The organism is Flavobacterium sp. JAS (assembly GCF_020991455.1).
GTDB lineage: Bacteria > Bacteroidota > Bacteroidia > Flavobacteriales > Flavobacteriaceae > Flavobacterium.
Genome location: NZ_JAJMOX010000012.1, coordinates 57,672 through 241,486, shown reverse-complemented (window position 1 = coordinate 241,486; position 183,815 = coordinate 57,672). Strand labels below are relative to the sequence as shown.

Sequence of the window (183,815 nt, the reverse complement as noted above, 5' to 3'; positions counted from 1 at the left end):
GCCCCCCCCCCCCCCCCCCCCCCCCCCACCACAAAAGGATTTTCACTACTATCGGGGCTATGGCAATCATTTCCATAAGAGTATTTTCGTTCGGTTTGTCATTTCGACCAGAGGGAGAAATCACACGCGGGATTCGACAAAGATTGGCGATTTTGATTGCGGAGTTTCTAGTGTGATTTCTCCTCCGTCGAAATGACAAACTTTGGTGATATACTTTACATATTGTCAAGATTTAATTATTTTTTCCAGATATCCTGATATTCGTCCGGATGTCTTTTGAATTGTGCGTGTACGTATGGACAAAGTGGTAAAACCATCATATTGTTGGCACGTACATACGATGTCATTTCGTCCAGAAGTTTTTTGGCGTAACCTTTTCCTTCGGCTTCTGGTTCAACTCCTGTATGGTAAACGGTTAGTAAATCGTCTTTGATGCTTACGGTCATTTCGCCTAATTTTTTATCATCAACATAAAGATTAAAAGCGCCATGTTTTTTTTCGTTTAATTCCAGTTTTATAGTTTCCATATATTTTTTTATTATTGTTTTTTAGTAGATAAAAGAGAACGAATCTTCTTTATTTAAAGATACTATATTATCAGAAATCCGCAATTTTAAAATTGTGTTTACTTAGTTTTCGCGGTGATAGAGATAGCAAATTATCATAGCAACTCCAGGGAAAATCAAAGTTCCTAATCCAAAAAACTTTCCGGCAACGGCTCCTAAAAAGCAACCCACAAGAAACCCGATTATGGTCACTAATTGTTTTTTGAAACTTAGTAGAACTTCGGTGTCTTTTAAGCCGTTTTTTAATAGATTTCCTAAATCAAGAGAAGCCTGTGTTACATTTCCTGTCATCATGGTTGTTGGACCGTGGGTTTCTTTAGCGTACAATTTTCCAAAAGCATTCTGAAGTCCCATTGCAAATACAGTTGTCATTGCAATAGTGTATATCGTCCATTGTGAAACAATTCCTAAATAACCAAAAACATAACAGGCAATACCGCTTAAAACTAGTATAATGCCTTCCCAAAATAAAATAGAGTACCGATTTGTTGCTTCTAATGCAATTCTTCCTCCAACAATTACGGCTAAAATAAAAACAGGGAAGGTGAGTAGTTTTACCCAGGCATGCAAATCTGAACCTTTGATGATTTGATAAGCGAAGACAATAAAGTTACCTGTAACGTGCGCCGAAAATATCGAATCAGCAGCGACAAAAGTTACGGTATCACAATACCCGGCAATCATGGTGAGAAGCAGGGTAACGTACCAAATGTTTTTTTGAATTTCCATAGTTTTTTAGTTCAGGTTAACGCGAAGCATTTTTAGATTTGGTTTAGTAAATAATAATCCAGTGAATATTTTCCTGCTCCAAGCGCAAGAATTAATAGTAAGGATAAAGTGTACATGTAAGGAACATCGCGTACTTCGAGCGAATCTTTTCTATGCACTACAAAATATCCTACGGCTGTCACGCCAATGGTTGGAAGAACGGCAAGTCGGGTTCCGATGCCCATAATAATCAGAAACGGAACTACAGTATCAGAAAAAGTGGCAACTAACCCGTTTAGTTTTTCTGGTAAATGCAGCGGATTTGGGACATGTTCTTTTTGTCCGTTTTCAACTCTGAATTTCTTCATTCCATGAACTCTAAAAAGCTCTACTGCCAATAATATTCTAAAAACTAAAATTGCAGCATTATTAAAAGATGTTCCTAAATCTGAATAAAGGATTTGTTTTATAATTTCGGTCATTTTATTTTAAGTTTAACCCGTTGGGGCATTTTTAACACATAGAAAAATAGATTTTGCATTCTCAAAAAAGGCGTTTCACTTATTTAAAACACACATAGTTAGCTATGTGAAAGAAATAGATTTCTTTTTATTATTCTTTTTTACACCTAAAAGCTATGTTTCTATGTGTTGAAAATATTTTTATTAATTCACAATATGTTACGTTTAAAATGCAAAGCAAGAACACCCAAGCGCTCCCCAAAATGCGTTATAATTATTTACCGGCACATTGCTCATTCTGGCAATATCGTGGCTGTGAGCGTGAACATCACAACTTCCGGAACAACTGTGTATTTGCGAAGTTAAACTTGGTTTAGCAGTTGTTTTTGCGTTCTTTTCGATAGCGCTCTGTAAGTTACTTTTACTTGGATAACCGTTATAAATATTGGTTGGTGACCAGTCCGGTAAAATCGGAATATGAGGCGGCGAAAAAGAAGAGAAATCTCCATTTGCATACACGATTTTTCCGTCTACAATAGTCAAATCAGCTTCGATTTTTTTAATGTCTTCATCATCAATAGTAAAATAATCACTATCCAAAACCACTAAATCAGCGAACATTCCGGTTCTAATATCTCCTTTTTTAGCTTGTTCCTGCGAGAACCAAGCACTTCCTCTCGTGTATAATTCTAAAGCTGTTTCTCTGCTTAATCTGCTTTCATTGTACAATTGTAAACCTCCAACTGTTTTTCCAGCCGTCATCCAATACATTGAAACCCACGGATTGTAACTACTTACTCTTGTTGCGTCAGAACCTCCACCAACAGGAACTTCCATTTCCAGCATTTTTTTAATTGGCGGCGTATTTTCGGCTGCTTTTGCGCCGTATCGGTCTGTGAAATATTCACCCTGATACGCCATTCTGCTTTGAACTGCGATTCCGCCTCCTAAATTTTTGACACGCTCAATATTACGTTCGTCAATTGTTTCGGCGTGATCAAATATCCAAGGCAATCCATTAAAAGGAATTTCCTGATTTATCTTTTCAAATACATTTAAGAATCTTGTAATACTTTCGTTATACGTTGCGTGAAGTCTAAATGGCCAACGGTTTTCTACTAAAAGGCGAACTACTTTTTCCAATTCTGCTTCCATATTTTCTGGAAGATCAGGTCTTGGCTGCAGGAAATCTTCAAAATCGGCAGCAGAAAAAACTAACATTTCGCCCGCACCATTGTGGCGATACATATCGTCTCCCTGATATAATTTTACGGTATCAATCCAATCTTCAAAATCTTCAAATTCGTGTTTTGGTTTTTGGGTAAAAAGATTGTAGGCAATTCTAACCGTTAATTGTTTCTTCTCATTTAATTCATTCACGACTTTATAATCGTCCGGAAAATTCTGAAATCCACCTCCGGCATCAATAACACTTGTGATTCCAAAACGATTCAGTTCTTTCATAAAATGACGTGTCGAATTGATCTGATGTTCATAAGAAAGTGTCGGCCCTTTTGCTAAAGTCGAATACAAAATCATCGCGTTTGGAGTCGCAATAATAAGTCCGGTTGGTTCTCCTTTAGAATCTCGTTCAATTTGTCCTCCCGGAGGCGCCGGTGTATTTTTAGTATAACCAACTGCTTTTAGTGCCGCTCTGTTCATAATCGCTCTGTCATATAAATGCAGAATAAAAACAGGAGTTTCCGGTGCAATCGCATTGATTTCTTCGAGAGTTGGCATTCTGCGTTCAGCAAATTGAAACTCAGACCAACCGCCCACAACACGAACCCATTGCGGATTTGGCGTGCGATCGACTTGTTCTTTCAGCATTCTAAGTGCATCGGACAAAGAAGGAACGCCATCCCAGCGCAATTCTAAATTATAATTTAAACCGCCTCGGATAAGATGAATGTGCGAATCGTTAATTCCAGGAACGACTCTTTTATTTTGAAGGTCGATTATTTTCGTTTCTTCAGATGCAAATTCCATTACATTGCTATCATTTCCAACAGCAATAAATTTTCCGTCTTTGATTGCTACCGCTGTAATATTTGGAGTTTCGGCATTGAAACTATGAATTTTACCGTTGAATAAAATTAGATCTGCTTTCATAAAATTAGTTTTAGTGGGTGGAAAGTTTTTTGATCATTTCGGCAGAAACTGAATCTGCATAGATGCCAAAAGCACTGGTTAAAACTCCTTTTATATTGTAAATTTCAGATATAATTCCGTACACAATATCTTCATCGCCTGGATCTGTATCTCCTTCAAAACGAAATATATATTCAATTTTGAATTCGTCAGGAGACATAGTTTGTTTGTTATTATTGTAACGGATACAGTTTTCGTCAAGATTAAAATTTTCTGTAAAACCTTGCTGATTCAGCCATTGTAAAGCTTCGGTAACCGTATCAAAAGAGGGTTGTTGAAATGAGTTCATAATTTGGTGGTATTAACTGCCTATAAATAAATTAGAGGCAGTCTTGGTTAATTTTATATAACATACTTATGATTTAATAAAAGCCAGAATATCGTTATTGATTGTTTCTGCTTCTGTTGTTGGCATACCGTGAGGAAATCCAGGATACGAAATTAGTTTTCCGTTTTTCAAAAGCGCTGCCGCTTTAGGTGCCTGATTGTAGGGTACAATCTGATCATCTTCTCCATGAAGAACCAAAACGGGAATATCTAAACTCTTAAGATCTTCTGTAAAATCGGTTTCAGAGAAAGCTTTTATTCCTTCATAATGTGCCAGAACTGAACCCATCATTCCCTGACGCCACCAATTGTGTTTAATTCCTTCCTGAATGGTTTGTCCTTCACGGTTCCATCCGTAGAATGGAATAGGAAAATCATAAAAATATTGTGCTCTGTTAAATCCGGTGCCTTGTCTTATTTCATCAAAAATAGATAACGGCACCCCTTCAGGATTTGCTTCGTTTTGAATCATTATTGGTGTTACCGCACTAATTATTACTGCTTTTGCAACACGTAATTTTCCGTATTTTGCAGCGTAGCGTATAACTTCTCCACCGCCAGTTGAGTGACCTACGTGAATGGCATCTTTTAAATCAAGTGCAGCTGTTAATTCAGCGATGTCTGATGCATAAGTTTCCATATTGTTTCCTTCAGAACTTTGACCAGAACGGCCATGTCCACGGCGATCGTGTGCAATAACGCGATAACCTTGTTTAAGGAAAAACATCATTTGTGCATCCCAGTCATCGCTTGATAAAGGCCATCCGTGGTGAAAAACTATTGGCTGACCATTTCCCCAATCTTTGTAATAAATCTCTGTTCCGTCTTTTACTGTAAATGTGCTCATCTTTTTTTGGTTTTAGATTAATAAATTTCTTTTACAAACTTACTGAGGATACAAAAGTTTGTCGATTAATCTAGATTAAGAAAAAACTTAATCACCTATTTTTATTTATTTAGTGGATACCAAACAAATAAGCAAATAAGATGCCTTTAATTGTAAGTTTAATTAAATCAGTGGTTTATATTGTAAAGTTATAATTTTAGCTTGCGATATTTCGTAATTTTATGGATGTATTATTCATTTCTAGAGATATTTTATAAAATTGACTGTTCAATTTTGAATTGAATTTGCATAATCAGATTATTCAATATTTTGCTTAGTCTCCAACTTTTGCACCTGATTTCAAAGTATGTACTTTTTGAAAGGTTTACCAAAAAGAAAAAGCCTTTAAACAGCAATGTTTAAAGGCTTTTTATGTTTAAAGTTTCTTTTGAAACTTCTATTGGCGGAGATAGTAACTATTCGCTTTTTTTATCCTAAATGTCTTATTTAACTCTGAAAGTTACTTTTCTAACTAATTTTCTTGCAGCATCTGAATCTTTTTCAACAGAAGTATCTTCTCCGGCTGCAACAATATTTAAACGTGATGGATTAACTTTTGCTTTTACCAAAACATCTTTAACGCTGTTTGCTCTTGAAGCAGCTAATTTATCATTGTAAGCAGATTTTCCTATTTCGTCTGCATGACCAATAATATCAACAGTAGCAGTAGGATTATTTCTTAAATAATTTAAAATAAAATCGATTCCTTCAGTAGAAACATTCGTTGGAGTAGATTTTCCAAAGTCAAAATAAGTACAAACATAACCACCGTTAATTAAATTTTTAATCAACTCATTGTTTCCAACAATTGGAGATTTATCAGTATTGCTTCCGTAAGTTTTTACTAAATAACTTTCTAATTCATCAGGAACATTATTGTTGTTTAAATCAATAGCTTTTCCTTTTGTATTAACCATTACCCCAGAAACTGTATTTGGCTCCTCGTCTAAATAATCGGCAACACCATCTTTATCAGTATCTAACATTGAAGTTTCGATATCATCAATTCTTTTTTTCAAATCATCAATTTCATTTCCGTTATCGATAACCCAGTCAGCATGTTTTTCATTTTTACCTAAGTAAACTGTTAAACCAACTGTTCCGTTAAAAAGAATTCCAGAGAAACCTCTGCCGTTATTAACACTTGCAGCATCAAAATTATGATCTTGCTTTGCATTTAAAATAGTTGTAAAATCTCCAGTTAAAACAATTCGGTTTGTTAATTTAATCTGTCCGGTTATACCAGCAATAAAATTCCCCATTCTGTCTTTTACAGCCGAATTTTCGTCTTCTAATTGTGCTAATCCAAAACCGGCATGACCTAAAATACCAATAGTATTTGTCCAGGTTTCAAAATTCATGATGCGCCCTAAATTTGCCACAGCCTGAATATCTGCTCTGTAATATTTTGTATCAAAATCTATAGAATTATTTTTTCCGGTAAAACTATTGTAACCAAAGTCGGCTTTCAAACCAAATTTGTTGTTAAACATATATCTGGCTCCTAAATCTACAACGTATGGACTTGGTGTTGATGTAAAATAACCAGAAGTCATTGGTCGTTGTGGTTTGTTTACACCACCGCCTAATTCAATAGACCATTTGTTATATTCAGTTTTTGTGTTTTTTTCATTTTTTACCTGTGCATTTACAGTTGTTAATGCTGAAGCAAAAGCCAATGTAATTATGAATCTTTTCATTTTTTTTAATTTTAAAATTTTTGGCAAAACTAAAAGACAATGATTCGTCAAAAAAATGGGCAGTAATTTATAAAGGAAATTTAGCTTGTAAATTGAAGGTGATAAATGCTAAAATTGAGAAGTAAAATATTGTTAATTAATGAATTATAAATTGATTTTAAAAAATGTTAAATTTTTATATTACTCAATTTGTTGATATATTTTAAAATAAAAGCTCATTTTTGCAATTCAATTGTAAAAAAGTACGAGTGAAAACGATATTAGGAAAGACGTATTTCTCAGAAGGGGAAAACATGTAGAACAAGTTCTACACGTTTTTTTAGATTGTTCTACACGGAATATTAATTATGGAGAGTATTTTCGCGGTTCGTTAAAAAATAAAATTAAAAATATATTCGAAATATAAATTAAAATATGTAAATTGTTTTAGGCATATTTATTCAATAAAAGACTCCCCAAATCTCTTTTAAATATTTGTTGTCGATCTAGTTAATGTTGATTTTACCGGAATTTAGCTTTATTTTTTTCTTTAAGCTGCATTCGTCTCTAAAAACAATAAAAACTCTTTCGTCTTAAGATTGTAATTAGATAATTCTAATTTAATATCTCAAAATGATATTTATTTAAGTGTAGTACATCTTTAGGACACGGCTACATAATACCTATTTAAATCAATTTAATGGGTTGATTATTTTTTCTTAACTCATTATTTTTTTATCATTTTAAAATATAAAATTTTGATTAGAAAACATTTTATGAATAAGACATTTAGTTTTTTTAAACTAAAATTCAAGCAGCGCAAAATAATTCATTACAGTTTATTGGTATGTGTTATTGTATTGCAGATAATTGCAGTAATTATTTGGTACAATGATTCGGTAAATGAAACTGAAATGTCTAAGGCTTTGGATTCGATGAATTCATTGAATAAAATCTCAAACTTTACGGGAAAAATAAATAATTCGTTTATTGAGTCTCAGAAAAATTTTAATACTTATGTAAGCAATAAAGACCAGGCTTCGTTAAATAAGTATAATGCTTCCTTAAGTGAAATAAGTCATTTAATAGATAGTTTAAGTTTAATTACGAAGGATAATAAGGAGTTTGTAAAAATTCTGAAAGAGAAGTATGAATCAGAATCAAATATTTTGGCATTAAAATCTGAAATAGATTCTATTATCGAGAAGCAAATTAATCCGGATAAGAATGATGCTTCAAAAGAATTTCGACTTAATAAATTTGAATACAAGAAGATTTTAGATAGCATAAAAACAGATTCTTATATAAAAGTAGATAGTGTATCCAAAAAAGGATTGTTTTCGAGATTAGGAGATGCATTGGCAGGAAAAATGAATGTTCAAAAAGAGCAGTTACATATTACTGTTACAATGAAATATAATGATAAAATAGTTTCCGGAAGTATTGAAGATCAGATTGCAAATGTGTTTAATACAACCAATAAATTCTACGAAAATCAGTTTAAAACATTAAAAAAATCATTTTCAAGTTTAAGAGAGCAAGATTTAAAATTAACAGAGCTTAACAACAAGTTGCTAAATTTAGAGGCGTCGATTATACCCAATTATAATAAATCGTTGAATACGCTTCAGGATAATACTCAGGCACAGTTGCAGGATAGATATAATACAAGTAAAGCAACAAAAAAATATACCATTGCCATACTAATTATATTGATGTTTATTATCTCAATCATAATTTTTAGTTTCACAAGAATGGCTTTTCAATATGAAAAAAGATTGGTTGTTGCACAAAATCAGATTAGACAAAGTCTGAATTTCAAAAATAGAATTATGGGTATGATAAGTCATGAAATTAGATCGCCCTTGAGTATCATTTCGATTTATAGTAAAATGATAAGCTCATCTATAAAAGATCTGGAAATAAAAGAAACGTTTAAATCCATTCAGTTTACAACAAATTCGCTGTTGCTTTTGTCGAGCCAAATTTTAGAATATTCTAAAGATGAAAACCGTTCACCAAAATTAGAAAACAAGCAATTTGAATTAAAAAGCGAAATAAATCAGATCGTTTCTTCAATGGGTTCACTGGTAGAAAGCAAAGGGAATAAGATAAAAATTAATTCTACTTTACTTGATGATATTGAAGTGAATTCTGATGCTGCAAAAATTCATCAGCTTTTTTATAACATTATCGGGAATGCTAATAAATTTACTAAAGACGGACTTATATCGCTCTCTATTAGTCATGAAAAAACAGGAAAACGTCAATTAAATTTAAAAGTAGAAATTCAGGATAACGGAATTGGAATTTCGAAGAATGATTTAAAAAATATATTTGAGCTGTATTACCAGGGAGAAGTTTCAGGAAAAGTAAATGATCTTGGCGTTGGTTTGGGATTAAATCTTTGTAAGGAAATCGTGGAGTTGTTTGGTGGCCAGATTAATGTGGAAAGTAAGGAAGGAAATGGCACAAAGGTTGCTTTTAATTTGATTTTAAACCAGGCTTAAAATGCAATAGAATTCCAAAAAAAAGGGAAATAAGTTAAATAACAAATTCAGAAACAATTTTAATTTATTTAAATACGAATGAAGTCATCAAATAGCTATAGTTTTTTAATTGTTGACGACCATAGTGTGGTTCGACAAGGGGTTTCTTTAATTATAAAAGAACTGTTTTTGAATGCGGGTATTCATATGGCTGGAAATTTTAAAGACACTTTTAAAATATTAAAAGAAGTTAAATTTGATTTATTAATTTTAGATGTAAATTTTCCAGACGGAAACAGTATAAATGTTTTGGCTGAAATTAAAGCAATTCAGCCCGATCTTAAAATTTTGATATTTTCAGCTTATGATGAAAATATCTATGCCATGAGATATTTGAATGCTGGGGCATCCGGTTATTTAAATAAAGAAACTACAGAAGATGAAATGAAAAAAGCGATTAATTCGATGATTTCATCCGGAAAATATATAACACAGAATGTTAAAGACAGGATTCTGGATTCTTATATTTCAAAAAAACCTACCAATCCGTTGGACCTATTATCAAATAGAGAAATTGAGGTAGCGCAGTTATTGATTAAAGGATATGGAAATCTCGAAATTCTGGAGCTTTTAAACTTAAAGAAAACCACAATCAGTACTTATAAAAACAGGATTTTTGAAAAATTAGAAATTGATAATTTGGCAGATTTAATTAAATTTTTTCAGCTTTATTACGATGAATAATTTAGTTTAAATCTGGATGTTACTTTAAAATACATCAGAACACTTACTTTTTATATTAGAAAACAGGGATTTATAAATCCCTGTTTTTTTTTGGAATCAACTCAACAGATTTGGTTTAGATTCTCTGTAGAAATAATTCTACAGCAAGTGGTCTTTTATTCTATAAAGCGTTGGTTTCATTGGGAGTACTTTTGTAATGACAGCAAGCTAAAGTTAATATAGATATTATGAAAATCTAAATTTATTAAGCTTTTTTAAAAGAATCATTTTTCTGATTTAGTTGTTTGAAAAGTTTTTTTGCCTCAGGCGGCTTTGTTTTGTTTTTTGGATTTTGATGCAATGGGGAGCATTTAGTTTTTGGATTTTGAGCCGCCTGATCAGCAAATTTGTTAGTTATATACAATAAAGAATTTGATTCGGCAAAAAGTTAAAGAGGAGAGAGAATGTGTGAAATTGGGGATTCGTTATTACTAGCTTTTTAAAGCGCTGTGGAATCTCTCCTTTTTATTTTTCTGTTATATGTTGAAATAATGGATTTTAAAAAACTGATTGAAAAATATAAAGAAAAGAAGATGAAAAAACGGGCACTTATATACGGCAATCAAAAATGCTTTTCAAAATATCTAAAATACAAATTTCAGCAAGTGTTGTCCTTTGATGTATGTAGAAAATTCAGATCCTTAAATGTTGAATTAAATGTTTATTCGGTAATCGTATTTGTGATTTATACTGAAGAAGATTTGCTTGATTTTTTGAAGGTATACGGAAAAGGAATCCCTCTTGTGGTTTGTACTTTCAATAAAAGAATATTAGAAATTTTAAACGATTTAGAAGATGTTTTTTTATTAGACACTTCTAAAATCAGGTCAGAGATATTAATTCAGTTAAACTCTTATTTTCAAGAGACAATACTTAATATTCAAAGTAGTAATGCTATAGATTATAAAAATATAATGGTCAGATTTTGATGAGTCATATATCAAAAAAAAATAGGAACGCTATTAAAATTAAAAATATGGATTTCGATTTTTATAAAACCAAGAAAAACAAAACCACGACTATATTAAAATCTAAATTATTTGATGAAATTCAGGATGCCCTTTTTGTATTTACCATTTCAACAAATAATGATTATGACGTGCCTTTTATAAATGATGCGGCCTTTGAAATGTTCGAGGTTTTATCTGATGAAATGTTTACCAATACCATACTTTCTGTTTACGATCGTATTGATCAGGATGATAAAAAAGTAGTTAAAGAGTCTATAATTGATTCAATTAAAAAAGGTAAAAAGTGGAATGTAATTTTCAAAGCACACTTGCCTGAGAAGGGATTATGTTGGTTTAAGGTTACATCAAAAAGAGAAATAAACAACGACGGAAGTACTTCACTCTACGGAAGAATAACGGATATATCAGATTTAAAAACTCAGGAATTAAAACTTAAAATCGCAGAAGAGCGTTTTAAGTTTGCTTTGGAAACTTCAAATTCTGGAGCTTGGGATTGGAATTTGGAAGCAAATACGGCTTATTATTCACCGCAATCTTTAAAAATACTAGAACAGGAGAGTTCTCATGTCTTTAAATCCCCAGAACACTGGAAAGAAATTATGCATCCGGATGATTTGGAAAAATATCATAAAGCTCTCGATGATCATTTTGAAAATAAAACTTCTTTTTATGAAAACTTTCATCGTGTCTTAACATCAAACCATAAATACAAATGGATTCTTAATCGCGGAAAAGTAATAGAGCGCGATGCAAATGGAAAAGCATTAAAGGTAATTGGAACCCATACTGATGTTTCATCTCAAAAAGAAAAAGAGTTGGAACTCATGAAAAAGATGGAGTTTTATAACGAAAAAAATAACAGACTGTTAAATTTTTCTCACATCGTTTCTCATAATTTAAACTCGCATGCAGGGAATTTTAAACTCCTTCTGGACATGATTGATTTAGAAGAGAATTTTGCTGAAAAACGAGAAACAATGAAATATCTGCGCACTGTTTCGAATGATTTAAATAAAACAATTGAAGATTTATCGCAAATAGTTAATATCGAAAATGATGCTGGTATTAAAGTTGAACCTTTGAATTTAAACGAATATCTAACCAGAGTTCTTAATATAGTAAGCGCATATAGTCATAGAAATAATGCCACTATTATTAATAATATTCCGAAAGAGGCAGCTATCAATTTTAATCCCGCATATCTTGAAAGTGTCCTGCAAAATTTGTGCACAAACGCAATTAAATATGCCAATCCCAAGAAGTTTTTAATAATTGAGTTTAATTTTTTTCTGGAAAAAGGAAAAAAAGTATTGACCGTAAAAGATAATGGTTTAGGGATTGATCTTGAAAAATATGGGCATTTGTTATTTGGGATGTACAAGACATTTCATAAACATGAAGAAGCAAACGGAATTGGTTTGTACATAACAAAAAACCAAATAGAATCGATGAACGGAACGGTAACTGTTGAGAGCCAGGTAGGAAAAGGGACAATGTTTAAGATCATTTTTAATGATTAGTATGGCTATCACGACCTAAATTTAATATCAACTTACACAATAAATTAATTTTAAAATGGAAAAATTTGTAATTAGTAAAAACACAAATGGAGAGTTTCAATTTGATTTTATAGACAAAAAAGGAAAAGTAGTTTTAAGCAGTGGCGGATATACAAGAAAATTAATGTGCTTAAAAGGAATTGAATCGGTAAAGCGCAATTCGCAGGATAATATTAAATTCTTTCGAAAGACCTCTTTAAACAACGAAACCTATTTTAATTTAAAAGCTTTCAACGGAAAAATTATTGGAGTTAGTAAAATGTTTAAAGATAGATTTTCGCGCGATAAAGGAATAGAATCCTTAAAAAAGAAAGCTCCGGATGCTTTAATTGAAGACAGGTCCAGACAATCAATTAAGATGATATGTGTCTCATATGATGTGGCTGTTTAAAAAATAACCTTATAACCTAAATAAGGCTGATTATTTGTTTTTATGACAGTCCATTTAAAAGTGCTGTCAATCTTTTTTCCTTAGCATATTAAGGAATACCTGAAAAAAAATTAATGACTTTTTAGAATCTGCTTTTAGAAAATAAAAGGGGGCTTAAATCAATATTGTTTTAAAAGAGCGAAAGTTTTGTTTAAAACAATATTGATTTTTTGTATTTAAAAGAATCTCTTTTTTAAGAAAGCTATTTTGTAGAAAAGGTTCTACAACTGACCGTTTGGTGTTCTACATTCTTTTGGTTTTTAGCGGTTTACATTTGCGGAATCGATTAAGAGTTAAAATGCTTTTTTAAGGATTCCCAAATTTTAAAAAAAACTTAGCTGATAATGTTTTGAAGAGTTGAAAAAAGAATTGCTTTCCAAAATTTTCAAAATTGAATTAATCGTTATTAAAATTTTTAAAACTTTTTTATGAAAAAATATTACTTATTGTTCCTTTTAATAGGATTTGTTTTTTGGGGTCATGCGCAGGTAGGTGTGGGAACATCATTGCCAAATGCATCAAGTCAGCTTGATGTTTCGGCTACTAATAAAGGTGTACTTATACCAAGGGTTTCTTTAACTAGTACTGTAGATAAAGTAACTATTAGCGGGGGAAATGTAAATAGTCTTTTGGTTTTTAATACAAAAACAATTAATGATATTACTCCTGGATACTATTACTGGTATGAAGATAAATGGCATCGAATGGGTGCGGCCGGAACAGAAACAATTACATCTTTAGTAGATAATAACAACGGTACAATTACATATACAAATGAAAAAGGGATACCAGTAACCATTAATTTGGCATCAGGTTTACAAGGTCCGCGAGGAATTGCTGGAGTTGATGGAAAATCAGCATTTGAAATTTGGAAAGAAACTACTAATAATACGACTGCTACAATTACAGAATATTTGGCAGCTTTAAAAGGAGAAACTGGATTGGCAGGAATAAATGGAATTAACGGAACTAACGGAGTTGACGGAAAAGGAATAACAAGCACAACTGATAATGGCAACGGAACTTTCACAATCGTTTATACTGACGGATCAACTTTCACAACTTCTAATTTAACAGGTCCACAAGGAATTGCAGGAACAAATGGAACAAACGGAACAAATGGAGTTGATGGGGAATCAGCATTTGAAATCTGGAAAGAAACTACCAATAATACGACTGCTACGGTTACAGAATACTTGACAGCTTTAAAAGGAGAAACTGGATTAGCGGGAACTAACGGAACAAATGGAGTTGATGGAAAATCAGCATTTGAAATCTGGAAAGAAACTACCAATAATACAACTGCTACAGTCACAGAATATTTGGCTGCTTTAAAAGGAGAAACTGGATCAGTAGGAACAAACGGTACAAATGGAATTAATGGAGCCGACGGAAAAGGAATTACAAGCACAACTGATAACGGCAACGGAACTTTCACAATTGTTTACACTGATGGATCAACTTTCACGACTTCATATTTAACTGGATCACAGGGGATTGCAGGAACAAATGGAGTTGATGGAAAATCGGCATTTGAAATCTGGAAAGAAACTACCAATAATACGACTGCTACGGTTACAGAATACTTGGCAGCTTTAAAAGGAGAAACTGGATTAGTGGGAACTAACGGAACAAATGGAGTTGATGGAAAATCAGCATTTGAAATCTGGAAAGAAACTACCAATAATACGACTGCTACGGTTACAGAATACTTGGCAGCTTTAAAAGGAGAAACTGGATTAGCGGGAACTAACGGAACAAATGGAGTTGATGGAAAATCAGCATTTGAAATCTGGAAAGAAACTACCAATAATACAACTGCTACAGTTACAGAATATTTGGCTGCTTTAAAAGGAGAAACTGGATCAGCAGGAACAAACGGAACTAATGGAATCAATGGAACTGACGGAAAAGGAATAACAAGTACAACTGACAACGGCAACGGAACTTTCACAATCGTTTATACTGACGGATCAACTTTCACAACTTCAGATTTAACAGGTCCGCAAGGAATTGCCGGAACAAATGGAGTTGATGGAAAATCAGCATTTGAAATCTGGAAAGAAACTACCAATAATACAACTGCTACGGTTACAGAATATTTGGCAGCTTTAAAAGGAGAAACTGGATTAGCAGGAACTAACGGAACCAACGGAGTTGACGGAAAAGGAATAACAAGTACAACTGATAACGGCAACGGAACTTTCACAATCGTTTATACTGACGGATCAACTTTCACAACTTCAGATTTAACCGGACCACAAGGAATTGCCGGAACAAATGGAACCAACGGAGTTGACGGAAAAGGAATTACAAGCACAACTGATAACGGCAACGGAACTTTCACAATCGTTTACACCGATGGATCAACTTTCACAACTTCTGATTTAACAGGACCACAAGGAATTGCAGGAGTAAAAGGTGAAACTGGGGCTCAAGGCCCAACTGGTTTAACAGGTCCAACAGGTCCTCAAGGAAATACTGGGGCACAAGGTCCAATTGGTTTAACAGGTCCAACAGGTCCTCAAGGAAATGGGGCTCAAGGTCCGATTGGTTTGACAGGCGCAACAGGTCCGACAGGAAATACTGGAGCTCAAGGTCTAACTGGTTTAACAGGTCCAACAGGTCCTCAAGGAAATACTGGGGTACAAGGTCCAATTGGTTTAACAGGCGCAACAGGAAATATAGGTGCTCAAGGGCCGATTGGTTTGACAGGTCCAACAGGTGCTCAGGGACCAATTGGTTTAACTGGGCCTCAAGGTCCGGCAGGTCAGGGTGGTGTAACAACTGCGGGGAATAACATTTCAATAACAGGTTCTGGTACAGTAGCAAGTCCTTATGTTGTAAATGCTGTAATACCTGCAACAACACATACTTTATCGAATCCAGTTAACACAATTACTTCAATTGTAAACGGAGTTAGTGTTACAGCACCTGCAGTCAATACAGTTGCAAATACATTAGCTGGTACTAAATTAACAACAACTGTAAATGGAATTTCAGGTACAGCTTTAGATTTAGCGCCTGCGATAACAAGTGCAATAACAGCAGATAATGGTTTAACCAGCACAAATGGCAATATACAATTAGGAGGAACATTAATTAAACCAACCACAGTTACTACTACAGCTACAAATACATTGGCAGTAACGGGATTACAAACGGGAAATAATACAAGTATTTTTAATGGTAGTGCTTATACATCAACTGCAGATCGCATTGTAGTTGCTGATCCTTCAACAGGTGTTTTGAAACAGGTTAAAGCAGCAATGCCTAAGTTTTTCTATGCGCCATCAGTTGTTGTGCCAACACATAGTACATCCGGAGTAGTATTATCCGGAACGCAAACATTAAATATTTATACTTTTTATACACAACAATTTGGCTTTAGTGCTTCTGCGGGACAAGCCCGAAGTAATTCGTCTTCATCATTACCAGTATTAGCTGCAGCAGATTTAGATTATTTCGTGACTTATTTTGATACAAATGTATTCAATACGGTTACTGTATCAGCATCAGGAATTATCTCTTATACAGTAAAATCTACTGCCGTACCTACTGAAGCTACCTTTATGAATATTGTATTTAAAGTAAGAGACTAATGCTTTTTAGAAATAATAATATGAAAAATACATTCTTTAGAGCCTACATGAAACTTATTGTTTTTTTGCTTCTTGCAGCTACTCAGACAGTAAATGCTCAGTTATACGGGGATTTTCCTTATAATCAAAGCTTTACTTCTGGTACTCAACCTTCAGAAGTAATATTACCTACAGGCGCAGGAACTAATGCTGCTGTATTTACAACAACTGGATTAGAACTAACACCTGCTGTAAATAGTAAGTTTGGAGCTATAATTATTAATAATAAAAAGTTTAATAGTTCTGTAGGTATTAAAATTGCATTCGAATATGCTATATATGGCGGAACTGGTGCAGATGGAATAAGTGTTTTTTTATTCGATGCGGCTGTAACTCCGGTTATTGGAGCTAATGGTCGAGGAATGGGATACTCGTATTTAAGAGCTAATAATACTTATTCAACTTTTAGAAAAGAGGGGCTTTCCGGTGCGTATTTGGGTATTGCATTAGATGCTTATGGTAATTTTAAGTCAGACCCTTTTCAAGGCGATGCCAGAGTTAATGGTGTTGCTTCACCTTCTGGAGGATGGGCAAATTCAGGATCTAGTCACGTCACTTTAAGGGGAGCAAGAGGAGGTTTTTTAGATGCAAATGGTAAAGCAGCTGGTTTTTCAGGATATCCAGTTCTTAAAACACAAAGCACACTTACCACTTCGGCGACTGCATACGGTGGCGCAACAATTACTGCTTTGGGAGGATATACTTATAATAATGGTATTGCGGATAATTTCAATCTCCGATCAGGGTCATATACTGCAGATCCAAATAATATAGCCTATCGTAAAGCTTTTATTGAACTAACGCCAAATGCCTTGGGAGGTTATAATGTTACTGTGAAAATACAACATCAAAATATAGTAACTACAGTAATCGACAAGTATTGGTATCAGCCTTCTGTGGTTTATACTGAAAACTCAAATCCGGCGGTAACAGATTTTAATACCTCTGTGAGTGAAGGGGGACAGACAATTCATACTTTAAGTACTGCTATTCCGGAAAGTTTTAAAATTGGTTTTGGAGCTTCGACAGGTGGTTTGAATGATGTACATAAAATATGGGGCTTACAGGTGGCTTTACCCTATGCGGCCGAAGCTGTACAGGATAACGCGATCATTTGTAAAAATAACACTATAGATATAAATCCGTATGCTAACGATGTCGCTTATAGCGGACCAACTTACGGAACCCCAACTGCATCATCGAGTAATATTGATTTCAGTCAGTTTAGATTTCTAAATAGTGACGGAACCACAGCAAGCAATCCTTTTTTGGTTACTAATAGTCAGGGAACTTTTAGCTATAATTCAACTAGTGGACTTGTAACATTCAAGCCTGCATTGGGATTTATTGGAAAAGCAGAAATTTCATATAATATAAAAGGTAAAACATATCCTTCAGGAACTTTTCAGCCTTATGGTGACGAAGCATACCGTTCAGGCATAGCAATAATTTCTGTTGATGTAAAGAAATGTCAGGTAATTACTAATCCAATGATGCCTGCAAAGATTAACATTAAATATTAAAAAGATATTCTTTAGATATTTTGTCTTAAGGGCTTAGTTGTAATAGTTAATCAGCTAAAAAAGTAAAACACATGGAATCAAAAAATCAAAATATTTTTATAACCCTTTTAATATTCGTCAGTGGAGTATTGACAGCTCAAACAGTCAATACAGGCGATTTATATATAACCGAAGGCACGATAATGTCTACGGTAGGGGCTATGGATAATAAAGCCAGTGGTAATTTGTTTAATGACGGAGATTTTTTTGTTTACAGTCATTTTAATAATGAAGGTCTGGTTACTTTTTCTCCAGGTTCAAGCAAAGGAATGACCAGAATGAGAGGTTTATCAGACTATCAGGAAATTTCGGGTTCTGCACCTATAGAATGGTACAATGCTGAATTTAAAAACAGTAACCTTCAGCCAGCATTTCATCTTTCTAATGAAGTAAGTATTTCCGGTATATCAGATTTTCAACAGGGAATTATTGACAATGATACTTACGGAGGATTATTAGTTTTTGAAAAAGAAGCAGAAGCTATCAATGTTAGCGATAATAGTTTTGTAGATGGAAAAGTAAGAAAAAATGGAAACGATGCTTTTATTTATCCAATTGGAGATAAAAATAAATATCGATTTGCAGGAATTTCAGCACCAGCTGAGGTATTAAGCAGTTTTACAGGAAAATATTTTTATGAAAATTCGAATTCATTATACCCACATAGTAATAAAGCACCTGGAATAAATTTAATAAACAATCAGGAGTATTGGACTTTAGATAAAACTGCCGGAAATTCTGATGTAATACTGACATTAAGCTGGGATGAAACATCAACTACACCTTCAAATGTACTGGTATCACCGCAAAGTTCGATACATATTGTTCGTTGGGATGAGGCAAAAAAACAATGGATTGATGAGGGCGGTGTGGTAGATAGTGATAAAAAAACAGTTACTACGCCAGTAAATGTTTCAGGATATAGTGTTTTTACAACAGCAAGAGTCGATGAAGGAATTGTGTTGCCATGTACAACCCTGACAGTTTACAATGCTGTATCTCCAAATGGAGACAGTAAAAATGATTATTTCAAAATTGGTGGTTTATCAGAATGTTCATCAGATAATACGGTAGAAATATATAATCGCTGGGGAATAAAAGTTTTTGAAACTGATAATTATGATTCTCATGGTAATGTTTTTAGAGGCTATTCTGAAGGCCGCGTAACAGTTTCAAAAGATAAAATGCTACCAACAGGAACTTATTTTTACATTTTAAATTTCAGATATTCTGGTCCTAATACGCAAACAATAAAAAAAACAGGGTATCTGTATTTAAACAGAGATTAACCTCTTGAAGAAATAAATTTCAATAAATAATTATAAAACGCCAAAGAACGCGAGTTTCAAAAAGTGTTTGAACGGATCGTTATAAATTATTAAAAATAAAAAAATGAGAATAAAATTTTTGACATTGGCTGTTCTATTTACTGGATTTCTGTGTTCGGCACAACAAGATTCTCAGTTTACACAATATATGTATAATACGATAAATATCAATCCGGCTTATGCAGGATCGAGAGGTGCTCTGAGTGTTTTTGGTTTATACAGAACGCAATGGGTAGGGCTTGAAGGAGCGCCAGAAACCAGCAGTTTTTCGGTTAATACACCAATAAACAACAGCAATTTAGGTGTAGGAGTTTCATTAGTGAACGATAAAATCGGTCCGATAAATGAAAATAATTTATCGGCAGATCTTTCTTATACTATACAAACTTCGGCAGATTTTAAACTTTCCTTTGGTATTAAAGGAACAGCAAATTTATTCAATTTAGATATCAATAAATTAAATCCTGAAGATCAGGGAGATCCTCAGTTTCAGGATTTAAATAATAAATTTTCCCCAAATATAGGAGCCGGGGTGTATTGGCATTCTGATAAAGCTTATATCGGATTATCCGTTCCAAATTTCATTGAAACCAATCGTTATGATGATAATGATATTGCGATTTATAAGGATAAAATCAATTATTATTTAATTGCGGGTTACGTATTCGATTTAGACCATTACCAATACATTAAGTTTAAACCGGCTGTACTTGCCAAAATGATCGAAGGTGCGCCATTGCAGGTAGATGCTTCAGCTAATTTTATGTTCAACGATAAATTTGTTGTTGGAGTTTCTTATCGTTGGAGCGCCGCTTTAAGTGCAACAGTTGGTTTCCAGGTCACAGATGGTCTTTATTTGGGATATAGTTATGACCATGAAACTACAAATTTAAGTCATTATAATTCAGGATCGCACGAGATTTTCCTTCGTTATGAATTCTTTAAAAACAACGGCAAAATTACAACTCCACGTTTCTTCTAAAATAATGATTATGAAAAATTATATATTGCTTTGTATAACGATAGTAAGTATTTCACTAAACAGTTATTCACAGAACAAAACAGCTTCTGCAGATAAAAAATACGATGATTACGCTTATATCAACGCCATAAAAACCTATGAGCGTATTGCCGAGAAAGGATACAAATCTGCAGACATGTTTAAGAAACTGGGAAATTCTTTCTATTTCAATTCCGAATTTGATAAAGCAGCTAAATGGTATGGTGAGTTATTTGCCATGAATAGCGAAATCGAACCAGAATATTACTATCGATATGCACAATCACTAAAATCATCCGGTGATTTAGTAAAGGCAAATCAGATTTTGGATTTATTTAATCAGAAAACAAAAAACGATTCCAGAGCAAAACTTTATGAAACTAATAAAAATTATCTGGCAGAAATTAAAGCAAATTCAGGACGATATAAAATTGAAGATGCCGGAATAAACAGTAAATATTCTGATTACGGAACAGCATTTTATCTCAATAAAATAGTCTTTACTTCAGCCAGGGATACAGGTAATTTTGGACAACGCAAGCACAAATGGACAGGAGAGCATTTTACAAATCTTTATCAATCTGATATCGATGAGTATTTTAATCCAAATGCGGTTAAAAAAATCAAATCAAAAATCAATTCTAAATTTAACGAATCTACCCCTGTATTCACAAAAGACGGGAAGACCGTTTATTTTACAAGAAACAATTACATTGATGGTAAAAAGGGTAAAGATGGAAATAAAACTACTTTAATTAAAATTTATAAAGCATCTTTCGAAAACGATAAATGGGCCAATATAATTGAACTTCCATTTAATAGTGACACTTACAGCACGGCGCATCCGGCTTTGAGTGCGGATGAAAAAACCTTGTATTTTGCATCAGATATGCCAGGTACAATCGGGCAATCTGATATTTATAAAGTAAGTATCAATAGCAATGGAGGATATGGTACTCCCGAAAATTTAGGACCGACAATCAATACAGAAGGAAAAGAAACATTTCCGTATGTAACCGATGATAATGAAATATATTTTGCTTCAGACGGACATCCCGGGCTTGGTGGTTTAGATGTTTTTGTTGGAGAAATAGATCAAAATGGTGTAAGCAATATTCAAAACCTTGGAGCCGATATTAATTCGCCAAACGATGATTTTGCTTATGTAATAGATACTAAATCAAGAAGAGGTTTTTTTTCATCTAATAAAGAAGGAGGTCTTGGTTCTGATGATATTTATAAATTCCTAGAAACTAAATTGCTAAGATGTGTGCAGGAATTAAGTGGTATTGTTTCCGATACTCAAACTGGAATTATACTACCTGAAACAAAAGTTTCTTTGTATGATAGTCAACATATTTTAATAAGTACGACTATTTCAGATCAAAAAGGATTTTACAGTTTTGCTGTAGAATGTGGTAAAATTTATCATGTAAGAGCTGAAAAAAAGGAGTATGCTACAAAAGAAGTAAGTGTAACCATCAACACACAAAGTGGTAAAACTAATTTACCAATTACGTTAGACAAAACTTCTTGTCAGGTTGTAATAGGAGATGATTTAGGAAAATGTTTTGGTATTAAAATGATCTATTTTGATTTGGATAAATCGAATATCCGCGCTGAAGCAGCTTTTGATTTAGAAAAAATATTGGATGTTTTAAATCAACACCCAACTCTTAAACTAGATATTCGTTCACATACCGATAGCCGACAAACAGTTTTTTACAACAAACAATTATCAGAAAGAAGAGCTCAGGCGACAATGAAATGGTTAATTAAAAATGGTATTTCACCCAACAGATTAACGGCTAAAGGTTACGGAGAAACTCAACTTATTAATGGTTGTTCTGATGGGATAATTTGTACCGAGGAGCAACATCAAATGAATAGACGAAGCGAATTTATTATCAGGGCTTTATAATATATCGCAACGATTAATTTCAGTAATAAAATAAAAACTAATTCAAAAATCCTATAAAATGAACAGAAAAACTATCTCAATTATTAGTTACCTCACCATCATAGGATGGGTAATATCTTTTGTTGTTTATCATAATGGAGGACGATCTTCATTTGCACAATACCATTTAAAACAATCTTTTGGTTTGGGTGTTTTTGGCGCTATACTAGGTGTTATTTTCATTCCAATTCTTCCAATTGATCCGCTAATTTCAACTTTGTTTACAATACTAAGTGCTGGAGTAGCAATTGTTTTGATTTTTGGAATTATAAATGCTATTAATCAAAAAAGAAAACCAATTCCGTTAATTGGGCTAATGTTTGTTGATAGATTTAATTTTATAAAATATTAAGATTTTTACAATTTTTGGAAGATGAAAATGGAGGAGACAGTTTGATTATCTGTTGGATGCATTTTTGTACTATTAAGACCGCTTTTGCGGTCTTAATTTTTTTAATGAATTATGATATTGGTTCAAATGATTTTTAGGATCAATTGTTTTTGGTTAAAAGTCTTATTTTGTGGTTTTTATGTCTTATTAAGGGGAGGGTCTAAACCTATATCGAGATACTTTTGTACTTATTTTAAAGATTAATTTCTTCAAAAATAAATGTAAAAAAAGGAACGATGGAAAAAGAAAAAGTTTTAGTATTTGATGACAAAGGATTGTTTTTAGAAATGTTTAAAAAGGATCTTATCAATGAATTTAAATTTAGCGAATGTTCATTTTTGAAAACCAACCACATTGAAGAAAAGAAAGATTTTGATGCTTTTGTATTTGTAGTGTATAATAAATTAGAATTGATTGAATTTTTAAAACTAGAAAAACAAAGAAGAAATGTTTTGGTGTGCCTTTTTGATGAAAAATTGTACGGTAACATTTCTTTTTTGGAAGAAATCAATAATCTAATAATGCTAGACGGTTATAAAACAAAAAGTGCATGTATAAGAGATTTAAAAGAACATTTAAAAAAGACTCCAAAATCCAAAGAACAATTTCAGGATCATAAAACCCAAAATATAGGTCACCAACAAGCGCATAGGTTTTTTAAAACGATTCTTCTTTTTATATAGTTTGGTTAATGCAATTTAATTATGCATAGATTAATTCAAAGAGTTTTTCGCTAAAAATGGCAGCAGTCCTATAAAAAGCCAAAAGCCACTCCGTAATGAAGTGGCTTTTTTGTTTACTTTAGATTACGTGTGCGAAGTCAGAGACATTCGCCTTTACTTTGGATTAGATAAAAAACTTTAAATTTATTATTTAATAAGAATACTTCGAAGAGCTCCGCAGAGGCATTTACGCAGCTTTCTATAAGAACACTTCGCAGAGTGGGAGAGATTCATTTAGATATGAAAAAAGATATTTTATTTAATTATTCTTCAGTTCGTCTCTAAGATTTAGTAATGAAATGTCCGAATTAAGGTTTTTTTTGAATTGAGGGTTCCGGAGTTTTTGATTCCGGCTAAAAACGACAAAACCCCTAGTGAAAACTAAGGGTTTCGTATTCAGCGGAGAAAGAGGCTCCGCCACCTGTATCGAAAGCACCAGTAAACACTGGGTGTAATGTTATGTCAAAAAAAGCAGGGCACTAATAGGGAACTCTTAAAATTCTTCGGTTTACTAACCTGTGTAAATGTAGGAAAAAAAATCGAGAAATAGAAGGAGAATTTCAATAAAATGAGGATGTGATTCTTAAAGCTTGCGAAAAAATGTGCGTTTTGTCATTGATCCTGGTGGTTTACTTTTAAAGCTTCTTCCAAAATAGAAATACAGTAAACATGATAGTTTTAGGAAAAATATATACAAATAAAAATATATGTTTTTCGATATAAAATTCGGATTGTTGAAAATTATATATGATATGTTTTTGTAAAAATTTCAAACAAATTTAAAGCCATGGTTCGAGTCTTGTTCCCGCTATTTTGTAATACTGATACTAACGTTCTAGCACTACAGTTGGGTAGTCTTATAAATTATCTAATTCGGCTATTTCATTAGCTAAATTAATTTTTTCTTTTGGTCGAGCAGATAAATACTTTTTCATTATGGTAAAACATTTTTTAATGTCATTTAAATTATCATCCGAAAAAGTAACAGTCGTTATAGCAAATTCTTCAAAATAGTCATTTCTTTTTTGCATTTCTTTATTCCATTTTTTCGACAACTCGGCATTCACTTCAACTTGTTTTCTGTCTTTTATTTTAGTCACAGACATATGAGATGAATGAGGACTTAGTTCAAAGCCAATTAATTCCATTGTATGAGAATTTAAAATTGTAAAGTCTAATCGGTATTTATGGTCAACTTCAAGACCTTCATATCTAAACTCAGGTATTAAGAAAGGTTCTGATAAAATATCATCAGAGTTTTCTAAATATTCCACGTAGAAATCAAATATTGATTTTTCATATTGTGAATTGGAAACTCTTTTTAAAATATTCTTGTAAAATCTTAACAATTCATCAATATCTTTAAATTTTACTAATTCATTATTTTCTGGATCAACCAAACCTGTATTTAGAACATGCCCAACTGTCCAATACATATATTCCGCTCTTCTTATTTCACTTACATCATTTGTCCATATTTTGTCACGAAAAGTCGGAGCAATTACCAAACCCCAAATAAATTTACCTCCACCAAACCATAAAGACCAAAGATTTTCATTTGGCTTTACTCTAGTCCTTTCTTTCAAGTTTCTATAAAAATTGCGCTCAAGAAATTTTAATGTGTAATTTCTAAAAGTTTCATCCTTCATTAGCTTCTTTAGTGGAGAATATCTATTTTCTACATAATTTCTAAATCCTCTTATCCATTTAGCTTTAAAATCATTTGGATCACTAAATTGCATATTTACACTATCAACATATGTATTGTTTTTTCCTCCAATAGTTCCGTGTAAAGATGAAATACTTAAATCATCATCATCTCGTTCACGATGATATTTTTTTAAGACAGTTGCCTGCATCTTTTTCATTTCTGCAGTCAATTGTTCGTCAATTTCTTTTAATCGTCTCTTCTCTTCCTTATTATAGCTTCTCATTATAGCTTCTCATTATAACTGATGTTGAAAAAATTATTAGTAACACGTTGGCGCTTGACGAGGTTAGGAATCGGTTAAACACAAATTTTCCAAATACAAAACCAACTTTCCATTAAGCCTAAAACCTCAATCTCGCCAAACGGCTACTAGGGAACTTTATTTTATGTAATTCGCTATTAATATTATTCCTAAAATTAATATTGGTGGTAAAATAATCATAGCTGAATACCAGCCATAAATTTCCCACAAGTATCTCCGTTTTACTTTTTTAATATTTTTTGGTGTTACTTTTTCTGGTGCTACCTTTTCAAAATAATTTACATTATTAATTTGAAATATATCGTAATCAATCGGTGAATGATTCTGATAATTCCTCAATACTGTCTGATATTTTTCAGATAAATTTTTAGCGAAAGCATACATTTCGTATTCGGATGGGTTGCTCTTGAGAGTTTTAAACATTCGTAAATCATTATATAATATTGATAATTCAAGACCACAATCGTGGAATATTCGAGCATTCAACTTGTAATCTTGCGCATTTTCAAACTGACTTACTACCAACACTAAAATCGATAATGCCGTTATTATATAGTTTATGATATTTTCACTATTTCCAGTATTTATATTATAAACAGAAATTAAACTTGCAATAATTAGATAAGCCGATAGAAAAGCTAAGCTTATATTTGAAAATTTTGCTTTTGTTTTTAGGCGTTTGTCAGCATTAAATCTTGATGCTTTTGTAGACCAAATTTTATAATTCAATTCCTCCAGAAAGCTTTTTTCTAAATATTGTTTTGGTCCCGTGAATTGATTTGCTTTTTCTGTCATTGCAGTGTTTTGTTATAATGTTTCCTAACCTATTTATGTGCGTGACAAAACCACTAAAAGCCATCCAAAGTTGGGTAGATGCGTGTGATAGATTTCATCATTATTTATTTTCAAATATATACTATTTTTACTATAGATTATTAAAGGGTTTTTAATTTGATTGATGCTTTTGGATACTTATATGAGTAGCTATGCAACAAAAAGAAAAGATTAAGATGCGCATCTTAAAATATTATAATAATCCAAGATAATCTGGTTAGATAATTGAATACTTCCCGCTACAAGGTAAAAAGGATGAAGTCTCAAAACTAAAACAAGTCTTTGAGAATTGTATATTTGAGACCTGTGCTCCAATAGGAGTCCGAGCAAAAAACAGAAAAAGAGGCTATTTCACGAGTTGTGAAGTTCTAACTTACAAAAATAAAATGATTCATTAATCCTTATACGTTAAACCTAATGTTAATTTATTTTCTCATTCTATAAACTATTTTCCGAATATTACTTTCAATGTGATCCCAATCCCATTCTTCAGGACTACCCAATTCCGGATTTATACTTTCCCAGCTTTTTGCTCTTTTTTTTGAACTACAAGAAACATTGCACTTAATTCTTGATTCAATATTTAATAAACTTAGATTAATAAAAATTAATCCCCAACCGTCTATTCTGTATCTATAAGTTTTTCCCTTACACCTTTTAGGATCAAGTTTGATCTTAGTAACTAAAGCTTTTCCCTTACTCTCAGGATAATAAATTCCAAATGATAAATGCTTTTCTGCTTCAAGAATTGAATATTAAAAATCGTTTTGAAATTTAGAAAAATTATTAAAAGATACTATTTCTTGATCCATTTTGGAGTAAGACTCGTAAATCACTGCTTTTGAATCAGAAAAAATGAATTTAATCAGTTCATATAATTTATTCTTATCAATTATTTCTTCTCTTTGCATTAATTGGCATTGTATAATTTTGAATATTTTTCAATTTGATCCCTCTATTTAAATTAGTTAAATGCACTTAACTATTTACAAAAATAACTCTAAAATAATTTTAATTGTAAAACTGGAGGATGAATTATTGTCTCTTTTGTCCAGATCTTATGAAAGAGTAATTATATCCTAGTTCCATAAATTAATATTAAACTTAAATTTGATTTATTTTTTCTAAATCATCTTTGAAATGGTTCGAAAATTGTCCCGTTAGGGCTATTAAGGCAAAGCTTCAGGGACTAATGTAAAAGACACTTGCTCTAGAAGAAAGAGGTTTTAATATGAGAATCAATACTTAGTAGCTTTGAATATTTTTATTTAATATTATGGTTTTCCGTAATAAAGTTTTGTTTTTATTAATGTTATTTGCTTTTAGTACTTTTCTAGTTGGAAAGTTATTATTAATAATTTAATTAAATCGAACTATGAGTTATTTAAAATCACAAATGCTTTATGATGATGGCAAGCACTATAAATGGACTGCAAAAGCGGATGAAGACAATCCTTATTACACAAAAGGAACTGATTATTCGCAATTAAACAGAACTGAAGGTTATGAGGTTCTTTATTTTATAAATCATATTTGTAAAAAACATTGGACAAACACACCTGCGAATACGTCTACATACAATAAAATCGAAAGAATGATACGTTATTCAGTCCCTTCAGAGATAAGAACTCATAACAAAATTGCTGATTGGATAATTACAAACTGGAATAATGCAAATTAATAACCTGCGTTGCTTTTTTGATTTTTTTTTTGTCAAAGTGGTCATCATCCTAGCTAATGACAAGGTCTGGTAACAGAAGGAAAATCCATAAATAGTTAAAAATAAAAAAGCTTTAGAGAAATCTGAAGCTTTTTAAAGTGGTAGGGGGAAACATTCAATTATCTAACCAGATTATCTTGGATTATTACAGTGTTTTAGCATGCGCTTCTTAATTTTTTATGCTTGTTGTTTGTGTAGCTCCTCAAATAAATGCCAAAAGCATCAATCAAATTTAAAGACCTTTTGATATGACTTACTTAAAGCAGAGATCTTAAAACACGTATTTTTACTTGTACTTTATATAAAGTAAGTCCATATATTCACTTATTTAAAAACAATTCCTCTATTTTATTTTTAGTAAGCATAATTTCAAATAATTAATTTAGAAGTTTATGAAAGTTCTAACTAAGTCAAGATTTAAATTAGGACTTGAATGTCCTAATAAGCTATACTATACAGGGAAAAAGGAGTATGCTAATAAAAAGCAAGAAGATCCATTTTTACTAGCATTAGCTGAAGGAGGTTTTCAAATTGAAGAGTATGCTCGGATGCATTATCCTGGTGGAGTTTTATTGGAAGGTAAGGACGGTGATTATGAATATTTATGGGAAAGAACTCAAGAACTATTACAATTAGAAAATGTTGTAATATATGAAGCTGCTTTTTTACATAATGGATTGTTCGTAAGAACCGATATTCTTGTAAAAATTGGAACTAATATTAAACTTATTGAAGTTAAATCTAAATCTTTTGATCCAAAAGATGATTATTTATTTGTTGGAAAGCGTGACGGTCTTGTCTCATCATGGAAGCCTTATTTGTTTGATATTTCTTTTCAAAAATATGTAATTCAATTATGTTTTCCTGATTGGAAAATTAATTCTTCCATCATGATGGCAGACAAATCAAAAATTGCTACTGTTGATGGTCTTAACCAATTTTTCAGAGTTAGTAAAAAAGCAGGAAATAGAACAGGAGTCATTATTATGATTGATTCTATAGATAGTACAGGTGATAGTGTACTTGGAAGCAAAGATGTCACTTCTTTAGTTGCTGATATAATAAATGATAAGTATCCTTATTCTTCGGAATTAAATTTTTCGAATGCTCTCACCATTTTCAAAGAGAACTATTTGACTGATACTTATATTAATTGGCCAACTTCTTATAGCTGTAAATCGTGCGAATTTGTAAGTGATGGTACAGATGGTCTAAAGTCTGGCTTTAATGAATGTTTTCAAAAGCAACACAAATGGGGTGATTCAGAATTTAGTAAACCTAAGACTTTTGATGTTTGGTCATTTCGAAAAGGAAGTGAATTATTTAACAGAGGTGTCTATTTTATGAATGAATTGACTGAGGATAGTATTGGTTTAAAAGAAGAGGCTGGCAAATTAAGTATGAGCGCTCGGCAATGGATTCAAATCCAAAAGGAAATTGAGGAGGATAATTCAATTTATATTGATATAGAGGGATTAAAAGATGAAATGAATTCTTGGAATTATCCGTTACATTTTATTGATTTTGAAACTAGCGCAGTTCCCTTACCATTTAATGCTGGAAGGAAACCTTATGAACAAATCGCTTTTCAGTTTTCAGTACATACTTATTATGAAGACGGAATGATTGAACATGCCCAACAATATCTTAATAATACTAAAGGGGTTTTTCCTAATTTCGATTTTATAAGAGCTTTAAGGGATTCATTAAATGATGATTGCGGAACGATATTTAGGTATTCGACCCATGAAAACACAATAGTAAATGCAATTTATCTACAATTATTAAATTCAGACGAACCAGATGCTGATGAATTAATACATTTTATCAAAAGTATTTCTCATTCTAAAAGCGATAGTGTCGAAAAATGGAAAGGTGATAGAGATATGGTGGATTTATGGGAAATAGTCAAAAAGTATTATTACAATCCTTTGACTAAAGGTTCAAATTCTCTTAAGAACGTTTTACCAGCTATTCTTAATAGTTGTGAATATCTTCAAAATAAATACACTAAAACTTTAAAGGAGATAAAGTTAAGTAGTCAAAACTTTAAAGATAATCATATCTGGTTGTCTAATACTGGTGGAGTGTATGATAATCCATATAAAAAATTACCTAACCTTTTTGAAGATTGGACAGCGGAAGAACTTGATGAAGTTGTCTCCGGAATGGAAGAACTTGCAGATGGTGGAGCAGCATTAACTGCCTATGGTAAAATGCAATACACTGACATTAGCAATGCAGAGTTAACCGAGTTAAGTACAGCATTATTAAAGTATTGTGAACTTGATACACTTGCAATGGTTATGCTATATGAACATTTAAAAAAAGAAGTAGAAAATGGCTATAAGTAAACATCCTTTGGGTCGCTATGCAATCATAGACAGAGAAATGAGATCACAAGATTATGTGAAGACTAAAGACTTGAAAAGAATTATTGAAAGAGATTTATCAATCAATGTCTCTTTAAGAATGATTAATGATGACATTATTGCGATGAAGGAAGATAATGTATTAAATTATAATGCCCCAATTGAATATTGTAATTCTCGAAAAGCTTACTATTATTCAGATCAAAACTATACCATTCGAGCTTTTGGATTGCGTGAAGAAGACATCAGTATTTTAATGTTTTATGCAAAGACTATAAGCCAATATAAGGATTATCATATCTTTAAAGATTTTACAAACGCGATAGATAAAGTTCTGGATGCAGTAAATATTAGAAAAGGTATTTCAGAAACAAATGATAATAGAATAATTGTTTTAACGGATAATAATCAAAAATTTACTGGTAACGAATGGATCCCTATAATTGTAGAAGCTATTGACAGTTCTTTCGCTATAGAGATCAGCTATCAAAAGTTTGGAGCAGCTAAACCTAAAAGTACTAAACTTCATCCTTATTTATTGAAAGAGGATAGGCATCGTTGGTATCTTATAGGAATGAACGATAAGGGTATTGTAACGTATGGTCTTGATAGGATTATAGCTATCGATAAACTCCCTGAAAAATTTGTAGCCTGTACCTTGGATTTTGAAGAATATTTTCGTTATTCATTTGGAATTACAGTACTTAATGAGGATCCAATTGAAGTAAAGTTATCTTTTACTCCAAAACAAGGTAACTATCTCAAAACATTGAGCTTACACCCAACTCAGAAAATACTTTTTGATAATGCTGAAGAATTTCAAATTTCAGTGAGAGTTAAACCTTCATGGGAATTTTATGAAAAAATATTAGGATATGGTGATAGTGTTAAAATATTATCTCCTCCTTGTATTGTAAGTGAATTTACTCAAAAAATACAGCTAGTATTTAATAGATATAAATAAAAGGTAAAAAAAATAAAAAAAGTTCCATCGCGAAATTCCATTTCGTGATGGAACTTTTTCTTTGCTTAAAATTAATAAGTTATGAGCTCATATAAAACAAAAAGTACGTTGCATTTAAGAATAAAGAATTTTGTTTCTTGGATTGCGCCACCTTCTGAAACACGTGATAATATCAAAAAAAAATCTGATGAAGTAAGAAAATGTATAAAAGCTGAAGCTGAAAAAGATGGGCTTACAATTGTGAAAATGCCGTATTCAGGTTCTTTTTCAACTAGAACAGGTCTAAGACGTAATATGCGAGGCGACACAACTACTGAAGGTCAGGATATTGATTTGCCTTTTGTTGTTAAAAAGGACAACGAAACAGAATTTGGTCCGCTAATAAATCGTTTTAAAAAGTACGCAGAAACTTGTTATCCAGATGATATCATTGAGGTAACTAAAAGTTCTGTGAATATTGTTTTTGAGAAGGAAAAACTATCCTTCGATATTGTACCTATGTTTGAAGCAGATAACACTGATTATCAGGTGTTAATAAGGGGTAATGGTGATGTAATAACTACGTCTATAGAAAAACACCGTGAGTTTATTCGAAAACGCACTGCAATAACAAAAGAAACAGAAGGTATTGTAACCTTCAATGATTGTATTAGACTTTTTAAATGGTGGCGGACGGTAAAAGAAATAGAAACAGAAGAAAATCTATGCCTTCCAAGTTTTTTAATAAATCTTCTAGGTGCTAAGGCATTTGATAACTGTGGTGATGACACTACATATCCACAAACTTTAGCTAACTGGTTCTCCTACCTTGCCTATATTGTCAAAAACAAAGAGACAGTTTCGTTTATTGACTATTACAAGAATCCAAAACCGGATATCTACAAACCTTGGAACGTGCTTGATCCTGTTATGGATGATAATAATATTGTAAAGTCTTGGCCAAATTATCAAGTTGATGAATTGGCCGACTGGCTGCAGGAAGCGTCTGAGATTATGAATAGAGCTATTGTTGCAGATTTGCAAGGTAGAGACGCAGATAGTCTGGCGCATATGCAATTATTATTCGGTAAAATCTTTTCTTCTCACTGCAATTAATTAAAAATAAAGATATGAGTACATATACATTTAGCGGAACTGAAAGCTATTCAGAGTCCGATGTTAAAGCAGTAATGCAAAATACATATGAGGATATTATAGGATTTGCAAATAGGCAGATTATTTCTTATGTCCGCGCGGAAAGCTGGATTGAAGATCTGACTTATATTCTGAATCAAAAGGTTGTTAAATTCTTTGAAATTCAAATAAATAATGCCTCAGGAACCAAATTTATGAGTTATAAATATACAGTTGACAATTACGGCTATTTATCCACAGGAGCAGCTTCAGGAGGTATAAATTATTTCGCTATACCTAGTGGATGTAGTGCAACCTTGTATGTTGATCTTGATTTTTCAAAATCTAATGCTACAGTAGTAAATGATAATTTGCGAAAGCGAGGATGGGGAACAGGTAGTGCTTTACAAGGCATCGAAACACAAGACCGAAACTATATAAGCAATAATCTAAGACTACAACGGTCTATTATAACAAAATAAATATGGAAGTTAAAATACAGGAGAATAAGCACCCAAATCAAATCGCCGAGGCTGCTTATAAAGATTTGATTGCTATTGATACGCAAAAGAATACTCTATTAAATACATTGGAACTATTTTTTAATAATGAGAAGATTGAACAATGGCAGAAAAAACATCATCCAGAAGGTCTAGATTTTTTTCAAAATTTAGTCGGTGGTACACCATTGATTATTTTATCAGGAGATGTTGGATGTGGTAAAACAGCTTTGGCTCACTCAATAGGTACGCCATTGGCAAAGCAAATTGACAAACGCGTTGTTGTTTTTGAGACTCCATCTAATATTCGTGGTGCAGGTAGAGTGGGAGAAATCTCAAACCGTATTACGGATGCTTTTGAACAGGTCAAATCTAAAATTAAGTCTGGCCAGATGGGAATTCTAATAATTGATGAGGCTGATGATCTGGCTACTGACCGTGATCAAAATCAAGCGCATCACGAAGATCGCGCTGGACTTAATGTTTTAATTAAGCAAATTGATCTAATCGCTAGAGAAAATATTTCTTTAGCTGTTATTTTGATTACAAATAGATTGAAAGTATTAGATCCTGCAGTTATTAGAAGGGCATCACAGATAATAGAGTTTAATAGACCAGATAAAAATGAAAGAAAGCTAGTATTTCAGCGCATGTTTAGTGGTTCAAAACTATCTGAAAAAGATTATTCAGATCTTATTGAAGCCAGTAGTCATCCAGATACGCCATATAGTTTTTCTGACTTGATACAAAAAGTAGGTAAACAGTCTTTGTATAAGGCTATTCAGAGTAATCAACCTTTTAACAAGGAAATGTATGTCGAAACAATTAGAAATACGAAACCCTCACCACTTATAAAATAAATATGACAACAAATAAAGTAACAATAATTGTAGCGCACTATGGATTAGATAGGAAGATTACAGAACAAGAATGTATGTCTGCGTTATCACCAGATACAAAAACTAAAGTCATTTTTATTGATTTTGAAGCTGGTAATGCAAAATTGAGTGAATTATATGATCTTTCATTTGACAATCTCGCTTTATCTCAACAAAGAAAATTTGTAGATATTTTGAAACCTGTACTTGATGCACATCCAGATGCATCAATTGCATATTTCGGTTTTACCCCCATACCTTTATCATTTCATCTGGGATATCTTGTTGGAAATACACATCCTTACATTATTTATCAATTCCATCATACAAAAAATGAATGGTATCAAGAAACAGATAAGCCTTCAATAGATTATCAGTTTTCGATTAAACCATTGTTATTGCCAAATGAGATTCAAAAAGGAAAAGGTGATGTTTCAATACGCATTGCAACTTCATTTAATATTGACAGACAAGCGACCTATGAAGTAGTTCCAAATCCCGAAAATGAATTTGATTTAAGTTTAGAAACACCTAATGTAGATTCGCTTTTTAATCAAGTACATATTGGTGATGTAGTTAATTCATTTCAAGAAATTTTAAATGCGTACGCCAATAAATTAAGTGATAGAGAAAAAATTCATTTGTTTATTGCTTCTTCGTCAGGTTTGCCTTTTGCTTTAGGAACGAGAATAAATCCTAATATTTATCCTTATATCCAAACTTATCAATTTAGTAGAAATGAAACACCAAAATACAAGGAAGCAATATTGGTTACTAAGGAGGTAGATAATCGTGTTGTGCTTTCTGAGGGAGATCGAATTTTAGCAAAAGAAATTCGAGATAAATGGCAGGAACAATTAGAAAACACATTAAAACCTTTTATTAAGACAATCTCTGGAAGACCAACAGACAACTGGCTTCAAATGGTGTGTGCGTCTGATGATGAGTACAATAAAGTCAGTAAACATTTCCGCCATCCTTGGACATCAGTTACCGACATTAATAAAACTAGTTTGAAACACGATAGAATAGATACTGAAACAACAGATGTTGAAGATGGTTTTGAATATATTGAAAAGTCAAATACTTGGTTATTGGATGATGGGTTTTTGTTTGGTCTTAGCAAAAGATTGATAACGAAAACAGATACTGATATTATGCAGGCAGCAAGATTGTTTTTCTTTCATGAAGCATTACATTATAGTAAAGAAGGACACAGATTGACCAGAGAAGTTGCTAATGGTATTGGTCAGTTTCCTAAAGTAATAGAAGAAGCCGACTATCAGGCTGATGTTTGGGGGTTGTTGACAGAATATAAATATTGCTCTGTATATGAGGGAGGACGTTTAAAAAAAGGATTGAAGTCCTTTTTTTGTGATGCTATCGAAACGGCAGTTGAAACTATGTGGAGTTTTGTAGATACAGGAAATGAACTTAATATAATACAGGTAAGGTCAATGAATCGTTTTCTAAATTGGTATTGGCAATGGGTTCTTATAGAAAATATAGATGGTCCAGGAACTTTAGAAGAAATAGTAATGATTTTACTTGATAAACCAGTAATTGAATTTGCTGGAGCTCAAATGGAGTTACGAGGATACCGAACATATTATAAACTTAATGCTAAGAACTATAATAATTATCAATTAGCTGCTTTTACAAGAAATAAAGTTTTTCGATTTTCTCCAAATTTAATTCAAGATATAACAGATGGTTTTAAAAACCTTAACGGAGAAAAAATAAAAACAGGTTTAAAAAGTTTTCAAGTAACGATTGGATAAAGAATTGAGATAGCCCAAGGTATGAAAAGACATATTTTTTTGGGCTATTTTTTTTAGAATATTTTTTAAGCTTAAAAAAATATTAAATTTATTATTCTAGCTTATTTGTATTTAACTTAATAGAAATATGATTATTTAGTGAAATCTTTTATTGATAAACAGGAAATTTAATTCTTCAGTAATTATAATATTTTAATTATTGTTATTTATATCCAAGGCAATTTTACTCCTAATTTAAATACCTTGTAATATGATTTTATTTCTTGACGAAACTGTATAATATTTTCTAAAGTTAGTACAGATATACCATTTTCCATATCAGGATAAATAATCAAACAATCAATATTCTTATCATCTGTAACATTTAACTGTTTCCTAACTTTCTTCAAACGAGCATAACCCGCTACCTGACGAATGTCATCATGTAAATGACCAGCTTGATAATGTAATTTGTATTTGGCATCAATTACCATATGATTATTTGATTTTGACACCAAAATATCTAAGGCATTGCCATAGGTAGAAAACTGATAATGAATATCTTTTTTATCCACTGCATTGGCTTCTACCATCTTGCTATAAACATAGAGTTCAAATAAACGTGGCATATCAATCCAAAAAGGAGGAGTGATTATTTTTAGAGTAGAAGTTTGAGTAATGTTATAAGCAAATCGTTTTAATATATAACTCCCTATTTTTAAGGCTTCTTTATAATCTTGATAAAACGGATTGTGTTTGCAATGTTTTAATTCATATTCGTTTACTTCTTCTGAAACTAATTCAAAAGCAGGACGACAATAATTAATAGAGTGCTGTAAATCCCTGAAAATATTTCCGAAAAAGACTTCTTTATTTTCTACATATGCACTTGCAAACAGAAAGGCTTTCTTTAAGAAACGATTTTCAGCATGGTCTTCACCAAAATTCTGGTATTCACAATAGGCATTTGTAAAACGATTTTTGAAAACATTTCGTTTAATATGTTTGCTAATAAGAATTTTACCTTTTACACGATTGTTTAAGTTTTCTTGTACTTTATAATAATTTTTCTTCAATCCTTTACGAACAATATTTTTTAGAATTTGCAAAAAATGAACTATCAACAAAGGAGTAAGTTTATCATCCTTTTGTTCGATTTCGATGAACTTATTCTGCCAATCAATTTTTACTAAATCTTTTAACTCGGAATTACTCTCAGGAGTAGAAACTATTTGCAGCAGCATTTTCAAATAGTCCAGTTCGAAGATATTATCTCTACTATTCTCGGGAGATTCTCCTACCTCATTTTCTTCAAATTCGCTTTCTGTTTTTAGATTAAAAAGTTGTGCGGAAGAATTATTTATTTTAGGTTCTACATATAAGCATTTTCCTGTTTTGCCTAACCAGTCAAGTCCTATACAATAATCTGCTTGTATTTTGAAACCGGCTTCCGTTCGAGTGGCTATAAAACAATGACTGCTCGTATTGAAACGTTTGGATTGAACTGTTTCTAACAAATCTAATTTTTCTTGATTGACAATACCATCCATGGTATCATCAATCGAGATGAGAATAGTTTTATGTTCGGATAAACGAAATCCCATTAGTATAATTTATCTAGATTCTCAATTTTTTTCTTAATTCCATCACCGATTAAGACACCATCTTTAACATATTCCAATAATATAGGTTTGATTTCATATTCTAAACGAATATTCATTGGAACACCATCTTTTTCTTCAGATTTATCTATAAAATAAGAATGGCCCAGTTGGACATCATTTTTCTCAAATTCAGGAGAAAGATTAGTGTCAAACAATTTGCTTACTTCAGTAAATAGTACATCATCAAAATTTTCTAAATTTTGTGTCTCTTTCAGATTTTCTGGCAAAACATCTACAAAAGCGAAGCGCCTTCTAATGGCATAATCAATATGACCTACAGAGCGATCTGCCGTATTCATGGTGCCAATAATATAAAGATTGGCTGGAAGTATTAAATCATTGCCATCGACATCATACATAGACTCAACAGTTTCTCCTCGATATTCTAAGGCATAAATTAATTCTCCCAGCACTGAGGAAAGATTAGCTCGATTTATTTCGTCAATTACTAAAACATATTTTCGAAGATCTTCTTTTTTGAAATCATTGTTAAACTCAAAAGCTGTTTCTTTCTCTTCTAAGTATTTTTTAAATTTTTCAATAAGATTTTGATACAGATAATACATACCACTTCTTGCAGATTTTGAAAGTGAAAAATTATCCTGTATTTTCACGTTAGGTACAACCAAGTGCAATCCAATATACCCATTAATAATATCACTATCTTTTATTAAAACAGAATCTTTTTCGTTACTATATCTGTTTACTCGTATTGCATCATTTTCAATTGCAGTTATTTTTGGTTTAGTTGCTTCCTTAATCAATAATTCTCCAGATTCTTCCAAGATCGATTCTAAATTCTCTTTGAATTTCAGATAATTTTTATCAACCCATATTTCTTTAGAAATTAGTTCGGAAACTTTTTGAGAATTCCGAAAATTTTTCAAAGCTTTATCTGCGAATAATCCAAGTGTTTTATTCACATTTTTATATTCGATACGATCTCCTTTTGATTCGGCTGTAATTCCTCGTACAAAGTCTTCATAGGTATAACTTGGATGAAATTGTATAAGTTTAAATTGATCAGAAGTGTTTTTAAAGTTCACCTTTTCATAAATAAACTTTGCAAGTGAAGCTGCTCTTCGGACATTATCTTGTTCCAATTTAGATTCCCATAATTTTGAATTAAATGCATTTATTACATCATCAAAACTCGTGTAATCTTCTGTTTCAGATTCTCTTTTAATTTTTATTTTTCTATCAGAAAAATTTATCTCTAAAACTTCATAATTCTTTTCCCTTTCAGTCGATTTTATAACCTGATTTTCAATTATATTTTCGATTATAACCTGATCTGAAATAAATGCATTTTCTTCAATTATTTTTTTTGCAATTTCTTTAGCAAATTTAGTTTTACCAGTTCCCGGAGGGCCTTGTAAGATGATTTGTTTTTTGTAGTGAAGAATATTTTTTATTTTTTCAAAATTTTGTGATTGCATAACCTTATTATAAAATTTGTCTATAAATTTCCAAGAATCTGTATTTGAATTGTACAATCTTTGAAGTGTACTTTGAGGTTGAGGAAATAAATCTTTATCATAATAATAGCTTAAAACTTCCACATTCCTATAATAATCATGATGGAATTTTGATTTTAAATTAGGATCTGTAAAACAATCACTATTAATCCTACATAGGGCTACAGCAATAGCACCTTCTCGTACTAAAATTATATCATTGATTTCTAAACCTTCAGAACTTTCTCCTGTGAAATTTCTACACTGGAAATCATCCCAATCTCCAGTACCTATTATAGGCTGTTTCTCTAATAGCATTAATCTTGATTCAATTTTTCCTTTGTTTCTTCCCCAAGGTTGATACATTTGTATGTGCCAGTAAATCATAATGCAATTATTTCTGTTCGCTTATTTCTAATTTATCAATCCCAATTCTTTACCTAAATCTTGATAAAGTTTTGATAAAGGCCTCGTATGCTGTTGTTTTTCTAGAGAATAATTACCTAGAATCATTCGGTCTATTTCGGATTTATTAAATTGTAACCCCTTGTAAGAACTCAAATAGACTCTATATTTTTTTGAATATTTAATTCTCTTTTTTATAATTAATTCTAAAGCATGATCGTGATGTAACTCATATAGATCCTTTAAATTAAAAACATCTAAATGACCTTGTATAGCATATTTAAAATGAACTTCTACGTCTGACTTACCGACAAGCGGATTTATGATTGCAATATTTTTTATCTTGTGAGTAAATACAAAATCGCTAGTTTTCAAAAGATATGGATTTGTTAACCCTTCAATAATTGGATCTTTTTCTTCTTTAGCACCAAAACCATTGCAAGACTTACAAGAAGGAATTAAATTAAAGTAAGTTAATCCCAAAATTGGATATTTTGATTTTGGAAAAAAATGATCTATTTCTGGCTTTGCATCTTTGTTTTTTTTGATTGCAAAAATGTAATTTCTATTACAATATGGGCAAGTATTTATATTTATATTATTTATGAATTCCCACTTATCAAAACTTTTGTTATCATAAGCATTATCAATAAATATGTTTCTTAAAATTAAATTATCATCATGCCATTTATTGAAATAATTTGGTCTTTTAGTAATTAATATTGTTAACCATCTTTCTAATAAATCTGCTCTTAATGTAATCAAAGGTTTTAATTTATTTTCAGGATCTGAAATCAATGATTCTAAATCTTTTTCTAATTGATCTGAAAATTCAATAATGTAGTTTACACCATTTCTTGGTTTTTTTTGAATGCCATCCTCGTCCAGAACTCTTTCAATTTGGTTTAATAAATTGAATTTGATGTTTTTGTAATGAGTTTCAGCAAATGTGTTATTTACCTGAAGTGGAACCATTTTTTAATTGTTTTATATGTTTCATTTTTTCTTCCAATTTTAATATCTCATAATCATTAAACTCAGGAAAAGCCTCCAAAAACATATCGTTTAGTTTATCATTTAAGTAAGGCTCTCCTATTTGCTCAATCACCTTTTTTGCAACCATAGGTTCTGTAATCCATACTTTTTCACCTCTTTTTTCATCGTTGATATATTCAATTATATCTTGAATTTTTTCTTTAGCAAAATCACCTATTAAGCCATTTCCTAAAAAGAAATCGTTCGATAAAATATCATTAATATTTGCTCCAAAGGTTAATTCTTCAGCATTATAATCATCCGGTAATCCTTTTTTTAATTTCAAAACATTTGTACTAGGGATATCAGATAAGATAAAAGGTGAATGAGTTAAAAAAGTAATATTGATACCCTCTATATTGTTTATACTTTCTTTTGGAATATTTGAAATAGAATCTAACAAATCCTTTACGTATCTTTTTTGCCATTCTGGATGATAATATAATTCTATTTCATCTAAAACAATATTTAGGAATGGATAATGATGATAAATATCCTTTTCATTTAAAAAATTATCTTTGACAGAATTCAAATTAATAATGTGATAAATGATTGAACTAACGCTGTGTATCTTTTGTTTTTCACCAGAACTAAGTGAGTTAAAAGAAGTACCGTCACTCAATAGAATTTCAGTGTCATAAAAACCAGGTGGAACCATCGTAAACGTATTTAAGAAGATGTTATTTTTTTCTTCTTTTTGTTTGATGATTTCTATTTTTTTAGATAATTCCTCTACCTCAATTGTAAGGTTTTCTTCATGAAGAATATAATCGTTACCAAAAATCTCTTTATAGTACTTCAGATAAATAATAGCTCCTTTAACCTTAAAAATAATGTGGCTATTACTTTCTTTTATTCTTTTAATAAAAGCATCGATATATTTAAGGGTACCTTTCTCTTTTCCTCCATATTTAAAATAAGGCCTGTAAGTCGTACTAATTTTTAGGAGTTTTTCAATAATGTAGTTTAATGAAATATTAACGTAAAGATTTTCATTGAGTTCATTGTTTAAAATTTTAAATTCAAAATGTTTCTCAATAGAATTAATCACTTTTTGGTTTAACTCTAGACCTTTTGATTCCCTATATTTGTCATTTGACGGTTTATGAGAATTGTATTTTAAATTTAGCTGCGTTACAATTTTATTATTAGCAATATTTCTCAAAGAATCTTCAATAGGTATTTTTCCAATAGGCTCTAGAATATTACCAAGCAAACGTCTTTTTAATAAACCATTTTCTCTATTGATGTCAATAATTCCATTTGTTCGCATTGGGTGTAGTACAATTGGGGTTTGGTATCCATCATTTTTGTGAAACAGAGGTTCAATCCAATCTCCAATCTCAATCGAATTCAATGCATAGTGCGAGTAATTTACTACTATACTGTAGAAAAAATTTTGTAATTCAGAAGCATCTTCAATGGCAAATTGAATATTTGAAACAAGATATTTTCCTTGTTTATAATCAAACATTTGTTGAAAAACAGCTCCATCTCTAATAATTAAATTTATTAATTGATTCTCTTTAGAGACATATAATATTTCAAAATCTAAAAACTTGTAAGGCTGCAAAACATTATTACGTCTTCCATCACGTAATAGTTTAGAAATACAGCCGATATTATAGTTTGCCCAATATAATAATTCTATTAGGCTACTTTTTCCAGAACCGTTATTCCCTACAATAGCATTAATACTAATAGGTATATTTTTCCCCTTAGTATTTATACTATATAAGTCTAAATCACTGTCTTTATCAAATATTACTTCACTGAAGTCATTATTTGGGAAACTATATTTTTTATAAAATAAATAAATAGTGTTTTCACTTAGATTTTTAAAAAAATCTAATTTTGCACCGGTTCTTTGTGTCTCGAAAAATCTAGTTGGTTTTTCCCCCGTTCTAATTGCAATTATTTTAAAATTAGTTTCCATGTCCATCTCCTTTCTCCGCAACCATCCCCAATTTCTCCTCAACATCCCCAACTGTAACCTGCCCATTCATCAACATAGGTAACAACCAATCGCGAAGCGAAGCGAGTTCTATGTTTTCTACACTAAGTTTATTTTGTTTTTGAAAACAAGGATTTATGATGCTATTAAATTTTTCTAATACTATTTTTGAAGGTTTTATTACTTTTAAGGAAAACAAATCATCTTTTGTTATTGAGCCAAATGTAGTTCCATCAACATTTCTTCTGTCAAAAATTTGTTTTAGATTGACCATCACTCCAAAGAGATATGAAATAGAATTATCTTTACTATTTAAGGAAGCTAATCCACGACCGATACAACAATCTTCTTTGGCAATATTCATAGTTCCTACAGGGGCTCTAACACTAAGTAAAATTTCACCTTGCCTTGCATAACGTGTTGGAGATGATGTAAATTTTCTTATTGTTGGAAACCTTTTTCCAAAGTCAGTACAACCTTGATAAAAAATAGCCCCAATACCTTCCTCATTGTAGGTTTCTCCTGGAGGAGATTGTCCCATTGTAATATTTGCAATATCTGATAATTCTTTTACTTCCCACCCCTCAGGAATCTCTCTTTTCAACTCCCCATTCCAAACCATTTTACCGCCAGAAGATTTATAAGGCTTCCCATTCTTATCAGGAAAATCAAATTGCACAAACCAATAATCATACAAAGTCTTAGACATGGCATCTAACTCAGCATTAATTTTATTATTGAGCTCTATTTTTGAATCTAAATCGGAAAGTATTTTTGCAATTTTTTGTTGTGATATATTATCCTTTGGATATCCTACATGTACATTAAATAATCTAATCTTATCAAATTCTCCCTGACCAGTACTTCCGTCCATAAAAGTCTGAAGTTTGGCTTCTATTGAAAACAGACTGTAATTCAAACATTTTGATTCATAAAAATTATTTGTTCTTAAAATCAAAATATGCGAATCTACAATGATTTGAAATCCTTCAGGAATAAAATCAACCATTGCAATTCTTCCAGCTGTTCCTTGACCAGTAGAGTTTATAAGTATATCTCCAACTTTTAAAATCTTATCTTCATTGTAAACCTTATTATCATCTATATATTGAGCAAATGAATAATCAATTTTATTATTTCTTATACACTTTTGATTCAATACAATTATTGAACTTTTATCTACATATTTGGGTGTTACTCCTTTACTATGATACGTAATTATTTTATCAACTCTTCTCCAATTAATCATGTTTTAACCCTTTCAAATTAGACTCAATTTCTTTTTCTAACTTCTTGCTTTCAGCAAACAAATCGATCAAATTACTTTCAAAACTTTGCATTTTTTTTGAAAAGGATTCAGGAGTAATATCAGTATATTCAATTTTAACTTCGAAATATTGTCCTGCTGAAAAGGAATAGTTTTTGGTAATAATTTCCTCTTTTGCCACAACTACTGATAAATCTTCAACAGCTTTTTTGTTATTAAAGGTTTCAATAATTCGATTTTCTTCACTATTAGTCAATACAGTACGCTGGTTTTTACCTTCTTTTACAGTTTCTCCTAATTTTGAGGCATCGAGCAAGATGATATGTTCACTATCGGCTTCTTTGTCTAAAAATAAAACTGAAACGTTAGTACCTGTACTTGCAAAAATATTAGAGGGCATACTTACCACACCACGTAACCATCCGTTTGTAATAAGACGTTCGCGAATTTTCTTTTCGATACCGCTTTGCGCTGTAATAAAACCTGTTGGTAAAACAATAGCCGCTTTACCTGTTTCACTCAAACTGTGCATAATATGCTGAATGAACAATAGATAAATGGCCATTTTATCCTTATCCTTGTTTGGTATTTTCGGAATTCCTGCAAAAAAACGTTTTTTGAAAGCATCTTTATCCAAGTCGGCATGAAAATCGGAGAAATCCAATTTAAAAGGCGGATTTGAAACGATATAGTCAAATTTGGTATCTAAATAGGAAGGCTGTGCTATTGTATTGGTTTTGATGATATTTGGGATGGAATGTGTCAGGTTGTTCAATACCAAATTCAAACGCAGCATATTACTCGATTTTTGCGAAATGTCTTCGGAGTATATGGTACAGTTTTCTTCCCCAATTTCATGGGCAATGCTCATTAATAAAGTCCCAGATCCTGCACTCGGGTCATATACCTTAACACCCTTTACTGGTCCTGGTACCATAATTTGAGCCATAATACGTGCTACTGCATGAGGAGTATAATATTCGGCATATTTCCCTCCTGAATCGGTATTGTAATCTTTAATTAAATATTCGAAAATGGTAGCAAAGAAATCATATTTCTGCTCGAACATTTCTTCAAAACTAAACTCAAATAACTTATTGATTAAAGCTTTGGCAAAAGCATCGCGCTGTGAACTGTCTGAAATAAATTGTGTGAGTTCATCAAACAAAATATCTTTAGCTCCTGTAAATGATTTTACTGAGAACACTTCAGCATTTTCTATCGAAATCTGACGCAATGTATCATCAAATGTTTTCGCAAAGTCACTATCGTTTTGTTTCAAGAACAAATGCGAAATTAAATGCTCCGGCTGTAAGCGTGGTATGTTGGGGTCTAATGAGTCAATTAAGTCAGAGTAATCATCTTCACTCAATTCACGTAAACCTTTCGAAAAATTATCGGTTTTGCCTAATTCTGGTTTTTCCTGTTTTACCGCATAGCGGAATTTATCGTTCAGAAATTTATATAAAAATACCTGAGTGATTATTTTAAATTCGTTTCCGTCATTTCCTAAACCATAATTGGCACATACACTCTTGAGGTTGTTTATCAGTGCCTTTGTTTTTGTCATGAAAGTAATGTCCTGCGTCATTGTATCTTATCTGTATTGATATTGTTGTAAGTATTCATTAGCAATTAAATTGGAGACACTATTTTTCATATCTTGATCCATTTCAATTTTTTCTTTCTTTTTAAATTCCTGTACTACTAACTGGAGCAGGTAACGTTTAAAGAAGGCTTCGTTTTTCATCAAGTCTTCCTGTCCTTCGAGTTTAATGTCAACTTGTTGCTTGACCTGCATTAAGGCTTTGTGCAACTGCATTTCTTTTGCATTCAATGTTCCTTTTTCATTTAGTCTTTTGTGAATACGGGTATATTTTTCGTCGTTCTCGTATTTCGCTTTTAGTAAAGCATTCTTGCGGTTGAGTTCTTTGGCACGGTCGTAGATCTTTTGCAGTAAATGCATATTTTCTATCATATCGGCCTGTGTGACCTCGCTTAAATTTTTCTTTTTGAATATACGCTCCAATTCTTCGCGCAAACTTACAAATTGTGGATCAAACTGATCAAAATTGGTCTGCAATGATTCTCTAGTTTTTCGCAAAATGTTTTTGAATTCATCAGCCAGTACCAATTCGCTTTCATCTACTTTGATGAATTGAAAAATAACCTCCTCTAAGGCGGTGTTTAATAAATTGGCAGAAGCTTCTTCGTTTCCGATACTCTCCACAAAATTAAGATTATCCAATCGGTTTTGTGCTTCCAGTAATAATCGGTTCCAAATATCAAAATCAGCAATGCCGTCTAAAGCTTCGTATCCATTTACTGCAATAATGTTTTTCAATTCTTTGGCAGTACGCAAAGCTTTAATCAAACGCAATAACTCCTTTTTATCAGTTAATTGTGCAATCTGCTGGGAGAATAATTCCCGATTCTGTGTATCGTAATGAAATAAGGTTTCTTTGATTTCCTGAATTTCCCGCTGAATTTCATCTTGTGATTTAAATAAGTACGAATACATTTCCATTTCGTCACCCAATTGCTCCTGCAATTCATCAAAATACATTTTATTGGTACGATCAAAGGCTTTAGAGATATCCGCAAAATCTACTACGTAGCCGTATTGGTACTTTTTGTACGGACGATTAACGCGGGTTAGTGTCTGCAGTAAATTATGATCCTGAATCACACGGGCAAGATATAGTTTCTTTAATCGTTTGGCATCAAAACCAGTGAGCAACATATTATACACGAATAGTAAATCAACTTTTCCCTTTTTATAAGTCTTGATTAATTCCTTACGAACAGTTTTATCATTTTCATCATGCAATATTAAAGCTGCTGTTAAAACAGGTTCGTCATGATTTCCATATTTAGTTGGCGGTTCAGCCGCCATCAAAATACTGGCATCGGTTTCCTGATAACCGTATTTTTCCTGAAACAAACTAAACAATTCTTTGGCCTGATCGGCTGAATCACATACTACCATTCCACCTAAAGAGGCATCTTGCTCATCGCGCCTAAATTTAATTATGTCATTTGTAATATATTTTAATAAGGGCTCCACAAATTTTGGATGTGCATAAATTTTACGTGTACTAATATCGCCTTGCAATACTTTAATCTGATCCATTATGTCTTTCATTTCCATTTTGAAGTTACCTTCAATCTGTTCACGAATCAGACGTAGGGTATAACCATCGGCAATAGACATGTTGTAGTAATATTTGTGAAAATAATTACCAAACAACATTTTAGAATCATATTCTTTAGCAACTTCTTTTAATAAAGGCGTGCCTGTTAAAGCAATAATTACAGCAGAACGATCAGAGTTAATCAGATTGGCTAAATAATTACCTTTAGGATTGTAACTTCTGTGCGCTTCATCTAAGAAATATACTCGCTGTATGTTGATATCGTAATTGATATTACTAATGCCAATTGCATCTTCAGAAAATTTCTGAATATTGACCACAGTTATTTCCTGAACGCCACTATCGTTGTGGATAGCACCAACGACTTTAAGGTCAGCTATAAAATCTTGTTTGGAATTAACCTGTTTTACTTTTAAGCCTCTGTTGGCAAATTCACTTGATGCCTGAATCAATAAATCCAAACGATCGACAATAAAGTAGAATTTAGGAATGATCTGTTTTTTGGCATAGTAATCTGTTAGATGCTTTACATTGTAGTATGCCAATGCTGTTTTTCCAGAACCCTGAGTATGCCAAATAATTCCTTTGTTTTGTCCTGCCTCTAATTTTGTAGCAATAGCTTTTGTGGCAAATAACTGAGGATAGCGCATGATGTGCTTTTGGTATGCTATTTTACCTGTTACCTCTTCTTCTACATACACAATAGCATATTGCAATATGAATTTTAAGCGTTCTTTACTAAACAGAGATGTTAGAATACGGTTAGTTGGGGTGTTTGTCTGCTTATTAGTAATGTATTCGGGGCTGTTTTTAATAACAATTAGGTTGTTATCCTTCAATAGTTCGTTTTCTATTTTTTCGTCAATTTCTTTCTGCTTTTCGATTACAGGATAATCAACATCTTCTCTGAAATAATTGAAATGAACTTGATCATAAGCCGGCGTGGCATAGAAAGCTCCAAAAATAGGTTCAACTATACCATCTTCGTATTCCATGTTATTGGAGAAGAGCAGTAATTGCGTAATGTTAGCAAAACGTCTAAAATGTTTGTTTTTAAAACGTGTATTTATTCGAGTTCTTTCTGCAATGACACCTTCTTTGTTATGCGGTTTTTTTACCTCAATAAAAGCCAATGGCATTCCGTTTATTAAAACAGTGATATCAGGTCGGAATTCTTCATCACCCGTTTTACAAGTTAATTCAGTGGTAATATGAAAGTCATTATTGTCGAATTTTTCAAAATCAATTAGTTTAAGTCCAGAAGTAGAAGTTAACCGTTCATAAAACTTCTTACCAAGGTCTTCATAATCTAGTTCTAAGTTGATTTCATCTAATAAACGTTGTGCTTCCTGTTCAGAAATTCCATTTAATACTGCAATTTTTGGAATGAAAATAGAAGGGAAGATATTATTATCTTCAATCCTATTTTGTTCATTAAGAGGTATGTATTTATACCCTAATCGCATCAAGTGTAATATTGCAGGTATTTTTACTCGGGAATCTTCGTTAAACTTCATTCAGGATTTGATTTAAGATCAGTCTAGATGCTAAAAGTAGATGATTTTATTAAAATAACCTATTTAAAAATCGAATAGCTCTAAGTTAGATGTACCAACAAAATAGAAGACAAAACTGTGGAAGTACTATAGACTTATAACTCTTTTTAAATCCCTCTTTTTATTCTACGTTTCTTCTTTTGTTTAAATTGTTTTGGAACATAATCAATGGTATTATCGACATGCAATAAAATATCAATTGGATTAATTTTTAACTGATTTACTTCCACATTTTGAATGTTTTCTGGAAAGAATATTTTCGATTTCTGATAATGTTTCTCATGCTGATTCACATTTAGCTCGCAACGTTCCAAAATTCCTTTTGCACTGTACTGCTTTCCTAGACTGCTTCCGTTAAAAACGCATTTGGTTTTGTGATCTACAAAAGTAATTCCATAAAGCTGTCCATCCTTGCTCTTTCTTAAAATCGTAGTAATGCTTTGCTTTTTTAATTTTTCTGCTAACTCTTCCAGAGATTTAAATGTTTCATTAATGAAAGTCTCTCTAATTATGGATCTTACATGTCTTTCATGTAGCTCTTTTTTTGTAGCATTAATTTTAAATCTTTCTTCTAGAAATTTCAAAGTCGGTTTGCTGTAAAAGTCGCTTGCCTTAATTGGGATCCCAACTGGTTTGCTATCTATTTCAAGTATCTTGTAAAGCAGTCCGTTGTTTTTAAAAACTCTCGAGTCCTCGCTTCCTCTGTCAGCATGGACATTATAAAGATTTAAAACCGCGTTGAGTTCAGGCAGGCTTGAATACTTGTAATCAAACAAAACCTTGTTTAAAACTGAATTGATCGCCTTTTTGGACTCTACTTTTCCGTATTGGACTCTGCCGACATCTATGGGATTTAACGAAAATTGTTCTTTCGGTTTTCTTCCTTCGGCTTTTACAAGTCCAAACATTTCTTCAATTTCTTTTCGGGCAGGTTCTGATTTTCTGATGCCTAATAAATGCAGATCGATTCTTTTTCCGTCTCTCTGAATATTGTTTGTTACAATATGACAATGTGGATGCCCCGCATCATAATGCTGATATACCAGATAAGGCTGTCTGCCGAACCCTAGTTTTTCCATGTAAGTATCTGCAATTTCAGCCATTTTTTCTTTCGAATGATTCTCCGAAGAATCAAAGTTGAGAGAGATATGCACTGTGTTTCGCTTCGCATTGGTATTGAGTTGTGCCAGTTTTATGAAGCGGTTTAATTTTGAAGTGAAACTCAGTTTTTCTAGTTCCAGCGGATAATTCACAGCACTGATGCATTCAGCTTTTCCGATAATAACTTTATTTTCGTTGTAATTCAGAATGCCTCTTATGGACGAGCTTGTTTTTATCACTGCAACCATTTTTCTGCTATTTTCTGGGTGTGGCCTGAGACCTCTTCCATTTTATCAAAAAGTCTTTTTCTCTGGATCTCGAACAGATAAAGATGCCCTTTGAAATCGGGAACCGTGTTGAGTGTGTTTATCTTTCTGGCAATCTGATTTATATTATTGCCGATTGCCCGTAATTCGGAAGTAAGAACGGCTGTCTCTTCCATCAGTTCGTCTAAAGACTGGTTTCTGTAGGTGGCGACAATGGGTTTGTTGAATAAGTGGCTTCTGATGTGGTCACTTAATTTTCGACAGGTGCTTGCTCTGAATCTTTTTTCCAGTTCGGCATACTCCAAAGGAGTGAATCGCAGTCCCACGATTCGTGTCCTGTTTGAATTTTCTCTTTTCATCATCTTTCATTTTCATTGTTATCAAACTCTTTGCTTTTAAGTTTCTCCACCGCCGAGTTCCGAGGCAAAGGGTGGCAAGATAGGCGGTTGTTAAACAACCGTTCATCTTGCTGATGTCAGGAACGTGGACATCTTTGGAGATTTTTTTAAAGCCAGTGACTAATTTAATGAGAATCTTAGAAATTTTGATGAGTAAAATTTACCTATGATGAATACAGACAGTAGAATGAATAAATATTTAAAAAAGAAAAAGGAAAAAAAGAAAGCAGTATTTAATTGGACAATCGGACAGTTGAAGTGCTATAAGTCCCGAAGGGTGGCTTTTTAGAGGAACGAGAAAAAGTCATTATGCGCACTTCTCTGGATGTGTCCAATATTTTGCTTTGATTTTTTTCTGATTTAAATTTTTATTGTTAATAAAATGATTAAAGATTCATTTTATTAAAAGACCGGTTATCATTTTAAAACTTTAACTAAAAAAGCCTGTTTTGGAAAAATTTTGGCCTGTTTTGGATAACAAGTAACTAAAAAGGGTAGTGTAATTTTGTTTAAAATAAACAACTTTAGAAAATTAAAAATCAGATGTTTAATACCATTTTTTTATGAGAAACAAACAAATTGTAAGAAAATTATTTCTTAATTTATGAAAAAAGCCTGTTTTTTAAAGATTTTGGCTTGATTTTGACAGCAAGCGTTCAAAATTACAACGGTAAATTTGTATCTGTAGAAATGCAAACGAAACTAACTGTAGCCAATGTATTAATAATACATTATTTATATTATTAGTATATAAAGAAATTTTTTAAAGTGAAAATGGCATGGTTTTGATGTTTTTTGGCGTGTTTTTGATGTTTCTTTCTCAATTAGGCTGTTGTAATTTTGGCCTATGCTTTTATCTGGAAATCAATGCAACTTAAAAATAATCAAATTTCTTGATAATGGATTCCAATATGTCTGCCAAGGTAGGAAATTGTAAATATTGCGAAAATCCAAATAAGTGAAAAATTATTAAATCATTAACTAAAAATGAGAAATCATGAAACTTAGTGCAGCAATAAAAAGTATAATTCTTGACATGATTTGTTTATCATATATGATTCTATTTGTTTACGCAGCAGTAAGTAAATTGCTTGATTTTGAAAATTTTCAGGTTCAATTGGGACAGTCTCCTTTATTAAGTGCTTTTGCCGGATCAATTGCCTGGATGATACCGATGATTGAATTACTTATAGCATTATTTATTTTATTGAAAAGATGGAGATTAATCAGTCTTTTTGCATCTTTTAGCTTGATGGTCATGTTTACATCATACATCTATATTATTTTAAATTACAGCTCTTTTATTCCATGTTCTTGTGGCGGGATTTTGGAAAAAATGGGATGGAAGGAACATTTCTTTTTTAATTTGGTTTTCATAATGCTGGCAGCAGCGGGTATCCTGATATCGGCCAGTAGGGTGTCTAAGACATCTTTTATTTCAAAACCCGCTGTTCTTGCCAGTTCTTTTGCCCTTTCGATTTTTTTTAGTGTTGGCTTAGTGACTGTTTTGTTTATTTCATCTGAAAATATAATGCATCATAGGAACAATTTTGTACGCCGATTTCCTCATCATCAGGCGGTGAAAAGGAGTGAAGTTGATCTTCTTTATAATTCGTATTATTTTGCTGGAGCAGTAAATGAAAATTTATACTTAGGAAATAATACTGCGCCGTTACATCTCGTGTCATTCGATAGCGTTTTGCAAAAGAAAACATCATTTAAAATAGAGTTGGATAAGAGTGATTTTAAATTTAAAGCCGTCAAAATTAATATTTCAGCACCCTACTTTTTTGTTGCCGATGGAAATGTCCCTTGCCTATTTAGGGGAAAAATCTCAGATTGGAAAGCATCGTTATTTATGAATCAAAAAGCTTTCTTCTCATTAATAACCCCAATTGATTCTCTTACTATGGCCTTTAGAGGACAAGCCATAAAAAGTAATGAGAATGTAATTGGATCCATCTTTCTGGGAAAGAATCAAAAAGTAAAATTAAATCCAAAACTTTTGCAGAAACAAATTGATGGAGTTTTTGATACAGATGGCATGCTGCATTACAGCCCAAAGATAAAACGTATCGTTTATGTTTATTTATATCGGAATGAATTCGTGGTAGCTAATGATTCCCTTGACTTAAAATATATAGGAAAAACTATAGATACTACAAGTCAGGCACAAATTAAAATTTCCAACATTACAAGTAGGAATCAAAAGAAAATGTCGGCACCTCCGATTATCGTTAACAAAGCCAGTACAGTATATAAAAACCTTCTTTTTATTTACTCGCCAGTTCATGGATTATATGAGTCGAAAGATTTATGGAACCAGGCAAGTACTGTTGATGTTTATGATTTGAATGATGCTTCTTATGTTTCGAGCTTTTATGTTTATAATATCGGAGACCAAAAAATAAGAAACATTATTGTTCATGAGAATTACCTTTATGCTCTTATTGGTAATTATATAGTTTGTTATCAACTTAGTAATTCACTCTTACAGCATTACAAAAGTGAATTATGATTATCATATACTTAGCGCTCAGTATCAGGAATGTAATCGAACACCTGTAAAAAAAGTAGATATTTTTTTAATTTAATTTTTATTATCATGAAAACATTAAATGTGAAAAAGCTTTTGCCTGTGGCAGCGTTTGCCCTTGCAATTGCAGGTGCTTTTGCCTCAAGTCCAAATGGCAAAGCAACTAATGTAAGTGCGCCTGAACAAGGATACATCAATAATCCGAATCCATGTTCTGAATCAATTGATTGTAACAATCAAGGGAGTGAAATTTGTACCATTGAGGACACAAATCAACAAGTTTTTGGTTTGAATGCCAGTGGTACTACTTGTAACAAAGTCTTATACAAATTAAACTAATCTTTAAAGGGCTTGACTAGAATGTTAGGTTCATTTACAATGCAGTTCTATTTTTATAAAGAACTGCATTGTTTTTATTTATAACTAACCCAAGAGGGAAGGCTTTTATTCTGCAGATGATAATCGAACCACTGTTTAATATGATTGCTGAGATCTTCCTGATCCTTTGGATTCATTATAACATGCTTTTCCTGAGGATACACTAATAAAATATGCTCTTTTTGCAGTCTTCGCAATGCTAAGTAAAATTCTATACTTTGATGCCAATGCACTTGCCTATCCTGCTTGCCTGTCCAGGAGAGTAATGGAGTTTGAATGTTTTGTGCAAATTCCAATGGAGAGTTACGGCTGTATGCCTGTTTATCTTCAAAAAGTGATTTTCCCATACGCCATTGCTGATTTTCAAAACGCCATATTTCAGGAGTACCAGTATTCCATCCAATTGTTAAATACCAGCTTGTTAAATCTGCCACACCTGCACCAGATACTGCAGCTGCAAATAAGTTGGTTTGGGTAATTATAAAATTAGTTTCATAACCTCCAAAAGAGTGGCCTATCAAACCTATCTTATCTTTTTGAATAATACCTTTGTCGATTACAGACTGAGTTGCTGAAAGAACACAATCTACTGCAGAAATAACGGGATTCCCAATTTCGTATATAATATCAGGGCACAAAACGAAATAGCCTTGAGCGGTATAATTCGTTACGTTAAATCCTGTATCAGAATACAAAGTGGGATTAACATATTGATAAAATTCCTGAGATTTTAATTCATAGATGCTGACTATTAAGGGATATTTCTTAGCGGGATTATAATTAGCAGGATAAAAAAGTGCGCCTGTTAAAGATGTTCCATTTTTGTTAGAATAATGAATTTTTTCAGCCTTACCCCAATAAAAATCTTTCTGCTGTCTATTGCTTTGAACAATTAACCTATTACTGCTTTTTTTATCTTTTTTAAACCAGAGTGAAGGAGCTTTTTCATAACTCTGCTGCTGAAAAATATAACTTTCTCCTTTTGAAGATTTCATCAGATAGCTATTTTTCATTTTATTAAAAACCAGAGGCTTTTCCGCATCGGTTTTATTCCAAATAAAATAACCGCTTTTTTCATTGTTTTTTGCCTGAAGAATTAATGCATGGTCGAGATCAATTTCTACAGCATAGAAACCATTGTAGTTTTCTGTTTTAAAATTTTCATGCTGCTGTTTTGCTATCCTGAATTGTATGTTTTTTTCTCTGCCGTGTGTTAATCTTTTAGCTGTTCTGCCATCGGGAGAAACTTCCCAGATGTCAAATTGATCATAAAGCAATAGTGAAGAGTCATTTTTTGTCCAGCCTAAAATTCCATATGCAGGAACTTCACCTGCTGAGTTATAATTTTGGTCAAATAGAGGCTGGTTAATATTGGCTGAGCAGTTAATGTGAATCTTTTTCAACATATCATATACCCACCACTTCTGATCTTTAAAATATGTTATGAAATTACCTTCTGGGGATATAATAGTATGATTTTTATTTCCAGAATGTTTGGCCAATATTCTAATTGAATCCCCTGATATTAGATCGGTTAAGCTGAGGTCGATATCTCCCTGCTGTTTGTACTGGGGTTCATATTGCCACGGATTAAATGTGATAGCAAACTTTTGGTGTCCAGCCAGGATTACTTTAGGAAGTTGATTACTCGTTATTTGTTTGAATTTATCTTCATAAGGAAACCAAACAGCAAGCTTGGCTACTTTATCCCATTGCCCAATTTCTTCTCGCTGCGAATACAATAACTTATCAGAGGCATTCCATATTTGTACTTGTGTTGAATCAATTACGGAATAATTATATTCCCGTTTTTTTACTCCAAAGAAAACACGCTGTCCATCATCAGATATTGTCAATTTAGTCGTCACTGTAGGACTAATTGTGATATCACTTTTAAGGTTTAAAAGTTTTTCGGAATCGAATTCAAAAAGCTTATTATTTTTAAGGTTAAAGAAAAATAAATTGTTTTCACCGAGATCATCTTTTTTTTGTAAAAAGGCAACAGCATTTCCATTGCTTTGCCACGTTAAATTAAAAAATGAATTTTCGGACTTTTCAACAATGATAGTCTTTTCCAGTTTGTCAGTTAAAGTTATAAATCCGATGCGATGGCCATCAGAAAACATAACAGCATTTTCTTGTGGAGCTATTTTATATTCGCGAACATTATCAATTTTCATTATTGTTAATCCTGAGGATTTTTTTATTTCCAGAGAAGCATTTCCAGCTTTGCTGTATGTAATTATATATTCTTTATTCTTTGTGTATTTGTATTGGGTTATTCCAGGGTAAGTATGCGACTTGCCAGTTTTTAAATTAAGTATTTGCAATCCTGCTATTGGAGTAATGCAAGCGAAGCTTTCTTCCCTATTGAAACTTCCATTAAATGCATTTGGAAAAACATACTGTATGTCCAGTTTTGTATTTCTAACAAAAAGAGTGTCTTTACCATTTGGATAAACTAGTTTGTAACTTATCCAATTTCCGTTTTCAGAAATATTTTCAGATTGCAGTGTGTGCCACAGATGATAGTCGGATTCCTGAAGCATCTTTTTTTGTTTTACCTGCCCCAATAAAGGGCAGGCTACTAAAACAAAAAATAAAAATGTAATACGGGATAAAAATGACTCAACCTGTACTAGTCTTTTGTTATTGATTTTCATTGGATGTGTAAATGTTTTTTAATATCCGTCATTTTGAGGAAGCAGATTTGGATTTACCCTCAACTCAGAATCAGGGATTGGAAAGAGTCTGTCAGTAGTATTCCATCCAGGTTTTGTTCCAGAAAGAACATTATCCAGATTTGCTGTTCTTTTAAGATCGAAAAATCGATGTCCGAGCTCAGTAAATAACTCAAGCTTTCTTTCGTTGAGAATAGCCTGCAGAAGATTTTCAGTTGTTGTTGCAGTTGTGTTTTGAAGACCTGCACGATTTCTAATCTTATTTAAATCTTCTTTGGCTTCTTCCAATTTATTGAGATGTACTCTTGCTTCCGCACGAATGAGATACTGTTCTTCTAAACGCATTATAATTGAATATTCAACAGAGGTTCCCGTTGGACTTTTTTGTTTGTATTTATTAGCGTGATACCAAGTTGAGGTTCCGTTGGTGACTGATTTTATCCAATGGGTTTTTCTTATATCATTGGAACTAAAAGCTGTAATTAGGTCATTATTTAAAGCAACAAGTGTTGGCGGTCCACTGGTAAAAAGAAAAAGATTTCCTTCATCAGTGTTTTTACCAGCTACTGAGGGCATTAACTGCCAAATAGTTGAGGTGCTTTCTTTTAAAAATACTTTATCAATATTGTTTTCCCATGGGTACAGATTTGTGTTATTAATTAGCAGAGAAGCGGTTTGTTCGGCCAATTCCCATCGATTATCGTACAAATATACTCTTGCTAACAACGCTTGTACTGCTGATTTATTTGGACGAACACGACCCGAAGTAATATAATTAGAGGGTAATAACGATATTGCTTTTTGTAAATCATTTATAACCTCAGAATATATCTCAGAGACAAGTTTCTTAGAAACGACAGCATTTGTTTGGTAAGAAGTAGTTGTAATGTATGGTATATGGCCATAAATATTAACAAGATAAAAATGAAGCAGTGCTCTGATAAAAAGAGCTTCGCCCAATAATTGATTTTTGTCTGATTCAATAAGTTTTGTATTACTAGATACTCCTTCAATTACAGCATTTGCAGCATATATTTGTTTGTATGTATTATTCCACCATCCTGCGATAGTAGTATTTGATGCTATAATAGTATTATTATAGAAATCTTTAGCAGCATTACTATCTGTTCCATAAAACGTTAATTCATCCGAGTAGTTTCCTAAAAGATTAGAAATTCCTGTTGGTTTTCCTGTTATTAATCCGTTGTCTCTTATCTGAGCGTAAACATTTACCAAAGCAGCATTGGCAGTATTTTTATTTTCGAATACTGTATATCCTGTTAATTGAGAAGTTGGAAGATCCACATCCACAAAACTATCACAGGAGTAGAGTAAAGAGCAAAATATCGGTATCCAAACGAAATAAATTGATAATTTTATTTTATTACCAGTAAAGAAAATTAGCTGTCTCTGTTGTATATAATTTTTCATAGTTGTTAGTGTTAGAAAATAAGCTGTAATCCTAATGCATATATTTTAAGAGGAGGTAAAAAGCCAGATACTATAAGCTCAGGATCAGCTCCTTTATAAGAGGTGAAGGTTAGTATATTCTGGCCTTGAAGAGAAATACGGCATTTTAAATTTTTCAGGCTGTTTTCAGGTAGATTATAGGATATCGAAATGTTTTTAAGCCTAAGATATGATGCATCAGTTATAGCGGCATTACTGTTGGTGTATAAGTTGTTTGCTGTTGTTACCAGTGAATTTGTTCCTGAACTGTACATTTGATAAGGTCCAGTATCTCCAGAATTCTGCCAGCGATTTAATACTTCTTCAGTTTTATTGGACATACCCCCAGGCATGCCTAACATGCTTATTGAATTCCAGTTTTCTTGTTTAACGTATTGAAATAGAAAATCAAACTGCCATCTTTTTAAGTTGAATTGATTTTGCAGACCGCCATAATATTTTGGACTGAAATCTTTAACTGTTTGTCTATCATCAGGGGATGAAATTTTTCCGTCTTTATTGACATCTTCAAATTGATAAATTCCAGTTTGGGTATTGAGGCCTATGTAATTGTATACCTTTTGAATATTGATGGGTTTTCCAATTACATATTGGTTAGCATAGGTAGAGTTTTCCAATTGAGGGAACGCTATTAAATTATTTTTTGGAACAGTCAAATTTAGATTTGTTGTCCACTTGAAATTTTGGTTTTCAATATTTACTGTTCGAATAGTCAGTTCTAGTCCTGTATTTTCAACTGTTGCATTTAGGTTTGCTAATATGGAATTGAATCCTGTAGTTCCAGGAAGCGGAACTCCAACTAATTGGTTGGATGAACGATTGCGGAAATAGGCAGTCGTTAAAAAAATACGATCTTTGATAAACCCAAGATCTAAGGCTATTTCCATTTTTTTGTTGGTTTCCCATCCAAAATTTGGATTATATAAGCGATTGGGCTGCAGGCCGACTGTTCCTTGATAATTATTGCCTGCAGAACTATAGGTGTCTAAGAAGTTATAGTCTCCGATTTGGTCATTGCCAGTAGTTCCGTAACTGGCTCTCAATTTCCCAAAGCTTAGAATGTTATTTTCTAACAATGGCTCTTTTGAAAATAACCAGGCTGCTCCAACGGCACCAAAATTGGCAAATTGATTACCCGGACCAAATCGACTAGAGCCGTCTCTTCGTCCTGTGAAATTTACAATGTAACGGTCTTTCCAATTAAAGTTTACTCTGCCAAAGAATGCTTGATATTTATATTGTGTCTGCTGATTTGTAAATACATAAAGATATGTGGCTGAAGCAAGATCATAAATTAAGCTGTTACTTGCAAAACCATCTGCTTCTTGTACAAGCTGTGCGGTTTTTTGCTGTTGAAAAGTAGCACCAGCCAAAAGTTCTATTTTACCATTCCCAATTTTTTTATTCCAATTCAATTGAGGTTCAATAATCCACGATTCTCTAGTGCTATTATTGACAAATAATGATGAAGATTCGCTTCCCAGACCAAGTGAAGGATTGTATATTGTCGAAGGTGAAGTTCTGGTTTCATCATAACGGAGATCACTAAATCCGATGCTTGTTTTAATTTCCAATTCTGGAATTATCTGGTATGACAAAATTGTATTTGCAATAAGATTAGCTGTATTAGCTTTGTATACTGCCTGAAGATTGCGCAAAGGATTATTAAACGTCCCGTTTTCCCAATTGAGGTTTCCAAAAGCATCATAGAGAGCAGGTGCGTTAGGAGACAACGATCTTGCTTCCCGTGTAAAATCAGTTGCGGGTAAATTATTATTTTGTGAAGAATATGAGGCAGACAAATTTATTTTAAACTTATTATCTTCTGATTGATGATTTAGATTAAAGTTTACTCCGCCTCTTTTATATTTATAATCACCAGGGAAAACGGTTGTTTCATTATGATAATTACCACTAAGAAGAAATTGCGTCTGCGCAGATCCACTATTTATTGATATCTGACCATCGTTTATTTGAGCCGTACCTCCAATAAGTTCTTTTTGCCAGTCTGTGTAGCGATTTTGATCCCAAGTACCATTTACATCATAGGCTGCTGCTGGATATTTTACAATTCCATCATTTGCAAATGCTTCTTTTCGCATGTCCAAATATTGATCCGTATGCATTAAATTCATGTAACGAGTCACATTTCCTACGGCTGTATTTGTATTGATTGTGAATCGGGTTTTTCCTTCCTTGCCTTTTTTTGTATTTATTAATATAACTCCATTAGCACCGCGGGATCCATAAATAGCAGTAGCGTCCGCATCTTTAAGCACTTCGATACTTTCAATGTCTGAAGGATTAATTGAACTTAAGGGACTTACATTAGCACTTGGAATAATAATCGACGAGATATTATTATTGGATATAGAATTTGATGCATAAGGAACTCCATCGATTATGTAAAGAGGTTGGTTTCCATCAGCACGTAAACTATTAGTTCCTCTTATCTGCACATCAAATCCACCTCCTGGTGTTCCGGTTGTTTGGGTAATTGTAACTCCTGACATATGACCTTGCATTGCAGAAAGTATATTGGTAACAGGCTGTTTGTCGATATCCTTTGCGGTGATTTTTGCTATATTGCCAGTACGCTCGCTTTCTTTAACCGAATAATAACCTGCATTAATTTTTACTTCCTGTAATGTGGTAGTGTCATACTGAAGTTTGATATCAATTTTAGTACGTCCCTGAATAGGAATAATTGCCTTCTTAAATCCAATAAAGGAAACAACTAGCGTATCATTTGATGATACAACAAGTGAATATTGACCGTTAAAGTCGGTAATGCAGACATTGTTTATTTTGTTTTTTATAGTTACTGTAACTCCAGGAAGTGGAGAAGTCCCGTCAGTTACAATACCTTCAACAGTATGTTGGTGTAAAAATGACGTGTGCGAATGCTCTAAAATTTTAGCGAATGACGATGAAAAAGATAGCAAAATGCCAGTGAAAATTAGGCAATAGAGAGCTCTTCCATCCTTGTAAAATGAAAAATAATTCATAATATTGGGATTGGTTAGTTAAATGATATTTGATTAGCTTAAAGGCTCTCTATACTAGTTTGGCGACGAGGTAGAGAGTCTTTTTATCTTTTTAAGATAAAAAAATGGATACGTTTTTATTCATAAATTTTAAATAGTAAATAGTTAAAGCATTGATAAAATGCGAAACGAACTCATTGCTAAGAATAAAATAAGAGAGTTGTAAGAATAAAAAAGGCATGGAACTCAGCTTATTGCACTAGAGGTATTGGCCATACCTTACCACGAATAAGTGAGCCCACGCCAATGGACGTGAGCATCTTGCTTATTCTCTCGTGGTAAATGAAAAGGCCAATTTTCTAGTACGAGATTCAAAGCGAATGCTTCTATATTTTTAAAAGAAGTTTCGCAAATGTAATTAATAATGGAACAAATATAACAAAAAATATATTAAGTAGCATTTAAATACTACAATATTTTTTTTCTAATAGCTGAAATTACATGTTCTAAATATTTCAAATGGAGAAGGAGCAAAACAGCAAATTTTTAATATCATTCGGTAACAATTTGCATAAGTTTAGAACAGCTAAAAAACTGAGCTATAGAAAGCTTGCTCAAATGTGTAATGTTGATCATAGTCAGATAAGTAAAACTGAAAAGGGCCAAAAAAGCATTCAATTAAAAACGATCTTTGATTTGGCTAGAGCGTTAGATGTTCATCCACAAGATTTTTTTGATTTTGACTTTGACTTAAAGAAAGATGAATGAGTAAAAAATTTACTTATTTGTTATTAAATGCAATGGTTAGAATTATAAAAACTTAGCATTTTTTAATTGTACTCTTCAATCCTTCATTCTTTTCAAAGACTTTTAACTTTGCATATATTTCTAAAAGTTAAGTCTTAGAGCCTATATTTATATAGTATTTTTAACTATTGACCCAATTTTAGCTTTAGGTTTAAATCAAGGGTACAACTTGGGTACAACAAAAGTTGTACTTGTGGATAAATTTGTTTAATTGTTACTTTGATTTTTGTTGAAATCAAAGAGAAGTAAAATGGATTATTCAAAACCTTTATCAGATTTTTTTCTGGCTATTGAAAGAGATTTCCGAATCAATACTACTCATATTGCAATATTTGCAACACTTATTCAATTTCGAAAAAATAATGGGTCAATAAATCCTATACAAGTATACGGCTTTGAAATTCAGAAAATAGCTAAAATTTCTTCGCTGAAGACTTATTATAAATGTATTGGAGAATTGCATGCATACGGTTACTTAACTTATGTTCCAACTAAAAATAAGCAAAAGCGTAGTACGATATATTTTCATTTCAAATAGGCGAGTAAAAATGAAAAAAGCTAAAACATATAATATTATAGATAATTTTTTTAAACTCGATATGAGATTAAAAAATATAGAAAGTCTGGTACAAAAAAATGAGTTTGTGAATGTTCAGAACCAAGCATTCTCTTGTACTAATAAATGTAGAAGCTCTTATAATAAAATCGAGCTTGCAAATCTTTTCTATATTTTAATGGATGAAGGTATTTTATATTTTGATTCAAATGATGCGAAAAAAAATCGAACCAATTTTCAGAAATTTATGAGTGAAAATTTTACTTATAATGATAATGATGGCGACCAGAAGATAATAAGCACAATAAGCAGGCAGTTTTCTGAATGCAAAGGATATACCTATAAGATGAAGCAGATTAAATTTTTAGATGATTTTATTGCAGTGATGCAGGAGCGTAGGAGAAGACTGGAAAAGTGGTAGAAAGGATAAGAGAAAAGATTAATAATATTTAAAAGACTCAATGATGATGAAGAAAGAAAAGAGGCAATCTTATGTGATGGAAGTGAAAGAGTTGATAGAGCCTTTGGTAACAAGACTGGAAGCAATTGATTCAAAAATAAGCCAGGGAAAAATCTTGAGGCCTGAATATTACAGGAATGAGGATTTGAAAAAGATGTTTGGACTCTCCAATAATACAATCATAAAATACAGGCAGACCGGAATTCTGCCCTACACTAAGCTGGGAGATATTTTTTTATATAACAGCGGTAAGATTGATAAAATACTCAGAAGCAATGGATCATAAATTAGTATTTAATCAGTTGACCCATATTTATAAAAAGAGCTCAAAATAGATTAGGTAACTAAAAAAGCAACCATTTTTTTAAGCAGGTTCGATACCCTTTCAAATGAAAAAGCCTTTAAACGTTAGTGTTTAAAGGCTTTTTGTTTTTATAAGTCGTTTTTTTGACTTCATTTGGCGGAGGAAGAGGGATTCGAACCCCCGGACCTGTTACAGTCAACAGTTTTCAAGACTGCCGCATTCGACCGCTCTGCCATTCCTCCAGTAAGACGCAATCTTTTTCTCATTGCGGGTGCAAAGATAAAATGTTTTTTCGATTGCAGAAATTTTTTTGATACTATTTATGCAGAAAATTATAAATGGATTGTAAATGTTCCGCGAAAAATTATTGTTAACTATAATATACAATAAGGAAATAAATTGATTCTCTTCAGTAGTAAAGACTAAAATTCTAGAAATAAATTATATTTTTTTGTACTTGGTAAGTTGTAAAAGACATATAAAGAAGTATGAGGAAATAAACATATAACAGGAAGATAACTTACATATATAATGTAAAGCATAAAGCTAATGTTGGAACATTTGAGATTTATACATTATAAAAGAGATACTATAGGTAAATATAAAGATTTTAGAATTATCAATAGATAATAAGTATTGTTTATGTAGGTGATCTAAAGCTATATATAAGTATTTTTGTAAAACATTATGTTTTTAATGTTACTAACATACTTCTGTTGGTAAAAGTAGGTAAAGTTACTAAAGCGTTTTAAGATGAGTACTCAAGAACTTAGAAAATATAAAAAAGCAATTGAAGATAAAAAAACGGAGATTTCCAATGACAAGGAAAAGGCTCGTGAATTTTTGCATACAATTGGTGTTCTTACAAAAGGAGGAAATCTTAGAAAAGAGTACAGAGAATTATGTATTCTAAAAAAACAGGCTTAACTTTAGGTTTTCACGGATGCGATGAATCCATAGGGCTTGATATTGTAAATCATAAAACTAAGATGAAACTTAGTTCCAACGTTTATGACTGGTTAGGTCATGGCTACTACTTTTGGGAAAACAGTCTTTCAAGGGCTAAAGAATATATTGCATATAAAAAGAAGCATCCAGTTAAGGGGAAAATTGCTATTGCTAAGCCATTTGTATTTGGTGCAGTTATCGACTTACAGCATTGCTTGGATTTGACTGACTACGATAATCTTAAAGAGGTAAAAGCGGCACATGAATTTCTTATTGAGATGTTAACTCTTGCTGATTTTGAAATTCCACAAAATAGAAATGTTGGATCAAATAAAGATTTGTGGCTTAGAGATTTAGATTGTGCTGTAATAAATACTGTGCATAAGATGCGTAAGGACGCTGGTCTTGAACCTTACGACAGTATCAAAGGAATTTTTGTTGAAGGAAATGCCCTTTATAAAAATGCCGGGTTTAAAACTAAAAATCATATTCAGTTGTGTATTGTAAACCCAAACTGTATAAAAGGATATTTTATTCCTAGAAAGAAAGAATAAGGTTGAAGGAGAATATTTTCTGTTCACTATGTCTATAGTGAATTTGGCCTGAATGCCAATTTTAGGCATTTCGAATGGTGCACCAAATTTCTATAATCTAAGGAGTATTTACAGTACAAGAGAGTCAGACTTTAATTTACAATGCTAACAAAGGCAGTCAGGGATATAGGATTCCTCAAAATGTTTAGAATGGAATGTGATGTTTTCATTAAAAACCGGCTACAGTTTACCAGCTACTTTTTCGGCAAACCGATTCATTCAATTGTATCTCTGTATGTACAATTTACATTTTTTATAAAAAAACTATTGAGAAGGGTAGAATAAAAACAAAAGCTTCAGTGTCCGCAACTTTATAAAAGTTATTGAAAGTCTGCTGTAAAGTCCAAGTAGTAAATTATAAAGATTTTATTTGAATTTGCTGCCAATCTACCATAGTTCTTTTGCATGGTCAAAAGGGAGGCAACTCTACTCACTTAGTAAAAGAAGTAAATACATTATTTTTAATTAATTTAATCCCATTCGCTAATAAATTCTCTTTTTCTTTCACTTTCAACACTCATTTTCATATACATAATATCTTGATCTATAATTTCAATAAACTCGTAGTAGTTTATGTTGTTTTGTTGGACAAGAAAATCTTTTACTTTTTCCAGTTGAGATAATTCAAATTGCATTTTTGGTAATCTGCTCCCCATTGTAACTCCTGGAGAAACATAAAAGTCAAGTCTTTTGAAAAGGTCAGCATCACAATTTTGATTTATGATTATTTTGAGAAAATCTAGCATTTTGTCATTGTAGATGCTACTGATAATATTGAATATTAATAAAATAATTTCTTTATTTTCAGTTTTCATCAGTTGAGTATGCAAAAAATCAATTTCTTTCTGGCTGTTTCCATTAAAAGCACTTGCAAATTCTGAAGTCAAATGGAGAAAAATACTCTTGAAATTCACCAAATAATTGAGCATTTTTTCAAACACAATTTCATAATTATCCAAATTCCATAATTTCTTAAAATCATTTTCATCAAAATCTCCTCTCGATAAGTAATTTTTATCACCAAAAATATATTCTAACAAGTCAATGATAAAATTTGGATCATGTAATAGAATCATTTTTAATACTTTCAAGTCATAATCAAAATGTCTTCTTGATTTATCAAGATACAAATATATCTTTTCAATCTTTTTTAAGTTTTTTATGAAGGACAATAAGTATTTTTCGTAGATAATTTCAAAAAAACGTCCATACATAAACAAATTATCGTTTGTTTCAGTTTTTTTGATGATTATATCTAGTAATTTTTCAATTTCAAACTCAATGTTCAAATCCAAATCAGAAATTCTTTCTATAATTTCGTCTATAAACCAAATATTTTTGAAATCTTCCTTTTGTATTGCATCTACAAGATAATTGTAATCCTCTTTTTTTAAGTACTCAGCTGGAATTCTTGTAAAGAGCTCTAACAAGTAAGTGTCGATATTTAAACTTAAACTCTGTTTTAATACTAATTTTAATTTGTTGACTTTAGAATTGTCAAAGCTTACAGTTGATATAATTTTTCTAAAATGCAGATGTTTTGAATAATCATAATTGAAAGCCTTTTCTAATACCTTGATAAATAGGTCAAAATCTTCATTTGCAAGATTTTCAAATATATCAGAAACAGGAATTGTTATACTCTCAAAACAAGAATAATTTGAATACTTGTTTTGATAAATAATGTTTAAAGACTCCATTAAAATTATATAATCATCATAAGTGTAATCTGAAAAAGTATTAATTACCTTTTCATCTCTTTCGAATTTTTCATCTAACAATAGCCATAAATTAAACTCTTGAGAACTAATAAGATTTATTACTTTTTTGTCGTACCTGATTTTTAAAGTTCTGAGTTTTCTAATGTAATTATGTATAATCGCACATTCTTTGAACTCTGCGTTATTGAAATTTTCTTTAAAGAATGGAATCAAAAGCTTTTTATCAAAATTAATTACTCTTTTTTCGTTTTGATAAAAGTGAGCGTAGGTATGCTTATCAAAAAAATCATGTACATTATTTTTTAATTCTTTATTTTTATAACAATCAAAGATAAATTTAAACAGTGTAGTTCTAAAATTCTTTTGATCTTCAGTTAGAGCAATAGATACCTGATTGAAATAGATCTGCCTTCCGTCTCCGCCATCATAGCATTGATAGCTGTCAATCAAATATTCACTAGCTATAAAAAGAATAATTTTAGAATAAAAAAGATTATTCTCATTAATTTTTGAATATAAAAAATCAAATAACTGTATTTGAATTTTATAACTATATTCATAGCTAAATCTTTTATATGTAAATGATTGTGTAAAAACTTTTAATATTTTGGTGAATCTTATTTCGTTTGATAATCCATACTTTATTAACAATCCTAAAGCAACTTCAAATTTGTCTGGAAGGTTTTGAAATTGGACTAAAAGATCAATTATCTTATCATCATAAGATTCAAGTGAATTGTTTTTGTAGATTTCAAACCTAAGATTTTCAACCTTAAAATCTGTTTCGGAACTTACAATTTTATTTAAAAAGGACAACGTTTCAGATTCTAAATAAAACCAAAATACATCTAAAAATTTTATTGACTTATCTTGAGATCCTTCAATTAAATTCCACTTCTGTTTAATATCATATAATATCAAATCTTTTACTTCATGAAAACCATAATTGCTGATTATCGGATTTAAAAGGGACATCAAAGAAATTTTATTCTCATCAAAGTATAAGATCAATAGCTGTTTAAAGGAAATATGCTGTTCTTTGATGAAAATTAAGTAGAAAATATATTCTCCAAGTATTTGGTCAGCAATTTTATATGTATTTTTATATTCGTCAGCAATTTCATTTTTGACTAATAAGCTTAATTTTTCTACTAATTCATTTTTGTTTATATCAAAACACCTCGAAATTTCATCTATAACAGCTGAATTAGAAATGTCGATAGACCTAAAAAGAGTTAATATTCCCGCAGTTTTTAATAAAATTAAGTCATCTTTAATGCTATTGTTAGCTGACGAAAAATACTCTTCTAATATCAGGGACGCTTTTGTAAGTTTTTCGATTTCGTTATTTTTTCCGGCGATGGCCCCCATCAAGGCTATCCTTGGGTTTCCTTTTGATATTGAATAAATTCGATCAGTATAATAATCAGTAATTCTAAATCCATCAGATTGCAGAATTTTAGATAATTCAGCTTTATTAAAATTTGCAAGTTCGATTAGACCATTTTCTCTCAGCTGAGATTCCACTTCATGTTTCAAATAATTTCTAACAGTCATTATAATTTTGATGTCACCTGAAGTGAATTCATTTTTAAAATTTATAATTGAAGTTAAATTACTTTTAAGTTTATTAGCATCATCAACAACAATTATGTACTTGTTGTTTTTTGTAAGCTGTACTTTTAGATCATCCCAAATCAGCTGATTATTGTTCCTTATATATTTTATAATGTATTGGGTGTTATTTTTCAAATAATTTGTAACTAACTGAATCGAAAGTTTGGTTTTTCCAACACCGGCAGGTCCTGTAATTAGTAAAAAGTCATATTTGTTTAATAATTCAATACCTTTATCTAATTCTTTTTCTCTGTTAAAAAAAGCATTAGATAAAGGCGTAGCAAATTTTGATTTCTCATATTGGGTAACAAATTCACTAATTTCTAAAATTTGACCACTGTCAATATTTAAACCCAGTTCTCTTGCCAGAGAAGGAAAATCTCTAAAGATAATAGTCGCAAAAGCGTCTATGCCAATTACTTCTAAATTGGTATATTTGTTAAACGAGTTTTTATGATTATTAAGCTCTTCTTGAAGTTTAGTTGTAATCTCTTGATTACAGATTAAAATAATTCTACTTATTTTATCAGAAGATATATCACTTTGATTAAAACAATGTTTGATATCATTCTTTAATTTTGGAATTAATTTAACTTTATCAGTGGTTGTGATTTCACTGAATATGTAAGAACCATTATCATATATAAAATTATCAGGAGTTCCTTTCTTTGATTTTTCTTTTCCAATAACTAAACCGGTAGGATTTACAATCGAGTATCTATAAGCGAGGTAAAGTCTGCAAATATTGGCAAACTTATCGGGATTGCATCTTAAAAGGGCCTGCTCTATACTTGTTATCATAGTAATTGTTTAATTTCAAAAATAAGTATAAAATTTTTATTCAATTTTATAATTTGTATATATTAGAAAAATTGTTCTCGCGGATCGTAATCTTTTTTGCTGCTGTCAAATATGTACTTTCTATCCTTTTATATGTTAAAAAAATCGACTCAAATTAAAATATTGTAAAAAATTTTGATGCTTGGCAGATTTAGTCTTATTCTTTGAAATATATTCCTACATATGAAGTTAAAAAACTATATTGCATGTAAAAAAAATATTAATAGGATTTATAGTGGAGGATAGTGGTGTAAAGAGTCGAAGCCTGTTAGTAAACTGATTTTTTGTAAAAATATATATTTATTTTAAAATAATTAAGCACTTCTAACCTTATGTATATATCAAAACTTGTTATTAAAAATTACAGAACTTTTGATGATTTTACAATAGAGCTAAAACCCCTTACTTTAATTGTTGGTGAAAATAATATTGGAAAGTCAAATCTGCTGGATTCAATTGGGCTTATTTTTGGACAAGATGTATCCTACACAAAAAGGCGGATTTTAGAAGTTTCGGATTTTAATTATAAAGAGATTCTTAGATTTAAAAGCCAGGTGCTGGATTTTACTATTCCTATTGAAGATATCATTTTGCCAGAGATTTTTATCGAGGCAACCCTGACTGGCTGGGATGAAGATCAGGAGTCCGTTATTGGTGAATGGTATAGTAATGCTAGTTTTTCAGAAGCCACGCTTACATACAGATTTGCGCCAGGGCCCAGATTTAAAAGGCAGGAAGAACTTCAAAATCAAAGAAATTTTATACAAAAATTTATTAACGAGCATACTCAGGAAGTTTATGATAATCTTCTTCCCAGTGCAAAGCTTGATTTGATAAATTTCCCGATCTCTAAGTATTTTTATACTATTTATGGAGGAAGCAGCAGCAGTACTAGTGCGAGCATGTATCATCTTAATCAAATGAAGTTTGAACTGTTGGACGCACTGAGGGATGCATGCACGGAATTGGTAGCTAGCCACAACAGCAGGCTTCTTTTCAGAATATTGAATTCTAAAGAAGAAGAGAAATATCAAGATCTTAAAGGACAGCTGGTTGGATTGCAGCAGGCAATTAATGATAATGAAACTCTCCAAGAGATAAAAGCTGGTATTTCTCTCCAGCTGGACAAGATTTCCCTTACGAATGATGATACATCAAATATAGTAGATTTAATTTTCTCACTGCCCGACGTATCTGATCTGTTGAAAAAAATAAGTTTAATATATGGAGATAACCCCATAAGAATTGAAAGGAATGGAACAGGTCGTAACAATCTTTTATTTATTTCTTTGGTTTTGTCTTATGTTGAGGATGTTACACGTGGGCATAGCTCATATTTTAGAGTCGTGGGTCTCGAAGAACCTGAATCGCATTTACATCCCAATCTTCAGGATCATTTGGCACATAATATAGAATCACTTATAAAAATTGAAGGCAAGAAAGAATTTAGGAAAGATATTCAGTTGCTGATCACATCGCATTCAACACATATAACTACAAAGATTGATTTTGAAAATACAGTAGTGCTCTACAGAGACGGAGACAAAATTGCTTCACATTATGTACTTGATGGTTTCAGTGCTAATGCTTTAGGACGAAAACAAATAAAATATCTTAATAAGTATCTTGATGCTGTCAATTCTAATATTTTTTACTCAAGGAAGATCATACTTGTTGAAGGGATTTCCGAAAAACTTTTAATACCTGTATTTTTTGAACGAATAATGAATCATTCAACTGAAAAATCTAGCTGTTGTGTTGTGAATGTAAATGGTTTGGCGTTCAGTTATTTTCTTGAAATTATAAAAAATGGATTTTTTCAAAAATGCCTTGTGTTAACAGACAGAGATTCAGATACAAAAGCAAAAGATAGAGCTGATAATCTGGCAGAAAAGTATAAAGGTGTGTCACAGATTAAAGTCGGTATTACTGTTGACACTACTTTTGAAAAAGATATTATAAACCAAAACTTAGTAGGACCAGGGAGGGATCTGTTACTGAAGGTTTTGCAGGAAGTGAGGCCAAATAGTGGAAAAGCTTACGTGGAAGCTTTACGGAAAAAAGCTATTGACACAGATAGTTTTTTTGCTTTGATTGAGGGGTACAAGTCAGAGTTTGCTTATTCTTTGATGTTAAATCTTTCAGATTCTGATTCTACTATTGACGGATTTGTGATTCCAAAATATATTATTGAAGGAATTAATTTCTTTTCCTAATGAAAAACACCAAGTTAAAACCTAAACTAATAATTGCAGGACCTGGGGCAGGAAAAACCCATAATATGGTAGCATCAATAATTGAAGCTTTGCCTGATCTATCTCCTGTCAGATACATGGCAGTAATAACTTATACGAATTCTGCTGCCAACAATATATATTTAAGAGTTTCAAAACAGATAAGCATACCTGAAAATCTTTTTATAGGAACAATGCATTCGTTTTTGAATAAATTTATTGTAATGCCTTTTTCGGCATTTGGAAGCGAGGAAGTTTCGAGTGAAAAATTGTTTCTACAGTGCGGTCTTGATGATGTATATGCAAAGGTTGAAAGTTTAAAAGATAAAGCGAATAGAGTTAAAACTCCTCAAGATGCTTCAATTTTGAAGAAAGCAATACGTAAGAAACTTAATAAAAAAGGTTATATAACTTTTGATCAGACACTTTCAATTGCAAAAGATTGTATTGGCAATAAAGCGGTAGCTAGGGCACTCAGCAATAGACTCCAATTTTTATTTGTCGATGAGTTTCAGGATTCAGGCAATGATGTGTTCAGTATTGTCGAAAATATTCGTAAAGAACAGAAAACCAAAATATATTGTGTTGGTGATCCTGAGCAATACATTCAGAGTTTTGACTCTTCAATTAAATTTTTTAAGTACATTCCTATTTTAAAAGCTTCGCAAAGCACTAGCTATGACATTGAGCTAAATGCGAGGAATTTTCGGTCTACTCAAAAAATAGTATCATTTCTTAATAAGTTTAACGGGCGAACTTTTAAATCTGAGTTATTCCAACAGGAAGCTGTGTGCAGGAAAGGTAGAAAAACTGCTGAGGTAGGTGAAGATGTCATGTTCACCCAAAAATGGGGAACTGTGACTCATATGATTGAAGATTTTTATACGAAGTGTGAGAGTTTAGAAATTCCGATTTCTGAGCGCTGTATTCTGGCAAAAAAAAACGACGTTATAAATCGTATTACTGCAGCAGTTGGTAATAATTATATGAATCCTAAAAAAGAAACCGGTGTTTCTCCAATTAGAGTAATACAGGATGCGATCCTTTCGACAATTCAAATGACGCAGACTCAATTTTGTGAGCGTTATAATACTAATATTTATACCTTGAGAAAATATTCTATATCTGTATTTAAAGCTATAAGAAGCGGTAAAATTAAAAATGAGAATACGTATGGAAGTTTTATTAAAGAGGAACTTAAATTGGAGATGGTGAAAGGGCTACCTGTAAAAATTGAAAATTTAAAATTTGATTTTAATAATAGACAGACAGGTAATCTTGTTACAGTCTGTAATATACATACAATAAAAGGCCTCGAGTCTCAAGCTGTCTTGGCTATAGCTAAAACGGAAGAAGAATTATTACTTTGGATCGAGACTGATCCTGAAGTAAGAGAACTTAAGCGTGAAAAGGAAGATACAGACTATCCTCGTTTAGGATATGTTGCATTCAGCCGAGCTGAAAGGTTTTTATGTTTAGGCTGTCTTCAGGAAGTAAGTTCATATACTCTTTCGAAATTAGAACAGTTGAACGTGCGCATGCTACAGTAAAGAAAAGTAATTTTAAATTAATAGTGGAACAGTTCTCTAACATGCTGCGATCGACAAGGGTATTTTTATAGATTTAGTTCAAAATAGACTCTTTTATATTTCTTTCCAAAAAAAAACAATATTTTGCTGGATTACCGGCCTGAGGTATTCAAACTGAGGAATCGGGATTGTTATTTGAAATGTATGAGCTTGCTTTTCGTTCATTAAACATTTTCGCAAATTCAAAAGTTGCTTTATGCACAAAATCAAAATAAAATTCTACACTTGGTTTTCAAATCCAATTATGTCTACACTGTAGACACATTTGAAATTAAAGAATAATTAATTAGGAGATAATGCAATTTCTATGCTTCAAACGGCTTAATACTATTACGGCTTAGAACCTAAGATTGTGGAGTGCAGTCTTTGCCAAGGTTTGAATTTTTGAAAATGTATGATGCCACGATGTTGCCACAAAATTAAAACTGATGAAAATCAGTAAAATTAGACCTTAACTTCTATTGCGAAATTGTGATAATTCCAGTGTTATTATGACTCTTATTTGGCAATTTTATTTATTTTTCTAATTGCGTCCGCGTTGCGGACGCAATTAGAAATGTTTAGAAAAGATAGATTTATTAAATTTGTAGTTTGCTGTTGAATATAGAGGTCATTGTTTTCGAACTGAAAATTATATTCTTCACCTGCAAACAGAAAGTCTCTGTCTAGCTGAAATCTCTCAACAGTGTTGAGAGATTTGGATAATCTTTATTCAGTAAAAAAAAACTAAAAGGAATATAACTTTTTTGCTCATTTAAATTGTGTCCGCAGTGCGGACACAATTTAAATGTTTTGTAGGGTTCGTTAGTTTATTTAACGTCCAACAAATAGCCTTTTTTTTTGTTTTAAATTTTATCAAAGTTTTAAAAGAGGTAGCAAATTCAGGAATCCCTTTCTAAAAAAAAACATCACCTAAACTTAGATTTCAGTTTCTCCATATCTTCCATAATGTTTACATCCAAAACTTTTGCATAGTGCTGCGTCTGCTTGGTATTGGTATGTCCCATCATTGCAGAAACATTCTCGAGTCTTACTCCGTTTCCTAAGGTTACAGTGGTTGCAAATGTGTGTCTGGCAATATACCATGTAAGATGTTTGTCTATGCTGCAGGCATCAGCTATTTCTTTAAGATAGGCATTCATTTTCTGATTGGAAATTTTGGGAATAAGACCTTTCTGCTGGTTTTTATATTTAGAAATAATTTTCTCTACTGTAGGCAGTACTGGAACATTGGCTCTAATGGCAGTTTTAGCTCTGCTGGTCATAATCCATAAATTTCCAGTAGAATCTTCAGATAAGTTTCTTTCAGTTAGATCCATTGCATCGACAGGTGCATATCCTGTGTAGCAGCTGAAAAGAAATATGTCCTTGACCTTTTCCAGACGGGGCGTTGAAAATATTTTATTCTCGACCGCATTCAGTTCCAGCTGGGTTAGGAAAACAGCATCTTTTACGCTTAACCTTCCGTCATAAACGTTGAAGGGATTTTTAATGATCAAATCCATTTTGACGGCATAATTGCAGACAGTTTTATACATTTTCATATACTTTACCACCGAATTGTTTTTGATGCCTGTCTGGTCTTTAAAACTGCTCTCGTATTTAAGGAACTGTTCCAGTTTGAAGACAAACGAGCTTGATATTTCAGATGCTGGCATATCTTCCTTTTTGTAGGCGCTGGTGATGAAATCCAAAAGTAAATCCTTTGCTCTTTTGTACTTCTGTAGTGAAGCTGCTGCGCGTTCTCCAGAATTAACTCTTTTGGTGAAGAATATATTGTATGTTTCCATAATTGAAATTATAGAAGACCCTTGAGGCTGGCCGATTTTGACTTTTCCAGTAAGTTCAGCTTTTAGTAATTCCAGATCAACGTCAGGATCAATTCGGAAAAGTTCTGTAAACTTCTTTTCGGCATTAAGCTGCATGAGATCTAGAGAGCTTTTGATTACCTTTTCTTTTTCCGCCTTCAGGGTATTTTTCAGATGGCTCGTCTGGATCCATTTTTCTTTCGAGATATATTTTCCCGAGGCGATTGTAATTATTTTGTTTTTATAAGAAAGTCTTAGAATAATAGAGCTTTCTCCATCTCGATTAACTCTGCCGGATTTTAGCAGAAAAATTGTTTTTAACATGTTATCTAATTTTAAAATTAATAATCAAATTGAATTAATAATTTTAAGAGAGCCCATTAACATTAGGGAATTCCTGGGGAATTCTTTTGTTTTAGTGGTCCAATTTTGAGAAAAAAGATCTCAAAAAAAGTGGGTCACTAATTGTGCCACCATTCTTTGATAAAACATGTGCTTTTTGAAAAGTTTGCAAAAACAAAAAAGCCTTTAAACACTAGTGTTTAAAGGCTTTTGATTTTTAAAGTTTCTTTTGAAACTTCTACTGGCGGAGAAAGAGGGATTCGAACCCCCGGACCTGTTACAGTCAACAGTTTTCAAGACTGCCGCATTCGACCGCTCTGCCATTTCTCCAGTATGTCGCGATCATTTGCTGATTGCGAGTGCAAATATAGTGCGCTTTTCCGATTATAAAAACTTTTTCGGCTATTTTTTTAAGTTAATTTTTAAGTGTCTAACTATCAGTATTTCCGAAAAAGAGTTTTTTGAAAAATTACTTCAAATCATCTAAAATTGGCACTGGTTTTTTGTTTTCGTCAACCGCAACAAACGAAAAAGTTCCTGAAACTACCGTTTCGCGAAGCTCTGTATACATTTGTTCCATGAAAATATCCACGTGAATTTTACAGCTTGTTCTTCCTACGCTCATAACTTTCGCTACTAATTCGATTAAAGTTCCGGCTGGAATTGCCTTTTTAAAATCAATTTGGCCTGTAGAAATTGTTACTACTTTTTTTCTGCTGAATCTCGTAGCACAAATAAAAGCTACTTCGTCCATCAAATGAAGCGCAGTTCCTCCAAATAAAGTGTCATAATGATTCGTAGTACTCGGAAAAACCGCTTTGAATATATGCGTCTCAGATTTTATAATTCTCTCTTCTAATGTTCCCATATTAATAACTTACGTATTCAGTAATTTCAAGTCCGTATCCAATCATTCCAACGCGTTTTGTTTGCTCTGTATTTGATACCAATCTAATTTTAGAAATATCAATATCGTGCAAAATTTGAGCGCCAATTCCGTAGTCTTTGCTATCAATGATTACTTTAGGAGCTTTCATTGTTCCTTCGGCCTGTAAAGCTTTAAGTTCAGAGATACGACTCAATAAGTTTACTGCCTGCATATCCTGATTGATGAAAATAACAGCACCTTTTCCGTTTTCATTAATGACTTTAAACATGCCGTCTAATTGTTGTTCAGCATTGTTGGTTAAAGTACCTAATAAGTCATTATTTACCTGAGAAGAGTGGATTCTGGTTAAGATTGGATCTCCAAGATTCCATGTTCCTTTAGTTAAAGCAATATGAATTTGTTTATTTGTAGTTTGCTCGTAAGCTCTTAATCTAAAAGTTCCAAAACGAGTCTCGATATCAAAATCTTCTTTTTTAACAATCAAACTGTCGTGTTGCATTCTGTAAGCAACCAAGTCTTCAATAGAAACTAACTTAAGATTGAATTTCTTAGCTACTTTTATCAATTCAGGTAAACGAGACATTGTTCCGTCTTCGTTTAGAATTTCGCAGATAACACCGGCAGATTTAAATCCGGCTAATCTTGCAAAATCAATTGCAGCTTCAGTATGCCCAGTTCTTCTTAAAACCCCACCTTGTTTAGCTACCAAGGGAAAAATATGTCCAGGTCTTGCTAATTCATGTGGTTTAACATTTGGATCTGTCAACGCTAATACAGTTTTAGATCTGTCTGCTGCTGAAATTCCAGTAGTTACCCCATGTCCTTTTAGATCTACAGATACTGTAAAAGCAGTTTCCATGTGATCTGTATTATTGCTGACCATAGGTCTTAAATCCAATTCTTTACAACGACTTTCTGTTAGTGGAGCGCAAATTAAACCACGTCCGTGAGTAGCCATAAAATTGATCATTTCCGGCGTTACTTTTTCGGCTGCCGCCAAAAAATCACCTTCGTTTTCACGATCTTCATCATCGACTACAATGATTACTTTACCTTGACGAATATCTTCTATAGCTTCTTCAATGGTATTCAGTTGTATTTTTGTTGTTGACATAATTATTGTGGATTTTGAGCGGGGAAAAAGCGCTCGGAAATTTTTTGAAATAGTTGTGATATTGGGGTTATAATTGCATCAAAGTTAATTAATCCGTTATCGTTTGTTGCACGATACGTTAATAATATGGCTAATGGCAATAATATAAACGAAGACATCCATGAACCCATAAATGGAGTCATACCGCCTTCTTGTGAAAGTCTTTTTCCGAAAGTATTAATGAAATGGAAAGTAATAAAAATCAAAACGGCAAAGACAATCGGTAAGCCAAGTCCACCTTTGCGAATAATAGCACCTAATGGAGCGCCAATGAAAAACATTAAAAAACACGCAAAAGCAATTACAAACTTCTCGTAAAGAGCCGTTAAATGTTTGTTGATTTCTCGTTGTTTATCTTTTAAATCTTTCTGAGTTGATTCAATAGAGTAAATATTACTGGTCACATTACTGCTGGCCATTCTTATTATTTCTGCCTTTTGTTTGTTTTTGTATAAAGATAAAAGATCGTTTGGTAACGGTTTTTTCTTTTTAGTACTATCTACTTTTACAGGTATTGCAGATTTCCTAATTCCAACACGTTGATTTATGTTTTCTGAAAAAGAAAGAATTTCGTTATTTAGATTCTTGTTTAAGGAATCCAGAGTATAGCGCAGTTCGTTAACATTTAGCATTGCGTTTGTACCGTTTATGCTTTCTTTGTCATCGTCGACTTTATTTAATTCAGATAAGTCAATATTGATGATCTGTTTTTTAAACTTACCTTTTACAAAAGGAAGTTTAGAACGATCTTCGTATTTTTTAGGAGTAACATCTTGGTAGTAATAACCATCATTTAAGACTAGTTTTAAGATACTCGACTTTTCATTACTGATTAATTTACCATCTTTTGCTTTGATGACAGTTTTGTTTTCTCCCATATTATTGGGTTTCTCATGGATGGTAACTCCAGTAAGAATATTTCCGTTTTCACCTGACTTTTTATTTACCTTAATGTTGTAAAAGCCAACGTCGTTAAACTGACCTTCGGCAATTGCCATTGCGGGTTTTGCCTGTGCGATGTTTTTTCTGAAATTGACAAATTTATATTCGGCATAAGGAATCACATTATTGGCAAACCAAAATGCTACTATACTTAAGAAGAATATAAAAACGATTAGAACTCTCATCGCTCTTTGCAATGAAATTCCTGAAGATTTCATTGCTGCGAATTCGTAGTTTTCGGCTAAATTTCCAAAAGACATAATCGATGCCAATAAAACCGATAGTGGTAAAACTAACGGAATAATTCTAGGCATCGAGAATAAAAGGAATTTTAAAACCAATATCAAATCGAGGTCTTTACCCGCAAGTTCTGCGATAAAAAGCCATACGGTTTGAAGTATGAATATGAAAAATAGGATTACAAATACCGTAGTAAATGTAAGTAAGAATGTTTTTAGTAAGTATTTGTCTAAAATTTTCAACCTTGAATTAATCTAATTTATTGATGTAGTACTTTGGATATTTGCTCGCTACAAATGTAAATTGATTTTTTGATAAAGGCTGATTGGTTTTAAAAGAATTAACGGTTAAAGTTGTTTTTGTTCCGTTTTTTCCAGTTTCAATCAAATTATAGATGTGTTTTGTTTGTACATCAATACCTAAAAGAATCTCTTTTCTTTGGTCTTTTGTATTTGTAGGAGCTAATTTGATATATTGAATTTTTCTTCCTTTAACATTTTGAACAATGTCCATATTGTATTTGTATCCGGAATTAAAGAAAGTAAGCATTTTTGAAGGCGTGATCGCGCTATCATCTTTCTCATTTACTTTAGAAACAGTAACTTCTTCGTCTTCAGGATTTATAGTGTATGTTTTTTGTCCGTCGAATATTTTAGTAACGCCCATAAAATTCAATACATATTGATTGCCTTTCATAGTCACATTTCCTTTGCTGTCCTGATTGATGTTTTCTTTGGCATTATTCAAAGAATATTTGAAATCTATAACAATGTTGTCGTAGTTTTTTATTTTAGAAGTCACTTCGTTCAATAAATCTTTTGCTTTTTTATCCTGAGCTTGAATAGAAGTGAAGCTCAAAAGCAAGATAATTGCCATTTGAAGACACTTTTTCGTCATGTTTGCGATAGAATTGTGGTTGATTTCTTGAATTTTTGTTTTCATGATTGGATTAATTTTGTTCATTATTAAAAAATTGATCAAGAGCACTTAAATCAGATATGTTCACGCTTCGCGCTTTACTGCCTTCAAATGGGCCAACAATTCCAGCTGCTTCCAGCTGATCGATCAAACGACCGGCTCTGTTGTATCCTAATTTTAATTTTCTCTGCAATAATGAAGCTGAACCTTGTTGTGCGTTGACAATAATCTCAGCAGCTTCTCTAAATAAGGTATCTCTGTCGGAAATATCCATATCAAGATTAATGCCAGTTTCTTCTCCAACAAACTCTGGAAGCAAATAAGCTGTGGCATAAGCTTTTTGCGAACCAATAAAATCCGTAATTTTTTCGACCTCAGGAGTGTCAATAAATGCACACTGTACACGTACGACATCATTTCCGTTGGTATATAATAAATCTCCACGACCAATTAACTGATCGGCACCTTGTGTGTCAAGAATAGTTCTCGAGTCAATTTTTGACGTTACTCTAAAAGCAATTCTCGCAGGGAAATTCGCTTTAATCAAACCTGTAATAACATTTACAGATGGTCTTTGTGTTGCGATAATCAAGTGAATACCAATCGCACGCGCCAACTGAGCCAAACGCGCAATAGGAATTTCGACTTCTTTACCAGCAGTCATAATCAAATCGGCGAACTCATCGACAACTAATATAATATAAGGTAAGAATCTATGTCCGGCTTCTGGATTTAGTTTTCGGGCTTTAAATTTATCATTGTATTCCTTGATATTACGAACCATTGCATCTTTTAATAAAGAATAACGGTTGTCCATTTCAACACAAAGTGAGTTTAAAGTGTTAACCACTTTTGCATTATCTGTAATAATAGCATCTTCGGTATCTGGAAGTTTGGCTAAATAATGTCTTTCTATTTTATTAAAAAGTGTAAGCTCTACTTTTTTCGGATCCACCAAAACGAATTTTACTTCGGCAGGGTGTTTTTTGTATAAAAGAGAAGTCAAAACAGCATTCAAACCAACAGATTTTCCTTGTCCAGTAGCTCCTGCCATCAATAAGTGAGGCATTTTGGCTAGATCGACAACAAAAGTTTCGTTCGAAATTGTTTTTCCTAAAGCAATTGGTAACTCCATTTCAGCTTCCTGGAATTTTGCAGATCCAATAACACTTTTCATAGAAACCATGGTTGGATTCTTATTCGGAACCTCGATACCAATAGTTCCTTTTCCTGGAATTGGCGCAATAATACGAATTCCTAATGCTGAAAGAGATAAGGCGATATCATCTTCTAAACTTTTAATTTTAGAGATTCTGATTCCCGCTTCCGGTACAATTTCGTATAAAGTTACAGATGGACCAACGGTTGCTTTAATCTGTGCAATTTCAATTTTGTAGTTACGAAGTGTATCTACAATCTTGTTTTTATTTTCTTCTAATTCTTCCTGATTAATCGTAATTCCGCCAGTCGAATATTCTTTTAATAAATCGATTGTTGGGAATTTATAATTCGATAAATCTAAAGTTGGATCAAACAATCCAAAATCAGCAACAAGGCGAGAAGCCAGGTTTTCTTCGATAATATCTTCTTCTTCCGGTTTTTCGATAACCAATTCTTCGCTGTGAACCGGAGCTTTGGTTATTACCGGATTGATGTCCATTTGAACTGGTTTTATAACCGGATTCAAATCGATTTCTGATGAATTTGAGATAGTCGGTTTTAAAGCCTCTTTGTTGATTTCGAATTGACTAACATCAGATTTTAAATGAATATTGTCTAATTCAGAATCATCTTCCTCAATAGCAAATTCTTCCAGATTGTAAGCGCTTTCAGGTTCCTGAGGCTTTTTTATGGAATTTAATTCAGAGCTGAATTCTTTTTTAGTAGAATCAAAGTAAGATTGAATTTTCTCCGGCGATAGTTTGATTTTGAAAATCAGATAAACGATTAATCCGAAAAGTAAGGTCAGTAAAGTCCCTGTTTTTCCGATGTAATCCTGAAGAAATAAATTCAGTTCATAACCAATTGTTCCGCCAAGTTCAGGAGCTGAAGTGGCGAAAAATCCAAATAGAACAGAAACAATAATAATAGCAAATAAGTCCCAAAACCAGATGTTTTTCAGCTTTTTTAGAGATAATTCTAATGCTAAAAACATTCCAGTAAGGAAAAATAGGCGCACCAATACAAAAGAAGCGATTCCGAATCCTCTGTACACGATCAAATCAGCAAGAAAAGCTCCGAATTTTCCGAGCCAGTTTTCTACGACTTCTGAACGATCACCAAGTTGGGTAACCGCACTTTGGTCAGATTGCCATTGTCCGTTGACGTAAAAAGAAATGAATGCTACTAATAATGCAACTGAAAAGAGTATCAAAAGGCATCCCAAAACAAACTTTTGTTGTTTGGTTAATTTCCAGGACTTTATCGTCTCAGCTTTTGGTTCGTTTTTTTTGTCTAAAGTTTCTTTTTTGGTTGTTTTTGCCATTATTGGGGTTTCCTATTGCCTATATAAATTTTGGTATATAAATAATCAAGCCTATTGCTATTGCTGTCATTGCAGCAAAAAATACTGCTCCAGCCGCAATATCTTTTATAAATCCGATTCGTTTGCTGTAATCAGGATGAATAAAATCAGCTATTTTTTCTACAGCTGTATTCAGTCCTTCAACACTTAAAACTAAACCGATTGCCAATGTTTGACAAAGCCATTCGATTTGAGTAATATGAAAATAAAAACCAGCAATGGTCATTGCAATTCCCAGTGAGAATTGAACCATAATGCTGTGCTCTGTTTTAATAAGTTTTACAGCGCCGTTAAAAGCATAAGTCATGCTTTTTAATCGGCCTGTAACAAAGGTGTTATCTTTTTGAAATTCCATTTATTGGTCTTATAGTGCTGCTAAAGCTGCTTCGTAATTTGGTTCGTGTGCGATTTCAGCAACTTGTTCTGTATGTGTGATTTTGCCATTAGCGTCAACAACAATGATTGCTCTTGAATGTAAACCAGCTAAAGGCCCGTCAACGATTTCTAGACCGTTTGTTTTACCAAAATCTCCAGCTTGAAAATCAGATAAATTGATAACATTCTCTAAACCTTCAGCACCACAAAAACGTTTTTGAGCAAATGGTAAATCTCTAGAGATACATAAAACTGTAGTGTTCTCTAAGTTGCTTGCACTTTCGTTGAATTTTCTAACAGAAGTTGCACAAGTTCCTGTATCAATGCTTGGGAATATGTTTAAAACTAATTTTTTTCCAGCGAAATTGCTTAAAGAAGCAACTGATAAATCGTTTTGTACTAATTTGAAATCAGCAAGTTGCGATCCAACTGTTGGTAATTCGCCTGAAGTATGTATTGGATTTCCTCCTAATGTTATTGAAGCCATGATTTTTGTTTAAATTAATGAGGTTCAAAAGTAAGGATTAATATTTGAATCTAAAAGTATTTGTTATGGGTTGTGACTAGAATTAGGCTAGTTTTAAGATAACGAATAATTTGATAATTTATGATATTAGCGTTGTGATTTGTCTTTGATGGGAAAGGAGCAATTTTATGAAGGTTTGTGTAGAGATGTCACGCGGATGACACGGATTTGAATGGGTTTTCGCTGTTTTTTTGTCATTGCGAGGAACGAAGCAATCTCACTAAGTATGTTCGTTTCAGTACTCTACAAAGTTTGCTTTTGCTAGTGCGGTTGCTTCGGTCCTCGCAATGACTTTGTTTGTGTTTATCTTTGTCAAAGTTTTAAACTTTGACAAAGATTAGACTGAATACTAACAATGTGAACAAAAAAAAACGCTCCCTTGGAATGAAAGCGTTTTTTAAGTCATGTTTTTTTGTTTTTTCTCTGAAAAAGAGGTCGATCTATTTATCGATAGAACCTAAAACACGTTTCATGAACGCATTTAAAGCTTCTTTTTTGTCTGTGCCCTGAACTACCATTTTGTGTACTTCAAGCGCACCGTACATATTTGAAATTAATTCACCAATTACATCTAATTCTTCATCTTTTAGAGACGGAATTTCGGTCATCGCTTCCAGAACTTCAATCGTTTCAATGATATAATCCTGATCGTTTTCTTCGATAAATTGGGTTAATTGCTTTATTACGGGTAATTTCATTTTCTGGATTTTTAGATTACTGATGATTCGATTTTTAGATAAGATTCGAAAAATCTAACAGTCTAAAAATCTAACGATCGATTTACGCGATTGCGTTTACCAAGTCGATTAAAACTTCTTGTTTGTTGGTTTGAGTTTCACCAACCAATTTTCCGTTTACGAAAGTTGCAAAAGTAGGCAAGTTGCTTACATTGGCTAATTTTCTTGATTCCGGAGAATTTTCAGCATCAACCAAAACAAAAGTGATAGCTTCATTTTCTGTTGCTAATTTTTTGAATTTTGGTTTCATAATACGGCAATTTCCACACCATGAAGCTGAATATTGTACTATTACTTTTTCGTTTTTAGCAACTAAATCTGCTAACGTATCTTCGTTTAAGTCGATTAACATGTTTTTGTTTTTTAAGGTTCAAAGTGGCAAAGGTTCAAAGGGACAAAGTTTTTGAAACTTCATTTATCTTTGTTGCTCTGTAGCTTTGTATGTTTTTGAAAAATTTTAAAGTAGCAAAGGTTCAAAGAACAAAGTTGCTGAACTTTGTTATAGAGTAGCAAAAACCTTTGCAACTCTGTACCTATGAACCTTTGTACCTTTATAAAAAATTAGTTTGCGCTCAAATACTCAGCAGTACTTAATCTGTCAGCAGACATAGCTTCTTTACCAGCTTCCCAGTTTGCAGGACAAACTTCACCTTTAGTTTGAATGTGAGTATAAGCATCAACCATACGTAAGTATTCGTTTACGTTACGACCTAATGGCATATCGTTAACACTTTCGTGGAAGATTTTTCCAGTTTCGTCAATAAGGTAAGTAGCTCTGTAAGTTACGTTTGAACCTTCGATGATAACTGAGTCAGTTTCTTCGCTGTATTCTGTAGATTCGATATCAAGGATACCTAAAATGTTAGCCAAGTTACGGTTTGTATCAGCTAAAATTGGGTAAGTTACACCTTCGATTCCACCGTTGTTTTTTGGAGTGTTTAACCAAGCAAAGTGAACTTCGTTTGTATCACATGAAGCTCCGATTACGATAGTATTTCTTTTTTCAAATTCAGGTAATGCAGCTTGAAAGGCGTGTAGTTCAGTTGGACATACAAAAGTGAAATCTTTTGGATACCAAAACAATAATACTTTTTTGTTGTTGTTTACTGCTTCCTCAAGGATGTTGATTTTTAAATTATCACCCATTTCTGAGATAGCATCTACTGCAATACTTGGGAATTTTTTTCCTACTAAAGACATATTTTTCGTTTTAAGTTAAAAATTTATTTCTGGTGCAAAAGTAGGGCATAAGTAGACTTACTTACAATAAGATGTAATTATAAATATTTATTAAGTAATAGTATTTAATTATGGGTCGCTGTAGTGTTTTTGTAACTTATTGAAGTTCAATATTTACAGGTAGGCTTCCGTTGCAATTGCTATTTTCTAAAAATTGAATTCCTGCAACTTTTTGAAATTCTTCAAAATTCTGATAAGCCTGAATTAGTCCTGAAGCCTTTGAAAGATTCGGAATTATTGGTAAAACGTATGGATTTCCGAAAACACAAACGATGCATTTTTTGGTTTGAAGCAATCCTGAAAGAAGATCTAAAACCTCATTATTAATTTCGAAATTGTTCATTGGTTTTGCTTTCGGAACAAATAATGAAATAATTATGGTTTCGAAATTTTGAAGTTCTTTTTCGATCGAAGAAATATCTGAAACCTCTAAATTTTCAAAGGCAAACTCAGGAGATTTTAATTCTGAATTTAAGGTTTTGAAGAAAGTGTTTTCGATATTTTTGTATAAACTCAATTTGGCTAATTGATTGCTTTTTTGAGCTTTGAAAGCTAATTCTGTATTTGAATTATCAATGATTTTTGTGATTGAATTCTGAGCAATTTCAAGATTCAGTGCTGCTGTTTTTTCGAAGTTTAATTCTCCGGAAGTAAAATTAGAATTAGAAATAATCCCAACTTTTTCTTTGGCTTTCGTGATTCTGTTGAAACTTTCTTCGATTCTTTCGGGCGAAGCATTTTTTAGAATCGCTTCAATTCCTTCCGGAACATTTTCGGCAAAACATAAAACGTCATTTCCAGCGTTGAAAGCTTCCCATTCGAGTTCTCCTTTTGTTTCGTACAATTTAGAAACGCTGTGCATGTTTAAGGCATCAGAAATAACCAAACCGTCATAACCCAATTGCCTGCGTAAAAGGTTTTCGATAATAGGTTTTGATAAAGTAGCCGAAGTGTCTTTTCCATCGTTTAAACTCGGAACCGCTAAGTGCCCGATCATGATTGAATCAACATTATTTTCGATTCCTTTAATGAAAGGATATAATTCGTTGTCTAATAATTCTTCGAGAGTTTCCTTTAAAACCGGTAAACCTAAATGCGAATCGACATTAGTATTTCCGTGTCCGGGAAAGTGTTTCAGACAGCCTAAAATTCCAACTTCAGACATTCCTTTTAAATATTCGACAGCAAAATTGGCGACTTTTTCTTTGTTTTCACCAAAAGAACGATAGCCAATAACGGGATTATTCGGGTTGTTATTAATGTCTGCCAAAGGCGATAAATTATAATGAATTCCGGCAGCTTTTAGGTCTAATCCAATTTGTTTTCCAACTTCATAAACTAAAGTTGATTTATTCTCCGGCAAAGCACCAAGCGTAATTGCATACGGATATTGTGGTGTTTTTTCGATGCGCATCGCCAAGCCCCATTCGGCATCAATACTGATTAAAAGTGGAGTAGAAGCGGCTTGTTGATAGCGAACAATTAAGTCTTTAATTTTTTGATAGCTATCGTCATTAAAAACAACTTTTTTCTTGCTTTCATAGTTCGTTGCAGCACTGGCACGACTATGAAAAAAAGTCAATCCACCAATGTTGTGTTCTTTTATTAAACGTTCCGTTTCCTGAATGTTCTCTTCGGTATCGTTTATAAAAACTGCAGGAAAAAAGAATTGTCCCACTTTTTGTCTTAATGCTTCAGCTGTCATTTTCATTATTGTAAAACCCGTAGGTGTGATTATTTTTAACACATAGAGACATAGCCTTTTTTGATATTAAATTAGGTGTTTCACTTATTCAAATGCACAGAACCTACTATGTGTAAAGAAATTTGTTTCTTTTTTTTATTCTTTATTTATGCAGAAAACCTATGTTTCTATGTGTTTAACAAAGTCTTTTTCATGCAAACACTATTATCCATTTTCTCGTAAGGAGGATAATTTGGAATTATAGTATAACCCAGTTTTTGATATAAATTAATCGCTTCCGGCTGATTTTTGCCGGTTTCGAGAATAGTATAAGGATAACCTACTTCTTTTGCCCAAATTTCTAGTTCGGCCAAAACCTGAGAAGCAATTCCTTTTTTTCGGAAATCAGGATGTACAAACATTCTTTTAATTTCGACTTTGTCGCTTTCTTTTTCTCTAAAAGCGCCACAACCTACGGCAATATCATTTTCGTAAAAAACGACAACGTGTTTTATTTTATCGGTTTTATTAAACTGATTGTAAAAGGCGTGATCTTCTCCGTCTCTAATAGCTAAATCCTGATCTAGTAAAACTACCAGATTTATAAAATCAGTATCGTCAGAGTTTGTTCTTTTTAAGCTGGTCATGATAAAAAGGGTAAAAGTTATGCTTATTTCAACTTACTTTTCTTTTGTTTGGCGAGCTGAGTTTTGGTATGTAAGGCTTTTTCGAGTCGGTTTTTAAAACGGAAAAGTTTCGGCAAACCTTCGAGTCGGTCTTCGAGTGTGATTTCTTCAAAAACTATAATAGCTTTTTCGAGAACCCGAATTTCATTTTCAAGGTCATTTTGGTTTTTGTAGATCGTAGCTAATCGATCATAAGGATGATTTCCTTTAAAGCTTTCCGCGACATTTTCTTCATATACTTCAATTGCTTTTTCAAAATCTCCTGTTTTTTCAAACTCAGCTCCTTTTAGGTTGCGTTCGGCTTGCAGATTTTCGTTGAATTCCATATTTAAGATGTTTGATTTGGGGTTAAACTTCTTCAGATTTTTTCCCAAAATCTTTCGGGAAAATTAAAAAACGTGATAAAATAATGCCAGGAATTGTAGCCAGAAATACCCAAATAAAGAAATTTCCGTAGCCTAAGTATTCCTGTATATAACCGCTAACCATACCAGGCAACATCATTCCCATAGCCATAAATCCGGTTGCAAGAGCGTAATGCGCAGTTTTAGATTCTCCTTCAGCTACATAAATCAAATACATCATGAAAGCAGCAAAACCAAAACCGTAACCAAACTGTTCGATTATTACAACAGCATAAATATAATAAATGGAAGCCGGATGGAAAACCGCCAACAAGATAAAACCAATTATAGGTAAATGCATGGTCAAAATCATTGGAAGCATCCATTTTGTGAGACCTTGTTTTGAGATTGCAATCCCGCCTAGAATTCCACCCAATGTCAAAGCGATTAATCCAAAAGTTCCATAAATCAAACCGATATCTTCGGTCTCAAGTCCCATGCCGCCTTTTTTGATTGTTTTTTGATTTCCTTTATTAGCAATCAATAGATCTACAAAGTCAATTCTGGCTTTGTTTGCATTTTTATATTCTTGTTTATCTTTATTTTCTACTTCTGCCAGTGGTTTCTTTTGATCTCTCATTTCCACTAAAATAGGCAGTTTAGAATAAAGTAATTGTAATTCTGAATCGGATAATTTTTCTCCGTTTTTAACCTTCGAATTGTATAATTCTAATGCCTTTGTCTGACCTTCGTCTAATCCAGTTTCAACCAATTCATATTTAATTGGATCTACTAAGAAGGGTGTCAGCATTTTAATTAATTGCGATTCTCCTAATCTGAATAATAGTATAAAAGCAAGGACTATAATAATTTGTTTTTTCCTGAAGAAACTTGCAAAAATGCTTGCAAAACTTTGTTTGTTATGATCAACAGGTTTTTCGCCTGCGTTTATTTCAGTTTTTGGTGTTGAGAAAAAATTGTAAACCGTTATAAAAGTCATTAGTAAACCAACAGCAATCATCGTATACGACCACGCTTTGGTATTGTCACTGTATTTATGTTCGAGATATCCCGCTAATAAAACGATTAATCCGTTTCCGGCCAACATTGCTAGTCTATAAAAGGTACTTCTGATTCCGATAAAAAAAGATTGTTTATCCTCAGGTAAAACCAATAAATAAAAGCCATCGCTGGCAATATCATTTGAAGCCGAAGCAAAGGCAGCAACCCAAAAGATGGCCAAAGTCATCATGAAAAAACCGCTTGTAGGAATGGTAAAACCGACTAATAAAAAGGCAATCGAAATAAGCAATTGCATAGACAAAAACCATTTTCTTTTGGTTCCGATTAACTCAATAAGCGGGCTCCATAACGGTTTGATTACCCAAGGCAGATATAATAAACTGGTATAAAGACCAATGTCTTTATTAGAGATTCCGAGTTTTTTGTACATAATTACAGAAACTGAGATAATTACTGCATATGGCAAACCAGATGCAAAATTGAGAAGTGGAATCCAAAACCAGGGTTTATTATCTGTTTTCATTAGGCTGTGCGGGGATATAGATTTTAAATGACTTTTTTAGGTCGATAGCAGTTGGGGCGCTTTCATTTGCATAATAATCAATAAATGTTACAGAGCAGGCTTTATATTTATTGATTTTTTCAGCTGGGATAGAAAACAAAATTGTTCCGGTGCTTTGAGAAACTCTTATTTTATCAATTATTTTAGAAGGATCATTGATATCTATTTTTGAGATACTGTCGCCTCCATAAACAACCATATAGCGAACTATTGTATTTAGGGGAGATTTAATATTGAACGAATATTTAGTGCTGTCTTTCTGAAATTCATTAACAATTGGTGTGTCAATTATGATGTGTTTCAAATTAGGAACCGCAGCCGGAAGTGCCGGATATTTATACTGGTTTTCTGCTAACAAACGTACAACATCAAAGTTTTTATCCATGAACCATTTAGAACTGAAATAAGCGCTTCCGCTAACGTTTTTAAAACTTCTGGCAAAATCAACCTGATTTGGAATTTCAGTCGCAAAGTTCCAGCTTTTGTCACCGTCACCTCTGATTTTATAAGAAGCGTGTCCAATATAAACCGCTGTATTATTAGAGTTTTCTGACCACCATTTTACTAATTTCGAGTAAGAAGCTCTCGGATTATTCATGCTCCAATACAATTGTGGTAGGATATAATCAATCCATTTTTGGTCCATCCATAAAACCGGATCTGCATACAAATCATCATAATTTGCTGTTGATTGTGTATCAGAACCTTTAGGATCTGCTGATTTATTACGCCAAACTCCAAACGGACTAATCCCGAATTGAACCCAAGGTTTACTTGTTTTGATCATTGTTGAAATCGTGTGAACAAAGTTGCTCACATTCGCACGACGCCAATCGCCAATACTTAAACCTGCGCCATATTTTTTGTACGATGCTGTATCGTTAAATGTTTTTCCGGGAACGGTATAAGGATAAAAATAATCATCAAAATGAATCGCATCGATATCATATTTGTCCACTACTTCTTTTACGACTTTTGTTAAATGTTGCTGAACTTCAGGTAAAGCAGGGTCATAATATATTTTTCCGCCATATTCAATCATCCATTCCGGATGTTTAAAAACGTCGTGATTTGGACTCAGTTGTTGTTTGTTTAAGTCAAAAGTAGCACGATAAGGGTTTAACCAAGCGTGAAATTCAAAACCTCTTTGGTGAGCTTCCTCAATCATCCATGCCAATACATCGTAATACGGATTTGGTGCCTGACCTTCTTTACCAGTCAGGAATCGCGACCATGGAGCCAGTTCTGTGGGATATAGAGCATCGCCAACACTTCTAACCTGAACAATTACCGCATTATAATTTAGTTTTTTATAAGCTTCTAGAATCTCAATATAATCTGCTTTTTCTTTCTCAACACCATCAATGGCTGTTTTGGGCCAGTCGATATTTACGACGGTCGCAATCCAGACACCTCTAAATTCGTTTTTAGGGTGTATTATGCTTTCCTGCGCATTGGATTTCCATCCAAAGAAAAATAAAAATATAATAGAGAATAATAGTTGCTGATTTTTATGCATTTCAATCTTTTTTAACAGAAACCAAAAATAGTTTTTTTAGATGAGTATAAGAAATTATAATTTTAGAATAGTTCTCTTTGTTTCTTAGTTTAAATTATACCTTAAAAATCATGCCCTTTTTATAAAAATACCATAAAACACAACTCCATAGAAGTATATATAATATTGAATAAGTAAGGGACGATATCATTTGGTTTTCAAAAAGAGCGCTAATCCAGTATTGGTAAGCATAATCTCTAACGTTTATTTGTTCTGAAATATTTTCCGGGTTCTGAATTTTAATTAATGCGAGTGCGCGAGGCAATATTCCGGAAACGAAGAATACAATCATTGGATTTACGCCCCAACTCAATAAGAATTTTGTCCATTTTTTGTGTTCCAATACATCTACAATATAATAGATAAGGGTTAGAAGTAAAAGCGCAATTCCGGCAGTAAATAAAACGTAAGAACTTGTCCAAAGTGCTTTGTTTATTGGGAAAAGGATTGACCAAAGTAATCCTGAGATAATCAATAGTATACTGATGATTCCCATTTTTTTGGCGATTTCTATTTTTGGTAAAGGTTTCAGAAGCAATTGCCCGATCAATAAGCCAATTAATCCGTTTGCGATTGTTGGTAAAGTGCTTAAAATACCTTCGGGATCCCATGTTTTGGTAGCAATATACATATGATCTTTTAATAGAATACTGTCTAACCACGAAGCTAAATTAGTAATTGGTTCAAGATTTGGAGCGCCAATTCCGGGAACGGGAATCAGTGTCATTATTGCCCAATATCCAAACAAAATAAGTGAACTCAGAATGATTTGAGTTTTTACAGTTGTTCTTAAATAGATAATCGAAACAAAGAAATAAACAATCCCAATGCGCTGTAAAACGCCCGGAAGTCTGACTTCTTTAAAGTTTTCATGTCCGCCGTAAGCCAGCGCCAGAAAAATTATAAAAAGACTAATGGCTAAAATGGTTTTGGTTTTCAGATTGAAATCTCCAATTAAAGCGTATCCAACTACGAATGTGATTCCTAAACGTACAAGTAAAAGCGGGAATCCGTCCAGTTCTAAAAAATAAATGCTGTTAAAAAAGTATAAAAAGAATCCGAGGCAAATAATACGAAGCGAACGAGTTATTATTTTTAAGATATTTTCTGGTTTGTCTTGTTTTATTGACATTGCCAAAGGAACAGCAATTCCTACGACAAGAATAAAAAAAGGAAAAACAAGATCAGCCAGCGTGCAGCCATTCCATTTTGCGTGATCAAGAATAGGATAAACATAATCCCAACTTCCCGGATTATTTACAACCGTCATTAATAAGACGGTGAGTCCTCTTAAAACATCTACTGAAATGATCCGATCTTTCATTTTCTTATTTTATTTAATCCGTTTTTGGATAATTATTTTTAACGCATAGAAACATAGATTTGTTTTTGTAAAAAAAGGAAATAAAAAAGAAACTCGTTTCTTCACACATAGCTATGTGCATTAATGCTAAGGGAAACGCCTTTTATGTGCAAAACAAATCTATGTTTCTATGGGTGCCAATTATTAGTCACGATAATTTTTATTTAATTGGGGAATGAAATTTTCCCCATTGTTACCGATGGAATTCCTTTATGAGAACCAAAATTAAAATCTTCTCCCGCGACAGTTTCATTGGCAAGAATGGCAAACAAAACGGCTTCTTTGGCATCGCCGGAAATTCCCAGTTCATCAGTTTTGTGAAAAGTACAAGGCAATAATTCTTTTAGCCATTTTACCAATAATGGATTATGTGTTCCTCCGCCTGACATGTAGATTTTGAAATCTTCGAGTTTAGAAGCGTTGTTTTTTACAGAATAATGAATGGCTTCGGCAATTGTTTCGGCGCTAAAACGGGTTAAAGTTGCCAATAAATCGGGAGGAGATATATTATCGATATTACTTTTTGCCAAAGCTGCTTTTACATAAGCTTCGCTAAAAAGTTCCGGACCAATGGTTTTTGGAAATTCCTGGCTGAAAAACGAATCGTCTTTTAGATTGTCTAATAATACTTGATTTACAGTTCCTTGTTGTGCTATTTCGGCGTCTTTGTCGTAACTTTTTTCAGGATAATACTTTTTTGTAAAAAGATCAATTAAAGTATTTCCGGTTCCGGTATCGGTTACAAAAGTTTCTTCGGCATTTGAGGAAGCGGGTAAAAAAGTAAAATTGGCAATTCCGCCCATATTAAGCATAATGCGGTTTTCGCCCTTTTTTCCAAACAAAAAATAATCACCATAAACCGCCAACGGAGCACCTTCTCCACCTGCTGCAATATGTTTTTGCCTAAAATCAGATAAAGTGATAATGCCTGTTTTTACTGCAATATGATCACCATCGCCAATTTGTAAAGTAGCGTTTGGAAATTTTTTCTGCTGATGCAAAAACTTTGGAGCGTGCAAAACCGTCTGACCGTGCGAAGCAATTAAATCAATTTCGTCAGCAGAAATAGTACGTTTTTTAAGAAAGGCGTTTATCATTTCGGCATGCAAAATACCAATCCATTCGTTGAGCATCACTAAATGCTGAAAATCAATTTCCTTCTTTGCAAAAACTTTACGGATCTCGATTTTAATGTCTTCCGAGTAATCGATAGTTTCAAATTGAGTTACTTTAACAGCAGTATTTTGACCTGAGCCCGAAATTTCGCATAATGCAATATCGAGTCCGTCAAGCGAAGTTCCTGACATTAATCCGATGATTTTTCGGGTTTCTTTTTGTGCAATTTGGTAAAGTGCGCTTATATTTTTGTTCATGAAAATTAAATTTTATGAAGTCTGTTGAATTGAAATGCTAAAATCAGATTATTTTACATAGAAATTCACTTAAAAAGAGATTTTTTCTTCAGAAGTTTTACTGGTAAAATAAAGTCCGATGTAGGTGAATAATCCGTTTATGATTATGAGTTCATTATCAAAGGTATATCCTATAAGGGAAGCCGAATGCTCACTCACAAAATAAGTCAAAATAGGCGCGATAATACAAATTACAGGCACTATTTTGTCGTTTACGCGTCTTGATTTTTGCAATAATCCAAAGGCGTACAAACCTAATAACGGACCGTAAGTATAAGATGCCGCTTTGAAAATCAAGGCAACTACAGAACTGTCATTGAAAGAATTTAAGACAATAATTACCAGAAAAAGTAATATCGAAAACCCTAAATGTATTAAATGTCTTCTTTTGATATTGTTGGTATTCGAAAGGTTTTCGGTTTTGTCCATTCCCATAAAGTCAACGCAAAAAGAAGTGGTTAAAGCCGTCAACGCCGAATCTGTTGTGGCAAAAGTGGCGGCGATAATTCCTAAAAGAAAAACAAATGCGGGAACAATTGACAAATGATTCAGGGCGATTTCCGGAAAAAGTAAATCAGTTCTTGGTTTTCCGGTTACTAAATCAAGCGGAGTAGAGATCCCATTTTTGTTCGCATAGATGTATAATAAAGCTCCTAAACTCAGGAAAATAATATTAATCAGTACAAATACGCCTGTAAACGTAAACATATTTTTTTGTGCTTCGCCGATATTTTTACAGCTTAGGTTTTTTTGCATTAAATCCTGATCGAGTCCTACCATTGCTATGGTTACAAAGATTCCGCCAAGGATTTGTTTTACAAAATGATATTTGCTGGTTAAAAAATTATCAAAGAAAAATACTTGCGAATAATCACTTTTTCGAATAGTTGAAACAGATTCAATTATGCTCAGATTTAAACTGTCGCACACAAAATAAATCGTGATAAAAACAGACGTAACTAAGAAAAAGGTCTGTAAAGTGTCTGTAATAATAATTGTTTTTAAACCACTCTTATAAGTATATAAAAAGATTAAAGTTAAAGCTAAAAATACCGTCATTGGAAACGGAATTCCATAAAAATCAAAAACATAACGCTGTAACACAATCACAACTAAATACAATCGAAAAGCTGAACTTATAGTTCTACTTACCAGAAAAATTGAAGCGGCAGTTTTATAACTATTAAAGCCCATTCTTTGCTCGATATAGCTGTAAATAGAAGTTAAATTCATTCTATAATACAACGGAAGCAATACTTTGGCGATAATAATAAACCCGATCGCATTCCCTAATATAAACTGAAAATACTTGAACTGTTCTCCGTTTGGTGATCCTACTTCGCCGGGAACTGAAATAAAAGTGACTCCGGAAAGTGCGGTTCCAATCATACCAAAAGCAACTAAATACCATTTAGAGTTTTTATTGGCTTTAAAAAACGAATCATTGTCCTGTCCTTTTTTACTAATGATCTGGGAAATGAGGATTAATATTCCAAAATATACGATGATAAAAATTAAGATAGTGCTTGAAGACATTTTGGTTTCGGATTAGTGATAAAGTTATTTTTTAATTTGTTTGGTGTCATTACTTTGTCTACGAAATTTAATTAAACACATAGTACTGAAGCTTCTAGATCAAAACTTAAACATAATATTGTCATTTCGACGAAGGAGAAATCCTCGCAAGCAACTCCGCAACGAGTATCCAATCTTTGTCGAGCTTCTTGCGGAGATTTCTCCTTTGTCGAAATGACAAATCTTCGATTTTGCTCTGATAACTTTCAGGATTGCGAGAAATTTATTCACCATAATAGTATTGATTTTCTCTTAACTTTTAGCGTTATTTTCCTGTAAAACAGCTCTGACGCTTTTGTGTTTTTGTAGCAAATCAGCGGCGAGATCGTGTTCGATATTGAGTTCTTCCATGATCATTTTGATGGCTCGTTTTACTAATTTTTCATTAGACAATTGCATGTCAACCATTTTGTTGCCTTTAATTCTGCCTAATTTAATCATAACTGAGGTAGAAATCATATTTAAGGTTAATTTTTGAGCAGTTCCGGCTTTCATGCGTGTACTTCCGGTTAAAAATTCTGGGCCTACAACGACTTCTATCGGATAATCGGCAACCTCAGCAATTAATCCTTTGCTAATGCAGGAAATGCTTCCCGTTTTAATGTTATTTTCTTTTGCTTTTTTAAGTCCGCCCAATACATACGGCGTGTTTCCGGAAGCGGCAATTCCAATAATAAAATCCAAACTTGAGATTTGATGTTTTGCCAAATCTTTCCAGGCTTGTTCTGTATCGTCTTCGGCATTTTCGACCGCTTTTCTGATGGCAGTATCTCCACCGGCGATAATTCCGATAATCATATCGTGCGGTACACCAAAAGTAGGAGGACATTCAGAAGCATCCAGAATCCCGATACGTCCAGAAGTTCCGGCTCCAATGTAGAATAAACGCCCGCCAAGCTGCATTTTTTTCACAATTGCTTTTACCAGTTTTTCAATTTTAGGAATTTGCTTTTCAACAATTTGTGGTACTTTTTTATCTTCCGTATTGATATTAATGAGCAATTCTTTGGTGCTCATTTGATCTAAATTTTTATATAAAGATTCTTGTTCGGTTTCGGGGATTTTGTTTTTCATATAAAGTGTGATTCTTTTATAAAAATCAGGGCATTAAAATATGCCCCAATTTTCCAATTTTTAGATCGCTGGATCGGGAGGAGTGTTGGTGTTGTTGTTTCTTTCAGAATCTGGATAAGGATACCAGTCACGGTTTCTCTCGGCTCCGGCAGTTCCTGCACCCGGACGTTCAAATCTTCTGCTGTCTTCGAGTTTCAGACTTGACATATACATTTCGATACAACGGTTTCTGTAAATCTCCGTTAAAATAGCAGGTTTGGTTACGGATCCGGTGTATGGGGCTAGATTTGCTCCAATTCCGTAGGTATCTGCTGCGGCAGTTTTGGTCAAAACTTTGTTTAATTCAATTACTGCCTGCGGTAAATTATCTTTACGAGCATATCCTTCGGCTTTAATTAACATCATTTCGCCAGGTAAATAAAACGGAATTGGTTTAATATTCGAATCAAAAAATCCGGTTGCAGTTGTAGGATTTGAACCCGGTTTAATGTAGAAATTCAATCTTCCGTCAGAACTTGATGGCGCTAAAGCTGCCGGTAATCCCAAGGTTAAATCGACTGGTTGAAAGACATTGTTTGTCGTTATAGAAATATAAGCAATTGGGTTCGCACTAATCTGATCAAAAGCAAAAAGTGATTTAGCCGAAAGATCAACCAAATTGGCATAAGTAATAGCATTGTCATAATCTCCCGCCATTAAATACGTTCTGGCCAAAAGCGCATAAACAGTATTTTTGTAATTAATACCAGCTACCAAACCAGAGAATCCTGTTGCTTTGTCAAGAAGAGGTTCTGTAAGTTTCAAAATTTTAATAGCTTCGGTTAGCACCTCAGCTCTGGAATTAAAAGTGACATTTTTTCCTGTTTGTAACGGAACACTTTGAAAATATTGTACAAGAGTTGTAATTGCCATTGCTTTAAAAATAGTCGCATGAACGAGAACACTTGCTCTTTCGTTTTCTGAAGTTAATACATCAATGTGATCGATTACTTTTTGAGATTCCGATTTAATCACAAGGCATTGCGACCACAGATTATTTACCACATTATTTTTAGTAGAAAGCACACCGCCACCTACAGAAAGTTCGCCTTCGTCAACATTTCCGGCGTTTAGTAATCGCAGTTCTTTTGTGGTAAATCCGTTTCCGGTAATGGTGTTGTAAACGGGACTTGCTCTTTCAATAGTCCAAAGCTGCTGTAATCCGTTGGCAGCACCAATGATTCCTTCTCTGGTTCCAAAAACCAATTCCTGAGACGGTTTGGTTGGGTCTAAATAATCTTCATTACAACTTGCAAAAAGCAATGTAAAGGCTACTATAGGGATGAATATTTTTTTCATGATGTTTTTGTTTGATTAAAATTGAACTTTGACCGCTAATGAGTATGAACTCGGAATTGGCACCGTTCCGAAATTGTATTTCGCAACCGAAGATTGTCCGCCCGAATTGGTTTCCGGATCAAAACTGGTGAAATTATCCCATGAAATCAGGTTTCTTCCACTGGCAGTAACGGTTAAATCGTCAAAGAAGCTGGTTAGTTTTCCGAAAGAATAATTTAAAGAAACTTCTCTTAATTTCAGATAACTTCCGTCAACAACTCTAAACTCTTCAATATTATAAATAGACCAGATATACCCACGAGGTAATTCTCCGTTAAGCTCTTTGGTTACTATTGTTCCAGATCCAACACCTTGTCTGGTTCTGTAATCGGCATCAAAAACATCTACGCCATGAACACCGTCAAATAATATTGATAATCCGAATTTTTTGTAATTCAAATTAGCTCCAAAAGCAATAATATAATCCGGATTTGGGTCACCAATTTCTTTGTTCAAAATAGTTCCTGTTGGCTGTCCTGAAGCATCTCTTTGTGGTGTTCCGGTGCTCACATCACCTTTTTCTGTTTGTGGATATCCGCTTGGAGTTAACAATAAACTTCCATCAGGATTACGGGCAAAATAAGTACCGTAGAAAATTCCGATTGGTTTGTTCATTTCAACAAAAACAGGAGCTCCGGCTAAGTTGCTGTCTAATTTAAAACGTGTTTGTGGTAATCCTGTTACCTTGTTTCGGTTGCTGCTATAGTTTACAAACACATCAAGAAGCAGGTTTTCTTTTTTGATAAGATCGTATTTCAGATTAATTTCATACCCTTTATTGTTCATTTGTCCAATGTTTTTAATGGTATTTGTAGCACCTTCAGAAGCCGCCAATTGAACCGGTAATAACAAATCATCAATATCAGCATTGTAATAACTGAAAGATAAATTCAGACGGTCTTTAAAAAAGCCAAAATCACCACCAACTTCATACGTAACACTTTGTTCCGGTCTTAGGTCTAAGTTTCCTTGTTTGAAACCTTCAATAGTAAAAGTACTGTTTCCTAAAAGGGTTCCCGTAGAATAATTGGTAAAACGCGCATAAGGTTTAATAGCCGTTAAACTTCCTGATTTCCCCCAGGAAGCTCTAAAACGAACAGAGCTTACAGCATCATGAATACCTTCCATGAATTTTTCATCAGAAAGTACATAACTCGCACTTGCTTTAGGATAAAATTGGGATCTGTTATCGCTTGAGAAAATAGTCGAAGCATCTTGTCTTCCGGCAATTGTCAGGTAAAGTTTGTCTTTGTAACCAACAGTTTCCTGAAGATAATAACCCCATAAATTGTATTTAGACTGGCTAGAACTCGGAGAACCCGGAATTAAAGTATTAAAGGCATTTATGGTTTCAATAAATGGTTTTAAGTTACGGCCTTCAATAGCCACAAAATTATCACGATAGGTTTGTACGTTGTAACCTCCGTAAGTGGTTGATTTCCATTTGTCGTTGATGTTCCAAAGGTATCTTAAATTCAAATCGTTATTAAATTGAACCACTCTGTTTGTCGCTTCAGAAACGTAACCATCATTGTAATATGCAGGATTCACCACATAAGGATATCTCGGAATAAATACATTTCCTCTTTGGTTGTAATTGTCAATACCAAAAATCAAATCGGCATTGAAATTTTTAAAAGGATTGTAATTCAATTGTAGATCTGCAATAATACGATCTGTATTTTGTTTGATTTTGAAAGTCTCAATAATCGAAAGCGGATTTACCCTGTTTGGGTCAACAGCCATTAAATTACCATTAACATCTCTTTGATTAATATCGTATGTATTATTGGTAATGTTTATCGCATTTATCGGACTCCAGAAAACATTTCCGTCCGGTTTTTCATTAGAACTCGAGTTCACGTAGTTTAATCCTACTGTAGCAGACATTTTAGAATTGAAGTCATGTTTCAATCTTACTTTGGCACCGGCTCTTTTAAAATCGGTGTTTTTTACGATTCCTTCGTTTACCAAATAACCAAGAGAAGCAAAATATTTGGTTTTATCGTCTCCGCCTTGAAGCGAGAAGTACGTATCAGTTCCAACACCTGTGCCAAAAATATCATCCTGATAATCGTAGCGTTGTACATCTGTAGTTCTGGTTTCAAGATTACGGCCTAAAACCGTTACTGTAGTTGGGCTTGCAGGATTTCCCTGAATTGGGAATAATGCCGGAGAAGCATTTACAAACTGCTTATCAGACATATTCATATCCAGTTTTTTTCGGATGTGGTTTGAAGTAACACTGGTCGAAAAAGTATATCTCGTTTCGCCCGCAACTCCTTTTTTAGTCGTGATTAAAACTACACCATTGGCAGCTCTTGATCCGTAGATTGCTGCGGCGGCACCTCCGTTCAAAACCTCAACACTTTGAATGTCGTTAGGGTTAATGTCTGATGATCTGTTTTGACCAATTTGCATATTAGAGTTTCCGGTGGTAACATTCAGGTTGGTTACATTGGTTGTGGCATTGTTTAAAACCACTCCGTCAATAACATATAATGGATCAGAAGAACCTAAAATAGACGAAGTTCCTCTAAGTTTGATGCTGAAACCTCCGGCAGGATCTCCTGAGTTTTGAGAAACCTGTGCTCCGGCAATTTTACCTTGCAAAGCTGTCGAAAGAGCTCCGGGTTGTGCTTTAACCAAATCTTCGCCTTTTATGCTTGTTACGGCATTTCCGAGTTCTTTACGTGTTGCACGTACTGTAGAACCCAGAACAACAACTTCAGAAAGTGTGTTGAGCTCTTCGGTCATTTTAAGATTAACGGAGTTGGTACCGGATGTGATTTTTACTTTTTTAGTAGCGAACCCAACAAAAGTAAAAGCAAGTGTTTCACCTTCGTTTACGGCTATGCTAAACTTTCCGTCTAGGTCCGTTACGGTACTTTTAGAGGTTCCTTCAATCAAAACGGATACTCCTGGTAGAGAAAGTTCGTCAGTACTACTCGTAATTGTACCGGTTACGGTTTTTGTTTGCGCAAGAACGGGTTGCGCAAACAAAATAATTCCAAATAAAATAAATAATAGTTTTTTCATTTTAAAATATTTGTTTGGTTAGAAAACCTAAATATAGGAATTAATTCTAATAATTGCGATTTTTTGCAACATTTTTATATAGAGTGTAATAAAATGCATAAAAATGCATTAACAATTGTTTTTCAATGCTTTTTTGAGCTTTGTAGAAGTGTTTTTAAATTATTAATGTTTAAATAATGCATGATAATGCATTATATTTTTATATTTGTTAAAAATTTAAAATGCTTAAAAAAGAAAGACATCAATTTATCATGGATAAATTTAAGAATGTCGAAAAAATAAATACGATTGATCTTGCCTTAGAGTTGAACATCTCTGAGGATACCATACGTAGAGATTTTAATGAATTACACAACAAAGGTCTGATCAATAAAGTATATGGAGCAGCCTTTCTTGTAAAAGAGAAATCAAATAATGTATTTGATATCACGATTATTAACGAAGACAAAAAGATAATAGTAGGACAAAAAGCATTGTCGTTTTTAAGCGAAGGACAAGTGATTATAATGACCGGTGGAACTACCAATTTATCTTTTTGCAAACTTATTCCAATAGATTTTTCGGCTACTATATATACCTATAGTTTGCCTATAGCCATGCAATTGTCGCAGCATCCTAATATCGAACTGATTTTTATTGGAGGTAAACTACAGAAAAAAGCCATGGTAACTGTTGGCATCGATGTAGTTCAGGTTTTGTCTAAAATCAGGGCCGATGTTTGTTTCTTGGGTGTAAGTAGTTTAGATGTCAATCAAGGACTTACCGAAATGGGATATGAAGTTTCGATCATTAAAAAAGAAATGATTAACGCCTCAGATAAAGTTATTGTTCTGGCAACCTCAGAAAAAATAAACGGCAAAATGCCGCATCAGGTTTGTGGTCTCGACAAGATTGATGCTATAGTAACGGAGCTGAACCCAAAAAGTTCCAGAATTAGAAGTTTTGTGGAGGCTGGGGCTAGAGTGTATTGATTGAGATGCGTTATTTTGCAGGATTTTTGTACTGCTGTGTGATTCTAATTGTTATTGGAATTATACAGCAGTTTTTTGTTTGAATAATCAGGTATATGTACGCGGTTGTTTAAATTAGTTAATTGATAATTTTGAGTAATACTGATTTTAATTTTAGAAAAAGGTTTTCCGTAAAAAATATATAAATCAGTGTTTTACATTTGAAAATTAACTTTAAATATTTATTATGGCAAATTTTAAGAAAGCTGATATGCTCTATGAAAATGAGTGTACATGGAAACGAGATGGAGGAGATGGTCCTTATATAGGAACAATTGATAGAATTAAATTAGACAGAGATGAAGGATATGAAGTATTAGATTTCGCAAATTCATATCTTAATTCGAATGTGTCATTTGCAAATGAAAATGATTTACATAAACTGGAGAAATTGATAAGACAAAAATTACCTTCAAGTGTTGTAATGAAAAGTGAAATAATTGATTTTTTGAAAAGAAATTGGTAATAATTAATTTAAACCTGATACAAGATTATATTTTGTATTAGGTTTTAATCAAATTAGTTTTAATATAAGCAATTGATAATGCTTTTAAGTGGAAATAATTTGCTTTAAAACGGATATAAGTTATGCTTAAAGGTCTTAAATTATGTAATAGTGGCAAGGAAGTAATTTGTTATGTAGAAGATTTTAGTGATGAACTAAAGTCTGAACCAAGTGCCCTAGCCCTGATGGTCCCGAAGTGTCGGGAGGAAAATCCTTTTATGGTGGTCCCGATAGCTGTCAGGAAGCGGAAAAGATTGGAAGGACAGCAGAAATAGCTTCAAATTAAAATTCCAATATTTTTAAAATGCTTCGCCTGTTCGCTAGCGCTCGAGTCCAAATTCCAATTTTTTCGCATGTTCGTTAATGAACGAGTTTTGGTTTCACAAGCCTTCGACTTCGCTCAGTGTGACAATGAGAGAAATTCCAATTTAAAAAGGCGCAATCAAAGAAAAAAACTCAGAACCTTAGCGTCTCAGTAACTTAGAACCTTAAAAAAAACTATTTTTGTGAAATCATATTCAGCAAAAATGTCAATAGTTAAAGAGTTACAACAATTATCAGAATCCTTAGAAGGAACACTTTTATACGACGATCTTCATAAAACGCTTTATTCGACCGATGCTTCGGTGTATCGAATTCGACCAAAAGCGGTTGCCGTGCCTAAAACAATAGCCGATATTAGTAAACTAATCAAGTTTGCGGGGAAACATAATATTTCGATTACACCAAGAACTGCGGGAACTTCATTGGCGGGACAAACGGTTGGTGACGGAATTGTGGTAGATGTTTCGAAAAACTTTACCAAGATTCTGAATTTTGATCCAATCAAAAAAACAGTTACGGTCGAGCCTGGTGTGATTCGCGACGAACTAAATTTATTTCTAAAACCTCACGGTGTATTTTTCGGTCCAAATACTTCGACTTCAAACCGCTGTATGATTGGCGGAATGGTGGGGAATAATTCTTCGGGAACAACTTCGATTCGATATGGTGTAACGCGCGATAAAATTGTCGAAATCAAAGGAATTTTGAGCGATGGATCTGAAGTGGTTTTTAAAGAACTGACTTCGGCGGAATTTATCGAAAAAACCAAAGGTGATACTTTAGAAAATAAAATATATAAAAGCGTTTACGACGAACTTTCGGTAAAAGCAACACAGGACGAAATTATAAAAGAGTTTCCGAAGCCTGAAATTCATAGACGAAATACGGGTTATGCGGTTGATATTTTATTAAAATCGGATTTGTTTAGCGGAACAGAACCAACAATCAATCTCGGAAAATTACTTTGCGGAAGCGAAGGAACTTTGGCTTTTACCTACGAAATTACTTTAAAAGTAGACGATTTACCGCCTGCCAATAATATTATGGTTGTGGCGCATTATCATAGCATTCAGGAATCGCTGGAATCTGTTGTAGTGGCAATGAAACATCATTTGTACACAGCAGAAATGATCGACGACACGATTTTGGATTGTACTAAAACGAATCGCGAGCAGTCTAAAAACAGATTCTTTTTGGTTGGTGAACCAAAAGCAATTATGATGTTTGAAGTCGCTTCGCACGATGCACAAGATGCCGAAAATCAGGCGAATGCTTTGATTGCCGATTTAGAAAAAAACAACTTTGGTTATGCACTCGTAAAAATTTATGGTGCCGATATTGATAAGGTAAATGAACTTAGAAAAGCCGGTCTCGGACTTTTAGGAAGTATTGTTGGAGATAACAAAGCAGCCGATTCTATTGAAGATACAGCGGTTGAATTGAGTGATTTACCGGCTTATATTGCAGAATTTTCGGCAATGATGCTGCGTCACGGACAAGGTGCAATTTATTATGCGCATGCGGGTGCGGGTGAGCTGCATTTGCGTCCGGTTTTGAATTTGAAGAAAACTTCTGACTTAAAATTATTTAGAACCATCGCGACCGATGTGGCGATTTTGGTTAAAAAATACAGAGGTTCATTAAGCGGTGAACACGGTGATGGAATTGTGCGCGGAGAGTTTATTCCGTACATGATTGGCGAAACGAATTATGAATTGCTGAAAAGAATCAAATTAGCGTTTGACCCAAATTCGGTTTTGAATATCGGGAAGATTGTCAATGCCTTGAAAATGGACGAAAACCATCGTGTGGTTTCGGGCAGGGTAGAACCGGATATTAAAACGTTTCAGGATTTCTCAGACAGTTTAGGGATTTTGCGTGCTGCCGAAAAATGCAACGGATCAGGAGATTGTAGAAAATTGCCATCGGCAGGAGGAGCAATGTGTCCGAGTTATCGTGCGACCAAAAATGAAAAGGAAACAACGCGTGCGAGAGCCAATGCGTTGCGTGAATATTTGACGTATTCGGAGAAAGAAAACAAATTTGACCAGAAAGAACTTTACGAAGTTTTTGAGTTGTGTGTGAGCTGTAAAGCTTGTGCCAGTGAATGTCCGAGTAATGTTGACGTTGCAACCTTAAAAGCCGAATTTTTATACCAATATCAAAAAGCAAACGGATTCTCGACCCGAAATAAAATCTTTGCACACAATGCGAAATTGAATAAAATGGGAAGTTTGTTTCCGTCCATAACGAATTTTATTTCGAATCAATCGCTAGTGAAAAAAAGTATGGGAATTGCGCCTGAAAGACAAGTTCCGCTTTTGGCGAAAAAGACTTTCAGGAAATGGTACGAAAATCAGAAACCACAAAATAATAATTTCCCGAACGGACAAGTGTATTTGTTTAATGACGAATTCACGAATTATTATGATGTAAATATCGGAATCGACGCTTTTGAATTATTAACCAAATTGGGTTATGAAGTTCTGGTTGTCGATCATGAAGAAAGCGGAAGAACATATTTATCAAAAGGGTTTCTGGAAGAAGCGAAGAAAATAGCCAATATCAACGTAAATATCTTTAAAGATTTAATTTCCGCGAAAGCGCCATTAATAGGTATAGAACCTTCGGCAATTTTGACTTTTAGAGACGAGTATTTGCGATTGGCAGATGATAAAGAAGCGGCCGAAAAAGTATCGCAAAGTGCCTTCACGATCGAAGAATTCTTTAAAAAAGAGATTATAGACGGAAAAATTGGACCTGATTCATTCTCTGATGAAAAGAAAGAAATCAAGATTCACGGACATTGTCATCAGAAATCATTGAGTTCTGTAGAAGCGACTTTTGCAATGCTGAATTTACCAACGAATAATACAGTTACGATTTACAATTCGGGTTGTTGCGGAATGGCGGGATCATTTGGTTACGAAAAAGAACATTATCAGGTAAGTATGCAAATGGGAGAAGATACTTTATTCCCAAAAGTACGTGCCACTGCCCAAAACGTAAAAATCGCCGCAGCAGGAACAAGCTGCCGCCATCAAATTTTTGACGGAACGAGCAGAGAAGCACAACATCCGGTAAGTATCTTGAGAAGCTGTTTACGATAAGAGATGGCACGCGGATGACACGGATTCACTTCGTGAAAACGCAGATAAGCCTGGATTTTTTTATTTCACGCAGATTTGGCAGATTTTAGCAGATTTAATTTTGATTTAGCTATGAATAAAATCTGCGCGCATCTGCTTAAATCATTTTAAATCTGCGTGAAATAATCTGAGCTAATCTTTTAATCTGTGGCAAAAAAATAATTCGTGCTCATTCGTGAAATTCGTGGCGAAAAAAAATCCGCGTGAGAAAATAATTCGTAAAATTTGTGCAATTCGTGGCAAAAAAACTTTGTGTCTTCGAGCCTTCGCAGCAAAAAAATAATTCGTGTTAAAACAAAATCGTTTTATATATTTGAAATCAGGATAATTTTTGCATTATTTGCAAAATAAAACCACAAAGACCGAAATATATTAATTTTAAAAGCAAAACCACATATGGCATTATCAGGTTTATTCCGAAAAAAAACGGTACAAGATATTCTGAAACAAGTTGCAAAAAATGAAGCAGATGGTCATAATGCATTAGGAAAGCATTTGACTACTAGGGATTTAACTGCATTTGGAATCGCAGCGATTGTTGGTGCAGGTATTTTTAGTACTATCGGAAAAGCCAGTGCTGATGGTGGTCCAGCGGTTATTTTCTTGTTTTTGTTTACGGCTCTTGCCTGTAGTTTTGCCGCTTTTGCTTACGCCGAATTTGCCTCAATGGTTCCGGTTTCAGGAAGTGCTTATACGTATTCGTATGTTGCTTTTGGAGAAATTATCGCCTGGATTATTGGTTGGGCTTTAATCATGGAATATGCTGTAGGGAATATAACCGTTGCCATTTCATGGAGTGATTATTTTACGGGATTGCTCCAGAGTGGCGGGATTCATTTGCCACAATGGATTCAAATGGATTATCTAACTGCTTCAAACGGATTTAAAGACGCCACGGCTTTAATGCAAGGCGGAAAATCATACGAAAATTTAAGTACGGCTTTACAAGCGTCATATACGGCCTGGACAACGGCGCCAACAATTGGTTCTTTCCATTTTGTGGCTGATTTACCGGCTTTGTTTATCATTATTTTGATTACAGCTTTGGTTTATAGAGGGATGAAAGAATCTCGTAACGCCAGTAATGCAATGGTAGTGGTAAAACTTTGTATTGTACTTTTGGTTATTGCAGTAGGTATATTTTATGTGGATACTGCCAATTGGGATCCGTTTGCACCAAATGGTGTAAGTGGGGTTTTGAAAGGAGTTTCGGCTGTTTTCTTTGCTTATATTGGTTTTGATGCGATCTCTACAACTGCCGAAGAATGTAAAAATCCGCAACGTGATTTACCACGCGGAATGATGTGGGCAATTATTATTTGTACTATTTTATATATTGCCATTGCCTTGGTTTTAACCGGAATGGTGCGTTATAATGAATTGAATGTTGGAGATCCTCTAGCGTTTGTTTTCGATAAATTAAACTTAAAATGGATGTCTGGAATTATCGCTGTAAGTGCGGTAGTGGCTATGGCGAGTGTTTTATTGGTTTTCCAGATGGGACAACCTCGTATCTGGATGAGTATGAGCCGTGACGGTTTATTGCCAAAGAAATTTTCAACAGTACATCCAAGATTCAAAACACCATCATTTGCTACAATTGTAACTGGTTTTGTGGTGGCAGTTCCGGCTTTGTTTTTGAACTTGACAATGGTAACAGATTTATGTAGTATCGGAACGTTATTTGCCTTTGTATTGGTTTGTGCAGGAGTTTTGGTATTGCAAAACAAAACAGATATTCCAAGAGGAAAATTCAAAACGCCTTATGTAAATTCGAAGTATATTTTGCCTGTTTTAATGATTGCAGGTATCTATTATGCTTTTGCTTTCAATAATAAAGCGACAATGGCTTTTATTAATAATGAAGCGCAAACAAATGATGCGACGACGATTATTACCTCTTTGGATAAAGAAGAATCAGCGAAAGTTTTCAATTATTTAGAAAGTATCGATGTTCACAATAAAACTACCGAAACATCAGATTTAGAGCATTTATTGAGTCAATATCAAGACGACGAAGCAAAATATGCCGAGGTTGTAAAAGGATTGCCAATCAATGATTCCTTAAAATACGAATCTGGTTTCAACTTATTCAAACACAAAATCCCAATGTGGATTTTTATATTCGTTTTAGCTGGATTAGCTGTTTGGTCATTCAGACAAAACTTGTCTTTAATTCCGTTATTAGGACTTATTTGCTGTCTTTATATGATGGCAGAATTAAGCGTTTGGAACTGGATTTACTTCACAATCTGGTTATTATTAGGATTGGTTATTTACTTTACATATAGCCGAAAAAATAGTAAACTGAACTTTGTAGAGAAGATATAAGTTACTTGTAAAATGTAAAATGTTATAGGTAAAAGCCGTTCTGAGAATAGTCTCAGAACGGCTTTTTATTTTGTTGTCTGGTCTTCTTAAAAAGCAAAAAAAATCCGCTTAGAGAAAGATCTCCAGCGGATTTAAACAAACTAATAAAAAACGTGCAAATTTATTTATAAAGAAGGGTTTTCATTTTTGTAAGAAGCATTAAAGGGTTTTCGCCACGAATTTCACTAATTTTCGCTAATTTTTTCTTTTGCAGAATTTTAATTAGTGTCAATTTGTGAAATTCGTGGCAGAAACTTTTTTCTCGCAGATTTAAAATGATTTAAGCAGATCTGCACAGATTTTATTCATAGCAAATTCAAATTAAATCTGCTTTAATCTGCTCCCGATAGCTATCGGGACTGCGTGAAACAAAAAACATTTTAATTCTTTATCCCGATAGCTATCGGGAGTGGCTAAGCTTTTTCTCGCGCAGATCTTGCTGATATAGCAGATACTTTTTTATAGATTCCTATAATAGATCAGCATAATTCGCCAAATCTGCGTGAAAAAAATCTTTAGTGAATCTCTGTGAAAGAGAGCTTATAGAATACCAAGTTCCACCATACATTCCTTCATCATTGTATAAGTGCGCTCGATATCATTATCCAAACCAATCGAGAAACGAATCAAACCATCTGTCAATCCCATTTCTTGTTGTTCTTCTAACGGAATTTCACTTGAAGTCGAAGTTCCCGGCGCGCTAAATAACGTTTTGTAAAATCCTAAACTCACAGCCAAATAACCTAAGTTTCTTGCCTGCATCAACTCCATTAATTCATTGGCTTTTTCCAAAGTTCCAACATCAATCGTCATCATTCCGCCAAAACCATATTCCGGATTAATCATCGTTTTATACAATTCATGACTCGGATGACTTTTCAATCCCGGATAAACCGTTTTCAAACCGTCAGCTTCAAATTTATTAGCAAGAACATGAGCGTTATGACTGTGTTGTTTAATTCTAATATGTAATGTTCGAAGATTTTTCATCACCGAAGCAGATCGTAAACTATCCATCGTTGGTCCCAAAAGCATACTCGCTCCAGAGTTTACGTTTTTAAGCGAATTGATAAATTCTTTAGACGCACAAGTTACACCACCAACCGTATCGCTGCTTCCGTTAATGTATTTTGTTAAACTATGAATTACGATATCGGCTCCTAATTTTGCAGGAGAAACTGATAATGGCGAAAAGGTATTATCAACAACCAATTTCAAATTATGCTTTTTAGCAATTTTAGCTAAACCAGCAATATCGGCTACTTCCAGCAACGGATTACTTACCGTTTCACAATACAGAACTTTCGTTTTTGGCGTAATCGCAGCTTCAACAATATCAAGTTTAGTAATGTCTACAAAGCTAGTTTCAATGTTAAAACGAGGCGTAAAATTTTTCAAAAAAGCGTAAGTTCCACCATAAATCGTTCGGCTAGAAACAATGTGATCGCCTGCACCGCAAAGCTGTAATAGAGTAGGTGTAATCGCTCCCATTCCCGAAGCCGAAACATTTGCCGTTTCCGTTCCTTCCATCGCTGCCAAAGCCTGATCCAGATACAAATTACTTGGCGACGAATGACGCGAATACAAATAACAACCTTCCATATTTCCCTCAAAAGTGTCAAACATCGTTTTGGCCGAAAGAAACGTATAAGTCGAAGAGTCAGAAATCGACGGATTCACACCGCCAAATTCCCCAAAGTATTGTAAATCCTGAATTTTATCAGCTGGATTAAAGTCTTTCATAATTATTTTTTGAATTGATATTTTATTGTTTTTGAAATCGTTATTGGAATTTGAAATTTATTTTTTGGAATTTTGATTAGGAGCTATTTCCTGCTATCCGTTCCAATCTTTTATGCTGAACCCCAGCATAAAAGGATTTCCACTTCTATCAGGGCTAGGGCACTCATTTTCAAAATAAATTCTATTCAAAATAACATCTTATTAGAAAAATAATCAATAATGTGTTTTATAATTAGATTTTAAAACTATAAAAATTAATTTATAAAGATTATTATTCTAAATTTGATTCAGAAAAAGCAAATCGCTAGATTTTCTTTCATTTCATAAAACAACCAAAAATGACTTTAGACGCCACCGACAAAAAACTCTTGGTTCTACTACAAACCGACAGTAAAAAAACAACCAAAGAATTGTCCTTAAAACTCAATCTTTCGGTAACGGCCGTTTATGAAAGAATCAAAAAATTAGAGCGCGAAGGAATAATCAAAAACTACGTAGCCCTAGTCGACAAATCAAAAATGGAAAAAGGATTTGTGGTTTTCTGCCATTTAAAACTCATTCAGCACACCAAAGAATTCCTAACCAAATTCGAAAGTGAAGTCATCAAACTCAACGAAGTTTTAGAATGTCATCACGTAAGCGGTGATTATGATTATATCCTCAAAGTATTAGTAAAAGATATGGAAGCTTATAGAGAATTTCTGGTAACAAAACTGACTTCCTTGCAGCATATAGGAAGTACACAAAGCATGTTTATGATTAGTGAAGTAAAGAACTCAACGGTAATTTTTTGAGGAAGGTTCAAAGGTTCAGAGTAACAAAGGGACAAGGGTTTTTCGTAGAGACGCACAGCAGTGCGTCTAACGCATGATGAGTTTCTAAGATTTTAAAATAATCTCGTAAAGTCGCAGAGTTGTAAAGTTTGTGTCTAAACTTTGCAAACAAAAAAAAACTTAAATTTGAATTAACTATTAAAATTATAATAATGGAAGAATGGGAACCAATATCTTTAAATGAGCTCTTTGATGAAATTCAAAAAACAGAAAAAGATTTAGATGGAGAATTGAAGAATTTCTGGGATTTGATTAAAATCGATCCAATAAAATGGGAAGAGAAAAAATATGGTGAAATGGGAGGAGGTTTTTGGGTTGTAGCAATTTGCGGAAACAAAGTTATTTGGTTTAATGATATTGAGGAAGGATTTAATATTTCTAATTATAAGATATTCGGAGAAATTGAAGATTATTGGTGTAATCAAGACGAACTTATTCATGTAATATGCAAATTGTTTGAATTAATAAAATTTGGAGGAGAACCGACTAAAAGAGGAGGTCCTTCTCAAAATTTGATTGAATAAAAGATAAAAAAACTTTGCGCCTCCGCGCCTTTGCGAGACTAAAAAACAAAACTTATCAAACCTTCCGACTAAATCCACAATCCAAAAAAACTTTGTGCCTTCAAGCCTTTGTGGCAGAAAAACCTTCACTTAAATTTCACACAAAAAACATTGAGATTTAAACTTTAAACAAAACTTTATTCCTTAATTTTGTATCGCTAAAAATAAAATAGACAAACTATGAGTTCATTTGACGTAGTCATTATAGGTTCAGGTCCTGGCGGATATGTATCAGCAATTCGTTGCGCACAATTAGGTTTCAAAACAGCAATTGTAGAAAAGTATAACTCTTTGGGCGGAACTTGCCTTAACGTAGGTTGTATTCCTTCAAAAGCATTATTATCTTCTTCACATCATTATGCAGAAATTGCACATTTTGCAGATCACGGAATCGAAGTTTCTGGTGATGTAAAAATCAATTTAGAGAAAATGATTGCGCGCAAGCAAGCAGTTGTAGATCAAACCGTAGGTGGAATCAACTACTTAATGGATAAAAATAAAATCACTGTTTTCAATGGTTTAGGTTCTTTTGTAGACGCAACTCACATTGCAGTTGCTAAAGCTGACGGAACCTCTGAAACTATCGAAACTAAATATGCTGTAATCGCTACAGGTTCAAAACCATCATCTTTGCCTTTCATCAAAATTGACAAAGAAAGAATCATCACTTCTACAGAAGCATTGGCTTTAAAAGAAGTTCCAAAACACTTAGTAATTATTGGTGGTGGAGTTATCGGAATCGAGCTTGGACAAGTTTACTTGCGTTTAGGAGCTCAGGTTTCTGTAGTAGAATTCATGGACAGAATTATTCCAGGAATGGATAGTTCTTTGTCTAAAGAATTGACTAAAGTATTGAAAAAACAAGGAATGAAATTCTACGTTTCTCACAAAGTAAAATCAGTAGAAAGAAACGGCGATGCTGTTGTTGTTCAGGCTGAGAATGCAAAAGGAGAAACAATCACTCTTGAAGGAGATTATTCATTAGTTTCTGTTGGTCGTCGTCCATACACAGACGGATTAAATGCTGACAAAGCTGGAGTAAAAATTTCTGACAGAGGACAAGTTGAAGTAAACGATCATTTACAAACTAATGTTCCTAATATCTATGCAATTGGTGATGTCGTTCGTGGAGCAATGTTAGCACACAAAGCAGAAGAAGAAGGAACTATGGTTGCTGAAATCTTAGCAGGTCAAAAACCACATATTGATTATAACTTAATTCCTGGTGTAGTTTACACTTGGCCAGAAGTTGCTGCAGTTGGACAAACTGAAGAGCAGGTTAAAGCTTCTGGAACGGAGTACAAAGTTGGAAGTTTCCCTTTCAAAGCTTTAGGACGTGCAAGAGCAAGTGGAGATTTAGACGGATTCGTAAAAATCATTGCTGATGCTAAAACTGACGAGGTTTTAGGAGTTCACATGATTGGAGCCCGTACTGCTGATTTAATTGCTGAGGCAGTTACTGCAATGGAATTCAAAGCTTCTGCTGAAGATATTTCAAGAATGAGCCACGCGCATCCAACTTTCGCGGAAGCGGTAAAAGAAGCTGCATTGGCTGCAACTGATAATAGAGCATTACACGTATAATTTACGTATAAATCATATTTTAAAAACCCGTCTGAGATATCTCTGGCGGGTTTTTTATTGCTCGAATATTTTATGCTCATAAAAATATAAAATTCAAGAAAAATTTTGTAAATTAGATGTGAAATTCAGATGCTGTCTTTACTTAGATGAAAAGATAATGTTTTGAAAAATAGATGTATAGATCCGATTCTGCTCGGAGCAAGAATTGCATTTACACTTTATTCCTATCGTTCAAATATTCCAAAAAAAAGCTGTTGAAATTACTGATTTTGACAAAGCTAAGTATCTGGAAATGATTTGAAATCGCAAGATTGAATTATAAATAGGAAAAAAACTTAAACAACATATTTACCAAATATTTTCTAAATAATAACCGCACAATTAGTTGATAACAGGGGCTATAATGTCACAAAAGACGAATGGGAGGAGAGCATCGGGAAAGCCGGGTTTGTCAAAAAGGACAATGTTGGTATGCTTAAGGTTTCATTTTTGGTCCTTTTTATTCCGGTTGTAATATAATTGCAATCGGCACAGTTTACAAATAGGTATTTGTGGCTGGCGAGAACTTACATGTAAAAATAAACCCGACAGTTATAAGCTGTCGGGTTTGTTTTTTTAGTTCAAAAATGATTTATGCAGTAAAAAGACTTTTGTAATTATCCCAATATCTGTAAATCAAGAATAAGTTAGCCAGGAACAATAAACCCGCAATTGGTAAAGTTTCCGGAGACATAAAATAATTGATAAATAGAATGTTTATGGTAATTGGTAATATCAAGATATTGGCAAGAGTTACATAACGGCCAGTTACAAAGGCAATTCCGCAAATCAATTCAATAGACTTGGCTAATGGCATCAAATATTTTGAAGCAACAAGCCCCGTGTTAAAAGCTTTAAAATCATCGTTAGTTACTGGCTCTGCAGGCATTAGATGAAAGAAAAAACTAATAGAGGCAAATAGTAACAACAGACCAATCAAAACTCGGACAATAATGGTAGCAATTTTCATAATACTGGGATTTTTATGGGTTAAAAAATATAATTATTTACTGATAAACATTGCAAGTCTACATTCTCTGATAAAATATAAATTTTGTTTTTGAAACTACTTTTACTGAGAATTTTACAATCAAAGCAACCCTATTCTGGGATTAATTGAATGCTATATCAAATATAACGATTTTTTTCTTATTAAATTGCTAATTCCTTAACAGTTTCATTGTTTTATTTTAGGTTTTTATTCCAATTAAAGCTTGCCAATATTTTTTGAGGATTATTTTATTGAAGGATTATTTTTGTCGTAATTTTGAAGTCTAAAATTTACCCATTTTTGAGAGTTTCAATTCATAAATATATTTCAAATCCAGAGCAGTTTAAACAACAACTTCTAACTTGGTCACAGCAATTTCGCGAGATAGTTTTTTTGGATAGCAATTCGTATCCACAAGAATATTCCAGTTTTGATTGTGTGCTTGCTGTGGATGCTTTTACTTCTTTAAAAACTGACTTCCATAATGCTTTCGACGATTTAAAACAATATCAGCAAACGACTAAAGATTGGCTTTTTGGTTATCTTTCGTATGATTTAAAAAATGATGTTGAAGCTTTAAAATCATCAAATTTTGACGGTTTAGATTTCCCGGATTTGTTTTTCTTTCAGCCAAAAAAAATATTTACATTAAAAGGAGATCAACTCGAAATGCAGTATTTATTGTTGTGCGATGATGAGGTCGAAGAAGACTTTGAAGAAATTGTTCAAAGCCAGAATGATTCTTTTGTTACATTGAATAAAGTCGAAATACAACAACGAATCTCAAAAGATTTATATGTCGAAAAAGTAACAAAATTGCTCGAACATATTCATAAAGGAGATACGTATGAAGCTAATTTTTGTATGGAATTTTTTGCCGAAAATGTGATTATAAATCCGTTAGAAAAATTTCAAAAACTGAATACTATTTCGCAAGCACCATTTTCAGTTTTCTTTAAAAATAATAAACAATATTTACTTTCGGCTTCTCCGGAACGATATATGAAAAAGGTAGGAGAGACTTTAATTTCACAGCCTATAAAAGGAACTTCAAAGCGATCTGCAGACCCTGTTGAAGACGAAAAATCAAAACAATTTTTGGAATCAGATGCAAAAGAACGTGCCGAAAATATTATGATTACAGATTTAGTCAGAAATGATTTGTCGCATACTGCACAAAGAGGCTCTGTTGAAGTTACAGAACTTTGTAAAATCTACTCGTTTTTGCAGGTGCACCAAATGATTTCGACCATAACCTCAAAATTAGATCCTCAATATTCACCAATCGATGTTTTAAAAACTACTTTCCCAATGGGAAGTATGACGGGTGCGCCAAAGATTTCGGTAATGAAAATCATCGAAAATCTCGAAGAAACAAAACGAGGTTTGTACAGCGGATCAGTTGGATATTTCACGCCAGAAGGTGATTTTGATTTTAACGTCGTGATCAGAAGTATTTTGTACAATCAGGAAAACAAATATGTTTCGTTTTCAGTTGGAAGCGCCATTACATCTTTATCGATCCCTGAAAAAGAATATGAAGAATGTTTGTTGAAGGCAAAAGCTATGCACGAAGTTTTGCAGTAAAAAAAGTTAGCCACCGATTAAAGGATTAAAATGATTTTGTTTCACGCAGATTCTGCAGATTTAGGTAGATTTTAATAGATTTTTATTAAAAAATAATTTGCATGAATCTGCCAAAATCTTTTTAAATCTGCGGGAAAAACAATTCGCGAAAATTTATGCAATTCGTGGCGAAAAAATATAGCCACTCCCGATAGCTATCGGGATAAAGAATTAAAATGATTTTGTCTCACGCAGTCCCGATAGCTATCGGGAGCAGATTTAGGCAGATTTTAATGGATTTTTATTAAAAAATAATTTGCGTGAATCTTCCAAAATCTTTTTAAATCTGCGTGGAAAAATAATTCGTGCTAATTTGTGCATTTCGTGGCTAAAAAAATATCACGCTTAACATTTCATTTAAGAATAGATCGAATTTAATTTTTTACATTTATCCAATGTTTAAAAATTTTCAAAATCACATCACTTCAAGGTTTCCATTTTTGGAAGGTAAGAAACTATTTCTTGCCGTAAGCGGAGGTTTAGACAGTATGGTTTTGTTGCACTTATTGCAGCAATTGCCATGCGAAATTGCCGTTTTACATTGTAATTTTCAATTGCGCGGATTAGAAAGTTTTGGTGATCAGAGTTTTATTCAAAACTATTGTGATCAAAATGAAATTCCTGTTTTTGTTACGCAATTTGATACCGAAGCTTTTGCAAAAGATTATAAGTTATCTACACAAGTTGCCGCTCGCGAACTGCGCTACAGTTGGTTTTATGAACTTTTGGAAACCGAAAAATTCGATTATATTCTAACAGCACATCACGCTGATGATAATCTGGAAACATTTATTATCAACTTAACCAGAGGAACAGGATTAGACGGATTAATAGGTATTCCCGAAGAAAATGATCAAATTATTCGCCCGCTTTTGCCATTCTCGAGAGACGAAATTCTGAAATATGCAAAGGAAAATAACATCGATTGGCGAGAAGACAGCAGCAATGCTTCTAATAAATACCTTCGGAATAAAATCCGTCATGATTTGGTTCCGATGTTGAAGGAAATTAATCCCAACTTTTTGAATGCTTTTCAGAAAACGCAATCTTACTTGCAGGAATCGCAAGTTATGGTTGAAGATGCATCGATTATGATTTATCAGCAGGTTGCTAAAGAAGTTGGCGATGATATTCATTTCGATCTAAATCAGCTTAAAAAACTACCCAATTATAAATCATATTTGTACCAATGGTTAAATGAATTTGGCTTTTTGGCATGGAATGATATTTATGATTTAGTAGACAGCCAATCCGGAAAACAAGTACTTTCGGCTGAGTTTAGATTGTTGAAAAACCGTGATAGTTTGATTTTAAGTCCAATTTCTGAAATGTCAGAAAATGAAGAATTTGAAATTAATGAAAATGTAACAGACGTTAATTTTCCCTTAAAATTGAGGCTTTGTCAGGTAGACGACATTACAATAGATTCAAATAAAGCTATATTTGTGGACGCTGAAAAAATCCAATTTCCTTTGGTTTTACGTAAATGGAATAAGGGTGATGTTTTCCATCCTTTTGGAATGCAGGGTAAGTCTAAAAAAGTGAGTAAACTTTTTAAAGACGAAAAATTATCCTTGATTGAAAAAGAAAAAACATGGATTTTGTGTTCAGAAAATCAAATTGTCTGGGTCATTGGAATCAGACAGGACGAACGCTTTAAAATTGAAAATACCACAAATAAAATACTTAAAATAGAATTACAATAATGAACTTTAATCAATACCATCAAACGATAATGTCGAAAAGTATCTGGAATAAAACCATTGTGTTTTTGCTGTTTTTCATATTTGCTTTTGCAAAAGGGAATGCACAAATTCTTGAACCGGTAAAATGGACTTCTAAAATTGAAAAGAAATCAGGAAACAACGCTGTTTTGATTTTTGATGGAACGATTGAAAAAGACTGGCACATGTATTCGCAGTTTACACCGGATGGCGGACCGCTTGCATTAGAAATTACATTTAAAAATCAAAAAGGAAATTTTGAACTTGTTGGCAAAGCCAAAGAAGGAAAAACAAGAACGGCTTTTAATGACGTTTTTGGTGTAAACGAAACTTTCTTTGAAGGTAAAGCACATATAGAACAAGAAATCAAGATTATAAACCCAAATTTAAAAACGGTTGATGTTGATTTTGATTTTCAGGTTTGTAAAGAAGTTTGTATCAATTCGAATAAAAAATTCTCAATAGCAATTCCATCAACATTTAAAATGGATGCGATTGCAAGTGTTACAGAATCAAAAAAAGATGAAACTAAGGTAGAAGGCTTAGCAGTTGATACTGTTGCAAAATCAGCTGCTGTAGATACTACTAAAGCTGAGGTACATACAGCTCCGGCAGGAATTTCGGCTCAGGAAGAAATTCCTGCACCAACTCCAACAAGAAGTTTATGGTCTATCTTTTTTGTAGCGTTTATTTCAGGATTTGCGGCATTGTTGACACCTTGTGTTTTCCCAATGATCCCAATGACGGTAAGTTTCTTTACTAAACAAAGTAAAAGCAGAGCAAAAGGAATTAGAAATGCTATTTTTTACGGTTTTTCAATTATCGCTATTTATGTTATTTTAGGTTTAATTGTAACTAAAGTATTTGGAGCAGACGCATTAAATGCATTGTCTACTGATGTTTGGTTTAATTTAATCTTCTTCGTGATATTGATCATTTTTGCTACTTCATTTTTGGGAGCTTTCGAAATTATGCTGCCAAATTCATGGGCTAATAAAGCAGATCAGCAAGCAGACAGAGGCGGAATTATCGGAATATTGTTTATGGCCTTGGCCTTGGCAATTGTATCATTCTCTTGTACTGGACCAATTGTTGGAACTTTATTAGTTGAAGCAGCTTCAAATGGAGGAATTGCCCCGATTATCGGAATGTTAGGATTCTCTTTGGCATTAGCTTTACCATTTATGTTGTTTGCAATGTTCCCAGGCTGGTTAAATTCATTACCAAAATCTGGCGGATGGTTGAACACGGTAAAAGTTGTTTTAGGATTCTTAGAATTAGCTTTAGCATTCAAATTTTTATCAAATGCCGATTTAGTACTTCAATTGCACTTTTTAGAAAGAGAAGTTTTCATTGCAATTTGGATCGCAATTTTTGCAGCTTTAACGTTGTATTTATTTGGAAAAATTACATTGCCACACGATAGTCCGTTACACCATATTTCTGTGGGTAGATTGTATTTAGGATTGCTTACGCTTGTGTTTACAGTATATTTAATTCCTGGACTTTGGGGAGCACCATTGAAATTAATCAGCGCATTCCCGCCACCGCCGCAATATAGCGAAAGTCCTTTTGGAGTAGGAGGTTCTGCAAATTCAAATGTTAGTGCCGAGTCTATAAAAGGTTTGCCTGACGGAGCAGAATTAGGCCCGCATGGTATCATGGTTTTTCATGATTACGAAGATGGATTAGCGTATGCAAAATCAATCAACAAACCAATTATGCTTGATTTTACAGGATATGCTTGTGTAAACTGTAGAAAAATGGAAAACAACGTTTGGTCTGAACCAACGATTTTACCAATCTTAAAGAATGAGGTTGTTTTGATTTCTCTTTATGTTGATGATAAACGTGAGTTGCCTGTAGAAGAGCAATTTGTAACTAAATCAGGAGATAAAATTATTACTGTTGGCGATAAATGGACAGATTTTATGATCTCTAAATATAAAACAAATACGCAACCATTATATATTATAACGGATCTGGAAGGAAAGAATTTAAACAGTTCAAAACCTACTATTAGTTATGTTAGCGCTGATGAATATTTGCATTGGCTGAAAGAAGGAATTGGTAATTTTAAATAGTCGTTTAGGAGAAGAAAGAAGCAAGACTCAATGAAATAGAATATAGACAATAGACTATATAGAGAGTAGAAATCTAAAATATAATTAAAGGTTGAAATTAATTCAAACAAAAACCCCTCTAAGTTTAAGCTTAGAGGGATTTTTTAATTTAGGGGAAAAGGGGGCGTATATTAATTTCTTATAAGAATTCTCCGTGTTGAGAAATATCTAATCCTAATTCTTCTTTTTCTTCAGTAACTCTTAGAGGAGTAATTTTATTTACAACAAAGAACAAAATATAAGAACCTACAAAAGCGAAGATTGATACAGCTACTAAAGCGATTAATTGGTTGATGAACAAAGTTGGAGTTCCGAAAATCAAACCTTGATTATCTCCAACTACTGGGTTAATAGCTTTTGAAGCAAAAACACCAGTTAGTAACATTCCTACCATACCACCAACACCGTGACAAGCAAAAACATCCAGAGCATCATCAATTTTTCCTTTAGGGAATTTGCTTACTACAAGGTTACTTACAATTGCAGCAAAAGCTCCGATGAAAATTGCGTGTGGAATACTTACGAAACCTGCGGCAGGCGTAATAGCAACAAGACCTACCACAGCTCCAATACATGCACCAAGTGCAGATAATTTATGTCCGATGATTTTATCAAGGAAAACCCATGCCATAGCAGCGGCAGCGGCAGCAACAGTTGTAGTTCCTAAAGCTTGTACAGCCAAACCGTTTGATCCTAATGCAGAACCTGCGTTGAAACCAAACCATCCAAACCATAATAAACCTGTTCCTAATAATACATAGGTGATTCTTGCAGGATTAACTTTTTGAACTTTTCTTTTTCCTAAGAAGATCGCTCCGGCTAATGCAGCCCAACCAGCACTCATGTGTACTACAGTTCCTCCGGCGAAATCTAAAACTCCCATTTTAAAGAAAACTCCATCAGGATGCCATGTCATGTGTGCTAAAGGTGAATATATGAATATGATGAATAAAACCATAAATAATAAATAGGCCCAGAAACGAATACGTTCTGCAAAAGCACCTGTAATTAATGCAGGAGTAATGATGGCAAATTTTGCTTGAAATAATGCGAATAACATAAAAGGAATTGTAGGGGCAAGACTCCATGCAGTACTAGTACCAACACCTTGGAAGAATAAGTTTGGAAGTGGATTTCCAATGATTCCGCCAATAGTAGGGCCAAATGCTAATCCGAAAGCAACAATAACCCATAAAATAGTAACAATTACCATTGCCATAAAACTTTGTAGCATTGTACTGATAACGTTTTTCTTACCAACCATTCCTCCATAGAAAAAACCTAGTCCTGGCGTCATAAGCAATACAAATGCAGTTGCTACGATCATCCAAGCTGTGTCTCCTGTATCAAACTTTACAGCTTCTGCTGGAATTGGATTGTCTGATAAAATGAAGTTTGATACAAAGGTCAGTACCAAAATAGTGATAAGAATCACACTTAAAATAATTTTTCGCATAGTTATAGTTATTTAGTTTTAAATTTTTGATAAAAATATAAAATCATTCAACACCCCTAAAAAAAATAGAGTCTAATGTTTAATTTTTGTTAATTTTTCAATTTAACCCCCTCTGTTTTGCATCTATTTGTTAAAATGGACTTAAAATTTACAATTTGGCAACGTTTTTTTGAAGCTATTTAATAAAAGGGAAATTTTTCTTATATTTCTGTTGCTTTTTTTGCGGTGAATATTGGTGTTTATTGTAGAAAAACGTCAGATTGTTTTTAATGATGACGTATATTTGAGCTTTTTAACATTTTTTATAATTAAAATTTAAGAATGGAAATTCAGAAAATTAAATGGGGAATAATAGGTCTTGGAAATATTGCCAATCAATTTGCAGCAGATTTATTACTCTTAGAAGATGCCGAATTAACTGCTGTAGCTTCTAGAAATAAGGATAAAGCAGCAGAATTTGCAACAAAATACAATTGTAAAACAGCGTACGGTGCCTACGAAGAGCTTTTTGAAGATAATCAGGTCGATATTATATACATTGCGACACCACACGATTCGCATGCCGAATTATCTATTAAAGCATTAGAAAACGGAAAGCATGTTTTATGCGAAAAACCAATGACACTGTCTTATTTAGATGCTGTTCGAATGATTGAAGCTTCCAGAAAACACAATAAATTTTTTATGGAAGCATTCTGGACTCGTTTTATTCCAACAGTTCAAGAGGTTTTAGAACAAGTAAATCAAGGAATAATTGGTGATGTAAAATATATCAAAGCCGATTTTGCTTTTTATGCAGATGAAAAGGAGGGAGGAAGACTTTTTGAAAAGAATCTTGGTGGAGGAGCTTTATTCGATATAGGAGTATATCCGTTGTTTCTTTCTTATATATTATTAGGAAAGCCAAATGAAATTATAGCGAAGTCAATTTATAATGTAAACGGAATCGATCTTCAAACATCCATGATTTTGCAGTATGATAAAGCACAAGCAGGTTTACAAGCCTCGATAATTTCAGAATCTGATATGAAAGCTACAATAAGCGGAACGCAAGGATATATTCAACTTAATGCTCCGTGGTTTATCGCTGATGGTTATTCTATTTTTAAAGAGGGTAAAGAAACCAATTTTAGTTTACCAAATCTCGGAAAAGGATATACGCATGAAGCAATTGAATGTCATAAGTGCATCAGAAACAATGAGATTGAAAGCACGCTTTGGTCACATCAAAATAGTTTGGATTTGAGTAAAATAGTTGAGGAAATAAAGAATCAGATTGGGCTAGAGTTTTAAAAACAAAGTATCTTTACTCGATATTTTTTTCGATATAGCTAGAACTTAGCAAATACAAAGCTCCCATATATTGAATATTAAAAGAGATCAAATCGCCAATTTTATATTTTTGAGTTGAATTTGAAATATCAATTACCAACATATCAGAGCTGGCGTCTACAATTGTAATTTCTTTGTCGACTGCTTCGAGGTATTGAGGCTGCATATCTAGTAATCCAATATCGAGAATTGCCCTTAAAGAAGTTCCGCCAAGATCTTCAACACTTTGTATAGAAAAAGTATTTCCTGCTACATTTTCACCCAGTTCTCCTGTTGGGGTATCCGGTTTTTCGGTAATTTCAATAATTTCTGCAAAAAGTTTAAAGACATCATTGTGCATTCCTTTAATAGTTTCGCCGGTAAATAAATCTTTTCCAAAAAATAAAGCCTCACCAATTCTAAAATGATTTACAGCCATAGGTCTGGCATTTTTGATAATAAGAGGAATCGCAACCGATGTTCCGCCGGAAACCCAAGGGATACTGATATTAAATTTAGCTTCAATAAGTTGTTTGTATAAACTCAATTGTATCAGTTTATCCTGAGTTGGCATAACTCCGCTAAGGCAATTTAAATTAGTACCAATTCCAAGAATTTCAATGTTTGGCGTACTTATAATAGTACCATAAAATTCGAGCAAATCTTCGCCCATAACACCTTCACGTAAATCCCCCATTTCGATCATAATAATGATTTTGTGGATTTTATTCTGTTTTTTAGCCTCTTGCGAAAGCATTTGTATGGTGTAGATTTCAGTATTAAAACTGACATCAGCGTATTTTACAATATTTGGAATACTTCGTTTAGCGGGAGGTTTTATATAAACTGTTTGTATAGAAGCATCAAGGGATTTAATCTTCTTTAGGTTACTAACCCGAGAATCGTGTATTTCTCTCACTCCAAGCGAAATAATTTCTTTTAAATAAAGTTTGTTTCCACATAAAAGTTTAGAAACAACACCCCATTGAATGTTTTTTGACTCGAAAAGAGAATTCAGAAAAGTGTAATTTTCTTTTAGTTTATTTCGATATAATTTTATGAATGCCATTTGGCTTTATTTTTTATTGAATTTAATAATTCAGTTTATTTAATTAAACGCATTTCCAGATACTTATTTGTAAAACCAAGCTTCTCGTATAATATTTTAGCAGGATTATCTGGTTCAACATGTAAAGCGATATTTCCCTCGGTAATAGAAATTGCCTTTTCCATTAGTTTTTTACCGTAACCTTTTCCTCTTTCAGAATTGTCTACCGCGATGTAAACGAGAATATTTTCAGGAATATAATCTTTCATTCCTGTGTTGTTTAAAACTACAGCACCAACAATTTTTTGATCCTCTAAACCAATAACAATATTGCCGCCTCTGTCCGGATTCATTACATAATCTATGCATTTAAGAATATCTTCTATTTTATCGCCATATTGTTCTAAGTGCGTATGCAAAAAAGCAGCAATGATTGTTGGTGTACATGTCTCGTTGTATCCCGAAATGGAATTAATTAATTTAAAGTTCATCTTTTTAAATTTTTAGATTATTTAAGCCGATAGTAAATATTCAGCCGATATACAGATGCAAAACCAATTGCAGAAAGATTTCTCAAATCAGAAATCGAAATTTTCGATAGATAATCGATGATATTTTTGCAAGATAAGCATAAATACTGGTTTTATTTCAATTTAATTGTGATTTCTTACTTTTTGGTGCTTTTGAGAGCGTATATTTTTTAAATTATTAAAGTTATTTATTTGTAATATTTTAATTGTTAAATGAATTTTATTTCATTAGATTTAAAAATATTTAATGAAAGGATTTTATGTTAGTAAAAGTTTATGGAAGTGCCGTTTTTGGAGTCGAAGCAACAACAATTACGGTAGAGGTACATATGGATAAAGGTATTGGTTATCACCTAGTTGGTTTACCCGATAATGCCATAAAAGAAAGTAGTTATCGCATTGCAGCGGCTCTTAAAAATAATGGTTTGAGTTTGCCAGGCAAAAAAATAACCATCAATATGGCGCCTGCCGATTTGCGAAAAGAAGGTTCAGCCTACGATTTACCTCTGGCAATGGGAATTTTAGTGGGTTCAGATCAGATAAAAGCACCCGAAATCGAAAATTATATTATTATGGGTGAACTTTCTCTTGACGGAAGTTTACAGCCTATTCGTGGCGCTTTGCCAATTGCAATAAAGGCAAAAGAAGAAGGTTATAAAGGTTTTTTTCTTCCAATTCAAAATGTAAAAGAAGCTGCAATTGTAACCGGATTAGATGTTTACGGAGTTGAAAAACTACAAGAAGTAATTGATTTTTTTGCCGGAAAAGGAACTCTCGAACCAACCGTCATTGATACAAGAGCCGAATTTTATAAAACGCTCGATTTTCCCGAATTCGATTTTTCAGATGTCCGCGGACAAGAAAGCATAAAACGCTGTATGGAAATTGCTGCAGCCGGAGGGCATAACATTATTTTGATTGGTCCGCCTGGAGCAGGAAAAACCATGTTGGCCAAAAGGGTGCCCAGTATTTTGCCACCCATGACGTTACGAGAAGCATTAGAAACAACCAAGATTCATAGTGTTGCCGGAAAATTAAAAGAAGTTGGCCTTATGAATCAGCGGCCATTTCGTAGCCCGCATCATACAATTTCGAATGTAGCACTTGTTGGCGGAGGCAGTTATCCGCAACCAGGTGAGATTTCGATGGCACATAATGGTGTTTTATTTCTGGACGAATTGCCGGAATTCAAGCGTGATGTTCTCGAAGTTATGCGTCAGCCGCTCGAAGATCGTGAAGTTACTATTTCACGGGCTAAATTTACGGTTACTTATCCGTCTTCATTTATGCTCGTTGCTAGTATGAATCCAAGCCCGAGTGGTTTTTTTAACGATCCAAGTCAGCCAAATACTTCGTCGCCACATGAAATGCAACGTTATTTGAGTAAAATTTCTGGTCCATTATTAGATCGAATTGATATTCATATTGAAGTAACGCCAGTTCCTTTCGAAAAGTTGGCCGATGACAGGAAAGCAGAAAGCAGTGTCGAAATCCGAAAGCGTGTCACTGCGGCACGGGAAATTCAAACCAAGCGTTTTGAAGAAGTCGAAAATATACATTACAATGCTCAAATGAGCAGTAAATTGATTCGTGAATATTGTGCGCTCGATGAGCAATCAAAAGAATTATTGAAAACCGCTATGGAACGATTAAATCTTTCGGCACGAGCCTACGATAGAATCCTGAAAGTCGCCAGAACAATTGCTGATCTGGATGCATCGCCTACCGTTGTTTCACAACATATCGCCGAGGCTATTCAGTATAGAAGTCTGGACCGCGATGGTTGGTTGGGGTAAAAGAATTTTAGATTTAAGAGTTTAGATTTTAGATTGTCGAAATTAAACAATCTAAAATCTGAACTCAATTCCTTTGCGAACTTCGCGTACATCTTTGTGAACTTTGCGGTAAAATCTCATGCAGTAAATGTCCAAGAAGTAAACTTTTATTCAAATTTTAAACTTGAATTTCGGGACATTAAATACGAAGTCAGCTTTTTTATTTTAGTGTTTTCCATTTCAAAAACATCACAAAAAACAGCATCTAATATATTACCATTTTTCATGTTTCCTTGAACAGCACCTTCAGCAATGACAATATTATTTTCTTCAACCATTTTTATGATTTGAATGGTAGGGCTTCCAATAAAATTCTCATTTTCAATTTCTTTATCAAATGCTTCCTTGCCAACATGCTGATAAATTCCGGGCATTTCCCAAACAATATCGTCTGTAAGACAAGCAAGAATTCTAGCATGATCACTTACTCTAAATGCTGCCATATATTCGTTTACGGTTTGTTTATTTAGTGTCATATTATAATAAACTAGTTCTTACAATTTTAATTAAGGAACTACTGTATTTTATTCAGCATCAGGAATTTTTTTATATTCAAATGTCCCCATTTCCGGCGTAGTAATTACACGTTTTTTGGCATCAAAATAATCAATAGAAGAGGTGATAGAAACCATGGAGTCAACAATTACAAGTTCAGAATCGTTTTTGGTTAATTTCCATTTAGAATAGGTGCTTTCGCTGCCAATACGGCTTTCAAAATCTCCATTTTCCTGAAAAACCTGTAAAACCGAAGTGGTTTTAAAGTATTCTTTAATGTTCTGAGTTCTTCCATTTTTGGTCCATTTTACCAACATCCATTTTCCAACAAGTTCATTTTGTGTTTGCGCACTTGCACTTATTGATAAACCAATTAAACAAATGAAGCTTAAAATTACTTTTTTCATTACCGTAGTAGATTAAAATTGTTAATAGTAGATTAGGGTTATGGTAAAGGTACTATTTTTTAGAAATATTCCAAAAGCTTATTTTTCTTCTTGTCACAAAACCCAGTTTCTCATATAATTTGATAGCACCAATATTACTTTCAACTACGTGTAAATAAGGAGTTTTATTTTGACTTAGAATAGAATTGACACAATGCTTAATTAATTGTTTTGCATAGCCTTTTCCGGTATGATCCGGATGTGTGATAATAGCACTAACTTCTGTGAAATCGTTCATTTTCATGCGCTCGCCCGTAACAGCAATCAATTGATTTTCTTTAAATATTCCGTAATAACTGCCTAATAAAGGTGTTTTTGTTTTGAAATATCCCGGCTGAACTAAATTAATCAAATACAAAAGTTCTTCATTGTGTTTTTCAGTAAGCGTAACAATTTCGCTGTCTGTTTGAAGTTCTATTGGATCGCGTACAATCATTTGAAGACAAACCAATTCTTTTACAATTTTTAGTGAATTTGCAATTACAGGTTTTTCACCAACAATAAAAAAGCTTTCGGTTAAGTTTGCATATTGATTGCCTGCCTCCAAAACACTATCAGGTTCTGCAAAACCTCCAAACGGACAATAGTCCGGATTGTAAAATTTAGTTCCGTTATAATCAATGGCAAATTCTGCATGAGTTTCAGAGAGTGAGCTCCAAACGGGGTTGTCTAATTTATTTTCGTCGCTATTTTTCATTTCTTTAAAAATTCAATTTCAATAAGTTTAAAAACCGATTCGTTTTATTATTTCTGTTTTATCGGATAAAAAAAACGGAATGAATTTGAAACGGCCGGATGCAAAATAGTAGCATGATTTTCCTGAGGCAAATAATCGAAATACACCTTTAAGTGTTTGCTTTTCGATGCCTTAATTTTTTCGGCTAGTAAGTTTGCATCAACTTCCATAACCCTCGGGATTTTAGTTGGAGTAGGTCCTTCTTTGCCAACTGCAATGTAGATATCGGTTTGCTGATTAAAGTTTTCCTGAAGAATAGCACTGTCCAGATTTAATATCGATCCGTTGTCCCACCAAATACTCGGGCTCACGATGACATATTTATTAAAAAGATTAGGTTTCTTTAAGAGGATTTCAGTTTCTAAAAGCCCGCCTAACGATTGGCCTATAATGGTTTTAGAATTGTTAGTTTTGTATTTTTTATCTATAAAAGGTTGTAATTCTTTTTCTATAAAAGCAATAAATTGATCAGAATGCCCTGAAGTTGGGAAACTTTTCTGATCTTTTTCAATAGCCGTCGGAAACGTAAAATCCCTTCTTCTATCAACAGTCGCAATTCCCACAACAATAGATTTTGGAACCTGATTTACCCATTCAAAACTATTAAACTGTACTAAGCCGACAATATGAATAAAATCTTCATCGGCAGAACCATCCAATAAATATATTACAGGATATTTTGTTGCATCGTCTGCATTATAACCCTCAGGAAGATAAATATTCAAAATTCTTTTTTCACCCAGTTCTTTCGATTGGATTTCATCAATAAGACCCAATACAAAAGGTTTACTAGTTTCTGTTTGTTTCGACTTATTGGCTTGACTAAAAACTAAAGTTGAAGAAAATAGTACGAAGGAAAGGATAATAGTTTTATTCATTTTATGGTATTTAATAACCTCTTCGGTCATTATAAAATTGAGCTTATTAGAACAAACTCCTAATAAGCTAAAATACAAATTTTGATTTTAGTAAATGCCAAAAAAAATCCCATTCGTTAGAAAACGAACAGGATTATACAAATAAAGGATACGATTTATTTCGTTCTTGAAGAAAAGATTTCGTCCAAACCTTCCATGGCAATGGTAAAACCTTCTTTGAAACCCATTTCGATTATTTTTTCAAGATCTGATAATGTTTTATGTTTTATTGCAATGTCTACAATAGTCGAATTACCTTGTTCAGAAAAGTTCACATTCCAATTAGATCTCGGGAAATCTTCGTTTAAATTACCTTCGCTATCGCAAAAAGCATCAAGATATTTAAAATTAGATTTTGGAGTTATCGAAGTAAAATCGGCGATAGCCCAATGTTCTTCGCCTTCAGGTCCAACCATAGCATAAAGTCTACGTCCGCCTTCTTTAAAATCCATACTTTTAGTTCTGGCTTTCCAAGGCGATGGCGCCCACCACTGGTCCAATATTTCGGCTTCAGTCCAGGCAGACCACACATTTGCAAGAGATGCATTAAATTCACGCTTTACGTTTACCGTACTATTTTCTTTGTCCACGGTAAAATTCATCAATAGATTAGATTTCATTTTCTTTAGATTTTAGATTCATTAATACTTGATCTAATTGACTAAAACGGTTTTCCCAGATTTCTTTAAACTGTTCAAGCCATTTGTCAACTTCTTTCATTTTCTCAATTCTGAGCTGATAATAAATTTCGCGTCCCGATTTCTTTTCATCCAATAATTCACATTCATTAAGAATTTTGATGTGTTTAGAAACCGCTTGTCGTGTTGTATTAAATTTTTCCGCTATAGCATTTGGCGTCAATGCATTTGTAGCCACTAATACTAAAATTGCTCTGCGAGTCGGGTCGGCAATTGCCTGAAAAATATCTCGTTTCATTTTGGATTTATTTAAATACGCAACTAATCAGTTGCAAATATAAGCAACTTTTTGGTTGCGAAAAATATTTTTGCAGTTTTTTTTTAGAAAATTATTATCAGGAAGAAAAAAGGTAGAGATGCGTAACAGTACAATTGCGTTGTTAGGGGGATGAAGTATTAAAATAATACCTTCTGTAGAAAATAGTGAAACCAGATTTCTTGTTTTGGTATAAAAAAAGACGCACTATTGTACGTCTTCATATATGTTGGTTTTTTGTAATTCAAAAATTATCCCCTAAATCTATTCTTGACAATAATATCTTTCAGTCGGGCTTTTAAATCTTCTCCCGTATCAAAAACCATTTGCTCATTATTTGGGAACGGAACAGAACGTTTATTGAAATAATTCATATAATTATCCTCACAGGCATTTCTGTCACCTTTGTAAGTAGAGTAAATATTTTCAAAAATAAATTCACTCGTAAGTGGAAAAGATTGCATTAATTGATTGGTTCTTAAATCGACATAATCAACTTTTGCTGTAACCTGACAAGATTTAAATTGTCTAAACTCATATATATTTGCGCGAAGTATTCTATAATTATCGACTTTTATTTCTCGACCTAAACTATCCTTAACAGGTCTTCCTCTACTGTCCAAAAGTGTTTTTACGCCATCTTTTATCTCTCTTTCCTTAATGAATTGTTTTTCTTTAATTTGCTCAGGCGAAATATTTATCTGAACAAAGTTTACAATCAGACTATAATCGTAAGTAACATTTTTTTGTCTAGCGCTATGATAAACCGTCCATTTGTCATTTAATCCATAAGTTTTAATGTCTAATAAATCATCCTGAAGCTGTTTTGGGATTACCATATTGGTTACGTTTGTGGCATAAATATCCACAAAATCAGTTCCTTTAAACTGTGCATCTTCCATTAATTTTTTCGCATTCTTATAACCCGGATTTATACTTTCTAAGTAGAAAAAATCATCATACGCCTTTCTAAAATCCAATTTATTGTTAGATTTTAAAAGAACCGAAGCATGCTCATATAAATATTTAGACAACGCATTCTTGCTGCTAACAATCTCATTCGAATAATTATCAAACGGAAAAGAAGCATTTTTTCCCTGTTTCAATAATTGCAAAGGCAATAAAGGTCTAATTTTTTCCTGACGGTTATTCAATTGCAAATAGGTATTATAAATACGTTCAGCATTGGCAGGATTTGCCTCTTTTATCATCAAATCAAGATTGCGTAAATCTCTGTCTTTGGCTTTTGCAAAAGCTTCTTCAAGCAAATACACATAATCTTGTTTGCCTTTCGAGTCTTTTTTGGTCTTTAATGCATCGACTGCACGATCAATTGCAGCATCATAATTTCCGTCACTTAATAAGGACTGCGTAGTTTTTACACCGCATGACGCAAGAGTCAAAAATAATATAGAGAACAGTAAAGTAATTTTTTTCATTCTGGAGATCATTGATTTTTCAAGGTGTAAATATATCGGTTTTTGACTTTTATCAGGTATTTGTTTTGTATAATTATTTTTGGTTTCAGATTAGAATGAAAATCAATAATTAAATCAATTTAAGATTGGAATTTGGAATTTGAAAATTTGGAATTTAAAAATTTCAGGAGCAGAAGTTTTAATTTTCACAAGAACCTTCGATCCCGCTTTCGCCTTTATCTCTCCATTTCATTACGAGGATATCGGCTCTATCGGGGCTAAATCAGAGCTTTATTTTTCATAAGAACTCGTCGCGTTAACGTAGAGACGCACGGCAGTGCGCCTCTTAGATGTTTTGTCTAAAACCCATTTTATTTCGGCCAGTACAAAAAATTAAATTTATGGCCATTCGGATCAGAAAACCCAAAGAAATACCCGTCTCCATAATCTTGTGGTTCAGCAAAAATACTTCCGCCGGCTTTCTTAACAATTAGCAACCATTGGTCTACCTCATCTTTGCTTTCGGCCGAAAGCGAGAATATAATTTCGTTTCCCAGTTTTAAGTCGGCCATTTCATCATTAATAGCCCATTTAAATCTCTCTTTTACAAAAAAATGAATGATGAAATTATCATCACCAAAAAGAAAACTCCTCAGTTCATTATTTGTATTGTGACCGTTTGGTTCAAACCCTAAATCAGTATAGAACTTAGTTGTTCGGTCTAAATTTTCGACACCTAAATTCGCCCATATTTTTTTAGTTTTCATAAGATTCATTTTAAAAAATTAGAACTTAATTCCGATCATAAAATAATAATCGTGTTATAAATTTATGAATTATATAAATAGGGGATGAGAAATCGAGAGTGTTTTTAAATTTCTATTTCGGTTCTAAAAATAACAACGGCATCACCTTTAATTTGAATTAAGGAAGGCTTGTCGTTTTCAATCGTAACTTTAACGTTTATAGTACCAAGTCGGCCTATTTTTTCGCCTTGTCTTCCATTGAATTCAAATTTGTTATTTTGATAAGTAACAATGTTGTTTCGGATTAAATAACCGCCCAATGGTCCGTTTGCATTACCAGTAACAGGATCCTCATTTATGCCTATTACAGGAGCAAACATTCTGCCATAGGTCAGGACATCATTATCGTCAGAATCAAATGTAAAAACAAAATAACCATTGCAATTAATTTCAGTACTTAACTCGGCTAAATCAGTATATTTTGGAGACAATGTATTAAGTTTTTCTCGGCTTTTAATCCCAATCATAACTTTTGAATGTCCTGTAGAAGCAATTTGAATAGGACATCTTGTATCGATATCATCATAATCGAGTCCTAGCGCGGCGACCATTCTTTTTTCGGTATCATCGTCGAATGTTGGACTAAGTTCAAAACGTCCTTGTGTCATTAAAACCTGATAATCTCCATTTTTTTTGATAATCTCAAACGGCAGAATCCCAATTTGAGTTTTCATTCTTAATACACAAGAATCTAAATTATCTTCAAGAGCTTTGGCATACATTGCTGCAATCGTTGCGTGACCACAAATTGGAACTTCTATACTTGGAGTAAAATAGCGTATTACGCCATCGCAATCATCACCATCTGGCGAGAAAAGAAAAGCGGTCTCAGAGTTGTTCAATTCTCTGGCAATTTGCTGCATTTCAGAATCCTTCAATCCGTCTGCATTGACAACTACTCCGGCCGGATTTCCTTTAAATTTTTCTTTTGTAAAAGAATCTATTTGATAAACAATAAGTTTTTTCATGATTGTAAAAACGTCTGTGTTGAAGATTTTAATGATGCTTTATTTTTATTGTCTTCTAATTTTTACTTGATAAACAATTTCCCAAAATATAATTGACAAAAGAGCATTTGTAAATATTGCGGTTTTAACCAGATAAGGATCGTACTTTGATAACAGATGTAGATTTGCAAAATTCACTGCTAAGAATAACGCCAGAGACGCAATTAAAACAGAACATATTATATTTAGTAAAAGTGTCCACTTTAATGCGAAGAAGGCATAAATAAGATTTAAAACAGCAAAACCAAAGCCTAAAGTTATATAAGGATCAGTTTTTAATATTTCTCCCAAAGAGAGTAAAAAAGAAGTTGAAGAAAGGTATAAAAAGAAGAGTATTGAATAAAGTAGGATTCGGATTTGTGGTTTCATTATTATTTGTTTTTTGCAAGATTTATTAAAAAAGAAAAACAAAGATAAGCATAACTTATATAGCTTGTGTTCGCGAGTGGGGTGCTTGTGTTAGCTGCGTAATTTTTATTTCAATTGGCTACGTTTTATTCTTTCTATTTGTCGCTTGTGTCGCAGAATATGTACAATAGCATGTTCTGTTAATTGTTCAATATCATACAATTGTCCCCAGCCCGTTTGTATTTTTAATGAATTGTCATATTGTTCTAATTCATCGTCTTTAATTTCGCTGAAAACACTTTCGGTAAATATGAAAACATTCGTTAAGTCTTTCAGATATTCTTCAATAGACAAACGGTAAACTCTGTCAGGTCGCTTAGCATTATGTCCTTTCAGGTTATGAATACTGGTGGCATAGCTATAACCGGAACTTACAACGTGAGATAGAATTTTTTGTATGGATTTACAATCCTCATTAGTTGTTTTTTCGTCTATGATGTTTGTTAAAACATTGTCTGGAATGCTTTTAATAACATTTTTAAGATCTGAAATTGCCTGCTCATAAATGTCAAGCAATGCTCCAACTGCGCCTTGTCGATTCATTTTTGATATTGTTGTTTAGTTTGGAGTCTGATTTTGTTGCTTATTTTAAAAGAGCATCTATTTTGGCTTCCGATTTTTCTTTGATGGCACTATCAGTATGAAAACTCCAGATGATCAGGAATTTTCCTTTGGCAAGATACTCTTCCGGATGCTCGTCTGTTGGTTCTTTGTCTTTTCCCCACAGTAATCCTTGAAGGAAACTATCGCCTTTGAATCTGTTTTCAAATTCAAAATACATGATAGATCCACTGTCTTTTTTACTTTTGAAACTTTGAATTTCTTTGCTTTTTACAGTTCCAACAAAGTTGCTGTAAGTTGCAATGTCATTATAAAATGTACATGCCTGAGGAGTAATACAGTTGTGACCGTCGCTATAGGTGTAGGTTTTAGGAATTTCTTTGCCTTTTAGTTTTAAATCAGCAATAGTCTGGCTGAATAAAGTAGTAGTAAGTAACAGGAATAATGCCGACAGGGGAATCGTAATTTTCATGGTTTTGGTTTTTAGTGGTAATTGAATTTGTACTAAGCTAAAATAGTTTTTTTATTTGAAAAGAATCAAAAGGTATTTTTATTAATTATCACTTTAGCAATTTCAAAAACTTCTTCGTCAATTTCATCTTTTGTTGGATCTTTAGCAATTCTTTCGATTTCATTCAAAACCATTTTATCTTTAACAATTTCTCCAAAAGTATGGAGAATCCAATATTTCCAGACTTGATCCTCACTTTTTAAAATTTTCAATATTTCAGAAGAAATCTTTTCTGAAAAAGGAATTAAAAGCTCTCCAATTGGTTTGCTAATGGGCCAATTTATATCTTGTAACCATTCAAGTAAATTAGGAATTATAGGTTCGATTTCTTCAAATGAATAGTTTTTGAGTTTTTCAACTGTTTCAAAATCAAATTTATCTTTTGGAATTAAGGTTTTTATATTCATTTGATTAAGATCTGTTATCTAAATATTCTAAAATATAAATGCAAATTGAGAAAACAAGAATCACAAAAGCGACATTACAAATTCGATATATAATTTTACTTATTCTTGTTTCAGTATTCCACTGTGCAGTAAAATCTTTATTATGCTTTCTATATATCTTATAATTAAAATAGTTAATTGTTAAACTGATTATAAAAAAAGATGAAAATAAAAAAAGCATTGTAATATGCAAAGTTGGGAATAAACTTTTTTTTACAATTGCAAAAACTCCCAATACAAAAAATGCCTGAACACTAGAAAATCCCAAAGTTACTTTTATTGAATCATTTCCTGTCGTATGAAGATAGAAGAATCTGCGTCCTATTTTTTTAATGTCCAAGATGCTTTTGAGTATTAATTTATAATAACAATTTTATTTATCGATTGGGCTGCAAAATAAAGCTTTTCTATGTTTTGTAGACACTACGTTAATAAAGTAAGGCCTGTTAAATCAGCTTTTCCATTTTTAAGAAATTCATAGGTCATTCGGTCCACATGACAGTCAATAAACTGAATACCTTTTAGCCTTTTGCCTTTAAAAAAAGTATTTATAAGTGTTGCATTCTTAAAAGTGACTTTTGTAAAAGAGCAGTTTTCAAAAGAACATTCTTCTATTGTACCATTAAAAACTGCATTAGAAATATGTGACAATTTAAATGTTGACAGGTTCCAAACCGCATTTTCTATAATGCAATTTTTAAGTTCCGATGTCTTTAATTCAACTCCTGAAAAATTTGCTTTTGAAAAATTACAGTTTTTAATTTCACTGGACGTGAATTCGGTGTCTATGAGCAAACATTCAATAAACTGATTGTTCTCTAAGTTAGAAGTTCGGATTTTACTGTTTCTTAAATCTGAATTAGAAAAATCGCAACCTATAATATTGTTGGATTGAAGTGTTAAGTCGGACAAATCGGAATCAATAAATTTACAGTTCTTCATATTCGAAGTGCTGAATTTGTCTTTAAGGTTATTTAGTCCTGAAAAGTCTGCGTCGACCCAGTTTCCTGATGACATATTCCAACTTAAACCTAAATTAGTCTTAACTTTTGTTGTTGAAACTTCTGCACCTGGTTTTCGAGTCGTTTCAAATTGGCTTTCTGAATCGTTAGATTTGAACGTTTCAGAAAAATAGTTTAAATCAACGCCCAGAATTTCGGCAAGTCGGTTTAATGTAGAAATATCAGGCATTGACTCGCCTCTTTCCCATTTACCAACTGCTTGAGAACTAATAGATACTTGTTGCGCAAGGTCTGCTTGTGAAAGATTATTTTTCTTTCTGGCCACTGAAATTTTATTGCCTACTGATTTTGAATTTAGCATCATAATTTTTTTTTTAAATTGATACCGCAAAGTTATATTGCTCCATAGCCTGTTTACAAAGAAATTCAGCTACCAATAGTTGTTATTACGCTACTTATAGTTGTTATTGACAACCTTTGGTAGGTTTTGGTCTTTTTGCTAAACTTTGATTTTTAGTTATGCTGCGCGAAGTCTTCTGACTTCGTACCCGTTCCAATATTCTTTTAATTAATGCAGTGTTTTAGTATTGTCGCTAGGAAGTCGGGAGACTTCGCAGAGCTTGGGTTTTCCACTTACCATTTTTTAACACAAGAGTGAAATGAAAAGCAATTGTGTTTTTTAAATAATCCCTAAAAGAAATTTCTACTGTATCGCTATTTATAGAATCAAAATTTAATATAAATACGTTTGTTTTACTTGATTTTAAATTTGTAATCGTTTTTCCATCAACGACCATATAATCACTATTGTTGGGTATTTGTTCATTTGTATAAGTTCCTATTTTGGTTAGAATAATTTTCTCAGTCTTTTTTAGAGGTGTAGCAAAAACATTATCCATTAGTAAGAGATTTTTGTGCTTTAGCTTATAATATTTAAGTTTTATGTCGTCTATTATGTTTGTTTTTACACCTGTTCCGCAATCTATATTATGGTATCTTTCTGTTGCTAAAAATATTTGGTCTGAAGATGTATATTTATCTTTAAATGTTGCTATAATTTCATCACCTAATTGTTGTTGGTTTTCAATAAGTTTCTCTTTAAATATGAAAAAATTGTTGGGTAGAACTAATAAAAATATGGATAAAATAAACAATAGAAAAAATATCCCTAACACCAATCTTACAAACTTATTTTTCATCGTTTTTAAATTTGTTGTATTATATAATCATTCATTTTTATTTTCAGTAATATATTCAGATTCAACAGAAAAACTTTTTTTGTCTTTCTGTTTAATTTTCAATTTCAGAGTATATTTTCCGTTTTCAATCTTATTATCACTAATATGATCAACTGGATAACAAATCTGATGAGCCCAAAAGTTCTTAGTGAAAAAGTTTTTTTTGTAAATAGTTAAATCATAACAGTTATCTTTCCATAAACCATCAACGGCTTTAGTTTCGCTGTAACTTTTAGATTCAATGTTTTTGTATTCTATTTCATGCCCTTTAAAGCTGATTTTTATTCTCTCAATCTTGAATTTACTGTCATTATAAATTCTCAGTTCAACCTGTTTTTCGTTAGTAAAGCTACTTAAAACGAAAACTAAAAGAAGCATTAGAAGGTATTTCATTTATTAATGGTTTTTGAAAAGGATTATATTCAGTTCTTATTTTTAAAATAACTTACGCATTTTCAAAATTTATAGATTTTTAGCAATTAAGGAAATTGGTATTCAGTCAAATTGTTTATTTCTTAATTGATTTATATTATATCTTCTTGTTCTTTATAAACGAAGTAAAATAACAAAGTCGAGTTAATTAAACATACAAATATTCCGTATCTAATCTTTCCTAAAAAGGGTAAGAAAGATATTAAAACAAGAAAAGACAAAAGGATAGCAGATAAGTTCAAAAAACATAGAAATAATTGGTGATAATGCTTTCTAATGAAACAAACTAGTAAGGTTATGTTGATAAACATTATGAATGTAAAGCTTAAGAATACTGGTTCGAAAGACATCGCCAAATCATAGCCACTCATGGAAAAATCTTTTTTTGCATGTTCGAAAGCTATTTCTTTTTCTTTTACAATTTTTGTTTTATGATATGATTTGATAAAAGGAGAACTTCCTTTAATATTTTTGTCAGAACACATTTGGAAAAAAGGGCAGAAGAAAATTAGCATACTTAAGCTTGCTAAAAAACGAATTATAGTTTTTCTGTTTTTCACAATAGTGCTCATTAAAATGGACTATAATTCATTAGTAAATATATCATAAAAACAGTTCGAATATCTTCGTTTTAAATTGGCTTTGTACTATAAAACATTCTCTTTTATATCAAGCTAAAATATTCATTTTTTTCTTATAAATTATCAAAGAAATTGTCTTTTATTGTGGAAACGATTTTGCGTCAGGGATAGAGGCGGTATCCTTTTGTGAAGTGAAACGGAACAAAAGATATAGCCGAAAGCCCGGCCCGGAGGGAGACGCCCAGGATATTAATATTCAAGTTCCAATTATCCACAATCTTGTCATTTCGACGTAAGGAGAAATCCTCGCAAGAAACTCTGTAAAGAGAGGGAATTTTGCGCGAAGAAAATCATGCAAATAAATCATTCAAAAAATCAAGATTTGGATTAATAGTCTTTATCAATTCGATTTTCTTTTCCCTTCGCCAATCTTTTACTTCTTTTTCACGAGCAATTGCTTCTTGGATCCAAGTAAATTTTTCATAATATAATAAGTTTGTAGCGTGATACTTTGAGGCGAAAGTTTTATTTCCATTTGTGCTGTTTTCTGTATGTTGGCTTAAACGAATTTTTAAATTATTTGTGACTCCAGTATAAAAAACAGTTTTATGTTTGTTTGTTATGATGTATATGTAGTAAGTATGATAGCCTTCTTGTAATTGCATTTTAATTTTTTGGTTAAAGTTAGAATTTAATTTTAAGATTTTTCTTTCTTTTTCAATCTTGGTGTGATATACTTTGTGGAGCTTCTTGCGAGGATTTCTCCTTACGTCGAAATGACAAACTAGGCGGTAAACCTTTTGGGCTCTCGAATTGCTCAGCCTGACAAGCATAAATTCGAACTCTAAAATCTACAATAAAAAAATCCCGTTTCAATTAAAAAACGGATTAAAGTGATATTCTTTCTTTTTTAATCTTAGTATGATATACTTTGTGGAGCTTCTTGCGAGGATTTCTCCTTACGTTGAAATGACAAACTAGGCGGTAAACCTTGTGGGATACGGGATAGCTAAGCCTGACAAGTATAAATTTGAACTCTAAAATCTACAATAAAAAAATCCCGTTTCAATTAAGAAACGGGATTCAATAGATATTCTCTTTTTTTTTATTTTAAACCGTTGCAGCAACTTCTTGTGACAATCAAAAGATATACTAATTATTAAGTTTCAGAGTTTAAAAGAGCAAGTTTGGTAAGTGTTAAAATCTACCGAACAGGTTTACTTTGTTTTCGCATTCAATAAAATAGGATCTTGAAGATTAATAAATGTTGCTGGATATTTTGGTTCTAATTTTGTTAGTTCGTCAATTTCACTGATCTCTTTTTCGCTTAGTTGAATTTCCTGACAGGCTAGGTTTTCTTTTAATTGTTCGGTTTTGCTAACGCCAATAATAACAGAAGAAACTACTTTTTTTGTTAATAGCCAACTTAAAGAAATTGCAGTAACAGTGGTATTGTGACGTTTTGCAATTTCGGTTAATTTGTCAATAACAGTATATCCAAGTTCTCTATCAAAAAGTCCGAGGTCAAAGTTGTTTAGTCGGCTGTCTTTAGGATTTGGATTGTCTCTTGTGTATTTTCCTGTCAAGAAGCCACTGCTTAAAGGCGACCAAACCATCATTCCGATTCCATAATGCAAACTCATGGGGATTATTTCACGTTCAACCTCTCGATTTAAAATAGAGTAGTGCATTTGCGATGCTACAAAAGGGCTGTAATGTAGATCTTTTTGGCGCTGCGTCATGGCAGCTGCTTTCCAGGCTTGATAATTAGAAAATCCAATATACCTAACTTTGCCTTGCTGAACTAAGTTTTCTAAAGCTTTCAAAGTTTCATCAATTGGGGTAATGGGATCATCATTATGGAGTAACAAAACATCAAGGTAATCAGTTTGCAAATTTTTTAGACTATTGTGGCATTGCTCAATAATATGTTTAGAATTTACACCGGCATTAAAAGCCTGTTCTCCTGTTCTAAAAGATAATTTGGTGGTAATTAAGACATCTTTTCTTTTTTTGTTTAAAACCTTTCCAAGAATAATTTCACTTTGTCCATTTCCGTAGCCGTCCGCGGTATCAAAAAAGTTAATGCCATTATCAATTGCGCTATCGACTAGTTCGGCTGCTTTTTTTTCGTCTATTGTGGATTGAAATCCAAAATGTTCTCCTTGTCCAAACGTCATTGTTCCAAGGCAAAGCTCAGATACAATTAAGCCGGAATTTCCTAATTGTTTGTATTTCATATTTAAGTTTTTAAGATTATGAATTTATTTGAAAAATAAAGTCAAAATTCTGTTTTGTAATTAGTTGTGTAAAAATGACTTGTGTTTTTTCTGACAATTAAAAACGAAATTATGAAAAAAACAGATTGATTTTGCAACGAAAGGGACAATTATGGAAACCATTTTTTAGGATCCTTTTGAATTGTTTTTTTTAGAAAAATTCAATAGATTTTCTGAATTTTTGTTGTAATAAAAAAAATCCCGCTTCAATTAAGAAACGGGATTCAATAGATATTCTCTTTTTTTTTATTTTAAACTGTTGCAGCAACTTCTTGTGGCAACGGAATTTGATTTTTAAGCAAATCTTCGAATGTTTCGTGTTGACGAATCAAGATTCCTTGTCCGTCTTTCCATAAAACCTCAGCTGGTTTGTATCTTGAATTGTAGTTTGAAGACATTGAGAAACAATATGCTCCAGCGTTTCTGAAAGCTAAAATATCACCTTCAGTAATTTCCGAAATTTTGCGATTGTTGGCAAAAGTATCTGTTTCGCAAATGTATCCTACAACAGAGTAAAAACGCTCTTTTCCTTTAGGATTAGAAATGTTTTCAATATAGTGTTGTGAACCGTAAAACATCGGACGGATTAAGTGGTTGAAACCACTGTCGATTCCTGCGAAAACTGTTGAGGTTGTTTGTTTTACAACGTTTACTTTTGCTAAGAAGAAACCTGCTTCGCTCACCAAGAATTTTCCTGGTTCGAAAATCAGTGTTAAATCTTTACCGTATTCTGTACAGAAAGCATTGAATCTTTTTGATAATTTTTTACCTAATTCTTCAATGTCTGTTTCGATATCGTCTTTTTTGTAAGGAACTTTGAATCCGCTTCCGAAATCTAAAAACTCTAGATTTTTGAAGTGTTTTGCCGTGTCAAACAAGATTTCAGCTGCATACAAGAATACTTCGATATCAAGAATATCAGATCCTGTGTGCATGTGAATTCCAACAATACTCATTTTTGTATTCTCGACAATTCGCAAGATATGCGGTATTTGATGTACCGAAATTCCGAATTTACTATCGATATGTCCTACCGAAATATTAGCATTTCCACCGGCCATTACGTGCGGATTGATACGAATACATACCGGAATTTGTGGATATTTTGTCCCGAATTGCTCCAGAATAGATAAGTTGTCAATATTGATTTGTACACCCATTGCGGCAACCTCTTCGATTTCTTCAAGAGAAACTCCGTTTGGTGTAAAAAAGATTTTGTCAGGATCATAGCCAGCATGAAGTCCCAATAAAACTTCTTGAATTGATACAGTATCTAAGCCAGACCCCATGTTCTTTAATAACTGAAGAATCGCAACGTTTGACAATGCCTTCATGGCATAATTAACTCTCAAGTTTTCTACCTTAGAGAAAGCTTTAGTTAACCTATTGTACTGAGATTGGATTTTTTCGGCATCATAAACATATAATGGACTTCCAAATTGGTCTGCTAACTGCAGTAAATCTTTTGCTTGCATTTTTTAAACTATTTTGGACAAATTTATTACTCTTTTGACTAACGACAAATTTTTTGTAGAAAAATAACAAATTGTAACAAATTGTTTGTTTTTAAACAAAAAGTGGTTTATTTCGAATTTTTGTAAAATTCTCTTTAGGTTCTAAGTTGCTGAGGTTCTAAGGTACTAAGATTTTGCCACAGGTTAAAGGATTTGCGCAGATTATTTATTTTTTTTCGCCACGAATTTGCTTCGCCTGTTCGCTATCGCTCGGGTCACGAATTTTCACTAATTAAACTTGCGCATAGTAAAACTCTAACAATAAAAATTAGAGAAAATTCGTGAAATTCGTGGCGAAAAAAAGCCCCTGAATTAATTCAGGGGCTTCTGTTAGTTGTGTGTTATAAGGTTTAAAGACTACCTGATAATTCTTGATTTTTTAAGTTATTTTAAGATGAAGGAAGTAAGAAAAACTTAGAACCTCAGCAATTTAGCATCTTAGTAACTCAAAAACTAAAGACTTGGTAAGTCCCCGTTTCCTTTGGTTGGCAGGTTGGTAGAGCCCATTAAGAACATATCTACTTCTCTTGCTGCTTCGCGACCTTCTGAAATAGCCCATACAATTAACGATTGTCCTCTTCGCATATCACCGGCAGTGAAAATGTGCGGTACATTCGTTTGATAATTTGTTGCTTTATAGTTGCTTCTCATATCAATTTCTAGTCCTAATTGCTCGCTTAAAGTTTTCTCCGGACCCGTAAATCCTAAAGCCAATAAAGCTAAATCGCAAGGCCAGATTTTCTCTGAACCTTCTTTTTCAATTAATTCAGGACGCTGACCAGGAGTCATTTTCCATTGCACCTCAACGGTTTTTAATCCTACTAATTCTCCTTTTTCGTTAGCAAGGAATTCTTTAGTGTTGATTAACCAGTTTCTGTCGCAACCTTCTTCGTGAGAAGACGAAGTTTTCAACTGCAACGGCCAGAAAGGCCAAGGAGTCGATTCGCTTCTTCCAACTGGAGGTTTTGGTAAAATCTCAAAATTAGTTACAGATTTAGCTCCGTGTCTGTTTGAAGTTCCAACGCAGTCAGAACCTGTATCTCCACCACCAATTACAATTACATCTTTTCCGGTCGCTTTAACCTGATCTGGAATTGATTCCCCGTATAAAACTTTAGTTTGTTGTGTCAAGAAATCCATTGCCTGAACAACGCCTTTGCTTTCGATTCCTTTAGTTGGCAAACTTCTTCTTTCTGTTGCTCCACCACATAATACGATAGAATCAAAAGCATTTAGTTCTTCAACACTAAAGTTTACTCCAACATTTACATCAGTTTTAAAAGTGATTCCTTCAGCTTCAAGGATGGCAACACGTCTGTCGATGATTCCTTTTTCTAATTTGAAATTCGGAATTCCGTAACGTAATAAACCTCCAATAGCATTATCTCTTTCAAAAACAGTTACAGTATGACCTGCTCTGTTTAATTGTTGAGCCGCTGCTAAACCTGCAGGACCTGAACCAACAACAGCAACAGTTTTCCCTGTTCTCTTTTTTGGTGGTTGTGGTTTAATCCAACCTTCGGCAAAACCTCTTTCGATGATGTTTTTCTCGATGTTTTCGATTGCAACCGGTTCTTTAATGATTCCTAATACACATGATTTCTCACATGGAGCAGGGCATAAGCGTCCTGTAAATTCCGGAAAGTTATTAGTAGATTGTAAAATCTCTAACGCGCTTTGCCATTCTTCCTGATGCACCATGTCGTTGAAATCAGGAATTAAATTTCCTAATGGACAAGAACTGTGGCAAAAAGGAATTCCACAATCCATACATCTCGAACCTTGTTCTTTTATTTTATCTTTTGCTAACGGAATAGTAAATTCGTTGTAGTTCGAAACACGTTCTGCAACTGCTAAATTACTTTCGTCAGCTCTGTTATATTCTTTAAATCCCCCTATTTTACCCATGACATTTTTAATTAAATCTAAATGATGTTTTAAAATTCCAATCTTTTAAATTCCAAATTCCAATTTCAATACTTCGACTTCGCTCAGGAAGACAAAGTTTATTAATCTAAAATCTGAACTCTAAAATCTACAATCATTTAGTCAGCTATTAATTCTTCTATTTTTTTCTCTTCTGCAATTCGTTGTAATGCTTTTTTGTAATCAGTTGGCATTACTTTTACGAAATTGTTTTGTTCATTTTCCCAGTCTGCTAAAATTCTTTTTGCTAATGGACTGCTGGTGTACAATGAATGGTTTTTGATCAATCGTTTTAGTTTTGTAACGTCTTCCTCTTCCATCGGATCAAATGCAACCATTTCCATGTTACATAAAGTTGAATCGAATTTTTGATTTGGATCATAAACATAAGCTACACCACCGCTCATACCAGCAGCGAAGTTTCTTCCTGTTTTTCCTAAAACAACTACGGTACCACCTGTCATGTACTCGCATCCGTGATCTCCAATTCCTTCAACAACTGCTGTTGCTCCAGAATTTCTTACACAGAAACGCTCTCCGGCCATTCCATTAATATATGCCTCTCCGGTAATAGCTCCGTAAAGGGCAACGTTTCCAATAATGATGTTTTCTTCAGGTTTGAAGGTTGCAGTAGGAGGGACCTTGATAATCAATTTTCCTCCGGAAAGACCTTTTCCTAAATAATCATTACAGTTTCCGTGAATCTTAAACGACAATCCGTTTGTTGCAAAAGCACCAAAACTTTGTCCGGCAGAACCTTCAAAATCAACTAAAATAGTGTCGTCAGGTAAACCTTGTGCGCCATATATTTTTGAGATTTCATTACTCAAAATGGCACCTACAGAACGGTCTGTATTTTTAATTTTAAACGTAACTCTTGTTTTTTCTTTTCTATAAATAGACGGAATCGCTTCTTTGATAATCGCAAAATCCAATACGTTTTCTAAATCGTGATCTTGTTCAGTTGTATTGTGATTTGGAACCGTTTTAGCTTTTTCCGGTTTGTATAAAATTGATGATAAATCTAAACCATTGGCTTTGTAATGTTTGATCGCTTTATTCACATTTAATTTTTGTGATTGACCAACCATTTCTTTTAAAGTTCTGAAACCTAATTGTGCCATGATTTCTCTTAATTCCTCAGCAATAAAATACATGAAGTTGATGACGTGCTCCGGAGTTCCTTTGAAATTTTTTCTCAATTCAGGATCCTGAGTTGCAATACCAACCGGGCAAGTATTTAAGTGACAAGCTCTCATCATAATACATCCCGAAGCTACAAGTGGCGCAGTTGCAAAACCAAATTCTTCCGCTCCTAATAATGCAGCGATTGCTACGTCACGACCTGTTTTTAATTGTCCGTCACATTCAAGAACTACACGACTTCTTAAATCATTTAAGATCAAAGTTTGTTGTGCTTCGGCTAAACCAAGTTCCCACGGAATTCCTGTGTGTTGTAATGAAGTAAGTGGTGCAGCACCAGTTCCTCCATCATAACCAGAAATCAGGATAACGTCAGCTTTTGCTTTTGCAACACCGGCAGCAATTGTTCCAACTCCAACTTCAGAAACTAATTTTACGTTGATACGTGCTTCACGATTCGCATTTTTCAAATCATAAATCAACTGAGATAAATCCTCAATAGAATAAATATCGTGATGTGGCGGAGGCGAAATCAAACCTACATAAGGTGTAGAGTTTCTGGTTTCGGCAATCCAAGGCACCACTTTTTCTCCAGGAAGCTGACCACCTTCACCAGGTTTTGCTCCTTGAGCCATTTTAATCTGAATCTCTTTAGCGTTTGTCAAATAGTTGATCGAAACACCAAAACGTCCTGATGCAACTTGTTTGATGGCACTATTTCTGGAATCTCCGTTAATTTCTTTCTGGAAACGTTTTGGATCTTCTCCACCTTCTCCAGAGTTACTTTTTCCGCCAATTCTGTTCATGGCAATCGCAAGATTCTCGTGTGCTTCTCTACTGATAGATCCGTAAGACATTGCACCTGTTTTGAATTTCTTCACAATTTCGGTCCAAGGTTCTACTTCGTCAATAGAAATTGGATCTAAATTATTGAATTCAAACATTCCTCTAATAGTCATTAAGTTAGAGCTTTGCTCATTGACCATATTAGAGTATTCTTTATAACTTTCAGGACTGTTTAAACGAACTGCCTGTTGTAATTTAGCAATAGTTGTTGGATTAAACATGTGTTTTTCACCGCCACGTCTCCATCTGTAAATACCTCCAATTTCAAGAGGAAGTAAGCTTGCAACTTTTGAATTTGGAAATGCTTTTTGGAAACGTTTCTTCACTTCTTTTTCTACTTCGATCAAACCAATTCCTTCGATTCTTGAAGGTGTGTAAGGGAAATATTTAGACGTAAATGTTTTGTTTAAACCTAAAATCTCGAAAATCTGAGCAGCTCTGTACGAATGTAAAGTAGAGATACCAATTTTGTTCATGATTTTAACGATTCCTTTTGCGATCGCTTTGTTGTAATTTACAACTGCATAATCAGCTTTTACACCTGTAATGAATCCTTGTGCTACCTGATCGTAAATGATTTCGTTTACCATGTATGGATTGATCGCACTTGCGCCATATCCGAACAATAAAGCAAAATGATGCGGTTCGCGAGGTTCTGCAGATTCGATTATGATTCCGAATTTAGAACGAACTTGCAAGATGTTTAAAGAGTGGTGAATATAAGAACAAGCCAATAACATAGGAATTGGAGCTAATTCTTCGCTTACGCCTCTATCAGAAAGGATAATAATATTACATCCTTCAGAAACTGCTTTAAAAGTTGCCTGAACACATTTTTCAAGTGCGCGCTCTAAACCGTTAACTCCTTTTTCTATTTTGTATAAAGTAGAAATGGTAGCCGATTTGAAATCTACGTGATCAATGTTTCTTATTTTATCTAAATCCTCGTTTGAGATAACTGGATTTTGGATTTTTAGTTTTTTACATTGTTTAGATTCAATTTCAAAAATATTGAAATCTCCACCAATCGCTAAACTGATATCAGTAATAATTTCTTCACGAATACCATCCAAAGGCGGATTGGTAACCTGAGCAAATAATTGTTTGAAATAGTTGTACAACAATTGTGGTTGGTCTGATAAAACTGCCAAAGGTGTGTCATTACCCATAGAACTGATTGCTTCAGCTCCCTGACCTCCCATTGGGTTAATGATGGTTTTTAAATCTTCAATTGTATAACCAAATAAACGTTGTCTTGTTAAGAAATCAAGTTTTTCAACCGGAGTAGGATTATTGGTATATGGAATTTTAGATAAAGGCAACAAATTAGCATCGATCCATTCTTTGTACGGACGTTTTGTTACAATTGCTTTTTTAATCTCTTCGTCCTCAATAATACGACCTTCGTTCATATCAACCAAGAACATTTTTCCTGGTTCTAGACGACCGTGTTGTATTACATCTTCCGGTTCGATATCAAGAACACCAATTTCTGATGACATGATCACGAATCCGCTTTTTGTTAAGGTGTAACGAGAAGGACGCAAACCGTTTCTGTCTAACAAGGCACCAATTACGTTACCATCTGTAAAAGGAATAGAAGCAGGACCATCCCAAGGTTCCATAATACAAGCGTTAAACTCGTAGAATGCTTTTTTCTCCTCAGACATTGTCTGGTGTTTTTCCCAAGCTTCAGGAACAACCATCATCATCGCTTCAGGCAATGAACGACCAGTCATTAATAAAAGTTCTACAACCATATCCATAGAAGCAGAATCTGATTTTCCTTCTAAGATAATTGGGAATAGTTTTTTGATATCATCGCCAAAAACTTTGCTTTGCATAAGCTCTTCACGAGCACGCATACGGCTAACGTTTCCACGAAGTGTATTAATCTCACCATTATGACACATATATCTAAACGGTTGAGCTAGCTCCCATGAAGGGAAAGTATTTGTAGAGAAACGTTGGTGAACTAACGCCAAACGAGTCACTAAATCTGGATCTTTTAAGTCAACATAATAGCGGCTGATGTCTTCCGGCATCAATAGACCTTTATATATTATGGTAGTTGTCGATAAACTAGAGAAATAAAACATGTGACTTTCAGAGGTTTTAGAGCCTCTAATAGCGTGTTCAGCAATTTTTCTAGCTGCAAAAAGTTTTGCATTAAATTCTTGTTCAGTTAAATCCTGACCGTTTTTGCTAACAAAAACTTGTTTAACTGTTGGTTCTTTTTCTGCGGCAATCTGCCCTAAATTTTCAACTTCAACAGGTACATCTCTCCAACCAAGAATCTTTAAATTTTGATCCTTAATAGTTGATTCGAAAGCGTTCATACAAAAAGAAACCTGGTTTTTGCTTTTTGGTAAAAAAACCATTCCTACTGCATACTCACGTGTTTCAGGGATTTCAAAATCACATACTTTTTTAAAGAAAGCGTGTGGGATATCGAATAAAATTCCAGCCCCGTCTCCAGTTCTTCCATCAGAACTAACGGCACCACGATGTTCCAATTTTATTAAGATATCCAATGCTTTGTGAATAATATCATTTGATTTAATACCATTCAAATTACAAATAAATCCTGCACCACAATTGTCGTGTTCAAATTCAGGCAAATAAAGCCCTTGTTCTTTAACTTTCATTCTTGATATTTTTTCTACAAAAATAAAGATTTCGTTAAACATAATGTATTGAAATTGTAATTTGACTTACATTTTTATCGTAATACTAGAAAAACGCTTCTTAATTGATAATAATATTATATTAAGCATTGCGAATTGCCAAAATGACAAAGAGCATTAAAATATATTAAGAAAAATCGCTGCAAGGCTAGCGAATACAGTGATGTTTTTGTTAAATATCAAACGTTTTAGTGATTTTGAGTTAATATTAACAAATCATTTTGTTAACCATTTCTTCGCATTAAAAATCAATAAACGCTCTAGAGATATTACACTCATTTTTTAATTGAAAAAGATTTTACTTTTAAGTTGAATTTTGCTACTTTTGTCGCACTTTTATTCTGAAATAAATTCAGAACCAGACAAATTCTATATTATGAACATACACGAATATCAAGGAAAAGAAATTTTAGCAAGTTACGGAGTACGCATTCAACGCGGAATTGTGGCTAATAATGCGGTTGAAGCTGTGGCTGCTGCAAAACAATTAACTGCCGAAACTGGTACAGGATGGCATGTGATAAAAGCACAAATTCACGCAGGTGGACGTGGAAAAGGTGGTGGAGTGAAGTTGGCTAAAAACTTGCAACAAGTTGAAGAAATTGCTGAACAAATCATCGGAATGCAATTGATTACACCTCAAACTTCTGCTGAGGGTAAAAAAGTAAACAAAATTTTAGTTGCTGAAGATGTTTACTATCCTGGTGAAAGCGAAACTTCTGAATTTTATGTTTCTGTTTTATTGAATAGAGGTACAGGACGTAACATGATCATGTATTCTACTGAAGGTGGAATGGATATTGAAGAAGTTGCTGAGCATACTCCACACTTAATCTTTACTGAAGAAGTTGATCCTAATGTAGGATTACAAGGTTTTCAAGCAAGAAGAATTGCCTTTAACTTAGGTCTTTCTGGAAATGCTTTTAAAGAAATGGTTAAATTCATCGATTCATTATACAATGCTTACATTGGTTCTGATGCTTCTATGTTTGAAATCAACCCGGTTTTAAAAACATCTGATAACAAAATTATGGCTGTTGATGCTAAAGTTAATATCGATGATAACGCTTTATACAGACAACCAAAATATGCTGAGATGAGAGATATCCGTGAGGAGAATCCAATCGAGGTTGAAGCTAAAGAAGTAGGTTTGAACTATGTAGATCTTGACGGTACTGTAGGATGTATGGTAAACGGAGCTGGTCTTGCAATGGCAACTATGGATTTAATTAAATACGCTGGTTTTGAGCCTGCTAACTTCTTAGACGTTGGTGGAACTGCTGATGCAAAACGTGTTGAAACTGCTTTCCGTATTATCTTAAAAGATCCAAACGTAAAAGCAATTTTGATTAACATTTTTGGAGGAATCGTTCGTTGTGACCGTGTTGCTCAAGGTGTTGTTGATGCTTACAAAAACATGGGTGACGCTATCAATGTGCCAATTATCGTTCGTTTGCAAGGAACAAATGCTGAAATTGCAAAAGAATTAATTGACAATTCAGGTATGCCAATCTTATCAGCTGTTCAATTTCAAGAAGCTGCTGACCAAGTTAAAGCTGCATTATCTTAATCAAATAAGAAATCAATTATATAAAAAAATCCCTTCGATATTCGGAGGGATTTTTTTTGAGCCTAATTTAACCGCAAAGGGCGCTAAGATTTTTTACTTATATGACTTTATACAAACGCAAAGTTCGCAAAGCTTTATCAATTACAGCTTTGCGAACTTTGCGTTTGTGAGCATAAACCAGGATAAAACCTTCGCGCCCTTTGCGGTTAAATTTTCTAATATTTCAAAACAGTTGCTAATTCAATAATTTCATATTCAGGATTATGTTCTACAAATTCTCTAATCATGGCTGTGTGTCCTGCCCCCAATAAAACCATTATTTTGTCATCTTTACTTTCTGTAAGTTTCTGAATCAAAGCATACATATAGAGGTTTCTTCTGTACCATTCCGAAACTAAATAAGCACCAACAAAATTATCTGTTTTCCCTCCTTTAATAGCTGTTTGAAGATACCAGCTAATACCTTGTTTATTAACATCCAAAAGTAATTGGGTCAAAGAGTATTTTGTAATTTTTGTATTGAAATCTGTTTCATAATGTTTCATTGTTTCTTCATTCTTCTTGATTAAATCAAATTGATTGGCAGCTTTCATTCCACTTACCAAACTATCATATGGGAAATCAGTATTATTATAATCAATTGCATATAACTTTTTATGACCTAATTTTTTAGCTGATCTTAAAGCTATTTGTACTATTTCATCCGAATCTTTCTTAAGTAAGCTATCAGTATTTTTAGCATAGAATGTATCTAATTCGGCTTGTTTTTGGAAATTACATTCTATGAAAATTTTATCCGGTCCAAACTTTTTAATTTTATCAGTAATGTTTTCCAATTCTTTCTGACTCTTGTCTGACATTACATTAAAGGTGTTTACTTTAGCAACATCAAGTCCGGGATTTTCAAAATGGAAACTTCCAAATAATAATATTTGTTTCTTTTTTGTTTGAGCAGAGGATAGATTAAATGTAATAAGTACTAGTAATAAAATAATTTTTTGCATGGTGATTTTGTGTTTAAATTCATTGCAAATTTACAGGCAGATTAGAAGCGTTTTTTCTGTTTTTGATGAACACTATATTCCGTTTGATTAACACTTGAAAATCTTCATTCAAATTTTACGTGTAAAGTTTTTCATAGTTCATCATTAAAAAATGAAGTTTCATATAAATAGAGTATTCATGTAAAGTCATAATTGTATTTTTGAAATAACAACAACATATTATGAAGCTAAAAATCCCCTTTTATTATCATATTCTTCTTTTTTTAGGATTATTTTTCACCTTTTATCTCTGGGATATTGGAGTGAATAATCGAAAATTGGATTCTGTTTTTAGCAGCAAGTATTTCTTTTTTAATGCAAGTTTTGTCCTGTCAATTTTTATCGTTTATATTTTAAATTTTTACATTTTTTGCGATTGGTTTTTGAACAAAAAAAGGATTTTGCTGTATTTTTTGAGTATTCCGGTTTCTTTACTAATTTTTGCAGGAGTTCGTTATTTTTTACAGGAAGTTGTTATGTTTCAAATCATTGGAATGCATAATTATGGTGAAGAGTCAAGGGAATTAACCTATTATGTGCGTGATAATTTCTTTTTTGGATTACCTGCCGTAATTTTAAGCGCCTTGAGTTATTTGTTTTGGCAGTTTCATAGTACACAAAAACAAAATCAGGAGTTACTTTTAGAAAATAAAAAGGCCGAATTTCAGATGCTGAAATCACAGGTTAGTCCGCATTTTTTGTTTAATACCTTAAATTCGTTTTATAGCCAATTAATTTTGAAAGATGATGAAATGGCTTCAGATATCTTAGTATTGTCAGATTTACTGCGCTATGTTATTACCGAGACGGAGAAGGATGAAGCGATTCTCTCTAAAGAAATTCAATTTATACAAAACTATATTCATTTACAGAAAAAACGATTTGAAGACCAGCTGTATTTAGATTTTATAATCGAAGGAAACTATTCGACTGAAAAAATTCTTTCGTCGGCTTTAATTCATTTTGTAGAGAATGTTTTTAAACATGGAAAACCTAATAATCCCGATGGAAAAGCGGTTATTTCTATTGTAATAAAAGACGGCTTTCTGGAAATGTCAACGTTTAATTATAAGGTTGAAGGAGAAAATTATTCGTCAACTGGAATTGGCTTTGAAAACCTAACCAAGCGTTTGGAATATACTTATAAAGGTCAATTTGTACTTGAAAAAATAACAGAAAACAATATCTTTAAAACGTATTTGAAAATTCCTTTAAATAAATAATATGAAGTTTAAATGTATCATTGTTGATGATGAACCGCCAGCAACCCGAATCCTGGAAAATTATGTCAGTAAAGTTTCTTTTCTCGAACAAGTGGGCGTTTTTAATGATTCATTAAAAGCATTGGAGTTTCTAAATTCAAATAAAGTAGATCTGATTTTTCTGGATATTCAGATGCCGCAATTAACAGGTTTACAGATTTCTAGAATTATTTCTAAAGATATTAAAGTGATTTTTACAACTGCATATCCTGATTTTGCTTTGGAAGGATTTGAATTGAATGCGATTGATTATTTGCTAAAACCAATCTCGTTCGAACGTTTTTATCAGGCAGTTTCTAAATTGAATATTGAATCAAAAATAGAGATTTCATCAAATAGTAATTCGTCTGATTTTATATTCGTTAAAACAGATGGCAAAAATAAGTTCCAGAAGTTGTTTCTAGATGAGATTCTGTATGTTGAAAGTCTTCAGAATTATGTTTGTATTCATACCTTGAAACAGCAAATTATTACACATTCGTCTTTAAAAAATGTAATTGAATCATTGCCTGAAAAGGATTTTATCCAAATACATAAATCGTATGTAATTGCTTTAAAACAGCTTGAATCAACAGGTAGCTTTTCGGTTTTTATAAATGCGAAAGAATTGCCAATTGGAGCTACTTTTAAAGATGCTTTTTTTGAACGGATTGATCAGAATAAAATCTAGGTTTGGTGGTGATTTAACCGCAAAGCGCGCAAAGATTTTTACTAAATCTGTGACATTATAAACGCAAAGTTCGCAAAGCTTTATCTATACAGCTTTGCGAACTTTTCGGGTTTAAAATAATAGCCACGAATTCACGAATTTTTATTTTCAAGATTAGGAAATAATTCGTGAATTCGTGGCAAAAAAACTTTGCAAACTCTGCGTAAATCTTAGCGTCCTTTGCGGTTAAATTATTTTTTATTTTTTCCGTTTTTGTAAACCACTTTTTCTACAACAGATGTTTTTCCATTTCCTTTAGGGAATTCTTTCTTTTTAGGTTTTTTAGCTGCAGGACCAGATTTAGAAGGTGCTTTATCGCCTCTTGCTCTTTCAGAATCTTTAGGGCTTGCTTTAAACTCAGGTCTTTCTTTAGTGTTATCTTTCTTTGGAATTTCAGCTTTATGTTTCGCTAAAACGTCATTTGGGTTTTTAGGATTTTCTTTTGTACCTCTTAAATGAATTACTAATCCGTTTAAGAAATTACGCAAAACCTGATCACCACATTCCATGTAATTTTCATGATCTTCGGCTCTAAAAAAAGCTCCCAATTCTGATTTTGTAATTCTAAAATCTACTAATTCTAAAATTTCAACTATTTGGTCGTCACGGAGCATCAAAGCCACGCGAAGTTTTTTTAGGATATCGTTGTTCGTCATCGTTTAATTTTTTACAAAGGTACGTTTTAAAACTAATTTGAATACAATTTATTGAACTGGCGGAAGTTTTTTTGCCACGAATTTCACGAATTTTCACTAATTGCGTTGGGTTTAAAATTTAATTCGTGAAAATTTGTGTAATTCGTGGCTAACTTTTTTATTTTGATTTAGAATTATAGCCGTTTAAAACACCAATTAATTTATCTAAATCTTCTTTAAGATGATTAGTCGTAATTACAATTCTGTTTAGATTTTCTGCTTGTTCCTGATATTTAAAACTGGCAATAATGATTTTATTAGCTTTCAATATTTCGATAAGATTCCCATTTTTTAAATAAATTAAAGGATACGTTTTGTTGAATTTGACAGCGTTGTTTTTAATTAATATTGTATCAATATAATTTAGATTCTTAAGTAATTTTTGATGTTGTATTTTATAAATATCGGCAGCATCAGCTATTGTTTGTACAAAAGCTGGATTCATTCCGGCGGCAGATACAAAAGTGCTTAAATGATGTATTTGATTGATAAAAGAAGCATCACTTGCAATTACGCCACCCGTTAAACCAAAAGCCTTTCCCAAAGAAGAAACCATAATTTTTCTCTTAATAGGAAGATTGATTTCCGAATAAATTCCGCAGCCATTTTTACCTAAAATACCAAGAGAATGCGATTCATCAATAACTAAAGTAATTTCTTTATGATTCGGAATTTGCTTTAAAACAGATAAATCAATTGCCTGAGTTTGAAAGCCTGTAACCGCATCAGTCAAAATGGTAATTTTCTCTGATTTAGAATCTAATAATCGCGGGTTTATCGTATCATTTACAAATACGGGTAAACTATTGTTTACTTGAATGGCAGGATGATTGTGCGGAAAATGAAAGAACGAATCTGTTTGTTTTTTCAATTGCTCAATTACCAGTTTTCCTGCCAGCATTCCGGAGGAAACGGTAACAGCGCTTTCGGCTTTTGTGTATTTGGCTAGAAAATTTTCACCATTTTCAAAAGCAGTGAGTTTTATATTGGCGCTTCTCGAACTTCCGTAAGTCGTTCCCCAAGTCCGAATATTTTTGATAACCAATTCCTGAAAAGCCTTATTTGTTGGTAATCCCAAATAAGCCGTTCCGCCAAAATACAAATACTGTTCGTGGTCGATTTCGATAATTCTATCCGGAAATTGATTGACATTCATAAGACTTAGATTAAAGTAACTCCTGTTCCGTTAAGTTCAGAATAATGGATAACACCATTTTTAATCGTTACGCCCGTTGCAATATCTTGTGCCAAAAGCAATGCACCATCCATATCAACATAATCCAATTGTGGGAGTAAATGCGCAATTGCCGAAATTCCAACCGTCGATTCCGTCATACAACCCACCATTGTTTTTAAACCTAGTTTCCTAGCTTCTTCAATCATACGTTTTCCCGGAGTTAGTCCGCCGCATTTTACCAGTTTTACATTTACGCCATGAAAATGATTGTGACATTTTGCAACGTCCTCTTCAATAATGCAGCTTTCGTCAGCAATTATAGGTAAGACCGAATGTTTGAAAACTTCTTTGTGTGCTTCCCAATTATCAGCTTTCATGGGTTGTTCTAGAAATTCAACACCAAGTTTTTTTAATTCAATGGCATTATTTATCGTTTCATCAACGCCCCAGCCACAATTAGCATCAATTCGAAAAATGGCATTAGTATGTTTTCGGAGTTCTTTTACGATTGCAATATCTTCTTTAGTTCCGAGTTTGATTTTATAAATAGGCCAGGGAAGTTCCTGCATTTTCGAAACCATTTTATCTATAGAAGCGATCCCAATGGTATAATCTGTAAGCGGATTTCTTTCGGTAGTATAATTCCATAATTCGTATAATTTCTTGCCTTTTTTGCGCGCGTACAAATCATTATAAGCCAAATCTAAAGCGCATAAAGCAAACATATCATCTTTTAAATACGGATGCATTTTTGCCCAAAATTCATCAGGAGTTTCATTGTCTGTAGCTTCAATAATGCTTCTGATTTCTTCTAAATCCTGTATCATCATTGGAACCGTAGTTTTGTAATACGGATTTGAAGTTGCTTCTCCAAAACCTGAAAAACCATCATTTTTGAGTTCAACAATTAAGGAAGGCTGAAAATCAATCGATTCTCTCGAAATAGTAAAAGTATGTTTTAGTTTTAGATTGTATTCCCTTAAAATAAGTTCCATAATGTTTCTGATTTTTTTAATTTAATAACCTAGCCAAAGCACTGCTTTTGCAAAACCATCACGCCAAAGTTTTTCGTTATGTTCGCCGCCTTTTACAATCTTAGATTTGGTAAGATGCAAACAGTAACAGCGTTTTGTATCTAATAAACGTTCCATTTTGGTTATATCTTTTACCATATCATCACTTTCTTTATCTCCACATAAAAAATAAATTTTTGTTTTGATTTTAGGCGCTTGTTCTGTTAAGGTATAAATATCATTTGAAAACCAAAAAGAAGGCGAAAAAGCGCCAACTTTCCCAAAGACATCAGGATATTTCAAAGCGGCATAATAAGATAATAATCCGCCAAGCGAACTTCCCATTATGATTGTGTTTTTGGCTTTTGGTTTGGTTCTGTAGCTTTTATCGATATAAGGTTTTAATGTTTTTACAATAAAATCTACATAATTATCGGCTTTTCCACCGCCGTATTTTTCATTTTTATAAGGCGTTAATTCGTCTATGCGTTTGTCGTTTCCATGTTCGATTCCCACCACAATTACTTGTGCTTTTAAGCTGTCCAGTTTTTCATCGACGTTCCATTCGCCAACGTAGGAAGTTTTAGCGTCAAATAAATTCTGAGCATCCTGCATATAAATTACGCTGTATTTTTTTTTGGCTGTAGCCGAATAATTTTCAGGGAGATAGATCCAGATTTTTTTGGTTGTGTTTAATTGAGGTGCTTCAATAGAAAAAGTAGATACGTTTTTTGAAGCTGTACTTTGCTGCGCATTTCCAACAAAAGTCATCCAAATAAAAATAGAAAAGAAGAATACTCGAATCATGAGTTCTTTTGCGTTTTAGATTTAAAAACAATAATTTAGCTAAAAATAATAAATTGATGAATACCGAAACAGAAAAGAGAAGTTTACTTTTAGAAATGATTGCTTTTTCTACCGTTGACGGCAAACTGCATAAAAGAGAATATGATTTTTTGTGGCTTGTTGCGCAGGAATTGAATATAGAATTGTCTGTTTTTAAAGATTTATTCCATCAGGAAAATGAGTTTGTAATTATAAAATCAGAATTTCAGCGTATTCAGCAATTTTACAGATTGGCTTTGATTATGCATTGCGATGGTGTTTTGCATGAAAAAGAAGCGACAGCAATTCAACAAATTGCGATTGAAATGGGACTAAATCCTGGTGCTGTAAAACGTGTTTTAGACTTGATGAAAAAAGCTCCAAACGCCATGATTGACCCTAAAGTTTTATTGAAAGTTTTTCAGGAACAGCACAATTAAGGCAATTGTTCCTGAAGTTTTTTAATATCGTCGCGTAATTTTGCCGCTTGTAAAAAGTCTAACTCTTTAGCTGCTTTTTCCATTGATTTACGTTTTTCCCGAATCATTTTTTCTAAATCACCTTTTGATAAATAAGCTGTTTCTGGTTCGGCAGCCATAGACAAAGTATGTCCTAGTTCATATTCTACTAACGGATTTTTAGTAAAAGCACTATCGATTTTCTTGTTTAAAGCTTGTGGCGTAATACCGTTTTCTACGTTGTAATTAATCTGTTTGGTTCTTCTATAATTCGTTTCATCGATTGTTTTTTGCATACTTGCCGTAATTTTATCGGCATACATAATCGCTTTTCCGTTTAAGTTTCTCGCTGCACGACCAATAGTTTGTGTCAAAGATCTGTGACTACGAAGAAAACCTTCTTTGTCGGCATCAAGAATTGCAACAAGGGAAACTTCTGGTAAATCAAGACCTTCACGAAGTAAGTTTACTCCAATTAAAACATCAAAAATACCTTTTCGTAAATCCTGCATGATTTCGATACGTTCCAGTGTATCAACATCAGAGTGAATGTATCGACAACGAATATTTACTTTAGTCAAATATTTGGCTAATTCTTCGGCCATTCTTTTGGTCAAAGTCGTAACCAAAACTCTTTCGTCTAATTCACAACGCACCTGAATTTCCTCAATCAAATCATCAATTTGATTCAAACTTGGTCTGATTTCTATAATTGGGTCTAATAATCCTGTTGGACGAATTACCTGCTCGACATAAATACCATCTGTTTTTTGCAATTCATAATCGGCTGGAGTTGCAGATACATAAATTACCTGATTTTGCATGGCTTCGAATTCCTCAAATTTCAAAGGTCTGTTGTCCATTGCTGCAGGTAAGCGGAAACCATATTCTACCAGATTTTCTTTTCGGCTGCGATCGCCTCCATACATGGCGTGAACTTGTGAAATGGTTACGTGACTTTCGTCGACAACCATTAAATAATCGTCAGGGAAGTAGTCTAATAAACAGAATGGTCTTGTACCGGCTTCTCTTCCGTCAAGATATCTTGAATAGTTTTCGATTCCAGAGCAATATCCTAATTCGCGAATCATTTCTAAGTCAAAATTGGTTCGTTCTTCCAAACGTTTTGCTTCGAGATGTTTTCCGATTTCTTTAAAATAATCGACTTGTTTGACTAAATCCTGTTGAATTTCCCAAATAGCACCTTGTAAAACATCCGGAGAAGTCACAAACATATTGGCGGGATAAATAGTCAGTCTTTTAAATTTTTCGATAACCTGAGAAGTCTTTGCGTCAAAGGATTCTATTTCTTCGATTTCATCTCCAAAAAAGTGAATTCTAAAAGCATCATCTGCATAACTTGGATAAACTTCTACGGTGTCGCCTTTGATTCTGAAGGTTCCGGGTGTAAAATCGGCTTCGGTTCTGGCGTATAAACTTTGTACTAAACTGTGTAATAATTTTGTTCTGGAAATTACCTGATCTCTCGAAATTTCAATTACGTTTTTCTGAAATTCTACAGGGTTTCCAATACCATACAAACAAGAAACTGATGCGACAACCAAAATATCTCTTCTCCCGGAAAGTAGAGAAGAAGTGGTGCTTAAACGCATTTTTTCAAGCTCTTCGTTGATAGATAAATCTTTTTCGATAAAAACCCCTGTTACAGGCATAAAAGCTTCGGGTTGGTAATAATCGTAGTAAGAAACGAAATATTCAACAGCGTTATTCGGGAAAAATTGTTTGAATTCTGAATACAATTGCGCCGCCAGAGTTTTGTTGTGAGCCAAAACTAAAGTTGGTTTTTGAACTTCCTGTATGACATTGGCAACAGTAAATGTTTTTCCGGATCCGGTAACTCCTAATAATGTCTGATATTTTTCGCCGTCTACAATACCTTGCGAAAGTTTTTCAATAGCTTGTGGCTGATCACCTTTTGGACTATACTCTGAGGATACTTGGAAATTCATTTTTGGATGATGAAAGATTAGTTTTGTAAAGATACAAAGTTTGGATTCTATAAAAAAGATAAAAAAGGGTTGCCACGAATTTCACAAATTTTCACTAATTGTATTGCGTTTAAAATTTAATTTGTGAGAATTTGTGAAATTCGCGGCAAAAATCACCGCTCTTATTTTACCTAATCTAGGAAATCAATCATTGCATCATTTACAATTTTTGATTGATCTATGGATAAAAAATGCCCTGCGTCTTTGACTATTTTGGTTTTACAATTTGGTAAATCTTTTTGTGCACGTTCTATGCTTTCTTCAGAATTAATAACGTCATGATCGCCTATTAAAACCAAAACGGGATTGTTAATTGATTCTAGTTCTTTATCTGAAAAAGGTGTCATTTTCAGCATGCTTGAATTTGACTTTGCATATTTATTGGCAAGATAAAATTGTCTTTTGTAAATAGGGTTAATTTTTTCCGGATGTGTAGAAAATGTTACTAATGTTTTTTCGAATTTCTTTTGACTCGGAAATAGTTTTAGCAGTAATGCCGAAGATGATTTTCTTACTTTATCAATAAATTTAAAGGTTTGAGCAGGACTTAGTAAAACTACTTTGTCAATTGAGTTTGTTTTTTGAGTAGCCAATAAAGTCGCAATCCATCCGCCGCGAGAAGCCGCTACCAGGTCAAATTTCTTTAATTTATAATGTGTGAAGATTTCGTTGTACCAGATTATTATTTCGTCTGTTGAAAGTGCTTTTGCTGTTAAGGTCGATTTGCCGGGTTCCATTAAAAAATCGATGGCATAAATACGATGGTTTTTAGCTAAAGCTTTAATATTAGGATACCACATAGTTGAGCTGGCGTCCATTCCGTGGAGTAGAACCAGATCTTTTCCGTTTTGTGGACCCGCGATTATAATATGTGCAGTTCCCAAGCTGGTTTTTATATTCTCTTCAGAATAGGGAATATCCCAAAGTTTTAAAGCTTTGTCATAGGAACTTAAATAGGCTTGCTTTTCGGATTTGGTATCGAAAACATAATCCTCAAATTTTGCTTTTTTAGAAGAAGCGCAACCTGCAAGCAAAACAAATAGTATAACTATGGAAAGTGTTTTTATCGTACTCATGTAATTCAATTTACTTTAAAGATACGAAGAATAACACAGATTCAATATCAGGGCTTTAGTTTAAAGTGTCAGAATTACAATCTCTTAGGATCTTTTACGGTCAGATGATAGATTTGTACGATTGCTAAAATAGCATTTGGAATAATAACAGGTAAAAGCCATTGACTGAAATCTTCATAATCTTTCAAAAAGATACCATAAAGGACAAAACAAATACATCCAAACATATTAATAAATCGGATTGTTCTGAGATCTTTCAACAGAAAACCTCCGACTATAAAAAATGATGCGAGGTAACCAATATAATCAGCCATAATTTATTAATTGCTTTTATAGTAAATTTACCAAAAATAATAATAAATAAATGATTTGATTCTGAAAATCAGTTGTTTGACAAAGTTTGGATAAACTTCGAAGGTGTTTTATAAAGTAGAATTATAGTTTTTTAGGATTTCGACTTGTATGTCTAATTCTTAAAATATGAATTTCTTTAGATTTGACTTTATAAGATATTCTATAGCTGTAAATTTCGTAAGCACGATAATCTCCGTTATTTGAAATTTTCATTTCATCTAATTCGTAAATTTCCCAATTGGTACTTAAAATGCTGACTGAATTATAAATAATATCAATTACTTTATTGGGAATGTTTTTGCTTTTAGTTTCTTTAAATAATGGAAGTAAATTTTTTCAAGCTGATTTTGAGCAGTAATAGACCAAATTATTTCTTTTTCCATTGCTCTATTTTATCCTTAACATCATTATGACTATAAAAATTGCCGCTTTGAATATCTTCTTCAGCAATTTTTAGTTCTTCATTATATTGTTCTGAATAATTTTTAGGAGAAGGTTTTCGACTGTCCAAAATAGTTTTTAATGCTGATAAAAAGCTATCATCATCGATTTTTTCAATTTCAGAAATCAAAATATTTCTAAGTTCAAGAGTGTTCATATTCACGTAATTTACACGAAGTTACAAAACAATAAATTAAAATATCGTTTAAGAATCTTAAAGTTTGAATGATTTTTGCTGACTTTCGCTCATAAAAGTCCAGGCTACAATTCGGCTTGTTTTTTGACCCTGCGCCATATCGATTGTTTTGATGGATGCGGCATTTACTTTATTTAATGTTTTATAAATGCTTGACAAATTATCTCTTTTTGAAACTAATGTTGTGAACCATAAACACTGCATGGCAAATTTTGCGCTTTCATAGATCATTTGAGTTACAAAACCAATTTCGCCACCATCGCACCATAATTCGGCATTGTGACCTCCAAAATTTAGAACTGGATTTAGTTTCTTTTTCTCTTTTGGATTTAAGTTAGAAACTTTACGCACGGTACTTTGGTTGGCATCTTCGGCAGAAGAATGAAACGGCGGATTACACATTGTAAAGGTAAAACGGTCTTCGGGTGTGATGATATTTTTGAAGATAAAACGCGATTCGGTTTGTTGCTGTAAACTTATAGCGTCAATTAATTTCGGATTGGCTTCAATTATTTTACTGCAATTTTCGATTGCTTTTTCGTCAGTATCGGTACCTACAAAACCCCAATCGTAAATTGCATTTCCTAAAATTGGATAAATACAATTTGCACCTGTTCCTACATCCAGACCTAGAACTGCTGAACCTTGCGGAATAATTCCGTTGTTGGTTTCGGCTAGTAAATCGGCCAGATAGTGAATATAATCGGCTCGTCCGGGAATTGGAGGGCAAAGATAATTTTTAGGAATATCCCAATTTTGGATATCATAGTAAGTTTGCAATAATGCTTTGTTGAGCAATTTTACCGAAATAGGATTGCTGAAATCAATAGTTTCAATTCCGTGAACATTTATGGCGACTTGCGATTTTAATTCAGGACAATTCGCAATAAGAAGTTCGAAATCATAGCGTGAGCGATGAAGATTTCTAGGATGTAATATACTTTTTTCGGAATTGTCTATTTCTTTCATTTTTCTGAATTTCCGTGCAAAGATAGTCATTCCTTTTGGAGAAAGAGGTAATTATAAAAACGATCGTTCTAGCCCTGATGGGAACGGCATCCTTTTTCTGGCTCCTTTAGCCAGGAAAAGATATAGTGGACAGCAGGAAATAGCTCCTGGAAATTCTAAATTTTAAATTCCAATCTTCAAATTCCAAATTCCAATAATTCTTTGAAATTCTTGGATTTCTTTAATCCATGCATTCCATTAGCAATAAATCGCCGTTAGTATGTGTAATGGTAACCAGACCATCTTGTGCAACTGAATTGCTGCTGCCAGTTCTGTAACCAATTGTTAAGGTGTCGTTTTGTAATGGATATTCTAAATTGTTCGAATTAATACCGTTTACAACTCCAATTGGAATTAGGGAAATTGGCGTTTTGGCGGTATACCATTTTTCAAATTTATTAGGCAGTAAAAATATTTTTGAATGATCGTCGAGTATCACAATTTTTAGTAAATCGCGATAACGAACGATATTGGTAAGGTTTGTAATGGTATGATCGGCGCGTTTTCCGGTTGCCCAAACTACATTTACAGCCGGAATTTTTCTTTCGATTAAGTAATCGAAGGCTTTTTCCAGATCGGTTTTGTTTTGGTCCGGAGTATGTACAATTTCTATTGGATATTGTGACGTTTTGTAAATTTCGGGATCAAAACCACGATCGAAATCTCCTAGAAGAACATCGACTTTTATATCTAATTCTATTACTCTTTCGATAGCAGAATCGAGTACAACTACTAATGGTGACCATTCTAACAATTGTCCTAATAACTCTGGATTACATGCTGCTCCGTTTGCAATAATTAAGGCTGGTTCCTGGTCGTCGCGTACGATATGGTGTGAAGACATTTTGATGCTTGATTTGAAATGTGCTGCAAATGTACGAAAGGAAAGGATTGTAGAGGTTAGATTTTAGATTTTAGATTTTTTTGCTTTGTCTTTTTTTCACCATTAAGAGATTAAGTTTCATTAAGGACAAAGCTTAATTTTTCTTAATCTCTTAATGGTGAAATATTTTTATTTTGTTGTTTTAAAAGCTGTTGCATCAACTTCGATTAACATTCCGTCGATGGCCAGTTTTGAAACGGGAATTAATGTGCTTGCAGGAAATGGTTTGTTTTTCCAGACTTTGTTGATTTCTTCGTTCCAAATTTTTAATTTTTCAGAGGAATGGTCTACGATTAGAATCGTTATTTTTATGACATTTTCTGGTTTTAGGTTGTAACTGTCGAGAACTGTTACGATATTTTGCAAGGCAGTTTGCGTTTGTTCTCTAAAACTGTTGCTTAATATATGCTCTTTTCCTGATCCACCGCTTTGTCCGGAAATGTAAACGAGTTCACCAGGTGTCGAAACAGAGGAGGCGTGACTAAAACCATAAGGCGTTGGATCAAATAATGATGCTGGATTTTTGAAAGTTTGGGCTTTTACAGCAAATGCAGAAAAGAAAAGTAAGGTAAGAAGTAAGTGTTTCATGTCTCTAAATTTTGAATTAAGTATTGGCAAAGGTTGCTTAATTCTAATTCTTGAACATTTACATATGTTGAGGTTTAAGAGATTTGTTTTTTACCATAAAAAATGCCCTCAATTCGAGGGCATTTATAAGTTAGTTCGTAGAATCTAATAATCTTCTGTGATAGTTGATTTGCCCTAAATGATAGGCTAAATGTGTGGAAAGATGTACAAGAAAAAAGCCTGTAGTCATTTCTTTTTCGAAAACAATTAAGGGATAAATCTCTTCTAAATCTTTGACAGATAAACTGTCGAGTGTTTTATCTACAACCAAAATGGTGTTTTCTATTTTAGCAATTAATTCAGATTGTGGAACATTTTTAAGAGAAAACTCTAAGGGGCGATCTCGAGCATAGTCTGTTTTGCCAAGTTGATTTCCAATATATAGATTGATGTTTCCCATAAGGTGTAGACAAAGATTTCCGGCTGAATTGGAAATTTGTTTGTCAATTGCCCAAATCTGACTTTCGTTTTGATACGATTCTATTTCGAGTTTTAATTTGTTGAGATCTCGATCAAAAAGTGATTTTAAGGTTTCTATTAGCATGATGTTTCTGGTTTTATTTGTGCCACAGATTTAATTTATTAAATCTGTGGCACAAAAGTATTAAGCTTTATTTTTTATCGGAATCCAGATTTCTTCTTCAGAGTCGGGATCGTCTTTTTTGTATTTTTCATCCATTACGGCAAAATGTGGTCTTTCGTCAATTGTGTAATCAGAGCTTGGAAGCCATTCTACAAAAATGGAATGATAGGTTTTGTGTCCTTCGCTTGCTGGGCCTTTGTGTATAAAAGTGGCATATAATCCATCGGGAATTACTAAAGTTTCCATTTCTGATGGAATCTCATTAAAATTTGAAACTTCTACTGCCGCCCATTTTTCGAAAGTATTGCCGGGTTCAAAATTATCAAAATGCCCAACCGGAAAAACTTCAAGGGAATATAAATTCGAATTCAGGGCATTTTTAATTTCTTCTCTTCTTGGCATAAAACCATTCCATAATTGAAAAGTTTTATTCTCTATAAACGACATGTCAATGTACTTGCCAATGAGTTTTTTTTCGGTCAAAGTTTTGATTTGAGCTTCCATATTTTTTCTTCAATTATTTGATTATGTATTTTTTTGTATCGGTTTCACAAAGTGAAAAGTACCCTAATGGATAATTTTCTTTATTAGTTACATTGATAATATTTCCTTTTACGGTTGCAGGCGGCGATTGAAACGGGCCGCCAACATTACTTCCGGCAATACTGACCAAAATAGTCATATAATTATAGTATTGTTTTGAAATTCCGAAATGGGTTATTTCAATGGTATTTCCAATTTCTAAATCATCGTCATCTGATTTGCTGAAAAATTCATTTCCTTGGTAGAACTTGTCTTCATCAACATAAAAAGTAGACGTTACTTTGTTAGAGTAAAGATATTTGTAAAGATAATAATTGTCTGCGTCACCCGGGTCATTATAAAAGGCTCTAAGTTCAATATCAGTTCCTGTAATCCCACCTTCGTTATTTTGCTCTATTCGGGTAATGGGCGCTACTGATTTTAAAGTTTCAGTTGCGTTGTACCTATTTCCTCTACTAATTACGGTCAATTTGTATTGTTCATCAATTACGGGTGTGAAATTAATACATACATATCGACCTGTTTTTTTAACTTCTATAAAATTAAATTTTTCGTTATGACTATTTTCTATATAAACAATTGCACTGGAAACAGTTGGAATTACGTTTTCAAAATAACCAGTTGTTGTAGTTAACTTTATTGTTTGTTCATTTCCAGTAGTTCCTTTTTCCCAATTGATAGCGGCTTCAATTACTAATTTTGGCGGTGCTGTATCTAAATCTACATCAACAACTTCTTCGCAACTTGTGAAGAAAAGTGACATGAAAAACACGATTAATAAGGTTGCTTTTTTCATATTATATCTTTTATTTCTTTGAAAGAAAATGGTTTTAAAATTTAAAATTATAACTAACAGCGGGTACAATTCCAAAAATGGATGTTTGAACCGCTTCATTTGAGCCAGTGTCAACATTCTGGCGGAAATTGATAGAAGCCGCATTCTGACGATTGTATAAATTGTAAATACTAAAAACCCATTCGCCTTTCCAGTTTCTGCCTTTATTTGTTCGAGGTGTCAAAGTCGCCGAAACATCTAAATGGTGATAGGCCGGTAGACGATTTTCGTTTCGCAATCCATAACTCGGAACCGTAATACCTAAATATTCATATTGTCCGTTTGGATACGTAACAGGCTGACCGGATTGTAAAGCAAAGTTAGCACCAAAAGACCATTTTTCGTTTAAATTATAAGCTGATGTTACCGCCAGATTATGTGTTTTGTCATAAGCAGAACTGTACCATTGACCATTGTTGATACCAGTTTCTTCAGGAGTTCTTCCCGGAGTTTGTTGCTCTGATTTTGACAAAGTGTATGAAATCCATCCGTTGAATTTGCCCTCGTTTTTCTTTAGCATAATTTCCAGACCATAAGCACGCATTCGCCCGTTTAGAATTACTTGCTCAATGGCATCATTTGCAATTAAATCGGCGCCATCAATATAATCGAGTCTGTTCTGGATTTTTTTATAATAGGTTTCTACTTCTAATGAATAAGCTCCGTTACGGATGTTTTTGAAATAACCCAAAGCTACCTGATCAGCGATTTGTGGTTTGATATAATTATCACTTGGCATCCAAACATCTAGCGGAGTAGGAGATGAGGTGTTTGAAATTAATTGAAGATATTGTGCCATGCGGTTATAACTGGCTTTGATCGATTGATCGTCATTTAGCTGATACGAAACGGCAAATCTCGGTTCTAAGTTATTATAGGTCTGAATCACTTTATTCTTGCCATAATATTTAGTCGAAGTTGGAGTTCCTTTTTCGTAAATCTCCATATCTGTATTGAAAACTACGGCCTCGTTATTGTCATAGTAATTGATGGTTGAAGCTCCTAAACGATAAAATAAACTATAACGCAATCCGTAAGAAACGGTGATTTTTTTTGAAAGTTGGTTTTCGGCTTCAATATAAGCGGAAGGTTCAAAAGCATATTTTTTGTCTAATTGATCCGGATTAATTCCAGATTCAGCATCAGTTGGTTTAATCGTTCCCGGATTGAATTCGTAATAAATTCCGTTTAAACCATAATTAAGTTTGAATTTATCTGAAATGTAGTTTTTGAAATCGTACTTGATGTTGTAATTTTTGATTCCAGAATCCCATTTGAATCCCACAAAATTTAAGTCAAGTCCGTAATAATAATCACTATATATTAAAGACAAATTGGCAAATAATTTATCCGAATATAAATGATTCCAACGCAGGTTTAAAGTCGAGTTTCCGTAAGTATTCGTGAAACTTTTATTCAAACTAAAAACATCACGACCAAAATAACCTGATAAGTATAAGCTGTTATTGTCGTTTAGTTTATAACTTAATTTGGTGTTTAAGTCATAGAAATAAGCAGCGTTATCTTTGTTCTTTTCGGATAGTTTTAAGAATAAATGAGCATAAGAAGCTCTTCCTCCAATCAAAAATGAACCTTTATCTTTTACCAAAGGTCCTTCGGCAAGAATTCGGCTTGAAACCAGACCAATTCCTCCGTTTACATGAAATTCTTTACTGTTTCCGTCTTTTTGATAAATATCTAAAACAGAAGAAGCTCTTCCGCCATAGCGAGCGGGAATTCCTCCTTTATACAGTTTTAAATCTTTTATGGCATCAGGATTGAAAACTGAGAAAAATCCAAAAACATGCGATGAATTAAAAATAGTTGCCTCGTCTAGTAATATCAGGTTTTGATCTGCACCACCACCGCGAACATTAAATCCGGAAGCGCCTTCGCCGGCATTTGTAACTCCGGGAAGCAATAAAATTGATTTCAAAACATCGACTTCACCCATAACCACCGGCATTTTCTTGATAGTAGCAATAGAAAGTTTATTGGTACTCATTTCCGGTGATTTGATGTTGATTTTTCTTCTATTATCAGTAATTACAACTTCTTGTAGTTCTTCACCACTTTCGTTAATGGCAAAATTGGTTTTTGTATTTTGATTTAAAGTAATCCTTTTTTGTATGGTTTGATAACCAAGAGAACTTATTTCGATTTCATGTTCTCCTTTGGGAATAGTAATTGAATAAAAACCATATTCATTGGTTGTGGTTCCAATTTTTAAAGCCGGAATATAGATGTTTACTCCAATTAAGGTTTCATTATTTTTATAATCAGTTATGGTTCCGCTTAAAGTAAATTTTTCCTGAGAAAACGAGGTTAAGGTTATGAAAAGAAGAAAAAAAAGAAGGCCATTTTTTTTTGTAATCATTGTCTTGGTTTTGAAACACATAGTTAATAATTCTTACTAAATATAACTACGGAACGTTTGTTAAACATTAGTTAAGAATAGCTTCTTTTTTAAAGGTACAAAGGTGCAAAGGTTCAAAGATACAGAGATTTAGAGTTTTTGGTTTAAAACAAAAAAAAGACAACTGTTTAAAGTTGTCTTTTTAATATTTATGTAGAGACGCACAACAGCGCGTCTCATCCTTGTATTTTATTATTTTATTTCAGCAATAATAGAGTTGAAAGTTGCACTTGGACGCATTGCTTTGCTAACTAACTCAGGAGTTGGTTGGTAATAACCGCCAAGAGTTTGAGGTTTTCCTTGTGCACCAATTAATTCAGCATCGATTTTAGCTTCATTAGCTTCAAGTTTAGCAGCAATTGGAGTAAAGATTGCTTTCAATTCTGCATCTTTGTTTTGAGCTGCCAAAGCTTGTGCCCAATATAAAGAAAGGTAAAAGTGAGAACCACGGTTGTCAATTTGACCTACTTTACGAGCTGGAGATTTATCGTTAGCCAGGAATTTATCGTTAGCTTCGTCAAGAGTTTCAGATAAAACAATTGCTTTAGAATTGTCTAAAGTTTGCCCTAAATGCTCTAAAGAAGCTCCAAGAGCTAAAAATTCTCCTAACGAATCCCAACGTAAATATCCTTCTTCAGTAAATTGTTCAACGTGTTTAGGAGCAGAACCTCCGGCACCAGTTTCGAACAATCCACCACCATTCATTAACGGAACGATAGACAACATTTTAGCTGAAGTTCCTAATTCTAAAATTGGGAATAAGTCAGTTAAGTAATCACGTAAAACGTTTCCTGTTACTGAGATCGTGTCTAAACCTTTGATGATTCTGTCTAAAGTAAATTCTGTAGCAGCAACTGGGTTTAAGATACGGATGTCAAGATTTACAGTATTGTAATCTTTAAGGTATTTTTGAACTTTTGCAATCAATTCTCTGTCATGTGCTCTGTTTTCGTCTAACCAGAAAACAGCAGGAGTATCAGATAAACGTGCTCTGTTTACAGCTAGTTTAACCCAGTCCTGAATAGGAGCGTCTTTTGCCTGACACATTCTGAAAATATCATTAGTCTCAACGTTTTGCTCCATTAAAACAGTTCCTTTATTATCTACAACACGAACAACTCCGTCTCCTTGGATTTGGAAAGTTTTGTCATGAGATCCGTATTCTTCTGCTTTTTGAGCCATTAAACCTACGTTAGGAACACTTCCCATTGTTTTAGGATCAAAAGCACCGTGTTTTTTACAGAAATCAATAGTTGCAGTATAAATTCCAGAATAAGCACGATCCGGAATAAGAGCGATTGTATCTTGTTGTTTTCCTTCTTTGTTGTACATCTGTCCAGAAGTACGGATCATTGCCGGCATAGAAGCATCAACAATTACGTCAGAAGGAACGTGTAAATTTGTAATTCCTTTATCAGAATTTACCATTGCCAAAGCTGGTCCGTTTTCGATCGCTTTAGTAATGTCAGCTTCAACTTCAGCTTGCTCAGGTCTTCCGGCAATTTTTGCATAGATATCACCTAAACCGTTTCTTGTATCAATATTTAATTCAGCAAATAAAGCTTCGTATTTTTTGAAAAGATCAGCAAAATATACTTCAACGATAGCGCCAAAGATAATTGGATCTGAAACTTTCATCATTGTAGCTTTTAAATGCACAGAAAGTAAAACTCCTTCTTTTTTAGCATCTGCAATTGCATCAGCAGCAAAAGCCTTTAATTTTTTTACACTTAAAACAGAACTGTCAATTATCTCACCTGCTTTAAGAGGAGTACTAGCTTTTAAAACTGTAGTTGTACCATCTTTTGCAACGAATTCGATTTTTACGTCATTAGCATCTGCAACTGTTAGTGATTTTTCACTTCCGTAGAAATCACCGTTTGGCATTGAAGCAACTTTAGTTTTTGAATCAGCAGACCATGCACCCATTGAGTGTGGATTTGCTTTTGCAAAGTTTTTTACTGCTCTTGGAGCTCTACGATCAGAGTTTCCTTCACGTAAAACCGGATTTACAGCAGAACCTAAAACTTTAGAATATTTAGCTTTAATTTCCTTTTCAGCATCGTTTTGCGGATCTTCAGGAAAATTAGGGATTTTGTACCCGTGAGCTTGTAATTCAGCAATAGCCGCTTTTAATTGCGGTACTGATGCAGAAACGTTTGGTAATTTGATGATGTTAGCTTCAGGTTGTGTCGCTAATTGACCTAATTCAGCCAAAGCATCTCCAGTTTTTTGAGCATCAGTTAAAAGCTCAGGAAAATTCGATAAAATTCTACCTGCTAAAGAGATGTCTCTTGTTTCAATAGCAATACCAGCAGTAGCAGTAAATGCTTGAACAATAGGTAAAAAAGAATAAGTCGCTAATAATGGCGCCTCATCAGTTAAGGTGTAATAGATTTTTGAATTCTGTGTCATTTCTTTTTTTTTTTATAATCGTATCGCCGAGATTAAGCGATGTAAAGGTATAGTCGGCTCAGAATGAGCGGAGCAAATATAATAAAAACAGTCCGAAAACGGTGTAGTTTTGATGAGAAATACTGAAATTATCAGATTGCTATTTCGGACTCGTTAAATTGCTAAATCGGTGATTTTGATATTAAAAAATTACAGTTTTGATATTTTAAAAATTAGGCACAAAAAAAAACTCGTTTCAAATTACTTGAAACGAGTTTTTTATAACAAAGAGATAAATGATTATCTTCTTTTATCTTTAATCTTAGCTTTTTTACCAGTAAGTTCTCTGAAGTAGAAAATTCTAGCTCTACGTACAGCTCCTTTTTTGTTGATTTCAATTTTCTGTAAAGCTGGTAAGTTTACTGGGAAGATACGCTCAACTCCAATAGCTCCTGACATTTTACGGATAGTAAAAGTTTCTGTGTTACCAGAACCTCTTCTTTGAATAACAACTCCTTTAAAAAACTGAGTTCTTGTTTTTTCACCCTCTTTAATTTCGTAGTAAACTGTGATAGTATCTCCAGCTCCGAAAACAGGGAAATCTTTTTTAGCAACTAATTCGGTTTGAACGAATTTCATTAAATCTGCCATGATATCTTATAATTATGGTTTTTATAGAGCAACATTCACGGATCTCGCCAGAGGTTAGTCTAATTCGGGTGCAAATGTAGAAAATAATTATGAATTATAAATTGTAAATTCTAAATTATTTTAAGTATCTGATAAAAAGTTATTTAGAGTGTTTTTTTGTTTCAGGTTTCAGGTTTCAGGTTTCATGTTTTAGGTTGGATTGCGCAAAGTTGAAACTTGAAACTAAAATAACCTGAAACTTGAAACTTTTTATTTCGGTTGTTGTTGTGTCACACAATGAATCATTCCTCCATTTGCATATAAATTACGAACATCGATGCCAATTACTTTTCTGGATGGGTATAAACCCTGAATCAATTGATTGGCAACAGCATCATTCGGGTCGTTATAATTAGGAACTAAAACAACAGTGTTTCCAATATAATAGTTTACATAAGAACCTTTATATCCCAATCTTTTGCCATAAGTGGTTACAACATCATTTTTAGATAGTGGCAGTTTTAGAAAAGTATAGTTTTTGTCGTTTTTATCTTTTGAGTTGTATAAAGTGTTAATGTCTTTCTGTGGAACTTCCCAATAAAGCAAATCATTTTCATTCATTGTTACGATCGTATTGGTGTTGCCAAAACGGGCAAAACCATCAATATGCATGTCAGTAATTTCTCTTCCGGCTTTGCCTTCGAGCCAAATAAAATTTGTTGCTCCTAAATACATTTTAAAAATAGATTCCGCCTGCTGTTGTGTCATCCCAGGATTTCGATTCGAATTTAAAATAGCACTTTTGGTCGCCATTAAAGTCCCGTTTCCATCTATTTCTACAGCTCCACCTTCATTAATCATAACAGAATTCAAATCTACAATAGATGTTTTTTGATCTGCAGCAATTTGTGACGGTATTGTATTGCAATTCCCAAAGGCAGCTTTTTTTCCCCAACCGTTAAAACCCCAATCCTGAATTACCAGTTGCTTGTCTTTGTCTCTTACATAAATAGGACCGTTATCCCTAACCCAAACATCATCTGTTTTGTATATTTTAAAATCAATAGCAGACAAAGAAACTCCTGCTTTTTCTAATAAAACAGAGATTCTTTTTTTCTCTGTATCATCGTAAGCAATAATATGTACTTTCTCACTTTCTGTCAATGATTTGGTCATGGCAACCCAAGTAGCGTCTAAATCATTTCTATAGTCCATACCATATTGATATTGATGCGGCCATTGCAACCAGGTTCCTTCATGCGGAGCTGATTCTTCGGGCATAGTGTACATAATTTCTGTTTTAATTGATTGGTCTGATGTTATTGTCTCTTCTTCTCCCTGACAGGAAGAAAATAAAGGAATTAGTAATGCAGTTAAAAATAAGTTTTTCATCTTAAATTTGAGTTTGTTGTGAATTTACAAGTTTAGTGTCATTGGATACCGGTATTTTGACGGTACAAATGTATTTCTAAAACATAATCAGGCAGTTGTCCAAAATGGACAAATCAAATAAGCGGAATAAAAATTGCCGTAAGATAATCGGACTCGTTGTTGCAATTTGTATCGTTTTTCAAATACTGCTCTATTACAGGTAAGTGAGAGAGTTCAAGGTTATTATTTAGAAACCATCCTCCAAAAATTTGTTGATAGGTGTTTTCTAAAGTATCATAACTTCCCTGATGAAAAAAACAAGCATATTTACCGCCAAAAATTTTCTTCGAGGGTAGGTTTTTAATAATAACATCAGTTGCAATGCAGGCTTCGTATGTACAATTGATTTTTTCGGTAATCAAAATATCATCTGTTATAACGCCGTAGAAATCTGTAGTAGTTTCTGGAAACTCGTTTTTTAAAATAGTATCCCAAAGACTTTCTATTTCCGGATTAATATAAGGAGTTTTACAGCTCAGATAATAAACGGTTACTTCTGGAATTACTTTTATTTCGGGATTTAAAGTAGCGGAAATGTTTGGTAAAGAAGGAACATCATTCAAAAGAAGTTCTTTTTGATTCCGAGCCAATGAAGGAGCGTAATTGAAGTGTTTTTTGAATGTTTTTGAAAAAGACTGTACATCTGCAAAGCCCACTTCCAGAGCGATTTCCGAAATTTGTTTATTGGAATAGAGTAGTTTTTTGTATCCGTTTTCTATCTTCAATCGGGTTTGATAAGCACCAATTGTTTCATTAAATAGCGAATAGAAAATACGCTGCAAATTTCTGTACGAGTAACAGGAAATATTCTCAAGAGAACTTATTGAGATGATTTGATTATAATGCATCTCAATATAATTCCTTGTATTGTAAATATGTTTCAGATTATAATCATTCATTTTTTGTTTCAAGTTTCAGGTTATTTTTGTTTCACGTTATAATCTCAAAGCAGAACAACTTGAAACCTGAAACTTGAAACAAATTTAATGTCCTTCCAACAAATCCGGACGTCTGTTTTTAGTATGTTCATATGCCATATCTTCACGCCATTTATCAATTTTAGCAAAGTGACCGCTGGTTAAAACGTCGGGAACTTTCCATCCTTTATAATCGGCAGGCCTTGTATATATTGGTCCTGAAAGTAAATTATCCTGAAAACTATCTGTTAATGCAGAAGTTTCATCACTTAAAACTCCAGGAATTAATCGAATTAATGCATCAGATAAAACCAAAGCGCCTAATTCTCCTCCAGATAAAACGTAATCACCAATCGAAATTTCTTTCGTAATAAAATGATCGCGCACACGCTGATCTACACCTTTATAATGTCCGCATAAAATGATAATGTTTTCATACATCGACATTGTGTTTGCCATTTTTTGGTTCAGAGTTTCACCATCAGGCGACATATAAATGATTTCGTCGTATTCACGTTCGCTTTTCAAATGCGTAATACAAGCGTCAATTGGCTGAACAGTCATGACCATTCCGGCGCCACCTCCAAAAGGATAATCGTCGACACTTTTTTGTTTGTTCGTAGTATAATCGCGTAAATTATGAAAATGAACTTCAACCAGACCTTTGTCTATAGCACGTTTCATAATCGAAGCCTCAAACGGGCTCTTTAATAATTCCGGCAAAATCGTTATAATGTCAATTCGCATTTTTTTTCTTCAATAGTTCTAGGCGGCAAAGATACAAAGTTAATGTTTGAGAATTTTTTAAAGATTTAAGATTTCATGTGTTTTAGATTAATTGCTTGTTTGTCAATAAAATAAATGATAATAATTATATAATATTAGAATGTTATTGTGTAATTTTTTTAGGGTTAGTTTTAGGTAACATTACGAACTAAATTGTTTGACTACGATATCCATCAAAAACATCCTAAAACATTGATATTATGAGAAAAGTTATATTATTAGCAGCAATATTAATTTTATATTCCTGTTCAAGTTCTAAGCAAACAAACGATAAATGGATTGGTGATACTGAAAAAAATATCATAAAAAGTTGGGGATCGCCAGTACGTGTATTAGATAACGGTGATCAGGGAGAAATACTTATTTATGCAGAACAAGTTTATTTAAAATCGAAACAAGAAGAAGGTTCCCGAATGGCAGGTTCAAATTATTGGAATTATGAATATGTGTACGTTAATAAGGAAGGTAAGATCTATTTATGTCGAAAAGAAAAGCAGAATAAACCTCCACAGCAGATTGTGTTGCAAAATTAATTACGTTTTTTTTTGTAATTAACTCAAATCTAGTTTTATAAGTGTTTTTGAGTTGTTGTTTTTGAACTATTTTTAGTACATTTAAATTGTTTTAGAATAATTAAAAAGGCAAAAAATATTTGATAAAAAAATCAAAAAGAAAAATAAGAATAGCTGTTTTTTGAATATATTTAACAAAAAGTATATGAAGAAAATAGCTATTCTTATTTTTATAATATTTTGTTCCTGTAGCAAAAACAAAGAAGATCAGTATTTTGATTCGATCAAAAATAACGATGTTAAATTATCTACACCCGTTGATGGAGAATGGTTATTTTCTCATAAAGAAAACGGACAGAGTTTTGAACAGTATAAAGATTCCAAACATATTATTCCAACAAAAGATTCGAATATCATTTATATAAGACCAATTGGGAACTTTAATGTTTTGCAAAAGAAACAAATTGAGTTGATGAATGAATATTTAGAGATTTTCTTTCAATTAAAAACAAAAACTTTAGAACCTATTTCTAATGATATTGTTCCCAGTTCAGCCAGAAGAATCGGGAATGAAGGGAATGAACAATTTTTAGCAGGATATCTTTTAGATAGTATTTTAAAAAAGGAAAAACCCTTGAATGTAATTGCCTTGATGGGACTTTCTGAAATAGATTTGTTTCCAAAACCGGAATGGAATTATGTTTTTGGTTTGGCATCTTATCGGGAAAAAGTAGGTGTAAGCTCCATTTACAGGTTTCAGGATGAGGAACTAACTTCTGAAAACTTTAATTTATGTTTATCCAGATTACTAAAAACAAGTTCTCATGAAATTGGACATATGTTTGGTTTACACCATTGTATTACTGCAAATTGTGTGATGAATGGAACTATTAGTTTGGCTGAAACAGATAAAAGTACCATAAGATTATGCTCTGTTTGCCAGAGAAAATTAAATTCATGTATAAAATATGACAATAAAAAGAGACTTTTAGATTTAGAAAAATACTTTAAAAAGAATACTTTAAACGACGGATTTGAATTAATGAAAAAAGATATTGACATTGCCGCTATTCGATAAAAAATGAAAACAATAAAAATCCTTGCTATAACTGGCAGTACAAGAAAAAACTCAAGCAATTATAAAATCTTAAAATACATTTCAGAAAAGATAAAAACGGAATTTGAAGTCGAATTTTTCGAAGATTTGGCCAATATTCCTCATTTTAATCCTGATTTAGATAATGAAAATCTGCCGAAGGAAGTTGAAGATTTCAGAAATAAAATTACTGCAGCAGATGGAATCATAATTTGTACTCCCGAATATGTTTTTAGTCTACCCGGAAGTTTAAAAAATGCTTTAGAATGGTGTGTTTCAACGACTGTTTTTTCGAATAAAAAGACGGGTTTAATTACTGCTTCGGCTTCGGGAGAAATGGGGCATGAGCAGTTGATTTTGATAATGAAAACACTGGAAGCTAAATTTGATGATTCTACTAAACTGCTGATACAAGGCGTTCGTGGAAAAATTAATGACGAAGGAAAAATCATTAATGAAGAAACAGAAATTGCACTTCAGCGTTTTATAAATAATTTTGAAGGACAATTTTAGTGCTTTAGTGAAAGTTTTTAATTAAAAGATTAGTTTTACTATTCTCAAATTTCAAAACAAAAATGACCACAAGAAGAAGTTTCATCATAAACACCAGTCTGGCTGCAACCGCAGTTTTGGCTCTTCCATCATTAGCCTTTAGCATGAATAAAAAAGAAATTGGATTGCAGCTTTATACGTTACGCGACGAACTTCCTAAAGATGTAAAGTCGACTTTAGAAAAAGTTGCAGCTGCCGGATTTACAACTGTTGAAACCTATGGCTTTTCGATTAAAGATCAGTTTTGGGGATTATCTCCAATCGAATTAAAGAAAATACTAGACCAAAACGGACTTAAAGCGGTTAGTGGACATTATAATTTGGGAAGTTTTCTGGCTGATGGAAACACAACGGAATTACTTGCAGCTATTGAAGCAGCAAAGGTTTTGAATAGTGAGTATTTAACTATTCCGTGGATCAATGAACCTTTTAGAAAAAACATCGCTGATTATAAAATAATTGCCAGCCGTTTAAATCAAGCGGGTAAAGCTTGTGCAAATGCAGGTTTAAAACTGGCGTATCACAATCACGATTTTGAGTTTCAAAAGCATGACGGAATCACAGGCTATGAAATTCTATTAAAAGAAACCGATAAAGACCTGGTTTATTTTGAGTTGGATTTATACTGGGTTGTTCACTCAGGAAATGATCCGCTTAAGTTATTTACGGCAAATCCGGGACGTTTTAAAATGTGGCACGTAAAAGATATGGACAAGAAAAATCCAGCTTTAAATACTGAAATTGGCTCAGGTTCTGTTGATTTTAAGCGTATTTTTAAAGAAGCAAAACTATCCGGAATGAAACATTTTTTTGTAGAGCAGGAGAATAATTACAATCCAAATCCTTTTGAATCTATTAAAGCAAGTTGTGATTTTATTTCTAAAAATCTGATTTAAAAACAAGCACATTTAAAATAATAATATACAAATTTCAATTAAAAACAGATATGCAAAGTTTCGGAACAAGCAAAGAATTTATAAAAGGTGATGAACTGGAGTGGGAAGTTGTTGGAGAAGGAATCAAACGCAAAATTATGGCGTATGACGATAGAGTAATGTTAGTCAATGTTCATTTTGAAAAAGGCGGAATTGGCGTTTTGCACGAACATTATCACTCACAAGTAACTTATATTTCCAGCGGTAAATTTGATGTTACGATTTCTGGCGTTACCCAAACACTAAAAGAAGGCGATAGTTTCTACATTCCGCCACACGCAATTCATGGCGTTGTTTGTTTAGAAAGAGGACTTTTGACAGATGTTTTTAGCCCAATTCGGGAGGATTTTATGAAATCATAAGGATTTAAAAATGAATATAATCTCTAATGAAAATGTCTAATTACTTCCCGGATTTGAAAAATTTATAGATTTTTTAAAGTTTTGATAAAGATTAGATTGGTATTTTTGCAAAATGAATTTATCCAAAACGAATGTCTTATTTATGGCAGCTTGCACTGGACTTATAGTTGCAAATCTGTATTACTGCCAGCCTTTAATTGTTTTAATTGCCAACGAATTTAAAATTCCAGAAGCCAGCGCGGGTACAATAACGTATCTAACGCAAGCAGGTTATGCGATTGGTTTGTTTTTTATGGTCCCATTAGGGGATAAAATTGAGCGTAAAAAGCAAATTTTAATGACCACTTTCGCATCAGTAATTGCATTGATTATTGCGGCAACGGCAAAGAGTTTCTTTCTGCTGCAAATAGCTTCTTTATTGATTGGAATTACTTCAATCGTACCGCAGCTTATTTTGCCTTTGGCGGCTTCGTTAAGTACGCCAGAACAACGAGGAAAAGTTATCGGAACCATTATGAGTGGTTTATTGGTCGGAATTTTGCTTTCCAGAACTTTAAGCGGATTTATTGGTCAGATTTTGGGCTGGAGATCAATGTTTTATATCGCTGCCGGAATATGTCTGTTGATCTTTTTTGTGATTCAGAATAAATTTCCGGTCAACAAACCTCAGTTTCAAGGAACTTATGGACAGTTAATTCAATCGCTTTTTACACTTATAAAAACACAACCAATTTTACGTGAAGCTACAATTATAAACGTGTTTAGTTTTGCGCAATTCGGAGCTTTCTGGGTTACTATGGTTTTGTTGCTTTCAGGAGAACCTTTTAATTATAGTAGTGCAACAATTGGTTTGTTTGGAATTGTGGGAGCTTCAGGAGCTTTAGCAGCGCCTTTGGTTGGGAAATTGGGAGACAAAGGAGGTTCAAGAGTCGCCGTTGGTTATGGCTGTTTATTGATATTAATTAGTTTTATAATATTTTATTTTTCAATAGAAAGTGTCATCGGAATCGCAATAGGAATTGTATTTATTGACGTAGGAATTCAGGGAGTTCACATCTCCAATCAAACCCGTGTTTATTCACTACTTCCAGAAGCCAGAAACAGATTGAATACCGTATTTATGTCATTCAGCTTTTTAGGAACTGCAGCCGGATCTGCTTACGGATTATTATTGTGGAAATTGGGCGGATGGCATGCTGTAACTATCGGATGTGTTGGTTTGTCGGCACTGGCATTTGTAGTTTACGGTCTTACTTATAAATCAAAATCTAAAAAATAGAAAGCGCAAATTGATATAAAATTAATTTGTAAATTTGCAATCAAATTAAAAATAACAACAATGGAAAACGGAATATACGCTAAATTCAACACTAGTAAAGGTTCGATTTTAGTAAAACTTGCACATGATTTAACACCAGGAACCGTAGGGAATTTTGTAGCTCTTGCAGAAGGAAATATGGAAAATAAAGTAAAACCTCAAGGACAAAAATTCTATGACGGATTAACATTCCATAGAGTTATTCCTGATTTTATGATCCAAGGTGGATGTCCGAAAGGAACTGGAACTGGTGATCCAGGATACAAATTTGATGATGAATTTCACCCAAGTTTAAAACACGATCGTCCAGGAGTTTTAGCAATGGCAAATTCAGGACCTGCAACTAACGGTTCTCAATTTTACATTACTCACGTTCCAACTTCTTGGTTAGACGGAAAACATACTGTTTTTGGTCACGTAATCGAAGGTCAGGATATCGTTGATGCTGTTGCTCAAGGTGATTCTCTTGATAATGTAGAAATCATCAGAGTTGGTGAAGAAGCTGAAAAATTCAATGCTATTGAAGCTTTTATCGCTTTAAAAGGTGCTCGTCTTAAACGTGATGCAGCTTTAAAAGCAGAATCTGAAGCAAAAATGGAGCAATTAGCTGCTGGTTTTGATAAAACTGATAGCGGTTTACGTTACAAAATGATTCAAAAAGGAGACGGTAAAAAAGCTGAAGCTGGTAAAACAGTTGCAGTTCATTACGAAGGATCTTTAGAGAACGGAAAAGTTTTTGATTCTTCTTACCCACGCAAAAAACCAATCGAATTTAGATTAGGTCAAGGTCAGGTTATCGAAGGCTGGGACGAAGGTATTGCTTTATTGCAAGTTGGAGACAAAGCTCGTTTTGTAATTCCATCTGATTTAGGGTATGGAGCTTCAGGTGCAGGAGGAGTTATTCCACCGCACGCAACTTTGATTTTCGACGTTGAATTAATGGACGTAAAATAAGACTTTTAGATACAATTTAGTATTGTTTTAAATAATAATCCCATGCGCTACAGTGTATGGGATTTTTTTATATTTACTTAAAAATAAGTAAAGTAATGAAAACAAAAATCTTAATCCTGGCAGCAGTAGTTCTATTTGTAGTATCGTGTGGTACTAAAAAATCAGCTCCTGCTACTCCGGCAACTCCAGCTGTAACTGAGGCTGTAAAAACTACAGAATTAACGCCAGAATTGGCAGCTAGCAAAAGCTTGTACGAAAACAATTGCGCAAAATGTCATAAATTATTTGATCCAAAGAAATTTAGTCAGGAAGATTGGAAACCAATTTTAGTAAAAATGCAGAAAAAAGCGAAGTTAGATGATACTCAAATGGCTTCAATATCAAATTATATAACTTCTCAATTGTAAGAAGTTGTCATTGTAGATTCAATCGAACTATTCAGTAAATTTTTATTGGATAGTTTTTTTTTGTTTAAAAACAGGATATAAAAAAACACCTTCACGAATGAGGTGTTTAAAAAATTAAGAAACGCTTTCAGCAGAATTGCTAACTGCGATTATTTTTAAAGTCTTTATTCCAGCCGGTAATTCCCAATCAACTTCATCATTTTCCTTAAAGCCAATAATAGCAACACTTAAAGGTGCAAGAATTGAAATTTTATTTTGTTTTACATCTGCAAAAGAAGGTAAAACGATTTGAATTTTCATTTGTTTGTTTGCTTTTACATCTTCGATAGTTACATAAGAATTGATCCTCACAATCGAGTTGTCTAATTCGCTTTCTTTGCTGATAATCGCGCGATCTAATTCTTGTGAAAGCTGATTAGCTTCTTTTGTATTTGTTAAATTTTTACTTTTTAAGATTAATTCTCTCAAAAACTGATAATCTGTTTTACAGAAGGTGGGTGTTGGTTTCATAACGAGTGTTTTAATTTATATTGTTATTAATTTATTTTAAATCTCAATGTTTGTATGATTTCTTTACAGGCTTATAAAAGCATAATTGCTATTCCAAATTGTACAGATACAGATTGGAATTTTGAAAATAATTATGTTTTGGAAATTTTTTGATTGAAAAAACCAAGAAATTATTTGAGAGAGTATTTACTCTTTCAAATAAAAGAAATGATTAAATCGTGGTATAAATCCTCCGCCTGAAAGAAGAAATTGAAATAGACGGAGGCCTAATTAATAAAGGCCTTACTATGTGAAATAAATGCAGCAGTAAGCGGTTTTCTTTTTAAAGAAAACAACAGAAGTATAGCTGTAAATATATTTATAGTGCTCACAATGAGAATATTTATTGATCTGCAAAGATAGGAAAAGTTTTCGGAAAATCTAGAATCTTTATTTCCATTTGATGCTACAGCCGATACTTGGCTTTTGAGGATCTTTTAAATTTCGATTATAAATAAGGGAGTCAATTGCATTGCGTAAATCACTTCCGCTTAATGGAATTCCGTTTCCGGGTCTTGAATCATCAAGCTGTCCACGGTAAAATAATCGATCCTGATTGTCAAATAAATAAAAATCCGGAGTACAAGCTGCTTCATAAGCTTTGGCAACTTCCTGACTTTCGTCGAATAAATACGGGAAATCTATTTTATTCTGAAAAGCAAATTCGGTCATTAACTCAGGAGAATCTTGTGGATATTTTACAACATCATTACTCGAAATGGCAATAATACTAATTCCCTGAACACGATAATCATTAGAAATCATTACAATCTCCCTAATCACATGAAGCACAAATGGACAATGATTACAAATAAAAATTACAAGTGTACCTTTTGAACCCCTTAAATCTTCAAACGAATATTCATTATTAGAATTAGTGTCTTTTAGTTTAAAGCCCGGAGCAATTGTTCCAAGCGGAATCATATTTGAAGGTGTACGTGCCATTTTTTACAGAAAATTAGTTACTCAAAAATAACTTTAAAATTCTGTAAAAGAAAGGGTGCGATAGTATTTATTATTTTGGTTCTGTTTTATTGGATTGTTCTGTTTTTTTGCAGATTATAATTTATTCATTTGCGAAATAAAAAATGTTTTGAATCAGTTAAATGAATCTATGACGTTTTGATTTATTTAGGCATTCAAAAAGTCTAGTAAATCGTTATTTAGTTTTTCTCTATGAGTGTAAAATAGGCCATGCGGAGCGCCTTCATAAACAATGTATGTGTTTTCACGAATAGCTTTGGCTGCTTTTTTGGAAGTAAGTTCTATGGGAACAATTTTATCGTCGTCGCCATGAATTATTAAAGTCGGAACTTTTATTGAATCCAGGTCGGTTCTAAAATCGGTAAACGAAAAAGATTCGGCACATTTTAAAGTAGCGCGAGGAGAAGCAAAGGAGCACAACGTTCTGTAATATTCTAATAATGGATTACTCAATGGTCTGTTGATGATATTGATTCCGAAGAAAGTCTTTCCAAAATTATCCATAAATCCTATACGGTCCGTTTTAATTGCATTTGCGGTATTTTCGCTTTTTTCTTTTGGATGACCATCAGGATTATCATTGGTTTGCAATAAAAAAGGAACTATTGAAGAAATTAGAACTGCTTTTGTGACGCCTTTTCCACTATAACGGCTAAAGTAGCGAACAACCTCTCCGCCGCCCATGGAGAAACCTATAAGAGTTACATTTTCTAGTTGAAGCTGCTCGATAATTTCTTTTAAATCATCGGTTAAAGTATCATAATCATATCCGTCATAAGGCTGTGATGATTTGCCAAATCCACGGCGATCATAAGCAATTACACGATAATCATTTTGAACTAAAAAATCGATTTGATATTCCCACATTTCATTAGAAAGCGGCCAGCCATGAATCAAAATTACCGGTTTTCCTTTTCCATAGTCTTTGATGTAAAGTTTTACGTTTTTATCCGTTTCAATATATTTATCTGTATTTAAGTGGTGAATATCAAAGTCAGAATCTTTAAGAGAAGTGCCGGTATTTGCAAGACTATTTTTCATTTTGTATGTTTTTTTAGTGTTATCGTCATGAGTTGCTGCGTAAAATTAGAAGCTAGATTAAAAAAACGGTTACAGAATTAGTGGTAATAATTACAAAATTTATAGGTTTGTAAATGAACAGCTATTATAAAAAAAATGGATTTAACCTGGAACGAATTTGAAAGAACCGATATGCGTGTCGGAACCATTATAGAAGTAAATGATTTTCCTGAAGCAAGAAAACCTGCCTATCAGCTTACAATTGATTTTGGTGCCGAAATCGGAATCAGAAAATCATCAGCGCAAATAACAGTACATTACAAAAAAGAGGATTTATTAAACCGACAAATTATATCGGTAGTCAACTTTCCTAAAAAACAAATCGGAAGATTTATGAGCGAATGTTTGGTCCTTGGCGCAATAGGCAAGGAGGGAGATGTTATTTTATTGTCTCCTGATTTTAAAATAGAAAATGGATTGAGAATTGGATAGATTTCAACTTTACGATCTTTAAATTCTTGTGCTGGTAAATTTAACCGCAAAGTTCGCAAAGGGTTTTAGAATATGGGTTTAAAAAAAAGCAAAGTTCGCAAAGCTTTGTGTTACTAAATTTTGCGAACTTTGCGTAAAACCTTTGCGAACTTTGCGGTTAAATTATCGGTCTATTTTCTCAATTAGTTGCTGTAATATCAATTGCCCTTCTTCCCAATATTTTAAATCAGAATCTGAGTTAATGTGTCCTTGCTGTCCCACATTTACAAAATCACTTCCCCATTTTTCAGCCAAAAACTGCTTTCTTTCAAAAGAAGCATAAGGGTCATTTTCGCTTGCTACAACGATCGACGGAAAAGGTAATTTTGAAGTTGGAATTGGTGAAAAATTCCTGATAGATTCTGGTGTATGTTGAGGTGAATCAACATCGGCAGGAGCTACTAGTAATGCGCCAACAATATTTTTGTTAGTATTAGCTTCAGCCCAATGTAATACGAGTGAAACGGCTAAGCTATGTGCAACCAGAATAGTTGGCTGATTGAGTTTAGAAACTTCTTCGTTTAATCTTGCTAGCCATTCTTCACGAATAGGTTCGTTCCAATTGTCCTGAACCAAACGAATTGAATTTTCGAATTTTTTATGCCAAAAGGTTTGCCAGTGTTTGTCGCCGGAATCTCCTAGTCCGGCTAATATTAAAATTTGTGTTTCCATTGCCGTGGATTTTATTTAGTGATTAATTTTTTAGAGGAACGTAGTTATGTTTTAGAATTGTTGTCTAAAAAAGCCCTTTTTGCATTTTTAAATATATAAAAAAAGTCCAAAATGCGGGACATATTGGACTTGTACTTTTTAAAAAGTTATTTTCGACTAAATATCGTCAAAATCAATATCAGTAAAACTAGTTCTTTGACCCTCAGGTTTATCAGAGCCATATTCTTTTTTGAAATCTTTTTGGTGTCTTTCAGAAATTACTTCTTCGCCTTTGTGGTTCAAGACATATGAAGTCATTTCTTCTAGTATTTCGGCAAAAGCACTAAAATCTTCTTTGTACAAGTAAATTTTGTGTTTTTTAAAATGAAAAGAACCATCTTCTTCAGTAAATTTTTTACTTTCGGTAATCGTGATATAATAATCGTCAGCTTTAGTAGCTCTCACATCAAAGAAATAAGTTCTTCTTCCTGCTCGTAATACTTTAGAAAAAATCTCTTCTTTTTCTAACATGTCATTTTCTCTCATAATACGTTCTATCATTTTTTGGAATTAATAGTACTCAAAAATCATAAAAAATTATCTATTACGCAACATTTAAAGTAATTCTTTTTCCGAAAGTTGTTTTAAATATAACGATGAATAATAGCCTTCTTGATTTATTAATTGATTATGAGAGCCTTGTTGAATGATCCTGCCGTCTTCAAGAATGATTATTTTATCAGCATTCTTAGCAGATGAGACACGATGACTTACTATTATTGTAGTTTTATCTTTACAAATATCAAATAAATTGCTCAAAATCGTTTCTTCCGTTTCAGTATCTACCGCAGACAAACAATCGTCGAAAAGTAAAATTGCCGGATTTTTAATAATCGCACGCGCAATAGATACACGCTGCTTTTGTCCGCCCGAAAGTGTGATACCTCTTTCCCCTAAAATGGTATCATATTGTTTGTTAAAAGCAATGATATTGTCATGAACCACAGCGCTTTTAGCAGCTTCTATTACTTCTTCATCGGTTGCATTTTGATTGCCAAATTTGATGTTATTTTTAATGGTATCTGAGAACAAAAAAGCATCCTGAGGTACAATCCCAATGTTGTTTCTTAAGTCATTTAGGTTTAAAGTACTTATTTCGTTTTGGTCAATTGTGATTCTTCCTTCCGTAACATCATATAAACGGGAAATCAATGATAATATTGTAGACTTTCCGGAACCTGTTTTTCCTAGGATTGCTAATGTTTCTCCTTTTTTTACAGTGAATGTTACATTTTTTAGTGCTTCAATATTAGTGTCTTCATAAGTATAACTCACGTTTTCGAAAGCAATAGAGCCTTGAATATCCGAGTAATTTTCGTTTTTATTTTTGATTTCTGGCTCAATTTTCAAGAATTCATTCAAACGTTTCTGAGAAGCTTCGGCCTCCTGAACCATTGACGAAACCCATCCTAAGGAAGCTACAGGCCAGGTAAGCATGTTTACGTATAAAATAAACTCTGCAATTGTACCAATATTGGCAATCGTTCCGTTGATGTACATAACACCTCCAAAATAAATTACCACCAAGTTACTAATCCCGATTAAAGCAATCATTAATGGACCAAATAGTGATTGTACTTTAGCAAGATCCAAACTTTTCTTTTTGCTCTCCTCGGCAAGAGCCACCATATTATTTTGATGTTGATTCTCTAAAGAATACGCTTTTATAACTCTGATTCCTGAGAATATTTCTTGTGTAAAACTGGAAACTTTCGATAGGTATTGTTGGAAAGTGGTGCTTCGTTTATTGATTTCTGAACTTAGTTTGAAAATACAATACGAAAGAATTGGCAATGGTAAAATCGTATATAAGGTCAATAAAGGCGAAA

General features: G+C 33.1%; 151 protein-coding genes and 2 tRNA genes (1 of these 153 only partly in view). 53 read left to right on the top strand and 100 right to left on the bottom strand.

Going from position 1 to position 183,815, the window contains the following annotated elements:
- Positions 1–236: 236 nt before the first annotated feature.
- From LPB88_RS19080 to LPB88_RS19050, 7 genes are all read right to left on the bottom strand, one after another.
- Positions 237–527 (bottom strand): GNAT family N-acetyltransferase, encoded by a 291-nt coding sequence (locus LPB88_RS19080; RefSeq protein WP_230717268.1) that lies wholly within the window; start codon positions 525–527, stop codon positions 237–239.
- 102 nt (positions 528–629) lie between these two features.
- Complete coding sequence (locus tag LPB88_RS19075) at positions 630–1,295, bottom strand: YoaK family protein (protein WP_230717267.1); 666 nt, start codon at positions 1,293–1,295, stop codon at positions 630–632.
- A gap of 32 nt (positions 1,296–1,327) precedes the next feature.
- On the bottom strand, positions 1,328–1,756 hold the full coding sequence (locus tag LPB88_RS19070; protein ID WP_230717266.1) for a DoxX family protein: 429 nt from the start codon (positions 1,754–1,756) through the stop codon (positions 1,328–1,330).
- 204 nt (positions 1,757–1,960) lie between these two features.
- Complete coding sequence (locus tag LPB88_RS19065) at positions 1,961–3,847, bottom strand: amidohydrolase (protein WP_230717265.1); 1,887 nt, start codon at positions 3,845–3,847, stop codon at positions 1,961–1,963.
- Positions 3,848–3,857: 10 nt separating this feature from the next.
- Positions 3,858–4,175, bottom strand: a complete 318-nt coding sequence (locus LPB88_RS19060; RefSeq protein ID WP_230717264.1) for a phosphoribosylpyrophosphate synthetase — start codon at positions 4,173–4,175, stop codon at positions 3,858–3,860.
- Positions 4,176–4,241: 66 nt separating this feature from the next.
- On the bottom strand, positions 4,242–5,060 hold the full coding sequence (locus LPB88_RS19055) for an alpha/beta fold hydrolase (RefSeq protein WP_230717263.1): 819 nt from the start codon (positions 5,058–5,060) through the stop codon (positions 4,242–4,244).
- Positions 5,061–5,542: 482 nt separating this feature from the next.
- Entirely contained in the window at positions 5,543–6,799 is a 1,257-nt protein-coding gene (locus tag LPB88_RS19050) for an OmpA family protein (RefSeq protein ID WP_230717262.1), read from the bottom strand.
- Positions 6,800–7,554: 755 nt separating this feature from the next.
- On the opposite strand from LPB88_RS19050, the gene LPB88_RS19045 reads away from it, so the two are divergent.
- The 12 genes from LPB88_RS19045 (at position 7,555) to LPB88_RS18990 (ending at position 23,575) form a co-directional block, all read left to right on the top strand.
- Positions 7,555–9,288 (top strand): HAMP domain-containing sensor histidine kinase, encoded by a 1,734-nt coding sequence (locus LPB88_RS19045; RefSeq protein WP_230717261.1) that lies wholly within the window; start codon positions 7,555–7,557, stop codon positions 9,286–9,288.
- 78 nt (positions 9,289–9,366) lie between these two features.
- Positions 9,367–10,011 (top strand): response regulator transcription factor, encoded by a 645-nt coding sequence (locus LPB88_RS19040; protein ID WP_230717260.1) that lies wholly within the window; start codon positions 9,367–9,369, stop codon positions 10,009–10,011.
- Between the two features lie 530 nt (positions 10,012–10,541).
- A complete protein-coding gene (locus LPB88_RS19035) occupies positions 10,542–10,979 on the top strand; it encodes a hypothetical protein (RefSeq protein WP_230717259.1) in 438 nt (145 codons plus the stop codon).
- Positions 10,980–11,026: 47 nt separating this feature from the next.
- Entirely contained in the window at positions 11,027–12,541 is a 1,515-nt protein-coding gene (locus LPB88_RS19030) for a PAS domain-containing protein (RefSeq protein ID WP_230717258.1), read from the top strand.
- A gap of 55 nt (positions 12,542–12,596) precedes the next feature.
- Entirely contained in the window at positions 12,597–12,971 is a 375-nt protein-coding gene (locus LPB88_RS19025; RefSeq protein WP_230717257.1) for a YegP family protein, read from the top strand.
- 467 nt (positions 12,972–13,438) lie between these two features.
- On the top strand, positions 13,439–16,612 hold the full coding sequence (locus LPB88_RS23820) for a hypothetical protein (RefSeq protein WP_305070315.1): 3,174 nt from the start codon (positions 13,439–13,441) through the stop codon (positions 16,610–16,612).
- Between the two features lie 20 nt (positions 16,613–16,632).
- Complete coding sequence (locus LPB88_RS19015) at positions 16,633–18,174, top strand: hypothetical protein (RefSeq protein WP_230717256.1); 1,542 nt, start codon at positions 16,633–16,635, stop codon at positions 18,172–18,174.
- Positions 18,175–18,245: 71 nt separating this feature from the next.
- Positions 18,246–19,502: a gliding motility-associated C-terminal domain-containing protein gene (locus tag LPB88_RS19010; RefSeq protein ID WP_230717255.1), complete on the top strand. Its 1,257-nt coding sequence runs from the start codon at positions 18,246–18,248 to the stop codon at positions 19,500–19,502.
- 103 nt (positions 19,503–19,605) lie between these two features.
- Positions 19,606–20,523, top strand: a complete 918-nt coding sequence (locus tag LPB88_RS19005) for a type IX secretion system membrane protein PorP/SprF (protein WP_230717254.1) — start codon at positions 19,606–19,608, stop codon at positions 20,521–20,523.
- Between the two features lie 10 nt (positions 20,524–20,533).
- Entirely contained in the window at positions 20,534–22,462 is a 1,929-nt protein-coding gene (locus tag LPB88_RS19000; protein ID WP_230717253.1) for an OmpA family protein, read from the top strand.
- Between the two features lie 58 nt (positions 22,463–22,520).
- On the top strand, positions 22,521–22,853 hold the full coding sequence (locus LPB88_RS18995; protein WP_230717252.1) for a DUF4870 domain-containing protein: 333 nt from the start codon (positions 22,521–22,523) through the stop codon (positions 22,851–22,853).
- A gap of 275 nt (positions 22,854–23,128) precedes the next feature.
- Positions 23,129–23,575, top strand: coding sequence for a hypothetical protein (locus LPB88_RS18990; RefSeq protein WP_230717251.1), 447 nt, complete (start codon positions 23,129–23,131; stop codon positions 23,573–23,575).
- A gap of 896 nt (positions 23,576–24,471) precedes the next feature.
- On the opposite strand, the gene LPB88_RS18985 is transcribed toward LPB88_RS18990, so the two are convergent.
- Both LPB88_RS18985 and LPB88_RS18980 read right to left on the bottom strand, forming a co-directional pair.
- Positions 24,472–25,548, bottom strand: coding sequence for a hypothetical protein (locus LPB88_RS18985; protein WP_230717250.1), 1,077 nt, complete (start codon positions 25,546–25,548; stop codon positions 24,472–24,474).
- Positions 25,549–25,704: 156 nt separating this feature from the next.
- The gene (locus tag LPB88_RS18980) at positions 25,705–26,382 is read right to left on the bottom strand and encodes an SLATT domain-containing protein (protein WP_230717249.1); all 678 of its coding nucleotides are present in this window, start codon (positions 26,380–26,382) and stop codon (positions 25,705–25,707) included.
- A gap of 1,414 nt (positions 26,383–27,796) precedes the next feature.
- On the opposite strand from LPB88_RS18980, the gene LPB88_RS18975 reads away from it, so the two are divergent.
- The 7 genes from LPB88_RS18975 to LPB88_RS18945 all read left to right on the top strand — a co-directional run bounded on the left by LPB88_RS18975 (position 27,797) and on the right by LPB88_RS18945 (position 35,749).
- Complete coding sequence (locus LPB88_RS18975; protein ID WP_230717248.1) at positions 27,797–28,102, top strand: hypothetical protein; 306 nt, start codon at positions 27,797–27,799, stop codon at positions 28,100–28,102.
- A gap of 431 nt (positions 28,103–28,533) precedes the next feature.
- A complete protein-coding gene (locus LPB88_RS18970; protein WP_230717247.1) occupies positions 28,534–30,495 on the top strand; it encodes a DUF2779 domain-containing protein in 1,962 nt (653 codons plus the stop codon).
- Positions 30,482–31,477 (top strand): YafY family protein, encoded by a 996-nt coding sequence (locus LPB88_RS18965; protein WP_230717246.1) that lies wholly within the window; start codon positions 30,482–30,484, stop codon positions 31,475–31,477. The genes LPB88_RS18970 and LPB88_RS18965 overlap by 14 nt, the downstream gene beginning before the upstream one ends.
- An 81-nt stretch (positions 31,478–31,558) precedes the next feature.
- Positions 31,559–32,572 carry a CBASS oligonucleotide cyclase gene (locus LPB88_RS18960; protein ID WP_230717245.1) on the top strand — a complete coding sequence of 338 codons (1,014 nt, stop codon included), beginning with the start codon at positions 31,559–31,561 and terminating at the stop codon, positions 32,570–32,572.
- A 14-nt stretch (positions 32,573–32,586) separates the two neighbouring features.
- A complete protein-coding gene (locus tag LPB88_RS18955) occupies positions 32,587–33,072 on the top strand; it encodes a hypothetical protein (RefSeq protein WP_230717244.1) in 486 nt (161 codons plus the stop codon).
- Positions 33,073–33,074: 2 nt separating this feature from the next.
- On the top strand, positions 33,075–33,950 hold the full coding sequence (locus LPB88_RS18950; protein WP_230717243.1) for an ATP-binding protein: 876 nt from the start codon (positions 33,075–33,077) through the stop codon (positions 33,948–33,950).
- Positions 33,951–33,952: 2 nt separating this feature from the next.
- Positions 33,953–35,749, top strand: coding sequence for an SAVED domain-containing protein (locus LPB88_RS18945; protein WP_230717242.1), 1,797 nt, complete (start codon positions 33,953–33,955; stop codon positions 35,747–35,749).
- A 206-nt stretch (positions 35,750–35,955) separates the two neighbouring features.
- Here the strand turns inward: LPB88_RS18945 and LPB88_RS18940 are convergent, their stop codons facing one another.
- The 9 genes from LPB88_RS18940 to mobC all read right to left on the bottom strand — a co-directional run bounded on the left by LPB88_RS18940 (position 35,956) and on the right by mobC (position 49,950).
- On the bottom strand, positions 35,956–37,332 hold the full coding sequence (locus tag LPB88_RS18940; protein ID WP_230717241.1) for an McrC family protein: 1,377 nt from the start codon (positions 37,330–37,332) through the stop codon (positions 35,956–35,958).
- On the bottom strand, positions 37,332–39,236 hold the full coding sequence (locus tag LPB88_RS18935) for an AAA family ATPase (RefSeq protein WP_230717240.1): 1,905 nt from the start codon (positions 39,234–39,236) through the stop codon (positions 37,332–37,334). Before LPB88_RS18935 ends, LPB88_RS18940 begins: the two co-directional genes overlap by 1 nt.
- A 27-nt stretch (positions 39,237–39,263) precedes the next feature.
- Entirely contained in the window at positions 39,264–40,229 is a 966-nt protein-coding gene (locus LPB88_RS18930; protein ID WP_230717239.1) for an HNH endonuclease, read from the bottom strand.
- Entirely contained in the window at positions 40,207–42,225 is a 2,019-nt protein-coding gene (locus tag LPB88_RS18925; RefSeq protein ID WP_230717238.1) for a hypothetical protein, read from the bottom strand. Before LPB88_RS18925 ends, LPB88_RS18930 begins: the two co-directional genes overlap by 23 nt.
- On the bottom strand, positions 42,215–43,492 hold the full coding sequence (locus LPB88_RS18920) for a restriction endonuclease subunit S (RefSeq protein WP_230717237.1): 1,278 nt from the start codon (positions 43,490–43,492) through the stop codon (positions 42,215–42,217). The genes LPB88_RS18925 and LPB88_RS18920 overlap by 11 nt, the downstream gene beginning before the upstream one ends.
- Positions 43,485–45,080, bottom strand: coding sequence for a class I SAM-dependent DNA methyltransferase (locus tag LPB88_RS18915; protein WP_230717236.1), 1,596 nt, complete (start codon positions 45,078–45,080; stop codon positions 43,485–43,487). The genes LPB88_RS18920 and LPB88_RS18915 overlap by 8 nt, the downstream gene beginning before the upstream one ends.
- 27 nt (positions 45,081–45,107) lie before the next feature.
- Positions 45,108–48,182, bottom strand: coding sequence for a type I restriction endonuclease (locus LPB88_RS18910; RefSeq protein ID WP_230717235.1), 3,075 nt, complete (start codon positions 48,180–48,182; stop codon positions 45,108–45,110).
- 146 nt (positions 48,183–48,328) lie between these two features.
- Complete coding sequence (locus LPB88_RS18905; protein WP_230717234.1) at positions 48,329–49,570, bottom strand: relaxase/mobilization nuclease domain-containing protein; 1,242 nt, start codon at positions 49,568–49,570, stop codon at positions 48,329–48,331.
- Positions 49,558–49,950: a plasmid mobilization relaxosome protein MobC gene (gene mobC, locus LPB88_RS18900; protein WP_230717233.1), complete on the bottom strand. Its 393-nt coding sequence runs from the start codon at positions 49,948–49,950 to the stop codon at positions 49,558–49,560. The genes LPB88_RS18905 and mobC overlap by 13 nt, the downstream gene beginning before the upstream one ends.
- Before the next feature lie 1,033 nt (positions 49,951–50,983).
- Here mobC and LPB88_RS18895 point away from each other — a divergent pair.
- Positions 50,984–52,504 (top strand): MauE/DoxX family redox-associated membrane protein, encoded by a 1,521-nt coding sequence (locus LPB88_RS18895; RefSeq protein WP_230717232.1) that lies wholly within the window; start codon positions 50,984–50,986, stop codon positions 52,502–52,504.
- Positions 52,505–52,591: 87 nt separating this feature from the next.
- Positions 52,592–52,861 (top strand): DUF6520 family protein, encoded by a 270-nt coding sequence (locus LPB88_RS18890; protein ID WP_230717231.1) that lies wholly within the window; start codon positions 52,592–52,594, stop codon positions 52,859–52,861.
- A 74-nt stretch (positions 52,862–52,935) separates the two neighbouring features.
- Here the strand turns inward: LPB88_RS18890 and LPB88_RS18885 are convergent, their stop codons facing one another.
- Genes LPB88_RS18885 through LPB88_RS18875 form a run of 3 tightly spaced genes read right to left on the bottom strand, consistent with a single transcriptional unit; the run spans position 52,936 to position 60,059 of the window.
- Positions 52,936–55,563: a S9 family peptidase gene (locus LPB88_RS18885; protein ID WP_230717230.1), complete on the bottom strand. Its 2,628-nt coding sequence runs from the start codon at positions 55,561–55,563 to the stop codon at positions 52,936–52,938.
- Between the two features lie 18 nt (positions 55,564–55,581).
- Positions 55,582–57,012, bottom strand: a complete 1,431-nt coding sequence (locus LPB88_RS18880) for a RagB/SusD family nutrient uptake outer membrane protein (protein WP_230717229.1) — start codon at positions 57,010–57,012, stop codon at positions 55,582–55,584.
- Between the two features lie 11 nt (positions 57,013–57,023).
- On the bottom strand, positions 57,024–60,059 hold the full coding sequence (locus tag LPB88_RS18875) for a SusC/RagA family TonB-linked outer membrane protein (RefSeq protein WP_230717228.1): 3,036 nt from the start codon (positions 60,057–60,059) through the stop codon (positions 57,024–57,026).
- Between the two features lie 498 nt (positions 60,060–60,557).
- Between LPB88_RS18875 and LPB88_RS18870 the strand changes: the two genes are divergently transcribed.
- The 3 genes from LPB88_RS18870 (at position 60,558) to LPB88_RS18855 (ending at position 62,147) form a co-directional block, all read left to right on the top strand.
- Positions 60,558–60,806 carry a helix-turn-helix domain-containing protein gene (locus LPB88_RS18870; protein ID WP_230717227.1) on the top strand — a complete coding sequence of 83 codons (249 nt, stop codon included), beginning with the start codon at positions 60,558–60,560 and terminating at the stop codon, positions 60,804–60,806.
- 587 nt (positions 60,807–61,393) lie between these two features.
- Entirely contained in the window at positions 61,394–61,822 is a 429-nt protein-coding gene (locus LPB88_RS18860; RefSeq protein WP_230717225.1) for a hypothetical protein, read from the top strand.
- Positions 61,823–61,865: 43 nt separating this feature from the next.
- Positions 61,866–62,147 (top strand): helix-turn-helix domain-containing protein, encoded by a 282-nt coding sequence (locus LPB88_RS18855; protein ID WP_230717224.1) that lies wholly within the window; start codon positions 61,866–61,868, stop codon positions 62,145–62,147.
- A gap of 172 nt (positions 62,148–62,319) precedes the next feature.
- Here the strand turns inward: LPB88_RS18855 and LPB88_RS18850 are convergent.
- Positions 62,320–62,407: transfer RNA gene (locus tag LPB88_RS18850), tRNA-Ser, on the bottom strand.
- Positions 62,408–62,918: 511 nt separating this feature from the next.
- On the opposite strand from LPB88_RS18850, the gene LPB88_RS18845 reads away from it, so the two are divergent.
- A complete protein-coding gene (locus tag LPB88_RS18845; protein ID WP_230717223.1) occupies positions 62,919–63,092 on the top strand; it encodes a hypothetical protein in 174 nt (57 codons plus the stop codon).
- Complete coding sequence (locus LPB88_RS18840; protein ID WP_230717222.1) at positions 63,068–63,667, top strand: hypothetical protein; 600 nt, start codon at positions 63,068–63,070, stop codon at positions 63,665–63,667. Before LPB88_RS18845 ends, LPB88_RS18840 begins: the two co-directional genes overlap by 25 nt.
- A gap of 509 nt (positions 63,668–64,176) precedes the next feature.
- On the opposite strand, the gene LPB88_RS18835 is transcribed toward LPB88_RS18840, so the two are convergent.
- Positions 64,177–67,845 (bottom strand): ATP-binding protein, encoded by a 3,669-nt coding sequence (locus LPB88_RS18835; RefSeq protein ID WP_230717221.1) that lies wholly within the window; start codon positions 67,843–67,845, stop codon positions 64,177–64,179.
- Between the two features lie 371 nt (positions 67,846–68,216).
- On the opposite strand from LPB88_RS18835, the gene LPB88_RS18830 reads away from it, so the two are divergent.
- Together LPB88_RS18830 and LPB88_RS18825 are read left to right on the top strand one after the other, a co-directional pair.
- Positions 68,217–70,100, top strand: coding sequence for an ATP-dependent endonuclease (locus tag LPB88_RS18830; RefSeq protein ID WP_230717220.1), 1,884 nt, complete (start codon positions 68,217–68,219; stop codon positions 70,098–70,100).
- Positions 70,100–71,668 (top strand): UvrD-helicase domain-containing protein, encoded by a 1,569-nt coding sequence (locus LPB88_RS18825; protein ID WP_230717219.1) that lies wholly within the window; start codon positions 70,100–70,102, stop codon positions 71,666–71,668. Before LPB88_RS18830 ends, LPB88_RS18825 begins: the two co-directional genes overlap by 1 nt.
- A gap of 947 nt (positions 71,669–72,615) precedes the next feature.
- Here LPB88_RS18825 and LPB88_RS18820 read toward each other — a convergent pair.
- The 23 genes from LPB88_RS18820 to LPB88_RS18710 form a co-directional block, all read right to left on the bottom strand.
- Positions 72,616–73,839, bottom strand: a complete 1,224-nt coding sequence (locus LPB88_RS18820; protein WP_230717218.1) for a site-specific integrase — start codon at positions 73,837–73,839, stop codon at positions 72,616–72,618.
- Between the two features lie 260 nt (positions 73,840–74,099).
- Positions 74,100–74,187 (bottom strand) — tRNA-Ser (locus LPB88_RS18815).
- A gap of 139 nt (positions 74,188–74,326) precedes the next feature.
- Complete coding sequence (locus LPB88_RS18810; protein WP_230717217.1) at positions 74,327–74,725, bottom strand: acyl-CoA thioesterase; 399 nt, start codon at positions 74,723–74,725, stop codon at positions 74,327–74,329.
- Position 74,726: 1 nt separating this feature from the next.
- Positions 74,727–75,860: a 3,4-dihydroxy-2-butanone-4-phosphate synthase gene (ribB, locus tag LPB88_RS18805; RefSeq protein ID WP_230717216.1), complete on the bottom strand. Its 1,134-nt coding sequence runs from the start codon at positions 75,858–75,860 to the stop codon at positions 74,727–74,729.
- A 2-nt stretch (positions 75,861–75,862) separates the two neighbouring features.
- Positions 75,863–77,323, bottom strand: coding sequence for an LptF/LptG family permease (locus tag LPB88_RS18800; RefSeq protein ID WP_230717215.1), 1,461 nt, complete (start codon positions 77,321–77,323; stop codon positions 75,863–75,865).
- A gap of 7 nt (positions 77,324–77,330) precedes the next feature.
- On the bottom strand, positions 77,331–78,023 hold the full coding sequence (locus LPB88_RS18795; protein ID WP_230717214.1) for an outer membrane lipoprotein carrier protein LolA: 693 nt from the start codon (positions 78,021–78,023) through the stop codon (positions 77,331–77,333).
- Between the two features lie 7 nt (positions 78,024–78,030).
- Positions 78,031–80,484, bottom strand: a complete 2,454-nt coding sequence (locus tag LPB88_RS18790; protein ID WP_230717213.1) for a DNA translocase FtsK — start codon at positions 80,482–80,484, stop codon at positions 78,031–78,033.
- Positions 80,485–80,503: 19 nt separating this feature from the next.
- Positions 80,504–80,878, bottom strand: a complete 375-nt coding sequence (locus LPB88_RS18785) for a diacylglycerol kinase (RefSeq protein WP_089352817.1) — start codon at positions 80,876–80,878, stop codon at positions 80,504–80,506.
- A 9-nt stretch (positions 80,879–80,887) separates the two neighbouring features.
- Positions 80,888–81,385, bottom strand: coding sequence for a thiol peroxidase (gene tpx / locus LPB88_RS18780; RefSeq protein WP_230717212.1), 498 nt, complete (start codon positions 81,383–81,385; stop codon positions 80,888–80,890).
- Between the two features lie 479 nt (positions 81,386–81,864).
- Positions 81,865–82,122, bottom strand: coding sequence for a hypothetical protein (locus LPB88_RS18775; RefSeq protein WP_017495510.1), 258 nt, complete (start codon positions 82,120–82,122; stop codon positions 81,865–81,867).
- 82 nt (positions 82,123–82,204) lie between these two features.
- Positions 82,205–82,513 (bottom strand): co-chaperone YbbN, encoded by a 309-nt coding sequence (locus LPB88_RS18770; RefSeq protein WP_230717211.1) that lies wholly within the window; start codon positions 82,511–82,513, stop codon positions 82,205–82,207.
- Between the two features lie 209 nt (positions 82,514–82,722).
- Positions 82,723–83,361, bottom strand: a complete 639-nt coding sequence (locus LPB88_RS18765) for a peroxiredoxin (protein ID WP_089352815.1) — start codon at positions 83,359–83,361, stop codon at positions 82,723–82,725.
- Positions 83,362–83,497: 136 nt separating this feature from the next.
- Entirely contained in the window at positions 83,498–85,105 is a 1,608-nt protein-coding gene (locus tag LPB88_RS18760; RefSeq protein ID WP_370635873.1) for a glycoside hydrolase family 3 protein, read from the bottom strand.
- Between the two features lie 167 nt (positions 85,106–85,272).
- Positions 85,273–85,731, bottom strand: a complete 459-nt coding sequence (locus tag LPB88_RS18755; protein WP_230717209.1) for a GNAT family N-acetyltransferase — start codon at positions 85,729–85,731, stop codon at positions 85,273–85,275.
- Positions 85,732–85,754: 23 nt separating this feature from the next.
- Positions 85,755–86,096, bottom strand: a complete 342-nt coding sequence (locus LPB88_RS18750; RefSeq protein ID WP_230717208.1) for a hypothetical protein — start codon at positions 86,094–86,096, stop codon at positions 85,755–85,757.
- Positions 86,097–86,118: 22 nt separating this feature from the next.
- On the bottom strand, positions 86,119–87,660 hold the full coding sequence (locus LPB88_RS18745) for an MFS transporter (RefSeq protein WP_230717207.1): 1,542 nt from the start codon (positions 87,658–87,660) through the stop codon (positions 86,119–86,121).
- Complete coding sequence (locus tag LPB88_RS18740; RefSeq protein WP_230717206.1) at positions 87,647–89,218, bottom strand: glycoside hydrolase family 10 protein; 1,572 nt, start codon at positions 89,216–89,218, stop codon at positions 87,647–87,649. Before LPB88_RS18740 ends, LPB88_RS18745 begins: the two co-directional genes overlap by 14 nt.
- 94 nt (positions 89,219–89,312) lie before the next feature.
- On the bottom strand, positions 89,313–90,581 hold the full coding sequence (locus tag LPB88_RS18735) for an acyltransferase family protein (protein WP_230717205.1): 1,269 nt from the start codon (positions 90,579–90,581) through the stop codon (positions 89,313–89,315).
- A 203-nt stretch (positions 90,582–90,784) separates the two neighbouring features.
- Positions 90,785–91,993 (bottom strand): anhydro-N-acetylmuramic acid kinase, encoded by a 1,209-nt coding sequence (locus LPB88_RS18730; protein WP_230717204.1) that lies wholly within the window; start codon positions 91,991–91,993, stop codon positions 90,785–90,787.
- Positions 91,994–92,062: 69 nt separating this feature from the next.
- Complete coding sequence (locus tag LPB88_RS18725) at positions 92,063–93,568, bottom strand: sodium:solute symporter (protein ID WP_230717203.1); 1,506 nt, start codon at positions 93,566–93,568, stop codon at positions 92,063–92,065.
- A gap of 291 nt (positions 93,569–93,859) precedes the next feature.
- Positions 93,860–94,681, bottom strand: a complete 822-nt coding sequence (murQ, locus tag LPB88_RS18720; protein ID WP_230717202.1) for an N-acetylmuramic acid 6-phosphate etherase — start codon at positions 94,679–94,681, stop codon at positions 93,860–93,862.
- A 60-nt stretch (positions 94,682–94,741) separates the two neighbouring features.
- Positions 94,742–96,019 carry a RagB/SusD family nutrient uptake outer membrane protein gene (locus LPB88_RS18715; protein WP_230717201.1) on the bottom strand — a complete coding sequence of 426 codons (1,278 nt, stop codon included), beginning with the start codon at positions 96,017–96,019 and terminating at the stop codon, positions 94,742–94,744.
- A 15-nt stretch (positions 96,020–96,034) separates the two neighbouring features.
- Positions 96,035–99,097 carry a SusC/RagA family TonB-linked outer membrane protein gene (locus tag LPB88_RS18710; RefSeq protein ID WP_230717200.1) on the bottom strand — a complete coding sequence of 1,021 codons (3,063 nt, stop codon included), beginning with the start codon at positions 99,095–99,097 and terminating at the stop codon, positions 96,035–96,037.
- 221 nt (positions 99,098–99,318) lie between these two features.
- On the opposite strand from LPB88_RS18710, the gene LPB88_RS18705 reads away from it, so the two are divergent.
- From LPB88_RS18705 to LPB88_RS18690, 4 genes are all read left to right on the top strand, one after another.
- Positions 99,319–100,068, top strand: a complete 750-nt coding sequence (locus LPB88_RS18705) for a DeoR/GlpR family DNA-binding transcription regulator (protein WP_230717199.1) — start codon at positions 99,319–99,321, stop codon at positions 100,066–100,068.
- Between the two features lie 226 nt (positions 100,069–100,294).
- On the top strand, positions 100,295–100,573 hold the full coding sequence (locus LPB88_RS18700; RefSeq protein ID WP_230717197.1) for a hypothetical protein: 279 nt from the start codon (positions 100,295–100,297) through the stop codon (positions 100,571–100,573).
- 566 nt (positions 100,574–101,139) lie between these two features.
- Positions 101,140–104,046 carry an FAD-binding and (Fe-S)-binding domain-containing protein gene (locus tag LPB88_RS18695; RefSeq protein WP_230717270.1) on the top strand — a complete coding sequence of 969 codons (2,907 nt, stop codon included), beginning with the start codon at positions 101,140–101,142 and terminating at the stop codon, positions 104,044–104,046.
- 435 nt (positions 104,047–104,481) lie between these two features.
- On the top strand, positions 104,482–106,416 hold the full coding sequence (locus LPB88_RS18690) for an amino acid permease (protein WP_230717195.1): 1,935 nt from the start codon (positions 104,482–104,484) through the stop codon (positions 106,414–106,416).
- A 579-nt stretch (positions 106,417–106,995) separates the two neighbouring features.
- On the opposite strand, the gene LPB88_RS18685 is transcribed toward LPB88_RS18690, so the two are convergent.
- A complete protein-coding gene (locus LPB88_RS18685; RefSeq protein WP_230717193.1) occupies positions 106,996–108,198 on the bottom strand; it encodes an aminotransferase class I/II-fold pyridoxal phosphate-dependent enzyme in 1,203 nt (400 codons plus the stop codon).
- Positions 108,199–108,536: 338 nt separating this feature from the next.
- Here LPB88_RS18685 and LPB88_RS18680 point away from each other — a divergent pair, with 338 nt between their 5' ends.
- From LPB88_RS18680 to lpdA, 3 genes are all read left to right on the top strand, one after another.
- Positions 108,537–108,992 (top strand): Lrp/AsnC family transcriptional regulator, encoded by a 456-nt coding sequence (locus LPB88_RS18680; RefSeq protein WP_230717192.1) that lies wholly within the window; start codon positions 108,537–108,539, stop codon positions 108,990–108,992.
- A gap of 191 nt (positions 108,993–109,183) precedes the next feature.
- Complete coding sequence (locus LPB88_RS18675) at positions 109,184–109,555, top strand: hypothetical protein (RefSeq protein ID WP_230717190.1); 372 nt, start codon at positions 109,184–109,186, stop codon at positions 109,553–109,555.
- A gap of 219 nt (positions 109,556–109,774) precedes the next feature.
- Positions 109,775–111,178: a dihydrolipoyl dehydrogenase gene (gene lpdA, locus LPB88_RS18670; RefSeq protein ID WP_072964517.1), complete on the top strand. Its 1,404-nt coding sequence runs from the start codon at positions 109,775–109,777 to the stop codon at positions 111,176–111,178.
- Positions 111,179–111,809: 631 nt separating this feature from the next.
- On the opposite strand, the gene LPB88_RS18665 is transcribed toward lpdA, so the two are convergent.
- Positions 111,810–112,187 carry a DoxX family membrane protein gene (locus LPB88_RS18665; RefSeq protein WP_230717188.1) on the bottom strand — a complete coding sequence of 126 codons (378 nt, stop codon included), beginning with the start codon at positions 112,185–112,187 and terminating at the stop codon, positions 111,810–111,812.
- A 321-nt stretch (positions 112,188–112,508) separates the two neighbouring features.
- Between LPB88_RS18665 and LPB88_RS18660 the strand changes: the two genes are divergently transcribed.
- From LPB88_RS18660 to LPB88_RS18650, 3 genes are all read left to right on the top strand, one after another.
- Positions 112,509–113,795 (top strand): anthranilate synthase component I family protein, encoded by a 1,287-nt coding sequence (locus LPB88_RS18660; protein WP_230717186.1) that lies wholly within the window; start codon positions 112,509–112,511, stop codon positions 113,793–113,795.
- A 434-nt stretch (positions 113,796–114,229) separates the two neighbouring features.
- The gene (tilS, locus tag LPB88_RS18655) at positions 114,230–115,540 is read left to right on the top strand and encodes a tRNA lysidine(34) synthetase TilS (protein ID WP_230717185.1); all 1,311 of its coding nucleotides are present in this window, start codon (positions 114,230–114,232) and stop codon (positions 115,538–115,540) included.
- On the top strand, positions 115,540–117,642 hold the full coding sequence (locus tag LPB88_RS18650; protein WP_370635872.1) for a cytochrome c biogenesis protein CcdA: 2,103 nt from the start codon (positions 115,540–115,542) through the stop codon (positions 117,640–117,642). The genes tilS and LPB88_RS18650 overlap by 1 nt, the downstream gene beginning before the upstream one ends.
- A 178-nt stretch (positions 117,643–117,820) precedes the next feature.
- Here LPB88_RS18650 and LPB88_RS18645 read toward each other — a convergent pair whose 3' ends face one another.
- Entirely contained in the window at positions 117,821–119,137 is a 1,317-nt protein-coding gene (locus LPB88_RS18645) for an ammonium transporter (RefSeq protein WP_230717182.1), read from the bottom strand.
- A gap of 321 nt (positions 119,138–119,458) precedes the next feature.
- Here LPB88_RS18645 and LPB88_RS18640 point away from each other — a divergent pair, with 321 nt between their 5' ends.
- A complete protein-coding gene (locus LPB88_RS18640) occupies positions 119,459–120,430 on the top strand; it encodes a Gfo/Idh/MocA family protein (protein ID WP_230717180.1) in 972 nt (323 codons plus the stop codon).
- A 13-nt stretch (positions 120,431–120,443) separates the two neighbouring features.
- On the opposite strand, the gene LPB88_RS18635 is transcribed toward LPB88_RS18640, so the two are convergent.
- Together LPB88_RS18635 and LPB88_RS18630 are read right to left on the bottom strand one after the other, a co-directional pair.
- Positions 120,444–121,517 carry an alanine/ornithine racemase family PLP-dependent enzyme gene (locus tag LPB88_RS18635; protein ID WP_230717179.1) on the bottom strand — a complete coding sequence of 358 codons (1,074 nt, stop codon included), beginning with the start codon at positions 121,515–121,517 and terminating at the stop codon, positions 120,444–120,446.
- A gap of 35 nt (positions 121,518–121,552) precedes the next feature.
- Positions 121,553–121,987, bottom strand: coding sequence for a GNAT family N-acetyltransferase (locus LPB88_RS18630; protein ID WP_230717177.1), 435 nt, complete (start codon positions 121,985–121,987; stop codon positions 121,553–121,555).
- 299 nt (positions 121,988–122,286) lie between these two features.
- Here LPB88_RS18630 and LPB88_RS18625 point away from each other — a divergent pair, with 299 nt between their 5' ends.
- Positions 122,287–123,822: a YifB family Mg chelatase-like AAA ATPase gene (locus LPB88_RS18625; RefSeq protein ID WP_230717176.1), complete on the top strand. Its 1,536-nt coding sequence runs from the start codon at positions 122,287–122,289 to the stop codon at positions 123,820–123,822.
- Between the two features lie 146 nt (positions 123,823–123,968).
- Here LPB88_RS18625 and LPB88_RS18620 read toward each other — a convergent pair whose 3' ends face one another.
- The 21 genes from LPB88_RS18620 to gltB form a co-directional block, all read right to left on the bottom strand.
- On the bottom strand, positions 123,969–124,337 hold the full coding sequence (locus tag LPB88_RS18620; protein WP_230717175.1) for a nuclear transport factor 2 family protein: 369 nt from the start codon (positions 124,335–124,337) through the stop codon (positions 123,969–123,971).
- 48 nt (positions 124,338–124,385) lie between these two features.
- Complete coding sequence (locus LPB88_RS18615) at positions 124,386–124,763, bottom strand: hypothetical protein (protein WP_230717173.1); 378 nt, start codon at positions 124,761–124,763, stop codon at positions 124,386–124,388.
- A 52-nt stretch (positions 124,764–124,815) separates the two neighbouring features.
- Positions 124,816–125,499, bottom strand: a complete 684-nt coding sequence (locus LPB88_RS18610; RefSeq protein WP_230717172.1) for a GNAT family N-acetyltransferase — start codon at positions 125,497–125,499, stop codon at positions 124,816–124,818.
- 47 nt (positions 125,500–125,546) lie between these two features.
- Positions 125,547–126,416: an alpha/beta hydrolase gene (locus tag LPB88_RS18605; RefSeq protein WP_230717170.1), complete on the bottom strand. Its 870-nt coding sequence runs from the start codon at positions 126,414–126,416 to the stop codon at positions 125,547–125,549.
- Between the two features lie 155 nt (positions 126,417–126,571).
- A complete protein-coding gene (locus LPB88_RS18600; RefSeq protein ID WP_230717168.1) occupies positions 126,572–127,075 on the bottom strand; it encodes an SRPBCC domain-containing protein in 504 nt (167 codons plus the stop codon).
- Positions 127,065–127,391, bottom strand: coding sequence for a helix-turn-helix transcriptional regulator (locus LPB88_RS18595; protein WP_089352764.1), 327 nt, complete (start codon positions 127,389–127,391; stop codon positions 127,065–127,067). The genes LPB88_RS18600 and LPB88_RS18595 overlap by 11 nt, the downstream gene beginning before the upstream one ends.
- A gap of 269 nt (positions 127,392–127,660) precedes the next feature.
- Entirely contained in the window at positions 127,661–128,848 is a 1,188-nt protein-coding gene (locus LPB88_RS18590) for a hypothetical protein (protein WP_230717167.1), read from the bottom strand.
- 350 nt (positions 128,849–129,198) lie between these two features.
- Positions 129,199–129,594, bottom strand: a complete 396-nt coding sequence (locus LPB88_RS18585) for a VOC family protein (RefSeq protein WP_230717165.1) — start codon at positions 129,592–129,594, stop codon at positions 129,199–129,201.
- A 104-nt stretch (positions 129,595–129,698) separates the two neighbouring features.
- Positions 129,699–130,601 (bottom strand): PhzF family isomerase, encoded by a 903-nt coding sequence (locus tag LPB88_RS18580; RefSeq protein ID WP_230717164.1) that lies wholly within the window; start codon positions 130,599–130,601, stop codon positions 129,699–129,701.
- A 45-nt stretch (positions 130,602–130,646) separates the two neighbouring features.
- Positions 130,647–131,009 (bottom strand): hypothetical protein, encoded by a 363-nt coding sequence (locus tag LPB88_RS18575; protein WP_230717163.1) that lies wholly within the window; start codon positions 131,007–131,009, stop codon positions 130,647–130,649.
- 105 nt (positions 131,010–131,114) lie between these two features.
- Positions 131,115–131,591 carry a DinB family protein gene (locus tag LPB88_RS18570; RefSeq protein WP_230717161.1) on the bottom strand — a complete coding sequence of 159 codons (477 nt, stop codon included), beginning with the start codon at positions 131,589–131,591 and terminating at the stop codon, positions 131,115–131,117.
- 40 nt (positions 131,592–131,631) lie between these two features.
- Positions 131,632–132,081 (bottom strand): hypothetical protein, encoded by a 450-nt coding sequence (locus tag LPB88_RS18565; RefSeq protein WP_230717159.1) that lies wholly within the window; start codon positions 132,079–132,081, stop codon positions 131,632–131,634.
- A gap of 65 nt (positions 132,082–132,146) precedes the next feature.
- On the bottom strand, positions 132,147–132,527 hold the full coding sequence (locus LPB88_RS18560; RefSeq protein WP_230717157.1) for a DUF5071 domain-containing protein: 381 nt from the start codon (positions 132,525–132,527) through the stop codon (positions 132,147–132,149).
- A 462-nt stretch (positions 132,528–132,989) separates the two neighbouring features.
- Complete coding sequence (locus tag LPB88_RS18555) at positions 132,990–133,892, bottom strand: pentapeptide repeat-containing protein (protein WP_230717155.1); 903 nt, start codon at positions 133,890–133,892, stop codon at positions 132,990–132,992.
- Positions 133,893–134,121: 229 nt separating this feature from the next.
- Positions 134,122–134,727, bottom strand: coding sequence for a hypothetical protein (locus tag LPB88_RS18550; RefSeq protein ID WP_230717154.1), 606 nt, complete (start codon positions 134,725–134,727; stop codon positions 134,122–134,124).
- 27 nt (positions 134,728–134,754) lie between these two features.
- Positions 134,755–135,159, bottom strand: a complete 405-nt coding sequence (locus tag LPB88_RS18545; protein ID WP_230717153.1) for a hypothetical protein — start codon at positions 135,157–135,159, stop codon at positions 134,755–134,757.
- 970 nt (positions 135,160–136,129) lie between these two features.
- Positions 136,130–136,444 carry a GIY-YIG nuclease family protein gene (locus tag LPB88_RS18540; protein ID WP_230717151.1) on the bottom strand — a complete coding sequence of 105 codons (315 nt, stop codon included), beginning with the start codon at positions 136,442–136,444 and terminating at the stop codon, positions 136,130–136,132.
- 552 nt (positions 136,445–136,996) lie between these two features.
- Complete coding sequence (locus LPB88_RS18535) at positions 136,997–138,019, bottom strand: aldo/keto reductase (protein WP_230717149.1); 1,023 nt, start codon at positions 138,017–138,019, stop codon at positions 136,997–136,999.
- A 290-nt stretch (positions 138,020–138,309) separates the two neighbouring features.
- Complete coding sequence (gene lysA, locus LPB88_RS18530; protein ID WP_230717147.1) at positions 138,310–139,533, bottom strand: diaminopimelate decarboxylase; 1,224 nt, start codon at positions 139,531–139,533, stop codon at positions 138,310–138,312.
- Between the two features lie 492 nt (positions 139,534–140,025).
- Positions 140,026–141,480: a glutamate synthase subunit beta gene (locus LPB88_RS18525; protein WP_230717145.1), complete on the bottom strand. Its 1,455-nt coding sequence runs from the start codon at positions 141,478–141,480 to the stop codon at positions 140,026–140,028.
- Positions 141,481–141,617: 137 nt separating this feature from the next.
- Positions 141,618–146,135 (bottom strand): glutamate synthase large subunit, encoded by a 4,518-nt coding sequence (gltB, locus tag LPB88_RS18520; RefSeq protein WP_230717144.1) that lies wholly within the window; start codon positions 146,133–146,135, stop codon positions 141,618–141,620.
- Positions 146,136–146,550: 415 nt separating this feature from the next.
- Between gltB and sucC the strand changes: the two genes are divergently transcribed.
- On the top strand, positions 146,551–147,744 hold the full coding sequence (sucC, locus tag LPB88_RS18515; protein ID WP_230717142.1) for an ADP-forming succinate--CoA ligase subunit beta: 1,194 nt from the start codon (positions 146,551–146,553) through the stop codon (positions 147,742–147,744).
- A 215-nt stretch (positions 147,745–147,959) separates the two neighbouring features.
- Here sucC and LPB88_RS18510 read toward each other — a convergent pair whose 3' ends face one another.
- Positions 147,960–148,748 carry a DUF5694 domain-containing protein gene (locus LPB88_RS18510; RefSeq protein ID WP_230717140.1) on the bottom strand — a complete coding sequence of 263 codons (789 nt, stop codon included), beginning with the start codon at positions 148,746–148,748 and terminating at the stop codon, positions 147,960–147,962.
- Between the two features lie 440 nt (positions 148,749–149,188).
- Between LPB88_RS18510 and LPB88_RS18505 the strand changes: the two genes are divergently transcribed.
- Positions 149,189–150,010, top strand: coding sequence for a sensor histidine kinase (locus LPB88_RS18505; protein WP_230717139.1), 822 nt, complete (start codon positions 149,189–149,191; stop codon positions 150,008–150,010).
- Between the two features lies 1 nt (position 150,011).
- Positions 150,012–150,719 carry a LytTR family DNA-binding domain-containing protein gene (locus LPB88_RS18500; protein ID WP_230717138.1) on the top strand — a complete coding sequence of 236 codons (708 nt, stop codon included), beginning with the start codon at positions 150,012–150,014 and terminating at the stop codon, positions 150,717–150,719.
- A gap of 230 nt (positions 150,720–150,949) precedes the next feature.
- Here the strand turns inward: LPB88_RS18500 and LPB88_RS18495 are convergent, their stop codons facing one another.
- From LPB88_RS18495 to LPB88_RS18480, 4 genes are all read right to left on the bottom strand, one after another.
- Entirely contained in the window at positions 150,950–151,414 is a 465-nt protein-coding gene (locus tag LPB88_RS18495) for a DUF1456 family protein (RefSeq protein ID WP_230717137.1), read from the bottom strand.
- 157 nt (positions 151,415–151,571) lie between these two features.
- Positions 151,572–152,609 carry an aminotransferase class I/II-fold pyridoxal phosphate-dependent enzyme gene (locus LPB88_RS18490; protein WP_230717136.1) on the bottom strand — a complete coding sequence of 346 codons (1,038 nt, stop codon included), beginning with the start codon at positions 152,607–152,609 and terminating at the stop codon, positions 151,572–151,574.
- A 5-nt stretch (positions 152,610–152,614) separates the two neighbouring features.
- Positions 152,615–153,625, bottom strand: coding sequence for a dipeptide epimerase (locus LPB88_RS18485; RefSeq protein WP_230717135.1), 1,011 nt, complete (start codon positions 153,623–153,625; stop codon positions 152,615–152,617).
- Between the two features lie 21 nt (positions 153,626–153,646).
- A complete protein-coding gene (locus LPB88_RS18480; RefSeq protein WP_230717133.1) occupies positions 153,647–154,450 on the bottom strand; it encodes an alpha/beta hydrolase in 804 nt (267 codons plus the stop codon).
- A gap of 56 nt (positions 154,451–154,506) precedes the next feature.
- Between LPB88_RS18480 and LPB88_RS18475 the strand changes: the two genes are divergently transcribed.
- Positions 154,507–154,908 carry an excinuclease ABC subunit B gene (locus LPB88_RS18475; RefSeq protein ID WP_110836087.1) on the top strand — a complete coding sequence of 134 codons (402 nt, stop codon included), beginning with the start codon at positions 154,507–154,509 and terminating at the stop codon, positions 154,906–154,908.
- Here LPB88_RS18475 and uvrB read toward each other — a convergent pair.
- From uvrB to trmD, 17 genes are all read right to left on the bottom strand, one after another.
- Positions 154,905–156,896, bottom strand: a complete 1,992-nt coding sequence (uvrB, locus tag LPB88_RS18470) for an excinuclease ABC subunit UvrB (protein ID WP_230717132.1) — start codon at positions 156,894–156,896, stop codon at positions 154,905–154,907. The genes LPB88_RS18475 and uvrB overlap by 4 nt on opposite strands.
- Before the next feature lie 170 nt (positions 156,897–157,066).
- Positions 157,067–158,011 (bottom strand): alpha/beta fold hydrolase, encoded by a 945-nt coding sequence (locus LPB88_RS18465; protein ID WP_230717130.1) that lies wholly within the window; start codon positions 158,009–158,011, stop codon positions 157,067–157,069.
- Between the two features lie 74 nt (positions 158,012–158,085).
- The gene (locus tag LPB88_RS18460) at positions 158,086–158,325 is read right to left on the bottom strand and encodes a uroporphyrinogen decarboxylase (protein WP_230717129.1); all 240 of its coding nucleotides are present in this window, start codon (positions 158,323–158,325) and stop codon (positions 158,086–158,088) included.
- 121 nt (positions 158,326–158,446) lie between these two features.
- Complete coding sequence (locus LPB88_RS23890; RefSeq protein ID WP_370635877.1) at positions 158,447–158,596, bottom strand: type II toxin-antitoxin system RelE/ParE family toxin; 150 nt, start codon at positions 158,594–158,596, stop codon at positions 158,447–158,449.
- 136 nt (positions 158,597–158,732) lie between these two features.
- Entirely contained in the window at positions 158,733–158,963 is a 231-nt protein-coding gene (locus LPB88_RS18455) for a hypothetical protein (RefSeq protein ID WP_230717127.1), read from the bottom strand.
- Positions 158,964–159,020: 57 nt separating this feature from the next.
- Positions 159,021–159,971: a 23S rRNA (adenine(1618)-N(6))-methyltransferase RlmF gene (rlmF, locus tag LPB88_RS18450; RefSeq protein WP_230717125.1), complete on the bottom strand. Its 951-nt coding sequence runs from the start codon at positions 159,969–159,971 to the stop codon at positions 159,021–159,023.
- A 220-nt stretch (positions 159,972–160,191) separates the two neighbouring features.
- Positions 160,192–160,854, bottom strand: a complete 663-nt coding sequence (locus tag LPB88_RS18445; protein ID WP_230717123.1) for a thiamine diphosphokinase — start codon at positions 160,852–160,854, stop codon at positions 160,192–160,194.
- Between the two features lie 168 nt (positions 160,855–161,022).
- Positions 161,023–161,481 (bottom strand): RidA family protein, encoded by a 459-nt coding sequence (locus LPB88_RS18440; RefSeq protein ID WP_230717122.1) that lies wholly within the window; start codon positions 161,479–161,481, stop codon positions 161,023–161,025.
- Positions 161,482–161,611: 130 nt separating this feature from the next.
- Entirely contained in the window at positions 161,612–162,064 is a 453-nt protein-coding gene (locus LPB88_RS18435) for a DinB family protein (protein ID WP_230717120.1), read from the bottom strand.
- A gap of 60 nt (positions 162,065–162,124) precedes the next feature.
- Complete coding sequence (locus LPB88_RS18430; RefSeq protein ID WP_230717119.1) at positions 162,125–162,607, bottom strand: GyrI-like domain-containing protein; 483 nt, start codon at positions 162,605–162,607, stop codon at positions 162,125–162,127.
- Positions 162,608–162,620: 13 nt separating this feature from the next.
- Entirely contained in the window at positions 162,621–163,442 is an 822-nt protein-coding gene (locus LPB88_RS18425; RefSeq protein ID WP_230717118.1) for a DUF4249 domain-containing protein, read from the bottom strand.
- Positions 163,443–163,476: 34 nt separating this feature from the next.
- A complete protein-coding gene (locus LPB88_RS18420) occupies positions 163,477–165,858 on the bottom strand; it encodes a TonB-dependent receptor (protein WP_230717117.1) in 2,382 nt (793 codons plus the stop codon).
- Between the two features lie 231 nt (positions 165,859–166,089).
- Positions 166,090–168,312 carry an NADP-dependent isocitrate dehydrogenase gene (locus LPB88_RS18415; protein ID WP_230717116.1) on the bottom strand — a complete coding sequence of 741 codons (2,223 nt, stop codon included), beginning with the start codon at positions 168,310–168,312 and terminating at the stop codon, positions 166,090–166,092.
- Positions 168,313–168,591: 279 nt separating this feature from the next.
- A complete protein-coding gene (rplS, locus tag LPB88_RS18410; RefSeq protein WP_055098496.1) occupies positions 168,592–168,942 on the bottom strand; it encodes a 50S ribosomal protein L19 in 351 nt (116 codons plus the stop codon).
- A 249-nt stretch (positions 168,943–169,191) separates the two neighbouring features.
- Positions 169,192–170,313 (bottom strand): agmatine/peptidylarginine deiminase, encoded by a 1,122-nt coding sequence (locus tag LPB88_RS18405; RefSeq protein WP_230717114.1) that lies wholly within the window; start codon positions 170,311–170,313, stop codon positions 169,192–169,194.
- A gap of 113 nt (positions 170,314–170,426) precedes the next feature.
- A complete protein-coding gene (locus tag LPB88_RS18400; RefSeq protein WP_230717112.1) occupies positions 170,427–171,251 on the bottom strand; it encodes a GyrI-like domain-containing protein in 825 nt (274 codons plus the stop codon).
- A gap of 84 nt (positions 171,252–171,335) precedes the next feature.
- Positions 171,336–172,016 (bottom strand): tRNA (guanosine(37)-N1)-methyltransferase TrmD, encoded by a 681-nt coding sequence (gene trmD, locus LPB88_RS18395; RefSeq protein ID WP_089353855.1) that lies wholly within the window; start codon positions 172,014–172,016, stop codon positions 171,336–171,338.
- Between the two features lie 239 nt (positions 172,017–172,255).
- Between trmD and LPB88_RS18390 the strand changes: the two genes are divergently transcribed.
- The 8 genes from LPB88_RS18390 to LPB88_RS18355 all read left to right on the top strand — a co-directional run bounded on the left by LPB88_RS18390 (position 172,256) and on the right by LPB88_RS18355 (position 178,191).
- Positions 172,256–172,588 (top strand): hypothetical protein, encoded by a 333-nt coding sequence (locus LPB88_RS18390; RefSeq protein WP_230717111.1) that lies wholly within the window; start codon positions 172,256–172,258, stop codon positions 172,586–172,588.
- Positions 172,589–172,772: 184 nt separating this feature from the next.
- Entirely contained in the window at positions 172,773–173,645 is an 873-nt protein-coding gene (locus LPB88_RS18385; RefSeq protein ID WP_230717109.1) for an archaemetzincin, read from the top strand.
- Between the two features lie 3 nt (positions 173,646–173,648).
- Positions 173,649–174,176: an NADPH-dependent FMN reductase gene (locus tag LPB88_RS18380; protein ID WP_230717107.1), complete on the top strand. Its 528-nt coding sequence runs from the start codon at positions 173,649–173,651 to the stop codon at positions 174,174–174,176.
- Between the two features lie 62 nt (positions 174,177–174,238).
- The gene (locus LPB88_RS18375) at positions 174,239–175,111 is read left to right on the top strand and encodes a sugar phosphate isomerase/epimerase (protein WP_230717105.1); all 873 of its coding nucleotides are present in this window, start codon (positions 174,239–174,241) and stop codon (positions 175,109–175,111) included.
- A 50-nt stretch (positions 175,112–175,161) separates the two neighbouring features.
- A complete protein-coding gene (locus LPB88_RS18370; RefSeq protein ID WP_230717104.1) occupies positions 175,162–175,512 on the top strand; it encodes a cupin domain-containing protein in 351 nt (116 codons plus the stop codon).
- Between the two features lie 142 nt (positions 175,513–175,654).
- Positions 175,655–176,791, top strand: coding sequence for an MFS transporter (locus tag LPB88_RS18365; protein ID WP_230717102.1), 1,137 nt, complete (start codon positions 175,655–175,657; stop codon positions 176,789–176,791).
- A 60-nt stretch (positions 176,792–176,851) separates the two neighbouring features.
- Positions 176,852–177,784 carry a peptidylprolyl isomerase gene (locus LPB88_RS18360; RefSeq protein ID WP_230717101.1) on the top strand — a complete coding sequence of 311 codons (933 nt, stop codon included), beginning with the start codon at positions 176,852–176,854 and terminating at the stop codon, positions 177,782–177,784.
- 95 nt (positions 177,785–177,879) lie between these two features.
- The gene (locus tag LPB88_RS18355) at positions 177,880–178,191 is read left to right on the top strand and encodes a cytochrome c (RefSeq protein WP_230717100.1); all 312 of its coding nucleotides are present in this window, start codon (positions 177,880–177,882) and stop codon (positions 178,189–178,191) included.
- Between the two features lie 114 nt (positions 178,192–178,305).
- Here the strand turns inward: LPB88_RS18355 and LPB88_RS18350 are convergent, their stop codons facing one another.
- The 3 genes from LPB88_RS18350 to LPB88_RS18340 all read right to left on the bottom strand — a co-directional run bounded on the left by LPB88_RS18350 (position 178,306) and on the right by LPB88_RS18340 (position 180,765).
- Positions 178,306–178,701, bottom strand: coding sequence for a GreA/GreB family elongation factor (locus LPB88_RS18350; protein ID WP_230717099.1), 396 nt, complete (start codon positions 178,699–178,701; stop codon positions 178,306–178,308).
- Positions 178,702–179,130: 429 nt separating this feature from the next.
- Positions 179,131–179,685, bottom strand: coding sequence for a thioredoxin family protein (locus LPB88_RS18345; protein ID WP_230717098.1), 555 nt, complete (start codon positions 179,683–179,685; stop codon positions 179,131–179,133).
- A gap of 186 nt (positions 179,686–179,871) precedes the next feature.
- On the bottom strand, positions 179,872–180,765 hold the full coding sequence (locus tag LPB88_RS18340) for an alpha/beta fold hydrolase (protein ID WP_230717096.1): 894 nt from the start codon (positions 180,763–180,765) through the stop codon (positions 179,872–179,874).
- Between the two features lie 135 nt (positions 180,766–180,900).
- Here LPB88_RS18340 and LPB88_RS18335 point away from each other — a divergent pair, with 135 nt between their 5' ends.
- Positions 180,901–181,236, top strand: a complete 336-nt coding sequence (locus tag LPB88_RS18335; RefSeq protein ID WP_230717095.1) for a tRNA-binding protein — start codon at positions 180,901–180,903, stop codon at positions 181,234–181,236.
- Positions 181,237–181,398: 162 nt separating this feature from the next.
- Here the strand turns inward: LPB88_RS18335 and LPB88_RS18330 are convergent, their stop codons facing one another.
- From LPB88_RS18330 to LPB88_RS18320, 3 genes are all read right to left on the bottom strand, one after another.
- The gene (locus LPB88_RS18330; protein ID WP_230717093.1) at positions 181,399–181,947 is read right to left on the bottom strand and encodes an alpha/beta hydrolase; all 549 of its coding nucleotides are present in this window, start codon (positions 181,945–181,947) and stop codon (positions 181,399–181,401) included.
- A gap of 156 nt (positions 181,948–182,103) precedes the next feature.
- On the bottom strand, positions 182,104–182,472 hold the full coding sequence (locus tag LPB88_RS18325) for a PUR family DNA/RNA-binding protein (protein WP_017495419.1): 369 nt from the start codon (positions 182,470–182,472) through the stop codon (positions 182,104–182,106).
- Between the two features lie 69 nt (positions 182,473–182,541).
- Positions 182,542–183,815 carry the 3' portion of an ABC transporter ATP-binding protein gene (locus tag LPB88_RS18320; RefSeq protein ID WP_230717091.1) on the bottom strand. The gene runs 505 nt beyond the window's last position, so 1,274 of the gene's 1,779 nt are visible here — the last part of the coding sequence; the start codon falls outside the window, past its right edge — the gene reads right to left on this strand; it ends in the stop codon at positions 182,542–182,544.

What these genes read in the sequence shown, in the direction of transcription:
- LPB88_RS18325 (WP_017495419.1), bottom strand. Translation starts at nt 182,472, where the DNA reads ATGAGAGAAAATGACATGTTAGAAAAAGAAGAGATTTTTTCTAAAGTA.
- LPB88_RS18735 (WP_230717205.1), bottom strand. Translation starts at nt 90,581, where the DNA reads ATGAAAGATCGGATCATTTCAGTAGATGTTTTAAGAGGACTCACCGTC.
- LPB88_RS18945 (WP_230717242.1), top strand. Translation starts at nt 33,953, where the DNA reads ATGACAACAAATAAAGTAACAATAATTGTAGCGCACTATGGATTAGAT.
- LPB88_RS18730 (WP_230717204.1), bottom strand. Translation starts at nt 91,993, where the DNA reads ATGAACAAAAATATAAGCGCACTTTACCAAATTGCACAAAAAGAAACC.
- LPB88_RS18640 (WP_230717180.1), top strand. Translation starts at nt 119,459, where the DNA reads ATGGAAATTCAGAAAATTAAATGGGGAATAATAGGTCTTGGAAATATT.
- LPB88_RS18485 (WP_230717135.1), bottom strand. Translation starts at nt 153,625, where the DNA reads ATGGAACTTATTTTAAGGGAATACAATCTAAAACTAAAACATACTTTT.
- LPB88_RS18775 (WP_017495510.1), bottom strand. Translation starts at nt 82,122, where the DNA reads ATGAAATTACCCGTAATAAAGCAATTAACCCAATTTATCGAAGAAAAC.
- LPB88_RS18950 (WP_230717243.1), top strand. Translation starts at nt 33,075, where the DNA reads ATGGAAGTTAAAATACAGGAGAATAAGCACCCAAATCAAATCGCCGAG.
- LPB88_RS18790 (WP_230717213.1), bottom strand. Translation starts at nt 80,484, where the DNA reads ATGGCAAAAACAACCAAAAAAGAAACTTTAGACAAAAAAAACGAACCA.
- LPB88_RS18400 (WP_230717112.1), bottom strand. Translation starts at nt 171,251, where the DNA reads ATGAATGATTATAATCTGAAACATATTTACAATACAAGGAATTATATT.
- LPB88_RS18675 (WP_230717190.1), top strand. Translation starts at nt 109,184, where the DNA reads ATGGAAGAATGGGAACCAATATCTTTAAATGAGCTCTTTGATGAAATT.
- LPB88_RS19025 (WP_230717257.1), top strand. Translation starts at nt 12,597, where the DNA reads ATGGAAAAATTTGTAATTAGTAAAAACACAAATGGAGAGTTTCAATTT.
- LPB88_RS18495 (WP_230717137.1), bottom strand. Translation starts at nt 151,414, where the DNA reads ATGACGAACAACGATATCCTAAAAAAACTTCGCGTGGCTTTGATGCTC.
- LPB88_RS18540 (WP_230717151.1), bottom strand. Translation starts at nt 136,444, where the DNA reads ATGCAATTACAAGAAGGCTATCATACTTACTACATATACATCATAACA.
- LPB88_RS18745 (WP_230717207.1), bottom strand. Translation starts at nt 87,660, where the DNA reads ATGAAAACAGATAATAAACCCTGGTTTTGGATTCCACTTCTCAATTTT.
- LPB88_RS18930 (WP_230717239.1), bottom strand. Translation starts at nt 40,229, where the DNA reads ATGGTTCCACTTCAGGTAAATAACACATTTGCTGAAACTCATTACAAA.
- LPB88_RS19005 (WP_230717254.1), top strand. Translation starts at nt 19,606, where the DNA reads ATGAGAATAAAATTTTTGACATTGGCTGTTCTATTTACTGGATTTCTG.
- LPB88_RS18880 (WP_230717229.1), bottom strand. Translation starts at nt 57,012, where the DNA reads ATGAAAAATTATATACAACAGAGACAGCTAATTTTCTTTACTGGTAAT.
- LPB88_RS18935 (WP_230717240.1), bottom strand. Translation starts at nt 39,236, where the DNA reads ATGATTTACTGGCACATACAAATGTATCAACCTTGGGGAAGAAACAAA.
- LPB88_RS18455 (WP_230717127.1), bottom strand. Translation starts at nt 158,963, where the DNA reads ATGAACACTCTTGAACTTAGAAATATTTTGATTTCTGAAATTGAAAAA.
- LPB88_RS18630 (WP_230717177.1), bottom strand. Translation starts at nt 121,987, where the DNA reads ATGAACTTTAAATTAATTAATTCCATTTCGGGATACAACGAGACATGT.
- LPB88_RS18555 (WP_230717155.1), bottom strand. Translation starts at nt 133,892, where the DNA reads ATGATGCTAAATTCAAAATCAGTAGGCAATAAAATTTCAGTGGCCAGA.
- LPB88_RS18960 (WP_230717245.1), top strand. Translation starts at nt 31,559, where the DNA reads ATGAGCTCATATAAAACAAAAAGTACGTTGCATTTAAGAATAAAGAAT.
- LPB88_RS18770 (WP_230717211.1), bottom strand. Translation starts at nt 82,513, where the DNA reads ATGTTAATCGACTTAAACGAAGATACGTTAGCAGATTTAGTTGCTAAA.
- tilS (WP_230717185.1), top strand. Translation starts at nt 114,230, where the DNA reads ATGTTTAAAAATTTTCAAAATCACATCACTTCAAGGTTTCCATTTTTG.
- LPB88_RS18990 (WP_230717251.1), top strand. Translation starts at nt 23,129, where the DNA reads ATGGAAAAAGAAAAAGTTTTAGTATTTGATGACAAAGGATTGTTTTTA.
- LPB88_RS18380 (WP_230717107.1), top strand. Translation starts at nt 173,649, where the DNA reads ATGAAAACAATAAAAATCCTTGCTATAACTGGCAGTACAAGAAAAAAC.
- LPB88_RS18835 (WP_230717221.1), bottom strand. Translation starts at nt 67,845, where the DNA reads ATGATAACAAGTATAGAGCAGGCCCTTTTAAGATGCAATCCCGATAAG.
- LPB88_RS19000 (WP_230717253.1), top strand. Translation starts at nt 20,534, where the DNA reads ATGAAAAATTATATATTGCTTTGTATAACGATAGTAAGTATTTCACTA.
- LPB88_RS18590 (WP_230717167.1), bottom strand. Translation starts at nt 128,848, where the DNA reads ATGAAAAAAATTACTTTACTGTTCTCTATATTATTTTTGACTCTTGCG.
- LPB88_RS18680 (WP_230717192.1), top strand. Translation starts at nt 108,537, where the DNA reads ATGACTTTAGACGCCACCGACAAAAAACTCTTGGTTCTACTACAAACC.
- LPB88_RS18390 (WP_230717111.1), top strand. Translation starts at nt 172,256, where the DNA reads ATGAGAAAAGTTATATTATTAGCAGCAATATTAATTTTATATTCCTGT.
- LPB88_RS18690 (WP_230717195.1), top strand. Translation starts at nt 104,482, where the DNA reads ATGGCATTATCAGGTTTATTCCGAAAAAAAACGGTACAAGATATTCTG.
- LPB88_RS18820 (WP_230717218.1), bottom strand. Translation starts at nt 73,839, where the DNA reads ATGTTAAAAACAATTTTTCTGCTAAAATCCGGCAGAGTTAATCGAGAT.
- LPB88_RS18415 (WP_230717116.1), bottom strand. Translation starts at nt 168,312, where the DNA reads ATGACACAGAATTCAAAAATCTATTACACCTTAACTGATGAGGCGCCA.
- LPB88_RS18860 (WP_230717225.1), top strand. Translation starts at nt 61,394, where the DNA reads ATGAAAAAAGCTAAAACATATAATATTATAGATAATTTTTTTAAACTC.
- LPB88_RS18870 (WP_230717227.1), top strand. Translation starts at nt 60,558, where the DNA reads ATGGAGAAGGAGCAAAACAGCAAATTTTTAATATCATTCGGTAACAAT.
- LPB88_RS18385 (WP_230717109.1), top strand. Translation starts at nt 172,773, where the DNA reads ATGAAGAAAATAGCTATTCTTATTTTTATAATATTTTGTTCCTGTAGC.
- LPB88_RS18855 (WP_230717224.1), top strand. Translation starts at nt 61,866, where the DNA reads ATGATGAAGAAAGAAAAGAGGCAATCTTATGTGATGGAAGTGAAAGAG.
- LPB88_RS18610 (WP_230717172.1), bottom strand. Translation starts at nt 125,499, where the DNA reads ATGAAAAATAGCGACGAAAATAAATTAGACAACCCCGTTTGGAGCTCA.
- LPB88_RS18910 (WP_230717235.1), bottom strand. Translation starts at nt 48,182, where the DNA reads ATGAAGTTTAACGAAGATTCCCGAGTAAAAATACCTGCAATATTACAC.
- LPB88_RS18330 (WP_230717093.1), bottom strand. Translation starts at nt 181,947, where the DNA reads ATGGAAACACAAATTTTAATATTAGCCGGACTAGGAGATTCCGGCGAC.
- LPB88_RS18345 (WP_230717098.1), bottom strand. Translation starts at nt 179,685, where the DNA reads ATGGCACGTACACCTTCAAATATGATTCCGCTTGGAACAATTGCTCCG.
- LPB88_RS18535 (WP_230717149.1), bottom strand. Translation starts at nt 138,019, where the DNA reads ATGAAATACAAACAATTAGGAAATTCCGGCTTAATTGTATCTGAGCTT.
- LPB88_RS19035 (WP_230717259.1), top strand. Translation starts at nt 10,542, where the DNA reads ATGGATTTTAAAAAACTGATTGAAAAATATAAAGAAAAGAAGATGAAA.
- LPB88_RS19065 (WP_230717265.1), bottom strand. Translation starts at nt 3,847, where the DNA reads ATGAAAGCAGATCTAATTTTATTCAACGGTAAAATTCATAGTTTCAAT.
- LPB88_RS18545 (WP_230717153.1), bottom strand. Translation starts at nt 135,159, where the DNA reads ATGAAATACCTTCTAATGCTTCTTTTAGTTTTCGTTTTAAGTAGCTTT.
- uvrB (WP_230717132.1), bottom strand. Translation starts at nt 156,896, where the DNA reads ATGAATTTCCAAGTATCCTCAGAGTATAGTCCAAAAGGTGATCAGCCA.
- LPB88_RS18425 (WP_230717118.1), bottom strand. Translation starts at nt 163,442, where the DNA reads ATGAAAAAAGCAACCTTATTAATCGTGTTTTTCATGTCACTTTTCTTC.
- LPB88_RS18750 (WP_230717208.1), bottom strand. Translation starts at nt 86,096, where the DNA reads ATGGAATTCAACGAAAATCTGCAAGCCGAACGCAACCTAAAAGGAGCT.
- LPB88_RS18645 (WP_230717182.1), bottom strand. Translation starts at nt 119,137, where the DNA reads ATGCGAAAAATTATTTTAAGTGTGATTCTTATCACTATTTTGGTACTG.
- LPB88_RS18620 (WP_230717175.1), bottom strand. Translation starts at nt 124,337, where the DNA reads ATGACACTAAATAAACAAACCGTAAACGAATATATGGCAGCATTTAGA.
- LPB88_RS18550 (WP_230717154.1), bottom strand. Translation starts at nt 134,727, where the DNA reads ATGAAAAATAAGTTTGTAAGATTGGTGTTAGGGATATTTTTTCTATTG.
- lysA (WP_230717147.1), bottom strand. Translation starts at nt 139,533, where the DNA reads ATGCAAGCAAAAGATTTACTGCAGTTAGCAGACCAATTTGGAAGTCCA.
- LPB88_RS19015 (WP_230717256.1), top strand. Translation starts at nt 16,633, where the DNA reads ATGAAAAATACATTCTTTAGAGCCTACATGAAACTTATTGTTTTTTTG.
- LPB88_RS18405 (WP_230717114.1), bottom strand. Translation starts at nt 170,313, where the DNA reads ATGAAAAACTTATTTTTAACTGCATTACTAATTCCTTTATTTTCTTCC.
- LPB88_RS18570 (WP_230717161.1), bottom strand. Translation starts at nt 131,591, where the DNA reads ATGAATCGACAAGGCGCAGTTGGAGCATTGCTTGACATTTATGAGCAG.
- LPB88_RS18580 (WP_230717164.1), bottom strand. Translation starts at nt 130,601, where the DNA reads ATGAAAAAACTTATTGTTTATCAAATAGATTCTTTTACAAAAGAAAAA.
- LPB88_RS18585 (WP_230717165.1), bottom strand. Translation starts at nt 129,594, where the DNA reads ATGAAAACTAAAAAAATATGGGCGAATTTAGGTGTCGAAAATTTAGAC.
- LPB88_RS18430 (WP_230717119.1), bottom strand. Translation starts at nt 162,607, where the DNA reads ATGGAAGCTCAAATCAAAACTTTGACCGAAAAAAAACTCATTGGCAAG.
- LPB88_RS18925 (WP_230717238.1), bottom strand. Translation starts at nt 42,225, where the DNA reads ATGGAAACTAATTTTAAAATAATTGCAATTAGAACGGGGGAAAAACCA.
- mobC (WP_230717233.1), bottom strand. Translation starts at nt 49,950, where the DNA reads ATGATGAAAAGAGAAAATTCAAACAGGACACGAATCGTGGGACTGCGA.
- LPB88_RS19030 (WP_230717258.1), top strand. Translation starts at nt 11,027, where the DNA reads ATGGATTTCGATTTTTATAAAACCAAGAAAAACAAAACCACGACTATA.
- trmD (WP_089353855.1), bottom strand. Translation starts at nt 172,016, where the DNA reads ATGCGAATTGACATTATAACGATTTTGCCGGAATTATTAAAGAGCCCG.
- LPB88_RS18760 (WP_370635873.1), bottom strand. Translation starts at nt 85,105, where the DNA reads ATGACAGCTGAAGCATTAAGACAAAAAGTGGGACAATTCTTTTTTCCT.
- LPB88_RS18915 (WP_230717236.1), bottom strand. Translation starts at nt 45,080, where the DNA reads ATGACAAAAACAAAGGCACTGATAAACAACCTCAAGAGTGTATGTGCC.
- LPB88_RS18615 (WP_230717173.1), bottom strand. Translation starts at nt 124,763, where the DNA reads ATGAAAAAAGTAATTTTAAGCTTCATTTGTTTAATTGGTTTATCAATA.
- LPB88_RS18810 (WP_230717217.1), bottom strand. Translation starts at nt 74,725, where the DNA reads ATGGGAACATTAGAAGAGAGAATTATAAAATCTGAGACGCATATATTC.
- LPB88_RS18890 (WP_230717231.1), top strand. Translation starts at nt 52,592, where the DNA reads ATGAAAACATTAAATGTGAAAAAGCTTTTGCCTGTGGCAGCGTTTGCC.
- tpx (WP_230717212.1), bottom strand. Translation starts at nt 81,385, where the DNA reads ATGGCTTCAATAACATTAGGAGGAAATCCAATACATACTTCAGGCGAA.
- LPB88_RS18600 (WP_230717168.1), bottom strand. Translation starts at nt 127,075, where the DNA reads ATGAAATCTAATCTATTGATGAATTTTACCGTGGACAAAGAAAATAGT.
- LPB88_RS18340 (WP_230717096.1), bottom strand. Translation starts at nt 180,765, where the DNA reads ATGAAAAATAGTCTTGCAAATACCGGCACTTCTCTTAAAGATTCTGAC.
- LPB88_RS18955 (WP_230717244.1), top strand. Translation starts at nt 32,587, where the DNA reads ATGAGTACATATACATTTAGCGGAACTGAAAGCTATTCAGAGTCCGAT.
- LPB88_RS18575 (WP_230717163.1), bottom strand. Translation starts at nt 131,009, where the DNA reads ATGAAACCACAAATCCGAATCCTACTTTATTCAATACTCTTCTTTTTA.
- LPB88_RS18625 (WP_230717176.1), top strand. Translation starts at nt 122,287, where the DNA reads ATGTTAGTAAAAGTTTATGGAAGTGCCGTTTTTGGAGTCGAAGCAACA.
- LPB88_RS18695 (WP_230717270.1), top strand. Translation starts at nt 101,140, where the DNA reads ATGTCAATAGTTAAAGAGTTACAACAATTATCAGAATCCTTAGAAGGA.
- LPB88_RS18635 (WP_230717179.1), bottom strand. Translation starts at nt 121,517, where the DNA reads ATGGCATTCATAAAATTATATCGAAATAAACTAAAAGAAAATTACACT.
- LPB88_RS18560 (WP_230717157.1), bottom strand. Translation starts at nt 132,527, where the DNA reads ATGAATATAAAAACCTTAATTCCAAAAGATAAATTTGATTTTGAAACA.
- LPB88_RS19040 (WP_230717260.1), top strand. Translation starts at nt 9,367, where the DNA reads ATGAAGTCATCAAATAGCTATAGTTTTTTAATTGTTGACGACCATAGT.
- LPB88_RS18475 (WP_110836087.1), top strand. Translation starts at nt 154,507, where the DNA reads ATGAATACCGAAACAGAAAAGAGAAGTTTACTTTTAGAAATGATTGCT.
- LPB88_RS18970 (WP_230717247.1), top strand. Translation starts at nt 28,534, where the DNA reads ATGAAAGTTCTAACTAAGTCAAGATTTAAATTAGGACTTGAATGTCCT.
- lpdA (WP_072964517.1), top strand. Translation starts at nt 109,775, where the DNA reads ATGAGTTCATTTGACGTAGTCATTATAGGTTCAGGTCCTGGCGGATAT.
- LPB88_RS19080 (WP_230717268.1), bottom strand. Translation starts at nt 527, where the DNA reads ATGGAAACTATAAAACTGGAATTAAACGAAAAAAAACATGGCGCTTTT.
- LPB88_RS18995 (WP_230717252.1), top strand. Translation starts at nt 22,521, where the DNA reads ATGAACAGAAAAACTATCTCAATTATTAGTTACCTCACCATCATAGGA.
- LPB88_RS18460 (WP_230717129.1), bottom strand. Translation starts at nt 158,325, where the DNA reads ATGGCTGATTATATTGGTTACCTCGCATCATTTTTTATAGTCGGAGGT.
- ribB (WP_230717216.1), bottom strand. Translation starts at nt 75,860, where the DNA reads ATGTCAACAACAAAAATACAACTGAATACCATTGAAGAAGCTATAGAA.
- LPB88_RS18830 (WP_230717220.1), top strand. Translation starts at nt 68,217, where the DNA reads ATGTATATATCAAAACTTGTTATTAAAAATTACAGAACTTTTGATGAT.
- LPB88_RS18840 (WP_230717222.1), top strand. Translation starts at nt 63,068, where the DNA reads ATGTATTCTAAAAAAACAGGCTTAACTTTAGGTTTTCACGGATGCGAT.
- gltB (WP_230717144.1), bottom strand. Translation starts at nt 146,135, where the DNA reads ATGAAAGTTAAAGAACAAGGGCTTTATTTGCCTGAATTTGAACACGAC.
- LPB88_RS19055 (WP_230717263.1), bottom strand. Translation starts at nt 5,060, where the DNA reads ATGAGCACATTTACAGTAAAAGACGGAACAGAGATTTATTACAAAGAT.
- LPB88_RS18920 (WP_230717237.1), bottom strand. Translation starts at nt 43,492, where the DNA reads ATGATTAATTGGAGAAGAGTTGATAAAATAATTACGTATCATAGTAAA.
- LPB88_RS18465 (WP_230717130.1), bottom strand. Translation starts at nt 158,011, where the DNA reads ATGAGTACGATAAAAACACTTTCCATAGTTATACTATTTGTTTTGCTT.
- LPB88_RS18875 (WP_230717228.1), bottom strand. Translation starts at nt 60,059, where the DNA reads ATGAATTATTTTTCATTTTACAAGGATGGAAGAGCTCTCTATTGCCTA.
- rlmF (WP_230717125.1), bottom strand. Translation starts at nt 159,971, where the DNA reads ATGAAAGAAATAGACAATTCCGAAAAAAGTATATTACATCCTAGAAAT.
- LPB88_RS18940 (WP_230717241.1), bottom strand. Translation starts at nt 37,332, where the DNA reads ATGGGATTTCGTTTATCCGAACATAAAACTATTCTCATCTCGATTGAT.
- LPB88_RS18885 (WP_230717230.1), bottom strand. Translation starts at nt 55,563, where the DNA reads ATGAAAATCAATAACAAAAGACTAGTACAGGTTGAGTCATTTTTATCC.
- LPB88_RS18685 (WP_230717193.1), bottom strand. Translation starts at nt 108,198, where the DNA reads ATGAAAGACTTTAATCCAGCTGATAAAATTCAGGATTTACAATACTTT.
- LPB88_RS18740 (WP_230717206.1), bottom strand. Translation starts at nt 89,218, where the DNA reads ATGCATAAAAATCAGCAACTATTATTCTCTATTATATTTTTATTTTTC.
- LPB88_RS19060 (WP_230717264.1), bottom strand. Translation starts at nt 4,175, where the DNA reads ATGAACTCATTTCAACAACCCTCTTTTGATACGGTTACCGAAGCTTTA.
- LPB88_RS18725 (WP_230717203.1), bottom strand. Translation starts at nt 93,568, where the DNA reads ATGTCTTCAAGCACTATCTTAATTTTTATCATCGTATATTTTGGAATA.
- LPB88_RS18700 (WP_230717197.1), top strand. Translation starts at nt 100,295, where the DNA reads ATGGCAAATTTTAAGAAAGCTGATATGCTCTATGAAAATGAGTGTACA.
- LPB88_RS18435 (WP_230717120.1), bottom strand. Translation starts at nt 162,064, where the DNA reads ATGCTAATAGAAACCTTAAAATCACTTTTTGATCGAGATCTCAACAAA.
- LPB88_RS18650 (WP_370635872.1), top strand. Translation starts at nt 115,540, where the DNA reads ATGAACTTTAATCAATACCATCAAACGATAATGTCGAAAAGTATCTGG.
- LPB88_RS18665 (WP_230717188.1), bottom strand. Translation starts at nt 112,187, where the DNA reads ATGAAAATTGCTACCATTATTGTCCGAGTTTTGATTGGTCTGTTGTTA.
- LPB88_RS19010 (WP_230717255.1), top strand. Translation starts at nt 18,246, where the DNA reads ATGGAATCAAAAAATCAAAATATTTTTATAACCCTTTTAATATTCGTC.
- LPB88_RS18440 (WP_230717122.1), bottom strand. Translation starts at nt 161,481, where the DNA reads ATGAAACACTTACTTCTTACCTTACTTTTCTTTTCTGCATTTGCTGTA.
- LPB88_RS18825 (WP_230717219.1), top strand. Translation starts at nt 70,100, where the DNA reads ATGAAAAACACCAAGTTAAAACCTAAACTAATAATTGCAGGACCTGGG.
- LPB88_RS18845 (WP_230717223.1), top strand. Translation starts at nt 62,919, where the DNA reads ATGAGTACTCAAGAACTTAGAAAATATAAAAAAGCAATTGAAGATAAA.
- LPB88_RS18895 (WP_230717232.1), top strand. Translation starts at nt 50,984, where the DNA reads ATGAAACTTAGTGCAGCAATAAAAAGTATAATTCTTGACATGATTTGT.
- LPB88_RS18445 (WP_230717123.1), bottom strand. Translation starts at nt 160,854, where the DNA reads ATGTCTTCACACCATATCGTACGCGACGACCAGGAACCAGCCTTAATT.
- LPB88_RS19045 (WP_230717261.1), top strand. Translation starts at nt 7,555, where the DNA reads ATGAATAAGACATTTAGTTTTTTTAAACTAAAATTCAAGCAGCGCAAA.
- LPB88_RS18975 (WP_230717248.1), top strand. Translation starts at nt 27,797, where the DNA reads ATGAGTTATTTAAAATCACAAATGCTTTATGATGATGGCAAGCACTAT.
- LPB88_RS19070 (WP_230717266.1), bottom strand. Translation starts at nt 1,756, where the DNA reads ATGACCGAAATTATAAAACAAATCCTTTATTCAGATTTAGGAACATCT.
- LPB88_RS18375 (WP_230717105.1), top strand. Translation starts at nt 174,239, where the DNA reads ATGACCACAAGAAGAAGTTTCATCATAAACACCAGTCTGGCTGCAACC.
- LPB88_RS18905 (WP_230717234.1), bottom strand. Translation starts at nt 49,570, where the DNA reads ATGGTTGCAGTGATAAAAACAAGCTCGTCCATAAGAGGCATTCTGAAT.
- LPB88_RS18755 (WP_230717209.1), bottom strand. Translation starts at nt 85,731, where the DNA reads ATGACCAGCTTAAAAAGAACAAACTCTGACGATACTGATTTTATAAAT.
- LPB88_RS18355 (WP_230717100.1), top strand. Translation starts at nt 177,880, where the DNA reads ATGAAAACAAAAATCTTAATCCTGGCAGCAGTAGTTCTATTTGTAGTA.
- LPB88_RS18705 (WP_230717199.1), top strand. Translation starts at nt 99,319, where the DNA reads ATGCTTAAAAAAGAAAGACATCAATTTATCATGGATAAATTTAAGAAT.
- LPB88_RS19050 (WP_230717262.1), bottom strand. Translation starts at nt 6,799, where the DNA reads ATGAAAAGATTCATAATTACATTGGCTTTTGCTTCAGCATTAACAACT.
- LPB88_RS18765 (WP_089352815.1), bottom strand. Translation starts at nt 83,361, where the DNA reads ATGTCTTTAGTAGGAAAAAAATTCCCAAGTATTGCAGTAGATGCTATC.
- LPB88_RS18370 (WP_230717104.1), top strand. Translation starts at nt 175,162, where the DNA reads ATGCAAAGTTTCGGAACAAGCAAAGAATTTATAAAAGGTGATGAACTG.
- LPB88_RS18605 (WP_230717170.1), bottom strand. Translation starts at nt 126,416, where the DNA reads ATGAATAAAACTATTATCCTTTCCTTCGTACTATTTTCTTCAACTTTA.
- LPB88_RS18365 (WP_230717102.1), top strand. Translation starts at nt 175,655, where the DNA reads ATGGCAGCTTGCACTGGACTTATAGTTGCAAATCTGTATTACTGCCAG.
- LPB88_RS18565 (WP_230717159.1), bottom strand. Translation starts at nt 132,081, where the DNA reads ATGAAAATTACGATTCCCCTGTCGGCATTATTCCTGTTACTTACTACT.
- LPB88_RS18985 (WP_230717250.1), bottom strand. Translation starts at nt 25,548, where the DNA reads ATGAGAAGCTATAATAAGGAAGAGAAGAGACGATTAAAAGAAATTGAC.
- LPB88_RS18965 (WP_230717246.1), top strand. Translation starts at nt 30,482, where the DNA reads ATGGCTATAAGTAAACATCCTTTGGGTCGCTATGCAATCATAGACAGA.
- LPB88_RS18510 (WP_230717140.1), bottom strand. Translation starts at nt 148,748, where the DNA reads ATGCAAAAAATTATTTTATTACTAGTACTTATTACATTTAATCTATCC.
- LPB88_RS18785 (WP_089352817.1), bottom strand. Translation starts at nt 80,878, where the DNA reads ATGGAATTTCAAAAAGATAACACCTTTGTTACAGGCCGATTAAAAAGC.
- LPB88_RS18480 (WP_230717133.1), bottom strand. Translation starts at nt 154,450, where the DNA reads ATGATTCGAGTATTCTTCTTTTCTATTTTTATTTGGATGACTTTTGTT.
- LPB88_RS18980 (WP_230717249.1), bottom strand. Translation starts at nt 26,382, where the DNA reads ATGACAGAAAAAGCAAATCAATTCACGGGACCAAAACAATATTTAGAA.
- LPB88_RS18795 (WP_230717214.1), bottom strand. Translation starts at nt 78,023, where the DNA reads ATGAAAACAAAAATTCAAGAAATCAACCACAATTCTATCGCAAACATG.
- LPB88_RS19075 (WP_230717267.1), bottom strand. Translation starts at nt 1,295, where the DNA reads ATGGAAATTCAAAAAAACATTTGGTACGTTACCCTGCTTCTCACCATG.
- LPB88_RS18715 (WP_230717201.1), bottom strand. Translation starts at nt 96,019, where the DNA reads ATGAAAAAAATATTCATCCCTATAGTAGCCTTTACATTGCTTTTTGCA.
- LPB88_RS18500 (WP_230717138.1), top strand. Translation starts at nt 150,012, where the DNA reads ATGAAGTTTAAATGTATCATTGTTGATGATGAACCGCCAGCAACCCGA.
- LPB88_RS18710 (WP_230717200.1), bottom strand. Translation starts at nt 99,097, where the DNA reads ATGAAAAAACTATTATTTATTTTATTTGGAATTATTTTGTTTGCGCAA.
- LPB88_RS23820 (WP_305070315.1), top strand. Translation starts at nt 13,439, where the DNA reads ATGAAAAAATATTACTTATTGTTCCTTTTAATAGGATTTGTTTTTTGG.
- LPB88_RS18335 (WP_230717095.1), top strand. Translation starts at nt 180,901, where the DNA reads ATGGATTTAACCTGGAACGAATTTGAAAGAACCGATATGCGTGTCGGA.
- LPB88_RS18350 (WP_230717099.1), bottom strand. Translation starts at nt 178,701, where the DNA reads ATGAAACCAACACCCACCTTCTGTAAAACAGATTATCAGTTTTTGAGA.
- LPB88_RS18525 (WP_230717145.1), bottom strand. Translation starts at nt 141,480, where the DNA reads ATGGGTAAAATAGGGGGATTTAAAGAATATAACAGAGCTGACGAAAGT.
- sucC (WP_230717142.1), top strand. Translation starts at nt 146,551, where the DNA reads ATGAACATACACGAATATCAAGGAAAAGAAATTTTAGCAAGTTACGGA.
- LPB88_RS18420 (WP_230717117.1), bottom strand. Translation starts at nt 165,858, where the DNA reads ATGATTACAAAAAAAAATGGCCTTCTTTTTTTTCTTCTTTTCATAACC.
- murQ (WP_230717202.1), bottom strand. Translation starts at nt 94,681, where the DNA reads ATGAAAAACAAAATCCCCGAAACCGAACAAGAATCTTTATATAAAAAT.
- LPB88_RS18490 (WP_230717136.1), bottom strand. Translation starts at nt 152,609, where the DNA reads ATGAATGTCAATCAATTTCCGGATAGAATTATCGAAATCGACCACGAA.
- rplS (WP_055098496.1), bottom strand. Translation starts at nt 168,942, where the DNA reads ATGGCAGATTTAATGAAATTCGTTCAAACCGAATTAGTTGCTAAAAAA.
- LPB88_RS18360 (WP_230717101.1), top strand. Translation starts at nt 176,852, where the DNA reads ATGGAAAACGGAATATACGCTAAATTCAACACTAGTAAAGGTTCGATT.
- LPB88_RS18595 (WP_089352764.1), bottom strand. Translation starts at nt 127,391, where the DNA reads ATGAAACGAGATATTTTTCAGGCAATTGCCGACCCGACTCGCAGAGCA.